161 protein-coding genes, 2 tRNA genes, 1 other RNA gene, 1 pseudogene and 1 riboswitch (1 of these 166 only partly in view) are annotated in these 183,327 nt (G+C 74.4%); of the genes and pseudogenes, 85 read left to right on the top strand and 80 right to left on the bottom strand.

The window, feature by feature from the left end; all coding sequences use genetic code 11:
• A partial coding sequence (locus BMW27_RS06905; RefSeq protein ID WP_217638055.1) for a serine/threonine-protein kinase occupies window positions 1-1,962 on the bottom strand: 1,962 nt, incomplete at its 3' end.
• Between the two features lie 138 nt (window positions 1,963-2,100).
• Window positions 2,101-4,410, bottom strand: coding sequence for an FHA domain-containing protein (locus tag BMW27_RS06900; RefSeq protein ID WP_091441048.1), 2,310 nt, complete (start codon window positions 4,408-4,410; stop codon window positions 2,101-2,103).
• Window positions 4,411-4,662: 252 nt separating this feature from the next.
• Between BMW27_RS06900 and BMW27_RS06895 the strand changes: the two genes are divergently transcribed.
• Window positions 4,663-5,697, top strand: a complete 1,035-nt coding sequence (locus BMW27_RS06895) for an ion channel (RefSeq protein ID WP_091441045.1) — start codon at window positions 4,663-4,665, stop codon at window positions 5,695-5,697.
• Between the two features lie 3 nt (window positions 5,698-5,700).
• Here the strand turns inward: BMW27_RS06895 and BMW27_RS06890 are convergent, their stop codons facing one another.
• The 3 genes from BMW27_RS06890 to BMW27_RS06885 are packed head-to-tail and all read right to left on the bottom strand — an operon-like array spanning window position 5,701 to window position 7,632.
• Entirely contained in the window at window positions 5,701-6,207 is a 507-nt protein-coding gene (locus BMW27_RS06890; protein ID WP_091441043.1) for a mycothiol transferase, read from the bottom strand.
• A gap of 29 nt (window positions 6,208-6,236) precedes the next feature.
• A complete protein-coding gene (locus BMW27_RS24285; protein WP_281244743.1) occupies window positions 6,237-6,362 on the bottom strand; it encodes a hypothetical protein in 126 nt (41 codons plus the stop codon).
• 34 nt (window positions 6,363-6,396) lie between these two features.
• Window positions 6,397-7,632: a serine/threonine-protein kinase gene (locus tag BMW27_RS06885; RefSeq protein WP_091441040.1), complete on the bottom strand. Its 1,236-nt coding sequence runs from the start codon at window positions 7,630-7,632 to the stop codon at window positions 6,397-6,399.
• A 155-nt stretch (window positions 7,633-7,787) separates the two neighbouring features.
• On the opposite strand from BMW27_RS06885, the gene BMW27_RS06880 reads away from it, so the two are divergent.
• Complete coding sequence (locus BMW27_RS06880) at window positions 7,788-8,366, top strand: universal stress protein (RefSeq protein ID WP_091441037.1); 579 nt, start codon at window positions 7,788-7,790, stop codon at window positions 8,364-8,366.
• 102 nt (window positions 8,367-8,468) lie between these two features.
• On the opposite strand, the gene BMW27_RS06875 is transcribed toward BMW27_RS06880, so the two are convergent.
• The 7 genes from BMW27_RS06875 to BMW27_RS06850 form a co-directional block, all read right to left on the bottom strand.
• Window positions 8,469-8,969 carry a DUF2505 domain-containing protein gene (locus tag BMW27_RS06875; RefSeq protein ID WP_175486395.1) on the bottom strand — a complete coding sequence of 167 codons (501 nt, stop codon included), beginning with the start codon at window positions 8,967-8,969 and terminating at the stop codon, window positions 8,469-8,471.
• Window positions 8,970-9,078: 109 nt separating this feature from the next.
• On the bottom strand, window positions 9,079-9,690 hold the full coding sequence (locus BMW27_RS23265) for a hypothetical protein (RefSeq protein ID WP_175486394.1): 612 nt from the start codon (window positions 9,688-9,690) through the stop codon (window positions 9,079-9,081).
• Between the two features lie 55 nt (window positions 9,691-9,745).
• Window positions 9,746-10,171 carry a DUF6069 family protein gene (locus tag BMW27_RS06870; protein WP_091441032.1) on the bottom strand — a complete coding sequence of 142 codons (426 nt, stop codon included), beginning with the start codon at window positions 10,169-10,171 and terminating at the stop codon, window positions 9,746-9,748.
• A gap of 345 nt (window positions 10,172-10,516) precedes the next feature.
• Complete coding sequence (locus tag BMW27_RS06865) at window positions 10,517-11,308, bottom strand: phosphotransferase (protein ID WP_175486393.1); 792 nt, start codon at window positions 11,306-11,308, stop codon at window positions 10,517-10,519.
• A 25-nt stretch (window positions 11,309-11,333) separates the two neighbouring features.
• Window positions 11,334-12,794 (bottom strand): amino acid permease, encoded by a 1,461-nt coding sequence (locus BMW27_RS06860; RefSeq protein WP_091441027.1) that lies wholly within the window; start codon window positions 12,792-12,794, stop codon window positions 11,334-11,336.
• Between the two features lie 35 nt (window positions 12,795-12,829).
• Window positions 12,830-14,482 (bottom strand): AMP-binding protein, encoded by a 1,653-nt coding sequence (locus BMW27_RS06855; protein WP_091441024.1) that lies wholly within the window; start codon window positions 14,480-14,482, stop codon window positions 12,830-12,832.
• Window positions 14,483-14,489: 7 nt separating this feature from the next.
• Window positions 14,490-15,449 carry a cyclase family protein gene (locus tag BMW27_RS06850; protein ID WP_217638054.1) on the bottom strand — a complete coding sequence of 320 codons (960 nt, stop codon included), beginning with the start codon at window positions 15,447-15,449 and terminating at the stop codon, window positions 14,490-14,492.
• A gap of 156 nt (window positions 15,450-15,605) precedes the next feature.
• On the opposite strand from BMW27_RS06850, the gene BMW27_RS06845 reads away from it, so the two are divergent.
• On the top strand, window positions 15,606-16,895 hold the full coding sequence (locus tag BMW27_RS06845) for a hydroxyacid-oxoacid transhydrogenase (protein ID WP_091441019.1): 1,290 nt from the start codon (window positions 15,606-15,608) through the stop codon (window positions 16,893-16,895).
• On the opposite strand, the gene BMW27_RS06840 is transcribed toward BMW27_RS06845, so the two are convergent.
• The 4 genes from BMW27_RS06840 to helR form a co-directional block, all read right to left on the bottom strand.
• Window positions 16,896-17,312: a PaaI family thioesterase gene (locus BMW27_RS06840; protein WP_091441523.1), complete on the bottom strand. Its 417-nt coding sequence runs from the start codon at window positions 17,310-17,312 to the stop codon at window positions 16,896-16,898.
• 114 nt (window positions 17,313-17,426) lie between these two features.
• A complete protein-coding gene (locus BMW27_RS23260) occupies window positions 17,427-17,603 on the bottom strand; it encodes a hypothetical protein (protein WP_175486392.1) in 177 nt (58 codons plus the stop codon).
• 96 nt (window positions 17,604-17,699) lie between these two features.
• Window positions 17,700-20,036: a M28 family peptidase gene (locus BMW27_RS06835; protein ID WP_091441015.1), complete on the bottom strand. Its 2,337-nt coding sequence runs from the start codon at window positions 20,034-20,036 to the stop codon at window positions 17,700-17,702.
• 72 nt (window positions 20,037-20,108) lie between these two features.
• Entirely contained in the window at window positions 20,109-22,262 is a 2,154-nt protein-coding gene (gene helR / locus BMW27_RS06830; protein ID WP_091441011.1) for an RNA polymerase recycling motor ATPase HelR, read from the bottom strand.
• 579 nt (window positions 22,263-22,841) lie between these two features.
• Here helR and BMW27_RS06825 point away from each other — a divergent pair.
• The 3 genes from BMW27_RS06825 to BMW27_RS06815 are packed head-to-tail and all read left to right on the top strand — an operon-like array spanning window position 22,842 to window position 27,303.
• Complete coding sequence (locus BMW27_RS06825; RefSeq protein ID WP_139206839.1) at window positions 22,842-23,531, top strand: hypothetical protein; 690 nt, start codon at window positions 22,842-22,844, stop codon at window positions 23,529-23,531.
• Between the two features lie 57 nt (window positions 23,532-23,588).
• Complete coding sequence (locus BMW27_RS06820) at window positions 23,589-24,146, top strand: DUF6529 family protein (RefSeq protein WP_091441005.1); 558 nt, start codon at window positions 23,589-23,591, stop codon at window positions 24,144-24,146.
• Between the two features lie 43 nt (window positions 24,147-24,189).
• Window positions 24,190-27,303: an FAD-dependent oxidoreductase gene (locus BMW27_RS06815; protein ID WP_091441002.1), complete on the top strand. Its 3,114-nt coding sequence runs from the start codon at window positions 24,190-24,192 to the stop codon at window positions 27,301-27,303.
• Between the two features lie 48 nt (window positions 27,304-27,351).
• On the opposite strand, the gene BMW27_RS06810 is transcribed toward BMW27_RS06815, so the two are convergent.
• On the bottom strand, window positions 27,352-28,485 hold the full coding sequence (locus BMW27_RS06810) for an FHA domain-containing protein (RefSeq protein ID WP_091440999.1): 1,134 nt from the start codon (window positions 28,483-28,485) through the stop codon (window positions 27,352-27,354).
• 351 nt (window positions 28,486-28,836) lie between these two features.
• Here BMW27_RS06810 and BMW27_RS06805 point away from each other — a divergent pair, with 351 nt between their 5' ends.
• Window positions 28,837-30,204 carry a serine/threonine-protein kinase gene (locus tag BMW27_RS06805; protein ID WP_091440997.1) on the top strand — a complete coding sequence of 456 codons (1,368 nt, stop codon included), beginning with the start codon at window positions 28,837-28,839 and terminating at the stop codon, window positions 30,202-30,204.
• 281 nt (window positions 30,205-30,485) lie between these two features.
• Window positions 30,486-31,976, top strand: a complete 1,491-nt coding sequence (gene zwf, locus BMW27_RS06800) for a glucose-6-phosphate dehydrogenase (protein ID WP_091440995.1) — start codon at window positions 30,486-30,488, stop codon at window positions 31,974-31,976.
• Between the two features lie 1,930 nt (window positions 31,977-33,906).
• On the opposite strand, the gene BMW27_RS06795 is transcribed toward zwf, so the two are convergent.
• The 3 genes from BMW27_RS06795 to pstS form a co-directional block, all read right to left on the bottom strand.
• The gene (locus BMW27_RS06795) at window positions 33,907-34,962 is read right to left on the bottom strand and encodes a methyltransferase domain-containing protein (RefSeq protein ID WP_091440992.1); all 1,056 of its coding nucleotides are present in this window, start codon (window positions 34,960-34,962) and stop codon (window positions 33,907-33,909) included.
• Between the two features lie 420 nt (window positions 34,963-35,382).
• Window positions 35,383-35,456 (bottom strand) — tRNA-Ile (locus BMW27_RS06790).
• Between the two features lie 33 nt (window positions 35,457-35,489).
• Complete coding sequence (gene pstS / locus BMW27_RS06785; RefSeq protein ID WP_091440990.1) at window positions 35,490-36,587, bottom strand: phosphate ABC transporter substrate-binding protein PstS; 1,098 nt, start codon at window positions 36,585-36,587, stop codon at window positions 35,490-35,492.
• A gap of 440 nt (window positions 36,588-37,027) precedes the next feature.
• Window positions 37,028-37,194, top strand: a riboswitch (cyclic di-AMP (ydaO/yuaA leader).
• An 11-nt stretch (window positions 37,195-37,205) separates the two neighbouring features.
• Between pstS and BMW27_RS06780 the strand changes: the two genes are divergently transcribed.
• A complete protein-coding gene (locus BMW27_RS06780) occupies window positions 37,206-38,426 on the top strand; it encodes a M23 family metallopeptidase (RefSeq protein WP_091440987.1) in 1,221 nt (406 codons plus the stop codon).
• Window positions 38,427-38,498: 72 nt separating this feature from the next.
• On the opposite strand, the gene BMW27_RS06775 is transcribed toward BMW27_RS06780, so the two are convergent.
• Window positions 38,499-39,410 (bottom strand): maleylpyruvate isomerase N-terminal domain-containing protein, encoded by a 912-nt coding sequence (locus BMW27_RS06775; RefSeq protein ID WP_091440983.1) that lies wholly within the window; start codon window positions 39,408-39,410, stop codon window positions 38,499-38,501.
• Window positions 39,411-39,484: 74 nt separating this feature from the next.
• On the opposite strand from BMW27_RS06775, the gene BMW27_RS24280 reads away from it, so the two are divergent.
• From BMW27_RS24280 to BMW27_RS06760, 3 genes are all read left to right on the top strand, one after another.
• Complete coding sequence (locus BMW27_RS24280; RefSeq protein ID WP_281244742.1) at window positions 39,485-39,778, top strand: diguanylate cyclase; 294 nt, start codon at window positions 39,485-39,487, stop codon at window positions 39,776-39,778.
• The gene (locus BMW27_RS06765; protein ID WP_091440973.1) at window positions 39,772-39,957 is read left to right on the top strand and encodes a nucleotidyl cyclase domain-containing protein; all 186 of its coding nucleotides are present in this window, start codon (window positions 39,772-39,774) and stop codon (window positions 39,955-39,957) included. The genes BMW27_RS24280 and BMW27_RS06765 overlap by 7 nt, the downstream gene beginning before the upstream one ends.
• 375 nt (window positions 39,958-40,332) lie before the next feature.
• Window positions 40,333-40,833, top strand: coding sequence for a DUF3145 domain-containing protein (locus BMW27_RS06760; RefSeq protein ID WP_012949536.1), 501 nt, complete (start codon window positions 40,333-40,335; stop codon window positions 40,831-40,833).
• Window positions 40,834-41,060: 227 nt separating this feature from the next.
• On the opposite strand, the gene BMW27_RS06755 is transcribed toward BMW27_RS06760, so the two are convergent.
• The 6 genes from BMW27_RS06755 to BMW27_RS06730 all read right to left on the bottom strand — a co-directional run bounded on the left by BMW27_RS06755 (window position 41,061) and on the right by BMW27_RS06730 (window position 47,869).
• Window positions 41,061-42,473 carry an acyl-CoA carboxylase subunit beta gene (locus BMW27_RS06755; RefSeq protein ID WP_091440970.1) on the bottom strand — a complete coding sequence of 471 codons (1,413 nt, stop codon included), beginning with the start codon at window positions 42,471-42,473 and terminating at the stop codon, window positions 41,061-41,063.
• Window positions 42,474-42,607: 134 nt separating this feature from the next.
• Window positions 42,608-43,849: a beta-ketoacyl-[acyl-carrier-protein] synthase family protein gene (locus BMW27_RS06750; RefSeq protein ID WP_091440967.1), complete on the bottom strand. Its 1,242-nt coding sequence runs from the start codon at window positions 43,847-43,849 to the stop codon at window positions 42,608-42,610.
• 148 nt (window positions 43,850-43,997) lie between these two features.
• Window positions 43,998-44,237: an acyl carrier protein gene (locus BMW27_RS06745; RefSeq protein WP_012949533.1), complete on the bottom strand. Its 240-nt coding sequence runs from the start codon at window positions 44,235-44,237 to the stop codon at window positions 43,998-44,000.
• 76 nt (window positions 44,238-44,313) lie between these two features.
• Window positions 44,314-45,282, bottom strand: coding sequence for a beta-ketoacyl-ACP synthase III (locus tag BMW27_RS06740; RefSeq protein WP_091440963.1), 969 nt, complete (start codon window positions 45,280-45,282; stop codon window positions 44,314-44,316).
• A complete protein-coding gene (locus BMW27_RS06735; protein WP_091440958.1) occupies window positions 45,279-46,481 on the bottom strand; it encodes an acyltransferase domain-containing protein in 1,203 nt (400 codons plus the stop codon). The genes BMW27_RS06740 and BMW27_RS06735 overlap by 4 nt, the downstream gene beginning before the upstream one ends.
• Before the next feature lie 209 nt (window positions 46,482-46,690).
• Entirely contained in the window at window positions 46,691-47,869 is a 1,179-nt protein-coding gene (locus BMW27_RS06730) for a PucR family transcriptional regulator (RefSeq protein ID WP_091440955.1), read from the bottom strand.
• Between the two features lie 51 nt (window positions 47,870-47,920).
• Between BMW27_RS06730 and BMW27_RS06725 the strand changes: the two genes are divergently transcribed.
• The 3 genes from BMW27_RS06725 to BMW27_RS06715 all read left to right on the top strand — a co-directional run bounded on the left by BMW27_RS06725 (window position 47,921) and on the right by BMW27_RS06715 (window position 50,574).
• Complete coding sequence (locus BMW27_RS06725) at window positions 47,921-48,592, top strand: phosphatase PAP2 family protein (RefSeq protein WP_245743342.1); 672 nt, start codon at window positions 47,921-47,923, stop codon at window positions 48,590-48,592.
• The gene (locus BMW27_RS06720) at window positions 48,589-49,134 is read left to right on the top strand and encodes a pirin family protein (protein WP_091440948.1); all 546 of its coding nucleotides are present in this window, start codon (window positions 48,589-48,591) and stop codon (window positions 49,132-49,134) included. Before BMW27_RS06725 ends, BMW27_RS06720 begins: the two co-directional genes overlap by 4 nt.
• A 234-nt stretch (window positions 49,135-49,368) precedes the next feature.
• A complete protein-coding gene (locus BMW27_RS06715) occupies window positions 49,369-50,574 on the top strand; it encodes a M20 metallopeptidase family protein (protein WP_091440944.1) in 1,206 nt (401 codons plus the stop codon).
• 157 nt (window positions 50,575-50,731) lie between these two features.
• Here the strand turns inward: BMW27_RS06715 and BMW27_RS06710 are convergent, their stop codons facing one another.
• Together BMW27_RS06710 and aceE are read right to left on the bottom strand one after the other, a co-directional pair.
• Window positions 50,732-51,655, bottom strand: a complete 924-nt coding sequence (locus BMW27_RS06710) for an FAD-dependent oxidoreductase (protein WP_091440941.1) — start codon at window positions 51,653-51,655, stop codon at window positions 50,732-50,734.
• 83 nt (window positions 51,656-51,738) lie between these two features.
• A complete protein-coding gene (gene aceE / locus BMW27_RS06705; RefSeq protein WP_091440939.1) occupies window positions 51,739-54,552 on the bottom strand; it encodes a pyruvate dehydrogenase (acetyl-transferring), homodimeric type in 2,814 nt (937 codons plus the stop codon).
• A 355-nt stretch (window positions 54,553-54,907) separates the two neighbouring features.
• Here aceE and BMW27_RS06700 point away from each other — a divergent pair, with 355 nt between their 5' ends.
• The 3 genes from BMW27_RS06700 (at window position 54,908) to BMW27_RS06690 (ending at window position 56,124) form a co-directional block, all read left to right on the top strand.
• Window positions 54,908-55,333: a DUF3052 domain-containing protein gene (locus BMW27_RS06700; protein ID WP_012949524.1), complete on the top strand. Its 426-nt coding sequence runs from the start codon at window positions 54,908-54,910 to the stop codon at window positions 55,331-55,333.
• 141 nt (window positions 55,334-55,474) lie between these two features.
• A complete protein-coding gene (locus tag BMW27_RS06695; protein ID WP_091440936.1) occupies window positions 55,475-55,936 on the top strand; it encodes a peroxiredoxin in 462 nt (153 codons plus the stop codon).
• Between the two features lie 116 nt (window positions 55,937-56,052).
• Window positions 56,053-56,124: transfer RNA gene (locus BMW27_RS06690), tRNA-Val, on the top strand.
• Window positions 56,125-56,170: 46 nt separating this feature from the next.
• Here the strand turns inward: BMW27_RS06690 and BMW27_RS06685 are convergent.
• The 5 genes from BMW27_RS06685 to BMW27_RS06670 all read right to left on the bottom strand — a co-directional run bounded on the left by BMW27_RS06685 (window position 56,171) and on the right by BMW27_RS06670 (window position 60,642).
• Window positions 56,171-57,010, bottom strand: a complete 840-nt coding sequence (locus tag BMW27_RS06685) for a glycoside hydrolase family 16 protein (protein WP_175486391.1) — start codon at window positions 57,008-57,010, stop codon at window positions 56,171-56,173.
• 161 nt (window positions 57,011-57,171) lie between these two features.
• Window positions 57,172-57,951 (bottom strand): polysaccharide deacetylase family protein, encoded by a 780-nt coding sequence (locus BMW27_RS06680; protein WP_091440930.1) that lies wholly within the window; start codon window positions 57,949-57,951, stop codon window positions 57,172-57,174.
• Entirely contained in the window at window positions 57,948-58,094 is a 147-nt protein-coding gene (locus tag BMW27_RS22835; protein WP_139206838.1) for an LPXTG cell wall anchor domain-containing protein, read from the bottom strand. The genes BMW27_RS06680 and BMW27_RS22835 overlap by 4 nt, the downstream gene beginning before the upstream one ends.
• Window positions 58,091-59,185, bottom strand: a complete 1,095-nt coding sequence (locus tag BMW27_RS06675) for a glycosyltransferase family 2 protein (protein ID WP_091440926.1) — start codon at window positions 59,183-59,185, stop codon at window positions 58,091-58,093. Before BMW27_RS06675 ends, BMW27_RS22835 begins: the two co-directional genes overlap by 4 nt.
• 662 nt (window positions 59,186-59,847) lie before the next feature.
• A complete protein-coding gene (locus BMW27_RS06670; protein ID WP_091440923.1) occupies window positions 59,848-60,642 on the bottom strand; it encodes an esterase/lipase family protein in 795 nt (264 codons plus the stop codon).
• 184 nt (window positions 60,643-60,826) lie between these two features.
• On the opposite strand from BMW27_RS06670, the gene BMW27_RS06665 reads away from it, so the two are divergent.
• Window positions 60,827-61,741, top strand: coding sequence for an alpha/beta fold hydrolase (locus BMW27_RS06665; protein ID WP_091440919.1), 915 nt, complete (start codon window positions 60,827-60,829; stop codon window positions 61,739-61,741).
• A gap of 75 nt (window positions 61,742-61,816) precedes the next feature.
• On the opposite strand, the gene BMW27_RS06660 is transcribed toward BMW27_RS06665, so the two are convergent.
• From BMW27_RS06660 to BMW27_RS06645, 4 genes are all read right to left on the bottom strand, one after another.
• Window positions 61,817-62,815, bottom strand: a complete 999-nt coding sequence (locus BMW27_RS06660; protein ID WP_091440916.1) for an NAD-dependent epimerase/dehydratase family protein — start codon at window positions 62,813-62,815, stop codon at window positions 61,817-61,819.
• A 37-nt stretch (window positions 62,816-62,852) separates the two neighbouring features.
• Window positions 62,853-64,244 carry a WS/DGAT/MGAT family O-acyltransferase gene (locus BMW27_RS06655; protein ID WP_245743341.1) on the bottom strand — a complete coding sequence of 464 codons (1,392 nt, stop codon included), beginning with the start codon at window positions 64,242-64,244 and terminating at the stop codon, window positions 62,853-62,855.
• 139 nt (window positions 64,245-64,383) lie between these two features.
• Window positions 64,384-65,298, bottom strand: coding sequence for an alpha/beta fold hydrolase (locus BMW27_RS06650; RefSeq protein ID WP_091440909.1), 915 nt, complete (start codon window positions 65,296-65,298; stop codon window positions 64,384-64,386).
• A 29-nt stretch (window positions 65,299-65,327) separates the two neighbouring features.
• The gene (locus BMW27_RS06645; protein WP_245743340.1) at window positions 65,328-67,277 is read right to left on the bottom strand and encodes an FUSC family protein; all 1,950 of its coding nucleotides are present in this window, start codon (window positions 67,275-67,277) and stop codon (window positions 65,328-65,330) included.
• Window positions 67,278-67,346: 69 nt separating this feature from the next.
• Here BMW27_RS06645 and BMW27_RS06640 point away from each other — a divergent pair, with 69 nt between their 5' ends.
• The 7 genes from BMW27_RS06640 (at window position 67,347) to nadA (ending at window position 73,955) form a co-directional block, all read left to right on the top strand.
• The gene (locus tag BMW27_RS06640) at window positions 67,347-67,847 is read left to right on the top strand and encodes a GNAT family N-acetyltransferase (RefSeq protein WP_091440903.1); all 501 of its coding nucleotides are present in this window, start codon (window positions 67,347-67,349) and stop codon (window positions 67,845-67,847) included.
• Between the two features lie 187 nt (window positions 67,848-68,034).
• Window positions 68,035-68,856 (top strand): Nif3-like dinuclear metal center hexameric protein, encoded by an 822-nt coding sequence (locus tag BMW27_RS06635; RefSeq protein WP_091440901.1) that lies wholly within the window; start codon window positions 68,035-68,037, stop codon window positions 68,854-68,856.
• 46 nt (window positions 68,857-68,902) lie between these two features.
• A complete protein-coding gene (locus BMW27_RS06630) occupies window positions 68,903-69,166 on the top strand; it encodes a DUF3311 domain-containing protein (protein WP_091440898.1) in 264 nt (87 codons plus the stop codon).
• Between the two features lie 3 nt (window positions 69,167-69,169).
• Window positions 69,170-70,813, top strand: coding sequence for a monocarboxylate uptake permease MctP (gene mctP, locus BMW27_RS06625; RefSeq protein WP_245743339.1), 1,644 nt, complete (start codon window positions 69,170-69,172; stop codon window positions 70,811-70,813).
• A gap of 169 nt (window positions 70,814-70,982) precedes the next feature.
• A complete protein-coding gene (locus BMW27_RS06620) occupies window positions 70,983-71,723 on the top strand; it encodes a zinc ribbon domain-containing protein (protein WP_091440895.1) in 741 nt (246 codons plus the stop codon).
• Window positions 71,720-72,811 carry a bifunctional RNase H/acid phosphatase gene (locus BMW27_RS06615; protein ID WP_091440892.1) on the top strand — a complete coding sequence of 364 codons (1,092 nt, stop codon included), beginning with the start codon at window positions 71,720-71,722 and terminating at the stop codon, window positions 72,809-72,811. The genes BMW27_RS06620 and BMW27_RS06615 overlap by 4 nt, the downstream gene beginning before the upstream one ends.
• Before the next feature lie 112 nt (window positions 72,812-72,923).
• Window positions 72,924-73,955: a quinolinate synthase NadA gene (gene nadA / locus BMW27_RS06610; protein WP_091440890.1), complete on the top strand. Its 1,032-nt coding sequence runs from the start codon at window positions 72,924-72,926 to the stop codon at window positions 73,953-73,955.
• Window positions 73,956-74,052: 97 nt separating this feature from the next.
• Here nadA and BMW27_RS06605 read toward each other — a convergent pair whose 3' ends face one another.
• Together BMW27_RS06605 and BMW27_RS06600 are read right to left on the bottom strand one after the other, a co-directional pair.
• Entirely contained in the window at window positions 74,053-74,271 is a 219-nt protein-coding gene (locus tag BMW27_RS06605; protein WP_091440887.1) for a hypothetical protein, read from the bottom strand.
• A 118-nt stretch (window positions 74,272-74,389) separates the two neighbouring features.
• Window positions 74,390-75,145 carry a sulfite exporter TauE/SafE family protein gene (locus tag BMW27_RS06600; RefSeq protein ID WP_091440884.1) on the bottom strand — a complete coding sequence of 252 codons (756 nt, stop codon included), beginning with the start codon at window positions 75,143-75,145 and terminating at the stop codon, window positions 74,390-74,392.
• A gap of 24 nt (window positions 75,146-75,169) precedes the next feature.
• Here BMW27_RS06600 and BMW27_RS06595 point away from each other — a divergent pair, with 24 nt between their 5' ends.
• From BMW27_RS06595 to BMW27_RS06585, 3 genes are read left to right on the top strand one after another with little or no spacing between them, the layout of a single operon-like run.
• Window positions 75,170-75,529: a DoxX family protein gene (locus BMW27_RS06595; protein WP_175486390.1), complete on the top strand. Its 360-nt coding sequence runs from the start codon at window positions 75,170-75,172 to the stop codon at window positions 75,527-75,529.
• Complete coding sequence (locus BMW27_RS06590) at window positions 75,526-76,230, top strand: alpha/beta fold hydrolase (RefSeq protein WP_091440881.1); 705 nt, start codon at window positions 75,526-75,528, stop codon at window positions 76,228-76,230. Before BMW27_RS06595 ends, BMW27_RS06590 begins: the two co-directional genes overlap by 4 nt.
• A 47-nt stretch (window positions 76,231-76,277) precedes the next feature.
• Entirely contained in the window at window positions 76,278-77,288 is a 1,011-nt protein-coding gene (locus BMW27_RS06585) for a class I SAM-dependent methyltransferase (RefSeq protein WP_091440879.1), read from the top strand.
• 25 nt (window positions 77,289-77,313) lie between these two features.
• Here the strand turns inward: BMW27_RS06585 and BMW27_RS06580 are convergent, their stop codons facing one another.
• On the bottom strand, window positions 77,314-77,787 hold the full coding sequence (locus tag BMW27_RS06580) for a nucleoside deaminase (RefSeq protein WP_091441513.1): 474 nt from the start codon (window positions 77,785-77,787) through the stop codon (window positions 77,314-77,316).
• Between the two features lie 56 nt (window positions 77,788-77,843).
• On the opposite strand from BMW27_RS06580, the gene BMW27_RS06575 reads away from it, so the two are divergent.
• From BMW27_RS06575 to BMW27_RS06560, 4 genes are all read left to right on the top strand, one after another.
• Window positions 77,844-78,566: a PIG-L deacetylase family protein gene (locus BMW27_RS06575; RefSeq protein WP_091440876.1), complete on the top strand. Its 723-nt coding sequence runs from the start codon at window positions 77,844-77,846 to the stop codon at window positions 78,564-78,566.
• A 188-nt stretch (window positions 78,567-78,754) separates the two neighbouring features.
• The gene (locus BMW27_RS06570; protein ID WP_175486389.1) at window positions 78,755-82,828 is read left to right on the top strand and encodes an nSTAND1 domain-containing NTPase; all 4,074 of its coding nucleotides are present in this window, start codon (window positions 78,755-78,757) and stop codon (window positions 82,826-82,828) included.
• Between the two features lie 393 nt (window positions 82,829-83,221).
• Window positions 83,222-83,626: RNase P RNA component class A (gene rnpB / locus BMW27_RS06565), an RNA gene on the top strand.
• Between the two features lie 180 nt (window positions 83,627-83,806).
• A complete protein-coding gene (locus BMW27_RS06560) occupies window positions 83,807-84,373 on the top strand; it encodes a dihydrofolate reductase family protein (RefSeq protein ID WP_091440870.1) in 567 nt (188 codons plus the stop codon).
• 150 nt (window positions 84,374-84,523) lie between these two features.
• Here BMW27_RS06560 and BMW27_RS06555 read toward each other — a convergent pair whose 3' ends face one another.
• The 4 genes from BMW27_RS06555 to BMW27_RS06540 all read right to left on the bottom strand — a co-directional run bounded on the left by BMW27_RS06555 (window position 84,524) and on the right by BMW27_RS06540 (window position 89,492).
• Window positions 84,524-85,366 carry an ABC transporter permease gene (locus tag BMW27_RS06555; RefSeq protein ID WP_091440867.1) on the bottom strand — a complete coding sequence of 281 codons (843 nt, stop codon included), beginning with the start codon at window positions 85,364-85,366 and terminating at the stop codon, window positions 84,524-84,526.
• Complete coding sequence (locus tag BMW27_RS06550; protein WP_091440863.1) at window positions 85,363-86,340, bottom strand: ATP-binding cassette domain-containing protein; 978 nt, start codon at window positions 86,338-86,340, stop codon at window positions 85,363-85,365. Before BMW27_RS06550 ends, BMW27_RS06555 begins: the two co-directional genes overlap by 4 nt.
• A 557-nt stretch (window positions 86,341-86,897) precedes the next feature.
• Window positions 86,898-88,673: a sensor domain-containing protein gene (locus BMW27_RS06545; RefSeq protein ID WP_175486388.1), complete on the bottom strand. Its 1,776-nt coding sequence runs from the start codon at window positions 88,671-88,673 to the stop codon at window positions 86,898-86,900.
• A gap of 144 nt (window positions 88,674-88,817) precedes the next feature.
• Entirely contained in the window at window positions 88,818-89,492 is a 675-nt protein-coding gene (locus BMW27_RS06540) for a response regulator (RefSeq protein ID WP_175486387.1), read from the bottom strand.
• A 109-nt stretch (window positions 89,493-89,601) separates the two neighbouring features.
• Between BMW27_RS06540 and BMW27_RS23890 the strand changes: the two genes are divergently transcribed.
• A complete protein-coding gene (locus BMW27_RS23890; protein ID WP_245743338.1) occupies window positions 89,602-90,039 on the top strand; it encodes a response regulator in 438 nt (145 codons plus the stop codon).
• Between the two features lie 51 nt (window positions 90,040-90,090).
• Here the strand turns inward: BMW27_RS23890 and BMW27_RS24475 are convergent.
• Window positions 90,091-90,777, bottom strand: a pseudogene (locus BMW27_RS24475) (sensor histidine kinase); the annotation flags it as partial.
• Between the two features lie 1,122 nt (window positions 90,778-91,899).
• On the bottom strand, window positions 91,900-92,625 hold the full coding sequence (locus tag BMW27_RS06525) for a GAF and ANTAR domain-containing protein (RefSeq protein WP_091440844.1): 726 nt from the start codon (window positions 92,623-92,625) through the stop codon (window positions 91,900-91,902).
• A 277-nt stretch (window positions 92,626-92,902) separates the two neighbouring features.
• Here BMW27_RS06525 and BMW27_RS06520 point away from each other — a divergent pair, with 277 nt between their 5' ends.
• The 5 genes from BMW27_RS06520 to BMW27_RS06500 all read left to right on the top strand — a co-directional run bounded on the left by BMW27_RS06520 (window position 92,903) and on the right by BMW27_RS06500 (window position 100,512).
• The gene (locus BMW27_RS06520; RefSeq protein WP_091441509.1) at window positions 92,903-94,366 is read left to right on the top strand and encodes a protein adenylyltransferase SelO; all 1,464 of its coding nucleotides are present in this window, start codon (window positions 92,903-92,905) and stop codon (window positions 94,364-94,366) included.
• A 94-nt stretch (window positions 94,367-94,460) separates the two neighbouring features.
• A complete protein-coding gene (locus BMW27_RS06515; RefSeq protein ID WP_091441505.1) occupies window positions 94,461-95,426 on the top strand; it encodes an NAD(P)/FAD-dependent oxidoreductase in 966 nt (321 codons plus the stop codon).
• A gap of 105 nt (window positions 95,427-95,531) precedes the next feature.
• Window positions 95,532-96,806 carry a multidrug effflux MFS transporter gene (locus tag BMW27_RS06510; RefSeq protein ID WP_175486386.1) on the top strand — a complete coding sequence of 425 codons (1,275 nt, stop codon included), beginning with the start codon at window positions 95,532-95,534 and terminating at the stop codon, window positions 96,804-96,806.
• A gap of 91 nt (window positions 96,807-96,897) precedes the next feature.
• Window positions 96,898-98,112: an MFS transporter gene (locus BMW27_RS06505; protein WP_091440840.1), complete on the top strand. Its 1,215-nt coding sequence runs from the start codon at window positions 96,898-96,900 to the stop codon at window positions 98,110-98,112.
• A gap of 66 nt (window positions 98,113-98,178) precedes the next feature.
• Window positions 98,179-100,512, top strand: a complete 2,334-nt coding sequence (locus BMW27_RS06500; protein ID WP_139206835.1) for a lysylphosphatidylglycerol synthase transmembrane domain-containing protein — start codon at window positions 98,179-98,181, stop codon at window positions 100,510-100,512.
• A 59-nt stretch (window positions 100,513-100,571) separates the two neighbouring features.
• Here the strand turns inward: BMW27_RS06500 and BMW27_RS06495 are convergent, their stop codons facing one another.
• A complete protein-coding gene (locus tag BMW27_RS06495) occupies window positions 100,572-100,865 on the bottom strand; it encodes a hypothetical protein (protein WP_091440831.1) in 294 nt (97 codons plus the stop codon).
• Window positions 100,866-101,044: 179 nt separating this feature from the next.
• Between BMW27_RS06495 and BMW27_RS06490 the strand changes: the two genes are divergently transcribed.
• The 9 genes from BMW27_RS06490 to BMW27_RS06450 all read left to right on the top strand — a co-directional run bounded on the left by BMW27_RS06490 (window position 101,045) and on the right by BMW27_RS06450 (window position 108,888).
• Window positions 101,045-101,716: a prepilin peptidase gene (locus BMW27_RS06490; protein WP_091440829.1), complete on the top strand. Its 672-nt coding sequence runs from the start codon at window positions 101,045-101,047 to the stop codon at window positions 101,714-101,716.
• A gap of 215 nt (window positions 101,717-101,931) precedes the next feature.
• On the top strand, window positions 101,932-102,171 hold the full coding sequence (locus BMW27_RS06485) for a Flp family type IVb pilin (protein ID WP_091440826.1): 240 nt from the start codon (window positions 101,932-101,934) through the stop codon (window positions 102,169-102,171).
• 101 nt (window positions 102,172-102,272) lie between these two features.
• Window positions 102,273-102,671, top strand: a complete 399-nt coding sequence (locus BMW27_RS06480; protein WP_091440824.1) for a TadE/TadG family type IV pilus assembly protein — start codon at window positions 102,273-102,275, stop codon at window positions 102,669-102,671.
• 155 nt (window positions 102,672-102,826) lie between these two features.
• On the top strand, window positions 102,827-103,723 hold the full coding sequence (locus tag BMW27_RS06475; RefSeq protein ID WP_091440821.1) for a pilus assembly protein TadG-related protein: 897 nt from the start codon (window positions 102,827-102,829) through the stop codon (window positions 103,721-103,723).
• Window positions 103,724-103,732: 9 nt separating this feature from the next.
• Entirely contained in the window at window positions 103,733-104,473 is a 741-nt protein-coding gene (cpaB, locus tag BMW27_RS06470; RefSeq protein WP_091440818.1) for a Flp pilus assembly protein CpaB, read from the top strand.
• Window positions 104,470-105,660: a CpaE/TadZ family protein gene (locus tag BMW27_RS06465; protein ID WP_091440815.1), complete on the top strand. Its 1,191-nt coding sequence runs from the start codon at window positions 104,470-104,472 to the stop codon at window positions 105,658-105,660. The genes cpaB and BMW27_RS06465 overlap by 4 nt, the downstream gene beginning before the upstream one ends.
• Entirely contained in the window at window positions 105,657-107,069 is a 1,413-nt protein-coding gene (locus tag BMW27_RS06460) for a TadA family conjugal transfer-associated ATPase (protein WP_091440810.1), read from the top strand. The genes BMW27_RS06465 and BMW27_RS06460 overlap by 4 nt, the downstream gene beginning before the upstream one ends.
• On the top strand, window positions 107,069-108,001 hold the full coding sequence (locus BMW27_RS06455; RefSeq protein WP_091441500.1) for a type II secretion system F family protein: 933 nt from the start codon (window positions 107,069-107,071) through the stop codon (window positions 107,999-108,001). Before BMW27_RS06460 ends, BMW27_RS06455 begins: the two co-directional genes overlap by 1 nt.
• On the top strand, window positions 108,001-108,888 hold the full coding sequence (locus BMW27_RS06450; protein WP_091440804.1) for a type II secretion system F family protein: 888 nt from the start codon (window positions 108,001-108,003) through the stop codon (window positions 108,886-108,888). The genes BMW27_RS06455 and BMW27_RS06450 overlap by 1 nt, the downstream gene beginning before the upstream one ends.
• Window positions 108,889-108,959: 71 nt before the next feature.
• Here the strand turns inward: BMW27_RS06450 and BMW27_RS06445 are convergent, their stop codons facing one another.
• Entirely contained in the window at window positions 108,960-109,304 is a 345-nt protein-coding gene (locus BMW27_RS06445) for a DUF8129 domain-containing protein (protein ID WP_091440800.1), read from the bottom strand.
• Window positions 109,305-109,455: 151 nt separating this feature from the next.
• On the opposite strand from BMW27_RS06445, the gene BMW27_RS06440 reads away from it, so the two are divergent.
• The 6 genes from BMW27_RS06440 to BMW27_RS06415 are packed head-to-tail and all read left to right on the top strand — an operon-like array spanning window position 109,456 to window position 112,814.
• Window positions 109,456-110,589 carry a baeRF2 domain-containing protein gene (locus tag BMW27_RS06440; RefSeq protein ID WP_091440797.1) on the top strand — a complete coding sequence of 378 codons (1,134 nt, stop codon included), beginning with the start codon at window positions 109,456-109,458 and terminating at the stop codon, window positions 110,587-110,589.
• A gap of 14 nt (window positions 110,590-110,603) precedes the next feature.
• Window positions 110,604-110,861, top strand: coding sequence for a DUF2795 domain-containing protein (locus tag BMW27_RS06435; protein ID WP_012949448.1), 258 nt, complete (start codon window positions 110,604-110,606; stop codon window positions 110,859-110,861).
• A gap of 2 nt (window positions 110,862-110,863) precedes the next feature.
• The gene (locus tag BMW27_RS06430) at window positions 110,864-111,094 is read left to right on the top strand and encodes a hypothetical protein (protein ID WP_091440794.1); all 231 of its coding nucleotides are present in this window, start codon (window positions 110,864-110,866) and stop codon (window positions 111,092-111,094) included.
• Window positions 111,091-111,483 carry an acyl-CoA thioesterase gene (locus BMW27_RS06425; protein WP_091440791.1) on the top strand — a complete coding sequence of 131 codons (393 nt, stop codon included), beginning with the start codon at window positions 111,091-111,093 and terminating at the stop codon, window positions 111,481-111,483. Before BMW27_RS06430 ends, BMW27_RS06425 begins: the two co-directional genes overlap by 4 nt.
• A 1-nt stretch (window position 111,484) precedes the next feature.
• Complete coding sequence (locus BMW27_RS06420; protein WP_091440787.1) at window positions 111,485-112,369, top strand: alpha/beta fold hydrolase; 885 nt, start codon at window positions 111,485-111,487, stop codon at window positions 112,367-112,369.
• Between the two features lie 19 nt (window positions 112,370-112,388).
• Entirely contained in the window at window positions 112,389-112,814 is a 426-nt protein-coding gene (locus BMW27_RS06415) for a ChaB family protein (protein WP_091440784.1), read from the top strand.
• Window positions 112,815-112,820: 6 nt separating this feature from the next.
• Here BMW27_RS06415 and BMW27_RS06410 read toward each other — a convergent pair whose 3' ends face one another.
• Entirely contained in the window at window positions 112,821-113,243 is a 423-nt protein-coding gene (locus BMW27_RS06410; RefSeq protein WP_091440781.1) for a hypothetical protein, read from the bottom strand.
• Window positions 113,244-113,480: 237 nt separating this feature from the next.
• A complete protein-coding gene (locus BMW27_RS06405; RefSeq protein WP_175486385.1) occupies window positions 113,481-114,131 on the bottom strand; it encodes a TMEM175 family protein in 651 nt (216 codons plus the stop codon).
• A gap of 187 nt (window positions 114,132-114,318) precedes the next feature.
• Between BMW27_RS06405 and BMW27_RS06400 the strand changes: the two genes are divergently transcribed.
• Window positions 114,319-115,305: an SDR family oxidoreductase gene (locus BMW27_RS06400; RefSeq protein WP_091440777.1), complete on the top strand. Its 987-nt coding sequence runs from the start codon at window positions 114,319-114,321 to the stop codon at window positions 115,303-115,305.
• Here the strand turns inward: BMW27_RS06400 and BMW27_RS06395 are convergent.
• Together BMW27_RS06395 and BMW27_RS06390 are read right to left on the bottom strand one after the other, a co-directional pair.
• Window positions 115,286-116,599, bottom strand: a complete 1,314-nt coding sequence (locus BMW27_RS06395; protein ID WP_091440775.1) for a M24 family metallopeptidase — start codon at window positions 116,597-116,599, stop codon at window positions 115,286-115,288. The two genes, BMW27_RS06400 and BMW27_RS06395, sit on opposite strands and share 20 nt — an antisense overlap.
• Window positions 116,600-116,704: 105 nt before the next feature.
• A complete protein-coding gene (locus BMW27_RS06390; protein ID WP_245743337.1) occupies window positions 116,705-117,850 on the bottom strand; it encodes a GGDEF domain-containing protein in 1,146 nt (381 codons plus the stop codon).
• A 118-nt stretch (window positions 117,851-117,968) separates the two neighbouring features.
• Here BMW27_RS06390 and BMW27_RS06385 point away from each other — a divergent pair, with 118 nt between their 5' ends.
• From BMW27_RS06385 to BMW27_RS06365, 5 genes are all read left to right on the top strand, one after another.
• Entirely contained in the window at window positions 117,969-118,439 is a 471-nt protein-coding gene (locus BMW27_RS06385; RefSeq protein ID WP_091440771.1) for a cupin domain-containing protein, read from the top strand.
• Window positions 118,440-118,482: 43 nt separating this feature from the next.
• Complete coding sequence (locus BMW27_RS06380) at window positions 118,483-118,668, top strand: hypothetical protein (RefSeq protein ID WP_091440768.1); 186 nt, start codon at window positions 118,483-118,485, stop codon at window positions 118,666-118,668.
• 89 nt (window positions 118,669-118,757) lie between these two features.
• Window positions 118,758-119,435 (top strand): NADPH-dependent F420 reductase, encoded by a 678-nt coding sequence (npdG, locus tag BMW27_RS06375; RefSeq protein WP_245743336.1) that lies wholly within the window; start codon window positions 118,758-118,760, stop codon window positions 119,433-119,435.
• 128 nt (window positions 119,436-119,563) lie between these two features.
• The gene (locus BMW27_RS06370) at window positions 119,564-119,884 is read left to right on the top strand and encodes a CU044_2847 family protein (RefSeq protein WP_091440762.1); all 321 of its coding nucleotides are present in this window, start codon (window positions 119,564-119,566) and stop codon (window positions 119,882-119,884) included.
• Window positions 119,871-124,052, top strand: a complete 4,182-nt coding sequence (locus BMW27_RS06365; protein WP_091440760.1) for an nSTAND1 domain-containing NTPase — start codon at window positions 119,871-119,873, stop codon at window positions 124,050-124,052. Before BMW27_RS06370 ends, BMW27_RS06365 begins: the two co-directional genes overlap by 14 nt.
• Before the next feature lie 105 nt (window positions 124,053-124,157).
• Here BMW27_RS06365 and panB read toward each other — a convergent pair whose 3' ends face one another.
• Together panB and BMW27_RS06355 are read right to left on the bottom strand one after the other, a co-directional pair.
• The gene (gene panB, locus BMW27_RS06360; protein WP_091440757.1) at window positions 124,158-124,988 is read right to left on the bottom strand and encodes a 3-methyl-2-oxobutanoate hydroxymethyltransferase; all 831 of its coding nucleotides are present in this window, start codon (window positions 124,986-124,988) and stop codon (window positions 124,158-124,160) included.
• Window positions 124,985-126,820, bottom strand: coding sequence for an NAD+ synthase (locus tag BMW27_RS06355; protein WP_091440756.1), 1,836 nt, complete (start codon window positions 126,818-126,820; stop codon window positions 124,985-124,987). The genes panB and BMW27_RS06355 overlap by 4 nt, the downstream gene beginning before the upstream one ends.
• 81 nt (window positions 126,821-126,901) lie before the next feature.
• Between BMW27_RS06355 and BMW27_RS06350 the strand changes: the two genes are divergently transcribed.
• Entirely contained in the window at window positions 126,902-127,297 is a 396-nt protein-coding gene (locus tag BMW27_RS06350; RefSeq protein ID WP_091440752.1) for a DUF4345 family protein, read from the top strand.
• Window positions 127,298-127,320: 23 nt separating this feature from the next.
• Here the strand turns inward: BMW27_RS06350 and BMW27_RS06345 are convergent, their stop codons facing one another.
• Complete coding sequence (locus BMW27_RS06345; RefSeq protein ID WP_091440749.1) at window positions 127,321-128,163, bottom strand: slipin family protein; 843 nt, start codon at window positions 128,161-128,163, stop codon at window positions 127,321-127,323.
• Between the two features lie 331 nt (window positions 128,164-128,494).
• Between BMW27_RS06345 and glnA (BMW27_RS06340) the strand changes: the two genes are divergently transcribed.
• The 4 genes from glnA (BMW27_RS06340) (at window position 128,495) to BMW27_RS06325 (ending at window position 134,167) form a co-directional block, all read left to right on the top strand.
• On the top strand, window positions 128,495-129,835 hold the full coding sequence (gene glnA / locus BMW27_RS06340) for a type I glutamate--ammonia ligase (protein WP_091441493.1): 1,341 nt from the start codon (window positions 128,495-128,497) through the stop codon (window positions 129,833-129,835).
• 116 nt (window positions 129,836-129,951) lie between these two features.
• Window positions 129,952-130,692 (top strand): type 1 glutamine amidotransferase, encoded by a 741-nt coding sequence (locus BMW27_RS06335; RefSeq protein WP_091440747.1) that lies wholly within the window; start codon window positions 129,952-129,954, stop codon window positions 130,690-130,692.
• Window positions 130,689-133,805 (top strand): bifunctional [glutamine synthetase] adenylyltransferase/[glutamine synthetase]-adenylyl-L-tyrosine phosphorylase, encoded by a 3,117-nt coding sequence (locus BMW27_RS06330; protein ID WP_091441489.1) that lies wholly within the window; start codon window positions 130,689-130,691, stop codon window positions 133,803-133,805. Before BMW27_RS06335 ends, BMW27_RS06330 begins: the two co-directional genes overlap by 4 nt.
• A 56-nt stretch (window positions 133,806-133,861) precedes the next feature.
• Complete coding sequence (locus BMW27_RS06325) at window positions 133,862-134,167, top strand: CDGSH iron-sulfur domain-containing protein (protein WP_091440744.1); 306 nt, start codon at window positions 133,862-133,864, stop codon at window positions 134,165-134,167.
• 3 nt (window positions 134,168-134,170) lie between these two features.
• On the opposite strand, the gene BMW27_RS06320 is transcribed toward BMW27_RS06325, so the two are convergent.
• Both BMW27_RS06320 and BMW27_RS06315 read right to left on the bottom strand, forming a co-directional pair.
• Entirely contained in the window at window positions 134,171-135,721 is a 1,551-nt protein-coding gene (locus tag BMW27_RS06320) for a methyl-accepting chemotaxis protein (RefSeq protein ID WP_091440740.1), read from the bottom strand.
• A 149-nt stretch (window positions 135,722-135,870) separates the two neighbouring features.
• Window positions 135,871-136,881 carry an iron-containing redox enzyme family protein gene (locus BMW27_RS06315; protein WP_091441486.1) on the bottom strand — a complete coding sequence of 337 codons (1,011 nt, stop codon included), beginning with the start codon at window positions 136,879-136,881 and terminating at the stop codon, window positions 135,871-135,873.
• Window positions 136,882-136,958: 77 nt separating this feature from the next.
• Here BMW27_RS06315 and BMW27_RS06310 point away from each other — a divergent pair, with 77 nt between their 5' ends.
• The 9 genes from BMW27_RS06310 to BMW27_RS06270 all read left to right on the top strand — a co-directional run bounded on the left by BMW27_RS06310 (window position 136,959) and on the right by BMW27_RS06270 (window position 146,858).
• Window positions 136,959-137,807 (top strand): SDR family oxidoreductase, encoded by an 849-nt coding sequence (locus BMW27_RS06310; protein ID WP_091440737.1) that lies wholly within the window; start codon window positions 136,959-136,961, stop codon window positions 137,805-137,807.
• 147 nt (window positions 137,808-137,954) lie between these two features.
• Window positions 137,955-139,700: a bifunctional metallophosphatase/5'-nucleotidase gene (locus tag BMW27_RS06305; protein WP_091440734.1), complete on the top strand. Its 1,746-nt coding sequence runs from the start codon at window positions 137,955-137,957 to the stop codon at window positions 139,698-139,700.
• Between the two features lie 139 nt (window positions 139,701-139,839).
• A complete protein-coding gene (locus BMW27_RS06300; RefSeq protein WP_091440730.1) occupies window positions 139,840-140,445 on the top strand; it encodes a hypothetical protein in 606 nt (201 codons plus the stop codon).
• 103 nt (window positions 140,446-140,548) lie between these two features.
• Window positions 140,549-141,409 (top strand): FAD binding domain-containing protein, encoded by an 861-nt coding sequence (locus tag BMW27_RS06295; protein WP_091440727.1) that lies wholly within the window; start codon window positions 140,549-140,551, stop codon window positions 141,407-141,409.
• On the top strand, window positions 141,409-141,879 hold the full coding sequence (locus tag BMW27_RS06290) for a (2Fe-2S)-binding protein (RefSeq protein ID WP_091440723.1): 471 nt from the start codon (window positions 141,409-141,411) through the stop codon (window positions 141,877-141,879). Before BMW27_RS06295 ends, BMW27_RS06290 begins: the two co-directional genes overlap by 1 nt.
• On the top strand, window positions 141,876-144,161 hold the full coding sequence (gene pucD / locus BMW27_RS06285) for a xanthine dehydrogenase subunit D (RefSeq protein ID WP_091440718.1): 2,286 nt from the start codon (window positions 141,876-141,878) through the stop codon (window positions 144,159-144,161). Before BMW27_RS06290 ends, pucD begins: the two co-directional genes overlap by 4 nt.
• Window positions 144,162-144,260: 99 nt before the next feature.
• Window positions 144,261-145,295, top strand: coding sequence for a s-methyl-5-thioribose-1-phosphate isomerase (locus tag BMW27_RS06280; RefSeq protein ID WP_245743335.1), 1,035 nt, complete (start codon window positions 144,261-144,263; stop codon window positions 145,293-145,295).
• Window positions 145,292-145,933 (top strand): class II aldolase/adducin family protein, encoded by a 642-nt coding sequence (locus BMW27_RS06275; RefSeq protein ID WP_091440715.1) that lies wholly within the window; start codon window positions 145,292-145,294, stop codon window positions 145,931-145,933. The genes BMW27_RS06280 and BMW27_RS06275 overlap by 4 nt, the downstream gene beginning before the upstream one ends.
• Before the next feature lie 310 nt (window positions 145,934-146,243).
• The gene (locus tag BMW27_RS06270) at window positions 146,244-146,858 is read left to right on the top strand and encodes a hypothetical protein (RefSeq protein WP_139206832.1); all 615 of its coding nucleotides are present in this window, start codon (window positions 146,244-146,246) and stop codon (window positions 146,856-146,858) included.
• Window positions 146,859-146,936: 78 nt separating this feature from the next.
• On the opposite strand, the gene BMW27_RS06265 is transcribed toward BMW27_RS06270, so the two are convergent.
• Together BMW27_RS06265 and BMW27_RS06260 are read right to left on the bottom strand one after the other, a co-directional pair.
• Complete coding sequence (locus BMW27_RS06265) at window positions 146,937-147,299, bottom strand: DUF488 domain-containing protein (RefSeq protein WP_091440704.1); 363 nt, start codon at window positions 147,297-147,299, stop codon at window positions 146,937-146,939.
• A gap of 18 nt (window positions 147,300-147,317) precedes the next feature.
• On the bottom strand, window positions 147,318-147,596 hold the full coding sequence (locus BMW27_RS06260) for a hypothetical protein (RefSeq protein WP_091440702.1): 279 nt from the start codon (window positions 147,594-147,596) through the stop codon (window positions 147,318-147,320).
• Between the two features lie 86 nt (window positions 147,597-147,682).
• Between BMW27_RS06260 and BMW27_RS06255 the strand changes: the two genes are divergently transcribed.
• From BMW27_RS06255 to BMW27_RS06240, 4 genes are all read left to right on the top strand, one after another.
• Entirely contained in the window at window positions 147,683-148,807 is a 1,125-nt protein-coding gene (locus tag BMW27_RS06255; RefSeq protein ID WP_091440699.1) for a 5-methyltetrahydropteroyltriglutamate--homocysteine S-methyltransferase, read from the top strand.
• 289 nt (window positions 148,808-149,096) lie between these two features.
• Window positions 149,097-151,253 (top strand): carbon starvation CstA family protein, encoded by a 2,157-nt coding sequence (locus tag BMW27_RS06250; RefSeq protein WP_245743334.1) that lies wholly within the window; start codon window positions 149,097-149,099, stop codon window positions 151,251-151,253.
• Window positions 151,250-151,462 (top strand): YbdD/YjiX family protein, encoded by a 213-nt coding sequence (locus BMW27_RS06245; protein ID WP_091440693.1) that lies wholly within the window; start codon window positions 151,250-151,252, stop codon window positions 151,460-151,462. The genes BMW27_RS06250 and BMW27_RS06245 overlap by 4 nt, the downstream gene beginning before the upstream one ends.
• Before the next feature lie 184 nt (window positions 151,463-151,646).
• Window positions 151,647-151,988, top strand: a complete 342-nt coding sequence (locus BMW27_RS06240; RefSeq protein ID WP_091440690.1) for a hypothetical protein — start codon at window positions 151,647-151,649, stop codon at window positions 151,986-151,988.
• 91 nt (window positions 151,989-152,079) lie between these two features.
• On the opposite strand, the gene BMW27_RS06235 is transcribed toward BMW27_RS06240, so the two are convergent.
• Both BMW27_RS06235 and glnA (BMW27_RS06230) read right to left on the bottom strand, forming a co-directional pair.
• Window positions 152,080-153,618 (bottom strand): NAD(P)/FAD-dependent oxidoreductase, encoded by a 1,539-nt coding sequence (locus BMW27_RS06235; RefSeq protein WP_091440687.1) that lies wholly within the window; start codon window positions 153,616-153,618, stop codon window positions 152,080-152,082.
• A 207-nt stretch (window positions 153,619-153,825) separates the two neighbouring features.
• Window positions 153,826-155,259, bottom strand: coding sequence for a type I glutamate--ammonia ligase (glnA, locus tag BMW27_RS06230; protein WP_091440684.1), 1,434 nt, complete (start codon window positions 155,257-155,259; stop codon window positions 153,826-153,828).
• Between the two features lie 164 nt (window positions 155,260-155,423).
• Here glnA (BMW27_RS06230) and BMW27_RS06225 point away from each other — a divergent pair, with 164 nt between their 5' ends.
• Window positions 155,424-155,843, top strand: coding sequence for an RDD family protein (locus BMW27_RS06225; protein ID WP_091440681.1), 420 nt, complete (start codon window positions 155,424-155,426; stop codon window positions 155,841-155,843).
• A gap of 51 nt (window positions 155,844-155,894) precedes the next feature.
• Here BMW27_RS06225 and BMW27_RS06220 read toward each other — a convergent pair whose 3' ends face one another.
• From BMW27_RS06220 to BMW27_RS06205, 4 genes are all read right to left on the bottom strand, one after another.
• Complete coding sequence (locus BMW27_RS06220) at window positions 155,895-156,737, bottom strand: DUF4191 domain-containing protein (RefSeq protein WP_091440677.1); 843 nt, start codon at window positions 156,735-156,737, stop codon at window positions 155,895-155,897.
• Between the two features lie 86 nt (window positions 156,738-156,823).
• Entirely contained in the window at window positions 156,824-157,798 is a 975-nt protein-coding gene (gene lipA / locus BMW27_RS06215; RefSeq protein ID WP_091440674.1) for a lipoyl synthase, read from the bottom strand.
• Window positions 157,799-157,876: 78 nt separating this feature from the next.
• On the bottom strand, window positions 157,877-159,055 hold the full coding sequence (locus BMW27_RS06210; RefSeq protein WP_091440671.1) for a hypothetical protein: 1,179 nt from the start codon (window positions 159,053-159,055) through the stop codon (window positions 157,877-157,879).
• A gap of 333 nt (window positions 159,056-159,388) precedes the next feature.
• On the bottom strand, window positions 159,389-161,668 hold the full coding sequence (locus BMW27_RS06205; RefSeq protein ID WP_091440667.1) for a putative bifunctional diguanylate cyclase/phosphodiesterase: 2,280 nt from the start codon (window positions 161,666-161,668) through the stop codon (window positions 159,389-159,391).
• A gap of 235 nt (window positions 161,669-161,903) precedes the next feature.
• On the opposite strand from BMW27_RS06205, the gene leuS reads away from it, so the two are divergent.
• Window positions 161,904-164,795: a leucine--tRNA ligase gene (gene leuS / locus BMW27_RS06200; RefSeq protein ID WP_091440664.1), complete on the top strand. Its 2,892-nt coding sequence runs from the start codon at window positions 161,904-161,906 to the stop codon at window positions 164,793-164,795.
• Window positions 164,796-164,852: 57 nt separating this feature from the next.
• Here leuS and lipB read toward each other — a convergent pair whose 3' ends face one another.
• From lipB to BMW27_RS06185, 3 genes are read right to left on the bottom strand one after another with little or no spacing between them, the layout of a single operon-like run.
• Window positions 164,853-165,494: a lipoyl(octanoyl) transferase LipB gene (gene lipB / locus BMW27_RS06195; RefSeq protein ID WP_091440661.1), complete on the bottom strand. Its 642-nt coding sequence runs from the start codon at window positions 165,492-165,494 to the stop codon at window positions 164,853-164,855.
• Window positions 165,495-165,515: 21 nt separating this feature from the next.
• Window positions 165,516-166,250, bottom strand: coding sequence for a Type 1 glutamine amidotransferase-like domain-containing protein (locus BMW27_RS06190; protein WP_091440656.1), 735 nt, complete (start codon window positions 166,248-166,250; stop codon window positions 165,516-165,518).
• A gap of 2 nt (window positions 166,251-166,252) precedes the next feature.
• Window positions 166,253-167,497 carry an FAD-dependent oxidoreductase gene (locus tag BMW27_RS06185; RefSeq protein ID WP_091440652.1) on the bottom strand — a complete coding sequence of 415 codons (1,245 nt, stop codon included), beginning with the start codon at window positions 167,495-167,497 and terminating at the stop codon, window positions 166,253-166,255.
• A gap of 118 nt (window positions 167,498-167,615) precedes the next feature.
• Between BMW27_RS06185 and BMW27_RS06180 the strand changes: the two genes are divergently transcribed.
• Window positions 167,616-169,202, top strand: a complete 1,587-nt coding sequence (locus BMW27_RS06180) for a serine/threonine-protein kinase (RefSeq protein ID WP_245743333.1) — start codon at window positions 167,616-167,618, stop codon at window positions 169,200-169,202.
• Between the two features lie 6 nt (window positions 169,203-169,208).
• Here the strand turns inward: BMW27_RS06180 and BMW27_RS06175 are convergent, their stop codons facing one another.
• From BMW27_RS06175 to lpdA, 3 genes are all read right to left on the bottom strand, one after another.
• Window positions 169,209-170,117, bottom strand: a complete 909-nt coding sequence (locus BMW27_RS06175) for a TIGR01777 family oxidoreductase (RefSeq protein WP_091440644.1) — start codon at window positions 170,115-170,117, stop codon at window positions 169,209-169,211.
• Between the two features lie 66 nt (window positions 170,118-170,183).
• Window positions 170,184-172,106, bottom strand: a complete 1,923-nt coding sequence (gene sucB / locus BMW27_RS06170) for a 2-oxoglutarate dehydrogenase, E2 component, dihydrolipoamide succinyltransferase (protein ID WP_091440640.1) — start codon at window positions 172,104-172,106, stop codon at window positions 170,184-170,186.
• A 50-nt stretch (window positions 172,107-172,156) separates the two neighbouring features.
• Window positions 172,157-173,536 (bottom strand): dihydrolipoyl dehydrogenase, encoded by a 1,380-nt coding sequence (gene lpdA / locus BMW27_RS06165; protein ID WP_091440637.1) that lies wholly within the window; start codon window positions 173,534-173,536, stop codon window positions 172,157-172,159.
• 153 nt (window positions 173,537-173,689) lie between these two features.
• Here lpdA and BMW27_RS06160 point away from each other — a divergent pair, with 153 nt between their 5' ends.
• The gene (locus BMW27_RS06160) at window positions 173,690-174,028 is read left to right on the top strand and encodes an oxidoreductase (RefSeq protein WP_091440633.1); all 339 of its coding nucleotides are present in this window, start codon (window positions 173,690-173,692) and stop codon (window positions 174,026-174,028) included.
• An 80-nt stretch (window positions 174,029-174,108) separates the two neighbouring features.
• Here BMW27_RS06160 and BMW27_RS06155 read toward each other — a convergent pair whose 3' ends face one another.
• On the bottom strand, window positions 174,109-175,620 hold the full coding sequence (locus BMW27_RS06155; RefSeq protein WP_091440630.1) for a leucyl aminopeptidase: 1,512 nt from the start codon (window positions 175,618-175,620) through the stop codon (window positions 174,109-174,111).
• Between the two features lie 106 nt (window positions 175,621-175,726).
• On the opposite strand from BMW27_RS06155, the gene gcvT reads away from it, so the two are divergent.
• A complete protein-coding gene (gene gcvT, locus BMW27_RS06150; RefSeq protein ID WP_091441479.1) occupies window positions 175,727-176,845 on the top strand; it encodes a glycine cleavage system aminomethyltransferase GcvT in 1,119 nt (372 codons plus the stop codon).
• A gap of 55 nt (window positions 176,846-176,900) precedes the next feature.
• Here the strand turns inward: gcvT and BMW27_RS06145 are convergent, their stop codons facing one another.
• Genes BMW27_RS06145 through BMW27_RS06130 form a run of 4 tightly spaced genes read right to left on the bottom strand, consistent with a single transcriptional unit; the run spans window position 176,901 to window position 179,188 of the window.
• On the bottom strand, window positions 176,901-178,025 hold the full coding sequence (locus BMW27_RS06145) for a YihY/virulence factor BrkB family protein (protein ID WP_091440627.1): 1,125 nt from the start codon (window positions 178,023-178,025) through the stop codon (window positions 176,901-176,903).
• 1 nt (window position 178,026) lies between these two features.
• Window positions 178,027-178,305 carry a DUF4235 domain-containing protein gene (locus BMW27_RS06140; RefSeq protein WP_091440624.1) on the bottom strand — a complete coding sequence of 93 codons (279 nt, stop codon included), beginning with the start codon at window positions 178,303-178,305 and terminating at the stop codon, window positions 178,027-178,029.
• Window positions 178,302-178,754 (bottom strand): DUF3618 domain-containing protein, encoded by a 453-nt coding sequence (locus BMW27_RS06135; protein ID WP_091440620.1) that lies wholly within the window; start codon window positions 178,752-178,754, stop codon window positions 178,302-178,304. The genes BMW27_RS06140 and BMW27_RS06135 overlap by 4 nt, the downstream gene beginning before the upstream one ends.
• A complete protein-coding gene (locus BMW27_RS06130) occupies window positions 178,751-179,188 on the bottom strand; it encodes a phage holin family protein (RefSeq protein WP_091440618.1) in 438 nt (145 codons plus the stop codon). The genes BMW27_RS06135 and BMW27_RS06130 overlap by 4 nt, the downstream gene beginning before the upstream one ends.
• 124 nt (window positions 179,189-179,312) lie before the next feature.
• Between BMW27_RS06130 and BMW27_RS06125 the strand changes: the two genes are divergently transcribed.
• On the top strand, window positions 179,313-179,525 hold the full coding sequence (locus BMW27_RS06125; RefSeq protein ID WP_091440614.1) for a hypothetical protein: 213 nt from the start codon (window positions 179,313-179,315) through the stop codon (window positions 179,523-179,525).
• 71 nt (window positions 179,526-179,596) lie between these two features.
• Here the strand turns inward: BMW27_RS06125 and BMW27_RS06120 are convergent, their stop codons facing one another.
• Together BMW27_RS06120 and BMW27_RS06115 are read right to left on the bottom strand one after the other, a co-directional pair.
• The gene (locus BMW27_RS06120; protein WP_091440610.1) at window positions 179,597-180,580 is read right to left on the bottom strand and encodes an aldo/keto reductase family protein; all 984 of its coding nucleotides are present in this window, start codon (window positions 180,578-180,580) and stop codon (window positions 179,597-179,599) included.
• 46 nt (window positions 180,581-180,626) lie between these two features.
• On the bottom strand, window positions 180,627-181,235 hold the full coding sequence (locus tag BMW27_RS06115; RefSeq protein ID WP_091440606.1) for a DUF3043 domain-containing protein: 609 nt from the start codon (window positions 181,233-181,235) through the stop codon (window positions 180,627-180,629).
• 146 nt (window positions 181,236-181,381) lie between these two features.
• Between BMW27_RS06115 and BMW27_RS06110 the strand changes: the two genes are divergently transcribed.
• Window positions 181,382-181,729: a HesB/IscA family protein gene (locus BMW27_RS06110; RefSeq protein ID WP_012949381.1), complete on the top strand. Its 348-nt coding sequence runs from the start codon at window positions 181,382-181,384 to the stop codon at window positions 181,727-181,729.
• A 181-nt stretch (window positions 181,730-181,910) separates the two neighbouring features.
• Here BMW27_RS06110 and asnB read toward each other — a convergent pair whose 3' ends face one another.
• Window positions 181,911-183,327, bottom strand: the 3' portion of a protein-coding gene (asnB, locus tag BMW27_RS06105) for an asparagine synthase (glutamine-hydrolyzing) (RefSeq protein WP_091440602.1). 515 nt of this gene lie beyond the right edge of the window; the window shows 1,417 of its 1,932 coding nt (coding positions 516-1,932); its start codon lies beyond the right edge, outside the window — the gene reads right to left on this strand; the stop codon is at window positions 181,911-181,913.

Below are 183,327 nucleotides of genomic sequence, written 5' to 3'. Positions count from 1 at the left end.
GGGTGTGCTGCTGGCGGACGGGACCGTGCTGTCGGGGGTGGCGGAGGGGGTGGTGCTGGCCGACGGGGTGCTGCTCGCGGAGGTCGTGTCCGGATCGACCGGGCTCTCGTCGTCCGACCCGGTGGGCGTGAGCGGAGCCGACGTGGCGGAGCCCGTTCCCGTCTCGCTCGCCGATGTCGACGCGTGTGCACCCTGGTCGGCCTGTTGGGCCGCCGCCTCGGGGGAGAAGTCGAGGGCCACCTGGACCGTCCCCGGATCGGTCGGTCCGTCCTCGTCGCCGCGACTGCCCCGCGGCCGCTGGGCGGCCACGGTGGCGTCCTGCGTCTGGTCGACGATGACGAAGTCCTCCACGACGGTGGGCGCCGGCCGGACCACGGTCACGGGCCGGCTCTCGAGCTCCGGCCACGTCTGTCCCTCGTAGCGGGCCCGGTCCCGCGGCGCGGGATCGCCGAGCGGGTTGCCGCAGGAGCACCGCACCCGAGGAACGCCGCGATCGTCGACCAGCACCGCGGTCCCGGCTTGCAGGACGGACTGGAACGCACGCGCCCGACCGTCGCGGTGCCCGTGGTTGGTGACGGCCGTGTCGGCGCGGAGCACGACCGGGGTGAGTGACACCAGGAACGACCGGATGTCCTCGCGCTCGATGCCCTGTGCGCCGGCCCAGGTCATCGCCGTGGCCGGGTGCGCCTCGAGGTGGGTCGCCAACTCGTCGGAGTCGCAGGCTTCGGCGCCCGTGCCGCCGTACAACCCCACCGTGTCCCCGGACACGGGTACGTCCGCCGGCGGGTGCGTCCCACCGCCGGGGCTGCTGCCGCCCGCCACGGAGGACGGGGCCGTCGGCGACCCGGGTGCCGCGTTCGCGTCCGGTGGCACGAACGGGTCCTCGCCGGTGGAGGTCGCGGGCTCGGCCTCGACCCGCACCGCCTCGACGGACTGCAGCAGGTCGACGCCCACCGCGACAGCTCCTGCCGCGAGGACCACGAGGGCGGCGAGGAACAGCCGCGACACCAGGCGTCGCGACCGACGACCCGACCCGGGCCTCCTGACCGACGCGCCGGTGGTCGCCATGGCGGCGGAAGCCGGCCGGGGCAGGTCCACCGACACCGTCACCGCGGTGGCCGAGGGGGTCCTCCCCGGACCACGCAGGGCTGCGGCAGCGGCGGCGGCCAGTTCGCCGGCGCTCTGGTAGCGCCGGTCCGGGTCCTTGGCCATGCCGCGTGCCACGACCTCATCGAGGTGCGCCGGGACGGTCGGCACCCGCTCCGACGCCCTCGGTGGCTCCCGGCTCAGATGGGCGTACATCAACGCGGCGACCTCGTCGGCCTGGAACGGCGCGAGCCCCGTGAGGGTCTCGTACACCAGGCAGGCCAGGGAGTAGACGTCGACCCGGTGGTCGGTGGGGCCGCCGAGGAGTCGCTCGGGCGCGAGGTAGGCGATGGTCCCGACCGTCGTCCCGGTCGTGGTGTGCGGTCCGCCACCGCCCATGGCGGCGGCCACCCCGAAGTCCGCCAGGTAGCAGTGCGGTCCGTGGCCGTCGTCGGTGAGCAGGACGTTGGACGGCTTGACGTCCCGGTGCACGAGACCGGCCCCGTGAGCCGCGTCGAGCGCGGCCGCCACCTGGCCGATGACGGCGACGGCGCGGACCGGTGTCATCGGCCCGTGAGCGGCCAGCACCTCCCCGAGGTCCCTCCCGTCGACCAGCCGCATGTCGAGGTAGAGCCGACCCTCGATCTCGCCGGAGTGGTGGATCGGTATCACGTGCGCCTCGGAGAGCTGCGCGGTCCGCCGGCACTCCGACAGGAACCGCGCGCGGACACGCTCGTCAGCGGCGTACTCCGGGCGCAGACGCTTGAGAGCGACCACCCGTCGACGCACCGTGTCGTAGGCGCGGTGGACCTCACCCATGCCCCCGCGGCCGAGGAGTTCCTGGAGTTCGTAGGGACCGAAGAGCTCCACGACCATGGTCGCCGTCCAGGGGGTCGGAGGCGCTGGCTGACCCGCTGGTCCGCGGGGCGGCCAGTCTGGCTCCGCCATCGGGACCGTGTCCAGGGTCGGCGGACCCGGCCGTCTCGCTCGGGACGGACCCGCGCTCCCGGCTGCTCAGCGCCGGTGCCGGCGCCGACGTGGCTCGTGGCGCCGCAGCACCACGCCCACCAGGACGACCAGCAGGAGGACCATGCCGCCCAGGACGAGCACGTCCGCGAGCCACGTCGTGGCGCTGTGCCGCCACAGCGGATCGTCCGTCGACGGCTGGGTCACCCGCAGGTCCATCGTCACCGCGCCCATGGCGTAGGCCCACCGCGAGGGGACGGCCCAGGAGAGCTGCTCGAGCCCCGTCCGTCCTGCGAGGCCGAACAGCCCGCCGGACAGGATGAACTGCACCATGACCACCACCACGAGCAGGGGCATGCCACGGTCCGCGTTGCTGATCAGCGCGGAGATGACGAGTCCCACCACCATGGAGGCGACGGTGACCGCCACGACCGCGAGCGCGACCTCCAGCCGGCCCCAGGGGAGCAGTACCGCGCCGTCCGGACCGGGCCTCCCGACCATCGCGAGCGCTGCGAACGCCGCAGCCTGGACGGTCGTCACCACCGCGAGCACGGTCACCTTGGCCGCCACGTACGCCACTCGCGACAGCCCGATCGCGCGCTCCCGCTGGTAGATGCTGCGCTCCTTGACCAGCTCCCGGACCGAGCTGGCCGTACCCATCAGGGCGCCCCCCAGGATCAGCACGAGCAGGAGTTGACGAGCCTGCACCGGATTGGCCCCCGCGACGGAGAGCCCTCGGGGCGCGGTCATGGTGTGGGCCAGGCCGCTCAGCAACACCGGCAGGAGGCCGAGGAAGGTCAGGTACGTGCGGTCGGCCAGCAGGACGTCGAGCGTGCGCCGGGTGAGCACGCGGTACTGGACGAGCGCCGAGCCCCTCGGCGGGGGAACGGTCTCCGGGGGGCGCCGGTCCGATGGCCGGCCGGAGAGTCGGTGGTGGAGGCCCGAGCGCCGCAGCCGGTCGTGCCAGTCGACCGATGCCTGGCGCTCCAGCAGCAGGAACACCTCGGCGAAGTCCGTGACCCCGAAGTACTCCAGCACCCGGTCCGGTGGACCGTCGTAGGCCATCCGACCACCGGGCGCCAGGACGACGAGGTGGTCGCAGACCTCCAGGTTGAGGACGCTGTGGGTGACGACGACGACGGTCTGCCCCGTGTCCGCCAGCGCCCGCAACGTCTGCATCACCTGCTTGTCCAGCCCCGGGTCCAGTCCCGACGTGGGCTCGTCGAGGAACAGCAGTGAGGGTCGGGTGAGGAGCTCCAGCGCCACACTGGTCCGCTTGCGCTGACCGCCGGAGAGCCGGTCGATCCGCTGGTGCGCCCACTGGGTGAGTCCGAGCTCCTCCAGCACCTCCTCGATGCGCCTGGTGCGCTCCTGCCGCGTCACGTCCGGGGGGAAGCGCAGGCGGGCAGCGTGGGACAGGGCGCGCAGCACGCTCAGCTGCGGGTGGAGGATGTCGTCCTGCGGGACGAGTCCGATGCGGTGCCGCACCTCGTCGTAGTCCGCGTACAGGTCCCGTCCGCCGTACCGCACCACGCCCGCGTCCGCTGGTCGGGTCCCGGTCAGGGCGCCGAGCAGGGTCGACTTGCCCGAGCCACTCGGCCCGAGGATCGCCAGCAGGCTGCGCCCGGCGACCCGCAGGGCGAGGTCGTCGAGCAGGCGGCGTCCGTCGCGGGTCACGACCAGGTCCGCCGCCTCGATGTCGACGTCCCCCTCGTCCTGGTACGCCACCAACCGGTCCCCGGACAGGTGGAGGAGCGCGTGTCCGATGCCGATCAGGTCGCCCTCGACGACCTCGGCCCCGCCGGTCCCGGTGACCCGCTGCCCGTTCAGGTACGTGCCGTTGGCGCTGCCCGCGTCGCGGATGCGCCACCTGCCACCGGCGCACTCGAGGACGGCGTGGTGCCGGGAGACGAGGAGGTCGTCGATGACGACGTCGTTGTCCGGGAGCCGCCCGACGGTGATCCGGGAGCCGGCGATGTCGTGCACCTCGGTCCTCGGGGCGTGGGTGGGTGCCGCGGTCCCTGGCACCGCACCACCCCGGAGCGGGGCCAGGGTGAGCACGACCCCGTCGACCGGATGGCCCAGCGCGACGGCGGTCGGGGTGGTGATCAACACCTGTGGCACCCGGCGTCCGTCGAGGAAGACCCCGTTGCGGCTGTGGTCGACGAGGAGCCACCCGTCGGCCGTGGCGTCGACCGTGGCGTGGTGCCGGGACACCTGGGCGTCGTCGACGGGGATCGATGACGAGTCGTCGCGACCGATCGTGAGCGACTCGTGCACGGGGACGACCCAGCGCCGTTCGCCCAGGCGGACCTCCAGGGCCATCGACCAGTCGCGGACGACCGTCTCCCGGTCCATCTCGACTCCCGTGCTGGGGCCACGCGGTGGCTGTGTGTGGTCGCACCGTCCCGAGCGGACCGATGAGACTCCCCGGCCGACCGGGAGCGCAAGGTCGTCGGCTTCGCTCCGGACCCGGGGTGCCCTCGACGTCCCCGCCCGCAGGGACCCGGCGGAGGAGCGACCCGCCGACCGGCTCTCGTCGATCGCTCCGCCACCGATCCCTGATCACGTCCGCTACCGTGCCCCGGGTCGTCGTCGGGGAGGTCGCAGGTGCCGTTCCTGGTCGCGCGCCTGGCGCGTCTGCTGCGCGTGCGGCTGCCCGGGTGGCGGCTGGCGCTGGCCGTCGCGGTCTTCGTCTTCCTGACCAGCTGGGCGGCCATGGCGGTCGTCGAGCCGGCCGGCTCGGGCATCGCCTCGCCGGGCACCTACTGGTGGTACTTCGTCGTCACCGCGGCCACCGTCGGCTACGGCGACGTCTACCCGGCCTCGGCCGGTGGCCGCGTCGTCGGCGCCTACGTCATCGTCGGCGGCATCGTCACGCTCACCCTGCTCTTCACGCAGCTGTCCGCCGCGCTGCAGTCGGTGAGGGGCAAGAGACTGAGGGGGCTGGTCGGACTGGACCTGACCGACCACGTCGTGCTGCTCGGTTACACGCCCGGGCGGACGGCGCGCATCGTCGCCGAGCTGACCGCGGAGGGCGGTACGCCGCTGGTGCTCTGCGCGAGCGAGGACGTCCCGGAGGACCCGCTGCCCGAGCGGCTGGACGTGCAGTTCGTCCGCGGCGACCTCACCTCGCCCGACGTGATGGCCCGCGCGAGCGTGGCGCGTGCCCGGACGGCGGTGATCGACGTCCGTGACGACAACGAGGCCCTGGCCGTCGCCCTCGCCGTCACCCACGCCAACCCGCGCATCCACCTGGTCGCCGCACTCCGCGACCTCGGCCGGCTGGGCACGCTGCGCTACGTGCACCCCGACGTCCAGGGGGTGCAGTGGCACATGCCGTTCCTGCTGACCGAGGAGGCCAACGACCCCGGCATCGCCCAGGTCTACAGCGACCTGATGACCAGCGGCGGGCACGGCAACACCTACTCCACCCGCCTGCCGGAGGGCTTTCCGCACCGCACGTTCGGCGACTGCCAGACCTGGTTCGGGCGCACCTTCGGCGCCACGGTGCTGGCCCTGCGCACCGGGGGCGGTCCGCTGGTCGTCAGCCCCGGCTGGGACACCCCGCTGCCCGAGGGCACGACGCTGTACTACGTCGCCGGGCGGCGCATCGAGGCCGCCCGGCTGCGCGCCGGCGGATGACCCTCAGCGCCCCAGCAGACCGCGCAGGTAGGCGGCCTGGCCCAGGTGCTGGAAGTCGTCGGAGAGCACGCTGACCAGCCGGACGCCGAGGGTGACCGGTGGGTCCCAGTTCGTGTCGACGACCCGGTCGAGGTCCTCGTCGGAGAGGCCGCGCAGGAACTCCGTCGACCGCGCGTGCACGGCGCGGGAGTAGCCCAGCAGCAGGTCGGCCGAGGGCACCCGGACGGTGTCGACCTCCTCGTCGGCCATCCCGTAGCCGGTGGCCGCGTCGTCCAGGGGGAGGCCGAAGCGGCCGGCCCAGCCCTCGGCGGTCCACACCTGCTCGGTGCCGGCGACGTCGGCGACGTGGTCGTCCTGCACCCGCAGCAGGTGCCAGGCCAGCCAGCCGATCGGGTTGGCGCCGGGCTGCAGCCGGCGGTTCAGGTCGTCGGGCCCCAGCCCCTCGACGGTCCGGCTGAACGTCTCCTCGACCTGCTCGTAGGCGTAGCTGAGGACGTCGCGGCTGCGCATGGGTGCAGCGCTACCCGGAGGCCGGCCGGTCACTCACCCGGGGCGGTCTCCTCCGACGGCTCGCTCTGCGCCTCCAGGTCGGCGGCCTGCTCGGGGGTCTCCACCTCCAGGGCGATGTCGCGGGGCTGCGGGGTCTCGGCGGACGGCGTCGTCATGGGTCGAGCCTGCCGCAGGACGCGGTCGTCCGCGTCACCAGCCGAGCAGGGCCCCGGCGAGCACGACCAGGCCGGCCGCCACGGCGAGCAGCGCGAGCACCACCACCAGCACCGGGACGACCACCCAGCGACGGCGGAACCGGCGCCGTTGCGGCCGGTTGCCGGGACGTTCCGCCGGCCGACGCCCGGCCGGGGGCGCGGGCGGCGCCTCCGGCGGGACGGTCTCCCGCCGCCGGACCTCCCGGCGCTCCCGTCTGCGCTCGGCCAGGTGGCGGGCCTGGTCCCGGGCGTCCCGGGCGACGGCACCGATCACGGTCGCCGACGCGGCCGCCAGGGCGCGCAGGTCCGCGGCGTCGATCCGCTCCACCCGCTCGTGCTCGGGCGCCGGCCGCTCCGCCTGCGGCGGGGACGGCTCCGGTGACCAGGGCGTGGTGCCCCGCGTCGAGTCGAGGGCCGCGTGCAACTCCCGGCGCGCCTGCTCGGCGGTCATCCGCTGTGCCGGGTCCTTGGTGAGCAGGCCGCGCAGCACCGGCTCGAGCGGACCGGCGTGGACGGGCGGCGGCGGCTCCTCGGTCACCACCGCCATGAGCGTGGCCATGGGCTCGCCCCGGGCGAACGCCTGGCGGCCCTCGACCGCGGTGTAGAGCGTCGCGCCGAGCGACCACAGGTCCACGGCGGGCCCCGGCTGCTCCCCGTGGGCACGCTCGGGCGCCATGTAGGACGGCGAGCCGATGATCGCACCGGTCGTGGTGATCGCCGGGTCGCCGGTGGCGGTCGCGATGCCGAAGTCGGTGAGGCAGGCTCGCCCGTCGGGGGCGACCAGCACGTTGCCCGGCTTGACGTCGCGGTGCACGATCCCGGCCTCGTGCGCGGCGGTCAGCCCGGCGAGCACGTCGAGCCCGATGCGGGCGACGGCCGGCCACGGCAGCGGGCCCTGCCCGTCGAGCACCTGCTGCAGGCTGCAGGACTCCACGTGCTCCATGACCAGCCAGGGACGGCCGTCCTCCTCGACCACGTCGTAGACCGAGGTCACCGACGGGTGGTCCAGGCGGGCGGCGGTGCGGGCCTCGCGCATCGTGCGCTCGCGCAGCAGGCGGCGCTCCTCGTCGGACAGGTGCAGCGCGAAGGTGACCTCCTTGACCGCCACCGGCCGGTCCAGCTTCAGGTCGGTGGCCCGCCAGACGACGCCCATGCCGCCACGGCCGAGGACCTCGCTGAGCGCATAGCGCCCGGCGAGCAGACGTTCGTCGGACGCCGGCTCCGCGGTCATGGCCGGACGGTACGCCGCGGCGGGCGCTCCCCGCGCCCCCGAGCGCGCGCCGGGACCGAGGGCCCTGTCGCCTCCGCGACGGGACCCGCATGCTCGGCCGTGCCGGTCGTCCGCGGGCACCGGGGCTCCGGCGGCCGGCCTGCGAGGAGGCGGTCATGACCGAGCAGGCCGAACGGGTCGAGGGACCCCAGGCACGGGGGCCACGCGTGGTCGTGGGTGTGGACGGCTCGGCGGGAGCACGGGCCGCGGTGCGGTTCGCCGTCGAGGACGCCGTCCGACGGGGTGTGCCCGTCGAGGCGGTCATCTCCCACCGGCCACCCGAGGCGTGGATGGACTTCGACGCGATCGGTGACTTCGAGTACGACAAGGCGACGGCCGCGGCGGTGGAGCGGGCCGAGACGTTCATCGCCGAGGTGCTCCGCGACGTCCCGGAGCCGCACCCGGAGATCCACGTGACGGCCGTCCTCGGGTCGGCGGCGGACGCGCTCATCCGGGAGTCGGCCGGTGCGGACCTGCTGGTGGTCGGCAGCCGGGGGCACGGCGGGTTCTCCAGCATGCTGCTCGGGTCGACGAGCATGCAGTGCGCCCTGCACGCACCGTGCCCGGTCACCGTCGTCCACTCGCCCGAGTCGCACCGCGAGCGGCTGCACCTGCGGCGTCGCCACGACGGGGAGCGGGTGCGTGCCCGGCGGCGCCGCTTCCGGGGTGCCAGCGTCGACTTCACCGGCCCCTGAGGAACGGCCTCCCTGCAGTAGGAGGACCCCTCCTCCCCACCACTCGCAAGCTCGCGGCGGTACCGGGAGGGAGCCGAGGGGCGTGGGCAGGGAGGTCCTCCTTCAGTCCGGGGTGCCGAGCCAGCGGCGCAGCACGTCGTCCTCGCGGCGCAGCACGACCATCGCCAGCTCCCGGACGGCGGCCTCGGCCTGCCGCCCGACGACCGGCGCGTCGACCTCCGCCTCGCCGGTGACCGTGGAGCGGGTCCCCGCGGCGGTGGGGCGGAGCCGCCGCTCGCCGCGCACCGCCGCCGTCCGGCCGAGGATGCGCGTCTCCACCTGCAGGACCCCGCGGTGCCCGCCGTCGCCGTCCACCGTCCAGCTGCGCCGGTCGGCGACGGCGACCTCGCGGCCGACGAAGCGGGTGAAGACCGCCGGGATGCCCAGCGTGGGGACGACGAGCCGCACCGTCGTCCGCGGGCTGCCGCCGTCCGGGACGCTCTCCACCGACTCGAGCCGGGCACCGAGGACCGAGGCGTAGTCGCGGAGGAAGGCCTCGTCGGTGAGGACGGCGAGGACGTCGTCCGGACCGGCCGGGAACACGGCGGTGTGGTCGATGGACACGCGCCATCCTGCGACGGCGAGCCCGCGCGCGCCCGTCGAGCGCCGTTCCGCCCCGGCCGGCCCGGCCCGGGAACCGGCCGTTCTGCCGGCTCGGCGACCCGGCCCGCGGTCAGCCCGGGGTGCCGTCGGCGAAGCTGACCGCGCCGCGCATGGACCGGCCCCGGGTGATCGCGCGGTCGACCTCGTCGACGACCAGCTCGACCAGCCAGCGCAGCGGCCCGGTGTGCGCGAGGAGTTCCTCGGCGGCACGCTCCTGCGGCGTGGCCAGCAGGCCGAGGGTGCCGGCGACCGCTGCCAGGGCGGCGTCCTCCGGCGTCCACTCCTGCCGCCGTGGCTCCTCGAGGGCCTGCTCGTCGGCCGCCGTGCGGTCGGCCCGGCAGTCGACGTACCGGGTGCCGAGCAGCCGGCGGCGCACCGTCCACGACCCGCGACGCAGGTGCTCGGCGGCGAGGTCCTCCTGGTCGACCGGGCCGGCGCGCAGCAGGTCGGTCAGCGAGTCGGCGCCCTCGGCCAGGAGCCGGTCGGCGGGGGCGAAGCCGGAGGGCGGGTCGTCGAACTCGACGGCGTCCTCGGTGTCCCGCACCCGGCCGCGCAGCGCGAGGTCGACCAGCAGGGTGCCGCGCACCGCCAGCGCCGTCACCAGGTCGTCGGTCAGCCGGCCCCGGTCGAGCGCCAGGGCGGCCAGCCGCATCGACACCGATCCGTCCCAGTCGTCGTCCACGCGGGCATCCTGTCGCGGCCCGCGGCGGTGCGGGCCCGGTCGTGCCGCCGAGCGGTCAGTCCCGGCGGGCGGCGGGCAGGCGACGGGCCACGGTGGGCACGACGATCGCCGCGGCGACGAGGTGGGTGACCATCAGCAGCACCCGGGTGTCGCCGGAGGCGTCGGCGACCAGGTCGGGGACCAGTGACAGCGCCGTGAGCACCACGGTCGTGCGCACGAAGGTGCTGCGCGGCTGCCGGGCGCGGCGGGCCAGCACGGCGGCCAGCGCCACCCCCACCAGGGAGAACACGACGGTCAGCACCGCGAAGCCGGACACCGGGATGGGCGCCCCGCTCACGTCGAGGCTGATCCCGGCGGCCGAGCCCGCGGCGGCGACGGTGCTGGTCGCGAGGGCGGCGACCGCGGTGGCGGCCAGGCCGGCGCCGGTGATCGGGCCGGTGCTGCGGCGGGTGGTGGCGGTGGTGGTCAGCGTGGCGGTCATGACGTCCTCCGGGGGCAACGACCGGCTCAGTGCCGGCCTCTCACCAGGACGTCGAACGGCCGCGGCCCGGATCGACACGGGTCAGCAGGAAATCTCGACACGGCGTCCCCGCCGCGACCGCTGCGGAGGCGAGGCGGGGCACGGCGTGCCACCCGCACCCGGCCAGTGTGGCCTGGTACAGCGGGTCGGCGCCGGCGGTGCGCACACCCGGGCCGAGGCGGCGGCGACAAAGGGGCCCACGAGGCCGATGACCACGGCGGGAGGCGCGGCGTGGAGGCCGGGACGGGCACGCCGCCTCCCTGGCCCCGTCAGCACGGGGCGGGGGTCTGCCGGCGACCGGGTGGCTCATGCGGGGAAGAGCCACGCGGTGCTGCGCCGGGCGGCCTCGGCGTACTCCGCACGGCCGGTCCGCAGGCCGTAGTCGAGGTCCTCAAGGGCGGCGCAGCGCGCGAAGAACTCGATCCGCGGGCCGGCGCCGGGCAGACCGCCGTACGCCTGCAGGGCCTCGGTGAGGAAGGCGGGGCCGAAGTCGCGGTACGGCCGGGCGAGGTCCAGGGCCGGGTCGGTGACCGCGCAGTCCGACCAGTCGATCACGCCGGTGAGGCCCGTCGCGTCGGCGAGGAGGTGCTCGGCGCCGAGGTCCGCGTGCGCCACCACGCGCAGCGGGGAGGGACGCGGCACGCTCGACCGGACCACGCGCAGCAGCTCGGCCGGCCCGTCGAGGTCCACCAGCCACTCGGCGGGGTCGGCGTCCTCCACGTCGACGAAGGCCCGCACCGCGCCCGGGTCGGTGGCGTGCAGGTCGTGCAGGAACCGGCCGAGGACGGCGCCGGTGCCCGGTGCCGGCGTCCGGCCGAGCAGGGGCCGTCCCGGCAGCAGCCGCTGGCCGAGGACCCCGGCGTCCCCGTCGGCGAACACGGGGATGGGGACGGCCAGCGGCAGCCGCGGCGCGAGGAACTCCAGCAGGCCCGCCTCGCGCTGCACGTCGGGGACGTCGGCCACCCGGAGGACCAGCTCGCCCGCGGCGAAGGCGGTGTTGTCCAGTCCGCGGCCCAGCTCCCGCAGCGGCAGGTCGGCGAGCTCGGGAGCGTGCCTCCGGAGCGCTGCGGCGGCACGTGCCGCCGCGGGCTCGGTCACGGGCCCGGTGTGCCGGCCGCTCCGCTCACTCGTGGGGCGGGGCGGGCGCCGCACGCCGGTGGTGCGGGCTGTCCGGGTTGAGCAGCGAGTGCCTGCGGCCGTAGGTGAAGTAGATGACGAAGCCGATGACCAGCCAGGCCCCGAAGCGCGCCCACGTCTCCCAGGGCAGCTGCCAAATCAGGAACAACGACGACAGGACCCCGAACGCGGGGACCACGGGCATGAAGGGCAGCCGGAAGGAGCGGGGTGTGTCGGGCTGGGTGTAGCGGAACAGGATGACCGCGGCGCACACGACGATGAACGCGGACAGGATGCCGATGTTCGTCAGGTCCGCGACGGCGCGGATCGGGAAGACGCCGGCGAGCAGCGCCGATCCGATGCCGGCGATCCAGGTCACCCGCTGCGGTGTGCCACCGCGGTCGACCTTGGCGAACCACGGGGGCAGCAGCCCGTCGCGGCTCATGGAGAACCACACCCGGGTCACGCCGAGCAGGAAGGTCAGCATCACGGTCAGGATGGACAGCACGGCGAACACCGAGATGATCGTGGCGATCACCGGCAGGCCGACGCTGGTGAAGGCCGAGGCGAAGCCCGCGGTCGGGTCGATGTCCTGGTAGTTCTGCATCCCGGTGAGCACCAGGGTGGCGGCCACGTAGAGCGTCATCGCGATGACCAGCGACAGGATGATCGCCTTCGGCATGTGCTTCTTGCCGTCCTCGGCCTCCTCGGCGGCGGTGCTCATGGCGTCGTAGCCGAAGACCGCGAAAAAGACGGTCGCCGCGCCGGTGAGCACCGGGCCGAACCCGGCGGGCAGGAACGGGTCGTAGTTGCCGGCGTCGATGTAGAAGACGCCCAGCCCGATGATGAACAGGATGAGTACGATCTTGATCGCCACGGCGATGAGCTCGAACCGGCCGAAGGCCTTCGTGCCACGGCTGAGGATGAAGGTCACCAGCAGGCAGATCACGATGGCCGGGACGTTGACGACCCCGCCCTCCTCGGCGGACGCGGTGACCGACACCGGCAGGGCGACCCCGAAGCCGTTGAGGAAGGCCTCCAGGTAGCCGGAGATGCCGATCGCCACGACCGCGACGATGGCGATGTACTCCAGCAGCAGGTCCCAGCCGATGAACCACCCGATGATCTCACCGAGGGCGACGTAGCCGTAGGTGTAGGCCGAGCCGGCCCGGGGGATCATGCCGGCGAACTCGGCGTAGGACAGCGCCGCGGCTGCCGAGGCCAGGCCGGCGATGAGGAAGGCGATCAGCACCGCGGGCCCCACCCCGGGGTTGTCCTCGTCGCCGGCCGCCACCAGCCCGGCGAGGGAGAAGATCCCGACGCCGATGATGCCGCCGACGCCGATCGCGGTCAGCTGCCAGAGCCCGAGGCTCTTGGCGAGCGCGCCGGCCCCGCTCTCCTTCTCGATCTCGTCCATCCGGTCCACCGGCATGCGCCGCCAGATCGAGTGCCTCGCCTGCGTGCTCATCCGTTCCCCCTCGCGGTCGGACCAGGGACTGTCGGTCAGGAGCCTCCGCGCAGCTCGCGGCGGAGGATCTTGCCGGTGACCGTCTTCGGCAGCTCGTCGACCAGGACGACGCTGCGCGGGTACTTGTAGGCCGCCATGCGATCCTTGCAGTGCGCGATGAGCTCCTCGGGGGTGGCGTCCGCGCCGGGCACGAGGCTGACGAAGGCCTTGACCGTCTCGCCGCGCTTCTCGTCCGGGATGCCCACGACCGCCGACTCGCGGACCGCCGGGTGCTCGGCGAGGACGTCCTCCACCTCGCGCGGCCACACCTTGTAGCCCGACGCGTTGATCATGTCCTTCTTGCGGTCGACGATGAACACCCAGCCCCCGGGGTCCATGAAGCCGACGTCGCCGCTCCGGAGTGCACCGCCGGGCAGGTTGGCGGCGGTCTCCTCCGGTTTGCCCCAGTAGCCGGCGACCACCTGCGGTCCGTCGGCGACGATCTCGCCCACCTCGCCCAGCGGGAGGTCCTTCCCGTCGTCGTCCTGGATGCGCACGATCGTGTTGGGCGCCGGGACGCCGACCGACAGCGCCCCCGAGTTGGGGTCGACCGGGGACGGCGAGCCGAAGGGGGTGACCGTCATGGGCGAGGTCGTCTCGGTCAGGCCGTAGGCGTTGTGCACCTGCTTGCCGGTGGCCTCGAGGAACCGCCGCTCGGCGGTCGGGGAGATCGCGGCACCGCCGGAGTAGATCGACGTGAACGACGCGAAGTGGTCCGCGGTCATCCCCGGTGCGTTGAGCAGGGCGGTGAACGCGGTGATCGCGCCGATGGTGAACGTCGGCCGGTGCTCGAGGAAGGCGTCCAGGACGACCTGCGGCTCGAACCGGTAGGCCAGCACCAGCGGCGCGGGGGCCAGCATGCTGACCGCGATGTGCCCGATCAGCCCGGTGATGTGGAACAGCGGGGCGATGGCGAAGATGGCGCCGTCCCGCCCGGCCCGCACCCAGTCGCGGTAGACCTGCGCGGTGAAGACGACGTTCCGGTGGGTGTTCATGGCGCCCTTGGGCACCCCCGTCGTCCCCGAGGTGTAGGTCAGGAACGCGACGTCGTCCGGGCCCAGCTGCACCGGCGGCAGCGGCTGCCCCCGGTGCTCGGCGACGAACCCGGCGAGGTCCGTCGTCCCCTCGGAACGCTGCCGGCCCACCCCGGCGAACAGCCGTTCGTCGTTGCGCGTCTGGAACTCCAGCTCGCTGGTCGTCAGCACCAGCCGGACGTCGGTGTCCGGCACGACGTCCCGGGCGACCTGGTCGTACAGCGACTCCAGGGCGACGAGGACGGTGGCCCTGGAGTCCTTGAGCAGGTAGGACAGCTCGCGGGCCCGGCTCATCGGGTTGATCGACACCATGACGCCGCCGGCCTTCCAGGCGGCCACCATCGCGATGACGAACTGCGGGACGTTCTGCAGGTAGACCGCCAGCCGGTCGCCGGGTGCGAACCCGTTGGCCAGCAGGCCGGCGGCCAGGCCGTCGCTGAGCTCGTCGAGCTCCTGGCGGCTGAGGACGCCGTCGAAGTACCGCAGGGCGTCGCCCGAGGGGTCCCGCGCCAGCCCGGCGCGGAACATGCTCAGGGCGTCGTCGAACTCGATGTCGTAGTCCGCCGGCTGGTCCCCGTAGCGGGCGAGCCAGGGGCGGTCGTCGTATGTGCTCACGGCGGTCCTACTTGATGACGACGGGGTTGACCGGGGAGCCGCTGCCCTTGGCGACCTTGAGCGGCGCGGCCACGTAGAGGACGGCGTACCGGCCGTCCTCGGCGCAGTCGGCGGCGAGCTGCTCGAGGTCGGCGATCTCGGTCAGCGTGACCCCGAGGTTGCGCATCAGCGCGTTGTGCAGGACCAGGGCGACCCCCGTGTCGGGGTCGAAGGTCACCTCGTTGGCGATCGTGTCGGTGACCAGGTTGGGGATCTCCATGTCCTGGAACCACCGCACGAGCTCGGGGCTGTAGACCAGGCCCGGCTCGTTGAAGCCCTCGTAGAAGGCCTCGCCCTGCTCGAAGAACAGCTGCAGGAAGTTGGTCCGGATGAGCAGGATGTCCCGCTTCTGGATCTCCACGCCCTGCGCCCTCGCGCAGGCCTCGAGGTCCTCGTGGGTGAAGGTCTCGCCCTTGTCGAGGGTGTCCTTCCCGCGGAAGCGCGCCATGTCCAGCAGCACCGCCCGGCCGACGACGCCGCGCTGGGCGATCGGCTCGACGCTGGCCTTGTCCAGGCCACCGATGGTCGTGCGGGCGTCGTAGCCGTTCCAGATCTTCCCGCCGTACCAGACGTGGCCCAGCCCGTCGTACTGCGTGGAGCCCTGGAGGAAGGCGTTGATCTTGTCGTCGGCGTAGTGCAGGCCGCCGGGGAACTGCGGGGCGTCGGGGGAGTCCCAGGTCGACTCGTCGAGGATCTGGGTCCGCTCGGCCGGCGTCCGGCCGGGCCAGACCGGGTCGCCCTTGGGGTCGCCGATCAGCCGCTGCAGGGTGAAGACCTTGCCCGAGGTGACCAGCCGGGCGGCGGCGAGCACCTGCTCGGGCCCCAGGTAGTTCAGCGAGCCGACCTCGTCGTCGTCCCCCCACTTGCCCCAGTTGGTCGGCGAGTCCTCGAGGAGCTCGGTCAGGTCGGGGGCGGGGGTGTCGGTCACGTGTGCCTCCTGGGCTGGGAGATGCGCCGTCGCGCGGACGGGCGGGGCGGTGCCGTGGATGATGTCGCCGCTGTGGTGGCCACCACAACCGGCGTGCGACATTCGGTGCAACCGAGCACCGCGCCGACCGCCGTCCGAACCGCAGAGAGGGACGTCATGAGCACCGTCTCGCCCGCCAACCCCGAGTCCGTCTTCACCTACGGGGCGCCGCTGCTGAAGTTCGGGAGCGGGGCCTCCGACGAGATCGGTCACGACCTGAGCCGGTACGGCGTGCAGCGGGTGCTGGTGGTCACCGACACGGGGCTCGCGGCCACCGGCATCCCGCAGCGGGTGGCCGACCAGATGGGGCAGTTCGGCATCGAGGCGCGGGTCTACGACGGCGTGCACGTCGAGCCGACCGACGTCAGCCTCGTCGCCGCCATCGAGGAGGCCCGCTCGACCGGGCCCTGGGACGCCTTCGTCGCCGTCGGTGGCGGGTCGAGCATCGACACGGCCAAGGCGATCGACCTGCTGACCACCAACCCCGGCGAGCTCCTGGACTACGTCAACGCGCCGGTGGGGAAGGGGCAGGCGCCGTCGAAGCCGCTGAAGCCGCTCATCGCCGTCCCGACGACGACGGGCACCGGCTCGGAGAGCACCACGATCTGCGTCATGGACGTCATCGCGGCGCGGGTGAAGACCGGCATCAGCCACGCGATGCTGCGCCCGACCCTGGCCGTGATCGACCCGGACCTCACGCTGACCCAGCCGCCCGGGGTGACCGCGGCGTCGGGCATGGACATCCTCTGCCACGCCCTGGAGAGCTACACGGCGCGCTGGTACACGACCTACGAGCACAAGACGCCCGAGGCGCGGGTGCCCTACTGCGGCTCGAACCCCATCTCGGACATGTGGTCGGAGAAGGCGCTCACCCTGCTGGCCGGCTCCTTCCGGCGAGCGGTGCGGCACGGGGACGACGTGCAGGCACGCACCGACATGTCGATGGCGGCGACCTTCGCCGGCATGGGCTTCGGCAACGCCGGCGTGCACATCCCGCACGCCAACGCCTACCCGATCGCGGGCCAGGTGAAGGACTTCCACCCCAAGGACTACCCGGCCGACGAGCCGATGGTGCCGCACGGGATGTCGGTCGCGCTGACCGCGCCGGAGGCCTTCCGCTTCACCTTCGAGGCGGCGCCCGACCGGCACGTCCGCGCGGCGCAGCTGCTGGCGCCGAACGCCGGCCTGCCGACGGACGCGGTCGACTTCCTGCCCATGGTGCTGACGGACCTGATGCGCGACATCGACATCCCCAACGGCGTGGGCGCGGTCGGCTTCGGCGAGGCCGACGTCGACGACCTGGTCGAGGGCACGATGAAGCAGCAGCGGCTGCTGGCCACCTGTCCCCGCGAGGTCACCGAGGACGACATCGCCGGCATCTTCCGGCGGTCGATGTCCCTGTGGTGATCAGCGCAGCCGGACGACGCTCTTGGTGACCTGGGCGGCGGCGACGAGCTCGCCGCCCACGGTCGCCTCGGCGCGCATGAACGCCACCGCGCGGCCGCGGCGCAGCACGGTCGCGGTGACGTCGACGCGCTCCTCCGCGGCCACCGGCCGGAGCAGCGACACCGTGAGGTCGTGGGTCACCGCGTGCTCGGCGTCGGACAGCTGGGGGAGGAGCGCGAGGTAGCTCGCGGTGTCGAGCAGCGTCGTCACCACACCGCCGTGCAGCACCGCCGCCTGGTTCTGGGCACTGGGGCCCACGGGGAACCAGACGCCGGCGGACGGGTCCGCCGGGTCGCGCAGCTGCATGCCCAGGAACCGGTTGAGCGGGATGTCGAGGACGCCCTGCACGCGGGCGGCGGTCTCGATCTCGGACGGCACGCGGGCCACCTCTCGTCGGGGACCCGCCGAGCCTCGCACGCCCCGGCCGTCAGCCGCCGGGACCCGATCCGGGGTCTGCGCCGGGGCGCGGAGGCGGCTGCCCGGCGAGGTCGGTCACTCCGCGGGCGGGGGGACCGGCTCCTCCAGCCAGTTCCAGCTGTGGTGGCTGAACAGCGTCTTGTTGCCCGCGGCGTCGTACACGACGAGGTGACCGGTGGCGGTGAAGCTGAAGCGGGCGTCGTTGCCGAAGCGGATCACTTCGCCATCGGCGCGGTGGAGGTCGAAGGCCATGCCCGGAGCCTGGCACGGGGGTGGAGCCCGTTCGCGCCGATCCACCGCGGTGCGTCGACGGCGGCCGACACGACGCGTCGACGGGCCGGGTCGTCCTCACAGCCGGGCCGTCCGCGTCACCCACAGCTCCGGGGTGACGAGCAGGCGCCCGTCCGGCGGGGCGGACCCGGGCACGAGGCCGAGGTCGGCACTGCGGTCGCCGAGCCGCAGGACGAGGGGGTCGGCACGGTGGTCGAGCAGCAGGCGGACCTCGACGCCGTCGGCCGGCACCGCCTCGAGGACGAACCCGAGGTCCCAGGGCCCGCGGGGCCCGTGCACCGGGAGGTCGCGCCCGGCGACGCGCGCCCCGCGCACGGAGGCGCCGGCGGCGTCCACCCACAGGCCCACCGCGGGCGCGCCGCGCGCCGAACGCAGCCGCAGGACGAGCTCGCGGTCGGTGCCGCGCCGTGTGTCGGAGAGGACGGCGACCTCGGGGGGTGGCAGGGCCACGGCCGGGGCCGGCCCGTGCGCGAGCACCCGCCCGTCCGTGTGGGGGAGGACGTCGTCGAGCGCGGCCGGCGGCTCGGTCAGGAGCGAGGCGCTCCACGCGCTGGGTGGTTCCCGCCAGGAGGCCCACAGCGCCTGGCCGGTGTCGGCGTCGAGACCGTAGAGGAGCTGCTCCTGGCGCGGTGGCGTCGCGCCCTCGCGGTTGACGACGAGCCCGGCTGCGGTGAGCACCGCCGCGAGGACCAGCAGCGCCACCGGCGTCCCCGCCGTCCGCCAGGCCGCTCGCCGAGCCCCCTGTCGGTCGGCCCGTGGCGGCCAGGCGAGGCTCACCACCGGCAGCACCAGGAGCACGAGCAGCCCGGCGAGCACGGCGCTGAACGGCCCGCCCAACCCCATGCCGACGTCGAAGCCGAGCCAGGCGCCGGGACCCAGCAGCACGGCGGCCGCCGCGGACGCCAGGAGCACCGCCGCGGCGCGCGGACCGGTCCACCGGCGTGGCGAGAGGTCGTGCACGACGGCCCCGGCGGCAGCGCACAGGGTCGGCAGCACCAGCATCCCGGAGACGCCCGGGACGGTGAGGGCGACCAGGACACCCGTGACCGCGAGGACGACCACCGCCCCGACGGCCACGGCGTCGAGCCCCGTCCAGCGGCGCAACAGCCCCACCACCGACAGCACCGCACCGACCGCCGCCAGCAGGACCGCCGCCTGGTAGAGCGTGGGGCGGTACGGCTCCCCGACCACCGCGGAGGCCTGCCCGGGGTCGATCGCGAGCGCGGTCCACCACACGCCCCACCCGGCCAGGCCGGCCACGGCGAGCGCCACGACCGCCCCCAGGGCGCCCAGGGCGGTGCGGGGCAGGGTCAGCGCTCGCCGACGCCGGCGCAGGACCAGCACCACGACGGCGACGGCGAGGGCGGCGAACGCGAGGGGGGCCTCCAGCCCCTGCGGGTAGCGCAGCAACCCCCACGGCAGGGTGGTCACGACCTGCTCGGCGCCGCGGGGGACCGCCGTCAGGTCGGCGGCGGCGAGGTGCCGGGTCACCGCGAGGCTGACCTCGCCCATCTGCTGCACCGATGCGGGGCTCAGGTGCTCGAGGTCGTCGACGGGCGAGTGGTAGTGCGCTCCGCCGGCCGAGATGGCCGTGTCGAACCCGTGCAGCCCGGCCGCCGCGAAGGAGGTGAGGTCGCTGTCGTTGGGCAGGGCCTCGAAGGCCGCTTCGGAGGCGGACTCCGCCATCGCCCCGGGGGCGCGGGCGAGGGCGTCGAGCAGGGCGCCGTTGGGCGACGTCGTCCGGAAGGTCGTCGGCGTGCCCCAGGCGCCGCGCGCCTCGTGGTTGAGCACCACGGTGGTCCCGAGGGAGACCGCACGCTCGCGGGTGAAGGCCTCGGACCCCAGCAGTCCGGCCTCCTCGGCGTCGGTGAGCAGGACCACGACGTCGTTGCGAGGTGGCGGGGCGTCCTCGGCGGTCAGGGTCCGGGCGATCTCGAGCAGCACCCCCATCCCCAGGCCGTCGTCGGCCGCCCCCGGCGAGGCGGCGACCGTGTCGTAGTGGGCGGCGAGCAGCACGGTCCCCGTGGGGTCGGTACCCGGCAGGGTCGCCACGACGTTGCGCACCAGCGCCACCGGTTGCGTGCCGGGCTCGCCGAAGTCGGTGGCCCCGACGGCCTGGTGGACCTCGGTGCGCCACCCGCGGGCGTCGAGGGTGGCCAGCAGGTGGTCGCGCACCCTGGCGTGCTCGACCGACCCGACCGGGCGGGGGGCGACGGCGACCTGCTCGAGCTCGTCGATCGCCCGGACGGCGCTGAACGCCGCCGCCGGAGCGCCCGGGCCACGGGGCTGGGCGGGAGCGAGGACCAGCACCGACACGACGGCGACGGACAGGAGCCCGACGAGCGCGAGGACCCCGGCCGGCGGGACCCTGCGCGGCTCCGGAGGAGTCGTCATGCCGGACAGGCTCCCGCCCGTCGACGATCGGCACACCGGCCCGCATGCCGGTGCCGGTCGTGCCGGCCGACGTCAGGAGCTCGTCAGGACGACGAGCTGCTGGGTCGCGCGGGTCATCGCGACGTAGCGGTCGACCGCTCCCTCGGTGCCCTCACCGAACCCCTCGGGGTCGACGAGGACCACCAGGTCGAACTCGAGCCCCTTCGCCAGCACCGGGGTCAGCGACCGGACGCGGGACGTCGCCGGGAACGCGGGGTCGCCGATGACGCAGGCGGTCCCCTCCGCGTGCGCGGCGAGCCAGGTGGCGAGGATCCCGTCCCGCTCCGAGACGGACCCGTGGACGACGGGGACGCCGCTGCTGCGGACGGAGGTCGGCACGTTGGCGTCCGGGAGCACGGCCCGGATGACCGGCTCGGCCTCCGCCATGACCTCGTCCGGCGTCCGGTAGTTGATGGTCAGCGAGGCCAGGGTGATCCGGTCGAGTCCGATGCGCTCGAGCCGTTCCTGCCAGGACTCCGGGAAGCCGTGCCTGGCCTGGGCGCGGTCGCCGACGACGGTGAGGCTCCGGGACGGGCAGCGGAGCAGCAGCATCTGCCACTCCGCGTCGGTCAGCTCCTGGGCCTCGTCCACGACGACGTGGGCGAACGGGCCGGCGAGCTGGTCCGGGTCGGCGGTGGGCAGCGCGGCCTGGTCGACCAGAGCGTCCCGGAGGTCGTGGTGGCGCAGGCTCGTCATCAGCAGCAGCTCGGAGTCGTCGGCCGCGATCAGCTCGTCGATGACGTCGGCCATGCGCTCGCGCTCGCGCAGGACGGCGACCTCCTGCCGGCGGCGGCGCCGGGACGCCCCGGGGTCGCCGAGCCGCTCCCGGGCGGCGTCCAGGAGCGGCAGGTCGGACACCGTCCAGGCCCGGGCGTCCGCGCGCTGCAGCGCCCGGACGTCGTCGGCGCCGAGCCAGGGGGCGCACTTCCGCAAGTAGGCGGGCACCGACCACAGGTCGCCGACGAGGTCGGTCGGCTCCAGCAGCGGCCACGCGCGGTCGAAGGCCGTCCGCAGCTCCCCGTCCTGCAGCAGCGCGGCGCGGACCTGGCCGGGCGACACGTCCTCGTCGTCGTGCGCGTCCACCAGGATCGTGAGCAGCTGCTCCCAGACCTGGTCCCGCGCCTCGTTGTGCGGTGTACCGGGATCGGGTCCCTCGAACGCCTCGGCCCAGTCGTCGACGCTCAGCCGGACGTCGGCCCACGGGGTCGAGATCGTCGTCCTCTTCCTCGGCGGCTCCTCGTAGAACCGCACGGCCGTCTCGATCGCCCGGACCATCTGCGCGGACGACTTCAGGAGGGCCACGTGCGGGTCGGGCTCGACCCCCGCCGCCGCTCCCTCGGGGACCAGGTCCCGCAGGGTGCACGTCCGCACGCCCTCCTCGCCGAGGCTGGGCAGCACGTCGGCCACGTATGCCAGGTAGGGCTGGTGCGGGCCGACGAACAGCACACCACCCCGGCGGTGCCCGAGGCGGGGGTCGGCGTAGAGGAGGTAGGCGGTGCGGTGCAGGGCGACGACGGTCTTCCCGGTACCCGGACCGCCGTCGACGACCAGGGCGCCCTGGGACCCCGCGCGGATGATGGCGTCCTGGTCGGCCTGGATGGTGCCGAGCACGTCGCGCATCCGGGGCGAGCGGCTGCTGCCCAGGCTGGCGATGAAGGCGGACTGGTCGTCGAGCGCGGCGGCGTGCCCGGTGAACCCGTCGGCGGTGAACACCTCGTCCCAGTAGTCGGTGACCCGGCCACGGGACCACCGGTACCTGCGGCGGCTGGCCAGACCCATCGGGTTGCCGTGGGTCGCGCCGAAGAACGGCTCGGCAGCGGGGGAGCGCCAGTCCACCAGGAGCCGGCGACCCGTGCTGTCGGTGAGGCCCAGCCGGCCGACGTACACGGGCTCGGGGTCGTCCTCGCGGACGAAGTGCCCGAGGCACAGGTCCAGACCGAAGCGACGCAGGGCACGCAGGCGGGCGGTCAGCCGGTGCACCTCCAGGTCCCGGTCGAGCGCCTCCTGGCCGGTGCCGCCGGGCGCCCTCCGCTGGGTGTCGAGGCGGTCGGACAGGTCGGCGATCGACTGCCCGAGGCTCTCTGCGATGGCCGCGAAGTGCTGCTCGTCGCCGGCGATCAGCGCCGGGGCGGCCTTGGCGGTGAGGTGGTCGGGGAGGTCGAACGCGCTGGTGGTCAGGGGGCTCACGTCATCACTCCGATCTGGTGCCGCTCGACGACCGCGGCGCGCAGCACGGTGTCTGGGATGGCGAACCGCGCGCCCCCGCGGGCGTCATCTCCGCAGGTCACGGCCTCGGCTGGGTGATTCTGCGGCCCGCCCCGGGCCTTGCCACAAGTCCCCCTGGGCGCTATACGTTGAGGTGGCAGGGAGGTGGATGTGCCCCTCCCGTCGTCCGGTCGGGTCGCCCGACCGGCGGTGTCGCCGGCGGAGGGGACGGACCGCGCCACTCCGGGTGCCGCCGTGGGGCGCCCGGTTCTCCGCGTTCATCAGGTCGGCACGGACGTGGGCGCGCGCCGCCGACCCGGAAGCCGTCCAGGGACCATCGTGGCCGCCCGTGCGGCCACTCGATCGGTCCGGGTCGTCCGACGTGGCGGGGGTGACCACGCAGCCCAGGTCAGGGTCCCGAACCGACCAGGGGCTTAAGGACCTCCACGGTCGCGGTGGGTCGTGGGACCGTTTCCGCGCAGGTTCCGCCTCGCGTCGGCCGCTCGGCCGGGCCGACGGGTGGCCGCCCACCTCCGAGTCGGAAGGGACGGAGGCACGGCGATGAGCACCCGAGGACCGTTGCTCACCCTGGCCTCGGTCATCGTCGTGGCCGGGGTCCTGCTGTGGGTGAACGCGCTGGTGGGGCCGGCCACCGCGCCGACCAGCTCGTCGGACTACAGCGCACCGACGTGGACGGAGCCGGTCCCGTCCTCGCCATCGCCGTCGCCGTCGGAGGCCGCGCCGTCCTCGCCGGCCGAGCCGACGGCTCTGCAGGCCGTGTACGCCGGTCGGACCGGCGGGGGCGAGGCGACCGTGGCGGTCGCCGTCAACGGCGACCGGGCCGCGGCGTACCTGTGCGACGGCGACACCGTCGAGACCTGGCTGCAGGGCTCGGTGACCGGTGACCAGGTCTCGCTGACGGGCCGCAACACCGCCGCGCTCACCGGGACGGTCTCCGCCGGGACCATGTCCGGCACCGTCACGACGAGCACCGGGCAGGGCTGGCCGTTCTCCGCGGACGAGGCGCAGCCGCCGGCCGGGATCTACGAGGCCCGGACGACGATCGACGGCCTGGCGACCCGGATCGGCTGGGTGGTGCTGCCCGACGGGACGCAGGTCGGCATCACGAACGTCGACGGGAACCGGAGGCCGGCGCCCCGGCTCGACCTGGACGACAACAGCTTCACCCTCGACGGGACCGCCTACGAGGCCACCCCGATCGACGGGGTCGCCACCGTGGTCGGTCAGTGACGTGGGCCGGGCCGCCGACAGCCGACGCACCTCCCGTGCGCGAGGGGAGCCACCGTCATGACCGTCACCCACGAGACGGCTGGTGCGACGCGTGACCGCTACCGGCTGCCGTTGCTCGTCTTCGTCCTGGTCGGCTCGGCCGTAGCCGTCGGACTGGGGGTCTACGGCCGGGAGCACGAGCCGGCCGGGTACGCCCTCAACGTCGTCGGGTTCTCCGGCCCGCTCTACGTGAAGACGTGGCTCACCACGGCCGCCGCCGTCCTCGCCGTGGTCCAGCTGCTCACGGCCGGTCGCATGTACGACGCGGCCGCGAGCGCAGGGGTCCGCACGGTGCACCGCTGGTCGGGGCGGGTCTCGGTGCTGCTCACCGTGCCGGTCGCCGTCCACTGCCTCTACGCCCTGGGGTTCCAGGGTGGCTCGCCCCGGGTCCTGGTGCACTCCCTGCTGGGCTGCTTCCTCTACGGCGCCTTCGTGGTGAAGATGCTCGTGCTCACCCGTCGCGACCGGCCGCGATGGGTCGTGCCGGCCGCGGGGGGCGCGCTGTTCACCGGCGTGGTCGGGCTGTGGCTCACCTCATCGCTGTGGGTGTTCACCACCACGGGATTCCACTTCTGAAGGACCCGGGTCACGATCGGGTCGCGTGGGAAGGAACGTCCGGATGGCCGGCTCTCCCGTCATCGAGATCAGGGAACCCGGGCAGGAGCCCCGGCGCGTGGTGCTGACCCGCGCGCTCGACGTGGGCCGGCAGTCCGGGGGTCTGGACCTGTCCGACCAGAGCGTGTCCCGCCGCCACCTGAGGTTGGTGCCGAGCCCGGTCGCCCTGTCGCTCGTCGACCTGGAGAGCCGCAACGGGACGTTCGTCAACGGGACGCGCGTCGACGGCCGCGTGGTCCTCGAGCAGGGGGACGTCGTCCGCCTGGGGGCCACCGAGATCCTGGTGATCGGCCGGCCCGAGCGCGCCCCGGCACCTGCGGCCATGGCGACCGTGCTCGCAGGGGCGGGGGACGCCGTCCCGCCCCCGCCACCGCCACCCGCCGTCCCGACCGCTCCCTCGCGGCTCTCGGTGGCGTGGGACCGGGCGCTGGGCCGGACGCCGCGCACGGGGGAGGCCGTGTTCCCCGTCTACACCGAGATGCGCAGACGCGTCCCGCCCGGCGCGTGGCGTGCGGTCCGGGTCGTGAGCGTGCTGGCCTACGTCGCGCTGGTCGTCGCGCTGTTCGTCCGGCCGGCGGGTGGGCTCTTCGCCTTCTTCGACGTGGTCGTCCCGCTGCTGCCGATCCTGTTCTTCGTGGCCCCCGGGCTGTGGCGCAACATCTGCCCCCTGGCCGCCGTGAACCAGGCACCCCGGGTCCTCGGCTTCACCCGCGGGTCCACCATCCCGTCGTGGTGGCAGCGACGGGCCTTCATCGTGGCGATGGTCCTGTTCTTCGGCATCGCCGGTGCCCGCCTGGCGGTGTTCAACGGCAGCGGTCCGGCCACCGGTGTGCTGCTGTCGGTGATCATCGCCGCCGCCTTCCTCGGCGGTCTGCTGTTCAAGGGCAAGAGCGGCTGGTGCAGCCAGATCTGCCCGTTGCTGCCGTTGCAGCGGGTCTACGGCCAGACGCCGGTCGTCAGGGTGCCCAACAGCCACTGCCAGCCCTGCGTCGCCTGCACCAAGAACTGCTACGACTTCCAGCCGATCAGCGCCTATCAGGCCGACCTGCACGAGGACGACCCGGTGTGGACCGCGCCGCGGAAGCTGTTCGTCGCGGCCCTGCCCGGTTTCGTGCTGGGCTTCTTCACGCTGGCCGGCACCGGTGGCCAGCCGCTGACGTCGACCTACGGGCAGCTGGCCCTCTACTTCCTCGGCAGCGTCGGGCTGTTCTACGCGGCGGAGGCGCTCCTGCCGCTCCGCACCGCGGTCACCATCGCGCTGTGGGCGTCGGCCGCGATCACCATCTTCTACTGGTTCGCCGGCGTGGTCCTCGCCGGCTCGTTCGCGACGATCACCGGCATCCAGGCGCCCTGGTTGCGCTGGCTGGTCCTCGCCCTGGTGCTGGTCCTCTGCGTGTTCTGGATCGCCCGCACCGCCGTGAAGGCACGCCAGTACGACGAGGAGGTCGCCGCCGGCCAGCGCAGGCAGCTCCCGGTCGTCCCCGTCAGCCGGCCGTCGCCGGAGGCCGTTCAGCAGGAGGGGGACGCCGACGGCGGCGAGGTGCGGTTCGCCGAGGCCGCCGGGCCGGTGAGCGCCGAGGCCGGGACGAGCCTGCTCGAGGTCGCTGAGCGCACGGGCCTGCCGCTGGAGGCGGGCTGCCGCATGGGGGTGTGCGGCGCCGACCCGGTCGCGGTCCTCGACGGTGCGTCGTGCCTGTCGGCACCCGAGGAGGAGGAGCTGAACACGCTGCGCCGGCTCGGGTTCGCGCCGAACACGCGGATGGCCTGCTCTGCGCGGATCGGGTCCGGAGTGGTCACGGTCTCCCTGACCCCCGAGCCCGGCACCGCCGACGACGGCGCCCTGCCGCGCGAGTTCGACCGGTCGATCGTGAGCGTGGTGGTCCTCGGCAACGGGATCGCGGGTGTCACCGCCGCCGACTTCGTCCGCCGCGGGCACCCCGAGTGCGAGATCCACGTCGTCGGGCAGGAGCCGCACGTGCTCTACAACCGGATGGGGATCTCGCGGCTGGTCTACGGCCGGTCGGCGATGCAGGGCCTCTTCCTGCTGCCCGAGCAGTGGTACGACGAGCACCAGATCACCGCCTGGCTCAACACCGTCGCCACCCGGATCGACCTGGAGTCCCGGCGGGTGTTCCTCGGTACGGGAGACGTGCTCCCCTACGACCGACTGATCCTGGCCACGGGCAGCAGCAGCGTCGAGCCCCCGGTCACCGGGTTCGGCCGACCGGGCAGTTTCGTGCTGCGGTCGGCGACCGACGCCGCGCACATCCGGGCCTATGCCCAGCAGCACGCGTCCCGTGACGCCGTGGTCTCGGGGGGTGGCCTGCTGGGCCTGGAGGCCGCACACTCCCTGCTCGAGCTCGGTCTGCGCGTGACGGTGCTCGAGCGGGGTGCGAGGCTGCTGTCGCGCCAGATCGACGCGCGCTGCAGCGAACTGGTCGACGAGTACCTCCGGACCATCGGGTTGCAGGTCCTGTACGGCGCCGAGGCCGTCGCGCTGGCCGGTGAGGAGCGGGTCACCGGGGTCGCGCTCAAGGACCGGCGGGCACTGCGGTGTGACCTGTTCCTGGCCGCGGTCGGCATCCGCCCCAACGTGGACCTGGCGAAGCGTGCCGGCATCCCGGTCGACAAGGGCGTCGTCGTCGACGACCGGATGTGGACCGGCGTCCCGGGCGTGTACGCCGCCGGCGACGTCGCCGAGCACGGCGGCAGGGTGCTGGGCCTGTGGCCCGTCGCGGCGAAGCAGGGCGAGGTCGCCGCGGTGAACGCCCTGGGCGGCGACGAGGTGCTCAGGGCCGAGGTGCCCGCCACGATCCTCAAGGGAGTAGGGCTCGACCTCTTCTCGATCGGCCGCGTGCAGCCGGAGCCGGTGGACGAGGTGGTCGTCGTCGAGGACGCGTCGCGTCCCTCGTACCGGCGGCTGGTCATCTCGCAGCACCGGGTCGTCGGGGGGATCGTCCTCGGGCACCACCCCGAGGACGTCGTGGCGGTGACCTCGGCGGTCAAGAAGCAGGTGGAACTCGACGACGCCGTCCTCGCCGCCCTGCGGAGCGGGCACTGGCAAGTGCTCAAGGACGTCGGCCGGCGGAGCCCGGTCTCCCAGCCGGCGCGCGCCTGAGCACGGGTCGTCGTCGGCCGCCGCCAGGAAGGCGCGCGGCCGTCCCGCTCAGCCGTGACGGGTGGCTCCGGTGGACTGGAAGACGAACACCCGCTTGCCGACCCGCAGGCTCCACCCCGGCAGGATCCGGGTCGGCTCGGGGTCCACGCGGGTCCAGTCCTCCGCCCCAGGGGCCGCGACGTAGGTGCCGCTGACCGACGGGGCGTCGCGCACGTACACGGAGCCGGCGGCGACCGAGACGTACGCGTGCACCCGGGAGATCAGGTTCTCCGGGTCGTGCAGGACGACCGGTGACGCCGACGCGGCCTGCACGGACGGGTCGTTGTGCGGCTCCCGGCCGAGGACGTAGTCCCGGTCCAACAGGACGGTGGGTCCGCCCTCGGAGACCAACGCGCCCACGGGTGGCGCCGCCAGCACGGTGGCCCCGGTGTCCGCCGGCTGGTCTTCGAGCGGTGCGCCGGCCGTCGCGGCGTCCTGCCGCCCGGGCTCCGCCGGCTCGGCGCGGGCACCGGCCGGTGCCACGGGGGTGACCCGGTCCGCGCTCGGCGCGGGTGAGGGCCCGGGCGTCAGCGTCTGCGTCGTGGTGGTCCGGTCCCGCGGGTCCACCCGTTCGGATCCGGCCTCTGCTGCCTCCGCCGTGCCGACCCGTCCGGCCGCTGCCGAGCCGATCTCCTCGGCCGCCGCCGGGCTCCCGCCCGAGGGAGTGAGGACGAACCCCCGCGCGGGCACCACGCCGGCGCGCAGGTCGGACCGCGGGTGCACCCGCACCGGCCCCTCCGCCTCGCTGCCGATCGACACCCGGTCGAAGGGCAGCGGAACGACCTGGTCGACCCAGGTGAGCGCCTGGCGTCCGGAGAGCTGCCGCGTCGCCCCGGAGCCGACGAGCTCCGCCCACACCGCGCCGCGCAGGAAGACGACGACGCCGTCGTCGACGGGGGCGACGAGGCCGAACGCGGGAGAGTCGGCCGGCGTCCGGCCGCTGATCCAGGCGGCCAGGCCCGCGGCGACCGCGGCCCCCGGTGGCCCGGCCTGGGACGCGGCGGTCTCGACCAGGTGCAGCAGTTCCCCGGTCGGGACGTCGTCAGCGGCGGTGTCCGGCGCGACCAGGACCACGGCCTCCCCGAACCGCGCGACCAGGCCTGCACCGGCCTCGACGCCGACCCGGACCCGTTCATCGCCCATCTGCGCTCCTCTGCGGCTCGCGAGGTCGGGCCACACCCTCGGTCCCGCGCACCCCGATCGGAGAGGCACACGCTACGACCGAGCGCCCCGACCGACCAGGACCGCCGGCGACGGTGGTCGACCCGAGCCACTCCCGGGGCAGCGCGCACCGCACGTCCGCCGCGATGGGAGCGGAGGAGCCGAGGGGCCGGGAGTAGGCTGCTCACGCCGATCGTGAACTCGTTGGCGCTGTTGACCAGAGGGCGACAGTGAGGAGTCGACGTGGTGGGTCCGCAGGCCTCGCACGCGATGGGCGCGGACGCCGGCTCGGCCCCCGGCTCTCCACCCCCCGTCTCCGTCCCGACCTGACCGATGGAGCCCGAGCGGCAGCTCATCGCCGATGCGCTCCCGGCGTACGACGTCGGGGAGGTGCTCGGGCAGGGCGGCTTCGGGGTGGTCCTGGCCGCTCGGCACCGCCAGCTCCACCGCAGGGTCGCGATCAAGCAGCTGCCCAGGGCGGTCGCGGCCGACGTGGCGGTCCGCCGACGCTTCACGGCCGAGGCCCGCGTCCTGGCCTCGCTGGACCACCCGCACGTCGTACCCGTCTACGACTTCGTCGAGCGCGAGGACCTCTGCCTGCTGGTGATGGAGCTGCTGCCCGGAGGCACCCTGCGGGACCGCTCCACCACCACCGGGCTCACCGCCCCGCACGCCGTCGCGATCGCCCTGGCGTGTGCCGCTGGGCTCAGCGCGGCGCACGAGCGCGGGGTGCTGCACCGCGACGTGAAGCCGGAGAACATGCTCTTCGCCGCGAGCGGTGCCATCAAGGTCACCGACTTCGGGATAGCCAAGGTGGTCGGCGGCACCGAGACGCTCCTGACCCGCGCCGGGGAGGTGGTCGGTACCCCTGCCTACATGGCGCCGGAGCAGGTGCGCGGCGGGGAGCTGTCACCGGCCACCGACGTGTACGCCCTGGCCACGATGCTCTACGAGTTGCTCTCCGGCGTCCTGCCGTTCACCGCCGACGGCAACGCCATGTCGCTGCTGTTCAAGCACGCGTACGAGGCGCCCACCCCGCTCGCGGACGTGGCCGCCGGCGTGCCGGCCCCTGTGGCCGAAGTCGTGATGAGCGGGTTGGCGACCGACCCCGGGGAGCGCTCCGCCACCGCGGCGTCGTTCGGGGTGGCGCTCGCCGAGGCGGGCACCCGGGCGTGGGGGCCCGGTTGGCTCTCCGCCGACGGGATGCCGGTCGTGTCGGGCGCGGAGCGGATCGTCGCCCCCACCCGCGGCACGATCGGCCGGCCCGACCGGCCAGTGGCTGCGGGCACCTCCGGTAGTCCTCGGCCACCGGTCGGCGGCGGTCCGGCCCCGTCGCCCCGAGGAGCCGCGGACGCCCCCGACCGCGACCGGCCCGTGGACGTCACGGCCGCGACCAGCGCACCCCAGGAGCCGTCGCCGTCCGCACCCGGTGCCGCGGACCGGGAGACCGCTGCGGTGGACGGGGACGTCGAGCCGGACGGGGCAGCCGGACGCGCCCGGCCGCGCAGGAGCCCGTGGGCCACTGCGGCCATCGCCGTGGTGGTCCTCCTGCTGGTCATCGCTGCGCTCCTGCTGCTGCCGAGGCTGTTCACGGTCTACGTCGCCCCGGTGGGGGGCATGGTGCTCCCCGCGTTGAGCGCACCTCGCGCGGGCGGAGCACGACGGCGGACCGGCGACCCGCCACGACGGCCCGGTCGGTAGGTCCCTGCCGCGGGGAGCCCTGGCCGACCGTCGCGCACCTGGTGACCCGGCGGTCGACCTGACCCGCCACCGACCCGCTCCGCGGGGAGGAGCGCTCGGCCCGACCCGGCCTGTCGAGCAGCCGGCTCTCGGCCCCGGTGGAGCCGAGGACGCCGGGCCGGGTGCCGACCCGGCCCTCGGACAGCCCGTGTCTGCACGGCGGGAGGCCCGTGGCGGCCGGCGCACGAGCTCCGGGGTCAAAGCCTGTCCGTGGTCGGTCGATCCGAGCATCCTCCCGGTGCATGAACGCCACTACAGATCGTCGCTCTCCGCCGTGTGCCCTGGTGATCTTCGGCGCCTCGGGAGACCTCACCGCCCGCAAGCTCCTGCCCGCACTCGCGCGGCTGGCCGGGTACGGGGCCCTCCCGACGGAGGTCACGCTTGTGGGCGTCGCCCGCACGCCCATGACCGACGACGAGTTCGCGGACCGGTGCCGTCGCAGCGTGTCGGGGGACGGTCCCCCGCGGTGGGAGGACCTGACGGCGGCCGCCCGCTACGTCAGCGGCGACTACGACGATCCGGCCACCTACCAGCGGCTGTCCGAGGTCCTGGCGGAGTGCGACCAGCGGAACGGGACCGCCGGCAACCGGGTCTACTACTTCGCCACTCCACCCCGGCTGTTCGGGCCGATCGCGGTGAGCCTCGGCAAGGCAGGACTATCCGTGCCCGCAGGCGACAGCTTCATCCGCGCGGTCATCGAGAAGCCGTTCGGCTGGGACGAGACCAGCGCCCGGGAGCTTTACGCGGAGCTCTCCTCGGCGTTCGTCGAGGACCAGATCTTCCGGATCGACCACTACCTCGCGAAGGAGACGGTGCAGAACCTGCTGGCTCTCCGGTTCGCGAACTCGATCTTCGAGCCAATCTGGAACCGGACCTGGGTCGACAACGTGCAGATCACCGTCGCCGAGACCCTGGGCGTCGGCGAGCGAGGCGGGTTCTACGAGACCACCGGCGCGATGCGCGACATCGTCCAGAACCACGTCCTGCAGGTCCTCTCGCTCTTCCTCATGGAACCGCCCACGTCCTTCCACTCGGAGGCCATCCGGGACGAGAAGGTCAAGCTGCTGCGCGCGATCCGGCCGTTGGACGAGGAGGCGGAGATCGCCGCGAACGCGGTGCGCGGGCAGTACACCCGTGGGGGCACCCGCGAGGACCTGATGCCCGGTTACCGGGACGAGCCCGGCGTCGACCCGTTGAGCGCGACCGAGACGTTCGTGGCGATGCGGCTGGAGGTCCAGAACTGGCGCTGGACCGGCGTACCCGTCTACGTGCGCACCGGCAAGCGGCTGCCCGCGCGGCTCACCGAGGTCGCCATGCAGTTCCACCGCCCGCCGCAGCTCCCGCTGTTCCCCGGCACGGCCGAGGGTCTGGAGCCCGACGCGTTGATCGTGCGCGTGCAACCCGACGAGGGACTGAGCCTGCGGTTCGGCGCGAAGGTGCCCGGGCACGCCTTCCGGGTGCAGAAGGCGTCCATGGACTTTTCCTACGAGAGCTTCGAGGAGCAGTCCCCCGACGCCTACGAGCGGGTCATCCTCGACGCGCTGATCGGCGACCCCACCCTGTTCATCCGCGCCGACGAGGTCGCCCGGTCCTGGCGCATCGTCGACCCGGTGATGCAGTACTGGGCCGGAGGAGGGCGGCCCATCCCGCTGTACCAGGCAGCCACGTGGGGTCCGTCGGAGGCCGACGCGCTGATCGCCCGGGACGGCCGCAGGTGGCGCCACTCGGCCTGACGGGACGGACGCGCCGGCGGGTCCGGGGGCCGGGGGAGGCCTCCGCAGCTCGCTGCGGCACGCAGGGAGCCGTCGCTCCGGTGCGGGGACCGGCGGTCAGGGTCCGCGAGCGGGGCGGTCGCCCACGCCGCACGGGCCGGATGCCTCTCGGGCAGTCCGGGGTGAGGACCACCCGACCACTCCTGTTGGAGCCGAACTCTGCGGGCCATGACGACCCGGTCCGGCGCTGGGCTCCCCATGTGCTGTGGGGCGGGTGGGGCTCGAAGGCACGACCCAGGGATCATGAGTGCTCACGCACTGTGCGCTGTGCTCACCTGGGTCGACGCAGGTCACGGGGGAGCGTAGGTCGTCGAACACTCGGGTCTTCTGGCAACACCCCACTACGGACTACGAGGGATGACGACTCCAACCGAGGCATACCGCCCTGGGTCGTAGTAGATCACCGTTGCCGGGCTGAGCTACAACGGAACACCTGCCGGATCTACCGCTCGGTCCAGCACCAGGGCAGCGGTGAACACTGGGCCAGACGTCCGGTGACGGTCGGGTGACGAAGTGGTGACGCCGTGGCCCTAGCCTCGCCAGCAAGGCGCGCCACCAAACCGTGGGTGCACCAAGCCGTGCGACGAGGCGAAACCGAGTGGTGATGGTTCGTGATGTCACGTCTTGCCAAGAACTCGTGGAGGGTCCTCCCCGAGTGGGACCTCCGTGGTTCGCCGGCGATGTCTCCTGCTGCCCCCGAGCTGACTTACTCGGGGCCGCCCCAATCGACCTTGCATAGTCCGCACGGGTCGACCCGGGGTCCGTTTCGAGTGGAGGCCCGCCCGAGCAGTCCCCGCTTTCCCGATTGAACGGTCGTCCGTAGGGGGTGGATGGTCCACTCCGAGCCTGAGGAAGGTGTTGATGGTGAGGCCGGGGCACCCCTGGGACGCAATCGGCGCCGTAGCCGGGATCCTCGGGGTTATTGTCGCCATCTACTTCGGCATCAAAGCCTTACCGGACAGCGACTCATCACCACCCACGACGCCCAGCGCAACGGCTGCACCTGAGAGCTCCCCAGACGGGTCGCGAGGGTCAGGGCCGAGGCTCACTGTGTCGCCGACGGTTGTTCAACCAGGTCAGCGGTTCCTGATCAGCGGAACAGGCTATGCGCCCTTCGCCGCTGTGACTATCAACATGGGACCATACTTCCTCACCTTCGATCAGGCTGATTCCAGCGGTATGATCGAAAAGTCGTATGGACCGATCGATCAAAGTTATTGCAGCGCTTCCCCTGTCGAGCTGAGCGCTCTTGTTCGCAATGAGCTGGCGGCAACAACGACAGTCAGGTTCTGCGCCTGACCTCCATGGCCAGGAAGTTGCGGGTTGGCGTAGGCCAAGCGGGCGGATGGGCCGGGAGCATCGCTCCTCAGCTCTGGCCGCTCCTGCGCTGACGGCCAGGCGCGAAGCCGAAGGTCTTCTGCTGCAGTCCCGCGGTGTCAGCAATAAACACGTACACATGCTCTGATCAACCTGTGCAGACGCCCTCGGGAGAAGACACCAGGGCGAACAGCGGTGGGGCTCGAACCCACGACCCAAGGATTGTGAGTGCTCACGCACTGTGCTCACCCGTGTCGACGCAGGTCACTCGTGAGCGCAAGGCGTCGAATACTCGGGTATCACTGCGACGGACCCGAGGCACCTCGCCCCGCTGAGGTGCGCGGTCTGAAGGTGCTCGCCACCTTCTCATCGAGGGCGTGCTCCCGGTCGCCTCCTTCCGCTTCGTGTGCGACCGGTTTCGAAGCGGCGGAGGGCGCACCTCCCCGGGCAGGTGCGCCCTCGTGATCGAGGGGCGTTGCGGCGGCAAGGGAGTGGGCACACCGGCCTGAAGAGGGTGGTCCCCCGGACAGGCCGGGCGGACCCACCGCCGACCTCCGCTCGTTGAGCGAGCAGGTCAGATGCGGACTTCCAGCACGATGTTGAAGGGCGTCTCTGCGGCCCGCCGGACCGAGCCAAACCCGGCGTCGTGCAGGAGATCGGTCAACTTCGCCTCACCCGCCTGCGCGCCGAGGGCGGTCCGGGGTTCCGCCGACATGGAGTGCGCTACGCAGATGACCGTGGAAGCCCCGTAGTAGAGCCGTCCCACTGGGTTGAGGTTGTCCTCGACCCGGTCACCGGCCATCGGTTCCACGAGGAGGAGGGTGCCGTCCTCCTTCAGTACCTCGCGGATGTGCTTGGCCGCGCCCAGGGGGTCAGGCATGTCGTGGAGGGCGTCGAAGATGGTCACCAGCTCGTAGTCCGTGCCAGGGAAGTCTGCGGCGGAGGCGACCTCGAAGGAGACCCGGTCGGCGAGTCCGGCCTCGACGGCCCGCTTGCGGGCGAGGTCGATCGACGGGGGGTGGTAGTCGAAGCCGACGATCTCCGAGGCGGGGAAGGCGTCGGCCAGCAGCAGGGTCGAGGACCCGTGCCCGCAACCGACATCGGCCACCCGAGCGCCGGCCCTGAGCTTGGCCTCGACGCCGTCTAGGGCGGGGATCCACGAGGAGACGAGGTTCATGGCGTAGCCCGGGCGGAAGAAGCGCTCCACGCCCTCGAAGAGCTCAGGGTCGTGGTCGTGCCACGGGAAGCCGCCGCCGGTACGGACCGCCTCGGTGATCCCCTCGATGTTCTTGGCCACCGCAACCGGGATGTGGAAGGCGGCGGCCGCCTGCAGCCCGGCCGTGTCTGCGAGGAGGAACGCCTGCTCCTCCGTGAGCGAATAGCGGCCGCTGGCCGGGTCGTAGGTGACGTAGCCGCCGGCCGCCTGGCCGGCCAGCCATTCGCGCACGTAGCGCTCCGCGGCGCGCGCTTCGGCCGCCACCTCCCCGGGCGTGGCCGGCATGGTCGTCCGCAGCGCCCGGTACAGCCCGAGCCGATCACCGAGGACGGCGCTCAAGGCTTGGTAGCTGCCGCCGAAGTCGGTGACGAAGCGGTCGAGCAGCTCGTTGAGCCTGGTCTCATCGAGGGGCATGGCAGAACCTCCTTCGGGACCCACGAGGCACTCGAGCCCTAGTGGTGAGGCGCCGCCGCGTGGAACTTGCCCGGGGGTGTGTGGAGGGGCTCCTCTTCTTGGCTGCAGCACCGCCTGACCAGGAACCGCCCCGTCAGGTGCAGGAGACTGTTTCGCCGGTCGCCCACGGGTGCAAGAGGCGGAAGTAGCCGATTGAGGTACACAGTGCGCCCGGGCGCGGTCGCGGCGGCGGATGAGGCGAGGCCCGTCGAAGCGTCGGTTCGGAGCCCCCACTGAGTACGGCACGGGACAGAGTCCTCCGGCATCCATCGCCGGGAGCATGGTGTCTCACCTCGGAGACGGAGGATGCTCCGCTGTAGGAGCGCTGTGCGGGATCTTTCGTCTTCTGCGCTCGCATCTACGCTGGTGGAAGGCTCGTTGTGGGGCGGGTGGGGCTCGAACCCACGACCCAGGGATTATGAGTCCCATGCTCTGACCGGCTGAGCTACCGCCCCGCGGTGTCCAGCCTGCCAGATGCGTGGGCCGCTTCAGGACGCGGTGCCGATGGCATCGATCGCCGTCCGGGCCTGGTCGCGCAGCGCATCGGAGATCGGCGCGGAGCCGGCCACCTCGGCCGCCGCGGCTTGGCCCTGCTCGCTCGTCACGTACGTCATGAAGTCGGCGACGAGGTCGGCGGTGCGCTGGTCCTCGTAGCCGATGCAGCCCAGGTGGTAGCTGACCAACACGATCGGGTACTCGCCGGACTCGGCGGTGGTCCGGTCGAGCTCGAGGGCGAAGTCGTACGGGCCACGGCCGGGCAGCGGCTCGGACCCCTCGACGACCGCCGCTGCGGCGTCCGGCGTCGGCGCGACGAAGTCCCCGCCGACGCCGATCCTCGCCACACCCAGGTCGCCGGCCTGCGAGAGGTCGGCGTACCCGACGGTCCCCTGGCCACCGGCCACTGCGGCCACCACCCCGGAGTTCCCCTGGGCCGCCTCGCCGCCCGCCACGGGCCACTCGCCGTCCGGCTCGTACGGCCACGCCTCGCTGGCCGCGGCGGCCAGGTACTCGGTGAAGTTCTCGGTGGTGCCCGACTCGTCGGAGCGGTTCACCGGCGTGATCGACAGGTCCGGCAGCGTTACGCCGGGGTTGTCGGCGGCGATCGCCGGGTCGTCCCAGGTGGTGATCCGGCCGTCGAAGACCCGGGCCAGCGTCGCGGGGGACAGGCCGAGGTCCGGCAGACCGGGGACGTTGTGCACCACCGCGATCGGGGAGATGTAGTTCGGCAACTCGAAGACCTCCCCGCCGCAGCGCTCGCGCGCCGCGACGAGCTCTTCCTCGTCGAGAGGGGCGTCGGAGCCGGCGAAGTCGATGCCGCCGGCGACGAACTGCTCGCGGCCACCGCCGGAGCCCACCGGGTCGTAGTCCACGGTCACGCCGGGCTGCACGCCCGAGTAGCCGGCGGTCCAGCCCTGCATGGCCGCCTGTTGGCTGCTCGCCCCGGCGCCGACCAGTGAGCCGCTCAGGTCCCCGGCCGTGACCGCCTGGCCGCGCTCGTTGGGCGGCACGTACTGCGACAGCGCCACCGCGGCGCCGGCCACTGCGGCGACCCCGACGGCAGCGGCGACCTTCCTCCGGGCCGACACCCGCGTCCTCCCGCCATCCGGCCCGCGCGCTCCCGCCGGGCGTCCTGGCTCGACCCTAGGTGCCGCTCCCGGCCGCCACCGATCGGCACCCGGTACACGACTCCAGTGGACGGCGGCGAGCCCTGTGGACGGCGACCGGACGGCGTCCACGGTCCCCCGATCGGGTCGTTTCGTGGGCGACATCACAGCCAGCACGGGGTGTGAGGGCCGGTCGGGCCGGGAAACCGCGCCGTTCCGGCGTTCCTGCTGCTCGCCCCGCGCGTCACGACTGCACCACCAGTCACGGTTCCGCGGCCATGTGATGACAGCCCGTGGTGGATGCCGTCCGCAGCGGCAAGGGAACGCTCCGGCTCCGTTACCCGATCGTGACCCGGCGCCCGGATCCGTGTAGCTTTCCCGACGGCCTTGCCGGGCTCAGCTCCTCGGGAACCGAGGGCCTCGGCACGGCCCCGCCGAACCGCCGACGTCCCCTCCCGGGGCCGAGGCGGACCGGGGACCCACCGAACCTCTGGGGTGAATCCCGCCTGCGTCGGGGAAGCGCAGGCGGGTAGGGCGCCGTCCGGCCCGAACCCGTCAGCTAACTCGGTAGGCGGTTGCGAGGATGGGAGAACCGTCGCCTTGGCGACCCTGCACCGCCAGAACACCGTGGTCCGCTGCGCCACCTCACCCCGCAGCCGTCCGAGCGCAGCGCGCCGGGCCGTCGTCGTCGCCGCCGCGGTGGCCGGGCTCCTGGCCGGAACTCCCGTCGTCGCCGGTGCCGCTCCCTCTCCCGCCGCCTCCGAGCAGGCCGCGCTCGCCGAGCAGGTCGAGCGGATCGAGGCCCAGGTGAAGGCGGCCGAGGAGCAGCTGCAGCGGATGACCGTGGAAGCCGAGGCGGCCGCCGACGCGGCCCTTGTCGCCCGCGCGCAGCTCGCCCACGGCCGGGCCGAGGCCGAGCGGACCGCCGCGGAGTTCGCCGCCGCCCAGGTCGCCGTCGCCGAGGCCGAGGACGACATCGCCGAGCTCGGCCGCGAGGCCTACATGGGCGCCGACAACCGCTACGGCGACCTCGAGATGGTGCTCGACGCGACGAGCCCCACCGAGCTGCTGCAGCAGGCCGCGACCATGGAGGTCATCGGCGACCACCGCGCCGATCGGCTCCGGGAGTTCCTCGTCGTCGAGGCCCGGGTCGAGGCAGCGGACCGCGCAGCCAAGGCCGCCGTCGCCGAGCTCGACGGGCTCGCCCGCGCCGCCGACGAGGCCGAGCGGGCCGCCAACGACCACCTCGCCCGCGCGCAGGCCGACTACGACGCCCGCGCGGCGGAGAAGGCCCGCCTGGACGAGGAGCTCCGCAAGGCCGGTGAGCGCATGCTCGCCGCGCAGGGCGCGGCCGACGCCGCGGCCGCGTGGAGCGCCCGCCAGGCCCAGCAGCAGCAGGCCCTCGCCAGCGCGTCCGGCACCTCCGGCATGCCGACGGCGGGCCGCGTCACCTCTTGTTACGGCCCGCGCTGGGGGACCATGCACCAGGGCGTCGACATCGCCGCACCCATCGGCACCCCCATCTACGTGCCCGAGGACGGCGTCGTCCTGCAGGCCGGCCCGGCCAGCGGCTTCGGCCAGGCCGTCTACGTCCAGCACGGCGACGGGCAGATCACCCTCTACGGGCACGTGAACCAGTTCTTCGTCGGCGCCGGCCAGGTCGTCCAGGCCGGGGACCACATCGCCGACGTCGGCAACAAGGGCCAGTCCACCGGGCCGCACCTGCACTTCGAGGTGCACCAGGGCGGGCTCTACGCCAGCCGGGTCAACCCGATGCCGTGGCTGCAGTCGCAGGGCATCTCGCTGGGCGGCGCCTGCTGAGGGAGGACGCCGTCGCCCGCACCGCTCGGGGCGAGCCCGTGGACGGGGTCCGGTGTCGCCCCGGGGTCCTCGTCAGCGGCGTCCGCGCAGCCGGCCGAGCAGGCCGCCCACCCCGCCGAGCGTCTGCGCCGCCAGCGCCAGGATCGGGCCGCCGGGGATGCCCGGCGCGGACTGGACGATCGGCGCGAGGGCCAGCAGGCCGCCGAGCTCGTGCACGCGCAGCCGGCGCCGGGCCAGCGCGGTCACCGGGTTGACCCGGCCCGAGGCAGCCTCCAGCAACAGGTCCGCTGCTGCCTCGACGACGGGGCCGTGGACCTCCCCCGGGGGCGTCCGACGCACCGTCCAGCCGCGGTCGTCGACCGCGAAGGCCCAGCCGCCCTCCGGCGTCGCCAGCGTCGCCCCGCCGTGGACGCGCTCCCGGGCCGCCAGCGCGCCGGTCACGTCGGCCAGCGCGGCCAGGCCCGACTGCAGCACCGCCGGCGGGGGAGGGGGCGCGCCGAGGGGCACCAGGTCCAGTCCGTGCACCGCCAGCTCGTAGGCCTGGCCGAGGACGACGCTGAGCAGCGGCAGCCGGCCGACGACGGCGACCGCGGGCGCGGTGTCCAGCTCCGGGGGCTCCTCCGTCAGGTAGCGGGCGGTGGCGTCCCGGTTGGCGCGCAGCGCGGCGAGCACCTCCTCCCGTGAGGCGTTCCGGTGCGCCGCGGTCACCCGCGCGTTCGTCGCGTCGACGTCCGGCGCCGTCCCGGCCCCTCCGGCCCGCGCTGAGGCCACGAGATCGGGCAGCGCCGCGTGGTCGGCCCAGAGGCCCAGGTGCACGCACACCTCGTGCGCCCGCCAACCGGGCAGCCGGGTCGGCCGGTCGAGGTCGACGGACCCGGCCCGCTCCAGGAAGGCGTCCCAGGCGCCGAGCACCAGGGGGCCAACCGTGTCCCGTCCGGCGTCGGCCATCCCCTGGTGGCCGGAGGTGTCCCCGCGCGGTGACATGCGGGCCTCCTACCCCGCGCGGACGGCGGCAGGCGTGGCGTGGGTCTCTCCCGCCTGTCGTCGCCGCCCTGGCCGTGATCGGGTACGTCCTGCTGACGCCGGGCACCGCGGGGCGCAGGGTCGTCCCGCTGGCCGTGGCCGGCACCGCGGTGCTGGCCGCGCCGTTCCTGTGGGTGGTCTGCCTGGTCGACCTCGACGAATTCGAGGGCGTCGACGACCGCGGCGGCCACGCCGCCGGCGACGCCGTCCTGCGGGCGGTGACCGCGGCGCTGACCGGTGCGGTCCGGGAGACCGACACGGTGGCCCGGCTCGGCGGCGACGAGTTCGCCGTCCTGGCCGAGGCGGCCCCGACGAGGGGGAGGTGCTGACCGCCCGGCTGCGGGACGCCGTGGCGGTCGTGGGCGCCGGCTCCGGGGTCACCGCGAGCGTCGGCGTCACCGTGGTGCGGCCCGGCGACGAGGGCGGCGAGGTGCTCCGCCGCGCCGACCAGGCGGTGTACCGGTCCAAGGGCGCCGACGGCGACCGGGTGACCGCGCTCGCCCGGTGACCTGCGGGCTCTCGGCAGGGGCCGGGCGCCCGGCGTCCCACTACGGTCCGTGAGGGGCTTCCGGTACGGCTCCGGTCGTGGGGCGTCCGTCTGTGGACCCGCGGGGGAGATCCTGTGGACGGGATGTGGGGTGGCGGTGGATCTCTGCGCAGTGGTCCCGACCACGCGGCACCCCCGCTGACCAGCGCGTAGGGGCGACACGCGGAACCGACTCGTCACACCGGACCCAACCGCCACGCCCGCACTGGCGCGATGGGGTGACCATCGTGCACACTGTCCTCGGACCCCCTGGTCCGAGATCGCTGAACACAGCCTGTCACCGAATCGATCGTCCGTTGGGGAAGACGAGACCGATCGAGTCGATGGAGGTGCCCCGTGCAGCGACGGTCTACCCAGGGTGTCGTCTTCGTGCACGCGTGCCCGAAGGCGCTCTGCCAGCACGTCGAGTGGGCGCTCGAGCGCGTCATCGGCGCGCCGGTCTCCCTGTCGTGGGCCGACCAGCCCGCGGCACACGGTTCCTACCGTGCCGAGGTCGCCTGGACCGGCGCGCCCGGCACGGGCGCCAAGCTGGTCGCTGCGCTGCGCGCGTGGCCGATGCTGCGCTTCGAGGTCACCGAGGAGGCCAGCTACGGCAACGACGGCGAGCGCATGTCGTACGTGCCCGGTCACGGTGTCTTCCGCGCCCCCACGAGCGCCAACGGCGACCTGGTGGTGAGCGAGCAGCAGCTGCGCAACCTCGCGGCCCACGCCACGTCGATCGAGGCGTTCCGGCACGGGGTCGACGAGCTGCTCGGCGCCGCCTGGGACGCCGACCTCGAGGTCTACCGGCACGCCGGCGACGGCAGTCCGGTCACCTGGCTGCACCAGGTGGTCTAGCGGCCCGGCCAGAGGCTCGCCTCGAGCCTGCGAGGGGCGAGGAGGCCGGGGTCCTTTGTCACGAACCGGCCACGACGGGACGGCGGCCCCGCACCTCTCGTCGTAGGCTCAGACCGGTCGTCCGGACGTCGTCGGGGAAGCGGCGTCCGGACGACGAGACACTCCCCGAGAACGGCCGGGCCCGGCACCCCCGCGGGGGTGCCGGGCCCGGCCGTCGTCCGCCCCCGCTACAGCGGGATGTTGCCGTGGGCCCCGCGGCCGGGCGGCGCGGCCGCGAGTGCCGCCACCAGCCGTCGCCTGGTCTGCGACGGGTCGACCACCTCGTCGACGACCCCGATCTCCAGGGCCCGGTTCACGCCGCCGGCGATCCGCTCGTGCTCGGCGGCCAACTGGGCGTGCAGCGCCTCGCGCTCACCGGGCGGGACGGCGGCCAGCTTCTTGCGGTGCAGGATGCCGACGGCCGCCTTGGCGCCCATGACCGCCACCTCGGCGCCCGGCCAGGCGAAGACGGCCGTGGCGCCCAGCGAGCGGGCGTTCATCGCGATGTAGGCGCCGCCGTAGGACTTGCGGGTCACCAGCGTCACCCGGGGCACCACCGCCTCGGCGAAGGCGTGCAGCAGCTTGGCCCCGCGGCGCACCACGCCGTCCCACTCCTGACCGACGCCGGGCAGGTAGCCCGGGACGTCGACGAGCACCACCAGCGGGACGCCGAACGCGTCGCACATCCGCACGAAGCGGGCCGCCTTCTCCGCCGATGCGGAGTCCAGGCAGCCGCCCAGCCGCAGCGGGTTGTTGGCGATCACGCCCACGGTCCGGCCGGCCAGCCGGCCGAGGGCGGTGACGATGTTCGGCGCCCAGCGCGGGTGCAGCTCCAGCGCCGGCCCGTCGAGGACGGCGGCCACCACGGGCTTGACGTCGTAGGCGCGGTTGGCCTGCTCGGGCAGCAGGGCCCGCAGGTCGACGTCGGGCTCGCCCTCGGCGGAGGCGAAGGTCCCCTGCGCGGCGAGCAGGTCGACGGCCTGCCGCGCGGTGTCCAGCGCCCCCTGCTCGGAACCGGCCACCACGTGGACGACGCCGCTGCGCCGGCCGTGGGTGTCCGGACCGCCCAGGCTCTCCATGTCGACGTCCTCGCCGGTGACCGAGCGGACGACGTCCGGACCGGTGACGAACACCCGGCCGGCGGGGCCCATGATCACCAGGTCGGTCAGCGCCGGGCCGTAGGCGGCGCCGCCGGCGGCCGGGCCCAGGACGACCGAGATCTGCGGGATGCGTCCCGAGGCGCGGACCATCGCCTCGAAGACCTCGCCCACCGCGTGCAGCGCGGTGACCCCCTCGGCCAGCCGGGCACCGCCGGAGTGCCAGATGCCGACGACCGGCAGCCGCTCGCGCAGGGCGGTGTCGATGGCGTCGACGATGTGCCGGCAGCCGTCGACCCCCATGGCACCGCCCATGACGGTGGCATCGGTGCAGAAGGCGACCGCCCGGGTCCCCGACACCGTGCCGCGGGCGGCCACCACACCGGAGGTGTCCCGGGACGCCAGCAGCGACGTGGAGCCGGCGTCGAAGAACCGGGTCAGGCGGTCCTCGGGGTCGCGTGAGTCCGGGGCGACGACGGGGGGAACGGCTTGGAGCGTGCTCACGGGACCTCCACGGGCCGGACGCAGGCGTGCAGGGACGGCCCGGGTGGGTGCGGGACCCACCGGGGCTGGACGGTGGCCCCGCTGCCGGGGCCCGCCGCGAGCGTGCGAGCGGCGGGGGGCAGCGGGGTCCTCTCTCAGGCGGTGGTGAACACCAGCGCGATGTTGTGGCCGCCGAAGCCGAAGGAGTCGTTGACCGCGGCGTCGAGCCGGGCGCGCCGCGGCTCGCGGCGCACGATGTCGAGGGCCTGGACGGCCGCGTCGTCGTCCGGGTCGTCGAGGTTGGCGGTGGCCGGCACGAGCTGGTCGCGCAGCGCGAGGATGGTGAAGACCGACTCCAGCGCCCCGGCCGCGCCGAGCAGGTGGCCGGTCTGGCTCTTGGTCGCCGTCACGAGGGTGTGCTCGCCGACCGTGCTGAGGATGGCTGCGGCCTCCGCGGTGTCGCCCACCGGCGTGGAGGTGGCGTGCGCGTTGACGTGGCCGATGTCGGCGGGCGTCAGCCCGGCGTCGCGGACGGCGGCGGCGATGGCCCGGCCGGCGCCCTCGCCCTCCGGGTGCGGGGCGACCAGGTCGTAGCCGTCGGCGGTGCCGCCGGCCCCGGCCAGCCGGGCGTGGATCCGGGCGCCGCGGGCCCGCGCCGCGTCCCCCCGCTCGAGGACGAGCGCGGCCGCGCCCTCGCCGAGGACGAAGCCGTCCCGGGCCTTGTCGAACGGGCGGGAGGCGCGCTCGGGCTCGTCGTTGCGGGTGCTCATGGCGCGCATCGCGGCGAAGCCGGCCATCGGCAGCGGGTGCACGCAGGCCTCCGCGCCGCCGACCAGCACGACGTCGGCCCGGTCGAAGCGCAGCAGGTCCAGGCCCCAGCGGATCGCCTCCGCGCCGGAGGCGCAGGCGCTGACCGGGGCGTGCACGCCACCCTTGGCACCGACCGCGAGGCCGACCGCGGCGGCCGGGCCGTTGGGCATGAGCATCGGGATGGTGAACGGGGAGACCCGCTTGGGGCCCTTCTCCTCCAGGACGTCGTCCTGGCCGAGCAGGGTCAGCGCCCCGCCGATGCCGGTGCCGAAGACGACGGCGACCCGCTCGTGGGCCACCCCGGCGTCGGCCGCCCCGGAGTCGCGCCAGGCCTCCTCGGCGGCGACCACGGCCACCTGCTGGCTGCGGTCCAGCCGACGGGCGCGGACTCGGTCGATCTGCTGGGCCGGATCGGTGGCCAGCCGGGCGACGAGCTGGGCCGGGAAGTCCTTGACCCAGTCGTCGGTGATCCGGCTGACCCCCGACCGCCCGGCCAGCAGCGCGTCCCACGTGCTGGCGACGTCGCTCCCGAGCGGCGTGGTGGCACCGAGGCCGGTGACGACGACGTCGCCGTCGGACGTGCTCATGACGGGGTTCCTCCTGGGACGTGCGGTCGGGGGCCAGGCGTGGCCCCGCTGCAGGGCCCCGCCGCCGGCGCCGTCCAGAGGCTCCCCCCAAGCGTGCGAGGGGTGGGGTGGACGGGTCCTGTCACGGTGGGGGCAGCGGGGTCCTCGTTCAGGCCTTGTTCTTCTGGATGTAGCTCATGGCGTCGCCGACGGTCTTGATGTTGGCCAGCTCGTCGTCGGGGATGGCGACGCCGAACTTGTCCTCGACCGCGGTGGCGATCTCGACCATCGACAGCGAGTCGACGTCGAGGTCCTCGGTGAACGACTTCTCCGGGGTGGCGTCCGCGGGCGCCACGCCCGCGACCTCCTCCAGGATCTCGGCCAGACCGGTCTGGATGTCCTCGCTCACGCGCGGTCCTCTCTCTCGGGTGGGGCGGGGTGCACCCGCCGTCGGGCCCCTGTGGCCCGGGGATCTGTGGTGCCGGTCAGGGCAGGACGACGACCTGGCCGGCGAAGGTGAGGCCGGCCCCGTACCCCAGGATCAGGGCGAGGTCACCGCTCCTGGCCTCACCGGACTCGAGGAGCGCCGACAGCGCCAGCGGCACCGAGGCCGAGGAGGTGTTGCCCGACCGCACGACGTCGCGTGCGATGACCGTGCGCTCGGGCAGCCCGAGCCGCTTGGCCATCAGTTCGATGATCCGCAGGTTGGCCTGGTGCGGCGCGAACACGTCGATGTCCTCGGGGCCGACGCCGGCGCGCTCCATGGCCGTCAGCAGCGTGGCGGTGAGCCGGGTGGTGGCCCACCGGTACACCGCCTGGCCGGCCATGCTCATCGCCTTCTCGCCCTCGGGGATGGCGATGGCGCTGGACTGGTCGCCGTCGCTGCCCCACACGACCGGCCCGACGGCCGGGGTGTCCGACGGGCCGAGGACGGCGGCCCCCGCGCCGTCGGCGAAGATCACCGCGGTCGACCGGTCGGTCAGGTCGGTGTAGTCGGTCAGCCGCTCGCCGCCGATCACCAGGGCGTTGCGGGCCGAGCCGCTGCGGATCGCGTCGGCGGCCGCGCTGAGCGCGTAGCACCAGCCGGCGCAGCCGGCGTTGAGGTCGAACGCGCCGGGACGCTGGGCGCCGAGCCGGTGCGCGATCTCGGGGGCCAGGCCCGGGATCGGCCGCGGCAGGCTCGCCGAGGCGAGCAGGACGAGGTCGACCTCGGAGGCGTCCAGGCCGCTGGCCGCGAGGGCCTTGCCGCCGGCGGCGGCGCTCATCTCCAGCAGCGACTCGTCCGGCCCCGCCCAGCGGCGCTCGGCGATGCCGACCCGCGCCTGGATCCACTCGTCGTTGGTGTCCATGGTCTCGGCGAGCTCGTGGTTGGTGACCCGGCGGCGCGGCCGGTAGCTGCCGAAGCCGAGGATGCGGGCGCCGGGGGCTCCGGTCGTCAACTGGAGTCCGGTCATGACTGCACCTCCGGGTAGAGCCGCGCGATCGGGTCGCCGGCGTCGACGAGGTCGCCCTCCTGCACGAGCCACTCGGCGAGGACGCCGTCGTACCCGGCCGACACGTCAGCCTCCTGGCGGCGGCTGCGGATGCGGCCCAGCGGGGTGCCGGCCGGCAGGTGGGCACCCTCGGCGACGTCGGCCGGGCTCACCGTGCCGCGCACGGGGGAGACGACGACCCGCCAGTCGGGCAGGTGGTCGGGCTCCGGGCGGCCGCGCTCGGCCTCGATGAGGGCGCGGGCCCGGTCGAGGTCGGCGGGGCTGCCGACGGCCAGGACCTCGATGTCGCTGTCCTTCCACTCGCGCTTGGCCAGGCCGGCCAGCGCGCCGGCGGGCGGCAGCTCGAGCACGGCGGTGACGCCGAGGTCGCGGAGGGTGGCCAGGCAGGCATCGAAGCGCACCGGGCTGGTCACCTGGCTGACCAGCCGGGACAGCACCTCCGCGCCGGTGGCCACCGCGGCACCGTCGGCGTTCGACAGCAGCAGCCGGCTGGGGTCGGCGGGGCGCAGGCCACCGACCAGGCCCTCGAGCTCGGCGCGGGCGGGCGCCATGTACCGGGTGTGGAAGGCGCCGGCCACCGACAGCGGCAGGACCCGCGCCCTGGCCGGCGGGGCGGCCTTGAGGGCGGCGAGGCCGTCGAGCGGCCCGGCGACGACGACCTGGCCGCCACCGTTCATGTTGGCCGGGGCCAGCCCGTGCTCCTCCAGTGCGGCGGCCAGCTCGTCGGGGTCGCCCCCGAGGACGGCGGACATCCCGGTCGGCGTCTGCGCGCACGCGGCGGCCATCGCGCGGCCGCGGACGGCCGTCAGCGCGATCGCCGCCTCCACGCTGAGCACCCCGGCGAGGGCGGCCGCGGTCAGCTCGCCGACGCTGTGCCCGGTGATGACGACGTCCCGGCCGGTGTGCGGTGTGTGCGCGACCGGGCCGGGCAGGCCGCCCAGCTCGCGGGCGACGAACAGGCTCATCGCGACCACCAGCGGCTGGGTCACCGCGGTGTCCTTGATCGCCTCGGCGTCGCCGGTGGTGCCCAGCGCCAGCAGGTCGGCGTCGGCGATCGCACCGGCCCAGCGGAAGAAGGACTCGGCCCCGGGGAGCTCGAGCCAGTCGGTCAGCATCCCGGGCTTCTGGGCACCCTGTCCGGGGGCGAGAACGGCCAGCACGTCCTCACCGTGCCAGGGTCGGCGGAGCCGCGTACTGGGGAGCGGTACGAAAGCACACCGCTGGTCTTTGGAGGGTTCCTACAACTGGACCGGGTTCGCGCGCCGTGTCGTCCGGGTCGTCGTGGTGGGAACCGCACTGTGCGCCGGTGCGGCCTCCCCGCAGGGGCCCGCCGGAGCCTGCGAGCGGCGGGGGGCGAAGAGGCCCTTCCTCAGTGCCAGAGGGAGCGCTCCTGGTCCAGGGCGGCGAGGGCCAGCGCGACCTGCACCGTCCACGCGCCGCGCGGGTCGGTGACCGGCACACCGGTCATCTCGGTGGCTCGCCTGAGCCGGTACCGGACGGTGTTCGGGTGGACGAACAGCGCGCGGGCGCTGGCCTCCAGGTTGCCCCCGCTGGCGAGCACCGCGCGCACCGTCTCCAGCACCTCGCCGCCGGCTGCCTGCAGCGGCTGCGCGACCCGCTCCTGCAGCGTCGTGCGGGCCGACGAGTCCCCGTCCAGGGCCCGTTCGGGCAGCAGCGCGTCGGCCGCCACCGGCCGCGGGGCACCGGGCCAGGCGGGCGCGGCACGCAGCCCGGCGAGCGCGGCCGACGCGGAGTCCCCCGCCCGGCCGAGGCCGTCGACCACCGGGCCCGTGACGACCGGGCCGGGGCCGAACTCGTCGCTGACCCGCTCGGCCGCCGACTGCAGGTCCGGCGAGCCGCCCAGGACCACGACCAGCTGGTCGGCGTGCACCCCGACGAGCACCTCGCTGCGCACCTGCCGCGCCGCTCGCCGGATGGCGGCGTGCACGTCGCCGTCCTGCGGGGCCGCGCCGACCAGCACGGTCACCGGGGTCATCGCGGCCCAGCCCAGCGCCGAGGCCCGTCCGGAGAGCTCCTCGGGGCGCTCGCCCCGGACGAGGGCGTCGACGAGCAGGGCCTCCAGCCGGGCGTCCCAGGCGCCGCGGCTCTCGGCGAAGGTGGCATAGACGTGCGCGGTGGCGAAGGCCACCTCCCGGCTGTACTGCAGCACCGCCAGCCGCAGCACGTCGGCGTCCCCCGGCTCGGCGACGGTGCCGACGAAGTCGTCCATCACCTCGACGGTCACCCGGACCAGGTCGACGGTGTGCTTCAGCGGCACGACGCGGGCCAGCTCGCGCGGGGCGGCGCCGAAGACCTCGCCGGTCAGCCGCGGCGGGCGGTCGGGGGTGCGGCACCACTCGACGAAGGAGGCCAGCCCGGCCTGCGCCACGAGCATCACCCAGGAGCGCTGGTCGGCGGGCATGGTGCGGAACCAGGGCAGCTCGTCGTCCATCCGGGCCACCGCGCGGGTGGCCAGCGATCCGGACGCGCGCTCCAGCCGCCGCAGCGTGGCGGCGGACGGCGGGCGCCTGCTGACCCGGTCGGACACGACGGCCAGCGTGGCACGCAGGACGCGGTCAGGGAGAGTGGGGGAGTGGACGTGCTGCAGCGGGGCTCCCGGCGGACGGCGGGCGCCGGGGTGGGCGCCGGGCTCGGCGTCGTGCTCGCGCTCGGCGCCGGGGTGCTGGTCGGCTGGGCGCCGCAGGTCCGGCTGGACGAGGCGGTGAGCCGTGCGCTCTACGCCGGCGACGACCGCTCCACCCTCACCGGGGTGCTGCTCGAGGTGCTGACGACCCCCGGTGCCACGTGGTTCCGGGTGGTCGCCTCCCTGCCGGTGCTGTTCTGGCTGGGCACCCGCAGGGCGTGGCGCACCGCGGCCTGGGTGGTCACCGCCAACGTGCTGGTGGGTCCGCTCACCGCCGTGCTCAAGGAGACCTTCGGCCGGGTGCGCCCGGCGTTCGAGAACGGCGGCGCGACCTACGACGGCCTGAGCTTCCCCAGCGGTCACTCCTCGGGCATCGCGACGCTGGTGACCATCGCCCTCGTCCTGGCCTGGCCGCGGCTCCCGGCCCGGCAGCGCCGGCTCGCCCTCGCCGCCGGGGCCGCCCTGGTCGTCCTCGTCGGGCTGACCCGGATGTGGCTCGGCGTGCACTTCCTCTCCGACGTCCTCGGCGGCTGGGCCTTCGGCGCGGCCTGGACGCTGCTGGTGGCGCTCGTCTTCGACGCGCTCCCCGGCGGCCGCGGAGCCCTGCCACCGAGGGAGCAGCCGTGACCCTGACCTCCGACGTCCTGCTCGAGCCCGACGACGGCTCGCTCGGCCCGCTGCTGCGCCTGGCCGACGACCGGCTTGCGCCCGGCACCGGCTACGGGCGGCACGCGCACCGCGCGGTCGACGTCGTCGCGGTCGTGCTGGCCGGCTCACTGCGGCACGCCTGGGGCAGCGGCGCGGTGCTGACCGCCGGGGACGTCGCCGTGCTGCGCGCCGGGACCGGACTGGAGCACGACGAGGTCGCCGGGGACGACGGCGCGCACGTCCTGCAGGCCCACCTGCGCAGCGCCCGCCCGGACGACGACGCCGCGCACGAGGTGCACCCGAACGCGGACGGCTGGGTGGACCTCGGCCGGCCCGACGCCCGGCTGTGGACCGAGACGGTGGCGGGCGGGACGTCGGCGACCGTGCCGCCCGGGCTGCTCGTGCTCGCGGGGCCCGCCGGCGTCCGCGTGGAGCAGCAGGCGGGAGGGCCGGTGTCCGGTCCCGCGACCGCGGTGGTCTGGCAGCTGGACGTCACCCGCCCGGCCTGGGCCCTCGGCTGAGGGACGGCCCCTGCCGCCCCTCGCGGGTTCGCGGCGGGACCCTGCAGGGGGCCGCCGGTGCCCCGGGTCGCTGCTCGTCGACGACCATGGAGCGGGAGGTGGCGACGCGCCGACTCCACGTGGCGTGCCCCGACCGCAGTCCCATGACCACCGGGGCGCCGCGACCCGTGTCGGGCCGGACCCCGCCGGCGGGGTCCGGGACCGAGCCCTCCCCGGTCGTGTGACAGTGGCGGCATGCCCATCACCGCCGCGGACCTGCTGGCCGCCGCCCGTGACGACGCCGACCGCACCGTGGACCTGCGCCGCCGGCTGCACCGCACCCCGGAGACCGGGTTGCACCTGCCGCGCACCCAGGCCACCGTGCTGGAGGGGCTGGCCGGGCTGCCGGTGGAGGTGACGACGGGCACGAGCACGACCTCGGTCGTCGGCGTGCTGCGCGGCGCCCGTCCCGGACCCACCTACCTGCTGCGCGCCGACATGGACGCCCTGCCGGTGCACGAGGACACCGGGCTGCCGTTCGCCTCCGAGGTGCCCGGCGCCATGCACGCCTGCGGGCACGACCTGCACACCGCGATGCTGCTGGGCGCCGCGCGGCTGCTGGCCGAGCGCCGCGACGAGATCGCCGGCCAGGTCGTGCTCATGCTGCAGCCGGGGGAGGAGGGCTTCCACGGGGCGCGCTACATGCTCGAGGAGGGCCTGCTGGACGCCGTCCCGGAGGCGCCGGTCGTCGGGGCGTTCGCGCTGCACGTCTTCGCCAACCAGCCCGGGGGCGTGGTCAGCGTGCGGCCCGGGCCGATGATGGCCGCCGCCGACCACTGGGAGGTCACCGTCCGCGGCCGGGGTGGGCACGCCTCGATGCCGCACGCCGCCGCCGACCCGGTGCCGGTCGCCGCGGAGATCGTGCTGGCGCTGCAGACGATGGTCACCCGCCGCGCTCCGGTCTTCGACCCGGCGGTGGTGACGGTGGCCAACCTGGCGGCCGGCTCCACCGACAACGTCATCCCGGACACCGCCTACCTGCAGGGCACCATCCGCACGCTCTCGCCCGAGCGGCGGGCCGACGTCGTCGCCTCGGTCCGGCGGGTCGCCACGCACGTGGCCGCCGCGCACGACATGGAGGTCGAGTTCGTGCACCGGCAGGGCTACCCGGTGACCGACAACGACCCGGCGGTGGCGGACCGGGTGCTCGCGGTCGCAGGGGAGCTGGTCGGACCGGAGCGCAGCGTCCTCGCCGCGGAACCGCTGATGGGCGCGGAGGACTTCGCCTACGTGCTGCAGCGGGTACCCGGCGCGATGGCCTTCCTGGGCGCCTGCCCGGCGGGGGTCGAGCCGGACGCCGCCGCGGGCAACCACTCCAACCTGGTGGTCTTCGACGAGGACGTGCTGCCGGCCGGGGCGGCCCTCCACGCCGCGATGGCGCTGGACGCGCTGGGCGCCTGAGGCCCGGTCCGGGGCACCGCCCCGAGCCCTGACGGCCCACTTGCAGGTGGAAGGACCCCGTCTCCCTCACCGCTCGCAAGCTCGCGGCGAGCCTCCGGACGGGGCCTGGCGCGAGCCTGCGAGTGGCGGTGGTCCTTCACGGGGAGGACGGGGTCCCTCACCTGACCAGGCCGGCCACGTCGGCGGCGCAGCCCCAGGAGAGGGTGACACCGGCTCCGCCGTGCCCATAGCAGGCCACCACCGGTCGCCCGGCGACGTCCAGCCGTTCCAGCCGGACGGTGGGCCGGCCGGGGCGCAGGCCGACCGCCCGGGAGAGCACCGGCTGTCCGCGCAGCTCGGGGACGAGGGCGCACGCCCTCGCCAGCAGCGCGGCCTCGACCTCCGGATCCGGCTCGGTGCCGGTGGCACCCTCCACGGCGGTGCCGCCGCAGACCACGTCGCCACCGCGGGGGACGACGTAGGTGAGCCCGCCCGGGTTGTCGTCGTCCAGCAGCCAGCCGGTCAGCCCCGGGTCGGCCAGCCGCACCACCTGGCCCTGCACGGGGACGCCGGAGTCGTCGTCGACGAGTGCCCCGGACGCCAGTCCCGCCGCGACCACGACGACGTTCCCGGCCACCTCGTCGAGCCCGCCCACCCGGCCGGGCACGGTCTCGACCCCCGCCGACGCGCAGGTGTCGGCCAGCCAGGGCAGGTAGCGGCCCATGTCGACCACGGGCAGGGTGCACCGGGTGCCGGCGGGCGCACCGGGTGGGAGCTCCTCCGCGCTCGCCGGACGGATGCCCGCCACACCAGGCGTCCACCACAGGTCGGGTTCCGGCGTGCGGTGCACGAACGTGCCCGGCTGGAGCGCCACCCCGGTCGCGGGATCGGCGGCCAGCCGGGTGAGGACCTCGAGCGAGGTCGCGCCCCAGCGCAGGACGGCGTGCGCGGGCGCCGCCCGGTAGGGGAACCAGAGGGCGGCGGCCACGGCGGAGGTGGTCGCCTCGGGCGGGTCGGCGGTGTGCACCCGGACCCGGTGCCCCGCGCGGGCGAGCTCGAGCGCGCAGGTCAGACCGACCACCCCGCCGCCGACGACGGCCACCTCCCGGTGGCCGCCGCCGGCGCTGGCCCCCTTACAGGGTCCCGCCGCGAGCCTGCGAGTGGCGGGGGGCAAGGGGGGTCCTCTTACGTGGCCGGGCTCGGGTCCGACCGCTCCTCTTCCGGCGCGGCCTGCACGTCCCGGATCTGGTACTTCTCCACCGCCTGGCGGACGACGTCCCGGTCGACCTCGCCGCGCTGGGCCAGCGAGGCGAGCACCCGGACGACGATCGACTCGGCGTCGACGTGGAAGTGCCGCCGCAGCGCCGGACGGGTGTCGGACAGGCCGAACCCGTCGGTGCCCAGCGTCGCCATCCCGCCGGGGACGTACGGCGCGATGAGGTCGGGCACGGCACGCATCCAGTCCGACACCGCCACGACGGGCCCGGGGGCGTCCTGCAGCCGCTGGGTCACGTACGGGACCTGCGGCTCCTCCTCCGGGTGCAGCAGGTTGTGCTCCTCGGCCGCGTCGGCCTGCCGCCGCAGTTCGTTCCACGACGTCACCGACCACACGTCGGCCGACACGCCCCAGTCCTGGGCCAGCAGCTCCTGCGCGCGCAGCGCCCACGGCACCGCGACGCCGGAGGCGAGCACCTGGGCCTTGTGGCCGTCGCCCTGGCCGGGCGCGTAGCGGTACATGCCCGCGAGCAGGCCCTGCAGGTCGAGGCCCTCGGGCTCGGCCGGCTGGTTGTACGGCTCGTTGTAGACCGTCAGGTAGTACATGACGTCGGGCGAGCGGGAGCCGCCCAGCGGGGCGCCCGGGTCGTCGCCGTACATGCGCGCCAGCGCGTCCTTGGTGATGTGCCCGACCTCGTAAGAGAACGCGGGGTCGTAGGAGACGACGGCCGGGTTGGTGTGCGCCAGCAGCAGCGAGTGGCCGTCCTCGTGCTGGAGGCCCTCGCCGTTGAGCGTCGTCCGGCCGGCGGTGGCGCCGAGGACGAAGCCGCGGGTCATCTGGTCGGCGGCCGCCCAGAACGAGTCGCCGGTCCGCTGGAACCCGAACATCGAGTAGAAGATGTAGATCGGGACCATCGGCTCGCCGTGCGTGGCGTACGAGGTGCCGACGGCGGTGAACGACGCCGTGGAGCCTGCCTCGTTGATGCCCTCGTGCAGGATCACGCCCTGCTCGGACTCCTTGTACGCCAGCATCAGCTCGCGGTCGACCGAGGTGTAGCGCTGGCCGGCCGGGTTGTAGATCTTCTGCGACGGGAAGAGGGAGTCCATCCCGAAGGTGCGGGCCTCGTCCGGGATGATCGGCACGAAGCGCGGGCCGAGCTCCTTGTCCTTGAGCAGCTCCTTGAGCAGGCGGACGAACGCCATCGTGGTGGCGACCTCCTGCTTGCCGGAACCGCGCCGCAGGACGTCGAGGGCCTTGTCCTCGGGCGCCTTGAGCGTCTTGAACTCCGACCGGCGCCGGGGCACCGCGCCGCCCAGCTGCCGGCGCCGCTCGAGCATGTACTGCATCTCGTCGGAGTCCGGGTCCGGCTTGTAGTACGGCGGCAGGGTCTTGTCGAGCTGCTCGTCGGGGATCGGCAGGTAGAGCCGGTCGCGGAACCCGGCGAGGTCCTCCGCGGTCAGCTTCTTCATCTGGTGGGTGGAGTTGCGGCCCTCGAAGTGGCTGCCGAGGGTCCAGCCCTTGATGGTCTTGGCGAGGATGACCGTGGGCTGGCCCTTGTGCTCCACCGCCGCCTTGAACGCCGCGTAGACCTTGCGGTAGTCGTGCCCGCCGCGGGAGAGGTTCCAGACCTCCTGGTCGCTCATGTTCTCCACGAGCTTGCGGGTGCGGGGGTCCCGGCCGAAGAAGTGCTCGCGGACGAAGGCGCCGTCCTCGGCCTTGTAGGTCTGGTAGTCGCCGTCCGGCGTCTGGTTCATGAGGTTGACCAGCGCGCCGTCGCGGTCGGCCGCCAGCAGCGGGTCCCACTCCCGGCCCCAGATCACCTTGACGACGTTCCAGCCGGCGCCGCGGAAGAAGGACTCCAGCTCCTGGATGACCTTGCCGTTGCCGCGCACCGGGCCGTCGAGCCTCTGCAGGTTGCAGTTGATGACAAACGTGAGGTTGTCCAGCTCCTCGCGCGCGGCGAGGCCGATCACGCCCAGCGACTCGGGCTCGTCCATCTCGCCGTCGCCCAGGAAGGCCCAGACGTGCTGGTCGGAGGTGTCCTTGATGCCGCGGGCGTGCAGGTAGCGGTTGAACCGCGCCTGGTAGACCGCGTTCATCGGGCCCAGGCCCATCGAGACGGTGGGGAACTCCCAGAAGTCCGGCATCAGCCGCGGGTGCGGGTAGGACGACAGCCCACCGCCGGGGTGGCTCACCTCCTGCCGGAAGCCGTCGAGCTGGTTCTCGTCGAGGCGGCCCTCGAGGTAGGCGCGGGCGTAGATGCCGGGGGAGGCGTGCCCCTGGAACCAGATCTGGTCGCCGCCGCCGGGGTGGTCCTTGCCGCGGAAGAAGTGGTTGAAGCCGACCTCGTAGAGGGACGCGGAGCTCGCGTAGGAGGAGATGTGCCCGCCGACGCCGACCCCCGGGCGCTGCGCGCGGTGCACCATGATCGCGGCGTTCCAGCGGATGTAGGCGCGGATCCGGCGCTCCACGTCCTCGTCGCCCGGGAACCACGGCTCCCGCTCGGGCGGGATGGTGTTGATGTAGTCGGTGCTGCGCAGGGCGGGGACGCCGACCTGCTGCTGGCGACTGCGCTCCAGCATGCGGAGCATGAGGTAGCGGGCGCGGCCGCGACCGGCGTGGTCGACGACGGCGTCCAGCGACTCCAGCCACTCGTTGGTCTCGTCGGGGTCGGTGTCGACCAGTTGGCTGGGGAGCCCGTCGGTGATGACCGCGCGGGCCCGTCCGGTCTCGTTGCCGGCGTCGCGGGCGGGGTCGCCACCCGGCTGCTGCGGAGCGCTCATGGGCACATCGTCCCCCGCAGGTGGGGTGCGCGTCACGCCCGCCGCTCACCAGGCGGGACGAGACCGGTCCAGCGAGCCCCCTCGACACACTTGCACGTGACCAGGCATGCCCTACGCTTCCGCCTACGCCGGCCGTGGCCTCGGACGACCCGAGGCGGGGAGGACCGGTGCGGACGGAAAGGGGTGACATGGCCGGGCTGCGGGGGAGGTCTCCCGCTGGTCGTGTCCTGCTCCGCCGCCGTCCTCCGCACCCCGCGCACCGGGCGGCGAGACCCACCCCCACGACACCCCACCGGCGCGGGCACGTCCGTGCTCCCCGGTCAGCAGCAACGGAACCCATGGAGGAACAGCAGGGATGAGCGTCGACTCGGGCAGCGCCAGCATGGCGGCCCGGCTGGGCATCAAGCCGGGCATGGTCGTGCAGGAGCTCGGCTGGGACGAGGACGCCGACGAGGACCTGCGGGACTCCATCGTCGAGGTGTCCGGCAGCGAGATGGTCGACGAGGACACCGACGAGGTGGCCGACGTCGTGCTCCTGTGGTGGCGGGAGGACGACGGCGACCTCTTCGACGCGCTGACCGACGCGATCACGTCGCTGGCCGACGACGGCGTCGTGTGGCTGCTGGTGCCCAAGTCCGGCCGGCCGGGGCACGTCGAGCCCGGCGACGTCACCGAGGTCGCCCCCACCGCGGGCCTGTCGCAGACCAGCAGCGTGTCGGCGGCCAAGGACTGGTCCGGCATCCGCCTGGTCACCCCCAAGGCCGCCCGCAGCCGCCGCTGAGCAAGGACCCCCCTCGCCCCACGGCTCGCGAGCTCGCCGCGGGGCCTTGCGAGGGGGCCGCTCCCTGATGTCACCGGACCGGCGGGGGGACCCCGCAGGGGGGCCGTCCGGTCCGCGCCGGCGGTGCGGCACGATCGGCGCATGAGCCTCTCCGTCGGGAACGCCGCGCCCGAGTTCAACCTGCCTGACCAGGACCGGCAGGTCGTGTCGCTCACCGATCTGCGCGGGACCCCGGTCCTGCTCGTCTTCTACCCGTTCGCCTTCTCGCGGATCTGCACCGGTGAGCTGTGCCAGCTGCGCGACGAGCTGACGACCTACACCGACGCGGGCGTCCGGGTGCTGGCCCTCAGCACCGACCCGGCCCCCACCCTCAAGGCGTGGAAGGAGCAGGAGGGCTTCGACTTCCCGCTCCTGTCGGACTTCTGGCCGCACGGCTCCGTCGCGCAGGCCTACGGCGTCTTCAACGACAAGGCGGGCATGGCCGTGCGCGGCACCTTCCTCGTCGACGCCGAGGGCCGCATCGCGTTCACCGAGGTCAACGGCCCCGGGGACGCCCGCGAGCAGTCGGGCTGGAAGGACGCGGTGGCGGCGCTGGCCGCGTGATCCTGCCGGTGGCGTGGCCGTGCGCCGGCCACGCCACCGGCGGCCCCCGGCAGGGTCCCGCCGCGAGCCCGCGAGTGGCGGGGACAGGGCGGTCCGTCAACTACCCTGGGCGCGCGGGGCGCGTAGCTCAGCGGGAGAGCTCTCGCCTTACAAGCGAGCGGTCGCAGGTTCGATCCCTGCCGCGCCCACCGTGCACCCCACGGCCTCCGGTCGCCGGTGCAGCCCGTCGCGGTCTCACGCGCTGTAGAAGCGCACGTAGTCGACCGTCATCTCCTGGGGCCAGGTGGTGGTCTCATCAGGCGGCCCGGCCAGGGTCCCGCCGACCGCGACGTTCAGGATCGCGAAGAAGGAGTGGTCCAGCGCCCAGGTCGCCCCGTCGGGGAGGTCGTCCCGGCTCGTCCCCCAGGCGTGGCGCCCGTCGACGGAGAAGTCCACGCGATCGTCGCTCCAGGTCACCGCGTACACGTGGAAGTAGGTCGCCTCGACCTCCAGGCGGTGCCTCGTCCCGAGCGCGTCGGCGTGGCTGTAGCCGGGGCCGTGCAGGTGGATGCCGACGCTGCGGGGGTCCTGCCCGCTGGCCTCCGCCAGGTCCATCTCACCGCACTGCGGCCAGCCGACCTCGGGGTAGTTGCTGCCGAGCGCCCAGATGGCCGGCCACGTGCCGCGACCCGTGGGGAGGCGGGCCCGTACGGCGAGGGTGCCGTGGTCGGCGTGGTGACGAGTCGTCATGCGCGCCGACGTGTAGTCCCGGACACGCCCGTCCTCGCAGCGGTGGCCGGGACTGCGGAGGGCGCGGATCACGAGGTGGCCGTCCCCGTCCCGGCTGGCGTTCGCGGGGTCGGCCGTGTAGCACTGCAGCTCGCCCTCGGTCCACTCGGCTCCTGTCTCGAGGTCCCACAGCAGCGGGTCCGGCGGCGTACCGGCGGGACCCTCGAACTCGTCGGACCACACCAGGGACGCCGGCTCCCGGGCCCATGGCACGTCGACGTCACCGGGCCAGGGGCGCACGTGGTCTCCGGGCGTCACGAGCACCGCCGTCGTGATCGCCGCCAGGGCCGCCGAGGCGAACAGCACTGGTCGGGCGCGCCGGGCAGGCGGTGCACCGTGCCGTGCGCGTCTCCGCCGGAAGGGTCGCCGGGCAGGAGAGGACGCTCCGGGGAGCGGGGAGAGCGAGCGCACCAGGTGGCGGGCGCGCGAGCCCGGGTCACGGCGAACACGACCGGTGCGGGCCGACATCAGGGGTCGGGCACGGGCACATGGGTGCTGATGGTGAACCCGCGCTCCCTCAACCCGGTGATGATCGGTCCCAGCGCGAGACACGTCTGCTGCCGGTCGCTGCCGGAACGCCTGCCGGCGTCCCCGTCGTGCAGCAGGACGATCGTGCCCGGGCCGGGTCGCGCCGTCCCCAGGACGCGGTCGACCATGGTCGAGGCAGCGGGTTGCTCGTAGTCGCCTGACGAGTTGTCCCACATGACGGTGTGCATCCCCCGTCGCTCCACCAGGTCCTGCACCGCCGTCGTCACGTGTCCGAAGGGAGGCCGGAAGAGGGTGGGTCGGACGCCCGTGATGCGCCCGATCACCTCGTTGGTGCGGTCGATCTCCTCGGCGAGCTGACCGGCGGTGACCACGAGGGGGTCGGGGTGCGTGTACGTGTGGTTGCCGATGACGTGCCCCTGGGCGGCGATCCGTCGTACCAGGTCCGGGTGGTCGGCCGCTCGCTCGCCGATGAGGAAGAAGACCGCTCTGACGTCGGCTGCCCGAAGCACGTCGAGGACCAGTGGGGTCCACACGGGATCCGGGCCGTCGTCGAAGGTGATGATGGCCGTCGCGTGGCCCCCGACGTAGGTGGCGTCGTCGTCGAGGGACAAGGCGTTCAGCGGGGGCGGGTCCGCGCTCGACGGCGAGATGAGCCCCGTGGTGAGGCACAGCACCATCAGGATGGCCGCCGCCGAGGAGAGGCCCAGCAGGACGGCGGCGGGCCTGTCCCTCCTCGCGGGCGGATGAGAACGCGTCATTCCTCCCTGCGCGGCAGAACGCGGAGGAGGGCGCCGAATGCGGTCACCAGGGTGAATGCGGCCATGAACAGCCAGAAGTAGTCGCTGCCGGTCGCAGGGAGGAGGACCGCCGCAGCGGCCGCGGGGGTGAAGTACACGCTCACCAAGCTCTCTCTCGTTGGGTGACGGAGTCCAGGACGGCTTTGCCGTGCACTCCTTGCAGGAACAGGTCGAACGTCATCTCCACGAAGACCACCGAGGCGACGACCATCGCCAGTGCGCCGCGCGACCGGACGGTGACCACGCGCTCGACGGCGAAGAGGACGGTGATCGCGAGCCACAGGGGGTGCAGGACCACGCCACCTTCCACGGCGAGGGCCCAGACGATGCTGAGGAGGTAGGCGACGATGACCACGACGCCCAGACCGGTCCAGAGCTGCCGGAACCAGTACTCGAACGTGTGCCTGGTCAGGCCGTACTGCAGGCAGTTCTCCAGCGCTCCCCGCTTCCAGCGCAGCCGCTGGCGGTAGAGGTCACCCCACGTGGGCATGACCTCCGTGGTCAGGGTGCAGTGCTTCGGCGAGCGGATCCGGTATCCCAGGTGCAGGAGTGCGAAGGTGAGCTCGTTGTCCTCGGTCAGGACCTGCGTGTCGTAGACGTAGCCGACCCCGGGCAGCCGACCGTCGAGCCGTGCCTCGTGGACGTCGCGGAGGGCGCGGACGCGGAACAGGGTGGCCGTTCCGGTGAGGACGAGCACGCGGCCACCACGGCGTCTGACGTCCCGTGCATAGCGCGCGTACTCGTTGCGCTGCAGCCATCCCACGAACCCGCCGCCGTCGCGACCCCGGAAGGTGCCGCCGATCCCCCCGTAGCGGCCCGCGTGAGCTGTGCGAGTGCCCTGGTCGGCGGCGTGACGGCCGGGTCTCGGCCGGCTCAGCAGGGCGATGGCCGACTCGAAGAACCCGTCGTCGAGGCTGGAGTCGGCGTCCATCACGAACACGCCGTCCTCGTCGTCGAGCCCCGGGAGCTCACGCGCGAGCGCCTGGTTCAGCGCGCCGCCCTTCTTGTGGGTGTTCCCCGTCGTGGGAAAGACCTCGACTCCTTTTGCGACGGCGTACTCCACGGTGCGGTCGGTGCAATTGTCGGCGACCACGACAATGCGGTCGGGTGGGCGCGACTGACTGCGCAGGGAGTCGATCGCTATGTCGATCGTCTCTTCCTCATTGTGTGCGGGGATGAGCGCGACCACGCGCATGTCGTCTCCGGGCGAAAGGGATGGGAATGGTCGCGAGGGGAGCCGCGACGACGTCCCGGTAACCCTGGGTGGGGACCAGGATCCCTGCAAGGACGACGACGAGATTTGTCTCCCGGCGGCCACGCGCCCGCCGCGTCGCACGGCTCGTCGTCACCGAGCGCAGTCGACGAGGAGATGTCACCCGCCGTTGCGGGGCCCCGCGTCCGGGAGTCCGCTCGAGGGCACCCCGCGAGCGCAGCGTGTCGGGACCCTGACGGTACGTCGATGAGCTGGCCGGTCGGTGCGGTGGTCCCGGCCCGCGGCCACCGCCGCCCTGTCAGCCTCCGCCGCGGGTGCTCACCGCCGCGGGCGGCGACACCGTGTCCGTCGACCACGCGGCGGGGGAGAACTCGGGTCGATTCCATTGGGCGCCATGCAATGCGGTGTCCGGGCGCCTCACGGCTGTCGTCCCGACCTGCGAGAATGGACGCGGTCGGCAACGCCGGGGTGCACGAACAGCAGGACGTCGACGGCGCTCACCTGGGGTTCGTCGCGTTCGCGCGGTCGGCCGAGGGCAGCGCCGGCAGCAGTCGGCCGGCATGCACCAGGGCCCGGCGACCGTGCGGTCGTCGGGCCCTCGGCGGCGGTGGGGTCGGGCGGCGGTGGGTCGGGCGGCGGCGCGGTCAGGCTGCGGCGGTCGCGCTCGTCAGCGGAGCGGGCAGGTCGGGGCGCGGGAAGGCCGGACGGAGGAACACCGGGGGCTTGAACGGCCGCCAGGTGCCCTCCGGCTGGGCGAGCCGGTCGGCGATCGCCCAGAGCGCGGCCGGGTGGTGGCCCAGGCCCAGGTGGCTGGCCATCACGGCGATGTTCTCGCACCGCTCGCCGGGGGTCTCCAGACAGGTCCGCCAGTGCACGATGCCGTCGTAGTGCGAGTAGATCGACGTGGTGGGCACGGGCAGCGGCGAGCCGTCGGGCTCCAGCGGCAGCGAGCGGCGCTCGACGTGCAGGTGCGCGTACCGGTCGAAGGCCCGCGACGCCCGGCTCTGGCTGTGCCGGTTGAGCCGGATCGGGCTGCCCAGGGTGACCACCTGCCGGACCGAGTCCGGCGTCCGCCGGGCCAGGTCGCGGGCGAAGATGCCACCCAGGCTCCAGCCGACGAGGGACAGCGGCCGGCCGTAGCGGTCGCTGAGGTCGTCGATCCGGTCCCGCATCCCGGCCACGCAGGCGCCCGTGGGGCCGATGTTGCGGCCCAGGCGCCAGCCGTGCACGCGGTAGCCCAGCCGGCGCAGCGTCGAGCGGAGCACCCTCGTCGACGTGTCGTCGGTGAGGAACCCCGGGAGCACCAGCACCGGGTGCCCGTCGCCCTGCGGCAGCCGCGGCAGGAGCGGTCGTGCCGCCAGGTACAGCCCGAAGTCGGCCACCGCCCGGCCCGGTTCGGTCAGGTACAGCGGCAGCGCCGGTCCATCGCCTCGCGTCACGTCGTCCTCCTCGTCAGCCGGCCTCCGTGGGCGGCCCGCCCCGCAGGTACCACCGGGTACTGCTCCTGACACTCCGGAGCGGTACCTGATACACCCATCGGCAGTCCGGCAGTGCCGTGTGACACACCCCGTGGACCCGGGCCCTGGCGGACGGGCGGGGACGCGGGCGTGGCACGGTACGGACATGGACGCCCAGACCGGCGGTGCGGGCAGCCCCGGGCGCAGCCGCACCGTGGACATCGACGGCCCGGTGCACCACGTCGACTTCGGCGGCCGTGCGGACGGGCCGATCGTCGTCCTGGTGCACGGCCTGGGCGGCTCGCACCTCAACTGGGACCTGTTCGCCCCGCTGCTGACCCCGCACGCCCGGGTGCACGCCCTCGACCTGCCCGGCTTCGGCCGCAGCGAGCCGGAGCAGCGGACGGCGAACGTGCGGGACAACGTGGTGGTGCTCGACCGCTTCGTGCGCGAGGTGACCGGCGGCCCGGTGGTGCTGGTGGGCAACTCGATGGGCGGGATGGTCTCGGTCCTCGAGGCGGAGCGCTCACCGGCGAAGGTGAGCGGGCTGGTGCTGGTCGATGCCGCCCTGCCCGGCCCGCGGGGACGACCGGACCCCCGCGTCGCGGCGGCGTTCGGGCTCTACGCGCTGCCCGGCGCGGGCCAGCGCTACCTGGCCGGCCGTCGCCGCAGGCTCGGTGCGCGGGGCACGGTCCGGGAGATGCTGGAGCTCTGCGGCGTCGACCCCGACGGCGTCCCGCCGGCGCTGGTCGACCGCTCGGTCGCGCTGGTCGACGAGCGGCGGGACGTCGCGGGCATGGACCGCGCGTTCCTCACCGCGGCGCGCTCGCTGCTCCTGCTGCTGGCCGACCCGCGGCTGGTGCGCCGGGCGATGGCGGGCGTGCGGGTGCCGGTGCTGCTGGTGCACGGCGACCGCGACCGCTTGGTGCCGGTGTCCGTGGCCCGCGACGTCGCGCGCCGGCACCCGGACTGGGGCTACGTCGAGCTGCCCGGCGTCGGGCACGTGCCGCAGCTGCAGTGCCCGGAGCTGCTGGCCGAGCACGTGCTGGCCTGGCTGCCGTCGGTGGTCCCGACGCCGTAGGCCCTCCGCAGGGCACCGCAGCCCCCTGCCGGGTCCCGCCGCGGGCTCGTGAGGGGCGGGGAGCAGGGGGCCCTCTCACCGCAGGGTGTCCCGCAGCGCCTCCCGCCCGGTGTAGCGGGGCCGCCAGCCCAGCTGCTGCTTGGCCTTGGCGGTGTCCATGATGACCGGGCGGCTGGCCGCCTCCACCCACTCGGCGGCCGGCGGCAGGAAGGGCAGCCGGGCCACGGCGCGGGCGGCCAGCTGGGCCGGGGCGGCGGGCACCGGGATCGGCAGCGCGCCGAACTCCCGGGCGACGTCGGCCGCGGTCAGCACCCCGTCCCCGGCGATGTTGTAGGCGCCGGGCGGGCCGGCGGCGACGACGCACAGCTGCAGCGCCCGGCCGACGTCCTCCTCGTGCACGACCTGCAGCCGGAGCTCCGGCGTCACCACCGGGACGCTCACCGGGAGCCGCCGGGGGCGGCCGAACAGCCGGCGGCCGATCGGCGCCAGCGGGCCGGGCAGGACGTCCTTGGCGCCGACGGCGTTCGGCCCGAGCACGATCGGCGGGCGCAGGAGGTACAGCGCGAGACCAGGTGTGGTGGCCGACTCGGCGTCGAGCAGCTGCTCGAGCTCGGCCTTCTCCTGCGCGTAGAACAGCCGGGCGGCGGGGCGCACCGGCCAGTCCTCGGCGATCGGCTCGGGGTTGTCCGGGTGCCAGCCGTAGGCGGCGACCGACGAGGCGTAGACGAAGCGCTGGGCGCCGGCGGCCGCGGCGGCGCGGAAGGCGTTGAGCGTGCCGTCGACGTTGATCGCCCGGGTGGTCCCGCGCGAGGCGTTGCCGGTGATGAGGAAGGCCAGGTGGACGACGACGTCGGCGCCGGCGAACGCCTCCTGCAGCGCGGACGGGTCGCGGACGTCCCCGCGCCGGTACTCCATCTTCGTCCAGCCCCGCTCGGCCGGGTCGAACGGCCGCCGGGCGATGCCGACGATGCGCTGCACGCGGTCGTCGGCCTGCAGGAGCGGGACGAGGCCGGCGCCGAAGGTCCCCGTGGGACCGGTGACGGCGACGGTGAGGTCGGACTCGGGGACTGCCACGCCGACCGGCTACCCGACCGGCGCGGCGGCCAACCCGTCAGGTGACCGCGGGGGAGGAGGCGGCGTCCCGGGCGGCGGCGACCAGCTCGTCGATGCTGCGCCGGATGCCCGCGGAGAGGACGTCGACGTCGGGGAAGGCGTCGAAGTCGGCGTTGATCCCGAAGGTCATCGTCCTGAGGTAGGAGAAGATCCCGATCGACACCCGGATGCCGCCGGCGATCGGCACGTAGGCGTGGGCGGAGCACATCCGCCGGCCCAGCACGTACAGCGGCACCCGTGGCCCGGGCACGTTGGTGGTGACCGCCTGGCACCACGTCTGCCCGGCGGACATCGCGGCGCGCACGCCCAGGGACAGCATCGTCGGCGCCACGAAGTCGCCCATCCCGATGATGGAGCGGGCGTCGACGGCCTGCATGACCTCCTTGTGCCGGTCCATCTGGCGGCGTACCGACGCCAGCCGGGCCACCGGATCCGACTCGGCGACGGGCAGGTCGACGAAGGCCGGCGAGATCTGGTTGCCCAGCTGCCCCCGCTGGCCCGGCCGGCGCACCGAGATCGGCACCAGCGAGCGCACGACCAGGCCCTCGCGCAGCGAGCCGCGCCGCTCCAGCAGCTCGCGGAAGCCGCCCGTGATGGCGGTCAGGACGACGTCGTTGACCGTGCCGCCGAACGCCGTCCGGACGCCCTTCAGCTCGTCGAACCCCACGTCGGACCAGGCCCACCGCCGGTGCGGGCCGATCGGCCCGTTGAGGGAGCGGGCGGTCGGCGTGGCGAGCTGGCGGGCCGCGGAGGGCGCGCCGGCGACCAGCGACCGCCCGGCCCGCAGGGCGCCGCGCACCCCGCCCGCGCCGGGCAGCCGGGTCAGCTCGCGCAGTGGGTGCGCGACGGCGTCCTGCACGGCGCCGGCGACCACCTCGAGGGACGACGGGTTGCGCTGCGGGGTCCAGTCCTGCGCCTCGCCGTGCGTGGCGTCGGGCGTGAGGTCGAACACCAGCTGCATCAGGTCGGTGCCGGCGATGCCGTCGACCATGCAGTGGTGGACCTTGGAGATCAGCGCCCAGCGGCCGTCCTCCAGGCCCTCGACCAGCCACAGCTCCCACAGCGGCTTGGCGAGGTCCAGGCGCTGCCCGAGGACCCGGCCGGCCAGGTTGCGCAGCTGCTCCTCACCGCCCGGGCTCGGGACCGCGGTGTGCCGGACGTGGTACAGGATCTGGAAGTGCGGGTCGTCGACCCACAGCGGCCGGCCCAGGTCCAGCGGGACCCGCCGGACCCGCTGCCGGTAGCGGGGGACCAGCGGGAGTTTGCCGAGCAGCAGCCGCACGACGTCGCCGTAGGAGGGCGCCGGTCCCTCGAACACCGCCACGGAGCCCACGTGGAGCGGTGTGTTCTCGCTCTCCGCGTAGTAGAACCCGGCATCGGTCGGACTCATCCGGTCCACGGTCGGCTCCCTCCACCCCGCCGGCTGGCGGCGGGCCATCGTCGCAGCTCCCCGGGGACGTGCGGAACGCCGTCACCCCCTGCGGGTGGGCCCTACCCGACCACGTGGCCGCGGTTCCGTCCACCGGAGGTCACGCCGCGCGACCGACGGCCTCCGCCCGGTCGAGCAGCCGCAGGAACGCCGCGTCGACGATCGCGGGGCGGGTCAGGTTGACGCTGTGGCCGGCGCCGTCGACGACGACGAGCTCGGCCGCCGGGCCGATGTCCGCCGCCAGCCGGCGTCCGTGGGGCAGCGGGGTGAGCCGGTCGTGGGTGGCGGCGACGACGGTGACCGGCACGCGGGCCAGCACCGGCAGGGCGGCGTGCTCGTCGTGGTCGATCAGGGTCGCGTAGAAGGCCATCGTGACCGGCAGCGGCGTCTCCTCCAGCAGGTCCTGCACCACCCGGACCTGCTCCGGGTCGGCGTCGTCCCTGCCGAACAGGTAGCGGCGGGTGTACCAGCGACCGATCCGCGTGCCGCGGCGGCGGAAGCGCTCCAGCAGCGGCGCCCACAGCTGCAGCAGCCAGAGGTACACCGGCAGCAGGCCGAGCGCGCGCAGCAGGCGCACGGCGAGCCCGACGACCCCGGTGGTGACCAGCCCGCCGGCGGAGGTGGCCAGCAGGAAGGCGCCGACGACGCGGGTGCCGAACAGCTCGGGGCGCCGGCGGGCCAGTGCCATGACGCTCATCCCGCCCATCGAGTGGCCGGCCAGCACCACCGGGCCCCGGGGGACGACGGCGTCGAGCACCTGGCCGAGGTCTCGGCCGGTGCGGTCGATGCTCGCCCGGGTCAGCGGCGTCCAGCCGGAGCGGCCGTGCCCGCGCTGGTCCCACAGCACCAGCCGGGCGCGGCTGCGCAGCGCCTCCCGCTGCAGGTCCCACTCACCCAGGCGGGCGGTGAAGCCGTGGCTGAGGACGACGGTCAGCGAGGCGTCCTCGACCCCGTCCACCTCGACGTGCAGGTCGACGCCGTCGTCGGTGCGGACGGTCAGCTCGTGTGCGCTCACGCCGCCATCCTCACCCGGTCGCGGGCGGTCTACTCGTCGGCGACGGCGGTACCGGGACGGCGACCGGGAGCGGCGTCGCGGACCAGCCGGCGGGCGGCGTCCACCTCGCGGGCGACCGGCGCGAGGACGCCCTCGGCGTGGAGCTCGGCGTCGTCGGGCGGCCGGTGCGCGCGGATGTCGTCCTCGAGCTCGCGGATGGCCCGGCGCAGGACGGCCACCTGGGCGAGGTCGGGCGCGGGCTCGCCGTGGCGGGTGGCGATCACGGCCTCGGTGACGGCGTCCGACGTCCGCTCCAGCTGCACGATGACCGGCCAGAAGGCAGCGGCGCGGGTGCTGACCGGCGGCGGCTCGGCCAGCCGGCGCTGCAGCTGCGTGTGCAGCTCGGTGAGGGCCCGGTAGCTGCGCCGCCGCGCGCGGCGCCGCTCGGTGGGGCTGCCGGTGAAGGCCGCCTCGACGAACTCGTCGAGGGCGTGGGCGGCGTCGCGCAGCGCCTCGTCGAGCGGCGCCCGCCAGGTCTGCGGCCACAGCAGGTAGCCGAACACCAGCACGATCGCGCAGCCGATCAGGGTGTCGAGCAGCCGCGCGCCGACCAGGCCCGGGCCGCCGGGGAGGGCGAGGTCGAGCAGCAGGATGATCACCGGCGTCTGGAAGACCGAGAACAGGCCGAAGTTGGCCGCCCGGCCCCACGGCAGCAGCGCCGCGGCTGCGGCCATGGCCACGAGCACCCAGGCGTTCCGCGGCAGCGCCAGGAGCAGCAGCGAGCCGAGGAGGACGCCGACCAGCGTGCCGGCACCGCGCTGGATCGCTCGGGTGAACACCGACCCGAAGTCGGGCTTGAGCACGATCGCGACGGTGAGCAGCACCCAGTAGGGCCGCTCGATGGGCAGGTACTGGCGGGCGACCTCGGCGATCGTCATGCACAGCGCCAGGCGGACGGCGAAGGCGCGGGTGTCGGGGCTGACGACCGTGCGGTCGGCCAGCTCGCGCAGCCGGAGGCGCCAGTCCGGTCGCAGCGGGGGCACCGCGGCGCCGGCCCGCTCCTCGGGGTCGCCGACGACGTTCCAGGCCAGCCGCAGCCCGTGGCGGACCGCCCGCCGGTGGGGCTCGCCCTCCTCGAGGTGCTCCGGGCGCCCCGCGGGCAGGTCCTGCGTGCCGGCGACCGCGGCGGCCAAGGCGTGGACGGCGCCGACGTCCCGCGGGTCGGCGGGCAGCCCGGCGCGGGCGGTGGCGACCGTCCCCTCGACCAGCGGCGCGGCCGCGTTCAGCACGCCGGCCAGCTCGGAGAGCTCGCGGGTGCGCCCGGCGGTGCGGCTGCGGGAGCGGATGACCCGGTCGTAGGCGTCGTTGAGGGCGGTGGTCAGCTCCCGCCGCGCCTCCTCGGCCTGCGGGGTCCCGGCCGCGGCGAGCAGCTCGGCGATGCGGGTGAAGACGGTGGAGACCGCCGTCCGGTCGGGGTCGTCCCGCTCGGTGGCGTACTGGACCAGCGTGGTGAGCGTGGCCCACGCCGCGCCGACGACGAAGCAGCCGACCTCGGCCGCGGGGGAGAGCGGGGTGACCAGCCCCGAGGCCAGGGCGGTGTAGACCAGCAGCTGGAGGGCGCCGAGGGAGAGCGCGGAGTTCACCGCGCTGACGAACGCCGCGATCACGGCCACGAGCGCGACGACCAGCACCGGCAGCCAGCCGCCGCCGGCCGCGAACTGGCCGACGACCAGCCCGATGCCGCCGAAGACGGTCGCCGCGGCCGTGCGGCGCAGCCGGTCGCGCAGCGGTCCGCCCTGCGGAGCGAGGCTGCCGGCGAGCGCGCCGGTCGTGGCGAAGACGCCGGCCCCGAGCACCGGGCCGGGCTCGATGCCCCCCTCGACGGCGACCGCGAGGGCCAGCGGCGCGGGCACGGTGACGGCGAAGCGGACGACGTCCCGCCACGGCACCGGGGGAGGCGTCGTGCGCACCAGCTCCTCGAGCCAGGCCGGTGCACGCAACGCCCGCTCCGCCACGGTCGCCGAGCTTTCCACCCCCGCCGCGGGGAGCCGGGCTGGGATGCTCCGCGCGTGGCAGGTGTCGTCGTCCGGGCCGCCTCCGCCGCGGACCTGCGGGAGCTCCCCGCGGTCGAGGAGGCCGCCGACGAGCTGTTCCGTGCGCGCGGCGTGTTGGACCTGCCGGCCGCGCCTCCGGCCGCGCTGCGCGCGCGGGCGTGGCGGGTGCTGGTCGTCGGGCGGCCGGTGGTCGGGTTCGCCGTCCTGGACCGGGTGGACGGCGACGTGCACCTGGAGCAGCTCTCGGTGCACCCGGCGTCGATGCGGCAGGGCATCGGCGCGGCACTGCTCGCGGCCGCGGTGTCCGCGGCCCGGGTGGTCGGCGCGCGGCGGGTCACGCTGCTCACCTACGCCGACGTGCCGTGGAACGCACCCTGGTACGCCCGGCACGGCTGGCAGGTGGTCGACGACCTCGGGCCCGAGTTGCGGGCGCTCGCCGCGCACGAGGAGGAGCAGGGCCTGACCCGGCACGGTCGCCGCGTCGCCATGGCACAACCGGTGCACGCCGCTCGCTGATCCGGCCGGTCACGCGACCGTCGAACGCACTCCCTTCGTCGGTCACTGGCTCGTCGTCGGACTCGTCGTCGGGCTCGGCGCGTGCCCTGGCGTGTCGGCAGCAACCCCATGATCAAGAGCGGGCGGCCGAGAGGCTGCCCCATCTGGTGCCGCCGCCGCGGACGCCGCTGTCCTAGGGTCGGCACGCGTGAGCGTGACGCTGGGGGAGGTCGTCGCCGCGCTCGAGGCGCGCTACGACCCGGCGCTGGCCGAGGACTGGGACGCCGTGGGGCTGGTCTGCGGCGATCCCGACGAGCCGGTGGACCGGGTGCTGTTCGCCGTCGACCCGGTGACCGCCGTCGTCGACGAGGTGGTGGAGACCGGCGCGCAGCTGCTCGTCACCCACCACCCGCTGTTCCTCACCGCCGTCCACGGCGTCCCGGCCGACGACCCCAAGGGCCGCCTGGTGCACCGGCTCGTCCGCGCCCGCGCCGGCCTGTTCGTCGCGCACACCAACGCCGACCGCGCGTCCGGCTCCGGCGTGAACGACGCCCTCGCCGCCGCCCTCGGCCTCACCGGCACCGTCCCGCTCCAGCCGGCCGCGACCGACCCGCGCGCCGGGCTCGGCCGCGTCGGCCGGCTCCCCGAGGCGGTGACGCTCCAGCGGTTCGCCGAGCTCGTCGCCGCGGCCCTGCCGGAGACCGTGGGTGGCGTCCGCGCGGCCGGGGACCCGGGACGGCGCATCGAGACGGTCGCCGTCTGCGGCGGCAGCGGCGGCTCCCTGCTCACGTCCGCGGCCGCGGCGGGCGCCGACGTCCTCCTCACCAGCGACCTGCGGCACCACCCGGTGTCCGAGGCGCAGGAGGTGCGGGGTCCGGCGCTGTGTGACGTGGCACACTTCGCCTCCGAGTGGCCCTGGCTGCCCGTCGCGGCCGACGTCCTCGCCCGCGACCTGTCCGGCCGGGTGGAGGTCGCCGTGTCCCGGCGGCGCACCGATCCGTGGACCTCGCACGCCGGGGCCGACCGCTGACCCGGTCGCAGCCACGGCCGGACGACGTCGTCGAGGAGGCCGGCCGATGAGCACGGGGACCCCACCGCCGACGGGCCGGTCCGCGCCCGCCCGCAGCGACCGCAGCCCCTGGAACTGGCTGCTGCTGGTCGCCGTCGTGGTCCCGCTGCTGGTCCCGCTCTACAACCGCGTGGAGCCGACGCTCTTCGGCTGGCCGTTCTTCTACTGGGCGCAGCTGGCGTTCGTACCCCTCGGCGTCCTCGCCACGTTCCTCGCCCACCGCGCGACCCGGCGCCGCCCGACCGCCGGCCGCACGGACCGGGAGCGCTGACCCGTGGACGGGATCGACGTGGTCGAGCTGAGCATCGTCGTCGCCCTCTTCCTGCTCGTGACGGTGATGGGCTTCGTCGCCGCCCGCTGGCGGCGGGCCGAGGACCTCATGCACCTCGACGAGTGGGGCCTGGGCGGGCGCAACTTCGGCACCTGGGTCACCTGGTTCCTGCTGGGCGGTGACCTCTACACGGCGTACACGTTCGTCGCCGTCCCGGCGCTGGTGTTCGGGGCGGGCGCGGCGGGGTTCTTCGCCGTCCCGTACACGGTCGTGGTGTACCCGCTGGTGTTCCTGGTGGTCATCCGGCTGTGGTCGGTCAGCCACGTGCGCGGGTTCGTGACGCCGGCCGACTTCGTCCGCGCCCGGTTCGACTCACCGACGATGGCGCTGCTGGTCGCGATCACCGGGATCGTCGCCACGATGCCCTACATCGCGCTGCAGCTGGTCGGCATCGAGGCCGTGCTCAAGGCGATGGGCGTGGAGGGCGAGATGCCGCTCGTCGTCGCCTTCGTCATCCTGGCGCTCTACACCTACAACTCCGGGCTGCGGGCGCCGGCGCTGATCGCCTTCGTCAAGGACACCCTGATCTACCTGACGATCATCGTCGCGGTCATCGTCATCCCGGCGAAGCTCGGTGGCTGGGACGCGATCTTCGGCGCCGCCGAGGCGAAGTTCGCGACCACCGGCACCGGCGGCATCGTGCTGGGCGAGGCCTCGCAGCTGAACTACGCGACGCTGGCGCTGGGCTCGGCGCTGGCCCTGTTCCTCTACCCGCACACGATCACCGGCGCGCTGGCGGCCAGCGACCGTGCCGTCCTCAAGCGGAACATGAGCCTGCTGCCGCTCTACAGCTTTGCCCTGGCCTTCATCGCCCTGCTCGGCTTCATGGCCATCGCGGCCGGGGTCACGCCGATCGGCGGCGACGGCAACACCGTCGTCCCGGTGCTCTTCCAAGAGATGTTCCCGAGCTGGTTCGCCGGCATCGCCTTCGCCGCCATCGGCATCGGTGCGCTGGTGCCCGCCGCGATCATGTCGATCGCCGCGGCCAACCTGTTCACCCGCAACGTCTACAAGGAGTTCCTCAAGCGCGACGCGACCCCGCGGCAGGAAGCGCAGGTCGCCAAGGTCGTCTCCCTGGTGGTCAAGTTCGGCGCGGTCGCGGCGATCATCTTCATCGACCCGCAGTTCTCCATCGACCTGCAGCTGATCGGCGGCGTGATCATCCTGCAGACGCTGCCGTCGGTGGCGATCGGCCTCTACACCCGCTGGCTGCACCGCGGCGGCCTCATCGCCGGCTGGGCAGCCGGCATGGCCGCCGGTCTGCTGGCTCTCTACGTCACCCAGCGGGTCGGCCCGGACGGCACCGTCGTGCGCGAGCACTTCGGCGGGTCGGCGTTCGCGCTGTCCGACCTCGGCCTCGACACGACCGTCACGGTGTACGCCGGCTTCGTCGCGCTGCTGGTCAACCTGGTGGTCACCGTGCTGGTCACCGCCGCGCTGCGGGCAGCAGGGGTGGACCCCGGCGTCGACGGGACGGCGGGGAGCGACTACACCGCCGAGCGGGACGACCGCACCTTCCGGGAGCTGCCCGACCCGCTGGAGTCGGCACCACCGGGAGCGGCGGGGGAGCGCCCGGCCCGCAGGTAGGAGGACCCCGCCCTCCCCTTGGAGGGCCCTCTTGCCCCCGCGACCCGCAGGCTCGCGGCGGGACCCTGCACGGGGGCCGTCCAGGCTCAGGGCGGGACCCGGGACGAGGTCAGCGGTGGTACCCCCGCACGGGGGCCGGGGCGGGGCGGTGCCCCGGTAGGTTGGACGGGTGAAGGCCGACCACTTCGACCAGCAGAAGCTGCTGGCCCTGGCCGCCGAGGACGTCGCCCTGGGCCAGCTGGCCCACCGCCGGCGCACCCTCCCCGAGAACGCCGCGGTGGAGACCGCGACCGCGTCGGAGCGGGAGCTGGCCGCCGCCGTGGTGCGCGCCGAGACCGAGGTCCGCGACCTGCAGCGGGAGGTCAAGCGGCTCGAGGGCGACGTCGAGACGGTGCGCGCGCGGGTCACCCGCGACCAGGGGCTGCTCGACTCCGGCAGCGTCTCGGCCAAGCAGATGACCGACCTGCAGCACGAGATGCAGTCGCTGGCGCGGCGGAAGTCGGACCTGGAGGACCAGGAGCTCGAGCTCATGGAGCAGCTCGAGACCGCCGAGGCCACGCTCGCCGAGGCGCAGCAGGGCCACGGGACGGCCACGGCCGAGCTGGCGCGCGCCGAGCAGCAGCGCGACGACGCGCTGGCCGACATCGCCGACGGGACGGCGCGGCACGAGGCCGCCCGCACCGAGGCCGCTGCCGGCATCCCGGCCGACCTGCTGGCGCTGTACGAGCGGATCCGCACCCAGACCGGCGGCACCGGCGCGGCGGTGCTCAAGGCGCGGCAGTGCCAGGGCTGCCGCATCGAGCTCTTCGGCAAGGAGCTCGCCGCCGTCCGCAACGCCGACCCCCACGAGGTCGTGCGGTGCGACAACTGCGGCCGGATCCTGGTGCGCACGGCGGAGAGCGGGCTGTGAAGCGGTTCGTCGTCGAGGCCGACGGCGGCTCGCGGGGCAACCCCGGGCCGGCGGGCTACGGCGCCCTCGTGCGGGACGCGACGACCGGGAAGGTGCTGGCGGAGCGGGCCGAGTCCGTCGGGCGGGCCACCAACAACGTGGCCGAGTACGGCGGCCTCGTCGCCGGGCTGCAGGCGGCGCTGGACCTCGACCCGACCGCCGACGTCGAGGTGCGGATGGACTCCAAGCTCGTCGTCGAGCAGATGTCGGGTCGCTGGAAGGTCAAGCACCCGGACATGCAGAAGCTGGCGCTGCAGGCCCGGCAGATCGCCCGCCAGCTGGGCAGCGTCCGCTACACCTGGGTGCCGCGGGCGCAGAACGGCGCCGCCGACGCGCTGGCCAACAGCGCCATGGACGGCCGGCCGGTCCGCCGCGACCTCGCCGCCGAGCCCACCACCGCCGGGGACGACGTCCAGCCGGTGGCCCCCCGCGCCCCCGCCGTCACCACCGTGACGCACCTGCTGCGGCACGGCCGCACCGAGCACACCCCGGAACGTCGCTACAGCGGCCGCAACGACCTGCCGCTGTCGGCCACCGGTCGTGCCGAGGCCGAGGCGGCGGCGAAACGGGCCGCCGAGCTGGACGTCGACGTCATCGTGGCCTCGCCGCTGCGCCGCACCCGGGAGACCGCCGAGGTGGTCGGCGCGGTCCTCGGGCTGCCGGTGCAATACGACGACGACCTGGTCGAGCTGGACTTCGGCGACCTCGAGGGCCTCACCGCCGAGGAGGCGGCGCGGCGGCACCCGCTGGCCGCGCGCCGGTTCGCCGAGGACATCACCGTGGCCGCGCCGGGCGGGGAGTCGGTCGCCGACGTCAGCGACCGCGTCGCCCGCGCCCGGGCCCGCATCCTGCGCGGGCACGTCGGGAAGACGGTGCTGGTCGTCTCGCACGTCACGCCGATCAAGCTGCTGCTCGCCGCCGGCCTCGACGTCCCCGACGACGTCGTCCACCGGGTGTTCCTCGAGGCGGCGTCGTTCTGCACCGTCGCGTGGCGCTCCGACGGGCGCGCCGCCGTCCGCCTGGTCAACGACACCGGCCACCTGCGGTAGCCCGGCCGGGAAGGGGTGCGGCCCGGCCCGCGTTGACCGGGGTGCCCCGCGCCACACCAGCCGTGCCGTGCAGGGGACCATGTGGCCGCCGCCCACCCAGCCGAGGAGCTCCGTGACCGCCACCACCGCGCCCGCCACCTCCGCCGTCCCCGGCGACGAGCGCACCCTCTCGCCGGCCGAGTACGAGACGTGGGCCGCGGAGGTCCGCCGGCTGGCCGAGGAGCGCGGCGCGGTGATCCTGGCGCACAACTACCAGGTGCCCGAGATCCAGGACGTCGCCCACGTCACCGGCGACTCGCTGTACCTGTCGCGGGTGGCGGCGCAGACCGACGCGCGCGAGATCGTCTTCTGCGGCGTCCACTTCATGGCCGAGACGGCGAAGATCCTCTCGCCGGACAAGACCGTGCTGCTGCCCGACCACGACGCCGGCTGCTCGCTGGCCGACTCGATCACCGCCGAGCAGCTGCGCGAGTGGAAGGCCGAGCACCCGGGCGCCGTCGTCGTCAGCTACGTCAACACGACCGCGGCGGTGAAGGCCGAGACGGACATCTGCTGCACGTCGTCCAACGCGGCCGACGTCATCCGCTCCATCCCGGCCGACCGCGAGATCCTGTTCTGCCCCGACCAGTTCCTCGGCGCGCACGTCAAGCGGGTGACCGGGCGGGAGGACGTCCACGTGTGGGCGGGGGAGTGCCACGTGCACGCCGGCATCAGCCCGTCCGACGTCCGCGCGCAGGTGGCCGCCCACCCGGACGCCGAGATCCTGGTGCACCCGGAGTGCGGGTGCACCACCTCGGTGCTGGACCTGGTCAGCCATGGCGACCTGCCGGCCGAGCGCACCCGGGTGCTCTCCACCGGCGGCATGGTCGAGCAGGCCGCGACCACCCGGGCGCCCCAGGTGCTGGTGGCCACCGAGGTCGGCATCCTGCACCAGCTGCGGGCGCTCAACGCCGGGACGCAGTTCATCCCGATGAACGACCGCGCCGCCTGCCGCTACATGAAGATGATCACGCCGGCGAAGCTGCTGCAGACCCTGCGCACCGGCGAGGGAGCGGTGGACGTCGACGCCGAGACCGCCGCCCGGGCCCGCCGGGCCGTGGAGGCGATGATCTCCATCGGCGAGCCCGGCCGCGGCGGCGAGTGAGAGGACCACCCTTCCCCCCACGCTTCGCAGGCTCAGCGCGGGGCCCTGAAGGGTGGCCGTTCCAGCACGTCACCAGGCCGGGGCCGGCGGTCCTTCTTCAGCGCAGGACGTCGTCGGAGATGTCGGTGACGATGGCCCGGAAGGTCCGGGTGTCGACCTCGTCGTCGACCGTGACGCGGACGATGTCGGAGACCTGTTGCGGGGTCGCCGGGCGCACGGCCGCCACGCGGGCGGCGGCGATGAGGTGCAGCTGCTGGACGCGGGCCTCGGGGCACTGGGCGGCGTTCCGGACCGGGGGGAGTCGGTTCTCGCGCATGCCCCGACGCTAAGCAGGCCCCCGCGCTCGGCGGGGAAGCGCCGGGCGTGTCCGGGAGCGGGTGGACCCCTCCGTCACACGTGTAACGCGGCCCACAGCGCGGCGGACCCGCCGGCGGTCAGATCCGGGTGAAGAGGTAGATCGCCACGACGACGCCGAACACCACGATGAAGACCCGCAGCGGCGTGGTCGGGATGCGGGTGGCGATCCGGGCGCCGAGGAAGCCGCCGAGCAGGCTGGCGGGGGCGGCGACGGCGACGACCTGCCAGTCGACCGGGCCGAACAGGCCGAAGACGACGAGCGTGACGGTGGCGGTCACCGCCGAGAGCGCCGACTTCAGCGCGTTGGCCAGCTTGAGCCGGTGCAGGCCCACCCCGAGGACGCCGACCAGGATGACGCCGAGCGCGCCGCCGAAGTAGCCGCCGTAGACGGTCGCCAGGAACAGCGCCACGTAGAGCCAGACCGGGTCGCGCCGCGGTCCGCCGTCCTCGGCCTGCTTCAGCCGCCGGGTGAGCAGCGGCTGCACGGCCAGCAGCAGGCTGGCCAGCAGGACCAGCACGGGGACGACGACGTCGAAGGCCGCGGTGGGCGTGGTGAGCAGCAGGACGCTGCCGGCGACGCCACCGAGCAGCGCGACGAGGCTGAAACGGACCAGCCGGCCGCGCTGGCCGGCGTACTCGGCGCGGAAGCCGAGGACGCCGCCGAGGTAGCCCGGCCACTGGGCGATCGAGTTGGTCACGTTGGCGGCGACCGTGCCCAGCCCCAGCGCCACCAGGGTGGGGAAGAGGATCAGCGATCCGCCACCGGCGACGGAGTTGACGACGCCGGCGACGAGGGCGACGCCTGCCGCGATGGCCAGGTCGAGGGCGGACACGACCGGCGAGCCTACGGTGACCGCGTGGAGCTCACGCGGACGGCGACGGTCCTGGCGGCGGCGCTCGGCGGGTCCGGGGTGCTGCACCTGGTCCGGCCGCGGACCTTCGAGTGGCTGGTGCCGCCGGAGCTGGGCGATGCCCGCGCCTGGGTGCACGCCAGCGGGGTCGCCGAGATCGCGACCGCCGGGCTGATGGCGGTGCCGGCGACGCGGCGGGCCGGGGGCTGGGCCGCGGCGGCGCTGCTGGCCGCGTTCGTGCCCGCGCACCTGCACACCTTCCGGGTCGTGCCGCGACGGGCGCTGCCGATGACGGTCGCCGCCGTGCGGTTGCCGCTGCAGGTGCCGCTCATCCGCATCGCGCTGCGCGTGGCGCGGGCCCGATGACCACCGTCGTCCTCGTGGCGGGGGCCTGGCACGGCGCCTGGTGCTGGCGGCGGGTGCTGCCGCCGCTGGAGCGGGCCGGGCACGTCGTCGTCCCCGTGCCGCTGACTGGGGTGGGGGAGCGGGCGCACCAGCTCTCGCCGCAGGTCACCCTCGGCACGCACGTCGAGGACGTCGTCACCGCGGTGCGGGCCGAGGAGTGCCGCGGCGCCGTGCTCGTCGGGCACAGCTACGGCGGCCTCGTGGTCACCGGTGCAGCCGACCGGCTGGGCGAGGAGGTCGGCCGGCTGGTGTACGTCGACGCCGTCGTCCCGGAGCCGGGGCAGAGCTGGGCCGACGGCAACCCGCCGGAGGTCCGGGCCGCCCGGCGGGCGGCCATCGCCGAGCGCGGGCACCTCCCGCCGCCGCCGGTGTCGGCCTACGGGCTCACCGGGGGCGACGCGGCGTGGGTCGAGCAGCAGCAGACCCCGCAGCCGGGCGGGGTGTACGACGAGCCGCTGCACTTCGATGCCGACCGGTGGGCCGCCCGGCCGCGGACGTTCGTCGACTGCACCGCCCCCGCACTGCCCACCATCGACCCCTCGCGGCGGTTGGTCCGGTCGCAGCAGGGGTGGGAGGTGGTCGAGCTGGCCACCGGCCACGACCCGATGGTCAGCGCTCCGAACGAGCTGGCCGCCGTCCTGCTGGCGGTCGCCGGGCGCTAGGGTGCCTCGCTCGGTGCCACGCCAGGCCTCGAGTCGGAAGGGGGAGCATGAGCCGCCTCGTCGCCGTCGCGAAGCTCCTGCGCGGGGGCGGGCTGCCGTGGCTGCGCGCCTCGCGTGACGGTCTGGCCGCCGTCCGGGTCGCGGTGGGCGCAGCGGGCCTGTCGACCGGCGTGCTCGAGTGCCTGCAGGACGGGCCGGCCGACACCGCGTCGGTGCGCGCGCGGCTCGGTCTCGACGACGGGGACCTGCTCGAGCCGTGGCTTCGGGTGCTGCAGGGCCACGGACTCGTGCGCGCGTCGGCGGGCCGGTGGTCCCTGTCCCGGCGCGGACGGCGGCTGCTGGACGACGAGGTGGTGCGCGCGGCGTACGAGGGGTTCGCCGGGTACCACACCGGGCTCTACCGGGAGCTCCCCGCCCAGTTGCACGGCGGGCCGGCCCGCCGCGACATCGCGGAGCAGGGGGAGACGATCGCCCAGCTCACCCGCGCGATGGAGCCGGTCCTGCACGCGGCGCTGGTGGCCGCGGCGCGCACGGTGCGGCCCACGCGGATCCTGGACGTCGGGTGCGGGGCGGGGCAGAACCTGGCCGCGCTGCTGGCCGCGGCTCCGGCGGCCGAGGGCACGGGGATCGAGGTCGACGAGGCCGTCGCCGACATCGCCGAGCGGCTGCTCGCGCAGCGCGGGCTGGCCGGGCGGGCTCGCGTGCTGCGCGGCGACGTCCTGGCCCTGGCGGCCGGCGGCGGGGCCGGCGGCCCCTACGACCTCGCGCTCCTCGCGAACGTCGTCTACTACCTGCCGCTCGCCGAACGGGTCCCGCTGTTCCGGGCCCTGGCGGGGCTGCTGTCCGAAGGCGGCGCGCTCCTCGTCACGACGACCGCCGCAACGCCGGACCCGTTCAGCCGGCACTTCGACCTGCTGCTCCGCGCCCAGGGGGAGGGCATGGAGCTGCCCGAGGTCGAGCCGCTGCGCCGGCAGCTCGCCGACGCGGGGCTGCAGCCGGAACCGGCCCGGCAGCTGGTACCGGGGCAGCCGCTGGTCGCCGTGCTGGCCCGGCGCTGACGGGCTGAGCCCTGGACGGCCGCCGCTACCCGTGCAGGCGGCGGTGCAGCTCGTGGACCTCCTCGTCGAGACCGGGCACGGGGCCCTCGACCGGTACGCCCGGGGCGATCTCGTTGACGGGGAGGGTCCGCACCGGGGGCGGCGGGACGCCGAGCTCGGCCAGCCAGGACGCGAGCTGGGCCGACGAGGTGGCGTAGACGATCCGGCCCAGCCCCACCCAGCCGTGCGCGGCGGCGCACATGGGGCAGTGCTCGCCGGAGGTGTAGACGGTCGCGGCGGCCCGCTCCTCGGGGGTCAGGTGCTCGGCGGCCCAGCGGGCGATGGCGAACTCGGGGTGCTGGGTGGCGTCGCCGCCGGCCACGTGGTTGGAGTCCTCGAAGCGGACCCGGCCCTCGGCGTCGACCAGCACCGACCCGAAGGGCTCGTCGCCGGCCTCGAGCGCGGCACGGGCGAGCGCCACGCAGCGGCGCAGGTGGGCGAGGTCCGCGTCGTCGACCATGCAGCCCATCCTGACGACCTCGCCGTCCGCCGTCCTGCCGGAGCAGACTGCCCGGCATGCCCTCGCTCCCCATGCCCGACGACTGGCAGCGCGCCCTGGTCGTGGCCGCGCACCCCGACGACATCGAGTACGGCGCCGCGGCGGCCGTCGCGGTCTGGACGGCGGCCGGCAAGGAGGTGCACTACCTGCTGGCCACCCGCGGCGAGGCCGGGATCGCGGGCATGTCGCCGGCCGAGGCCGGCCCGCTGCGCGAGGACGAGGAGCGCCGCTCGGCGGCCGTCGTCGGGGTGACGGAGGTGGAGTTCCTCGACCACCGGGACGGCGTGCTGGAAGCCGGGGTGGCGCTTCGCCGCGACCTGGCCGCCGCGATCCGCCGGCACCGGCCGGAGCTGGTGCTGACCATGTACGGCGGCCCCACCTGGACCCCGCCCGGCGTCACCCCGGGCTACCTGAACTCCGCCGACCACCGGGCGCTCACCCAGGGCGTGCTCGACGCGGTGGCCGACGCCGCCAACGAGTGGATCTTCCCGGAGCTGACCGAGGAGCGGTGGTCCGGCGTCCAGTACGTCGCGGTGCACACCATCGACCCCGACCCGCCGCACGTGATGGACGTCAGCGCGGGGGTGGAGAAGGCGGTCGCCTCGTTGACCGAGCACCGCCGCTACCTCGAGGCGCTCTCCGACGAGCCGGTCGAGGAACAGGCGCGTCGACAGATCGACATGGCGACGCTGACCGAGGCCGACGAGCGCCGCGTGGGCTTCCGCCTCTACTGGGGCTGAGGCCGGTCCCCGGACCGCCAGCACGGCGACGTCGGAGGCGGCTGCACGCTCGCTGCGTCCAACCGCATAGGCGTGTGCAGACACGGCCAGGCCTGAGCGGGATCCCCGTGCCGTGATGACGGGAGTCCTTGACAGGTCCCGATCAACGGTCTGCGCTGGCCCCCTCTCCCCGGATGGAGGGGGACCCGATGCCTGCTCTGTTCATCAGTCACAGCAACCAGGACTGGGTCGCGACGGAGCGAGTGAGCAGCTGGCTGCGGCGAGCCGGTTTCACCACGGTGTTCGTGGACTTCGACCCAGAAGACGGCATACCAGCGGGGCGGAACTGGGAACGCGAGCTGTACGCCCAGCTGCGTCGTACCGAGGCCGTGGTCTTCCTCGCGAGTCACGCCGCGACGGCGTCCCGGTGGTGCTTCGCGGAGCTCAGTCTGGCGCGGTCGTTGGGGCATCCCGTCTTCCCCCTGGGTCTCGAGCCCGGGGTGCGACTCCCACTGCTGGCGGACGTGCAGTGGATCGACGTGACCGACGCCGATCTCGCCTCCGACGGGCCCGACCGGGACGGAACCGGCCGGCCGCCTGGACTGCTCAAGCTCCTGGCGGGTCTGCGGGCGGCAGGTCTCGACCCGGCGGATGCGTTCTCCTGGGACCCGAACCGGTCGCCCTACCCGGGGTTGGCTCCCTTCGACCCGGAGGACGCCGCGGTCTTCTTCGCCCGGGAACGGGAGACCGAGCGGTTGCTCGAGCTGCTGCACCCGACCCTGCAGCACGGCGCAGGCCGGTTCGTGGCCGTCGTCGGCCCGTCCGGGAGCGGTAAGTCCTCGCTCCTGCGCGCCGGGCTGCTGCCCCGGCTCGCCCGGTCGCCGACGAACTGGGTCCTCGTGCCGCCGCTGCGACCGGGGAGCCGCCCCACCCACCACCTGGCCAACTGCCTGGCCGAGGCCTTCACCGAGCGCGGACACCCCCGTTCCACCGCCGACGTCGAGGGCGTCCTCGGCCGTGGGCCGGAGGGGCTGGTCCTCCTCGCCCGGGAGCTGGCCGATCTGGCCGGGAAGGGAACCGGTCAGCCGGCCTCGCTGGTGGTGATCGACCAGGCCGAGGAACTGGTCACCGTCTGCGGAACACGAGAGCAGCAGTCGTTCCTCAGGCTCCTGGACGGTGCGCTCGGTGAGGACACGCCCCTGTGGGTGGTCGCCTCCGTCCGCTCCGAGTTCCTCGCCACCGCCCCGGAGCGGGCCGGGCTCGCCGAGGTGATCGACGACCCCCTCGTGGTGGAACCACTCGGCCGCGGCCGGCTCGCCGAGGTCATCGCCCGGCCGGCCCAGCGGGCGGGGATGGACCTGCAGGCCGGGTTGGTCGAGCGGATGGTGGAGGACACCGCCGGCGGGGACGCCCTGCCGCTGCTGGCCTACACCCTGCGAGAGCTGGCGGAGCGGGCCGGGCCCGACGGCCGGATGGACTTGGCCGAGTACGACGCCGTGGGCGGTGTGGTCGGTGCGCTCCAGCGCCACGCGGACCGCGTCTGCGACGAGCTCTCCCGTCGTGGGCTCGGCGCCCACGTCGTCCCCACCCTGCTCAAGCTCGTCACGGTCAGCCCGGAGGGGGAGACGACCCGACGCCGGGTGTCCTGCGACGCGCTGGGCGACGAGGAGCGCGCGGTCGTCGACGCCTTCGTCGATGCCCGGCTGCTCGTCAGTCACGACGAACCGTCCGCTCCACCCGGTGGGCAGGTCGCCGGAGCTGCCGTGGTCGAGGTCGCCCACGAGGCCCTGCTGCGGCAGTGGCCTCCGCTGCGGGAGGCCGTCGAGGCCGACCGGTTCGACCTCCAGCTGCGGTCCGAACTGGAGCGGCACGCCGCTGACTGGAAGCACGGCAACCGCGACGAGTCCTACCTGCTGCGCGGCGGGCGACTCGCGGCCATCGGCGAGTGGGCCGACGAACACGTCCGCGAGCTCGGACCGGTCGAGAGCCAGTACCTGCAGGCCAGCCGGGCGCTGGCCGCGCGCGAGCTGGAGACGGCCCGGCGCTCGAACCGGCGGCTGCGCGTGCTGGCCGCCGGTCTGGCGGTCCTGCTGGTGGCAGCCGTCGCCGCAGGGGGACTGGCCCTGCACCAGAACCGCGAGGCGCAGGGGCAGGCGCGCCTGGCCATGTCCCGCCAGATCGCGGCCGAGTCCGGCGACCTCGTCCAGGGCAAGCCCGACACGGCGATCCTCGCCGGCCTGCAGAGCATGAGCCTGGCCGGCGGCGAGCAGCCGGACCCCATGCCGCCGGACGGGCTGATCACCGGCCTGGCCCAGATGACGCACACGTCCCAGCTCCTCAGCGGCCACACCGGCCCGGTGTGGGGGGTGGCGTTCAGCCCGGACGGTCGGCTGCTGGCCACCAGCAGCGGGGATCGGACCGTGCGGCTGTGGGAGGCCGACTCCGGCCGGCCGGTCGGCGATCCGCTGACCGGGCACACGGCCGCCGTCAGGGACGTGGTGTTCAGCCCGGACGGCACTCTGATGGCCACCGCCGGTGGCGACCAGACACTGCGGCTGTGGGACGTGGCGACCCGGCAACCGCACGGCCAACCGCTCACCGGCCATGCCGCGGGGCTGTGGGCGGTCGCGTTCAGTCCCGACGGGAGCCTGCTGGCGACGGCGGGTGCCGACCGGTCGCTGCGGCTGTGGGACGTGGCGACCGGCCGACCGCAGGGCCCGCCACTGATCGGGCACACGGACGAGGTCCGCGACGTGGCCTTCAGCCCGGACGGCACCCGGCTGGCGACCGTCGGCGTCGACCGGACGCTGCGGCTGTGGGACGTGGCGACCGGACAGCCTCGGGGGGAGCCGTTGACCGGGCACGAGGAGGAGGTCCGCGGAGTGGCCTTCAGCCCCGACGGGACACTGCTGGCGACCGCCAGTGCCGACCGGTTCGTGCAGCTGTGGGACGCGGTCACCGGGCAGCCCCTGGGGCAGCCGCTCGGTGGCTACTCGGGGCCGGTCTGGGCGGTGGCGTTCAGCCCCGACGGCGGGTTGGTGGTCAGCGCGACCCAGAACGGGACGGTGCAGCTGTGGGACACCGCGTCGGGGCAGCCCTACTCGCAGCCGCTGGTCGGCCACACCATGTGGGCGGACGGCGTGGCGTTCAGCCCGGACGGGTCCCGGGTCGCCAGCGTGAGCCTCGACCAGACGGCGCGGATCTGGGACGTGACCGAGACGTCCTCCGTCAGTCAGGCGCTCGCCGGCCACACCCACGTGGTGAACGAGGTGGTGTTCAGCCCGGACGGGGACCTGCTGGCGAGCGCCAGTGCCGACCAGACGGTGCAGCTGTGGGACGTGTCGACCGGCCAGCCGACCGGTCAGCCGCTGGTCGGTCACAACGACTGGGTGAACGGGGTGGCGTTCAGCCCGGACGGGGACCTGCTGGCCAGCGGAGGTGATGACCAGGCGGTGCGGCTGTGGGACGTGGCGACCGGTGAGCCCCGCGGTGAGCCGTTGACCGGTCACACCGACTGGGTGCTCAAGGTGGCGTTCAGCCCGGACGGGCACCTGCTGGCCAGCGCGGGCGAGGACCGGACGGTGCGGCTGTGGGACGTGGCGACGGGAGAGCCCCGCGGTGAGCCGTTGACCGGTCACACCGACTGGGTGAGTGGGGTGGTGTTCAGCCCGGACGGGGAGCTGCTGGCCAGTGCCAGTGGGGACCAGACGGTGCGGCTGTGGGACGTGTCGACGGGAGAGCCCCGCGGTGAGCCGCTGGCCGGCCACACCGGCTACGTGCAGGACGTGGCGTTCAGCCCCGACGGCCGCCTGATGGCCTCGGGCAGCACGGACAACACCGTCCGCCTGTGGGACGTCGCGTCCGGGCAGCCGCACGGGGAGCCGCTGAGGGGGCACACCAACACCGTGCTGAGCGTGGCGTTCAGCCCGGACGGTCGGCTGCTGGCGAGCGTGGCGGACGATCGGACGCTGCGGCTGTGGGACGTGGCGACCGGGCAGGCTCACGGCCCGTCGCTGACGGGACACCGGGACGAGATACGAGGAGTGGAGTTCAGCCCGGGAGGCCGGTGGGTGGCGACCGGTAGCCGTGACGGCCTGGTGCGGTTGTGGGACACCGAGTTCACGTCCTGGGTCGAGGCCGGCTGCACGATGGTCAGCCGGAACCTCTCCATGACCGAGTGGGAGCAGTTGGCTCCCGGGATGGCCTACGAGCGGACGTGTCCGGAACTGCCCGCAGGAGAAGGTGCCCCGCGGGACGCCCCTGTCGCTCGCTACCCGAGCTGATGCGGAGGTCAGGCGCGGCCGGTGGTCGGGGAGACGGTCCGGCCGCCCGTGGACGACGCCGAGCGGTTGGCGCGGGCGGCGGTCGGTGAGCGGCAGGCCGGTCCTCGGCCGTCAGGTCGGTGACCCGCGGACCGAGCAGCTCAGGGAGGTCGTCTCGGCGCTGCGCTCCGACGATCGGGACGAGCGTCGATCCGAGGACGGGCAGCACCACCAAACCCATGAGGCCCATCTCGAGCGGCTGGAGCCGTAGGCCGATGGAGGGCAACCGTGAGGAGCACGGCGTCGAGGGAGCCCGCGGATCACGGCCGCATCGTCATGGCGGCACGCCGATGCGGTGACGAGGCCATGGACCTCGCCACGACCGGCCGGCACTAGGATGGGCGGCACGACGGACGAGTCGGCCGGGCGGTCGCGTCGACGGGGGAGACCCCGTCGCCGAGGAACGTCCGGGCTCCACAGGGCAGGGTGGTCGCTAACGGCGACCCGGGGTGACCCGCGGGACAGTGCCACAGAGAACAGACCGCCGGCGGCACGCCGTCGGTGAGGGTGAAACGGTGGTGTAAGAGACCACCAGCGCACCGGGTGACCGGTGCGGCTCGGTAAACCCCACCCGGAGCAAGGTCGAGAGGGACGACGGTCGCACCGCCGTCCTGCGCAGGCGTTCGAGGGCTGCCCGCCCGATGCCTGCGGGTGGACCGCTGGAGCCTGCCGGCAACGGCAGGCCTAGATGGATGACCGCCCATCGGGATGCCGTGAGGCACCCGTGGACAGAACCCGGCGTACAGGCCGACTCGTCCGTCGCCCGCCTCCGACCCGCAGGAGTGCAGTCGGAGGCGGGCGTCGGCCCGCACAGGGTCCGAAACTCGTCCGAGCACGGCGGCCACCGCGGCAGGTGGCCCAGGCGCCCCGCGGGACCGATGAGATCGTCCGCGTCCGCCGGTCCGAGCTCCCGGACCGGATCGTGGACCAGGAGGACGCATGCGGAAGATCGTCGTGCACATGATGCTGTCGCTGGACGGCTACTTCGAGGGGCCGGACCACGACCTGAGCTGGCACCGCGTCGACGAGGAGCTGCACGCGCACTTCAACGAGCAGCTCGCGACCAACAGCGCCTTCATGGAGGGCCGGGTCACCTACGAGCTCATGGAGGCGTTCTGGCCGGCCGCCGACCAGGACCCGGACCACCCGCCGGTCATGCGGGAGTTCGCCGGCATCTGGCGGGCGGTGCCGAAGATCGTGTTCTCCCGCACGCTGCAGGAGGTCGGCCCCAACGCCTCGCTGCGGGCAGAGGTGGACCCCGACGAGATCCGCGCGCTGAAGCAGCAGCCCGGCGGCGACATGACGCTCGGCGGGGTCGACCTGGTCGAGACCTTCCGCCGGCTGGACCTGGTCGACGAGTACCGGCTCTACGTCAACCCGGTCGTCATCGGCCGCGGTCGACGGCTGTTCGACACCGCCGACGACCCGACCGACCTGGAGCTGGTGGAGGACCGGCGGTTCGGCAACGGTGTCGTCCTGCTGCGCTACGCCGTCCGACGTCCCTAGGCGTTGCGACCCCCTCAGCCGTCGTCCTGGACCGAGCTCCCGTGACGACGGCGCTGACGTCGGGTGTCCCACAGCGGGGCGCTCAGGCAGACGGAGCCGGGAGCCTCCGTCCGATCCGCCACTGCACCGCTGCTCGGCACCGGTCTCGGCTCAGTCGCGGGAACGGCGACGGAATGCCGAGACGGCGAGCGGCGCGAAGACCGCCGTGAGGATGACCGACCAGGCGATCGACACCGCGACCGGGTTCTGCAGCGGCCACGCGGCATCCGGCGCCGCAGGCGGGCTGTTGCCCCACAGCTCCCGGCAGGCCTGGGTGACCGCGGAGACGGGATTCCACTCGGCGATCGCCCGCAGCCATGCGGGCATGCTCTCCGGCGGCGCGAAGGTGTTCGCGACGAAGGTCAGCGGGAACATCACCGTGAACATGAAGCCCTGCACTGCCTCGACGGTGCGCATCATCGACCCGACCCAGATGCCGAGCCAGATCAGCGCGAAGCCGAACAGCAGCAGGAGCAGGAAGGCGAGCACCCCGTCCACGACCCCGTTGCGGATCCGCCAGCCGATCAGCAGGCCGGTGAGGGCCATCACGGCGACGCCGATGCTGGAGTGGATCAGGCTGGAGATGCTCCGGCCGACCAGGACAGCCGACCGCGCGATGGGCAGCGACTTGAACCGGTCGACGATCCCCTTCTGCAGGTCGTTGGTGAGGCCCATGGCCACGATGGCGGAGGAGAACACCATGGTCTGGACCATGATCCCGGGGAGCAGGAACTCCTTGTAGTCGGCGCCCCGCACCGCGATCGCGCCACCGAACACGTAGGCGAACAGCAGCACGAACATCACCGACTGGACCGTGACGTCGAGCAGCATCTCGGGCATCCGCCGGATGTGCAGCAGGTTGCGCCACACGATGGTCGACGACGCCCGCAGCAGGGACGGCGGGGAGATGGGCGGTCGGGCGGCCGGTGCCCGGGTGGCCTGGACGGCGGTCACGGGGTGACTCCCTCGTTCGTCAGGTCCGAGGCGTCCTCGGCCCGGTGCCCGGTGAGGTGCAGGAAGACGTCGTCCAGGCTCGGCCGGGCCAGACCCAGGTCGTCCAGTTCGATGCCGCTGGTCTCGAAGACCGCCGCGATGCGCGTCATGTCGCCGAGCCCGCCGGCCTGTGCGGTCAGCCGCCGGCTGCCCCGCTCGACGTGCACCTCCTGGCAGCAGGAGTTCATGAGCTCCGCCGCCCGGTCGAGATCAGCGGCGTGGGTCAGGGTGACGACGACGCTGGCCCGGCCCGCCTGGTCCTTGAGCTGCGTCGGCGTGCCGGCGGCGATGACCCTGCCCTTGTCCACCACGACGATCTCGTCGGCCAGGTGGTCGGCCTCCTCCAGGTACTGCGTCGTCAGGACGAGCGTGGTGCCCTCGCTCACCAGCTCCCGGAGGACCGCCCACAGCCCCGACCGGCTCTGCGGGTCCAGGCCCGTCGTGGGCTCGTCCAGGAAGAGGATCGGCGGTGCCGCCAGCAGGCTCACCGCCAGGTCGAGGCGGCGACGCATCCCGCCGGAGTACGTCTTCGCCATCCGGTCGGCCGCGTCGGTGAGGTCGAAGCGGGCGAAGAGCCGCTCGGTCGCCTCCCGGACGAACGTCCTGGGCAGGCCGTAGAGACTGCCGATCAGCTTGAGGTTCTCCCGTCCGGTGAGGATCTCGTCGACGGTCGCCGCCTGACCCGTGAGGCCCAGGCTGCGGCGGACCTCGGTCGGCTGCCTCAGGATGTCGAAACCGGCCACCCGACCCGTCCCGCTCGTGGGGACGCTCAACGTGGTCAGCATCCGCACCAGGGAGGTCTTGCCCGCCCCGTTGGGCCCCAGCAGGCCGAGGACCGAGCCCTCCGGGACCACGAAACTCACCCCGTCGACGGCTCGGGTCTCGCCGAAGTGCTTGACCAGGTCGATCGCCTCGACCGCAGGTGCGGCGTTCATGCGGGGATCCTGTTCCTGGGTACCGACAGTTCGACAGCGGTGGTCCCGCGCGCAGTCATGCCGTCAGCATGCGACCTCGAGTGCGCTCGAGGGCAAGCGCATTTCCAGGTCCTCCGGCGTCGGAGCGCGCGTTCGTCGGCGAGGTGGTCCCGACGTCCCGGCCGGCCGGCGTCAGGATTCCCTCCGCCGCACGCGGTCAGCCGGACGGCGGCGGCCACGCCGACGCGGTCGTCGGTCAGGCTCGTGGTGCGGGGCCGGACCGCCTCCGGGGCCGGGTGAGCGCTCCGACCCGACGGCTACCGGGCGACGCCTCGTGCCGGCCCGTCGACCGCAGGTCGTCCACGTCCGGCGGCGAGGGCGTGGAGCTGCCCGGAGCCGAGGCGGCAGCCGCGCGGACGGTCGGAGCCGGCGGGCCGCCCGTCCACCCAGCCGACAGCCGCTGCCCGTCGACGGCGCGGGCGGTCCGCTCAGGTGACCCGCTCACCCGGTTCCAGGCCGGTGCCTCCCCGTGCTCTCCCGGCTCGCACGGCCACCAGTCCGTCGTCCCCGGCCGAGCCTCAGCGCCACGCCAGGCGCCTCGGGCCGGCGACGGCGTCGGGCGGGCCGGCGCACCGCCGGATCCGGTGGGCGAGGACGCGGGCGACGCCGGCCCCGTGCCAGCGCACCCCCGTCGGGGTGCGGAGCCTCTCGGCGTTGAGGGTCGCGGCGATGGTGGTGGCGGACGCGCCGTCCCGGTGCAGCTCGAGCAGCCTCTGGGGACCCTGCGACACGCCGGCGTCGCGCTGCGGCGTCCTCGGAGCGGCGACCGGGGCCACCGTCGTCGTCAACGGGCTCCACGCGCGCCGGCCCAGCAGCGCGTCCACCGGCACGGCGGGACCCCAGAACCAGCCCTGCGCGGTGACGCAGCCCAGTTCCTTGAGCAGCGCGACCTGCTCGGCGGTCTCGACGCCCTCGGCGACGACGGCGACACCCACGGCCCGGGCGAGGTCGACGATCCACGCGACGATGGCCAGGGCGTCCCGCTGCTCCGCGATGTCCGCGACGAAGCTGCGGTCGATCTTCAGCGCGGAGACGGGCAGGTCGCGCAGGTGGGCCAGCGAGCTGTACCCCGTACCGAAGTCGTCCATCGCGACCCGGAAGCCGTGCTCGCGGAGCTCCCGCAGCAGCCGCACCGCGACCTCGGTGTCCTGCATGATCGCCGTCTCGGTGATCTCGAGGACCAGCTGGGTGGCGGGCAGGCCGGACGCCTCGGTCGAGCTGATCAGGTCGTCGAGGACGGAGGTCCCGGTCAGGCTGGCGGCCGACAGGTTCACGGCGAGGTAGGCGTCCCGGGGCACGACGTCCGCCCGGCGGAGACGGGCCACGTCCTGCAGGGCCTGCCGGAGGACCCACCGGTCGAGCTCGGGCGCCAGCCCGCTGAGCTCCGCGACGGTCACGAAGCTGCTGGGCGGCACCGGGCCGCGTTCCGGGTGCGTCCAGCGGGCCAGGGCCTCCAGGCCGACCACGGCCCCCGACCGCAGGTCCACGATCGGCTGGTACTCCAGGTGGACCGCTCCGTCCGCGAGCGCCGCCGGCAGGTCGGTGGTCAGCGCATGCCGGTGTTCCACGTCCTCGTCCAGCGTCTGCTCGAAGACGTGCACCCGGTTGCGGCCGGCGCTCTTCCCGGCGTGCACGGCCGTGTCGGCGTGGCGCAGCAGGTCCGTCGCCGGGACCGCCGGCTGCGCAGGAGCGACGGCGACGCCGATGGACGCCGTGAGCTGCACCGTGGCGTCGTCGACGTGGAAGGGCTCGGCCACCGCGTCGAGGAGCTGCGGGCGGTCCGGCTGCTGCCGCGGTCCGTCCGGGAACGCGGCGGCTCCCAGCTGCGGCCTGGCCCGCGGGCCGTAGGTCAGGTCCGCGACCGCTCCGCCGGCGTGGACGAACACCAGCTGGGTGGCGTCCGCGCTCGCGCCGGCCAGCACCGACCAGGACGTGGGCACGTCGACGAGGTGGCCGTCGGCGTGCCGCAGCCGGAAGGTCGCGGACCCGGACCCCGCGCCGCCGCGTGCCACCCGCAGCACGTACTGCAGCAGGGCGTGGGAGCACTCGTGCAGCAGCTCGTGCAGCGGGACGCCGAGCACCTGACCCAGGGGTCGGCCGGACGACCGGCCGAGCGCGGCGCCGGCCGTCAGCACCGTGCCGGACAGCGAGCAGGTGAGCAGCGCGGTCGGCGGTCCGCCGGCGCCGGGGACGCCCGTGGCCGTCCTGTCGCGCGCGGCAGCCGCGGTGTGCGGGTGCCCGGCGTCGTCCTCGGCGTCGGCCGGCGCCTCCGCTCCGTGCTGTGTCCTGGCCACGTGACTGCTCCCGTGTCGGTGGTGACCCGGCGCGCGGACGCGCACCGACCACCCTCCAGCCTGTTGCGGCGGCGGAGCCGTGACCAGGTGCACCCGTGCCAACCGCCTGGTGCGCTCGCACTAGCGCCGGCACCCGGACGGCGGTCAGATGCCGTCGACCAGGCCGTCCCGGACGGCGATCGACAGGACCTCGAGCTTGGAGTGCGCGCCGAGCTTGGCCGAGAGGTTCGCCACGTGGTTCCGGACCGTGTGCACGCTGATCGTCAACTGCCGGGCGATGTCGGCGTTGGACAGCCCACGCGCCAGCAGGTCGAGGATCTCGTGCTCCCGCTCGGTCAGCTGGGCCCTGCTGCCGCCGCTCTGCCGGTGCAGGCGGGGCAGGAGCCGGGTGAGCAGCTTGGCGCTGACCACGGACTCGCCCTGGGCCGCAGCCCGCACGCCCTCGATGACGTCGTCCAGCCGCTGCGTCTTGGCGATGAACCCCGCGGCACCGGCCTCCATGGCGGTGACGAGGACTCGATCGGAGGTCGTGGCGGTCAGCACCACGATCTTCGCGGAGGGCCGGACGGCGTGCAGCCCGGCGATCGCCCCCACACCGTCGCCGTCGGGCAGGCGGTGGTCCAGGAGGACGACGTCCGGCGCGGTCGACGCCATCAGGTCCCGCGCCGCGGCGATCGACGTCCCCTGCCCGACGACGAGCAGGTCCGGCTCGGACTGCAGGGCCTGGGCGAGGCTGGCGGCGAACATCTGGTGGTCGTCGATGACCAGGACCCGCACCGTGGCCGGGAAGGGCCCGTCGGGAGTTCCGGACCGGGTCACTCTCGGAGTCTGCCACGCACCGAGCGGGTGATCGTCTGGTGCGGGTGCACTACCCGGGCGGTGCGCGCGCATCACGACAACCGGAGCGGGCTGCGCCAGCGTGCTCCTGGTGACCCCAGTCCGCGGCGAGATCACCGTCGTGATCGCCGACGACGACCCCCGGATCGGATCCGCCGTGGCCGGGCTGCTGGGACAGGAGCCGGGCTTCCGCGTCGTGGCGGAGGTGGCCGACGGCGACGCCGCGGTGGCGGCGGCTCGCGAGCACCGCGCGGCACTCGTCCTGACCGACGTGCGGATGCCGGGAGGCGGCCCGGAGCTGGTCCGCCGACTGGTCGCGCTGCCCCACCGGCCGGTCGTCGCCGGGTTGTCAGCGCAGGCGGACCCGGCGACGTGGACGCGCGTGCTGGCGGCCGGCGGATCCGCCTACCTGCTCAAGGGCAGCCTCGCCGGCGACCTCCCCGTGCTGCTGCGCCGGTGCGTGCAGGGCCACCTCGTCGTGGGCGTGCCCGGCGCGGCCGACCTGGTCCGCCGGCTGCTCTGCCCCTAGCCCCGGGCCTGCCGACGGGTCGCCGGCGACTCCCGCGCCCGGCAGGGGGAGGAAGAACGACACGGCGGTGCCGGCACCGCCCGGTCCGGGCCGGGACCGCCACCACCCGCCCGACGCCAGCGCTCGGTCGCGCATCGCGACCACACCGGAGTGCCGGCGTCCTGAGCGCGCCGACGCGGTGGCGTCGACCCCCCTGCCGTCGTCCACGACGTGCACCTCCACGCCGCGACCGGTCGCGTCGACGGTCACGGTGACTTGGCGGGCCCGTGCGTGCTTGCGGGCGTTGACCATCGCCTCGCGGGCGATCCGGTACGCCGACACCCGCACCTGCTGCGGGAGCGGCGCCTGCCCGCGCTCCTCGACCGACCACGCGACGTCGCCGTCCTCGAACACCTGGGCCGCCGCGTCGCGCAGCCCGTCGGTCAGCGACGCGTCGAGGACCGGCGTCTCCAGCTCGAACAGCAGGGCGCGCAGCCGCACGCTCGCGCCGTGGACGGCGTCCACCACCGTCTCGACCCCGGCGGCCTCCTCCGGCGCCCGCGCGCGCAACCGGTTCCGGAGGGCGCCCAGGCGCAGGTCCACGGCCGCCAGCGCCTGGACCGAGTCGTCGTGGACGTCGGCGGCGATGCGGGCCCGCTCGTCGTCCTGGGCCTCGACGAGGCGTTCGCTCAGCGCGCGCTGGCGGGCCTCGGTGAGCACGCGCAGCTCCCGGAACGTCAGGGCCGTCCGACCGACCATGAGCACGCCGGCGGCCAGCGCGAGGACCGCGGCGAAGGGGCTGATCCCGGACACGCTGCCGTGGAACAGCAGCCCGAGGACGGCGAGGCCGCAGACGCCGGGCAGGACCAGGACGGTGACCCCCTGCAGGTCCACGGTCCGGGACTCCACCGAGCGCAGGGACGCCAGCGCCGCACCGGCCAGCAGCAGCCGGGCCAGCAGCCACCCCAGGTCGACCGGCTCGCCCCCGACGTAGGCGTCGTCCGCCACCAGGCCCGCGTAGACCGCGTCGGTCACGAAGAAGGTCACGAACGACGCGCACAGCAGCCACCAGGACCAGCCGGCACCCCTCCCGAGCATGGCGAGCGCGGCGACCGCCAGGGCCAGCAGGAGCAGGTCGGTGAGCGGGTAGGCCGTGGTCAGCGTCCCGACACCGTCCGCGCCGAGGGGCACGTCCGCGCCGTCGACGTAGTTCTCCGCCAGGGCCGCGGCCGTCAGGCCGGCGATCAGCCCGTCCAGCGAGAGGCTGAACGGCATGCTGCGGGCCCGGGTGCGCAGCCGCAGGACCAGCCCGACGGCGAGCAGGGTGTAGAAGAGCAACCACCCGGCGTCGGCCCACGACGGGCTCGGGACCGGTTCGAGGTGCTGGTAGTACGCGAAGTAGCTGGTGCTGCCGGCGAAGGCGGCCACGAGCCCCGCGGTCATGAAGGACCAGGCCGCCCGGTCCGTCCGGTCGGCCAGGACGCGCAGCGCGAGAACGAGGATGACGAGTCCGTCGACGGCCATGTTGAGCCACCAGTCGAGACCCACCTGGTAGCCGGGCGTGGGGCGCACCCCCGGCACGAGGGTGAGCGCGTAGAGCGCACCGAGCGCCAGCATCAGCCAGGTCGTCCGCACCAGCGAGGTGGTCGGGTGCGGCACGTCGCCTCCCGCATCTCGCCGCCGGCCGGGCTGCACGACGGGGTGCCCCGATGTCATCCCGCGGAACCGGCGGCCAGGACTATAGGCGGTGCGGCCGGTTGACGACCGGGTCCGCGAGTGGCCGGCGCCAGTCCGCTGAGCCGGTCCGACGGCGGCGCTCGCCTGCCGCGGCCGGCTGCGCAGCCCGTGGTGGCTGCCGCTCCGTCCCCGGCCGGTGCGGACCTACCGGCAGCGGAGTTCGCCGGTGTGGACCAGGTGCTCGGCCAGGCGGCGCACCGTGCTGTGGGTGTGCATCGACGCCCGGGCCAGGATGCGGAAGGCCCCGTCGGGGGTCACCCCGTGGCGCTCCATGAGCATGCCCCTGGCCCGCTCGATGACCGCCCGTGACGCGAGCGCCGCCTCCAGGTGGTCCGCCCGCTCCACGGCGCGTCGGTAGCGGGACAGGTTCCCGGCGACGACCGCGGCGTAGTGCCCGAACCGCGTGGCGGTCGACCGGCTCACCTCGTCGAAGCCCTTCGTCCGCTGCGCGTAGAGGTTGAGCGCTCCCGACACCTGCGGAGCGTCGATGACCAGCGGCACCGACAGGGAACTCAGGGTGCCGTGCTCGGCGGCGCGCCGCGCGTACTCCGGCCAGCGGGTCTCGGTACGCGTGTCGGGGACGTCCACGAGCTGCCCCGTCCCGGCGGCGTGCAGGCAGGGGCCCAGACCGCACTCGTACTGGCCCTCGTCCAGTTCCACGGCGAGGAGGCCGGTGGCCACGACGGTGGACGGGTGCTCCCGGACCACCAGGGTGACCGAGGCCTCGGGGTTGCCGGGCAGCACCGTCCTGGCCAGGTCGGTGACGCGCTGCAGCGCCTCCTCCATCGGCTGCTCACGTCCCGACGGCCGGCCCAGGTACTCCAGGACCTCACCGACGGCGGATGGGTGTGGCTGTCGTTCCGGGGACATCGGCGTCCCTCTCCGGCTCGCCGGACCCCGGTTGAGCTCAGCCCCGAAGCCCGTACCCGGGATCCGCGTGTGACGAGTGCTCGCCGTCCGCGCCGGGGGAGCGGGGGCGGCCCGGCGCGACCCCACGCTACTCGGGTGGCGGCCACCTTGTTGTGCACGGGGCACCGGGGTGTGAGGTTCCTGCCCGCGAGACCGGTGTCCGGTGTCGGGCCGACCCGTCCACCACCGGCTGGCGGTCCACGGGAACACCGGCGGTGCCGGGCGTGCTGTCCACCGTGTGAGCGTCGCCCCCGCACCGACCGTGTCGTTCGACGACCGCTTCGCCCGTGAGCTGCCGGAGATGGCCGTCCCGTGGCGGGCCGACGAGGCGCCGGACCCGCGCCTGCTCGTGCTGAACGACGCGCTGGCCACCGAGCTCGGCCTCGACCCCGGTGCGCTGCGCAGCCCCGAGGGCGTGCGCCTGCTGGTCGGCACCGCCGTGCCCGACGGCGCGAAGCCGGTCGCGCAGGCCTACGCCGGGCACCAGTTCGGCGGGTTCGTCCCGCGTCTCGGCGACGGCCGGGCGCTGCTGCTCGGCGAGCTGACCGACGTCGAGGGCCGGCTGCGCGACCTGCACCTCAAGGGGTCGGGCCGCACGCCGTTCTCGCGGGGCGGCGACGGGCTGGCCGCGGTCGGGCCGATGCTGCGCGAGTACGTGGTCAGCGAGGCGATGCACGCCCTCGGCATCCCGACCACGCGCTCCCTCGCCGTGGTCGCGACCGGCCGGCCGGTGCGCCGGGAGACCCTGCTGCCGGGCGCCGTCCTGGCCCGGGTGGCCAGCAGCCACCTGCGCGTCGGCAGCTTCCAGTACGCCCGGGCCACGGGGGACGTCGACCTGCTCCGCCGGCTCGCCGACCACGCGATCGCCCGGCACCACCCCGCCGCGGCGGACGCCGAGCAGCCGTACCTCGCCCTGTTCGACGCCGTCGTGGCGGCCCAGGCGTCCCTGGTCGCCCGGTGGATGCTGGTCGGCTTCGTGCACGGGGTCATGAACACCGACAACACGACGATCTCCGGCGAGACCATCGACTACGGGCCCTGCGCGTTCCTGGACGCGTACGACCCGGCCACCGTCTACAGCTCGATCGACCTCGGCGGGCGCTACGCCTACGGCAACCAGCCGATCGTGGCCGAGTGGAACCTCGCACGCTTCGCCGAGACGCTCCTGCCCCTCTTCTCCGACGACCAGGAGCAGGCCGTGGCCCTCGCGGTCGAGGCGCTCGAGCGGTTCCGCCCGCAGTACAACGCGGCCTGGTCGGCAGGCATGCGGGCCAAGCTCGGCCTGCCCGACGGCCCGGACGACGAGGTGGCCACGGCACTCGTCGAGGACCTGCACGCCCTGATGCAGGAGAGCCGCGTCGACCTCACGTCGTTCCTCCGCGCGCTCGGCACCGCGGCCCGCGGCGACGCCGAGCCCGCCCGCCTCGTCGTGGTGGACCTCGCGCGGTTCGACGCGTGGCTCGAGCGGTGGCTCGCCCTCGGCCCGGACCCCGAGCTGATGGACCGGACCAACCCCGTCTACACCCCCCGGAACCACCTCGTCGAGGAGGCCCTGACGGCCGCGACCGACGGCGACCTGGCGCCGCTGCAGCGGCTGCTGGAGGTGCTGGCCAGCCCCTACGAGCAGCGGCCGGGGCTCGAGCGCTACGCGGCACCCGCGCCGGGGGACACCGGCCCCTACCGGACCTTCTGCGGCACCTGAGGGCCCGATCGGCGGTCCGGGACCTTGCCGGACCGGCAACAAACCTTGCCGTAGCCGGGTCTGCGGTCGCACCGTTGCCGCGGAGGTGGTCACGGTGACCGATGAACTGAGGGACGAGTACGACGTCGTGGTGGTCGGCGGCGGTGCCGCAGGGCTGAACGGGGCCTTGATGCTGGCCCGCTCGCGGCGGTCCGTGGTGGTGGTCGACGCGGGCGCGCCCCGCAACGCGCCGGCGGCCGGCGTGCACGGCCTGCTGGCCCGCGAGGGCATGTCGCCCGCCGAGCTCCTCGCGCGCGGGCGCGCCGAGGTCCGCTCCTACGGCGGCTCGGTGGTCGACGGCGAGGTCGCCACCGCGACCCGCGACGGCGACGGGTTCACCGTCGGCCTGGCCGACGGGCGCACCACCCGCGCGCGCCGGCTGCTGGTCACCACCGGGCTGGTCGACGAGTTGCCCGACGTCCCCGGGCTGCGCGAGCGGTGGGGACGGGACGTGCTGCACTGCCCGTACTGCCACGGCTGGGAGGTGCGCGACCAGGCCATCGGCGTGCTGGCCTGCGGGCCGATGGCGGTGCACCAGGCGCTGCTGTTCCGCCGGCTCAGCGCCGACGTCGTCCTCTTCGCGCACACCGAGCCGGCACCGGCCGGAGAGCAGGCCGAGCAGCTGGCCGCCCTGGGCATCCCCGTGGTGACCGGCCGGGTGGCCGGGCTGGAGCTGGCCGGCGACCGCCTCGTCGGCGTGCGGCTGGCCGACGGCACGGTGGTCGAGCGCCAGGCGGTCACCGTCCAGTCGCGGATGGTGGCCCGCACCGGCTTCCTGGCCGGGCTCGGCCTCACCCCGGTGCCGCACCCCTCGGGGATGGGGGAGCACCTCGCCGCCGACGCCACCGGGCGCAGCGACGTCCCCGGTGTCTGGGTCGCCGGCAACGTCACCGACCTGGCCGCCCAGGTCGGAGCGGCCGCGGCGGCAGGGGCGTCCGCAGCGGCGCAGGTCAACCACGACCTCGTCGTCGAGGACACCCGCCGGGCGGTCGCCGCGGCCCGCCAGCCGCTCGGGGTGTGACGAGGAACCGGCGTCGTCCCGGAATGGACGGCGCCGGTCCCGCCTTGGCCCCTTCCGTCTGGCCAGCGTGGGCCGCCCGTGACACCGCTCGACGAATGGACGACCGTGACCGACTTGCAGGACCGCGCTGACGCTGCGCCGCTCGCACCGACGACCGCGGCCGCGCCGCCCAACCGGGCGCTGCTGGCGCTCCTCCTCGGCGCCTTCGTCGCCATCGGGCCGCTGACCATCGACATGTACCTGCCCGCGCTGCCGACCATCACGGCGGAGCTGGGGACGACGTCGGCGATGGTCCAGCTGACCCTCACCGGCACGCTCATCGGCCTGGCCCTCGGCCAGCTGGTGCTCGGCCCGCTGTCCGACGCGTTCGGGCGGCGGGGGCCGCTGCTGGCCGGGACGGCGCTGTACGTGGTGGCGTCCGCGCTGGTCCTGGTCGCCCCCACCATCGAGGTGCTCGGCGCGCTGCGGGTGCTGCAGGGCGTGGGCACCGCGGCCGGCGCGGTGGTCGCCATGGCGATCGTCCGCGACCTGTTCACCGGACGGGCCGCCGCCACCATGCTGTCCCGCCTCTTCCTGGTGCTCGGTGCCGCGCCCGTGCTGGCGCCGACCCTCGGCGGGGAGCTGCTGCGGTTCACCAGCTGGCGCGGCATCTTCGCCGTCCTCGCGGTCTACGGCCTGCTGCTGCTGGCCGTCGGCGCGCTCGGCCTGCGCGAGACGCTGCCGCCGTCCCGCCGGAGCACCCGCGGGGTCGCCGGCACGCTGCACACCTACCGGGGCCTGCTCCGCGACCGCACGCTGGTCGGCCTGGTGCTCGTCGCGGGCCTCACGATGGCCGGGCTGTTCAGCTACGTCTCCGGGTCCTCCTTCGTCTTCCAGCGGCAGTACGGCCTCGACGAGCAGCAGTTCGGGCTGCTGTTCGGCGCCGGCGCCGTCTGGCTGATCGCGGCCACCCAGCTCAACCCGGTGGTGCTGAAGCGCTGGGCGCCGGCCCAGGTGCTCGTGGCGGGCGTCGTCGCCGGGGCCCTCTCCGGCGCGGTGCTGCTGGCCCTGGCGCTCACCGGCACCGGCGGGCTGCCCGGCGTCGTCGTCCCGCTGTGGGCGATGCTCTTCGCCTCCGGCCTGGCGCTGCCCAACGCCCCTGCCCTGGCGCTGTCGCGGCACGGGGAGGCGGCCGGCTCGGCCGCGGCGCTCCTGGGTGCGGTGCAGTTCGGCGTCGGCGCCGCGGTGTCCCCGGTCGTCGGCCTGCTGGGCAACGACGCTGCGGCGATGGGCACGGTCATCCTGGCGGCGCTGGTGCTGGCGATCGCGGTGCTGGTGACCGTCGTCCGGCCCTGGGAGCTGACCGACGCGCCGGAGGAGCCCGCACCCGCCGCGCCCTGACCCCCGGCCGGTTGACGGCCGGCGGCCGCGCGTCCACGGTTCCCTGGTGCGGAGTGGGCACCGGGGCGGCCGACCGGCCTCGGACGGGGGCGTGGTCGACCGCCGCGGGCTGGGCCTGCTGACCGTCAGCCACGTGGTGGACGACCTGTACCAGGGAGCGGTGCCCGCGCTGCTGCCGTTCCTGGTGCTCGAACGCGGCTACTCCTACGCCGCCGCCACCGGGATCACCCTGGCCGCCACCGTGCTGTCGTCGGTGGTGCAGCCGGCCTTCGGCGTCCTGGCCGACCGCCGCCCCCTGCCCTGGCTGCCCGCGGTGGGCCTGCTGGTCGCCGGGGTGGGCATCGGGCTGGCCGGCCTCGGGAACTCCTACTGGTGGACGTGGGCGGCGGTGGCCCTCTCCGGCCTCGGCGTGGCCGCCTACCACCCCGCCGCGGCCCGGGCGGCCCGCGCTGCCGCCGGAGCCTCCGCGCAGGGGATGAGCTGGTTCGCCGTCGGCGGCAACGCCGGCCTCGCCCTCGGCCCGGTCGTGGTCACGCCCGTCCTGCTGGCGTACGGCGTGGCGGGGACGCCCCTGCTGGCGCTGCCGGCCCTGGTCACGGCCGCCGTCCTGCTGGCCCTCGGCCGCCGGGCCCGCGCCCGTCCGCGCCCGGGCGGCGCGTCCGGCCGCACGCCGGAGCGAGACGACGACTGGCGGTCGTTCGGCTGGCTGACCGGGTTGGTGGTGATCCGCTCGGTCCTCTACTTCGGGGTGTCGTCCCTGGTCGCGCTGTACGTCATCGACCGCTTCGGCGTTCCGGCCTCGGCCGGCTCCGCGGCGCTGGCCACGTTCCTCGGCGTCGGCGCGGTCGGCACCCTCGCCGGCGGCTGGCTCGCCGACCGGTGGGGCCGGGTGCCGGCCATCCGGCTGGGCTACGCGGTCGCCGTCCCCGGTCTGGTCCTGCTCGTCGTCGCGCCGTCCTGGCCGGTCGCGTTCGCCGCCGCCGTCCTGCTGGGCGTCGGGCTCTACCTGCCCTTCTCCGTGCAGACCACGCTCGGGCAGGAGCTGCTCCCCAACCGGGTCGGCACGGCCTCGGGTGTCACCCTGGGCCTGGCCGTCTCGGCCGGCGGGGCCGTGACACCCCTCTTCGGGGTGCTGGCCGACGCGCACGGCCTGGCGTGGTCGCTGGCCGCCCTGCTGCCGCTGCCGCTGCTCGCGCTGCTGGTCAGCCTGCGGCTGCCCGGGCCGACCGCGCCGGCGCGCGCGGCGTCGCCGGCTGCGGAGGGTCGGCGGGGGTCCCCACCCGAGCAGGCCGCCCGGCACCGCTGACGTCTCGTGCAGCGGGGCGCGACCCGGCCGCAGCGGCGCGGCCGGGCCCTGAAGATACTGACCCCCGTGGCGGGGGGAGGTGCGGGCCGGCGGATCGCCTTCTGGCCCCGCACCCGGGTCCGCCGTCCCGCGGACGCCGTTCGGCTGGCGCTCGCGGCCGCTGCGCTGCTGGTCCTGGTCCTGCTCGCCGTGCGGGTACCCGGCGTGCCCACTCCCGGGGTCGCTCTCGCGGACGCCGTCCTGGGCGGCTTGCCGCGCGCCCTGCTGTCGGTCGCCAACGGCGTCGCCTCGCTCGGCGTGCTGGCCGTCCTCGGCGCCGTCCTGCTGGACGCGCTCCGGCGCCGTCGCTTCGCCGCCGTCTCCGCCGTCCTGGCCTGCGCGCTGGCCCTGGGCCTCGGTGAGGCCGCGGAGTGGCTGCTGGGCCGGGAGGGCCTGCTGGGGCCGGCCGAGGACGCGGCGGTGACCCCGATCGCCGCCGCGGTCGGCCTCCTGGTCGGCGGCGACCTGCAGCGACGCCCGCGCTGGTCGGCGCCCGCCCGCGTGGCTCTCGGGGCGGCGCTGCTCTGCGCGCTGGCGCTGGGCAGCCTCACCCTGCTCAGCGGGGCCGTCGCCGTCCTCGCCGGAGCCGCTGCGGGCCTGGCCGTGCGGGTCCTGCTGGGCGTCGTCCCCGCCCGCCCCGACGAGGAGCAGGTCCGCGCCGTCCTCGCCGCGGCCGGTCTCCCGGTGGCCGGGCTGCGGGCGCTGCCGCACCCGCCGGAGAGCCTCCGGTACGCCGCGGCCTCGCCCGGCGGAGACCTCGAGGTCACCGTCGTCGACCCCGACCGGCGTGGTGTCTCGCTGGCCCGCCGATCCCTGTCGCTGCTGCGGCTGCGGTCCTCCGTCGTCGGCCGGCCCGCGCTCACGCTGCGCCGGCAGCTGGAGCGGGAGGCGCTGTGCGCGGGGATCGCCCGCGCGGCCGACGTCCCCGCGCCGGCGGTGTTGATGCTGCTGTCCGCGGGCCCGGCGCTGCTGTCGGTGGCCCGGCCGCTGCCGGGCACCCCGCTGTCGGCCGCGGACGGCGACCCGGCTGCCCGGCTCCGCGCCGCCTTCGCCGCGCTGCGGCGTGTGCACCGGGCCGGGCTGTCCCACGGCGCGCTGACCCCCGACTCGGTCGTCCTGCTGCCGGACGGCGGGGTCGGCTTCACCGCGTGGCAGTCCGCGCAGCCCGCGGCCGCCGAGCTGCAGCGCGAGCTGGACGTCGTGGCACTGCTGGTCACCGCGGCCGCGCACGCCGGCGTGCACGAGGCGGTGGCCGCGCTGCGGGCGGGCTACGGGTCCGAGCCGGCGGCGGAGGCGCGACTCGCGGCCCTGGCCCAGCCCCTGGTGCTGCCGCCGCCGCTGCGCGACGCGGTGCGCCGGACCGGCGTCGTCGGCGACCTGCGCACCGAGCTCGCCGGGTCGACCGGGGCGGACCACGCGACGGCGCCGCGGCTCGAGCGCGTCCGGCTGCGGACGGTCGTCACCGTGGCGGCGGCCACGTTCGCCGCCTACGTGCTGGCCTCCCAGCTCTCCGAGGTGAGCCTCGCCAGCACGTTGAGCGCGGCCCGCTGGGAGTGGCTCGTCGTCGCGGTGCTCGGCTCGGCGGTCACCTACGTCGGAGCCGCGCTCGCGCTGCAGGCCTTCGTGCCCATCGACCTGCCGCTGGCCCGGACGACGCTGGTGCAGGTCGCGACCGCCTTCGTCACCCTCGTCACCCCGCCGACCGTCGGGCACGTCGGGCTCGGCATCCGCTACCTGCAGCGCTCCGGCGTCCCGCTGGCGACCGCCGCGGCCAGCGTCGCGGTCAGCCAGGTCGTCACCGTCGTCGTGACCGTGGCGGTGCTGCTGCTGTGCAGCTGGGTCAGCGGCGTCTCGGGCACCCGACCGGCGCTGTTGCCCAGCGGCGAGGTCCTCGTCGTCCTGCTCGCGGCGACGGCGGTGCTCGTCGTCGTGGCGCTGCTGCCCCCGACCCGGCGGCTGCTGCACCGCCGCGTCGAGCCGCTGCTGCGCCAGACGCTGCCCCAGCTGCTCACCGCGCTGACCCAACCGCGCCGCCTCGGGACGGCCGCGCTCGGCATCCTGCTGCTCAACGGCGGCTACGTGCTGGCTCTCGACGCCTCGCTGCGCGCCTTCTCCGCGTCGCTGTCCCTGCCGACGCTAGTCGTCGTCTACCTGGCGGCGTCCACGATCGGCTCGGCGGCGCCCACGCCCGGCGGGCTCGGCGCCGTCGAGGCCGCCCTCGTCGGCGCCCTGACGGCGACCGGCGTGCCGGTGACCGCCGCGCTCACCGCCGTGCTCGCGTTCCGGGCGGCGACGTTCTGGCTGCCGGCGCCCTTCGGTTGGCTCGCCTTCCTCGCGCTGCAGCGCAGGAAACACATCTGATCCGTGGGGCCGCCGACCACCACGGTGCACGAGCCCGACGTCCCGGCCTCCCCGTCCGGTCAGAGCGCCAGGAACCCGCCCGCCGCGCTCGCCACGACGCCGACCGCCAGCAGTGCGACAGCGGCGGCACGGTCGAACCGGTTGCCCAGCAGGGAGTCCAGCAGGCCGGTGAGCTCGGCGAGCCGGACCGGCGCCTCCCGCTCACGTCCCGCCATGCCGCTGTCGCGCCAGCGACGCAGCGCGGAGCCGGTTCGACGGGCGTCTGCGACCAGCATCGCCAAGCCGGTCACCTGAGCGAGCAGCGCCACGGAGAAGCAGACGACAGCCAGGGCGACCTGCGCGGTCTCGCTCATGCCGGCGAGCGTGCCGGAAACACCGACCCAGCGGGACGACGGACCCGTGCGATCGACCGGGCCGACGTCCCCCCGGCCGCGGCCGCACGTCCTCCCCGACGAGCACGCGGCGAGCCGTCGCCGTCCCCGGACCGGTGGCGGTCCCACGCCGATGGGCCCGGCCGTGCCATCGTCGCCCCGTGCTCGCTGCCCTCGCCGTCGTCGCCCTGCTCCTCGGGGCGGGCGCGGGCCTGCTGGTCAACCGCGCCGCCGGCCGGTTCCCCTGGCCGCCGGCTGCCGGTGCCCGGGAGCTGCTGGGGCCCGGCCCGGTCGCCGTCCGCCCGCCGGTGGTCGAGGTCGCCACCGCGCTGCTGATGGCGCTCACCGTGCTGCGCACCGGGGTCACCTGGGAGCTGCCGGCGTTCCTGCTGCTCGCGGTCGTGGGTGTGCTGCTCGCCGTGGTGGACCTGCAGCACCGGCTGCTGCCCAACCGCGTGGTGCTGCCGGCGCTGGCGGCGGGAACGGCGCTGCTGCTCCTCCCGGCCCTCGCCGGCGGCGCCTGGGTCGCGCTGCTGCGGGCGGTGCTGGGCGCCGCAGCGCTGTTCGCGGTCTACTTGGTGCTCGCCCTCCTCTCGCCCGGCGGCCTGGGCATGGGCGACGTGAAGCTCGCCGCGCTGCTCGGCCTGTACCTGGGCTGGCTCGGCTGGGCGGCGGTCGTGCTCGGGGCGCTCGCCGGCTTCGTCGTGCAGGCCGTGGTCGCGCTGGGCCTGCTGGCGACCCGGCGGATCGGGCTGCGCGGCGAGCTGCCCTTCGGGCCCGCGATGCTCGCCGGCGCGGCCCTCGTCATCGGCGGGACGGCGCTGCTGCCCTGAGGCTGTCGGCGCTCCCCGCGTGGATCGCCGTGTGAGCGCGGTCACGTGGAGTGACGCCCGCCGGCGGGGGCTGCCCCGGGCAGGTGAACGGTGTCGGCCGATCGGGCGAACGGGGCTCAAGCCGGCAGGCCGACGGCTCGACACCCCTTGGCAAGTGCCACGACGTCCGGGTCGCCCGACCCGCACCGGCCGGCACCGTCCTCCAGGGAGTCCCCGTGCTCAACCTCATCAGCAACCCGCTGGCCACCATCATCACGCTCTACTCGTTCGCCGAGGAGCGCCTCCAGCGCGAGGAGAAGGGCGCGACCGCCGTCGAGTACGGCCTCATGGTCGGCCTGATCGCGGTCGTCATCATCGCCGCCGTCGCCCTGCTCGGCACGAAGCTGGACGGCCTCTTCGACACCATCGGCGCCAAGCTCGGCGGCACCGCCACCAGCACGACGCCCACCACCTGACCCGCGCACCTGCCACGGCGCAGCGGCCCCGTCCCCCCGGGGCCGCTGCGCCGCGCCGCGATCCGACGGCGACGACGACAGCGGGAGGAGGTGGGGGACCGGTGCGCACCCGACTGCGCGACCAGCACGGCGCGAGTGCCGTGGAGTTCGCGATGATCGTGCCGCTGCTGCTCGTCCTGGTGCTCGGCATCGCCGAGTTCGGGCACGCGTTCCAGGTGCAGGGCACCCTGTCCGCCGCCGCCCGGGAGGGCGCCCGCGTCATGGCCCTGCAGAACGACCCGGTCGCGGCGCGCACCGCCGTCCGGGACGCCAGCCCCACGCTCGACCCGGCGGTCACCAACGCGCAGATCACCGTCACGCCGCCGACCGGCTGCCCGCTGAGCAGCACGTCTGCCCAGAACGTGCGGGTGACCGTCGACTACCCGATGCCGTTCCTGACCGACTTCTTCGGCGCGCACATCGGGCTGACCGGGACGGGGGTCATGCGGTGCAACGGCTGAAGGAGGACCCCGTCCCTCCCACCCCTCGGAGGAGCACCCCGTCCTCCTCACCACTGGCAGGCTCGCGGCGGGCCTCCGGACGGGGCCGACCCGGGACGGGGCCCGGCCGCCCGGCCCTCCGCCGCCGGCTGGCCGGCGAGCACGGCGCCTCGGCGGTGCTCCTGGCCCTGCTGCTGGTCCCGATCCTCGGGTTCACCGCGATCGCCGTCGACGTCGGCGCGCTCTACGCGGAGCGGGCCCGGCTGCAGACGGCGGCCGATGCCGCGGCGCTGGCCGTCGCCCGCGACTGCGCCCGGGGTGCCTGCGGCGACATGCGGGCCACCGCGCAGGACCTGGTCGACGCCAACCTCGGCGACGCCACCGCCGCCCCGCCGGTGCTGGCCAGCGACCCCCTCCGCGTCAGCGTCACCGGCAGCACGGCCACCGAGCACTGGTTCGCACCGGTCATCGGCCACGAGTCGACGCAGGTGACGGCGACGGCGACCGTCGCCTGGGGCGCGCCCGACGCGGGGACGGCGGTGCTGCCGCTGATCTTCTCCTGGTGCGAGTTCGCGGCCCAGACCGGCGGCGGACTGCCCTCGACCACCACCGAGCGCACCGTCGAGCTGCCCAAGAAGTCCGGCACCGGCTGCACCGGTCCCTCCAGCATGTTCGTCCCCGGCGGCTTCGGCTGGCTGACCACCGACGGCGGGAACAGCTGCCGGGCCACCTCGCGGGTGGGCGGCCGGTTCACCTCCGAGCCGGGCAACAACCCCTCGCAGGGCTGCGGTCCCGACGACGTGGCCGCGCTGGTCGGCCGCACCGTGCTGCTGCCGATCTTCGACGAGGCGGGGGGCACCGGCAGCAGCGCCTGGTACCACGTCTACGGCTACGCCGCGTTCACGATCACCGCCTACCACTTCGGCGGTCTGTACGACGCCGGCAAGCCGTGCAAGGGCGAGGACCGCTGCATCCGCGGCTACTTCACCCGCTTCGTCGACGCCGGCGACTCCTTCTCCTTCGGCCCCGGCGCGCCCTCCCTGGGCGCCTGGGTCCTCCGACTCGTCCGATAGGGGCTCCTCGTGAGACGCCGACTGATCGCCGCCCTCGCGGCGCTGGTCCTCGCCGCTGGCGGCGCCGTGGTCCTGCTGGCCTACGTACGCGGTGCCGACGCCCGCGCCCTGGCCGGGGTGCAGACCGTGGACGTGCTCGTGGTCGACCGGCCGGTCGCCGAGGGGACGCCGGGGGAGGACCTGGCCGACCTGGTCCGCACCGAGCGGCTGCCGGCCAAGGCGGCCGTCCCCGGCAGGGTCACCGACCTCGACGCGCTCACCGGGCAGGTCGCCACCGCCGACCTGCAGCCGGGGGAGCAGCTGCTGACCGCCCGCTTCGCCGCGCCGGAGGACCTCACCGTGCCCGGCACGGTGGCCGCCCCGGCGGGGACGTCGGAGGTGAGCATCCTGCTGGAGCCGCAGCGCGCGGTCGGCGGGCGGCTGGCGGCCGGGGACACCGTCGGCGTGCACGTGTCCCTGTCCGACAGGGCGACGACGCACGTCGTCCTGAACCGGGTGCTGGTCACCCAGGTGCAGGGTGCGCCGGCCCCCGCTCCGGACGGCCGGACGACCGACACCGCCGCCACCGGCGGTGCGGCGCCCTCGGCCAGCCTGATGATCACCCTCGGGCTGCGCCCCGAGCAGGCCGAGGCGGTCGTCTTCGGCATGGAGCACGGCACCGTCTGGCTCTCCCTCGAACCCGAGGGCGTCGACACCACCGGCACCGAGGTCGTCACCCCCGACAACGTCTACGACAAGGACTGGTCATGAGCCGCGTGGTTCTCGCCGCCGCCGACGAGGAGCTCGTCCTGCGCGTCAAGGAGGCGACCGACGGCGACGTGCACGCGCTGCCCGCCGGCCGGCTGCCCGCCGACCCGGCGCGGCTGTTCGAGCAGCTGGTCGACGGCGAGCTGCCCGACGTCCTGCTGATCGGGCCGGCCGCGGCCCCGGACGCCGTGCTCTCGCTCGCCTCCCGGCTCGACGTGCAGAGCCCCGGGATCACCGTGGTGCTCATGGCCGAGGCCTCCCCGCAGATGTGGCAGGCGGCGATGCGCTCCGGCATCCGGGACCTGCTCTCGCCCTCCGCCGACGTCCTCACCATCCGGGAGGCCGTCGAGCGGGCCGGTGCCGCCGCAGCCGGGCGGCGGCGGGTGCTGCGCCCGGTCGAGGAGACCGCCCGCTACACCGGGCGGGTCATCACCGTTGCCTCGCCGAAGGGCGGGGTGGGCAAGACGACCGTGGCGTCCAACCTGGCGATCGGGCTGACCGCGTCCGCGCCCCAGTCGACCGTGCTGGTCGACCTCGACGTGCAGTTCGGCGACGTCGCCTCCGCGCTCGGCCTGGCGCCGGAGTACGCGCTGCCCGACGTCGCCCACGGCCCGGCGACCGAGGACACCATGGTCCTCAAGACCTTCCTCACCCAGCACCCCAGCGGCCTGTACGCGGTCTGCGGGGCGGAGTCCCCGGCCGCCGGCGACACGGTCACCGCCGCCGACGTCACCCGGCTGCTCACCTCGCTGGCGCGCGAGTTCCGCTACGTCGTCGTCGACACCGCGCCCGGGCTCTCCGAGCAGACCCTCGCCGCCCTCGACCGCGCCACCGACGTGGTCATGGTGACCAGCATGGACGTCCCGGGCGTCCGCGGGCTGCGCAAGGAGCTCGACGTGCTCCGCGAGCTGTGCATGATCCCGGCCGGCCGGCACGTGGTCATGAACCTCGCCGACCCCAAGGGCGGGCTGTCGGTGCGCGACGTCGAGACGGCGATCGGCACCGGGGTGGACGTCGTCGTGCCGCGCTCGGCCGCGGTGCCGACGTCGACCAACCAGGGGGTGCCGATCGTCGCCGGCGGCCGCAAGGACCCGGCGGCCAAGGAGCTGCGCCGGCTGGTCGCCCGCTTCGCCGCCACCCCGATCGTGAAGCCCGGCCGCTACCGGGCCAAGCACCGGGCGGCGTCGTGAACCTCGCGTCCCGGCTCGCCGCGGCCCAGGGGCGGCACACCGTGCCGGAGCCCCCGGCCGCGCCGTCCGTCGTCCCGCAGCCCCGGCCGGTGACCCCGGCTCCGTCGTCCGCCCCGCCGACCGATGCGCTCACCAGGCTCAAGGACCGGGTGGCCAAGGCCCTGTTCGAGCGCATGGGCAACCGGATGAACGACCCGTCGCTGTCCGAGGACCAGCTGCGCACGATCGTCCTCGGCGAGCTCGACGAGGTGGTCGAGGAGGAGCGCGTCCCGCTCTCGGCCGAGGAGCGGGCGCGGCTGACCGCCGAGCTGGCCGACGACGTCCTCGGCTACGGCCCGCTGCAGCGGCTGCTCGACGACCCGAGCGTCACCGAGATCATGTGCAACGGCCCGGACGCGGTCTACGTCGAGCAGGAGGGCCGGCTGGTCCGCACCGCTGCGCGGTTCACCTCCGAGGAGCACCTGCGCCGGGTCATCGACCGGATCGTCTCCCGGGTGGGACGGCGGATCGACGAGTCCTCACCGCTGGTCGACGCCCGGCTGGCCGACGGCTCCCGCGTCAACGCGATCATCCCGCCGCTGGCGTTCAGCGGGTCGACGCTGACCATCCGGAAGTTCGCCAAGGACCCGTTCACCGTCGACGACCTGGTCGCCTTCGGCACCCTCTCCCCGGAGATGGCCGAGCTGCTGCGCGCCTGCGTCGAGGCCCGGCTCAACGTCATCGTCTCCGGCGGTACCGGCACCGGGAAGACGACGCTGCTCAACGTGCTGTCCTCGTTCATCCCCGAGGACGAGCGGATCGTCACCATCGAGGACGCCGTCGAGCTGCAGCTGCAGCAGGACCACGTCGTCCGGCTGGAGTCCCGGCCCCCCAACATCGAGGGCAGGGGCGCGATCACCATCCGCGACCTGGTGCGCAACTCGCTGCGGATGCGCCCCGACCGGATCGTGGTCGGGGAGTGCCGCGGCGGGGAGTCCCTCGACATGCTGCAGGCGATGAACACCGGCCACGACGGGTCGCTGTCGACCGTGCACGCCAACTCCCCGCGCGACGCGATCGCCCGGCTGGAGACCCTCGTCCTCATGGCCGGCATGGACCTGCCGCTGCGGGCGATCCGCGAGCAGATCGCCTCGGCCGTCGACGTCGTCGTCCAGCTGACCCGGCTGCGCGACGGCACCCGGCGGGTCACGCACGTGACCGAGGTGCAGGGCATGGAGGGCGAGACCGTCACCCTGCAGGACGCGTTCCTCTTCGACTACTCCGCGGGCGTCGACGCGGCGGGCCGCTTCCTGGGCAAGCCGGTGCCGACCGGGGTGCGGCCGCGGTTCACCGACCGCTTCGACGAGCTCGGCATCCGGGTCTCGCCGCGCGTGTTCGGCACCGTCGAGCCGCGGCGGGGGTGGGCCTGATGCTGCCCGTCGCCGGCCTGCTCGCGGTCACCGGCGGGCTGCTGCTGTTCGCCCTCGTCGTCCTCCCGGCCGGGCCGCGGCGGGTGCCGCTGTCCCGGCTCGACCCCACGGGAGCGCCGCCGGCGTCCGCGCTGGCCGGTGCCTCGGCCGCGGCCGGCGCCGCGGTGGAGCGGGTGCTCGCCCGGCGCGGGCTGGTGGCCCGCGGCACGGCGGCGCTGGAGCGGGCGGGGGTGGCTGCGCCGCTGCCGGACGTCGTCCTGCTGGTGGGCCTCGCCACCGTCGTCCTCGGGGCGCTGGGCCTGCTGCTCGGCGGGGTGCTGCTGGCGCTGGTGTTCGCGGTGCCGGCCCCGCTGGGCACCAAGGTGCTGCTCGGGGTGAAGCGCGGGCGGCGGCAGGCGGCGTTCGCCGACCAGCTGGACGACTCGCTGCAGCTGATGGCGTCGAGCCTGCGCGCCGGGCACAGCCTGCTGCGGGCGGTCGACGCCGTCTCCACCGAGGCCGCCGCGCCGACGTCGGAGGAGTTCGCCCGGATCGTCAACGAGACCCGGGTGGGCCGCGACCTCGGCGACGCCCTCGACGAGGTGGCCGAGCGGATGGACAGCGACGACTTCCGCTGGGTCGCCCAGGCGATCGGCATCCACCGGGAGGTCGGCGGCAACCTGGCCGAGGTCCTCGACACCGTCGGGCACACGATCCGGGAGCGCAACGCCATCCGCCGGCAGGTCAAGGCGCTGTCGGCCGAGGGCAAGCTCTCGGCGGCCGTGCTGATGGCCCTGCCGTTCGGCATCGTCGGCTTCCTGTCGGTGACCAACCCCGCCTACCTGGCCGGCTTCACCGAGGGCCTGGCCGGCTACCTCATGATCGCCGCCGTCGTCGTGCTGCTCACCGTCGGCGGGTTGTGGCTCAAGAAGACCGTGGCGATCCGGTTCTGATGCTGCCGACCCCCGTGCTCGCGGCCGCGCTGGCCGTCGCCCTCGCCGTCCCGCTGCTGGGCTGGGCGCTGCTAGCCCGCACGCAGGACGCCGCTGCCCGCACCCGCGCCAACCTGACCCGCGGCCTGGACCTGCCCGGCGCGGCTCCCGCCCGGCCGCGGTCCCGGCTGCTGCCGCGGCTGGCCCGGGCCCTGACCCCGGCCGGCACGGTCGCCCGGCTCAACCGGCTGGCCGGCGCCGCCGGGCGCCCGGCGGAGTGGCCGGTGCCCCGGCTGGTGGCGGCCAAGCTGGTGCTCGCCGCGGTGGCCGCGGCGCTCGGCGGGCTGGTGGTCTCGGCGAGCCCCGGCCCGCCGGCCCTGCTCATGGCGGCCGGGGTGACCGGTGTGGCCTACGTCGTGCCCGAGCTGCTGCTCTACAGCCGTGGGCAGGAGCGGCAGCAGGCGATCGCGCTGGAGCTGGCCGACACCCTCGACCAGATGACCATCGCGGTGGAGGCCGGGCTCGGCTTCGAGGCGGCGATGGCGCGGGCCGGGCGCAACGGCCGCGGTCCGCTGGCCGAGGAGCTGGTGCGCACGCTGCAGGACATCGCCGTCGGCCAGCCCCGCCGCGAGGCCTACCTGGCGCTGGCCGAGCGGACGGCGGTGCCCGACCTGCGCCGGTTCATCCGTGCGGTGGTGCAGGCCGACGCGTACGGCGTCTCGATCGCCGACGTGCTGCGCACCCAGGCGGCGGAGATGCGGCTCAAGCGGCGGCAGCGGGCCGAGGAGAAGGCGATGCAGATCCCGGTGAAGGTGATCTTCCCGCTGATCCTGTGCATCCTGCCGACGCTGTTCATCGTGCTGCTCGGCCCGGCCGTCCTGGACATCGCCGCGGCCTTCGGCGGCTGACACCGCGAGATCCGCACAGTGGCGGCCATCGGGTGCCCGATGAGCGCCACTGTGCAGATCTCGCGAAGGGCTCAGCCGGTCGAGCGGGGCTGGGCGGGGTTGGTCGGGTCGCCCTGGGACGGCGGGTTCATCGCCGGTCCCGTGGTGGCCTCGGAGACCTTCGACCCGCCCGCGGCGTGCACCGGGTCGTCGGCGGCCGCGGCGGCGGGGTCGCCACCGGAGGGCTGGGCGCCCTCACGCAGCGCGGCCAGCCGGTTCTCCATGATCGTCACCACCTGCAGCCGGTCGGCGTGCGCCCGCTCGTACTCCAGCAGGGTCTCCAGCCCGGCGGCGTCCAGCGTGCGGATCCGGGAGGTGAGCCCGTCCACGGGGAGGTGGTCGTAGTCGGGCAGCGGCAGTTGGTCGTGCTCGGTCATGCCGACCGCCTACCCGTGCTCCGGCCGATCGACACCGGGGTGTGAGGGCACGGTCGGTGGGTAGGCGGCGGAGGCGGGCAGCCCGGGTCGCAGCCCCCGCGACCCGGACCGCCGACCCGACCCACAGCGATCGAGGAGTGGTCCCACCCCCATGGACGTGTCCTTCCTGGAACCGGTCTTCACCGCCTCCGGGCCCTACGCCACCGTGTGCGCCGACGTGACGCACACCACCGAGAACGCCGACACCGAGGTGGAGCTGCGGGTCCGCGCCATCGCCGAGCAGCTCACCGAGCAGGGCGCGCCGGAGCCGGTGGTCGAGGCGGTCCGCGGCCGGCTGCTGGAGGCCAACGAGGGTGGGGAGATCGCCACGCTGCGGGGCCGGGCCCTCGTCGTGGCGGCCGACGGATCCGTCGTCCTGGACCAGCCGCTGGTAGGCTCGCCGCGGCAGGAGGTCGCCGAGTGGTCGCCGACCCCGAACCTGCTCCCGATCCTGCGGCAGCTGCCAGGGCGCGTGCCGCACATCGTCGTCGTCACCGACCGGGTCGGGGCCGACATCTCGGTGGCCACCCTCGTCGGCCGGCCCGAGATCGAGGACGAGGTGGAGGGCGACAGCTTCCAGATCCGCAAGTTCCAGGGCGGTGGCTGGGCGCACCACCGGTACCAGCACAACGCCGAGAACAAGTGGGTCCACAACGCCGACAACGTCGCCGAGCGCATCGCCTCGCTGGTGCGCCGGCTGCAGCCGGCCTTCGTCCTCCTCGCCGGTGACGTGCGGGCCCGGCAGATCCTCAGCGACCGGGCCAGTGACCTCTGGTCGGAGCTCATCGTCTCCATGGACGAGGGCGGCCGGGCCGCCGGCGCCGACCGTGAGCCGGTCGACCAGCGGGCCGCCGAGCTCGTGGCCGAGCACGAGGCCCGCGAGGAGGCCGACGCGGTGGAGAAGCTGGCCTCCGCCGGCGCCCACGGCCTGGCCGTCACGGGCAAGGCCGCGGTGGTCGAGGCGCTGCGCAAGGGCCAGGTCGAGACCCTCGTCCTCGCCGACCAGCAGGACCCCGACGACACGCTCCTGGTCGGCACCTCGCCGCTCGAGCTCGGCGTCGACCAGCACGACATGGACGCCCTGGGCACCCACGGCACCGTCGTCCCGGCCGAGGGAGCGCTGCTCGCCGCCTCCGTGGCCAGCGCGGCCGGCGTCGTCGTCGTGCCGCGGGCGGCGATGCCCGGGGACATCCCGGTCGCCGCGATCCTCCGCTACACCGACGACTCCACCCCCACGGTTCAGTGACCAGGGAGACCGACATGACCGACCCGCACCAGCCCGCCACCTCTCCCGGCACCTCCACCGGCGACGTCGAGCGCCGCGCCGCGCTCGCCGAGGCCCTCGGCAAGGAGGTGTGGCCGGCCGACAAGGACGCGCTCGTGGCCAAGGCCCAGGAGGGCAACGCCCCCGACCGCGTGCTGTCGGACCTGCGCCGGCTGCCGTCCGGCCAGCAGTTCGAGAACGTGCAGGACGTCGCCCGCGCCCTGGGCATCGGCACCGAGCAGCAGCGGTTCTGAGGGTGACCACCAACAAGGAGCCCAGCCCCGAGGCGCTGGCCAACGTCACCGAGCACAACGTCCACACGCGGGCGGAGCTGCTGCCCGAGGAGGAGGAGCTCCGCGGCAGCGGCATGGAGGAGGTCGCCGCCGAGGTGATCCTGGCCGAGTCCGAGGAGCGGACGGTCCACCCCGACCCGGACGACGCCCAGGGCGCCCACCGCCAGTCCGCCGAGACCGCGGACCTGCCCTGAGCGCCCCGCACGAGCACGCCGTCCAGCTGCGCTGGTCGGACCCGGACTCCCTCGGTCACGTCAACCACGCCCGGGCGCTGAGCCTGATCGAGGACGCGCGGCTGGCGATGGCCGAGGGAGCACCGGGGGACCGCGGGCTGATCCTCGCCCGGCTGGAGGTCGACTACCTGCGCCAGCTGTACTACCGCGTGGGCGAGCGGCTCTGCGTGCGCAGCACGGTGACCCGCCTCGGCACCAAGTCGCTCACCCTGCGGCAGGAGCTGGTGCAGGACGACGAGGTCGCCATCCGCGCCTCCGTGGTGATGGTCCTGTTCGACTTCGCCACCGACGCGAGCCGGGCCATGACCGACGAGGAGCGCGACCACTGGTCCCGGTTCACCGAGGGCTGAGGTGGCGTTCTTCCCCGGCTTCGCGGAGACCACGACCGACGGGGCGGACGGCGTCCGGCTGCGGGTGCGGGTCGGCGGCGAGGGCCCGCCCGTCGTCCTGCTGCACGGGCACCCGCGCACCCACACCACCTGGCACCGGGTCGCCCCGCTGCTGGCCGCGGCCGGGCACACCGTCGTCTGCCCGGACCTGCGCGGCTACGGGCAGTCGTCCAAGCCGCCGACCACCGAGGACCACGCGCCGTACTCGAAGCGGGCCATGGCCCGCGACGTGGTCGCGCTGGCGCGCGGCCTGGGGCACGAGCGCTTCGCCGTCGTCGGACACGACCGCGGCAGCTACGTGGCGCTGCGCACGGCCCTCGACCACCCCGGCGCCGTCACGCACCTCGCCGTCCTCGACTGCATCCCGATCGTCGAGCACCTCGACCGCGCCGACGCCCGGTTCGCCGCCGCCTGGTGGCACTGGTTCTTCTTCGCCCAGCCGGACAAGCCCGAGCGGGCCATCGGCGCCGACCCCGACGCCTGGTACGGCGCGCTGGCCCCGGGGGCGGCCGTGCGGATGGGGGAGGAGAACCACGCGGACTTCCGCCGGGCGATCGCCGACCCCGCCACGGTGCACGCCATGCTCGAGGACTACCGCGCCGGCCTGACCGTGGACCGTGCCGCCGAGGAGGCCGACCGGGCCGCCGGACGGCGGGTCGCCTGCCCCACGCTGGTGCTCTGGTCGGCCCACGACGACCTCGAGGACCTGCACGGCGACCCACGCGCCATCTGGGCGGACTGGACGGGCGACCTGCGCGGCGGCGGCCGGATCGGCAGCGGCCACCACATGGCGGAGGAGGCCCCGGAGGAGCTGGTCGCGGCGCTGGTCCCGTTCCTGACCGGCTGATGCCGGGTAGGTCTGCCGCATGCCGAAGACGACGAAGAGCGGGGACGCGAAGCAGGACGAGATCCCCAGCACCCTGCAGCGCTCGGACGAGAAGGCGCAGCGCACCTTCGCCAAGGCCCACGACTCGGCGATGGACTCCTACGACGACGCGCGGCGCGCCAACCAGGTCGCCTGGGCGGCGGTCAAGCACACGCACGAGAAGATCGGCGACCACTGGGAGCCCAAGGACCACAAGGGCCCGAGCGACGCACAGGCGGAGGGCGGCCGGGACACCGACCGCGAGACCAAGGGCGGCGTCGACGCCAACGCCACCAAGGAGCACCTGCTCGACGTCGCCAGGCGGCTCGACGTCAGCGGCCGGTCGTCGATGACCAAGGACGAGCTGGTCGACGCCATCCGGAAGGCCAACGACAGGGCGACGACCGAGGCGCGGGAGAAGGACTAGAGCGGCCTACCTGATCGGTCGGCCCGTGTCGTCCCGCGCCCGCGGGATCGCGTCCTGCACCAGGCCGACGGTGCCGAGGAGGGCGACCACTGCCGCGGCCGCCCACAGGAACGGGGACACGTCCCCGTCGCTGCGCCAGGCCGAGACGACGAGGGCTGCTGCCCCCGCCAGGAGGGCCACGCCGAGCACGACCCCGACGGAGTCGCGTCGCTTCCGGTCCTCCTCCACGATGATGCGCGCGACCTCCTCGTCCAGGTGCTCGAGCAGCCGCCCGTACGCAGCGCTGTCCGGAGGGAGCTTCGCGAGCAGGTCCGCGTCGCTGACCAACCGGCCGCGGCGCCCCTGGACCGCGCTCCGGAGGAGCTTGGCCACGGCGCCCACCACGGGGATGGCTGCGAGCACCACCTTGGACCAGTCGTCCGGGTCCACTACGCGTGCCCGACGGACGGGCGCCGGGAGCTGTGGCCGCCGTCGGCAGCGCGCGCCATGGGGGAGGAGCCCACGACCGGACTCTAGCGACCAGCCGGACGCGGACGAGGAACGCCGGACGGCCGTCCTGGACCGGCGCACCGTCCCCCTGGATCCGGACGGACGGGCGTGCCGCCGCCCGAGGACGCTGAGCGACGGCGTGGACCGCGACAGCGGATTCCCGGGGCCCGCCGCTCGTCACACCAGCGGAGCCCGGCGGCTGACCAGGATGCCGACCGCCGGGTTGAGGACGACGAGTGCGAGCCACGACAGCCGAGCGGCGGCGGAGGAGGCCAGGTACGCGACCGGGATCGACGCGAGGAACACCGCTGGAGGGACGAGCTGGGGCACCAGCTCGAGCCTCACCCGCCGAGCGGACGGCGGCGCGCTGAGCAACCCGTTCCGCCACGCCACCAGGAACATCACCGCTTCGGTCGAGGAGATCACCGCGACGTTCCCCGCGAAGACCGCCGTCGCCAGCGGCTCCCCGTGCTCCCCCAGCGCGTCGGTGGTGAACGGGAGCAGCACGACGAAGGCGAGCAGCACGAGGTTCACGGTGACGAGGCGCCCGCTGAGGTGGTGCAGCCGCGCGACGAAGGCGTGGTTCGAGCGCCAGTAGAAGGCGACGACGGTGAAGGCGAGGAAGAAGGCCACGAGCTCGGTCCCGATCGCCGCCCACAGGGCGGCGGGACCAGCCCAGGCGTCGGGTCCGTCCGTCCGGTCCAGCGTGGTGACGAGCAGGGTGAGCGCGACGGCGTAGGTCCCGTCGAAGAACGCGAGCGCGCGGTCGAACTCCGTCGTCCCCCGGGCGAACAGCGGCGCGCCCGGGCCCGGTTCGTGCGAAGCCACGCCCGCAGGGTGGCAGTCCGTGCCTGGTGGCGGTGGTGGCTCGGTCCGCGTCCGGGCTCCCAGGCCCCGGCACCCGGAGCGGCGCGACCCGCCTCTGGAGGAGCCGAGCAGCGCAGCGTGGTCGGGCCCGCTCGGCGAGCCGGGCGGACGGGGTTCCGCCGCGCCGGATCAGGGGTAGGCCGACGGCATGGCCGACACCCGACGTCCCGTCAGCGACCAGGTCGTCGTCGTCCTCGGTGCCTCCAGCGGCATCGGCCGGGCGACGGCGCTGGAGTTCGCGCGCCAGGGCTGCACCCGGATCGTCGTCGCCTCCCGGGGTGAGGAGGCCCTCGGCACGCTGGTCGAGGAGCTCGAGCGGGCGGGCGCGGAGGCGGTCGCCGTCCCCACCGACATCACCGACCAGGCCGCCGTCCGGGCGCTGGTCGACGCCGCCGAGGCCCGGTTCGGCCGGATCGACACCTTCGTGACCGTGCCGGGCGTCGGCATCTGGGGCTCGGTCCAGCAGATCGACCTCGACGAGTTCCGCCGGGTCACCGAGGTCAACTACATCGGGCACGTGGCCGCCGCGCAGGCCGCCGTCCCGGCCCTGGAGCGAGCAGGCGGCGGCGTGCTCATCGGCATCGGCTCGGTCGAGGGCTACCGGTCCATCCCGCTGCACGCGCCGTACTCGGCGAGCAAGTTCGCGCTGCGCGCCTTCTACGACGCGCTGCGGATGGAGCTCGCGGAGGAGGGGTCCCCGGTCGAGGTGAGCCAGATCCTGCCCGCCGGGATCGCCACGCCGTTCTTCGAGCACGCCCGCACCAAGCTCGGCTCGATGCCCAAGCCACCGCCCCCGGTGTACGCGCCCGAGCTGGTCGCCGAGGCGGTCGTGCGGGCGTCGGTGCACCCGCGCCGGGAGATCCCGGTGGGCGACGCCGCGCTGGGCTTCATCGCCGGGCAGCGGTTCAGCCCGGCGCTCACCGACGCGGTGCTGTCGCTGACCGGCCGGCAGCTGCAGACCACCGACCGCCCCGACGACGGCACCGACATCCTCGACACCCCCACGCCGGGCCCCGGCCGGGTCCGCGGCGCCTTCGCCGACCAGGCGCTCACCACGAGCCCGGTCACCCGGGTCGCGGGCGTCGTGGCACGGCCCGGCGAACTCCTCCTGCGGGCTATCCGGCGCCGGGGATGAGCAGCAGCTCGGTCTGCCGGTCGCCGAGGTAGCTCACGCCGTCCTCGGTGAGGGCCACGCCCTCCTCCAGCGCCATGCGCACCGGCTGGCCGCCCCACTCGGCCACCGGCACCCGCACGCACAGCTCGAGGGCGTAGACGGTGTCCGGGTGCAGCACCCGGTCGCCGGCCCCGGGCACGCCGCGCTGGTCGTCCCACCGGCCGATCGCCGGTCCCGCGCCGTGGCCGTGGACGCCGACCGGGTGCGAGTAGACGTCGCCGTCGATGCCCTCGGCCGCCGCGGCGCACCGGACCGCGGCCAGCACCTCGTTCCCGGTCCGGCCGGCGACGAGCTCCGCCGTGGTGAGGTCCTGCAGCCGGTTGCCCACGGCCAGCGCCTGGTGCAGCCCGGCCGGCGCGTCCGTCTCGCCGCGCCGCAGCACGTAGCCGTTGCGCTGGCTGTCGGTCTTGAGACCGAGACTGGACAGGCCGACGTCGCAGTGCACCAGGTCGCCGGGCTCCACCGGCACGTCGAAGGGGACGGCCGGCAGCAGCGCGCCCTGCTCGCAGCGCGGCGCCACCCCGGCGCGCTGCACGTCGACCACCGGGTGGAACCACGGCTCGACGCCCAGGTCGGACAGGCGCTGGCGGATCCACCAGGCCAGGTCGGTGCCGGTGGAGACACCGGCGGTCAGGACGGCGGGGGAGAAGGCCTCCTCGACCACCTCGCGCACCCGCTGGTTCAGCCGGTCCAGGACGGCGATCTCCTCCGGCAGCCGCGTCTCCAGCCAGCCGACCGCGAGGTCCTCGGCCGGCACCAGCCGGTCGGACCACGGCCCCAGCGCCTCGGTGAGCCGACGGTGCTCGGTGTGCGACAGCCCGTCGGCGAGGGCGAAGTCCGCGGAGACGTCGATGCCGATCCGCCGCGGTGCGGCCTGTTCGACGATGCGGCGGACCTCCGCCCACTGGGTGTCCTCGGCCGGCGGCCGCCCGGCGTCATCGGGCGACCAGGCCGGCAGGAACTGGCCCACCGGGTAGCGCGAGACCGCCGCCGCGGTGACGCCGTCGTCGCTGCGGTGCAGCACGAGGATCGTGCGCCGGCGGGCCGAGAGCCAGGTGGCCGGGAGCAGCGTGGCCAGCACCGGGTCCTCGTTGTACTCGCGGCCCACGACCAGCCACAGGTCGATGCCGGCGCGGTCCATCAGCCCGGGCAGCAGGTCGAGCAGCCGCTGGGTCAGCCACCGGTCGCGGACGTCGGCCTGCTCGCGCAGCGGCAGCGGCACCGTGCGGGTCGGGTCCGGCGCGACGAGCGGCATGGGGAGAGTGGAGCAGAGAACCGGCGGCGCCACAGGTCGAGGGTGCGGCCCCGCTGCAGGGTCCCGTCGCGAGCCTGCCTGTGGCGGGGGCACAGGGGTCCTCCCTCAGGCCGCTCCACCGGTCGCGTGGCCGTTCGGTGGGGTGCTGTCGGCGAAGCGCCCGCCGCGCTGCCGGGGCACGACGGCGGCCACACGGTCGCGGCCGGCCTGCTTGGCCGCGTACATGGCGCCGTCCGCGCGGTCGACCAGCCGCCACATCGCGTCGCCGGCGTCCTCGCCGTCCACCGGCCGAGCCAGCGCGATGCCGATCGAGGCGGTCGCCGCGTGCCCCTCGGCGGTGCGGCTGGTGCGCACCGCCGCCCGCAGCCGCTCGGCCAGCCGGTGCGCCTCGGCCGCGTCGCTGACCAGCCCGAGCACGATCAGCTCCTCACCGCCGGTGCGGGCCAGCACGTCGCTGGGCCGCACGGTGGCCGACAGGGACGTCGCCACCGCCCGCAGCACGGCGTCCCCGGCGGCGTGCCCGTGGGCGTCGTTGAGCTGCTTGAAGTGGTCGAGGTCCAGGACCATCGCGGCCACCCGCGACCCCTCGCGGCGGGCCTGTCGCCAGACCCTCGGGGCCTGCTCGAGGAGGAAGCGCCGGTTGGCCAGCCCGGTGAGCGGGTCCTGGTGGGACAGCGCCTGCGTGGCCTCGAGCAGCCGCTGGACCCGGCGGCGCAGCACGTGGACGCCGAACGCCGCGGTGTTCAGGGCGCCGGCGCTGATCGCCACCTGCACGGCGATCGTCAGGATCCCGTCGTAGGTGTGCTCGAGGGCGACCGTGCAGGCCACCACCGTCGCGAGCATGGTGGCACCCAGCATCCAGGTGCCGAGGAACCAGGCGGCGACGAACGAGGGGAACAGCAGCATCAGCGGGGTCGCCTGCGCCGGCTCGGAGATGCTGAGGACGACGATCACGTAGACGACCTCGACGAGCAGCACCAGCCCGAAGGTCTGCCACCGGCCGATCCGCTGCCGGACGGCCAGCGCGACGGCCGCCGCCAGGCAGGCGGCCATCGCGGCGGTGTAGCTGGTGCGGGTGGCGCCCTGGTGCAGCGTCCCGTCGACGAAGAGGTTCGCCATGCCGATGAGGCCGGCGACGAAGGTGAGCGCGGCGAGGGCGAGCGCCGCGATCCGGTGTTCCGGCCCCGGGCTGACGGCTGAGCCGCGCCGCCTGCCCAGTGTGTCGGTGCCCTTGCGTCGCCACCCCGTCACGGGGGCAGCATGCCGTACCGGGCGGTTCCGCAGGAACTGCCGTTGCACTTCCGTCACCAGGTGTCCCAGTGGCCGGGACGGGTCGACGCGGCCGCACGGCGGTGCCAGGGTGACGGCCGTGTCCCACCCGGATCCCGGCACGGTCGTCGTCCGCACCCTCGCCGAGCACCCGATGGTCGAGGCAGGGACCAGCGCGCTGCGCATGGTCGCGCCCGGTTCGGAGACCGCCGGCCGCTTCGGCCTGGTCCAGTACCGGCTCGCGCCGCGCAGCCCGGGCGCCGCGCCGCACTACCACCAGACGTTCTCCGAGTCGTTCTACGTGGTCTCCGGCAGGCTGACCGTGTACGCCGACGGGGCGTGGCGGCCGTACTCGGCGGGGGACTTCGCGCTGGTGCACGAGCGCGGCGTGCACGGCTTCCGCAACGACGGGGACGAGCCTGCCGACTTCCTCATCCTCTTCGCGCCCGGCATCGCCCGGGAGCAGTTCTTCGCCGAGATGGCGGAGCTGCGCCGCAGCGGCCGCAAGCCGTCCCCGGAGGAGATGACCGCCTTCTACGCCCGGCACGACCAGGTGATGGTCGACGTCTGACCGGGAAGGGAACGGCCGGCGGACGACGACGGAGGAGGACGACATGGCGCAGGGACCGTGGTTCTACTGCCTCAAGCACCACACCGTGGAGGACAGGGACGGGTGTGCCGAGCGGCACCGCCTGGGCCCGTACGCGACCCGCGAGGAGGCCGAGCACGCGTTGCAGTCGGTGGCCGAGCGCGAGGAGCAGCTGAACGCCGAGGACCGCGCGTGGAAGGACGGCGACTGAGAGCCCGCTCCGCCGTCCGGGCATGATCCCTGCGGAACGCCGGGGGGTCCGGCGTGCGCAGGGGGTGGGACGTGTCGGACGGACGCTCGGTGGATGACCTGGTCGTCGGCGTGCTGGGTGGCACCGGTCCGCAGGGCCGCGGGCTCGCCGTCCGGCTGACGGCGGCCGGGCAGCGCGTGCTGCTCGGGTCGCGGGACGCCGAGCGCGCCGGTGAGGTCGCCGCGCAGGTCGCCGAGCGGGCCACCGCCGCGGCCGGGGGCACCGGTGTCTCGGTGACCGGCGGCGCCAACGTCGACGTCGCGGGCGCGGCCGACCTGGTCGTCGTCGCCGTGCCGTACGCAGGGCACGCCGACACCCTCGCGGAGCTCGCCACCCCGCTGGCCGGCAAGGTCGTCGTCGACTGCGTCGTCCCCATGGCCTTCGACGAGCTCGGCGCGTACGTGCTCGACGTCCCCGAGGGGTCGGCGGCCCAGCAGGCCGCCGCGCTGCTGCCCGACTCGCACGTCGTGGGCGCCTTCCACCACCTGTCGGCGCGGCTGCTCGAGGACCTCTCCAGGCCCACCCTGGACGGCGACGTGATGGTCGTCGGCGACGTCCGCGAGGCCACCGACACCGTGCAGGCGCTGGCCGGCCGGCTGCCGGGCATGCGGGGGATCTACGCCGGCCGGCTGCGCAACGCCCGCCAGGTCGAGGCGCTGACGATCAACCTGGTGTCGGTCAACCGCCGGTACAAGGCGCACGCCGGCATCCGCGTCACCGACGTCTGAGGCGTCCGGTCACCGCCGTCCAGCCGTCGGTGACAGCGCCGTGACGGCGCGGTGACGCTGCACGCGCACCATGGCTCGTCGTTCCGTGTCCGCGGCGTCGCGCCCGACTGTGCCGTCCGGGGGACCTGATGAGCGAGATGGTCCGCTACCAACTGGACGACGGTTCCTCCGTGCTGGTCGAGGTCGACGAGGATGCCGCCGGCATCGAGCGCGTCAGCCGCGGTCACGACGGAGTCCTCGAGGCGGGGCGTCGGCTGACCGAGGCCCTCGCCGGCGTGCGGGACGCCGCCGACGCCTCCGTCCAGGCGCTGCGGGTGTTGTCGCCGGACGGGCTCGAGCTGGAGTTCGGCGTCAAGCTGACGTGCGAGGCCGGCGCGGTCATCGCGAAGACCGCGGGAGAGGGCCACTTCACCGTCAAGCTCTCGTGGAGACCTGGTGGCGCCCCCTAGGGAGGGCCGTGCCCTTCCGCTCGAGGGGGCCGTGACCTCGGCGGAGGTGCCGGCCCCGGCACCAGGAGCGGTCAGGCCGGCGGGGGTGCCCCGCGAGATCAACGCGGCCCTCGCCCGGGTGCGTGCCAGGAACGGCGCCGTGGTCGGCAGCGCGTTCCTCGTCGACAGCGACCACGTGGTCACGTGCGCTCACGTGGTGACCAGCGCACTCGGGCGCCGTACCCAGGAGAGGCCGGGCGAGGACGACCTCGTGCAGGTCGACTTCCCGCTCCAGGCTCCGGGGCAGGTCACGCAGGCGCGGGTCGAGGTGTGGTGTCCTGTCGCGCCGGACGACAGCGGCGACGTCGCCGTGCTCTCCCTGGTGGGTCCTGGCCCCGCCGGTCTGTCGCCGGTCCGCCTCGTAGCCGCTGACGAGCTCTGGGGCCACCACTTCCGGACCTTCGGTTTCCCCCGGAAGCACGATCACGGTGTCTGGGCCACCGGCGTCCTCAGGGGTGCGCAGGCGGCCGGCTGGGTCCAGATGGACGGCAGCGCCTCCGGGTATCCCGTCGAATCAGGGTTCAGCGGAGGAGCGGTCTGGGACGACGAGCTGGCCGGCATCGTCGGCATGACCGTGGCCGCGGACGCGCAGGACCACCTGCGCGCCGCCTATCTGATCCCGGCCGGCGTGCTGGTGCAGGCCTGGCCCGTGCTGGCCGAGCGCGCGATCGCAGCGTCCCCGTACCGCGGCCTCTACCCGTTCCGCACCCAGGACGCGGCGGTGTTCTTCGGGCGCGAGGACCTGACCGCGCGGTTGGTGCGCGAGGTCGGCCGCAGTCCTCTGGTCGCCGTCGTGGGTCCCTCGGGCAGCGGCAAGTCCTCGGTCGTCTTCGCGGGCCTGGTGCCGGCACTCCTGCAGGAGGAGGGATGGGTCAGCGCCACCATGCGCCCGTCCCAGGCGTCGTCCCCCCTGCACGCCCTCGCCGGGGCACTGCTCCCGCTCCTGGAGCCGGAGCAGTCGGAGACGCAACGCCTGGTCCTCACCGATCCCCTCGCCCAACTCCTGTCGAAGGGCGGTCTGGCCGACGTCGTCACCCGGGTACTTGCCCGGGCCCGTGCGGCTCACCTGCTCGTGGTCGTGGACCAGTTCGAGGAGGTGTTCACCCGACCCCCCGAGGCCGTCGGTCAGTTCGTGCAGGCACTGGTGTCGGTGCTCCCGTTCCAGCAGGACAAGCGCTCGAGGCAGCTCTCGATCGTGCTCACGATGCGCGCGGACTTCCTCGGCGAGGCCCTCCGCTATCCGGCCATGGCCGACGCCCTCGAGGGCGCGGTGACGACCATCGGCCAGATGGGGCGCAGCCAGCTCCGGGCGGTGATCGAGAAGCCGCTGCCCGCGGGCGCGCGGTACGAGCCGGGTCTCGTCGAGCGCATCCTCGACGACGTCGGTGAGGAACCGGGCAGTCTGCCGCTCCTCCAGTTCGCCCTGACCCTGCTCTGGGACCGACAGGACCGGGGGGTGCTCACGCACGCCGCCTACGACGAGCTCGGCCGGGTCGACGGCGCGCTCGCGGCCTACGCGGAGCGTGTCTACCGCGACGAGCTCATGCCGGACGAGCAGGAGCAGGCCCGGCGGCTCCTGGGCCAGCTCGTCCGCCCGACCGACGTGGGAGTGCCCGTCCGCCGCGTGGCCCGCCGGGACGAGATGACCGACGCGCAGTGGGAGCTCGGGCAGCGCCTCGCCGCCACACGCCTGGTCGTCGCCGACCGGGACCCCGCCGGTACGGAGTCGGTCGAACTGGTCCACGAGGCACTGATCGGGGGGTGGTCGCGCCTGCACGAGTGGGTCGACGACGACCTGGCGTTCCGGACCTGGCAGGAACAGCTGCGCACAGCCATGGCCGGGTGGGAGAAGGTCGGGCGTGATCCGGGTGGGCTGCTGCGCGGCGCTCCGCTGGCGGAGGCCGAGCGGTGGCGGGAGGAGCGCGGGGAGGACCTGACCGACGCGGAGAAGCACTTCATCACCGCGAGTTGCGTTCAGCGTGGCCGGGGGGTGCGGCGGCTGCGGATCACGGTGGCGGGCCTGGCTGCCCTGCTGGTCGTGTCGCTGGTCCTCGGGGTGGTCGCATTCCGGGCCTCCCAGCGATCCGAGTGGCAGGCCGAACAAGCCGGATCGCGCTCCCTGGTGACGCATGCCGAGGAGCTCGCTCCGCACGAGCCCGACACGGCGCTCCTCCTGGCGGGTGCTGCTCACGAGATGGCGCCCACGCCCGAGTCGAGGATGTTGGTGACGAGGCTGGCCAGCGAGCGATCCGGAGTCGACAGGCTCCTGGGGACCGACCTGGGATCAGTGAGGGGTGCTGTCTTCAGCCCGGCGGACGGGAGCCTGGTCCTGCTGTGGGATGACGCCGAGGTCGCCTTCTGGGACCTGCAGCGCGGAGAGCGAGCAGGATCGGCCCTCGAGGCGCCCGATGGCGTGGGAGAGGCCGCCCTCAGCCCGGACGGGGACACGGTCGCCTTCTCCTCGCGCAACGGGGATGCGCTGTGGGTGTGGGATCGGACGACAGGTGCACTCGAGACCGCTGCGGCGTCCCCTGAGGCCTACCTGACCGGTATCACGCTCAGCCCCGATGGCCGCCACATCGGTACGTGCGGCGAGCGTGGGATAGACCTCTGGACTCGCACACCTCTCCAGCTGCACTCGTCCGTGGACGTTCGGCAGGTCACCGAGGTGGAGGGCGGCTCCTGCTCGGTCAACTTCGCCCCTGGTGGTCGACTGGTGTACGCCGATGGTGGCGAGATCGTCACGTGGGACGTCATCGGGCGGCGTGAGGTGGCGCGCGACCGACCCGCCCTACCGGTCCCGGGTCCGGGGCTGCCCGAGACGGGTCATCTCGCCATCGCGCCCCACGGACACTCCGCTCTGTACTCGAACGGATCCACGTGGGCATGGTGGGACGTCGACGACCGAGTCGTGCTGACAGGGGAGGAGTTGAGGGTCGATCCGAGTTCGGTCGTCGCCTCCTTCAGCGCTGATGGCCGCAGAGCCCTCCTCGTGTCGGGGATCGGCGCTGTCGTCCTGGTGGACATGGTGGAGAGGACGTCCATCGGCGCTGTGCCCTCGTACGGGGCTGGGGTGGGATCGCTGAGTCCGGATGGCTCGACGATCGTCTCCCCGGCCGGTGGTGGGGTGCTGGCGCTGTGTCGGGTGGGAGGGGCCACCGGTCTACCCGTGACCTACGTCGACCAGGTGGTCGTGCGACCGTCCGAGGTTCCCGAGCACGGTGCTCGCACGCCGGCCGAAGGCGTGGTCGTCCACGACATGGAGGGCATGACCGTGACCGCGACCTCGCGGGACCTGACGTCCACCGAGCCACGTCCCTCAGCCGTGACCGACGACGGCCGTCGTCTCGCCACCACGCGGGGCCACCCGGACCAGGTGGACGTCGTGGACCTGTCCGCCGGGGCCCACGAGGTGGTTCAGCTCTCGCCGCCACACCGTGGTCCCGTGGAGTTCCTGGCCTTCGATGCCTCCGGGAGGTTCCTCACCTCTGCAGACCCGTCGGAGGTCGTGATCTGGGATCTCGACAGCCGTTCCCGGATCGGCGGTGTGCCCTCTCTCGACGACGGCATCCAGGCCCTCGCGTTGCAGCGCGACGGGAAGCGCGTGGCAGTGGCCCACCTGTCCGGTCGGGCTGCCTCCTACGACGCCGCAGGGAACCTCGTTCGCGAGCTGCCGACCGCGGATGCGGAGTTGGTGCAGTTCAGTCCGGACGGGAGGCTGTTGGCGGTCGGAGGCCAGAGGGAGCTCAGCATCTGGGATACCTCTTCAGGGCGACGACTCTCGCGCTCCGTTCCGACCGGGGGCGGCAGTCCGGTCGCGACCTTCAGCGCCGACGGGCGGTACCTGGCGGCATCCGTCATCGAGGGGGGCACGAGTGTGGTGCGGATCTGGCGCGTACCGGACCTCGAGGTGGTCGGCTCGGTGAGTCCTTACACCGGGGCGTGGGATTTCGCCTTCTCCCCGGACGGCAGCGCACTGGTGGTTGCGACCGACGGGGCTGTGTTCGTCGAGACCTTCGACCCGTCCTCCGCCGTCAGCCGGATCTGCGGGATGGTCGAGCGCCGTCTCGGTGAGGAGGAGTGGCGCGAGTACGCACCCGGCTTCGAGTACAACGACCCGTGCGAATGACGGCTTGCCGTCGGCGTCCGCCGCATTGCCGGGGTTCCTCGTGGGTTGCCGGTGCTGCCGCGCCCGCAACCCACGAGGAACCCCGGCAACGCGCGCCGTACGGCATCACTCGAAGGAGTGCTCGGGCCCCGGGAAGACGCCGCTGCGGACCTCGTCGGCGTACTCGCGCGCGGCCCGCAGCAGCTCGCCGCGCAGGTCGGCGTACTTCTTCACGAACCTCGGCACCCGGCCGCTGGTGAGGCCGGCCATGTCCGGCCAGACCAGCACCTGGGCGTCGCAGTCGACGCCGGCGCCGATGCCGATCGTGGGGATCGACACCTCCTTGGTCACCTGCGCCGCGATCTCGGCCGGCACCATCTCCAGGACGACGGCGAACGCCCCGGCCTCCTGGACGGCGTGCGCGTCGGCCAGCAGCTGCTCGGCCCCGGCCCCGCGGCCCTGCACCCGGAAGCCGCCGAGTGCGTGCTCGCTCTGCGGGGTGAAGCCGACGTGCGCCATCACCGGGATGCCGTTCTCGGTCAGCATCCGGGTCTGCGGGGCGACCCGGACCCCGCCCTCGAGCTTGACCGCCTGCGCGCCGCCCTCCTTGAGCATCCGGACGGCGGTGGCGAACGCCTGCTGCGGCGACGCCTCGTAGCTGCCGAAGGGCAGGTCGGCCACGATGAGCGCCCGCTTCGTCGAGCGGGTGACCGCCTTGGTCATCGCCAGGATGTCCTCGACGGTGACCGGCACGGTCGAGGTGTGCCCGAGGACGACGTTGCCGGCGGAGTCGCCGACCAGCATCACCGGGATGCCGGCCTCCTCGAAGACGGCCGCGCTGAACGTGTCGTAGGCGGTGAGCATCGCCCACTTCTCGCCGCGCTCCTTGGCCTGCTGCAGGTGGTGCACCCGCACCCGGGCGGTGGACGTCCCGCCGTAGAGCACCGATTCCGTCATGGGTGTGATGCCGCTCCTTCGCGGACGGTGGGCAGCGTCTCCCGCCACCGGTTGGTGACGGGCAGCCGCCTGTCGCGTCCGAACGCCTTGAGGCTGATCTTCGTTCCGGGCGCGGACTGCCGGCGCTTGAACTCCGCGGCGTCCACCAGCCGCAGCACCCGCGCCACCACCTCCGGGTCGTGGCCGCGCTCGAGCAGCTCGGCCATCCCGAGGTCACGGTCGACGTAGTCGGCGACGACCGCGTCGAGCTCCTCGTAGGAGGGCAGCGAGTCGGTGTCGACCTGGCCGGGGGCGAGCTCGGCCGAGGGCGGCTTCTCGATCGAGTTGACCGGGATCGGCTCGGCCGCCCCCCGCCCGCGCGCGTACTCGTTGCGCCACCGGGCGAGGGCCCAGACCAGCGTCTTCGGCACGTCCTTGATCGGGGCGAAGCCGCCGGCCGAGTCGCCGTAGAGCGTCGAGTACCCGACCGCGATCTCGCTCTTGTTGCCGGTCGTGAGCAGCAGGTGGCCGTGCTGGTTGGACAGCCCCATCAGCAGCGTGCCGCGGACCCGCGCCTGCAGGTTCTCCGCGGCGACCCCGCTGAGCTCCACCGACGAGTGGTAGGCGTCGACCATGGGTGCGATCGGGACGACGGAGTAGTGCAGACCCGTCCGCCGGGCGAGGTCCTCGGCGTCGGCGAGCGAGTGCTCGCTGGAGTACCTCGACGGCAGGCCGACGCCGTACACCCGGTCGGCGCCCAGCGCGTCGACGGCGAGGGCGGCGCAGACGGCCGAGTCGATGCCGCCCGAGAGGCCGAGCACCACCGAGGGCATGCCGTTCTTGTCGATGAAGTCCCGCAGGCCCAGGACCAGCGCCCGCCAGACCTCCTCGCAGTCGGAGAGCGGCTCGGCGACCGAGGCCGGCCGCGGGTCGAACGCGGGTACCGGCTCCTCGGAGAGCACGTGCCGGGTGACCGTCATCGGCCCGAACCGGCCCTCGCGCCGGTCGGGCACGGCCGAGCGGTCGATGCGGAGGTCGACGCACAGCAGGTGCTCGACGAACTGCGGCGCGCGGCCCAGCAGCTCGCCGTCCGGCGCCACGGCCATGGAGTCGCCGTCGAAGACCAGCTCGTCCTGGCCGCCGACCTGGTTGCAGTAGACGACCGTGGCCCGTGCCTCGGCCGCCCGACGGCGGACCAGCGGCAGCCGCAGGTCGTCCTTGGCCCGCTCGTAGGGCGAGGCGTTGGGGGAGAGCACCAGGTCCACCCCGGCCTGGCCGGCGACGCCGCACGGCCCGCCCTCCACCCAGAGGTCCTCGCAGACGGTCAGCGCCAGGTCCACGCCGTGCAGCCGCACGACGGGCAGCTCGGTGCCGGGCACGAAGTAGCGGGCCTCGTCGAAGACGCCGTAGTTCGGCAGGTGCCGCTTGTGGTAGCGGACGACGACCTCGCCGCCGTGCAGCAGCGCGGCGGCGTTGCGGGGTGCGCCGCGGCGCGGGTTGGCGTCGGCCGGGCGGTCGTCGTCGCCGGGCATGGACTCCGTCGCCGCCGGGCCGCTGCCCTCGGTGTGCGCGAGGTAGCCGACGACGACGGCAGTGCTCCCGAGGCCCCGCTGGGCCAGCTCACCGGCGAGCTCGACCAGCGCCTTCTCACTGGCCTGCGCGAAGGACTCGCGGAGCACGAGGTCCTCGGGCGGGTACCCGGTGAGGGTCATCTCGGGGAAGACGACGACGTGGGCGCCGTCCTCGGCGGCCCTCGCCGTCCAGGTGCTCACCAGCGCGGCGTTGCCGGCGATGTCGCCGACGCGGGTGTCGACCTGGGCCAGGGCGACTCGGAGCTGCACGGGTTCGCTCACGTGCCCATCCTGGTCCGCGTCCCCGGAACCCGGCCAGGCGGGGACCTGTCCAGACGATCAGGCGACGCTAGCCTCCGCCGCATGACCCTCCGAGGACACCTGCGCCGCTCGGCGGCGGGGGCCTATGCCGCCATCGGCGTCGTCGCCGCCCTCGCGCCCGCACGGGTGCCGGCCCTCTTCGGCGGTGCCGCCGGCACACCCGAGGCGCGGACGGAGGTCCGGGCGGTCTACGCCGGCATCCCGCTGGCCCTCGCGGCGTCCCTGGCAGCGGCGTCGGGCTCGACGCCCGGGGACGACGCCGTCCTGCGCACGGTGGGCGTCGCCAGCGCCGGCATGGCCGTCGCGCGGTTGGCCGGGTGCGTGGCCGAGCGCCGGCTCACCGCCTGGCCGAGCGGCGTCTTCCTCGCCCTCGAGGCGGCGCTCGCCGTGGCGCTGCGGGCGGCAGCGCAGGCAGGGGGCAGCCGCCGCACCGGCTGAGCGTCCGAGCCGGAGCCGGCACGTCAGCTCGCGGCCACCGGCGGGACCGTCGGCCGCGGGACGGGTAGCCCGTTCGCCGTCGAGGCGGGCTCGCGGCTGGTCGGCGCCGGGGGAGTGGCGTGCTCGAGGAAACGCAGCAGCTCGACCGGGAACGGCAGGACGACCGTCGCGTTCTTCTCCGCGGCCACCTCGACCATCGTCTGCAGCAGGCGCAGCTGCAGCGCGGTCGGCTGGGTGCTCATCACCTGCGCGGCCTGGGCGAGCTTCTCCGAGGCCTGCAGCTCGCCCTCGGCGGTGATCACGCGCGAGCGGCGTTCCCGCTCGGCCTCGGCCTGCCGGGCGATCGACCGCTTCATCGACTCGGGCAGGGCGACGTCCTTGATGTCGACGCGGTCGATGTGGACGCCCCAGTCGACCGCGGGGCTGTCCATCATCAGCTCCAGCCCCTGGTTGAGCCGCTCCCGGTTGGACAGCAGGTCGTCGAGATCGCTCTTGCCGATGATCGACCGCAGCGACGCCTGGGCCACCTGAGCGATGGCGGCCTGGTAGTTCTGCACGTCCACGACGACGCGGACCGGGTCGTAGACCCGCCAGTACACGACGGCGTCGACCTTCACGGTGACGTTGTCCCGCGTGATCCCCTCCTGGGCCGGCACCGGCATGGTGACGATCTGCATGTTGACCTTGTGCATCCGGTCGATGCCCGGAGCGATGACGGTCAGCCCGGGCGGCCGGGCGTCGCCGAGCAGCCGGCCGAACCGGAGGACCACTCCGCGCTGGTACTGGGTCACCACCCGCACGCTCGCGCCCGCGAGCACCAGCAGCCCGAGGACGACTACGACGACCAGTGCGAGAACGACGTCCATCTCGCCCTCCGCCAGCGGCGCCGCGGCCGGACGCGGGGTCGCGCCCGTGGCCGCGCCGCCCTCGTGATGGCGGTCACATGCTAGATCGACTGGTGCCTCTCCGGAGGTCCTCCGGTGCCCGCGCCTTCCCGGCAGCCGCTCCCGCGACCATGGACCCGCGGTGGCGACCCCGCCGTCGTCCGCCGGTGTCGCCCCACGGCTCCACGATCGTCGCCGAGGGCCGCGACACGGGTCCGCCGCGGCCGGAGGCCCGTGTGCAGATCGGCCCGACGGGGCAGGCTGGGGGGCGGACGTCACCCCACGGAAACGACTGGACGCGATCATGCCGAGCATGGACCGACAGCAGGAGTTCGTCCTGCGCACCCTCGAGGAACGCGACATCCGCTTCGTGCGGCTTTGGTTCACCGACGTCTCCGGCTACCTCAAGGCCGTGGCCGTGGCGCCCGCGGAGATCGAGGCGGCGTTCGCCGAGGGCATCGGCTTCGACGGCTCGGCGATCGAGGGCTTCGCGCGCGTCTACGAGTCCGACATGCTCGCCAAGCCCGACCCCGGCACCTTCCAGGTGATGCCGTCGGCCAAGGGCGGCTCCAGCGACACCGCGCGGATGTTCTGCGACCTCACCACGCCCGACGGCTCACCGTCCTGGGCCGACCCGCGGCACGTGCTGCGCCGGGCGCTGACGAAGGCCGCCGACATGGGCTTCACCTTCTACACCCACCCCGAGGTCGAGTTCTTCCTGCTCAAGGACCAGCCCAGCGACGGCAGCCCGCCCGAGCCGGCCGACAACGGCGGCTACTTCGACCTCTCCACGCACAACGTCGCCCACGACTTCCGCCGGGAGGCGGTCTTCGCGCTCGAGGCGATGGGGATCTCGGTGGAGTTCAGCCACCACGAGGTCGCGCCCGGCCAGCAGGAGATCGACCTGCGCTACGCCGACGCGCTGTCGATGGCCGACAACATCATGACGCTGCGGCACGTGGTCCGTGAGGTGGCGCTCGCGCAGCAGGTGCACGCCACCTTCATGCCCAAGCCGTTCACCGACCTGGCGGGCTCGGCGATGCACACCCACCTGTCGCTGTTCGAGGGCGACCGCAACGCCTTCCACGACCCGGCCGACCCGATGAAGCTGTCGACCACCGGCAAGCAGTTCATCGCCGGCCTGCTCGTCCACGCCAAGGAGTACACCGCCGTCACCAACCAGACGGTGAACTCCTACCGGCGGCTGCTGGCCGGGACCGAGGCGCCGACCGCGGCCACCTGGGGCCGGGCCAACCGCTCGGCACTGGTGCGGCTGCCCTCCTACAAGCCGAACAAGGGCCAGTCGGCCCGGGTGGAGGTCCGCTCGCCGGACTCCGCGTGCAACCCCTACCTGACCTTCGCGATCCTGCTGGCCGCCGGGCTGCGCGGCATCGAGAAGGGCTACGAGCTGCCGCCGGAGGCCGAGGACGACGTCTGGTCGCTCACCGACACCGAGCGCCGCGCCGCCGGCTACGAGGACCTCCCGGTGTCCCTCGGCGAGGCCCTCACCGCCATGCAGGGCAGCGAGCTGGTGGCCGAGACGCTCGGCGAGCACGTCTTCGAGTTCTTCCTGCGCAACAAGTGGGCCGAGTTCAACGCCTACCGGCAGAACGTGACCCCGTGGGAGCTCAAGCGCTACCTGCCCGGCCTCTAGAAGGACCCCCTCGCCCCCCGCCACTCGCCAGCTCGCGGCGGGACCCTGCGAGGGGGCCGTCCCTGGAAGGTGGCCGTTCCCGTCCGTCACCGAGGCCGCTGACTACCCTCGGCCGCGTGGCCCGCCTGCTCGTCGTCGTCCCCTCCGAGACCGACCCGCCGGCCCGGCTGGGGGAGTGGCTCCGCGCGGCCGGGCTGGAGCTCGACGAGCGCCGGCTCGGCGCCGGCGACGAGCTCCCGGCGACCCTCGAGGGCTCCGACGGGCTGCTCGTCCTCGGCGGCCCCCAGTCGGCGATGGACGACGAGCAGACCAGCCCGGAGCTCGTCGGGGTCCGCCGCCTGCTGGCCGAGGCGCTGCGGGACGACGTCCCCACACTGGCGGTCTGCCTGGGCGCCCAGCTGCTCGCCGAGGTCGGGGGCGGCCGCGTGCGGAAGGGCGTCGACGGGCCCGAGGTGGGTGCCACCCTGGTGGCCAAGCGCGACGCCGCCGACTCCGACCCGCTCTTCCGCCCGCTCCCGATGACCCCCGACGTGATCCAGTTCCACCACGACGAGATCGCCGAGCTGCCGCGCGGGGCCACCCTGCTCGCGGCCAACCCCGCCTACGCGCACCAGGCGTTCCGGGTGGGCGAGCACGTCTACGGCCTGCAGTTCCACATCGAGACGACGCCGGAGATCGTCGCGGAGTGGGCCGAGCGGGACGTCGTCGGCGTGGCCGCCAGCCCGTTCGACCGGGAGACGATCTGCGCCCGCGCGGCCGCGGTGCACCCGGACCTCGAGGAGGTGTGGGCGCCGTTCGCCGACCGCTTCGCCGACCTGGTCCGCAGCCGCGCCCGGGCCGGGGCGGGCGCGGCGTGACCACGAGCAGCGCGCCGGAGATCCCACGCCGGGCCGTCGTCCGGCTGGTCCGGTTCGGGTTCCTCGACGGCGAGCGGGCCGCCCGCCTGCTGTCCGAGCCGGAGATGGGGCTGTGGGACCTCGAGCGCAACGAGCCCGCCGACCCCGAGGCCGGCCCGGTCGTCTCCGCCCTGGCCCGCACCGGCGACCCCGACCTCGCCGTCCGCTCGCTGCGCCGGCTGATCGAGGCCCTCGACGCCGCCGACCCCTCCGGCGGCTCGGCCGCCGCGCTGCTGGCCCGGCTGCGCGGCTCGGCGCTGCTGCGCTCCCGGCTGCTCGGCGTGCTCGGTGCCAGCTCCGGCCTCGCCGACCACCTGGCCGCCCACCCCGGCGACTGGACGGTCCTCGACGGCGACGGTGACGGCGACGGCCGCGGCCCCACCAGGCCCACTCCGCATGCGCTCGAGCGGCAGATGCTCGTCGCCGTCGGCGCCGACCCCGACGACCCGCCCTGGGGTGTGCGGCTGGGCAGGGGCGCGCCGGACGCCGACCCGCAGCGGGTCGCCGACCTGCGGCTCGCCTACCGGCGGGCCATCCTCTCCGTCGCCGGGCGCGACCTCGGCGAGGGCCTGGCCGCCGAGGACGTCGCCGCCGAGCTCGCCGACATCGCCGCGGCCGTCCTGACCGCCGGGCTGGCCGTCGCCGTCGCCGAGCAGCCCGCCGAGGCCGCCGCCTGCCGGCTGGCGGTCATCGCGCTGGGCAAGACCGGTGGCCGGGAGCTCAACTACGTCAGCGACGTCGACGTCGTCTTCGTGGCCGAGCCCGTCGACCCCTCGGAGGCCGACGCCGCGCCCGCGCTGAAGAGCGCCACCCGGGTCGCCGCCGCGCTGATGCGGGTCTGCCACGAGGCGGCCTGGGAGGTCGACGCCGCGCTGCGACCCGAGGGCAAGGCCGGAGCGCTGGTGCGCACGCTGGCCAACCACGCGGCCTACTACCGCAGCTGGGCCAGCACGTGGGAGTTCCAGGCGCTGCTGAAGATGCGCCCGGTCGCCGGCGACCCGGACCTCGGCCGGGCCTACGTCGAGGAGCTCTTCCCGCTGGTGTGGCAGGCCGGCGAGCGCCCCGGCTTCGTCGGCGAGGTGCAGGCGATGCGCCGGCGGGTGCTGGACAACATCCCCCCGGCCCAGGCCGAGCGCGAGCTGAAGCTGGGCCGCGGCGGGCTGCGCGACGTCGAGTTCGCCGTCCAGCTGCTGCAGCTGGTGCACGGGCGGGTGGACGCGCGGCTCCGGGTGGGCGGCACGCTGCCGGCGCTGCACGCCCTGCGCGCCGGCGGCTACGTGGGCCGCGACGACGCCGACACGCTGATCGCCTCCTACCGCTTCCTGCGGACCGTCGAGCACCGGCTGCAGCTGCTCCGGCTGCGGCGCACCCACCTGCTGCCCACCGACGAGCAGCAGCTGCGCTGGCTGGCCCGGTCCCTGGGCTACAAGCCCGACCACCGCGGGGACGCCGTCGCCGTCCTCGACGCCGAGCTCTCCCTGCACACCCGCGAGGTGCGCCGGCTGCACGAGAAGCTGTTCTACCGGCCGCTGCTGTCGGCCGTGGCGAAGGTGCCGCCGGAGGCCGCGCAGCTGGGGTCGAAGGCGGCCGGCGACTGGCTGCGGGCGCTCGGCTTCGCCGATCCCGACGGCGCTCTGCGGCACATGGCCGCGCTCACCGGCGGGGTGTCGCGGTCGGCGTCGATGCAGAAGTACCTGCTGCCGGTCGTGCTGCAGACCCTCGCCGACTGCGCCGACCCCGACGCCGGGCTGCTGGCCTACCGCAAGGTCAGCGAGGCACTCGGCGGCAACCAGTGGTACCTGCGGCTGCTGCGCGACGAGGGGCAGGTCGCCGAGAGACTGGCCGCGCTGCTGGGTTCCAGCCAGTACGTCGCGGCGCTGCTCACCCGCACCCCCGAGGCGATGCGGATGCTCGCCGACGACGACGAGCTGCGCCCGCGCACCGCGGCCGCCCTCGCCGCGGCGTGGCGGCAGGCGGCCGGGCGGGCCGCGGACCCCGCCGACGGCATCCGGGTGCTGCGCGGGCTGCGCCGGCACGAGCTGCTGCGGGTCGCCGCCGCGGACCTGCTCGGCATGCTCGACGTCGGTCAGGTCGGTCGCGGGCTGACCGACATCGCCGTCGCCACGCTGCAGGTCGGCCTGGACGTCGCGGTGCGGGCGCACGCCGCCGAGACCGGCACCGCGCCCGGCGACCTCCCGACCGACCTCGCCGTCATCGGCATGGGCCGGCTCGGCGGCGGGGAGATGGCCTACGGCTCGGACGCCGACGTGCTGTTCGTGCACCGGCCCCGGCCCGGCGCGGAGGACGCGAAGGCGACCGCGGCGGCCAACGCGGTCGCGCACACGCTGCGCCGGCTGCTCGGCGAACCGGCACCGGATCCGGCCTTCGAGCTCGACGCCGACCTGCGGCCCGAGGGCCGGCAGGGGGCGCTGGTGCGCAGCCTGGACTCCTACCGCGAGTACTACGACCGCTGGATGTCGGTGTGGGAGGTGCAGGCCCTGCTGCGCGCCGTCCCCGTGGCCGGCGACGAGGCCCTGGGCGCGGCCTTCGTCGAGCTCGTCGACCCGATCCGCTACCCGTCCGGGGGCGTCTCGGCCGAGCAGGTCGCCGAGATCCGCCGGATCAAGGCCCGGGTCGAGCGGGAGCGGCTGCCGCGGGGTGCGGACCCGACCACGCACACCAAGCTGGGCCGCGGCGGGCTGGCCGACGTCGAGTGGACCGCCCAGCTGCTGCAGCTGGAGCACGCCGGCGAGCACCCGGAGCTGCAGGTGACCTCGACGGTGGCCGCGCTGACCGCGCTGCGGGAGGCCGGCCTGCTCGACGACGACCAGGCCGAGGCGCTGCAGCAGGCGTGGGAGCTGGCCAGCCGGGCCCGCAACGCGGTGTTCCTGGTCCGCGGGAGGCCCAGCGACCAGCTGCCCCGGCCCGGTGCCGAGCTGGCCGGGGTCGCGCGGGCGAGCGGGTACGGCCCGGACGTCGATCCGGGGCAGTTCCTCGACGACTACCGGCGCGCCACCCGGCACGCGCGCGCCGTCGTCGAGCAGGTCTTCTACGGCCGGCCCCCGGCCGGGTGAGCACCGCCTCCGGCGGGCGGTGTGTGCCCGGCGGCCGTACGGGGCAGGGGGACGCGGTGACGCGTCCCGAGCCCACCTCCGACGAGGACGTCCCCGTGCCGGTGGCCGAGGGCACCACCATCACCCCGTACCGGGACGGCCCGCTGATCGTCCGCGGCGACTTCCGGCTGCTCGACCAGGAGGGCAACGAGATCGACCCCGGGCGCGGGACGATCGCCCTGTGCCGGTGCGGCAAGTCCGGCATCAAGCCGTTCTGCGACGGCTCGCACAAGCGCGCCGGGTTCTCCGCCCCCAGCGCGCCCAGCCGCCCGCGACCGGCCGCGCGCATCGTGCGCGAGGCCGGTCGGGAGGACGCACCGTAGCGATCAGCGCCCCTCGAACGCGCTGGCCATCCGCTCCTGCTGTTCGAGCGCTGCACCGATCCGCGCCTGGACCGCGTCCAGCTGGCCGATGACCTCGCTGGTGGCGCGGATGCCGGCCGACACCGAGTCGGTGCTCGTCTGGATCCCCGTGATCTGCGTCGACACTCGTTGGGTCGCCGCAGCGGTCTCCCGGGCCAGGTCCTTCACCTCGCCGGCGACGACGGCGAAGCCGCGACCCAGCTCCCCGGCGCGAGCCGCCTCGATGGTCGCGTTGAGCGCCAGCAGGTTGGTCTGGTCGGCGATCGAGGAGATGATCCGGATGACGTCGCTGACCGACGCCGATGCCTGGCTCAGCGCCTCCACCTCCCTGGTCATCGCCGAGGCCCGGGCGACGGCCTCCTCGGCGACGCGGCCGGCGTCCGCGGCGGCCTCGCGGAGCTGGGCGACGGTGTCGAGCAGGGCCCGCGCGTTCTCCGCGTCCAGCTCGGTGCGCCGCAGCACCTCGATGCGCTGGGACACCAGCTGCTGCACGTTGCGCAGCGCCGAGGCGCGGGACTCGGAGAGGTCCACGCTCTCGGTGACGAAGAAGTCCATCGTCCCCAGGACGCGCCCCTCGACCTCCACGGGGAAGCACACGCCGGAGCGGACGCCGGCCCGCTGGGCGGCCGGTGCGCGGACGCAGTCGGTCACGTCGGCGAGGTCGGGGACGAAGACCAGGTCGCGGGCCCGCCAGGCCCGGCCGGAGAGCCCGACCCCCTCGGCGAAGCTCGCGGCGAGGGTGACCCGCCGGAACTCCTCGCCGGCCGAGCCGGACTCGACACCGAAGCGCAGCACGCGCTCCTCCTCGTCGAGCTCCCAGTAGGAGCCGTAGGCCCACCCGAACGCGGCACGCACCGTGTCGAGGGCCATCCGCACCGCCCCGCGCGTGGTCCGGGCCTGCCCGAGGCTCTTCGCCACCTCGGCGACGGCCACGCGGTCGTCGACGGCCTCGCGCAGGGCGACCGTGGCCACAGCACCCTGGCGGGCGTGCGCGGCGACCCTGCTCAGCGACGTCCACTTCTGGCCACGAGCGCCCAGGAAGGGCAGCGGGAAGTCGGCGTAGAACTCCTGCAGCGCGACGAGCCGGTTGCCGGAGAGCACCGGCAGCCACGCCCCCTCGGGGGTGCCGAGGGCCGCGGCGGCATCGCGTCGCCGGACGGCGTCGGGGCCACCGTCGTCGCTGGCGACGGCCACCCGGGTCGCGGCCGCCCGCTGCGCCAGGATCGACGTCGCGGGAAGCGTCGCGTCGCTCCGAGGGTCGCGGGCCAGCCTGCCGGCCAGCCGGCCGAACTCGCTGTCGAGGCGGAACCCGCCGGAGGGGTCGGGCAGCCAGACCGCGGCGTAGGGCAGCTCCAGCGCCTCGCCCATGGCCCGCACCACGCGCCGGTGGGCGTCGGCCTCACCGGTGACGCCGGCGTCGAGCGCCTCGAGCACGTGCTCGAGGGCCTCGCTGTCCCGGGGCGGGGGGCCCGTCGGTGCGGCGACCTGCGGTGTGCGGGTGCTGCGGAACCTCATCGGCGTCCTCTCCTGGATCTCCGGCACTCCTCTTCATCGGCAGCCGGACCGGGGAGTCCACTCGGAACCGCCCCTGGTGACGTGCTGGAACGGCCCTCGTGCGAGGGCCGCGCCGAGCCTGCGAGGCGTGGGTGGGAGGGGGTCCCCGCTCAGGCGGCCAGCGCGCGCTCCCGGCGCAGGCCCGAGCGGCCGGCATCCCAGGCGCCGAGCAGGTGGCGCGCGACCAGGCCGTCCATCGCCAGCGAGCAGGTCGCGCCGAAGAGGACGTCGCCGGTGAGCGCGGGCTCACCGGCGACCAGGGAGCCGCACATGTCCACCGCGGCGATCTGCTCGTGGACGGCGTCGGCCTCCACGTGCTCGTCGTAGAAGACCGTCGTCGACCCGTCGAAGCCCAGCCGGCGCAGCCCGGCCGAGTAGCGGCGCGACGGCTCGGAGGAGGTCATCTCCACGCAGGCCAGGTGCCCCAGGGCCGCGCCGCGCCAGCGCCGGTGCAGGCCGAACAGCGACATGGTGTTCACCGAGGCGAACGCGGCGGCGGGGGCGTCGTCCCACAGCGCGCCGTAGCCGGCATCGAGACCGAGGTCGCGCATCATGCCGGCGAACAGCTCGCTGTGCATCCGAGCGGGGGAGCCACCGCCGTACTCGTCGGCCTGGATCTCCACCATCGCCGCCTTGGTGCGCCCCGACAGCCGGGGGACGGCGAAGGTGTGCGGGTCGCCCTCCTTGAGGTGGTACACCGAGCGCAGCGCGAGGTACTCGCGCCACTGCTCCAGCGAGCCGGTGCGGGCCATGTACCGCGACAGCGAGGGTCCGTCGTCGGCCGCGATGAGGGCGGTGAGCTGCCGGTCGACCGGCTCGTCGGTGACCTCGAGCTCCCCGGCCAGCTCGCGCAGCGCCGCGGTGTGCACCCGCTCCAGGTGCGCGCGCAGTCGCAGCAGGTCCGGGTCCCACTCCCAGTCCTCGGCGACGCCGTCGAAGCCGCGGTAGTGCAGCTCGTAGCAGATCGCGAGGGCCAGCTGGAGGTCCTCGTCGGTCAGCGGGTCGGTCGAGGCGGCCGCCGTCCGTTCCGCGAGCTGGACGGTCGCGGGGGACAGCGTGCCGGTGCTGAGGTCGGTGCACAGGGCGCGGGTGAGGGAGCCCCGTGGCTCGGGCAGGCGCATGACCGCTCCCATGCCCACGGTCGGGGTGGTCGATGCACGTCAGGGGTGTGGTGTCCCCCCACGGGTAGAAGGGGTCCATGGACTCCAGCTCCGCGGGCCGCGTCGTCCTCGTCACCGGCGGCAGCGCCGGCATCGGCCGCAGCACCGTCACCCGGCTCGCCCGCGACGGCGCGCGGGTGGTGACGTGCGCCCGCGGCGGCGACCGGCTCCGGCACGCCGTCGCCGGGCTGCCCGGGGTCAGCACGGTGGTGGCCGACGTCGCCGACGCGGCCGACCGCACCCGGCTGCTCGACCGCGTCCTCGACGAGCACGGCCGGCTCGACGCCGTCGTCCTCAACGCGGGCCTCGGCTGGGCCGGGCTGGTCGAGGACATGCCCGGCGACGCCGTGGAGCGGCTGATCGCGCTCAACCTGACCGGCGTCGTGGAGCTCACCCGGATCGCGCTGCCGCACCTGCTGAGCGCGGCGGCGCGGCGGGGGAGGGCCGACGTCGTGACCGTCGCCTCCGCCGCGGCGTGGTCGCAGGTGCCGCCGCTGACCGTCTACTCGGCGACGAAGGCCGGGGTGCACGGCTTTGTCACGGGGCTGCGGCGGGAGGTGACCGCCCGCGGCGTGCGGGTGCACACGGTCAACCCCGGGCCGGTGTCGACCGAGTGGCTGGCCCGTGGGCACGGCTCCCCACCGGCGTCCGACGCCGACGCCCGCGGCCGGCTGTCCCCGGGCGTGCGCCCCGACCGGGTGGCCGGCCAGATCGCCGGCTGCCTGACCTCACCGTGGTCGCGCACGGTCGCCGTCCCCCGGTGGATGGGGCTGGCCCGGCTGGGCGAGGTGCCGCCGGTGAACCGGGTGCTGGACCTGGTGCTCTCCCGGCAGGCCGACCGGATCCGCCGGGTCGCCGCCCGGATGGTGGAGCAGCGCACTGGCTGACCTGTCGGCGGCTGGACGGACCGGTCGCGCGAGGGCGAGGCTGAGTTGCCCTCTCGGCCCCCAGGCCGACACGCCACGTCCACCTCCGACTACCTAGAGTCGGTTGTTGGGCCGGAACGGTCCGGCCCGCCCTCCCTGGGAGTACCGATGCGACCAACCGTCCGCCGCGCCACCGTCGCGGCCGCCGTGACGACCACCCTCGCCGGGCTCGCCGTGACCGCGGCCGTGCCCGCCGCCGCCGGCCCGGGCTCCGCGCCGGGGCCCGCCGGGCCGGAGCCGGTCGAGCTGCAGCTGCTGGCCCTCAACGACTTCCACGGCGCCCTGGAGCCGCCGAGCGGTTCCGGCGGCCGGGTCCAGACCGGACCGGACCCCGACGGTGCCGGGCCCGCGCAGGCGCCCACGGTGGACGCCGGTGGTGTCGAGTTCCTGTCCAGCCAGCTCGCGGCGCTCGCCGGGGCGCAGCAGGAGGAGAACACGGTCACCGTCGCCGCCGGCGACCTGATCGGCGCCTCGCCGCTGCTGTCGGCCGCCTTCCACGACGAGCCGACCATCGAGGCCCTCGGCCTGGCCGGCCTGGACTACGCCAGCGTCGGCAACCACGAGTTCGACGAGGGCGCCGCCGAGCTGCTGCGCATCCAGAACGGCGGCTGCCACCCGGTCGACGGCTGCACCGACGGCACGCCGTACGAGGGCGCGGACTTCCAGTACCTGTCGGCCAACGCCTTCGTCACCGAGACGGGCGAGCCGCTGCTGGCGCCCTACGCGATCGAGAGGGTGCAGGGCGTCGAGGTCGGCTTCATCGGCATGACCCTCGAGGGCACCGGCGCCATCGTCAGCCAGGCCGGCATCGCCGGCCTCGAGTTCGCCGACGAGGTCGAGACCGCCAACCGGTACGCCGCCGAGCTGCAGGCCGAGGGCGTCGAGGCGATCGTCGTCCTGCTGCACGAGGGCGGCACGCAGAACGGGGCCGGGGCCTGGGACGTCGACGCCTGCAACAGCCTGTCGGGGCCGATCGTCGACATCGCGAACGGCATGTCCGACGCGATCGACGTGGTGGTCAGCGGGCACACCCACCAGGCCTACAACTGCCTGCTCGACGACAAGGTCGTCACCAGCGCGAGCAGCAACGGGCGCCTGGTCACCGACATCGACCTGCAGCTGGACCGGCGCACCGGCGACGTCATCCGCGAGACGGCGAGGGCGGACAACGTGGTCGTCGAGCGCACCGTCGCGCCCGACCCCCGGCAGACCGAGCTGATCGCGCGCTACGGCGAGGTCGTCGCGCCGATCGCCTCCCGGGTGGTCGGGTCCGCGACGGCCGACATCACCCGCACGGCCGACGACACCGGTGAGACGCCGCTCGGCAACCTCATCGCCGATGCCCAGCTGGCCGACACGCGGGACGAGGGCGCGGTCGCCGCGTTCATGAACCCCGGCGGCGTCCGGGCCGACCTCCCGGCCGGTGAGGTCACCTACGGCGAGGCGTTCGCCGTCCAGCCGTTCGCCAACAACCTGGTGACGCTCACCCTGACCGGTGCCCAGCTGGACTGCGTGCTCGAGCAGCAGTACGCGCTGGCCCGCCCGGTGGTGCTGCAGCCGTCCTCGACGGTGCGCTACACGGTCACCGCGGGCGCGACGGCCGGGACCGCCGAGGACCCGTGCTCCGGCCAGCGGGTCGACGGCCTGGCCATCGGCGGCACGCCCGTCGCCCCGGCCGCGACGTACCGCGTCACGGTGAACACCTTCCTCGCCGACGGCGGGGACGGCTTCACCCAGCTGCGGCAGGGCACCGACCGGGTGACCACCTCGGTCGACCTGGACGCCTTCGTGGCCCACCTCCAGGCGAACCCGGGCGTCGCCCCGCCGGCCACCGACCGCATCACGGCCGGCTGAGAAAGGACCTCCCTGCCCCTCGCCACTCGCAGGCTCGCGGCGGGACCCTGCAGCGAGGCCGACGGCGGCGGCTCCCCTCGCGGGAGCCGCCGCCGTCGCGTTTCGGGACGTGCGCCCGCTGGGCAGGGGGAGGTCGCCCGTGCACCCGACCAGGAGGGACGTCGAGACCGTGCGTCGTCTCCGCGCCACCACTGCCGCCGCCCCACTCCTCGCACTCGCCGCCTGCGCGTCCCCGGCCACCGGGCCGGCAGCCCAGGCGGTCGGCGTCCCGCCCGCCGCACAGGCCGCCGCCGTGGTGCAGCCGCAGGACGGCACCTCCTCCTGCACCGGCCCGGCCGGCTACCGGGTCGCGTTCCCCGCCGAGTGGTCGACCAACGCGGCCGGGGTGCTCCCCACCTGCAGCTGGTTCGGGCCCGGTGAGGTCGTCGTCCCCGAGGCCTCCGACGTGCGGACGGCGCCGGTGGCCCTGCAGGTCGTCGACGGCCCCCTGACCGAGGTCGCCGTACCGGTGCCCGACGAGGTGACGCGGACCGAGCTGGAGGTCGCCGGCCGGCAGGCGGTGCGCACCCAGCAGGTGACGACCCTCGGCCTCCACCCGGAGGGCACCCGGATCACGACCTGGGCCGTCGACCTCGACGGCCGCACCCTGCTGGCCGACGCCGTGGAGCTGCCCGGCGGGGACCACGAGCGGGCGGTCGCCGCCCTCGACGCGATGGTCGAGACCCTGGAGACCGCCACCGCCTGATCCCGCGCGGGCTGCTTGTCATCGCCCGCGACGCGCTGTTCCCTCTTCGTGACGGACCTCGTGCACAGTGCTCGGCACACCGTGCGGGGACGAGGAGGGGCGGATGGACTTCCTGCAGCCGTCGTCGTGGGACGAGGCGCTCGCGGTCCGGGCCGAGCGGCCCGACGCGCTGCCGATCGCCGGCGGCACCGACGTGATGGTCGAGCTGAACTTCGACCGCCGCCGACCCGGGGCACTGCTGGACCTCACCCGCGTCGGCGAGCTCCAGGAGTGGTCGATCGACGACGGCACGGTGCGGCTGGGCGCCGGCGTCCCGTACGGGCGGGTGATCACCGAGCTCGGCGACCGGCTGCCCGGGCTGGCGATGGCCGCGCGCACGGTAGGCTCGCCGCAGATCCGGGTGCGCGGGACGGTGGGCGGCAACCTCGGGTCGGCGTCCCCGGCCGGTGACGCGCACCCGCCGCTGCTCGCGGCCGGCGCCGAGGTGGAGGTGGCCTCCGCGGCCCGCGGCACCCGCCGGATCCCGGTCGCGGAGTTCTTCACCGGCGTGAAGCGCAACGCCCTCGAGCCCGACGAGCTGATCGCCGCCGTCCACGTGCGCACCGCGCGGGGGCCGCAGCAGTTCTGCAAGGTGGGCACCCGCAACGCGATGGTCATCGCGGTGTCGGCCTTCGCCCTCGCGCTGCACCCCGACCGGCAGGCCGTGGGCACCGGCATCGGGTCCGCCGCGCCCACCCCGCGGCGCGCCGCCGAGGCCGAGGAGTTCCTGGCCGGCGAGCTGGACTGGGCCGGGCGCGCGGCCCTGCCGGAGAGCCTGGCGCAGGCCTTCGGCGAGCGGGTCGCCGCAGCGGCCGCACCGATCGACGACGTCCGGGGGACGGCGGCCTACCGGCGGCACTCGCTCGCGGTGCTGGCCCGCCGCGCGGCCACCTGGGCCTGGGACGACCTGAGGAGGGCCGCCTGATGCGCGTCACCACCACCGTCAACGGCACCGAGCGCACCGCGGACGACGTCTGGCCGGGGGAGAGCCTGCTGCACCTGCTCCGCGAGCGGCTGGGCCTGCCCGGCGCGAAGAACGCCTGCGAGCAGGGGGAGTGCGGCTCCTGCACCGTCTACCTCGACGGCGAACCGGTGTGCGCCTGCCTCGTCGCCGCCGGGCAGGCGGTCGGCCGCGAGGTCACCACCGTCGAGGGGCTCGCCCCCGGCCAGTCACTGCACCCGGTGCAGGAGGCCTTCGTCGAGGCCGGCGCCGTCCAGTGCGGCTTCTGCACCCCGGGGCTGGTCGTCGCCGCGCACGACCTGCTGGCCCGGGTACCCGAGCCGTCGGACCCGGAGATCCGCGAGGCGCTGGCCGGCAACCTGTGCCGCTGCACCGGCTACGAGAAGATCCTCGACGCGGTCCGGCTGGCCGCGCGGCGGCGGGCGACCCGATGACCACCGCGCAGACCGCGGCCCGCACCACCGGCCGGATCGGGGAGAACGCGCAGCGCCCCGACGGCACGCTCAAGGTCACCGGCGAGTTCGCCTACGCCAGCGACCTCTGGCACGACGACATGGTGTGGGGCGTCACGCTGCGCAGCCCGCACCCGCACGCCCGCATCCGGCGGATCGACGTCACCGAGGCGCTCACCGTGCCCGGCGTCAGCGCCGTCCTCACCGCCGACGACGTCCCCGGCGAGAACGCCTTCGGCCTCGAGCACGCCGACCAGCCGGTGCTGGCCGCGGAGTTCGTCCGCTACGAGGGCGAGCCGGTGGCGCTGGTCGCCGCGGACCACCCGGAGACGGCCCGCCGCGCGGCGGCGCGGATCCGCGTCGACTACGAGGTGCTGCCCGCCCTCACCGACGCCCGCCGGGCCCTCGACGACGACGCCCCGCTGGTGCACCCCGGCGGCAACCTGGTGCGGCACCTGCGGCTGCGCCGCGGCGCGGAGCGCCCCACGGCGCCGGTCGTGGTCAGCCTCGACTTCGAGGTCGGCATGCAGGACCAGGCCTTCCTCGGGCCGGAGTCCGGGCTCGCCGTCCCGGCCGAGGACGGCGGCGTCGACCTCTACGTCGCCACCCAGTGGCTGCACGTCGACCAGCGGCAGATCTGCCTGGCCCTCGGCATGCCGCCCGAGAAGGTGCGGCTGACCCTCGCCGGAGTGGGCGGCGCGTTCGGCGGCCGCGAGGACCTCTCCGTGCACGTGCACGCCTGCCTGCTGGCCCTGCGCACGGGCCGGCCGGTGAAGATGAGCTACGGCCGGGAGGAGTCCTTCCACGGCCACGTGCACCGGCACCCGGCGACGATGACCTACGAGTTCGGCGCCGAGTGCGACGGCACCCTGGTCTACGCGAGGGCGCACGTGCTGCTCGACGGCGGCGCCTACGCCTCCTCGACGGCCGCGGTCGTCGGCAACGCGGGCACGCTGGGCCTGGGCCCGTACCGCTTCCCGTCGGTGGCGGTCGACGCCTACGGGGTGTTCACCCACAACCCGCCGTGCGGGGCGATGCGCGGGTTCGGCTGCGTGCAGGCCGCGTTCGCGCACGAGGCGCTGATGGACGAACTCGCCGCCGCGGTCGGGGTCGACCCGGTGGAGATCCGCCGGCGCAACGGCGTGCAGGAGGGCGACCGCAACATCACCGGCCAGGTCATCGACTCCGCCGCCCCGGTCGCCGAGCTGCTGCAGCGGGTCGCCGACCTGCCGCTGCCGCCGGCGCTGCCCGAGCAGCCCGACCTGCGCGACCTCCCCGGCGCCGTCGGCAACACCACCCACGGCGAGGGCGTGCGCCGCGGCGTCGGCTACTCGGTCACCTACAAGAACGTCGGCTTCTCCGAGGGCTTCGACGACTACTCCACCGCGCGGGTGCGGCTGCAGGTGACCGGCGGCGAGGCGGTGGCCACCGTGCACACCGCTGCGGCCGAGGTCGGCCAGGGGCTGGTCACCGTGCAGCAGCAGATCGCCCGCACCGAGCTCGGCGTGGAGCAGGTGGTCGTCGTCCCGGCCGACACCGCGGTCGGCTCCGCGGGGTCGACGTCGGCGTCCCGGCAGACCTACGTCACCGGCGGGGCGGTCAAGGCGGCCTGCGAGGCGGTGCGGACGGCGGTGCTGCAGCGGGCCGCGATCGCGCTCGGCCGGCCGGTCGCCGGGCTGGCGCTGGACGGCGACAAGGTCGTCGGCGCCGGCGGGGAGGTGCTCGCCGGGCTGGCCGACGTCCTCGGGGACGACGCCGTCGAGGAGACGGTGGAGTGGCGGCACCGGCCCACCCACGCCGTCGACCCGGAGACCGGCCAGGGCGACGCGCACGTGCAGTTCGCGTTCTCGGCGCACCGCGCGGTGGTCGACGTCGACACCGAGCTGGGTCTGGTCAAGGTGGTCGCCCTCGACACCGCCCAGGACGTGGGCAAGGCGATCAACCCCGACGCCGTCGTCGGCCAGATCCACGGCGGGTCCGCGCAGGGCATGGGGCTGGCGCTGATGGAGGAGGTCGTGGTCACCGACGGCCACGTGCGCAACCCGTCGTTCACCGACTACCTGCTGCCGACGGTCCTCGACGTGCCGCCGATGCGGGTGGAGGTGCTCGAGTACGCCGACCCGCACGCGCCCTACGGCGTCCGCGGGGTGGGGGAGCCGCCGACGATCTCCTCCGGCCCGGCAGTGGCCGCCGCGGTGCGGGCCGCGTGCGGGAAGCCGCTGCGCCGGGTCCCCATCCGCCCGGAGCACATCACCTGCACCTAGCCGACGCCCGCTCCGGCCGCGATCATCGTCGGGTGGCTGCCCCCCCCCGGCGTGTCGGCCGGCCACCCGCCGATGACCGACCCGAGGAGTGCCCCGGCCGTGACCGCCACCGTGGACGTCCCGGTCCCGACTCTGGTCGGGGAGAGCGTCGTCGTCGAGCCGGACGCCGTCCGGATCCTGGACCGCCGCGTCTTCCCCTTCGAACGGACCTGGGTGACCTGCCGCAGCCACGAGGACGTGGCCCGGGCGATCGAGGAGATGGTCACCCAGAGCCTCGGCCCGCTGTTCGCCGCCGCGGGCGGGATGACCCTCGCCGCCCGGGAGGCCGACCGGCTGCCGACGGCACGGGCGCGCCACGAGTTCCTGACCGGGGCCGGCCGCCGGCTGGTCGCCACCCGGCCGACCAACAACGCGATCCGGGACGTCGTGGCCGAGCTGCTCACGGTGGCGTCCGCCACCGTGGACGCCGGCGAGCCGCCGGGGGCCGCCGTGGAACGGGCAGCCCGGGCGGTCGCGGAGCGGCACCGGGCCGGCCACCGGCGTCTCGGGGAGCACGCCGCCGCGCTGATCCCGGACGGCGCCACGGTCCTCACCCACTGCTGGGCGGAGTCCTACCTCACCGAGACCGTCGCTGCGGTGCTGCGCTCGGGCAAGCGGATCGACGCCGTGTGCACCGAGACGCGGCCCTACCTGCAGGGCGCCCGCCTGACGGCGGAGAGCCTGGCGGAGATGGGCGTCCCCACGCGGCTGGTCACCGACGGCATGCCCGCGCACCTCATGAGCCGGGGCGACGTCACCACCTTCGTGACCGGCGCCGACCGCGTGACCATGGACGGCTCCGTCGTGAACAAGATCGGCACCCTGCAGATCGCGGTCGCCGCGCACACCTTCGGGGTGCCGTACCTGGCGCTGGTCCAGGCCCCGGACCCGCAGGCGCCGGACGCGGCCGCCGTCGAGCTCGAGGACCGGGACGGGCGCGAGGTGCTGCAGTGCCTCGGCCACCGCACGGCGTCCGGGTCCGTTCCCGGCGTCTACCCCGCCTTCGACGTGACCCCGCCGCGGTTCGTCAGCGTCGTGGTCACCGACCGCGGGCGGTTCGCCCCCTCCGACGTGGCCTCCTACTTCGCCGCATGAGGGCACCGGCGACCCGCGAGGAGGTGGTCGAGCAACTCGTCGAGGTGGGCCGCCTGGCCGTGGAGCGCGGGCTGGTGCTGGCCAGCGGCGGGAACCTCTCCGCCCGGCTGCCGGGGGAGACCGACTTCCTGGTGACCGCGGCCGGTACGTGGCTGGACCGGCTGACCCCCGCGGACTTCAGCGTGGTGACCCTGGACGGCGAGGTCGCCGCCGGTGCCGAGCGACCGTCGAGCGAGTGGAAGCTCCACCAGCGCACCTACCGCGCCCGTCCGGACGTCAACGCCGTCGTCCACCTGCACCCGCAGCACGCCGTCCTGGTCGACGCCCTCGGCCACCGGATCCGGCTGATCACCCTCGACCACGCCTGCTACGTGCGGTCGGTCGGCACGGTCCCGTACTCCCCGAACGGCTCCGACAAGCTCGCCGACCGTGCTGCCGAGCAGGCGCGGCAGCACGACTGCATCGTGCTGTCCCACCATGGCTGCTCGGCGCTGGGGCCGGACGTCGGCATGGCCTTCCGACGGGCGCTGAACCTGGAGGAGGCGGCCACGGCCACCTACCGCGCCCTGCTGCTCGGCGACACCAGTTGCACCTTCCCGCCAGACGCCCTCGCCGGCCTGCGCCACGACCCGCCGTGACCTGGGGGGCGGCGGAGACCCGCCCACCGGGCCGCACGCCGCCTGCGGGCCTCCGTCGCACCGGGTGCCCGTCGGGCTCCAGCGTCCCGGTCCGACAGGACGAGGCGCATCCGGGGCGTGCCGGAGGCGCTGCACCCACGGCGTCGAGTGCACCGACAGGTGCGCGACCGATGGGGACCGGCGGCCATCGGTGGTGGACCCGTCCACGAGAAGGTCACCTGGATCTCCAACGGATCGCAGTGGGCCCCGTACACACCAGTGACCCGCGCCTGCCGGGTCGGGACGACGGGCCACACCGAAGGAGCTCCTCATGCGACTGGCAATCCGGACCGCAGTGATCGCGACCATGGGCGTCGCCGCGCTGGGACTGGGCACCTCCCCTTCGCTGGCCCACGGTGGCGACGGTGGCGGCTACGGGGGTGGCGGCTACGGCGGCGTGCGCGCCGCCTCCTACATCAACCCCGACAACGGCATGCCGACGGAGAACCCGGACGTCGAGGACAACTCGTCCTGCGCCCGGCCCGACCAGGAGGACCGGCAGCAGCTCAGCGACCGGGGGGCGACGAACCGCAACGTGCACAACGACGCCTGCTTCCTCGGCCGCAAGGGTGAGAAGAAGAACGGCCCGGCCTCCTTCCAGAGCTCCGGGGTCGGCCACATCAGCGCCTGCCCCGACCCCGACGCCGGCGGACGGGAGTACTCGAAGCTGTCGGACACCGACGGCGACGGCCGGATGGACCTGTGCTTCCAGTCCAGCTACCAGCGGACGGGCAAGGCCGGTGACCTCGAGTTCCACGCCCGGCTGAACAACGACAGCAAGCCGGGTACCCAGTACGTCGTCTGGTGCGCCGACGCCGATCGCGACGGCTGCCGTGACGAGCGGGTGAAGGACGACATCCGCATCGAGTGGACCAAGAAGGGCTGACCTCGTCCCGCTGCGCTCCTCGTCGGGTCCCTCACCCGGCCCGACGAGGAGCGCTGCCCGTGGTCGCCGGCCCGGGCCTCACCGTCCGGGGGCCTCGATCGCCTGCTCGAGGTGGTCGCGGAGGACGACGGCGTTGTTGTGCTCGCGGTCCCGGGCCGCGTAGAGCAGGACGACGTCGCCCTCGGCGGCCGCGGCCCGCAGCGGCGCCCAGGCCCCGGGGGAGGCGTCGAGCTCGGCGACGTACCGGCGGCGGAACTCCGCCCACCGGGCCGGGTCGTGGCCGAACCACCGGCGCAGCTCGTCGCTGGGAGCGGCGTCGCGGAGCCAGCCGTCCAGTTCCAGCGCGTCCCGGGCGACCCCGCGCGGCCACAACCGGTCGACGAGGAACCGGGCCCCCGGGACGCCGGGGTCGAGCTCGTGGACCCGGACGATCCGGATCACCGTGGTGTCCCGGAGCGGTCAGCCGCGGACGGCGTCGAGGTAGTCGGGGTAACCGGCGACGACGTCCTCGATCTCGACGATGTCGGGGAAGTCGGCCGCGTCCTGGTGGCCGAGGAGGAAGCGGACGGTCCGCCGAACCAGCTCCTCGTCGTCCACCGCCAGGCCGAGCTCCTCGCGCAGCCCGGGGCTGAGCCGGAACCAGGACTCCCTCTCCCCGCCGTCGCCGCGCAGCCGCACGACGAACTCGGACTCGGACTCGGACTCGGACTGTGCCTCGATCTCGAAGGGGTCGGTCATGTGCGTCGCGTACCCCGTCGCAGGGGCGGAGCACCGCCAGGAGCCGAGGCGGTGCGACACGCCGCGCCGGCGGGCAAGCTCGGGCCATGACCGACACCTCCGGGCCGCCGTTCCGCGCCGACCACGTCGGCAGCCTCCTGCGCCCGCAGCGCCTGCTCGACGCCCGCGCCCGCTTCGCCGCCGGGGAGATCGACGCGGCCGAGCTGCGCGCCACCGAGGACGAGGCGATCGCCGACGTCGTCCGGCTGCAGGGGGACGTCGGCCTGCGGACCGCCACCGACGGCGAGTTCCGCCGCGCCTCCTGGCACATGGACTTCATCTACGCCATCGACGGCATCACCAAGGTCACCGGCGAGGACATCGTCGTGCACTTCAAGAACGCCGACGGCACGATCGACTTCACGCCTGCCGGGCTGCACGTCGACGGGCCGCTGTCGATCGACGAACCGATCTTCGGCCCGGACTTCGCCTACCTGCAGTCGGTCGTGGGGGAGGGGCAGACGCCCAAGCTGACGATCCCGTCGCCCTCGATGGTCCACTACCGCGGCGGCGCCGCGGCGATCGACCCGGCCGTCTACCCCGACGAGGACGCCTTCTGGGACGCGCTGTCGGCGGCCTACGCCCAGCAGGTGCGCGGCATCGCCGCGCAGGGCTGCACCTACCTGCAGCTCGACGACACCAGCCTGGCCTACCTCAACGACCCGGCCCAGCGCGCCGAGCTGGCCGCGCAGGGGCGCGACGCCGAGCACCAGCACGAGCGCTACATCCGGCAGATCAACGCCGCGCTGGCCGGCCGCCCGGAGGGACTGACGGTCACCACGCACATGTGCCGCGGCAACTTCCGCTCCTCGTGGGTGGCCGAGGGCGGCTACGACTTCGTCGCGGAGGCCCTCTTCGGCGGCCTGGAGGTCGACGGGTTCTTCCTGGAGTACGACGACGCCCGCTCCGGCGGGTTCGAGCCGCTGCGCTTCGTGCCCCCGGGCAAGCGCGTCGTCCTGGGCCTGGTCACCACCAAGCGCCCGGAGCTGGAGAGCAAGGACGACCTCAAGCGGCGCATCGACGAGGCCGCCCGCTACGTGCCGCTGGAGCAGCTGGCCCTGTCCCCGCAGTGCGGGTTCTCCTCGACCGTGGAGGGCAACGCGCTGACCCGCGACGAGCAGATCGCCAAGCTCGCGCTCGTCGTCGAGACCGCCCGGGAGGTCTGGGGCTGACGGGAGGACCCCGGCCCCCACCGTGGAAGGACCCCGTCCTCCCCACCCGTCTCGAGCTCCGGCGGGACCCGGCAGGGGCCGGCCCGCGATCACGGGCCGGTCACGACCCGCGCCCCTCCTGGTGGACCGGGCCGGGAGCTTGGCATGCTCCCTGCGTCCACAGGACAGCGTCGTCGGGGCGCTGTCTGCACACGCAGGGAGGGCGACCGTGTCCACCACCGTCAGCAGGTCCGACACCGACGGAGGACCCCCGGGCGGGGCCGGCCGTCGCCGCCCGTCACTCAAGACCGTGATCGTCTGGACGGCGGTGGCCATCGTCGGCGCTGTCGCGTGGACGGTGCTCGCCCTGGCGCGCGGTGAGACGGTCTCGGCACTCTGGATCCTCTTCGCCGCGCTGTCCTCCTACGCCATCGCGTACCGCTTCTACGCGAAGTTCATCGCGCGCCGGGTGCTCCAGGTCGACGACCGGCGGGCGACCCCGGCCGAGCGGCTGCACAACGGGATCGACTTCGACGTGACCGACCGGCGGGTGCTGTTCGGGCACCACTTCGCCGCGATCGCCGGCGCCGGCCCGCTGGTCGGGCCGGTGCTCGCCGCGCAGATGGGCTACCTGCCCGGCACCATCTGGATCATCGTCGGCGTCATCTTCGCCGGCGCGGTCCAGGACATGACCGTGCTGTTCTTCTCGATGCGCCGCAACGGCAAGAGCCTGGGCCAGATGGTCCGCGAGGAGATCGGCATCGTCGGCGGCATCGCGGCGCTCATCGCCGTCTTCGCCATCATGATCATCATCCTGGCCGTGCTCGCGCTGATCGTCGTCAACGCGCTCGCCGAGTCCCCGTGGGGCGTGTTCTCCATCGCCCTGACCATCCCGATCGCCCTGTTCATGGGCGTCTACCTGCGGACTCTCCGGCCGGGACGCGTCCTCGAGGCCACCGCCATCGGCGTCGTCCTGCTGCTGGCCGCGGTCATCGGCGGCGGCCTGATCGACGACACCGGGCTCGGTGAGGCGCTGACCCTCTCCAAGGAGTGGCTGGTCATCGCGCTCGTCGTCTACGGGTTCGTGGCCTCGGTGCTGCCGGTGTGGCTGCTGCTCACCCCGCGCGACTACCTGTCGACCTTCATGAAGATCGGCGTCATCGTCCTCCTCGCTGTCGGCCTGCTCCTGGCCCGGCCGGTGCTGCAGGCCGACGCGGTCAGCGAGTTCGCCCGGGAGGGCACCGGCCCGGTCTTCGCCGGCTCGCTGTTCCCGTTCGTCTTCATCACCATCGCCTGCGGCGCGCTGTCGGGCTTCCACGCCCTGATCTCGTCCGGGACGACGCCGAAGATGGTCGCCAAGGAGAGCCAGGTCCGCCTGATCGGCTACGGCGGCATGCTCATGGAGTCCTTCGTCGCCATCAGCGCCCTGATCGCGGCGGTGGTCATCGACCAGGGGCTCTACTTCGCGATGAACGCGCCGGCCGGCGTCACCGGCGGCACGGCGGAGAGCGCCGCCGCCTACGTCAACGGGCTGGGTTTCGACACCACGGCGCAGGACCTGGCAGCGGCCTCCGCGGCGATCCAGGAGCCGAGCCTGGTCTCCCGCACCGGCGGTGCGCCCACCCTGGCCGTCGGCATCGCCAACATCCTGTCGCAGGCGTTCGGCTCCGGGATGGCGGCCTTCTGGTACCACTTCGCGATCATGTTCGAGGCGCTGTTCATCCTCACCGCCGTCGACGCCGGCACCCGCGTGGGCCGGTTCATGCTCCAGGACACGATCGGCAACGTCTGGAAGCGCTTCGGCGACCTGTCCTGGCGGCCCGGCAACATCATGGCCAGCGCCGTGGTGGTCGCGCTGTGGGGCTACATCCTCTACGTCGGGGTCACCGACCCGCTGGGCGGCGTGAACCAGCTCTTCCCGCTGTTCGGCATCGCCAACCAGCTGCTGGCCGCCATCGCGCTGACCCTGGTCACGGTGCTGCTGATCAAGCACGGCAAGGTGAAGTACGCCTGGGTGACCGGCATCCCGCTGGCCTGGGACCTGATCGTCACCATGACGGCGAGCTGGCAGAAGGTGTTCTCGGCCGACCCGAGGGTCGGCTACTTCGCGCAGCGGCAGCGGTACGCCGACGCCCAGGCAGCGGGGGAGCTCCTGGCGCCGGCGCAGGACGCCGACCAGATGGACCGGATCATCTACAACTCGACGCTGAACGGCGTGCTGCAGGCCGTCTTCGCGCTCCTGGTCCTCGTGGTGGTGGTGAACGCCGTCGTCGTGATCGCCCGGGCGCTCCGGGCCCGCGGCGCGGTGCCGACCACTGAGGAGCCGGCGGTGCCGTCGTCGATCGTCGAGCCCTCCGGCCTGTTCGCGACCCCGGAGGAGAAGCGGGCCATGGCCGAGCAGGAGCGGCTGGTCGGCGCGGGCACGCGAGGCCACGGCACCTTCACGGAGGAGGGGCCGTCGCGGTGACCGAGAGGCACGCCACCGCCGTCCGGTCAGCCGTCACCCGGGCTCTGCGAGGGGTGCACTGGTACCTCAAGGAGCTCACCGGAGAGGCCCGGTGGGACGACTACGTGCGGCACTGCGCCGAGCACGGGCACCAGCCGATGACCCGGCGGGAGTTCGAGCGGCGCCGCGCCGACGAGCTGGAGCGCAACCCGGTCAGCCGCTGCTGCTGAGGCCGACCAGGACCGCGGCCCCGGCCCCCGCTGAGGGGGCCGGGGCCGCATCCGCGTGCGACGACCCGGCTCGTCCGTCACCCGAGTCACACCCGTGTGCCCAGCCGTCCGGCCGGCGCCCGGGGCTGCCGAGATCGAGGGCACGTAGCCGTGGCCCCGCGGGCCCGTCCGAGAGGTGGCACCCGTGTCCGTGCCGTCGTCGCCCCACCGTCGCGATCGCCGCAGCGACCTGCGCACCGGCATCTCCCTGCTCGCCAGCGCGGCCGCCGACCTCGGGGTCGGGAACCAGCCCGAGGTCCGCGGGCTGCCGGACGGCCGGCTCTGGCTCGCCGAGCTCGGGACGGCGGTGACCGCGGCCGACGTCTACCAGGCCGCCCGCGGTCTGGTCGCCGCCCAGCTCGCGGCCATCGCCGACGTCTCGGGCCGGCCGGTGGAGGACCACGCCCTCGCCTGGCTGGTGACCCTGCAGACCAACGAGGTCGTGGTCGGTCTCGAGGACGTCGCCCTGGAGGGCGACGCAGCCTGAGGGGACCTCCCGGCCCCGGACGCGAAGGCGCCCGCCGCCGGCCCGGTGCCCCCCAGGGGCTCGGGCCGGCGGCGGGCGCCGGGTACCTGGGTCAGGCCGCCGTCGGGCGCGGACTCCCGTGGTCGTCCGCCGTGGCGTCCGAGCGCTGCGACGAGACCTCCTCGTGGTAGTCCTCTTCCACGTTGACGTCCCAGATGTCGTGCTTCGCGCCGTCGGCGATGTTCTGCACGGTCAGCATCGCCGTCATCATCGAGTGGTCCTGGTTGTTGTAGCGGAACATGCCGTTGCGCCCTACCGGGTGCAGGTTCGGCGTGTTGGCCTCCATCCAGCGGCGGATGACCTCGACGTTGTCCTTGTACCCGGCGTCGTAGAACGGGTAGGCCTTGGGCATCCGGACGACGAAGCCGCGCTCGACGTCGGCGGCCTTGGCCAGCCCGAGCTGCTCCAGCTCGCGGGCGCCCTGGGCGACGAGGTCCTCGTCCGACCGGTTCCAGGTGTCGTCGCCGACGTTGACGAAGAACTCCAGGCCCAGGCAGGTGCGCCCGTCCTTGACCAGGTACGGCGACCAGGAGCCGAAGTTCTGGATCCGGCCGACCTGGACGTCGGGGGAGTGGATGTAGATCCAGTTGTCCGGGAAGCCGGCCTCGACCGGGAGCACCAGCGCCACGGTGAGGAAGTCGCGGTACTTCAGACCGTTGGCGGCCGCGAGCACCTCTGCCGGGGGCTCCGGGTCCAGCGCGTGCACCAGCGAGGAGAACGGCATCGAGCTGATGACGTGCTCGGCCTCGTAGTGCTTCTCGGCCCCGATGTCGGTCCGGGTCGCGTCGGGAGCGCCCGCGCCGGGGCCGTACCCGCCGGTGACCACCGTGGTGAGACCGGTGACCCCGCGACCGGGCTCCCAGTGCACGGTGGAGACCTTCTCCTCCATGACCACCGTGCCGCCGCGCTCCTGCACCTTGCGTGCGGCGGTCTCCCACATCATCCCGGGCCCGTACTTCGGGTACTGGAACTCCTCGATGAGGGAGGTGATCTCCTTCTGGTTGCGCTTGGAGGTCAGCGCGTTGACCACCGCACCGGTCAGGGACAGGTTCTTGATCCGCTGGGCGGCGAAGTCCGCCGGCAGCTGGTCGACCCGGACGCCCCAGAGCTTCTCGTTGTAGGTCTTGAAGAAGTGCTCGTAGAGGCGCTTGCCGAACCGGGCGACGATCCAGCCCTCGAGGGTGTCCTGGTTCTTCGGCGGGCGGATCCGCGCCCACAGGTAGGACGCCACGCAGCGCACGGCCTCGACCGGACCGAGGTTGCCCAGGGCGTTACCGGCCTTCAGCGGGTAGTCGTAGAGCTTGCCGTCGTAGAAGATGCGGCTCATCCGCGGCCGGAGGAGGAAGTCCTCGTCGGGGAGGATCTCGTGCCAGAGCGCCTCCACCTCGGGGACCTTGGTGAAGAAGCGGTGGCCGCCGATGTCGAAGCGCCAACCCTCCCGCTCGGCGGTGCGGCTGATCCCGCCCACCATCGAGTCACCCTCCAGCACGGTGACCGGTACCTGGCGACGGACCAACTCGTAGGCGGCGGTCAGCCCGGCGGGGCCGGCGCCAATCACGGCCACGCTGGTGCGGTTGCCGTCGGTGGTCATGGAGTCTCGCATTCTCGCTGTCGGGCCCACGACGACGACGGCGGGACGTCTCCGACCGTCGCGGACGATCTGGTCCCCGGGGATTGACACATCGGCCTGCACGGTACCGGCGTCCCCTCCTGGGCGACCGGGCCGCCTCGCGCCGCGGACGCACCGCGGCCCCCGCCCTCTGCACGAGGACGGGGGCCGCGCAGCGGAGCGCCGGGCTCAGATGTCGTAGTACATCGCGAACTCGTGCGGGTGCGGGCGCAGCCGGATCGGGTCGATCTCGTTCTCCCGCTTGTACTCGATCCACGTCTCGATCAGGTCGGGGGTGAACACCCCGCCGTCGATGAGGTACTCGTGGTCGACCTCGAGGCGGTCGAGGACGGCGTCCAGCGAGGCCGGGACCTTCTCGATGCCCAGGGCCTCCTCGGGCGGGAGCTCGTAGAGGTCCTTGTCCACCGGGGCCGGTGGCTCGATCTTGTTCTTCACGCCGTCCAGGCCGGCCATCAGCATCGCCGAGAAGGCGAGGTAGGGGTTGGCCGACGGGTCGGGCACCCGGAACTCGATGCGCTTGGCCTTGGGGCTGTCACCGGAGATCGGGATGCGGGTGCACGCCGAGCGGTTGCGAGCCGAGTAGACCAGGTTGATCGGGGCCTCGTAGCCCGGCACCAGCCGGTGGTAGCTGTTCACCGTCGGGTTGGTGAAGGCCAGCAGGGACGGCGCGTGGGCGAGCAGCCCACCGATGTAGTGCCGTGCCATGTCGGACAGGCCCGCGTACCCGGTCTCGGCGTGGAACAGCGGCTCGCCGTCCTTCCACAGGCTCTGGTGGCAGTGCATGCCCGAGCCGTTGTCACCGAACAGCGGCTTGGGCATGAACGTGACGCTCTTGCCCTCGGCCCAGGCGGTGTTCTTGATGATGTACTTGAACAGCATCAGGCTGTCGGCCGAGCGGAGCAGTGTGTCGAACTTGTAGTTGATCTCGGCCTGGCCGCCGGTGCCGACCTCGTGGTGCCCGCGCTCGAGCTGCAGGCCCGCCGCGGTGAGGTTGGTCATCATCGTCGAGCGCAGGTCGCTCTGGTGGTCGTAGGGCTCGACCGGGAAGTAGCCGCCCTTGGGCCGGGTCTTGTAGCCCAGGTTGGGGCCGCCGTTCTCGCCGGTCAGGGCACCGGTGTTCCACGAGCCCTCGACCGCGTCGATGTGGTAGTAGCCCTCGTTGATGCCGGTGCCGTGCCGGATCGAGTCGAAGACGTAGAACTCCGCCTCGGCGCCGAAGTAGGCGGTGTCGGCGATGCCGCTGGAGGCGAGGTACGCCTCGGCCTTCTTCGCCACGTTCCGCGGGTCCCGGCTGTAGGCCTCACGGGTGATCGGGTCGTGGATGAAGAAGTTGACGTTGAGCGTCTTGTGCCGGCGGAACGGGTCGAGGAAGGCGCTGTTGGCATCCGGCAGCAGCAGCATGTCGGACTCGTTGATCGCCTGGAACCCACGGATCGAGGACCCGTCGAAGCCGAGGCCCTCGGAGAACGTGTCCTCCCCGAAGGTGGACGCCGGGATCGTGAAGTGCTGCATGACGCCGGGCAGGTCGCAGAAGCGGACGTCGACGTACTCGACGTCGTTGTCGCGGATGTAGGCGGCGACCTCGTCGGGACTGGTGAACATCGATCCTCCGGGTTGGGGCGGACAGCCGGTGTCGAACCTACGAGCGGGCGGTTGCCCTCGGGTGTCTCGGGTGTTTCGGCCCGGTAACAACGCCTCCGGCGTGTCGCCGGCCCGCTGCTCGTCGGCCGGGCGGGTGTCCTGCAGGCGCCTCCTACGCTGGGGTCATGGTCGGGGACGCGCAGCCACCCTCTCAGGAGCGCCCGCGTGGCGCCGCACTGGGACTGCCCTCCGACGGCCCCGGCTCGCTGGCGACCTTCTCCAGCCGGGTCGGTGCCTTCTCCGTCGACGCGATCGCCGCGGCGCTGGTCGCGGGGCTGTTCACCTCCCCGGTGCTGCCCGGCAACTGGAGCCTGCTGTCGTTCGCGCTGATCACCGTCGGCACCCTGGTCGCCTTCGGGCAGACGCCGGGCATGCGGCTGCTCGGGCTGCGGCTGGCCCACCCGCGGCCCGGGCGACGAGTGGCCCTGTGGCGGGCCGTCGTCCGCACGGGCCTGCTCATGGTGCTGGTGCCCGCGCTCGTGGTGGACGCCGACGGGCGCGGGCTGCACGACCGGCTGACCGACACCGCGGTCGTCCGGGGCTGAACGCAGGAGAGCCCCCGTGCCGGCCGGCACGGGGGCTCTCGTCGCGTCGTCCTACCGCCGGCGCACCTGGCGCTGGCTGACCGTCATCTGACGGCCGCCGGGCATCGGGCCGCCGGGGACCGGCATCCGCGGCCCGCCCAGCGCGGACAGCCGCTTGCGCAGGGCGTTGAGCTCACCGCCCGAGAGGTTGCGGGGCAGCTTCATCACGTGCGCGCTGAGCTTGCGCAGCGGCACCTGGCCCTCCTCGTCGCCGACGAGGACGTCGTAGATCGGGGCGTCACCGGCGATGCGGGCGATGCGCTTCTTCTCCTGGGCCAGCAGCGGGCGGACCCGGGAGGGCGAGCCCTCCGCGACCAGGATGACGCCGGGACGGCCGAGCACCCGGTGCACGGCGTCCAGCTGCGTGGTGCCGGCGACGCCGGAGGAGACCTGCCAGTCGCCGCGCATGCCCTCGAGCACCCACGCCGCGGCGCCGGGCTGGCCCTCCACCTGGCGGTAGGCCGAGCCCTGGGCGCGGCGGCCGAAGACGATCATCGCGGCCAGCAGACCGAAGATGATCGCGATGGGCAGGAAGAGGAACGGCGCCCCGAAGAGGATGGCGATCAGCTCGATGACGGCGGCGACCGCGACGAAGGCGATGAGCATGACCCAGGGCAGCTTGGGGTCGTTCTTGCGGGTCAGCGAGTAGGCCTGCTTGATCATGCGGGCCTGGTTGCCGACCTTCTTGAGCCGGCCCACCTTGGGCCGGCCGTCCTTGCCGACCGTGCCTGCGCCTCGGCCGGAGGCCGTGGCCCCGGTCGACCCGCTCCGGCCGCGGAAGCGGGAGCCGGGCCCGGTGGCGGCCTTGCCGGTGCCGGCGGGCGCGGGGGGGTCGGTGGGCCTGCTGCGTGCCATACCCACAGGATAGTCGGAGGACCCGCTGCCTCCCGCCGCTCGCGAGCTCACGGCGGGCCCCTGCAGCGGGCCAGGGAACGCCGTCCTCAGATCGAGCGGGTCAGCCCGCGCGCCTCGACGGCCTGCTGGTACAGCCGGCCGGCCCGGTAGGAGCTGCGGACCAGCGGCCCGGCGAGCACGCCGGGGAAGCCGATCTCCTCGGCCGTCTGCTGGAAGCCGACGAACTCGTCGGGCTTGACCCAGCGGACGACGGGGTGGTGCCGGGGTGAGGGGCGCAGGTACTGGGTGATCGTCAGCAGGTCGCAGCCGGCGTCGTGGAGGGCCTGCATCGTCTCGACGACCTCGTGCGGCTCCTCACCCATGCCCAGGATCAGGTTGGACTTGGTGACCAGCCCGGCCTCGCGGGCGGCGGTGATGACCGCCAGCGACCGCTCGAACCGGAAGCCGGGGCGGATCCGCTTGAAGATGCGCGGCACGGTCTCGACGTTGTGCGCGAGCACCTCGGGCCGGGAGGAGAAGACCTCGGCGAGCTGGGCCGGGTCGGCGTTGAAGTCGGGGATGAGCAGCTCGACGCCGCAGCCGGGGACGGCGGCGTGGATCTGCCGGACCGTCTCGGCGTAGAGCCAGGCGCCGCCGTCGGGCAGGTCGTCCCGGGCGACGCCGGTCACGGTGGCGTACCGCAGCTGCATCGTGGCGACGCTCTCGGCGACCCGGCGCGGCTCGTCGGCGTCGAAGTCGGCGGGCTTGCCCGTGTCGATCTGGCAGAAGTCGCACCGCCGGGTGCACTGGTCGCCGCCGATGAGGAAGGTCGCCTCCCGGTCCTCCCAGCACTCGTAGATGTTGGGACAGCCGGCCTCTTCGCAGACGGTGTGCAGGCCCTCGCGGCGCACCAGCGACTTCAGCTCGGTGTACTCCGGGCCGGTCTTGAGCCGCGTTTTGATCCACTCCGGCTTGCGCTCGATCGGCACCTGGCTGTTGCGGACCTCCAGGCGCAGCAGCTTGCGGCCGGAGGGTGCCAGCGGGGTGTCGGACGAGGGGGTCGGGGCCGCCGTCTCGCTCATGATCGACCACGGTACCCCCGGAGACGGCAACGCCCGCCTCGGTCGAGGCGGGCGTCGCTGCTCAGGGGTGGGGTGCGGTCAGGTCGCCGGGTTGCGCGGGTCCTCGGAGTCGGAGCCGACCCCGCCGGAAGCGGTCTGCGGCTGGTCGTTCGGCGAGGCGGTGGCGGTGTCCAGCGCCGGGTCGTCCGGGCTGGTCGTGGCGGTGCCGGGGGTGGCGGAGCCGGGGCTCTCCGTGGGCTTGGACTGCTGAGCCCACGAGCCGGCGTCGGTGTCCGGCGGTGTGGCGTCGCCAGGCGTGGTCTGGGCGGTCGAGACGGTCTTGCCGGAGTTGCTCGGGGAGCTGGGCACGGGGTCCTCTCGGTAGCTCGGCACGGGCCCGTCGCCGGTGGGGGCGGGGGTCCACAGGTCATCGGAGCCGCTGCGACGGCGCAGCACCACCGCCACGGCGGCGGCGATGCCGAGGACGGCGAGCAGCCACGGCCAGCGCCGCGGCTGGGACTCGATCCCGACCTTCCGCTTCACCCCCTTACCCGCCTTGGCGGCCTTCCTCTCCAGTTCCCGGCGCTTCTTCGCCGCCGCCTTCTCCAGCTCGCCCCGCTTCTTCGCGGCCTTGGCGGTCGCGGCGGCCAGCTCCAGGCGGCGCAGGTCGAGCTCGTCGCGGGCGCTGCCCAGGCCCGAGGTGAGCGACTCGCGGGTGGTCTCCAGCACGGGGGCCACCGCCTCGCGAGCGGCGAGCACCCGGGGCGCGGCGTAGGCCAGGGTGGCCGCCTGGGCGGCCACCACCCGGGGGACGAGGTCCTCCACCAGCGTCTTCTGCGCCGCCTCGCGGGCGGCCTCGACGCGTGGCCCCAGGTCGGTGGCGGCCTTGGTGGCCGCGGCCTGGGCGGCGGTCACCGCGGCGGCCAGGTGCGGGGCGGCGGCCTCACGAGCGGCCTCGACCCGGGGGGTCAGCGCGTCGCGGGTCGCGACGACGTGGGGGCCGAGGGCGTCGCGGGCGGCCTCCACCCGCGGGGCCAGCGCGTCCCGGGCGGCCTCGACGGCGGGTGCGGCCACGGCCACCGCGGCGGCGACCTTGGGCGCGACCGCCCCCATGGCGGCGTCCAGCGCCGGGCCGCTCGCCTCACGGGCGGCCTCCACGCGCGGTGCCAGCTGGTCCGTCGCCGCCTTCCGGGCCTCCGCCACCGCCGTCCCGATGTGGGCGAGGCCCTCCTGCAGCTCCTCGCCGATGATCTGGCCGTGCGTCTTCTTGCGGAACACGGGATGCACCTCCGGTTGATCGTGTCGGCGGCCATCCTGCCCGCTCACCGCGGACGGCACACCCCGAGCGTGGTCCCCGGGACGGCGGCCGCAGGAGGGGCCGGGCAGCGTCGTCGGGTGCAGCTGCGCACCTCCACCGGACCCCGGCGGGGCGTCATCCACGACGAGCAGGCGGCCGTCGCGCGGCGGACCGAGGGCCCGGTCCCGACGCCTGCTCCGCTCCGACCCCGCCCGGTGGGGGGAGCGACGGCCCACCCGGGACGACCTACGCGCGGGCGACCCTCGCCGGCCCGCCGCGAGACCGGCTGCGCCCCAGCCGGGCGGACGGTGTCGTCACAGCTGCGCCGGGACGGACGCCCGCAACCACTCGAGGAACGCCTCCACCGGCATCGGCCGGGCGATCGCGTACCCCTGCGCGGTGTCGCACCCGAGACCCGCGAGGACGGCGCCGGTGTCGTCGTCCTCGACGCCCTCGGCCACCAGCGTGAGACCGAGGTCGTGGGCGAGCGCCACGGTGTGCCGGACGATCGCCGCGGCCCGCGGGTCGCGGCCGACGTCCCGGGTGAGGCTCCGGTCGAGCTTGAGCTCGTCGGCCGGCAGGTGGCGCAGGTAGGCCAGCGAGCTGTAACCGGTGCCGTAGTCGTCGATCGACGTCCGGACACCGAGCCGCCGCAGCTCACCGAGGACGACCCGCCCCCGGTCGGGGTCGGCCATGAGGGTGTCCTCGACCAGCTCCAGGGTCAGCGCCGCAGCCGGCAGACCGTGCCGCGCCAGCGCCCCGGCGACCTTGGTGGGCAGGTCGAGGTCGGTGACGTCCGCCGCCGAGAGGTTCACCGAGACGGGCACGCGGCGCTCCCGCCACCAGCGGGCGGTGGCGGCGAGGGACAGCTCCAGCACGGCGTCGGCGAGCGGACGCAGCAGCCCGGCCTGCTCGGCGGCGGGGAGCAGCTCGGCGGGGGAGAGCAGGCCGCGGGTCGGGTGGTGCCAGCGGACCAGGGCCTCCGCGCCGACGACGCGGCCGTCCTCGAGGGCGACCTGCGGCTGCAGGTGGACGGCGAGCTGGCCGCCGTCCTCCAGCGCCGTCCGCAGCTCCTCCATCGTGTGCAGGCGGTCCCCGGTGCCGCCGCGCGGGTCGGGGACGTAGGCGCGGACGCCCTCCCGGCTGGACTTGGCCGTGTACATGGCGACGTCGGCGCAGCGGAGCAGCTCCTGCACCGTCGCTGCGGGGACGGGGGCCGTGGCGACGCCGATGCTCACGCCCACGTGCAGGCGGGTCCCCTCGACGGTGAAGGGCTGCAGCAGCTGCTCGCGGATCCGCACGGCCCGCTCCTGGGCCTCGTCGAGTGGGACGTCGGGCAGCAGGACGGCGAACTCGTCACCACCGAGCCGGGCCAGCGTGTCCGAGGCGTGCAGCACGCCGTGCAGTCGCGGCCCGACCTGCCGCAGCAGGCTGTCGCCGGCGTGGTGCCCCAGGCTGTCGTTGACCTCCTTGAAGCCGTCCAGGTCGAGCAGCAGCAGGGCGGCGGGGTGGCGGGCAGTGGCGGTGTCCAGCATCCGGCGGGCCTCGTCCAGCAGCGCCCGCCGGTTGGGCAGGCCGGTCAGCTCGTCGGTCCGGGCCTGCTCGCGGACCTCGTTGAAGGCGCGGACCTCACGGAAGGTGATCGCGGTGCGAGCCAGGGCGGCGACGACGCACCCGACGGCGAGCCAGGCGGCCGCGGCGGAGAACCGGTGCCCGTAGCCGGCGGCGAGGATCACCAGGCTCGCCAGGTTGCAGGTCAGCGGCAGGGCCAGGACGCGCCAGCCGACCCGCGTGCCCGCCCGCGCGCCGGCCTGCACCGACGCTCGGGCGGCGTCCGGGTCGCTGGTGTGCGCCGCCAGGGCGAACAGCGCCATCGCGGACAGCCAGGTGAGGTCGAGCGGTCCACCCTCGACGTAGACGCCGGCAGTCGCGAGGTCCAGGTAGACGATGTCACCGACGAGGTTGGCCGCGATCGCGGCGCCGACGAGCAGCAGCGTGCGCTCACGCCGGACACCCAGCATCGCGCTCACCCCGACCAGCAGGGCGAGCAGGACGACGTCGGCCACCGGGTAGGCGAGGTTGGTGAGGACGGCGGCCAGGTGCCCCTCGGTGACCTCCAGGGCGGGCCCGAGGAGGAGGGCGACGGCGACCGCGCCCGCGCCGAGGGCGCCCACGACCCCGTCGAGCCACATGCTGGCGTGGAACCGCGCGACGCGGGCACGGATCAACCCGATCAGGGCGACGTAGAGCGGGACGTAGTAGACGAGGTAGCAGGCGTCGGCGATCGACGGGAACGGTTCCTCGGGCATCGGCGCGACGACCAGGCTGTAGACCAGGTTGCCCACGAGGCCCCACACGAGGGAGGTCGTCATCGCCCACCAGGCCAGCCGGTCGGCCTGCGCCCGCCGCGCCGCGATCCCGCAGACCAGGGCGGCCCCCACGTACACGAGGTTGTAGAGGACGAGGTCGTAGGCGACCGCCCACACCTCGCCGTCCGGACGGCTCCACACGCCGGTGGCGAACAGGGCCAGGGCCGTCAGCGTCAGGCCGAGGGCGTGGCGGGACGGGGCGGCGGTGTGCCGGGTGGGTCGCACCTGACCGACATCGGCCGGAGCGCAGCGGGGCTCCACCCGACCCGTGCCATCTCCCCACTGCGGGTGAGGCCGGGCCGGGTGGCCGCGCGCGGTAGGCTGGAGGGGTGACCAGGCGGCTCCTGCTTGCGCGGCCGTGCTGACCTGAGACCCCCCGTCAGCACGGCGACCCCTCCTGCGTGAGGGGTCTTTTGCTGTCCGTCGCCGGTACGAGCCCCCGAGGACCAGGAGCACCACGATGAGCCAGACGGCCGACCAGCCCAGCGCCGATCAGGTGGCGGTCGACGTCCCGCCGCACCGCTACACACCCGCCCTGGCGCAGCGGATCGAGCTGGCGTGGCAGGACCGCTGGGCGGCCGAGGGGACGTTCCACACCCCGAACCCGACGGGCCGGCTGTCCGAGGGCTTCGAGCGGGTCGCCGACCGGCCGAAGGCCTTCGTGATGGACATGTTCCCGTACCCGTCGGGCGCCGGCCTGCACGTCGGCCACCCGCTGGGCTACCTGGGCACCGACGCGACCAGCCGGTTCCTCCGCATGGACGGCGCCAACGTGCTGCACCCGATGGGCTACGACGCCTTCGGCCTGCCCGCCGAGCAGTACGCCGTCCAGACCGGGCAGCACCCGCGGATCACCACCGAGGCCAACATCGCAGCCATCAGGGGGCAGCTGCGCCGGCTGGGCGTCGACCACGACGAGCGCCGCACCTTCGCCACGATCGACCCGGGCTACTACAGGTGGACCCAGTGGATCTTCCTGCAGATCTTCGGGTCCTGGTTCGACGAGGACGCCGGGAGGGCGCGGCGGATCGAGGAGCTGGTCGCCGAGCTGGACGCCGGCACGCGCGAGCCTGCTCCGGGCACGAACGGGACGGGCCGCCCATGGGCCGAACTGGACGGCGTGGAGCGGCGGAGGGTCGTCGACGCGCACCGGCTGGCCTACCTGCACCAGGCGCCGGTGAACTGGTGCCCTGGCCTGGGCACGGTGCTGTCCAACGAGGAGGTCACGCCCGACGGGCGCTCCGAGCGCGGCAACTTCCCGGTGTTCCGGCGTCCGCTGACCCAGTGGATGATGCGGATCACCGCCTACGCCGAGCGACTGCTCGCCGACCTGGACCGGCTGGACTGGTCGGACGCGGTGAAGCAGATGCAGCGCAACTGGATCGGCCGCTCGACCGGTGCGCGGATCCGGTTCCCCGTCGGGGACCGGAGCATCGAGGTGTTCACCACCCGGCCCGACACGTTGTTCGGTGCCACGTACGTGGTGCTGGCGCCCGAGCACCCCCTGGTCGAGACGCTGACCGCCGCCGCGTGGCCGGACGGCACCGACCCGCGGTGGACCGGCGGCGCGGCGACCCCGGCCGAGGCGGTGCGGACCTACCAGCGGCAGGCCTCCCGCCGCTCGGAGCTGGACCGGCAGAACGAGGCGCGGGAGAAGACCGGCATCTGGCTGGGCGTCACCGCGGTGAACCCGGTCAACGGCCGCGAGCTGCCGGTGTTCATCGCCGACTACGTGCTGACCGGCTACGGCACCGGCGCGATCATGGCCGTTCCGGGCGAGGACACCCGCGACTTCGAGTTCGCGCAGGTCTTCGGCCTGCCGGTGGTCCGCACGGTGCAGCCGCCGGAGGACTTCGACGGCGGTGCCTACACCGGCGCCGGCCCGATGATCAACTCGGCCAACGACGAGATCTCACTGAACGGCCTGGACAAGGCGACCGCGAAAGCGACGATCACCGACTGGCTGGTGCAGCGCGGCCACGGCGAGGCGACGACGACCTACAAGCTGCGCGACTGGCTGTTCAGCCGGCAGCGCTACTGGGGCGAGCCGTTCCCGGTGGTCTACGACGAGGACGACCTGCCGGTCGCCGTCCCGGAGTCGATGCTGCCGGTGCTGCTGCCCGAGGTCGACGACTACTCGCCCAAGACCTTCGCCGACGACGACGCCGACTCCGCGCCGGAGCCGCCGCTGTCCCGGGTCGCCGACTGGACGACGGTGGAGCTGGACCTGGGCGAGGGCCTGCGGAAGTACCGGCGCGAGACCAACACGATGCCCAACTGGGCTGGCTCCTGCTGGTACTACCTGCGCTACCTGGACCCCTCCGACGACACGCAGATGGTCGACCCGGAGCTGGAGCGCTACTGGCTGGGGCCGCGGGAGCCCGCCGACGTCGGAGGCGTCGACCTGTACGTCGGCGGCATGGAGCACGCCGTGCTGCACCTGCTGTACGCCCGCTTCTGGCACAAGGTGCTGCACGACCTGGGCTACGTCAGCAGCGAGGAGCCGTTCCGGCGGCTGGTCAACCAGGGCTACATCTCGGCCTACGCCTACACCGACGAGCGTGGCTTCCACGTGCCCGCCGCCGAGGTGGAGGAGCGCGACGGGCAGTTCCTCCACGAGGGCCGGCCGGTCAACCGCGAGTACGGGAAGATGGGCAAGAGCCTGAAGAACATGGTGACGCCCGACGAGATGATCGGCGCGTACGGCGCGGACACGCTCCGGGTCTACGAGATGTCGACCGGCCCGCTGGAGCAGTCCCGGCCGTGGGAGACCAAGGCCGTCGTCGGGTCGCAGCGGCTGCTGCAGCGGATCTGGCGGGTCGTCGTCGACGAGCAGACCGGCGCGGTCCGGGCGGCGGACGACGTCCAGCCGGCCGAGGAGACGCTGCGGGCGCTGCACCGGGCGATCGCCGGGGTCCGGGACGGGATGTCGACGCTGCGGTTCAACATCGCGATCGCCCGGATCACCGAGCTGACCAACCACCTCACCCAGACCTACGGGGCGGACTCCGCGGTGCCGCGGTCGGTGGCCGAGCCGCTGGTGCTGCTGGTCGCGCCGCTGGCCCCGCACATCGCCGAGGAGCTGTGGGCGCGGCTGGGCCACGGCGAGTCGCTGGCCTGGCACCCGTTCCCGGAGGCCGACGAGCGCTGGCTGGTCGAGGACACCGTGCAGGTGGCGGTCCAGGTCAACGGCAAGGTGCGGGCCCAGGTGACGGTCCCGGCCGACGCCGACGCCGCCGCGCTGGAGGCCGCGGCCCGGGCCGACGACAAGGTCGCCGCGCACCTGGACGGGAGGACGGTGCGCCGCGTCGTCGCCGTCCCCGGCCGGCTGGTCAACTTCGTCCTCGGCTGAAGCCCCCCACCAGGGCACCGCCCCGAGCGTGCGAGGGGTGGGGAGGCGGGTCCTCTCTCAGGCGGGGACGGCGGTCGTGAGCACCTCGCGCATCGCCTGCTCGACCTGGTCGATGACCTCGGCGACGGTCACGTCGCGGCCGAGTTCGGTGGTGAGCGCGGTGGCGCCGGCGTCCACGATCCCGCAGGGGATCATGTTGCCGAACGCCGACATGTCGGGGTCGCAGTTGAGCGCGAACCCGTGCATGGTCACGCCCCTGGCCACCCGGACCCCGATGGCGGCGACCTTGCGGTCCGGGCCGCGGTCATCGGCGCGCACCCACACGCCGCTGCGGCCCTCGACCCGCTCCGTGGCCAGGCCGAGACCGCCGCACACCTCGATGAGCGCTGCCTCCAGGCGCCGCACGTGGGCGACGACGTCGACCGGGTCGGCCAACCGGACGATCGGGTAGCCGACGAGCTGGCCGGGTCCGTGCCAGGTGATCTTGCCGCCGCGGTCCACGTCGATGACCGGAGTGCCGTCGAAGGGGCGCTCGTGCGGCTCGGTGCGCTTGCCCGCGGTGTAGACCGGCGGGTGCTCCAGCAGCAGCAGCGTGTCGGGCCCCTCGCCGGCCACCCGGGCGGCGTGCAGCTCGCGCTGGCGCTCCCAGGCCTCCTCGTAGGGGACCGTGCCCGCCCGGATCACCTGCAGCTCCGTCACGCGCTCAGCCTAAGCCCGTCCTCAGCGCAGGCGCCGGGGCTCGATGCGGGTCTCGACCGCGGTGCCGTCGGGGCCCCGCTGCACCCGGTAGGCGGCCTTGTCCGGCCGGTCGGCGACCGCCTCCACCAGCTCCGTGCCGCGGTAGACCAGCCCCACGCCGTCGTCGGTGGCGTGCCCGCCGGGCAGCGTGCCGTCGGCCACGAGGCGGTGGTACAGCGGACGGCGCTGCTCCTCGGAGTCGTAGTGCACGCCGTTGGACGTCGGGATCAGCCCGAGCCCGTTGGTCACCGGGCGCAGATCGGGGCCGTAGGAGTCGGTCGTGCCGCCGACGTGCCAGCACAGCGATCCGGCCGACACCCCGCCCAGCACGACACCGGCCTGCCACACCTCCCGGAACACCTCGTCGAGCCCGTGCACCCGCCACACGGCGAGCAGGTTCGCGACGCTGCCGCCGCCGACCCAGACGGCGTCCTGCGCCAGCAGGTGCGCGCGCAGGTCGGGAACGGTGGGCATGGGGAAGAGGCTCAGGTGGCTGACCTGCACCCCGCTGCCGGCGAAGGCCCCGTACACACCGGCCACCCGCACCGGGTCGTCGCCGGTGGCGGTGCCGAGGTAGCACAACCGCGGCCGCTCGGACGCCCCCGCGAGCTCGAACGCGAGGTCGAAGACCGGTCCCGGTGCCCAGTCGTAGGGGCCGCGGCGGCGGGAGTCGAAGCCGATGCTGGTGGCCAGGATGGTCGGTGCGGTGGCGGGCACGGTCAGGCAGCTCCTCGCTGGTCGGGGGAGAGGGCACGCAGGACGGCGCGGGCGGCCCGGGCGCCGCTGGCCATGGCGCCCTGGATGGACGGGGTGTCCCGGTGGTCGCCGGCCACGAACAGCCCACCGCCCAGGTCCACCGGCAGCCGCAGGCGCAGCGGCGGGACGGCGGCCGGTTGGGCCTGCGGCACGGTGACCGAGGTGAGGTGCTGCAGGTCGCCGGGGTCGACCCCGTGCAACGCCGCGACCTCGGCCCGCACGTCGGGCTCCCGGGTCGGCGCCAGGGTGGAGCTGGCGACCAGCGCCCGGCCGTCGGGGCTGTAGGCGGGCTGGGCGTCGGTGAGCACGGCGCTGTTCACCAGACGTCCGCCGGGCGTGCCGAGGACCAGCAGCGGCTCCCCGGTCGGGGAGGACGGCAGCACGTGCAGGTGGGTGGTCACCTGCCGGGGCGCGGACGCCGTCAGCCCGGGGACCAGCGCGGCCGCGGTGTCGGGGTCGGAGGCGACGACGACCGCGTCGGCACGGGTGCGCCCGGCCTCGGTGCTGACCGCGTCGCCGCTCACGGCGGTGACCCGGACGCCCAGGTGCACGCGGTCGGCGCCGACCCGCTCGGCCAGCTGCTCGCCGACCGCCTGCATGCCGCGGGCCGGCAGGCCGATCCCCCCGCGGGCGAAGCTCCGCCACAGCAGGTCCAGGTACCGGCTCGAGGTCTCCAGCCGGTCCTCCAGCAGCACGCCGGCGAGGAACGGCCGGAAGAAGCGTTCCAGCGCGGTGTCCCCCACGCCGGCCCGCCGCAGCCGCTCCTCGGCGGAGGTCTCGGGCTCCCGCGACAGCCGGTCGACCGGGGTGTAGGCGGCCCGGGCGGAGTAGGCGGCGACGGCCGCCTTGCGCACCGGCGAGCCGATCGGTGCCCGGAGCGTGTCCAGCGCGGCCGTGGGTCGACGCCGCGGGTCGACCACCCGGAACCGGCGACCGTCGACCCGGATCGCCGCGCCCGGCCAGAACCAGCCCAGGTCGAGGGCCGGCAGGTCGAGGTCGGCGGCGCGCGGGTACGCGGTGTTGAGCACCTGGAAGCCGCGGTCGACGACGAACCCGTCGACCCGATCGGTGGCCAGCCGGCCGCCGGCGTGCGCGGCGGCCTCGGCGACGTGCACGTCCACGCCCGCGGCGGCGAGCCGGAGGGCCGCGGACAGCCCGGCCAGCCCCGCTCCGACGACGACGACCTGGGCGCGGGCGGGCAGCGGCATGGCCCGAACCTAGGACGCGCACCGCCGTGCCACCCGTCCGGGCCCGGTCCTGTGGAGGGGGCCGGCCCCTGTGGACAGCCGGAGCGGGGTCCCCGCGCGGCCGCCTACGGTGCCCGCCATGCCGTCGCCCTCGCCCGCGCCCGTCGTCCCCGGTTACCGGCTGGAGGAGCTGCTCGGCCGAGGCGGGTCCGGTGAGGTGTGGCGGGCGGTGCCCCGGTCCGGTGGCGCACCGGTGGCGGTGAAGCTGCTGGTCGCCGGGGACGCCGAGCGTCAGGCGCGCGAGGCGGCGCTGCTCGGCGAGCTCGACCACCCGCACCTGGTCCGGCTGCACGAGGTCGTGCACGGACCGCGCCGTGGCGGGCAGCCACGCGTGGCCCTGGTGCTCGACCTGCTGCCCGGCGGCAGCCTGGCCGCACTGCTGGCCCGCCGCGGCCGGTTGCGACCAGGGGAGGTGGTCACCGCTCTGGCCCCGGTGGCCGCCGCGCTGGCCCACGCGCACGAGCGTGGGGTGGTGCACGGCGACCTCTCCCCGGGCAACGTCGTCTTCACCGCCGAGGGCCGCCCGGTGCTCACCGACCTCGGGGTGGCGCGGGTGCTGGGAGAGGAGGCAGCCGGTGAGCTCACACCGGCCTACGTCGACCCGACGGTCGCCCGCGGCGGCGCTCCAGGGCCGGAGTCCGACGTCTTCGGTGTCGCCGCGGCGGCCTTCCACGCGCTCACCGGGGTGGCGCCGTGGAACGCCGCGACGCCGGCCGACACGCTGCGGGTCGCCGCCGACGGCGTGCTGCCCGACCTCGCCGAGCTCGCCCCCGACGCGCCCGCGGACCTGCTGGCGGTGATCGCCCGCGGGCTCTCGCCCGACCCGCACGACCGCGGGTCGGCCGCCGCCTTCGCCCTCGACCTGCGGCACGCCTGCCGTCCGGAGCCGGTGCGGTTGCCGCGGACCGGGGTGCCCGACGAGGAGCTCGCCCGCACCCACCGGGGCCCGCGCACCGAGCTCACCCACCAGGTCCCCGGCCGGCACCGGCGGGACCCGGTGGCGCTCGCACCCCACCACAGGAGGGCGGTCACGGCGCTCGTGCCGTCGGGCGGGGCGCTCCGCCGGGTCGGCGCGCTGGCGGGGGTGGCCGCTGCCGTGGCTCTCGTGGTGTGGCTCGGGAGCCCGTGGGGGAGCGACCCGTCCGAGCCGGCGCCGCCCGCGCTGGCCGACCGCGCCGCGAGCGCACCGCGCACCGTCGAGCCGGAGGCGGTGCCGTCGGGGACCGTCCCGGCGCCGGCAGCCGGGGGTGGGGCCGCGGCCGTGCCCGAGGAGGACTGGGCGGCCCGGCTCACCGAGCTCTACCAACGCCGGGCACAGGCTCTCTCCACCGGCGCGCCGGCCTTGCTCGACGGTGTGTACGCGCCGGGCAGCACCTCCCTCACCGCCGACCGGGGCACGATCGCCGCTCTGTCCGCCGCGGGTGAGACGGTCCACGGCTTCGCACCCGAGGTGGTCGACGCCACCGTGCTCGACGGCGCGGCCGCACAGGGCCAGGTGACCCTGCGGGTCGTCGACCGCTGGCCTGCCTACGAGGTGGTGCGCGCCGCGGACCCCGGAGGCCCGGCGCTGCGCCCGGTCGCGGGTCGCGGCGAGGCGGAGGTGCGCATGACGCTCGTGGCCACCTCGGAGGGGTGGCGGATCGCGTCGGCCGAGCGGGTGTCCTGAGCCGGCTCAGCCGCGCTGGAGGGCCACCCGGAGGGCGTCGTCGAGGTCGCGGTGGGTCCACTGGTAACCGGCTCGCTCCAGCGCCGCCGGCACTGCGCGCTGACCGGCCAGCACGCTGGACCGGCCGAACTCGCCCAGAGCCAGCGACAGGACCGGCCCGGGCACCGGCAGGACCGCGGGCCGGTGCACGGCGGCCGCCAGGCGCCGCACGAACTCGGCGTTGGTCACGGGGGCGGGTCCGGTGAGGTTCACCGGACCGGAGACGTCGGCGGTGAGCAGGAAGCGGATCGCGTCCACCTCGTCGTCCAGGCTGATCCAGGGCCAGTACTGCCGTCCCGAGCCCATCCGACCGCCCAGGCCGGCCCGGAAGACCAGGCCGAGGATGCGGACCAGCATGGCGTCGCGCCCGACCACCAGGCCGGTGCGCAGGTGCACGACCCGCACGCCGGCGTCCTCGGCGGTGCGGGTGCCGGCCTCCCAGTCGACGCACAGCCGGGCCAGGAAGTCGCTGCCGGGTGGCGCGTCCTCCCGCACCGGTCGGTCGCCGGTGTCGCCGTAGTAGCCCACCGCCGACGCGGAGAGCAGCACCCGGCGGCGTCCCGGATCGGCCGCGGCCACGGCGGCCAGCGCCTCGCTCACCGTGATCGTGCTGTCGAGCCGGCTGGAGCGCAGCTGCTCCTTGTAGCCGGCGGTGAAGGGGCGCGGCCGGATGGGGGTGCCGGCCAGGTTCACCACGGCGTCGACGTCGGAGAGCAGAGCCGGGTCGATCTGCCGGTGCTGGGGGTCCCAGCGGTGCTCGTCCGCCGTCCGCGGCGTCCGGCGGACCAGCCGCAGCACCTCGTGCCCGTCAGCCCGCAGCGCGGCCACCAGGCGCGTCCCGATCAGCCCCGAGGAACCGGTGACCGCGACCTTCATGTCTGTCCTCCAGGGGGCGGACGCGATCGGGGCCCCGGCTGTCGCCGGGGCCCCGATCGGTGCGGATCAGGCGAGGCCGAGCTCGCCGTGGAACTGACCGGCCTCCAGCCGCTCCTTCACCGTGCCCAGAAAGCGGGCGGCGTCGGCGCCGTCGACGATCCGGTGGTCGTAGGTCAGCGCCAGGTAGACCATCGACCGGACCGCGATGACCTCGCCCAGGCCGGGGTCCTGGACGACGACCGGACGCTTGACCACGGTGCCCACGCCGAGGATCGCCACCTGCGGCTGGTTGATGATCGGCGTGTCGAACAGCGCCCCGCGGCTGCCGGTGTTGGTCAGCGTGAAGGTGCCGCCGCCGAGCTCATCCGGGGTCACCTTGTTGGTGCGGGTGCGCTCCGCCAGGTCGGCGATCTTGCGGGCCAGCCCGCCGATGCTCAGGTCACCGGCGTCCCTGATCACCGGCACCAGCAGGCCACGCTCGGTGTCGACCGCGATGCCCAGGTTCTCGGCGTCGTGGTAGGTCACCGTGCCGGCCTCCAGGTCGATCGAGGAGTTCACGGCCGGGTGGGCCTTGAGCGCCTCGACCGCCGCCTTCGCGAAGAACGGCAGGAACGAGAGCTTCACGCCCTCACGCGCCTCGAAGTCCCGCTTGGCGCGGTCCCGCAGCCGCGCGATCGCGGTGACGTCCGCCTCGACGACCGTCGTCAGCTGGGCGCTGACCTGCAGCGACTCCACCATCCGGCGGGCGATGACGCCGCGCAGCCGGGACATCTTCTCGGTGCGCCCGCGCAGCGAGGTGTCGGGCTTGGCCGCCGGCGAGGGGCTCGGCGTCGGCCGGCCCGAGGCCGCGGCGGCCGGAGCCGGGGCAGCCGGAGCCGGAGCGGCGGCCTTCTCGGCAGCGGCGATGACGTCCTGCTTGCGGATCCGCCCGCCGACGCCGGTGCCGGTGACCGAGGACAGGTCCACGCCGCGGTCGGCGGCCAGCCGGCGCACCAGCGGGGTGACGTACTGACCGCCCCCGTCACCGGCGGGCGCCGGCGCCGGGGTCTTCGGCTGGGCGGGTGCCTGCGGAGCCACCGCCTGGGCCGGCGAGGGCGCGTCGGTGGGGGAGGTGCTCGGCAGGACGCCACCGGAGCCGTAGTCGGCGCCGGGCTGCTCCGAGGCGGGCTGTGCCTGCTGCGGGGTGGGGTCGGCCTGCGGGGTCGGGGCCTTCGCCTGCGCCGGCGCTGCCGGCTCCCGCGGCTCCTCCTGCGACTGCGGCTTCTGCTCGGCCGGGGCGGAGGGGGCCTCCGCGGGGGCACCCCCGCCGCCGGAGCCGGAGCCGATGACCGCCAGCTCCGCGCCCACCTCGACCGTTTCGTCCTCGTCCACCGAGATCGAGAGCAGGGTGCCCGACGCCGGTGCGGGGATCTCGGTGTCGACCTTGTCGGTGGAGACCTCGAGCAGCGGCTCGTCGGCGGTCACCTCGTCACCGACGGACTTCAGCCAGCGGGTGACGGTCCCCTCGGTGACGCTCTCCCCCAGCGCCGGCATGGTCACCGGCGTCCCCTGGCCGCCACCGCCACCGCCACCGCCACCGCCACCGCCGGAACCGCCGTCGGCCGAGGCCGGCGCGGGCTGCGGCTCCTCCTGCGCCTCCTGCGGCGCGTCCGACGGACCGGGACCGGCGTCCTCGACCTGCTCGGCCGGGGTCTGCGGGGTGGTGTCGGCGTCCTCGGCCGACGCGGGGCCGCCGGAGCCGCCGCCGTCGCCCTCCCCACCGATGACGGCGAGCTCGGCTCCGACCTCGACCGTCTCGTCCTCGGCGACCAGGATCCTGCTCAGGACGCCGGCGGCCGGCGAGGGGATCTCGGTGTCGACCTTGTCGGTCGAGACCTCGAGGAGGGGCTCGTCGACCTCGACCTGCTCACCCTCCTGCTTGAGCCATCGGGTGACCGTGCCCTCGGTGACGCTCTCGCCCAGGGCGGGCATGGTGACGGAGGTCGGCATCGGGGCAGGGCTCCTTCTGGCGCGGTGGGTGGGGGAGGTGGTGCGGTGGGTCAGCCGTGCACGTGCAGCGGCTTGCCGGCGAGCGCGAGGTGGGCCTCGCCCAGGGCCTCGCTCTGCGTCGGGTGCGGGTGGATGAGGGCGGCCACGTCGTCGGCCTCGGCCTCCCAGTTGTAGATCAACTGGGCCTCGGCGATCAGCTCGCCGACCCGGCTGCCGACCATGTGCACGCCGACGACGGGGCCGTCGACGGCCTGCACCAGCTTGACCGCGCCGGCGGTCTTGAGGATCTGGCTGCGGCCGTTGCCGCCGAGGTCGTAGTTCAGCGTCTTGATCTCGCCGAAGCGCTCCTTGGCCTGCGCCTCGGTGAGGCCGACCGAGGCGACCTCGGGGTCGGAGTAGGTGATCCGCGGGACGCCGGCGTAGTCGATCGGGGCGGGCTCGAGACCGGCCAGCCGCTCGGCGACGAGGATGCCCTCGGCGAAGCCGACGTGCGCCAGCTGCAGCGTCGGGATGAGGTCGCCGACGGCGGAGATGGTGGGCACGTTGGTGCGGAGGTACTCATCGACGAGGACGTAGCCGCGCTCCATGGCGACGCCCGCCTCCTCGTAGCCCAGGCCCTGGCTGACCGGGCCGCGGCCCACCGCCACCAGCAGCAGCTCGGCCTCGAACTCCTTGCCGTTCTCCATCGACACCTTGACGCCGTTCTCGGTGTGCTGCACGCCCGAGAAGCGGCTCCCGAGCTCGAAGCCGATCTTCCGGCGGCGGAACGCGCGCTCCAGGAGCTTGGAGGACGACTCGTCCTCCAGCGGCACCAGGTGCGGCAGGGCCTCGATGATGGTGACGTCGACGCCGAAGGACTTCCAGGCGCTGGCGAACTCGCAGCCGATGACGCCGCCGCCCAGGATGATTGCCGAGGCGGGCACCCGGTCCATGTTCAGCGCGTGGTCGCTGGTGATGACCCGGGTGCCGTCGATGTCGAGGCCGGGCAGCGAGCGGGCGTAGGAGCCGGTGGCCAGCAGGACGTGCTTGCCCTCGTAGCGCTGCCCGCCGGCCTCGACCGCGGTGGGGGAGACCAGCCGGCCCTCGCCCTCGACGTACTGGATCTTGCGGCTCTTGATCAGGCCCTGCAGGCCCTTGTAGAGCCGGGAGATCACGCCGTCCTTGTAGCTGTTGACGCCGTCCATGTCGATGCCGGCCAGCGAGGTCTTGACGCCGAACTGCTCGCCCTCGCGAGCCAGGTCGGCCACCTCGCCGGCGTGCAGCAGTGCCTTGGTGGGGATGCAGCCGCGGTGCAGGCAGGTGCCGCCGACCTTGTCCCGCTCGACGAGGACGACGGACATGCCCAGTTCAGCGGCGCGCAGCGCGGCGGCGTAGCCACCCGAGCCACCACCGAGGATGACCAGGTCGGCGGGGGAGGTGGGTGCGCTCACGAGTACTCCTCGGGTGCCGGGGCCCGCCTGCGTCTACACGGGCGGGGGATGGTCCGCGTCCATCCTGCCACTCCGGGAACGCGGCCGTGGGCAGCACCGTTGCCACGGCGGACGTCGCGCTCCGAGCGCGGCCCGGGGAGGACGGGAGCGGACATGGGGCTGTGGGGCCGACTGCGGGGCCGGACGCCCGGCCGCGGCACGCTCGACCGGGGCTCCGGACGGGCCGACGTCGCCCATCTCGAGCAGTTCGTCGCCACCCGGCGCGGCGTCGAGGGGTACGTCGAGCCCCGGACGGCGGTCACGGAGACCACGATCGTCCTGGTCGCCGCGGACGGCGAGTGGACGCGGCGCCGGATCGACGGCCCGGGGACCGGCCGTAGGCTCTCCCGCGAGCTGGGCATCCCCGTCTACGACGCACAGGTGACCGGCTACCCGCAGCGGATGCGGGACTGGTCGAAGAAGAAGGACCACCCTCCCCGCTCGCCTCGGTGAAGGACCCCGTCCCCTCACCCCTCGCAGGCTCGGGGCGAGCCTGTGGACGGGGCCGTCCCTGACGGGGCCGTTCCCGCAGCTCACCCGTCGGCGATGAGGTCCTCGATGGTCGCCAGCAGCGTGCGCACCGGCACTCCGGTGCCGCCCTTGGGCGTGTAGCCCCAGGGAGCTCCGGTGTTGTAGCTCGGCCCGGCGATGTCGATGTGCGCCCACGGCACCCCGTCCGGCACGAACTCGGCGAGGAAGTGCGCCCCGACCAGCATGCCGCCCATCCGGTCGGCGTTGGCGTTGACGAAGTCGGCAATCGGCGAGTCCAGCCCGCGGCGCAGTTCGGCGGGCATCGGCATCGCCCACATCGCCTCGCCGCTGCGGGCCGAGGCGGCCACGACGGCGTCGCGCATGTCGTCGCTGCCCATGACCCCGGCGGTGCGCGAGCCGAGGGCGACCAGCTGCGCGCCGGTGAGCGTGGAGGTCTCCAGGAGGGCGTCGGGGGAGTCCTCGGCCGCTCGCGCGAGGGCGTCGGCCAAGATGACGCGGCCCTCGGCGTCGGTGTTGGTGATCTCGGCCTTCTTGCCGTTGCGGAAGGTCACCACGTCGGCAGGGCGGTACGCGGTCCCGCTGGGCAGGTTCTCCGCGATCGGGACGGTGGCGGTGACCTCGACCGGCAGGCCCAGCTCGGCGACCAGGCAGACGGTGGCGATCACGGCGGCTGCGCCGGCCATGTCGCTCGTCATGTGGTGCATGTTGGCGGCCGGCTTGATCGACAGGCCGCCGCTGTCGAAGGTGATGCCCTTGCCGACCAGCGCGACCTTCGTGCGGGCCCGCTTGCCCGAGTAGGTCAGCCGCAGCAGGCGCGGCCCGCGCGCGGAGCCGCCACCGACGGCGAGGACCCCGCCGTAGCCGCCGGCGATCAGGGCGTCCTGGTCGAGCACCTCGACCTTGAGCCCGGCCGCCTTCCCGGCGGCTGCGCCACGGGCGGCCAGCTCGGCGGGGTACAGGTCGTTGGGCGGGGTGTTGACCAGGTCGCGCACCAGCGTGATCGCGTCGGCGACCGCGCGGGCGCGCTGCAGCGGCGCCTTGGCGTCCCCGGCGTCGGGGACGACGACGGTGAACTCCCGCGGCGGGGTGGGCCGGCCGTCGGTGGCGGACTTGTAGGCGGTGAACTCGTAGGCGCCGAGCAGGCTGCCCTCACCGACGGCGTGCAGCCGCTGCCCGTCGGGTGTTCCGCCGACCGCGGCCAGCAGGGTGACCACCGACGCGCGGCCCGACAGCGCCCGGCTCGCCGCACCGGCGGCCCGGCGGAGCGCCTCGGGGGCGTACCCACCACCGACCTGGGGCGCGCCGAGGCCGACGACGGCGACCACGGGGAACGGGCCCTGGCCCAGTGAGGCGACCCGGGTGACCTCGTCCTCGGCGCCGGTGGCACCCAGGTGGGCGAGGGCGGTGAGCAGCCGGCCACCCAGCAGCCGGTCGACGGCCTCCGCGCCGGGCGTGGGCAGCGGGCCGTCAGGGCCCTTGCCGACGCCGACGACGACGGCGTCGGCGGAGAGCTTCTCGAGCGGGCGGTCGGTGGCGGAGATCGTGGGCGGCACCGCTCGATCCTAAGAGGGCCCCGTGCCCCCCACGCCTCGCAGGCTCGGCGCGGGCCCCTCCCTGCACGGGGGCCGTTCCAGCACGTCGCCGGATAGCGTGCCGTCCGTGACCCCGCGGACCTCACCCCTGCACGACCGGCACGTCGCGGCGGGCGCCAAGCTCGCCGACTTCGGGGGCTGGTCCATGCCGATCGAGTACGCCGGCGGCGGGGTGCTGGCCGAGCACGAGGCCGTCCGCACCGGCGTGGGCCTGTTCGACGTCTCGCACCTGGGTACGGCCACGGTGCGCGGACCTGGCGCGGCGGCGTTCGTCGACAGCTGCATGACCAACGACCTGTCGCGCATCGGGCCGGGTCAGGCGCAGTACACGATGTGCTGCCTGCCCGACGGCGACCCGCGGGCCGGGGGAGTGGTCGACGACCTGATCGTCTACCTGCACGGCTCGGACGACGTCCTGCTGGTGCCCAACGCCGCCAATGCCGCCGAGGTGGTGGCCCGGCTGGCCGGTGCCGCGCCGGCCGGGGTGACGGTCACCGACCGGCACACCGAGGTCGCCGTCCTGGCCGTCCAGGGCCCGCGGTCACCGCAGCTGCTGGCGTTCCTGGGGCTCCCCGGCGAGCTGCCCTACATGTCCTTCGTGACCGGCGTGGGCGGCGGCTCGGCCGAGGTCACCGTCTGCCGGACCGGTTACACCGGCGAGCACGGCTACGAGCTGCTCGTGGCCGCCGACCGGGCCGGCGAGCTGTGGGACGTGCTGGTCGAGACCGGGCAGGACGAGGGGCTGCGGCTGTGCGGCCTGGGTGCTCGCGACACGCTGCGCACCGAGATGGGCTACCCGTTGCACGGCCACGAGCTCTCCCCCGAGATCACACCGGTCCAGGCCCGCGCCGGGTGGGCGGTGGGCTGGCGCAAGCCGGCGTTCTGGGGTCGCGAGGCGCTGCTGGCCGAGAAGGAGGCCGGACCCGCCCGCCTGCTGTGGGGGCTGCGGGCGCCCGGTCGCGGGATCCCGCGACCGGGGATGGCCGTCCTCGACGCCGACGGCGCCCGCGTGGGCGAGGTCACCAGCGGCACCTTCTCGCCGTCTCTGCGCACCGGCATCGCCCTGGCCCTGCTGGACACCTCGTCCGGCGTGGCCGAGGGCAGCGAGCTGGCCGTGGACGTGCGCGGGCGGCCGCAGCCCGTGGAGGTCGTGCGGCCGCCCTTCGTCCCCTCGCGGGTGCGCTGAGGCCGCCTGCAGGGGCCCGCCGCGAGCCTGCGAGCGTGGGGGCAGGGGTCCTCCTTCAGCTGCGCTGGTGTGACTCCTTGGTCGGCACCGGCGGGTCGGGCAGCGAGTCGGCCATCGTGGCGTCGCGCTCGCCCATCGGCTGGGGCGGGCCCTGGGTCGTGTCCTCCGCCGTCTGGTGCTCGGCCTCGGAGTTGATCTCCGCGCCGAGCAGGATCAGGTAGCAGGTCAGGTACAGCCACAGCATCAGCACGATGACGCCGGCGATGGCCCCGTAGGTCTTGTCGTAGGACCCGAAGTTGTCGACGTAGATGCTGAAGCCCAGGCTGACCAGGGCCCAGATCACGGTGACGACGACGGCGCCGAGACTCACCCAGCGCAGCTGCGGGGCGTCCCGGTCCGGGGCGACGCGGTACAGCACCGCCAGCGACCCGGCGAAGATGCTGAGCAGCAGGACCCACCGGACCACCTGCGCGAGGACCGTGGCGAACGGGCCGAGAGGCAGCGCGTCCAGGAGGTTCGGGACGACCGCGACGAGTCCGAACGTGATCAGCACGAAGAGGATCGCGCCGAGGGTCAGGCCCAGCGAGACGGCCTTGCGCTTGATGAAGCCGCGGGTCTCCACCTCGTCGTAGGCCAGGTTGACCGCTGTCACCAGGTTGCCCACGCCGCCGGAGGCGCTCCACAGCGCGCCGAGCACGGAGGCGGCCAGCCCGAAGCTGAGCGCCCCACCGCTGTTGGTGACGATGCTGTTGAGCTGGTCCCCGATCAGGTCGGCGGCGCTCTGCGGGAGCTGCGCCGAGAGGTCTTCGACCTGCCGGGCCACGGTCTCGGGGGAGGCGACCAGCCCGTAGATGTTCATCATCGCGATCAGCGCCGGGAAGATCGCCAGGAAGCCGAAGAACGCCACGCCGCCGCCGATGATCGGCATGTTGTCGGCGTTGTTCTCCGCCCAGGCGCGCTGGACGATCTGCTTCCAGCCCCGCCAGGGGATCTCGGTCGGCTTGTCCGCGGTGACGCCGGGCAGCTGCTCCTCGCTGGGTGCGCCCGGTGGCGGCCGGTCGGCCTGCGGGTGCGGGCCGCGGGCCTCCGCCGCCTTGGCCGCAGCCCGCCGCGCCGCCTTCTCCTCGACCCGCTGCTGGATGCGGTCGACGGCGCTCTCACGGTTCCGGGTGCCGGCCACGTCAGTCGCCCGGCCAGCTGCCGGTCAGCTTGGTGAAGCCGCGGGCCCCGGCGCGGTCGATGGCCGCCTTGGTCGCGGCGAAGATGGCGCCCTGCAGGGCCGCGGCGAGCACGACCTCGCGCATCCGGTACTCGCTCTGCAGCGCGTCGGGGGCGTCCTCCTCGTTCGACACGCGCTTCCAGACCTGCTTGAAGACGGCACCCGAGATCACACCGGCCAGCACGCCGCCGAGCAGGCCGATCGGCCGGTAGACGAGCTTGGCTCCCTTGCTGCTGGTCACTTCGTCCTCCTCACGGCCCGGCGGGCCTTCTTCGCCGTCCCCTTCGCGGTCTTCCTCGCCCTCTTGCGGGCCGCCTTCTCGGCGGCGGCACGTCGGGCGGCGGCCGCCTTGGCGGCCCGCTTCGCCTCGCGCTTGGCCGCGCGCTCGGCGACCCGGCGGTCCTTCGTCCGGCGGCGCCAGACGAGCAGCCCCAGCAGCGCGGCCACGCCGGCGCCGGCGCCGATGACCGCGGGTGGGCTCTCGCGGTAGGTCTCGACGGCGGTGTCGCGCGCCCGGTAGGCCTTCTCCCGCGCCCGCTCGGGGACGTCGAGGCGGTGCGAGAGCTCGTCGACGGTGCGGCTGAGCTGCGCGCGGGTGGCCTCGATCTCGGCCTTGATGGCGTCGGGGTCGTTGGCCGGCGGTTGGCCGTTCGTCGTCCCGTCGGGGCCCTGGCTGGCTGGCGTGCTCACCGGCGCGCACTCTCCTTCACCGTCTGGATGTCGGCCTTGGTGCTGGCGATGGCCTCGGTGGGCACCGGCGGGGTGCCCTTGTCGACGTCCTTCTTGCCGACCAGTGCGAGCGCGCCGGCGACGGCGAACAGCACGACGGCCACGATCAACGCCGCCAGCCAGGCGGGCAGCACGAGGGCGAGAGCGAGGACGGCGGTGGCGATGAGCACGGCCAGGCCGAAGAAGGCGAACAGGCCGGCTCCGCCGAACAGGCCGGCGCCGACGCCCAGCCGCTTGGCCTTCTGGGTGACCTCCGCCTGTGCGAGCCGGGCCTCGTCGCGCACGAGCCGGCTGATCTGCTCGGTCAGCTGGCCGATGAGCTGGCCGGTCGAGGCGTCCTCGGGGGTGGGGGGCGGAGCGGTCGCTCGAGTGGCTCCTGCGATCGGGTCGGTCATCGGTCCTCCGAACCGGGGGAGAGTGTCGATGTCCTCACATGCCCCCGTTGATCGCCGGGGTAACCAGGCACGGGTCACACTCCGGGCACGACCGGCGGCCGGTCGCTCGCTAGCCTCGGCGCGCATGAGCTGGTACTGGCGGCTGGAGGACCCTTCGGGAGCGGAGCTCGACCCCGCCGCGGTCGGGGTGGAGGTGCCCCGGACGGACAACCAGGGCGACGCGGAGTCCTGGTTGGGTGAGAACTGGCGGGACCTGCTCGAACGCGGGGTCGCCACGGTGACGCTCTTCGACGGCGGGCGGGAGGTCTACGGGCCGATGGGCCTCGCGGCCACCTGAGGAAGGCCCCCTGCCCCCGCCACCCGCACGCTCGCGGCGGGACCCTGCAGGGGCCACCTCCCGTGGGGTCTTCAGCCGCGGGCGGTCTTGGCGGGGTCGCGCTCGACGACGCCGCCGAGGACCTCGTCGATGCGGGACAGGACGTCGGCGTCGAGGGTCACGCCCGCCGCCGCCGCGTTGTCCTGCACCTGCTCGGGGCGGGTCGCGCCGATGATCGCCGCCGCCACGTTCGGGTTCTGCAGCACCCAGGCGATGGACAGCTGCGCCATGGACAGGCCGAGGTCCCCGGCGATCGACCGCAGGTCCTGCACCCGGGTGAGGACGTCGTCGCGCAGGAAGCGCCGCATCGACCCGCCGGCCTCCGTGTGCCCGCCCCGGCTGTCGGCCGGCGGCTGCTGGCCGGGCAGGTACTTGCCGGTGAGGACGCCCTGGGCCAGCGGTGACCAGACGATCTGCGACAACCCCTCCTTCTCGCAGGTGGGCACGACCTCGTCCTCGATGACCCGCCAGAGCATCGAGTACTGCGGCTGGTTGCTGATCAGCTGGACGCCGAGGTCCCGGGCGAGCGCGGCACCGGCGGTGATCTCCTCGGCGTTCCACTCCGAGACGCCGACGTAGAGCACCTTGCCGGCCCGGACCAGGTCGGCGAAGGCGGTCATCGTCTCCTCCAGCGGCACCGTCGGGTCGTAGCGGTGCGCCTGGTAGAGGTCGACGTAGTCCGTCTGCAGCCGCCGCAGCGACGCGTGGCAGCTCTCGGTGATGTGCTTGCGGGACAACCCGCGGTCGTTGTGGCCCGGGCCCGTCGGCCAGTAGACCTTGGTGAAGACCTCCAGTCCCTCCCGGCGCCGGCCCGCCAGGGCACGGCCGAGGACGGACTCGGCCCGGGTGCCGGCGTAGACGTCGGCGGTGTCGAAGGTCGTGATGCCGGCGTCGAGGGCGGCGCGGACGCAGGCGTGCGCGGCGTCCTCCTCGACCTGGCCGCCGTGGGTCAGCCAGTTGCCGTAGGCGATCGCGGAGGTGTTCAGGCCGGAGCGGCCCAGGCGTCGGGATTCCACGCCACCCGACGCTAGCCCCGGACGACCGGACCGGCCGTCCGGGCGCTTACACCTGGGCGCCCAGCGGCACCTCGGGCTTCGGGAAGCGCCAGCGGCGGACCATGGTGGCCCGGCTGATGCCGTACCAGACCAGGCCCTTCATCCTGTGGTCCTGCTTCGGGAAGCGCTCGAGCACCGTCTTCTTGATCCGCCGACCCAGGAAGATCGAGTCGGCGATGATCAGCAGGAAGAAGACCAGCCAGAGGGCGACGGTGTAGCTGCGCACCTGCTCGTTCGGCACGAAGTTGCCCACCAGCACCAGCGCGGCGACGAACAGGAAGAAGCTGCCGGCGTTGCGGCGGGAGTCGACCACGTCCCGGACCAGCTTGCGGACCGGCCCGCGGTCGCGGGCGGGCAGGTGGTCCTGGTCGCCCCGCGCGGCGGCGGCGCGGGCGGTGCCGCGGCCGGCCGCCTGCTGCTCGCGCATCCGCTTGTAGGCCTCCTTGCGGGTGGTCGGCGGCGGCGGGGGCGGGCCGGGACGGCGCCCCTGGGCCTCGTGGCGCTTGGGTGTCGGCCGACCCTTGCCGCCCGCCTTCACCAGCTGCGTGGTCGGGTCGACGTCGGGGTCGGGGGCGGCCTGGGTGCGGTCGCGGCGCCCGGGCAGGCGGAGCTTCACGGCTGCGAGTCTACGTGTGACCTCGGCCGATCCCGGTCCGTGCGGCCCCGGACGCCGTACAGTGGGAAGAGGCTCCGCTGCGGCGGTGTTGGCCTGCTGCAGGACGTGCCGCAGCAGGCACCCTCGAACGTGGGAGGACTTCCAACATGACGGTGCAGGACACCACGGCCACCGGCGTCATCCTCAGCGACCCGGCTGCCGCGAAGGTCAAGACGCTGCTCGACCAGGAGGGCCGCGACGACCTCCGCCTGCGCATCGCCGTCCAGCCCGGCGGATGCTCGGGCCTGCGCTACCAGCTCTTCTTCGACGAGCGGTTCCTCGACGGCGACCAGACCTACGACTTCGGTGGCGTCGAGGTCATCGTCGACCGGATGAGCGGTCCCTACCTCGGCGGCGCCGTGATCGACTTCGTGGACACGATCGAGAAGCAGGGCTTCACGATCGACAACCCGAACGCGACCGGCTCCTGCGCCTGCGGCGACAGCTTCAGCTGACGAAGGACCCCTCTGCTCCCACCGTGGAAGGACCCCGTCCACCTCTCTCGCAGGCTCGGGACGAGCCTCTGGACGGGGCCGGCGGCGGGGTCCTGCAGAGGGGCCGCCCGCGGCACCGCGGACACGACGAAGGCCCGGTTCCTCCCGCGGGAGGAACCGGGCCTTCGTTCGTCCTGTCCGGCTACAACCGGACGGGGTAGACGGTCTCGGGGACCTCGGGCTTGATCCGCTGCTCGACGAACACGCCGTGCCAGACCATGAACACCAGCAGCGTCCAGAGCTTGCGGGAGAGGTCGACCGGAGAGCCGGCCCGCTGGTTGTCCCGGTGGGCGTCGAGCATCCAGAGGACCTGACGCCGGTCGAGCCACTCGTCGGTCTGGCTCTCCTCGATGGTGTTCCGCGCCCAGTCGTGCAGGTCCTCGGCCAGCCAGTGCCGGGTGGGGACGGGGAAGCCGAGCTTGCGCCGGTTGAGCACGTGCGGGGGCACGATCTGCTCCAGCGCGCGGCGCAGCGCGTACTTCGTCGTCTCCCTGGTGACCCGCTGGTCGACCGGCAGCGTGCCGGCGACGGCGAACACCTCGGGGTCGAGGAAGGGCACCCGCAGCTCCAGCGAGTTGGCCATGGTCATCTTGTCGGCCTTGACCAGGATGTCCCCGCGCAGCCAGGTGAACAGGTCGACGTACTGCATGGCGGTCACGTCGTCGTAGCCCGCGGCCCGCGTCCGCTCGTAGAGCTCGCGGGTCACGGTGACGTGGGACAGGTCGGGGTCGCGGCGCTCGAGGAAGCCGAGCTCGTCGTCCCGGAAGATCCGGGCGTTCCCGTAGTACCGCTGCTCGAGCGGGATGGAGCCGCGGCGCAGCAGGTCCTTGCCGCGCATGCCGTCGGGCAGCCGCGCCGACAGCGCGCCCAGCGCCCGGCGGATGCCCCCGGGCAGCTTGTCGAACGCCGCCAGCGACAGCGGCTCGCGGTAGATGTTGTAGCCGCCGAACAGCTCGTCGGCGCCCTCGCCGGAGAGCACCACCTTCACGTGCTTGCGCGCCTCGCGGGCGACGAAGTACAGCGGCACGAGCGCGGGGTCGGCGACCGGGTCGTCGAGGTACCAGACGACCAGCGGGATCGACTCGGCGAACTCCTCGGGGGTGACCACCTTGGTCACGTGCTCGACACCGATCGCGGCCGCCGACTCCGCGGCGACGTCGACCTCCGAGTAGCCCTCGCGCTCGAAGCCGACCGTGAAGGTCATCAGGTCGGGGTTGTACCGCTTGGCCAGCGCCGCGATGGCGGTGGAGTCGATGCCGCCGGAGAGGAACGACCCGACGGTGACGTCGGCGCGCATGTGCACGCGCACCGAGTCGTCGAGGACCTCGGCGATCCGGTCGTAGAGGCCCTGCTGCTCGTCCGCGGCGACCGGCCGGACGGGGAAGGTCGGGTGGAAGTAGCGGCTGGTGTGCAGCTCGCCGTCCACCACGGTGAAGCTCGTGCCGCTCTCGATCCGCCGGATGCCGCGGTGCAGCGTCGCGGGCTCGGGGACGTACTGCAGCGTCAGGTAGTGCTGCAGCGAGGCGGAGTCGACGCCGCCCGCGGCCTCGCTGCCGCCG

Source organism: Geodermatophilus poikilotrophus (assembly GCF_900111455.1).
GTDB classification, from domain to species: Bacteria; Actinomycetota; Actinomycetes; order Mycobacteriales; family Geodermatophilaceae; genus Geodermatophilus; species Geodermatophilus poikilotrophus.
This window is presented reverse-complemented; position numbering and strand designations above follow the sequence as displayed.

Coding starts and splice junctions, on each gene's coding strand:
- BMW27_RS06900 (WP_091441048.1), bottom strand. CDS start 4,410: ATGGACCGGGAGACGGTCGTCCGCGACTGGTCGATGGCCCTGGAGGTC.
- BMW27_RS06890 (WP_091441043.1), bottom strand. CDS start 6,207: ATGCGCAGCCGCGACGTCCTCAGCTACGCCTACGAGCAGGTCGAGGAG.
- BMW27_RS24285 (WP_281244743.1), bottom strand. CDS start 6,362: ATGACGACGCCGTCCGCCGAGACCCCGCAGCCCCGCGACATCGCCCTG.
- BMW27_RS06885 (WP_091441040.1), bottom strand. CDS start 7,632: ATGACCGCGGAGCCGGCGTCCGACGAACGTCTGCTCGCCGGGCGCTAT.
- BMW27_RS06880 (WP_091441037.1), top strand. CDS start 7,788: ATGACCGAGCAGGCCGAACGGGTCGAGGGACCCCAGGCACGGGGGCCA.
- BMW27_RS06870 (WP_091441032.1), bottom strand. CDS start 10,171: ATGACCGCCACGCTGACCACCACCGCCACCACCCGCCGCAGCACCGGC.
- BMW27_RS06860 (WP_091441027.1), bottom strand. CDS start 12,794: ATGAGCACGCAGGCGAGGCACTCGATCTGGCGGCGCATGCCGGTGGAC.
- BMW27_RS06845 (WP_091441019.1), top strand. CDS start 15,606: ATGAGCACCGTCTCGCCCGCCAACCCCGAGTCCGTCTTCACCTACGGG.
- BMW27_RS23260 (WP_175486392.1), bottom strand. CDS start 17,603: ATGGCCTTCGACCTCCACCGCGCCGATGGCGAAGTGATCCGCTTCGGC.
- BMW27_RS06835 (WP_091441015.1), bottom strand. CDS start 20,036: ATGACGACTCCTCCGGAGCCGCGCAGGGTCCCGCCGGCCGGGGTCCTC.
- BMW27_RS06825 (WP_139206839.1), top strand. CDS start 22,842: ATGAGCACCCGAGGACCGTTGCTCACCCTGGCCTCGGTCATCGTCGTG.
- BMW27_RS06820 (WP_091441005.1), top strand. CDS start 23,589: ATGACCGTCACCCACGAGACGGCTGGTGCGACGCGTGACCGCTACCGG.
- BMW27_RS06815 (WP_091441002.1), top strand. CDS start 24,190: ATGGCCGGCTCTCCCGTCATCGAGATCAGGGAACCCGGGCAGGAGCCC.
- BMW27_RS06810 (WP_091440999.1), bottom strand. CDS start 28,485: ATGGGCGATGAACGGGTCCGGGTCGGCGTCGAGGCCGGTGCAGGCCTG.
- BMW27_RS06805 (WP_091440997.1), top strand. CDS start 28,837: ATGGAGCCCGAGCGGCAGCTCATCGCCGATGCGCTCCCGGCGTACGAC.
- zwf (WP_091440995.1), top strand. CDS start 30,486: ATGAACGCCACTACAGATCGTCGCTCTCCGCCGTGTGCCCTGGTGATC.
- BMW27_RS06795 (WP_091440992.1), bottom strand. CDS start 34,962: ATGCCCCTCGATGAGACCAGGCTCAACGAGCTGCTCGACCGCTTCGTC.
- BMW27_RS06775 (WP_091440983.1), bottom strand. CDS start 39,410: ATGTCACCGCGCGGGGACACCTCCGGCCACCAGGGGATGGCCGACGCC.
- BMW27_RS06750 (WP_091440967.1), bottom strand. CDS start 43,849: ATGAGCACGTCCGACGGCGACGTCGTCGTCACCGGCCTCGGTGCCACC.
- BMW27_RS06740 (WP_091440963.1), bottom strand. CDS start 45,282: ATGACCGGACTCCAGTTGACGACCGGAGCCCCCGGCGCCCGCATCCTC.
- BMW27_RS06715 (WP_091440944.1), top strand. CDS start 49,369: ATGCCCATCACCGCCGCGGACCTGCTGGCCGCCGCCCGTGACGACGCC.
- aceE (WP_091440939.1), bottom strand. CDS start 54,552: ATGAGCGCTCCGCAGCAGCCGGGTGGCGACCCCGCCCGCGACGCCGGC.
- BMW27_RS06700 (WP_012949524.1), top strand. CDS start 54,908: ATGAGCGTCGACTCGGGCAGCGCCAGCATGGCGGCCCGGCTGGGCATC.
- BMW27_RS06695 (WP_091440936.1), top strand. CDS start 55,475: ATGAGCCTCTCCGTCGGGAACGCCGCGCCCGAGTTCAACCTGCCTGAC.
- BMW27_RS06680 (WP_091440930.1), bottom strand. CDS start 57,951: ATGACGCGTTCTCATCCGCCCGCGAGGAGGGACAGGCCCGCCGCCGTC.
- BMW27_RS06675 (WP_091440926.1), bottom strand. CDS start 59,185: ATGCGCGTGGTCGCGCTCATCCCCGCACACAATGAGGAAGAGACGATC.
- BMW27_RS06665 (WP_091440919.1), top strand. CDS start 60,827: ATGGACGCCCAGACCGGCGGTGCGGGCAGCCCCGGGCGCAGCCGCACC.
- BMW27_RS06655 (WP_245743341.1), bottom strand. CDS start 64,244: ATGAGTCCGACCGATGCCGGGTTCTACTACGCGGAGAGCGAGAACACA.
- BMW27_RS06630 (WP_091440898.1), top strand. CDS start 68,903: ATGAGCACGGGGACCCCACCGCCGACGGGCCGGTCCGCGCCCGCCCGC.
- BMW27_RS06605 (WP_091440887.1), bottom strand. CDS start 74,271: ATGCGCGAGAACCGACTCCCCCCGGTCCGGAACGCCGCCCAGTGCCCC.
- BMW27_RS06590 (WP_091440881.1), top strand. CDS start 75,526: ATGACCACCGTCGTCCTCGTGGCGGGGGCCTGGCACGGCGCCTGGTGC.
- BMW27_RS06585 (WP_091440879.1), top strand. CDS start 76,278: ATGAGCCGCCTCGTCGCCGTCGCGAAGCTCCTGCGCGGGGGCGGGCTG.
- BMW27_RS06580 (WP_091441513.1), bottom strand. CDS start 77,787: ATGGTCGACGACGCGGACCTCGCCCACCTGCGCCGCTGCGTGGCGCTC.
- BMW27_RS06575 (WP_091440876.1), top strand. CDS start 77,844: ATGCCCTCGCTCCCCATGCCCGACGACTGGCAGCGCGCCCTGGTCGTG.
- BMW27_RS06570 (WP_175486389.1), top strand. CDS start 78,755: ATGCCTGCTCTGTTCATCAGTCACAGCAACCAGGACTGGGTCGCGACG.
- BMW27_RS06560 (WP_091440870.1), top strand. CDS start 83,807: ATGCGGAAGATCGTCGTGCACATGATGCTGTCGCTGGACGGCTACTTC.
- BMW27_RS06550 (WP_091440863.1), bottom strand. CDS start 86,340: ATGAACGCCGCACCTGCGGTCGAGGCGATCGACCTGGTCAAGCACTTC.
- BMW27_RS06525 (WP_091440844.1), bottom strand. CDS start 92,625: ATGTCCCCGGAACGACAGCCACACCCATCCGCCGTCGGTGAGGTCCTG.
- BMW27_RS06495 (WP_091440831.1), bottom strand. CDS start 100,865: ATGAGCGAGACCGCGCAGGTCGCCCTGGCTGTCGTCTGCTTCTCCGTG.
- BMW27_RS06465 (WP_091440815.1), top strand. CDS start 104,470: ATGAGCCGCGTGGTTCTCGCCGCCGCCGACGAGGAGCTCGTCCTGCGC.
- BMW27_RS06455 (WP_091441500.1), top strand. CDS start 107,069: ATGCTGCCCGTCGCCGGCCTGCTCGCGGTCACCGGCGGGCTGCTGCTG.
- BMW27_RS06450 (WP_091440804.1), top strand. CDS start 108,001: ATGCTGCCGACCCCCGTGCTCGCGGCCGCGCTGGCCGTCGCCCTCGCC.
- BMW27_RS06445 (WP_091440800.1), bottom strand. CDS start 109,304: ATGACCGAGCACGACCAACTGCCGCTGCCCGACTACGACCACCTCCCC.
- BMW27_RS06440 (WP_091440797.1), top strand. CDS start 109,456: ATGGACGTGTCCTTCCTGGAACCGGTCTTCACCGCCTCCGGGCCCTAC.
- BMW27_RS06435 (WP_012949448.1), top strand. CDS start 110,604: ATGACCGACCCGCACCAGCCCGCCACCTCTCCCGGCACCTCCACCGGC.
- BMW27_RS06415 (WP_091440784.1), top strand. CDS start 112,389: ATGCCGAAGACGACGAAGAGCGGGGACGCGAAGCAGGACGAGATCCCC.
- BMW27_RS06400 (WP_091440777.1), top strand. CDS start 114,319: ATGGCCGACACCCGACGTCCCGTCAGCGACCAGGTCGTCGTCGTCCTC.
- BMW27_RS06395 (WP_091440775.1), bottom strand. CDS start 116,599: ATGCCGCTCGTCGCGCCGGACCCGACCCGCACGGTGCCGCTGCCGCTG.
- BMW27_RS06380 (WP_091440768.1), top strand. CDS start 118,483: ATGGCGCAGGGACCGTGGTTCTACTGCCTCAAGCACCACACCGTGGAG.
- BMW27_RS06370 (WP_091440762.1), top strand. CDS start 119,564: ATGAGCGAGATGGTCCGCTACCAACTGGACGACGGTTCCTCCGTGCTG.
- panB (WP_091440757.1), bottom strand. CDS start 124,988: ATGACGGAATCGGTGCTCTACGGCGGGACGTCCACCGCCCGGGTGCGG.
- BMW27_RS06350 (WP_091440752.1), top strand. CDS start 126,902: ATGACCCTCCGAGGACACCTGCGCCGCTCGGCGGCGGGGGCCTATGCC.
- BMW27_RS06345 (WP_091440749.1), bottom strand. CDS start 128,163: ATGGACGTCGTTCTCGCACTGGTCGTCGTAGTCGTCCTCGGGCTGCTG.
- glnA (WP_091441493.1), top strand. CDS start 128,495: ATGGACCGACAGCAGGAGTTCGTCCTGCGCACCCTCGAGGAACGCGAC.
- BMW27_RS06320 (WP_091440740.1), bottom strand. CDS start 135,721: ATGAGGTTCCGCAGCACCCGCACACCGCAGGTCGCCGCACCGACGGGC.
- BMW27_RS06315 (WP_091441486.1), bottom strand. CDS start 136,881: ATGCGCCTGCCCGAGCCACGGGGCTCCCTCACCCGCGCCCTGTGCACC.
- BMW27_RS06310 (WP_091440737.1), top strand. CDS start 136,959: ATGGACTCCAGCTCCGCGGGCCGCGTCGTCCTCGTCACCGGCGGCAGC.
- BMW27_RS06305 (WP_091440734.1), top strand. CDS start 137,955: ATGCGACCAACCGTCCGCCGCGCCACCGTCGCGGCCGCCGTGACGACC.
- BMW27_RS06295 (WP_091440727.1), top strand. CDS start 140,549: ATGGACTTCCTGCAGCCGTCGTCGTGGGACGAGGCGCTCGCGGTCCGG.
- BMW27_RS06290 (WP_091440723.1), top strand. CDS start 141,409: ATGCGCGTCACCACCACCGTCAACGGCACCGAGCGCACCGCGGACGAC.
- pucD (WP_091440718.1), top strand. CDS start 141,876: ATGACCACCGCGCAGACCGCGGCCCGCACCACCGGCCGGATCGGGGAG.
- BMW27_RS06275 (WP_091440715.1), top strand. CDS start 145,292: ATGAGGGCACCGGCGACCCGCGAGGAGGTGGTCGAGCAACTCGTCGAG.
- BMW27_RS06270 (WP_139206832.1), top strand. CDS start 146,244: ATGCGACTGGCAATCCGGACCGCAGTGATCGCGACCATGGGCGTCGCC.
- BMW27_RS06260 (WP_091440702.1), bottom strand. CDS start 147,596: ATGACCGACCCCTTCGAGATCGAGGCACAGTCCGAGTCCGAGTCCGAG.
- BMW27_RS06255 (WP_091440699.1), top strand. CDS start 147,683: ATGACCGACACCTCCGGGCCGCCGTTCCGCGCCGACCACGTCGGCAGC.
- BMW27_RS06235 (WP_091440687.1), bottom strand. CDS start 153,618: ATGACCACCGACGGCAACCGCACCAGCGTGGCCGTGATTGGCGCCGGC.
- glnA (WP_091440684.1), bottom strand. CDS start 155,259: ATGTTCACCAGTCCCGACGAGGTCGCCGCCTACATCCGCGACAACGAC.
- BMW27_RS06225 (WP_091440681.1), top strand. CDS start 155,424: ATGGTCGGGGACGCGCAGCCACCCTCTCAGGAGCGCCCGCGTGGCGCC.
- BMW27_RS06220 (WP_091440677.1), bottom strand. CDS start 156,737: ATGGCACGCAGCAGGCCCACCGACCCCCCCGCGCCCGCCGGCACCGGC.
- lipA (WP_091440674.1), bottom strand. CDS start 157,798: ATGAGCGAGACGGCGGCCCCGACCCCCTCGTCCGACACCCCGCTGGCA.
- leuS (WP_091440664.1), top strand. CDS start 161,904: ATGAGCCAGACGGCCGACCAGCCCAGCGCCGATCAGGTGGCGGTCGAC.
- BMW27_RS06185 (WP_091440652.1), bottom strand. CDS start 167,497: ATGCCGCTGCCCGCCCGCGCCCAGGTCGTCGTCGTCGGAGCGGGGCTG.
- BMW27_RS06180 (WP_245743333.1), top strand. CDS start 167,616: ATGCCGTCGCCCTCGCCCGCGCCCGTCGTCCCCGGTTACCGGCTGGAG.
- BMW27_RS06175 (WP_091440644.1), bottom strand. CDS start 170,117: ATGAAGGTCGCGGTCACCGGTTCCTCGGGGCTGATCGGGACGCGCCTG.
- sucB (WP_091440640.1), bottom strand. CDS start 172,106: ATGCCGACCTCCGTCACCATGCCCGCCCTGGGCGAGAGCGTCACCGAG.
- BMW27_RS06160 (WP_091440633.1), top strand. CDS start 173,690: ATGGGGCTGTGGGGCCGACTGCGGGGCCGGACGCCCGGCCGCGGCACG.
- BMW27_RS06130 (WP_091440618.1), bottom strand. CDS start 179,188: ATGACCGACCCGATCGCAGGAGCCACTCGAGCGACCGCTCCGCCCCCC.
- BMW27_RS06125 (WP_091440614.1), top strand. CDS start 179,313: ATGAGCTGGTACTGGCGGCTGGAGGACCCTTCGGGAGCGGAGCTCGAC.
- BMW27_RS06110 (WP_012949381.1), top strand. CDS start 181,382: ATGACGGTGCAGGACACCACGGCCACCGGCGTCATCCTCAGCGACCCG.